Origin of the sequence: Nocardia jejuensis NBRC 103114 (assembly GCF_001613145.1) — a bacterium.
GTDB classification, from domain to species: domain Bacteria; phylum Actinomycetota; class Actinomycetes; order Mycobacteriales; family Mycobacteriaceae; genus Nocardia; species Nocardia jejuensis.
Genome location: NZ_BDBU01000002.1, coordinates 110163 through 338166, shown reverse-complemented (window position 1 = coordinate 338166; position 228004 = coordinate 110163). Strand labels below are relative to the sequence as shown.

Below are 228004 nucleotides of genomic sequence, written 5' to 3'. Positions count from 1 at the left end.
GCCCGTCCCGGTCCCACTGCCACCCGTGAAAGGGACATTCGATGACTTCGCCGTCGACGTGACCGCCGAAACCCAGGTGGGCGCCGAGGTGTTCGCAGTACGCGTCCATGACGCTCAGCGCGCCCGAGCGCGCACGCCAGGCCACCATTTCGGTGCCGAAGTAGGTCATTCGACGCACGTCACCGGCGCTGATCTCATCGGACCAGGCGACCTGGAACCATCCCGTCGGCTTCATCGACAGCGGCGGTTTCGCCATTACCGGTACCTCTCCCCGTTCGAACACAAAAGAAGAACTCACGCCCCGCGTCACGAAGCGATGATCAACTCCGCGGCCTTCTCCCCGATCATGTAGCTCGGCGCGTTGGTATTGCCGCCGGTGATGCTGGGCATGATCGAGGCATCGGCCACCCGCAGCCCCTCGATGCCGCGCACCCGCAGCTCCGGATCGACGACCGCGCGTTCGTCGATCCCCATGCGACAGGTGCCGACCGGGTGATAGACCGAGTGCACCCGCGTGGGCAGCTCACGGCGCAGGGCGGCCTCGTCGCGATACTCGGGTCCGGGGGTGAGCTCCTCGGTGATGTCGGGTGCGATCGAGCGATGAGCCATGATCTCGCGGACGATGCGGATCCCCTCGAGCAGGAATTCGATGTCCGCGGGATCGGTCAGATAACCGGGGTCGATCAGCGGAGAGGCCAGCGGGTCGGCCGATCCGAGCCGGAGTTCGCCCCGGCTGCGCGGATAGATGAGGGTGGGAAAGATGGTCAGCGCCGCTCGCCGGTCCACCGTGTACAGCTTGTCCTGATCCTGATTGGGCGAGGGGTACCCCCACGGCAGGACATGGATCTGCAGATCCGGAACACCCTGCGCGAAGGAGGTTTTCGCGAAGCCGACCAGTTCGAACAGGGTGCGGCCGAACCAGGTGCTCCCGGGCCGCACGAGCTCCCGGGCCAGGGCCGCGCCCATGTGCGAGGGAATCGAGCGATGGTGAGCGCGCGCGGTGACGAAGGTCAGCGGCACGAACAGGTGATCGTGCAGATTCTGCCCGACGGGCAGGTCGGCGTGGACCGGCAGCCCCAGCTCCCGCAGGTGTGCGGCCGGGCCGATACCCGAGAGCATGAGCAACTGGGGTGAGGCGATCACACCGGCACAGACCACGACTTCCTTTGCCGCCCTAAGGATTTGCCGCTGTCCGTGCTCGACGACCTCGACGCCGACGGCCCGCCCCTTCTCGATGATCACCCGAGTGACGTGAGAACCGGTGCGTACGAGCAGGTTCGGGTTGGGCCGGTTGGTGAGGTAGCCGCGTGAGGAGCTGTAGCGCAGCCCGTGGCGCACGCTCTGCTGGAAAACGCCCACTCCCTCCTGTGATTCGCCGTTGTAGTCCGCGTTCTCGGGAACACCCAGCGTGTCGGAGGCCGCGCCCAGCCACTGCTGCGCGATCGGGGTCAGCTCACGCTGGCGGGTCACCTCGATCGGGCCACCGGCGCCGCGCAGTTCGCTCGCCCCGTCCTCCCAGTTCTCGAGTCGCCTGAACGCGGGCAGCACGTCGGCGTAACTCCATCCCGCGCAGCCCTCCTCGGCCCAGGAGTCGTAATTGGCCCGGTTCCCGCGCACGAACAGCATCCCGTTGACGGAGCTGGACCCGCCGAGCACTTTGCCGCGAGTCATGGGGATCGCGCGATTGTCGGCGTGCTGCTGCGGGACCGAGTACTGCTTCCAGGTCAGTCGTTTCTTGAGCTGCGGCACGGTGTGCACCATGGCGATCGATCCCGGTATCGAGACCAGCCGCGTGTTGTCCTTGCGGCCGGCCTCCAGCAGGATCACGCTCGCGCCGTGCTCGGCGAGCCGGCTCGCCACGATGGCGCCGGAACTGCCCGCGCCCACCACCAGGTAGTCGGCCTCGACGGCGTGGTTCGCACGGGTGCAGTGGCGGGTCATGGGTTGTCTGTCTCTCTTGTTCGGCACGAGTCGCGATCGGGATTCACGCCGCGGCGACGGCGTATCGCCGATCGGTCAGCACGCGCAGGTTGCGCAGGAATCGCCGGAAAGCCAGGTTCATCAGCGGCCGCGCAAGCCGGATAGACACGTTCGTGGCCGTGTCACCGCTCATCGCCAGCGTCCAGGTCAGTCGGCATCCACCGGGCGTGGCAACGATCCGATAGTCCTCGGCGAAGGCGGTGATGCCGCTGGTGCCGCTCTCGTTGAAGCGAAAGGCCATGTGCGAGTTCGGCTCCCAGGCCAGGAATTCCTCGTTGCCGACCATCCCGGCGCGCATGCGCACGGTGCGGGTCGTCCCGATGCCGCGCGGCTCGGGGCTGGTCCAGGTCACCTCGGTGATCACCGAGGCCCATCGCGGCCAGGACGCGGCGTCGGCGAGCACCTCGAACACCTGCTCCGGAGTCACGTTCAACTCGACGCTGTTGGCGAAACGATGCGGGGCGGTCTGCACGAATGTGACGTCGACCGGCCGACAGGGGTGAAGCGACATGGATTCCTCCTGAACGCGGACATCTGTCCGGACAGTACTACCGACAATTGCACGGAACAAGGTTCTTCCCACCGCGCCAAGGGGGCCGCCCAGGGTTGTCCCGGACCTGTGATCGTAGTACCGTCCGGACAGATGTCCATCTACAAGCTGGACAGCTATTCGTGGAAGGGTTCCAATGACATTGGTGAAACCGCAGCGGGTATCCGGAGGCGGGGGCGAGCACGGTCATCTCGAGGAGTTCCGCACCGATCCGATCGCGCTCATGCATCGTGTCCGCGCGGAATGCGGCGATGTCGGGGCCTTCGAATTGGCCGGCCGAGACGTGATCCTGCTTTCGGGCGCCGAGGCCAACGAGTTCTTCTTCCGCTCCAGCGACGAGGACCTCGATCAGGCCGCGGCGTACCCGTTCATGAAGCCGATCTTCGGGGACGGCGTGGTCTTCGACGCGAGCCCCGAACGCCGCCGGGAAATGCTGCACAATCAGGCCCTGCGCGCCGAGCACATGCGCGGGCACGCCGAGACCATCGCGCACGAGGTCGATCGGATCCTGTCGCGATGGGACGACGAGGGTGAGATCGATCTGCTCGAATTCTTCGCCGAACTCACCATCTACACCTCCTCGGCCTGCCTCATCGGCGTCAAATTCCGCAACCAGCTCGACGAACGGTTCGCGCGGCTCTATCACGAGCTCGAACGCGGCACCGACGCCTACTGCTACGTCGATCCCTACGCGCCGATCGAGAGTTTCCGCATCCGCGACGAGGCCCGCGCCCAACTGGTCGATCTCGTGCAGGAGATCATGAACGACCGGATCGCGAATCCGCCTCGGGGCAAAGAGGATCGGGACATGCTCGATGTCCTGGTCTCGGTACCCGGGGACGACGGTGCGCCCCGCTTCAGCGCCAGTGAGATCACCGGCATCTTCATCTCGATGATGTTCGCCGGGCACCACACCACCTCCGGCACCTCGGCGTGGACCGTCATCGAATTGCTGCGCCACCCGGATCTGCTGCGCGCGGTCGTCACCGAACTCGACACCCTCTACGCCGACGGATCCACCGTCAGTCACAACGCGCTGCGTCAGATTCCGCAGCTGGAAGCCGCTCTCAAGGAGACGCTGCGGCTGCACCCGCCGCTGATCATCCTCATGCGCATCGCTCAGGGCGATTTCGAGGTGTGCGGACATCAGATCGCGCCGGGAGACATGGTCGCCGCGACCCCCGCCATCTCGAACCGGATCCCGCAGGACTTCCCCGATCCCGACGCCTTCGACCCCAGTCGCTACCTCGATCCGCGGCAGGAGGACCTGGTCAACAAGTGGACCTGGATTCCGTTCGGCGCCGGTCGGCACCGGTGCGTCGGCGCGCCCTTCGCACTGATGCAGCTCAAGGCGATCTTCTCGATTCTGTTGCGAGACTGGGAATTCGAGATGGCGCAGCCCTCGGACAGCTACCGCAACGACCACTCCAAGATGGTCGTGCAGCTCGAACAGCCCTGCCGCGTGCGGTACCGCCGACGCAACCGGTGACCTCGTCCCGTTCCCGGTCCACAACGACGTCGGCCCTCGAGGAGGAAAATATGTCCGCGCCCTCACTACCGACCGGATTCGATTTCACCGATCCGGCGCTGTGGGAGACCCGCAATCCCGTCCAGGAATTCGCGCAGTTGCGCCGCACCGCGCCGGTGTGGTGGAACGCCCAGTCGGACGAGTCGTCCGGCGGTTTTCATGACGGCGGCTACTGGGTTGTCACCAAACACGAAGACATCAAAGAGGTTTCGCGGCGCTCGGACCTGTTCTCCTCGCAGGAGAAGGGATCGATCATCCGGCTTCCCGGACAGGTCACCGTCGAACAGATCGAGGTGACCCGGGCGCTGCTGGTCAATATGGATCCGCCCAAGCACACGAAGATCCGGCGCATCATCTCCAAGGGGTTCAGCCCCCGCGCGGTGGAGGGACTCCGCGCGGCACTGACCGAGCGGGCCGAGCGGATCGTGCGGGCGGCGGTCGCCGAGGGCGGCGGCGATTTCGTGGAGCAGGTGGCCTGTGAACTCCCGCTGCAGGCGATCGCCGAACTCATCGGCGTGCCACAGCAGGACCGGCGCAAGTTGTTCGAGTGGTCGAACCACATGCTCAACTACGACGATCCCGAATACGGCGACACCGCCACCACCGACGCCTCGACGGAGGCCTCGGTCGAGTTGCTCGGCTACGCCTGGAACATGGCCGAGCGCCGGCGCGCGGAGCCCGGCAACGACATCGTCACCCAGTTGGTGAACGCGGACCTCGACGGAGAAGCGCTCGGGTCCGACGAATTCGGGTTCTTCGTGATCCTGCTCGCGGTGGCCGGCAACGAGACCACGCGCAACGCCATCACCCACGGCATGAAGGCGTTCGTCGACAACCCCGAGCAATGGGAACTGTTCAAACAGCAGCGACCGCGCACCGCCGCCGACGAGATCATCCGCTGGGCAACCCCGGTGACCGCCTTCCAGCGCACCGCCACCGCCGACACCGAGCTCGGCGGCCAGCTCATCCGCAAGGGGCAGCGGGTCGGATTGTTCTACAGCTCGGCCAATTTCGACGAGGACGCCTTCGAGAATCCGTTCGTTTTCGACATCACGCGGGACCCCAACCCGCACTTGGCCTTCGGCGGCACCGGCGCGCATTTCTGCGTCGGCGCGAACCTGGCTCGGCTCGAGATCGATCTGATGTTCAACGCCATCGCCGATGCCATGCCCAACCTCACCCAGGTCGCGGAACCCGAGCGCCTGCGCAACGGCTGGATCAACGGCATCAAGCACTGGTCGGTCAGCTATTCCTGATCGCGCCGAGGAGGATTCGATGAAGACCCGACTCAACTGCCCCTGTGGGGAGTACATCCGGGGCGCGGACGAGGACGAACTGGTGCGCGAGACCCGGCGGCACCTCGCGGCACACCACCCCGATCACGACTACACGCGCGAGGAAATCCTGTTCATCGCGTACTGACCTGGCACCTGCGGTCTGCGAGTTCGGCGCCCGGTCGACCTCGCAGACCCGCTGCCGCATCCCACGCGATGGCCCGCGGGCCGCTCGGGATTCGACGCTCGCACGCGTCGTCTCCGGGTACGAGAGTCGCCCCCGCGGCATCGCGCCGGAGCAGAGCAATTCGAGAGAGGCGATCCGCCGCGGACAACAACGGTCCGCGAAGGAGTGCGCCACCGATTGATTCTTGCGCTCGATCAGCAATCGGAACTATATTCCGAACAGTTGTCCAGACACGTTTTCGGGAGTCTTGTGATGAATAGCCTCATCCCCACCGAGGGCACCCCCTTGTTGATCGGTGGCAAGTTGGTGCCCGGGGGCGCAGGGGTTTTCGCGACCGTCAACCCCGCCACCGAGGAAATCCTCGGCCACGCCGCCAATGCCACACCCGAGGACATGGACGCCGCCGTCGCCGCGGCACGGGCCGCCTTCGACGAGAGCGACTGGTCCCGCGATCACGCCTTCCGCGCACGCTGCCTGCGACAGTTGCGCGAGGCGATGCGCGCGCACGTGGAGCAACTGCGCGAGATCACGATCGCGGAGGTGGGCGCACCGGTACTGCTGACCAGCGGCCCCCAGCTGGAAGGGCCGATCAGCGATCTCGAGTTCGCGGCCCAGCTGGCCGAAACCTACAGCTGGGAAACAGATCTCGGCACGGCGGTGCAGATGGGCATCACCAGTCGGCGGGTGGTGCGCCGCGAAGCCGTCGGCGTCGTGGGCGCGATCACCCCGTGGAACTTCCCGCACCAGATCAACCTCGCCAAACTCGGACCGGCACTCGCGGCCGGCAACACCGTTGTACTCAAGCCCGCCCCCGACACCCCGTGGTGCGCGGCGGCACTCGGATCACTGATCCTCGAGCACACCGACATCCCCGCGGGCGTGGTGAACATCGTGACCTCCGACGATCACGGCGTCGGCGCGCGGCTGGTCGAGCACCCGGACGTGGACATGGTCTCCTTCACCGGCTCGACCAGAACGGGCCGTGCGGTGATGACCGGTGCCGCAACCACTCTCAAGCGCACCTTCCTGGAGCTCGGCGGCAAGTCCGCCGCGGTCGTGCTCGACGACGCCGATATCGCCGCCGCCGCCTCGTACACCGCGTTCACCGTCGCGGTGCACGCCGGTCAGGGGTGCGCCCTCACCACCCGGCTGCTGGTGCCGCGGGAAAGCTACGCCGCCGCGGTCGAGGCCGCCGCGAAATCCATGGCCGGACTGCGCGCCGGGGACCCGAACAAACCCGGAACCATCTGCGGCCCACTGATTTCCGCCGCCCAGCGCGAGCGCGTCGAACGCTACCTCGACATCGCCCGCGCCGACGGCGGACGCATCGTCACCGGCGGAACCCGGTCCGAGAAGCACACTCGCGGCTTCTTCGTCGAGCCCACCGTCATCGCCGACCTGTCCAACACCAGCACCGTGGCGCAGGAGGAGATCTTCGGGCCGGTGCTGGTGGTCATCGCACACGACGGCGACGCCGACGCGATCCGCCAGGCCAACGACTCCCCGTACGGCCTGTCCGGCTCGGTGTGGGGCAGCGACCCGGACCGGGTCGATCGCGTCGTGAACGGCATCCGCACCGGCACTCTCAGCGTCAACGGCGGGCTCTGGTACCACGCCGACGCCCCCTTCGGCGGCTACAAGCAGTCCGGTATCGGACGCGAGATGGGCGTGGCCGGATTCGAGGAATACCTCGAAACCAAACTCGTGGCCACCCCCGCCTGACGAACCCCCGCCTGAGGGCCACTGCCTGACGAACCACACACGCACGCACCACGATTCACCCGAACTCGAGGAGTTACCGACAATGGCACGTTTCACCGATCGGACCGCGATCGTCACCGGCGCCGCACAGGGCATCGGCGCCGTCTACGCCAAGGCGCTTGCCGCCGAAGGCGCGAAAGTGGTTGTGGCAGATCTCAATACCGAGCGCGGCGAACAGGTGGCCAAGGAGATCCTCGCCTCCGGCGGCACGGCCGCGTTCCATCGCGTGGACGTCGCGGATCCGGATTCGGCCGCCGAGCTGGCCGAGTTCACCGTCGCGGAGTTCGGCTCGATCAACCACCTGGTCAACAACGCCGCGATCTACGGCGAGATGAAACTCGACCTGCTGCTCACCGTCCCGTGGGATTACTACAAGAAGTTCATGAGCGTCAATCTCGACGGCGCGCTCAATGTGACCCGGGCGGTGTGGCAGCACATGGTCGCCGCCGGCGGCGGCTCCATCGTCAACCAATCCTCCACCGCCGCATGGGTCTACTCCGGTTTCTACGGACTGGCCAAGGTCGGCATCAACGGGCTGACCCAGCAGCTGGCCTACGAACTCGGCGGGTCCAACATCCGCGTCAACGCGATCGCCCCCGGCCCCACCGACACCGAGGCCACCCAGACCGTCACCCCCGGCAGCATCGTCAAGGACATGGTGTCGCGGATCCCGATCAAGCGCATGGGCACCCCCGAGGATCTGGTCGGCGCGTGCCTGTACCTGCTCTCGGACGAGGCGAGCTGGGTGACCGCACAGATCCTCGCGGTCGACGGCGGACAGATCATCCGCTGATGACGACCGACACCGCACCCGGCCGCCTCGGATTCATCGGGCTGGGCAATATGGGCGCGCCGATGGCGCGCCGGCTCCTGGAGTGGCCCGGTGGCCTGACGGTCTGCGATGTGCGGCCCGATGCCGTACTGCCCTTCGTCGAGGCCGGCGCGCGGTCCGCGCCCAGCCCCGCCGACCTGGCGCGACACGCGTCGATCATCTGCGTCACGGTCATCGACGACGCCCAGGTGAACGAGGTCGTCCTCGGACCCGAGGGCATTCTCGCCACCGCCGCACCCGGAACGATCATCGCGGTGCATTCGACCATCAGCGACCGCACGGCCGAGACGCTCGCCGCCCTGTGCGCCGAACACGAAGTCGAATTCCTCGACGCCCCCGTCAGCGGAGGCGCCCCCGGCGCAACGCGCGGAGCACTCGCGGTGATGGTGGGAGGCTCCAACGACGCGCTCGCCCGCATCCGCGAACCGTTCGGCTGCTTCTCCGATCTGATCGTGCACGCCGGTCCGGTCGGCGCCGGAACCCGAATGAAGCTCGCGCGCAACCTGCTTCACTTCATCGCCTTCACCGCCGCCACCGAGGCGCAGCGCCTGGCCGAGGCCGCGGGTCTCGACATCACCGCGCTGGGCAAGGTGGTGCGGCATTCCGATGCGGTGACCGGAGGCCCCGGCGCGATCATGCTGCGCGACACCACCGCTCCGGTGGATCCCGCCGATTTCTGGCACCCGATCCTGACCCACGTTCGACATCTCGGCGAGAAGGATCTCTCGCTCGCCGTGGAATTGGGCAGTCGCCTCGGCACACCGCTGCCCCTGACCGAACTCGCCCTCGGCGAACTCGGCCGCGGGCTCGGCGTCGGCGCTGTGGAACAGCAATCCTCGTGAGCACGGCGCGCACCGCGACGGTCCGGGTATCGGTGCGACGCTAGCGATCGCACCGCGCGATCGAACGATCGGCGATGACACGGGCGTCAGGTGGAACCGCTATCACCCACCGCCCGTGTCACCGAAGCCGTCGCAGGCACATCGCAACCGAATACGACGCAGATACCTTGTCCCACAGGGCAGTTCGTTCGATAAACTAGCAAGACACTGGTCTGTTCACTTTTCTGGAACAATGTCTGGAATGTGGTTCAGGTCATATGGTAGCGTCACCCGCGTGCCGTGAGTCGAAACCTCCACTCCCCGAACGGCCTTCACTGTCTCGACTGCAGTAACCCAAGTCGTTCACGCGAAATCGACGGCTTGGTCGAGCAAAGGATTTCGATGTCCACGAAAGACATGACTCGTCCGTCATCGGAGGATGTGTCCGCCGCGGAGGTATTACGGCGGAACTTCGCCGATACGGTGCTGTCGAGTCTGGCCACGCTGGGCCGCGCGCTGCGCATCGGGGCCGACGCGATCCGCATCGGCACGACGGACCTGATCGGCGTCCGATTTCCGGTGCACGAGACGCTGATTCAGGCGTGGTTCCTGATCCGGGTGACAGCGATCCCGAGCATATTGATGGCCATACCCTTCGGCGTGATCGTCTCCGCGCAGGTCGGCAATATCGTCACCCAGCTGGGAGCGGATTCGATGATCGGCGCCGCCGGCGGACTCGGCGTGATCAAGCAGGGCGCGCCGATGGCCACCGCGATGCTGCTCGGGGGCGCCGGCGCCGCGGCCATCGCCGCCGATCTGGGCGCGCGCACCGTGCGCGAGGAAGTCGACGCCATGCGCGTGATGGGCGTCGACCCGGTACAGCGGCTCATAGTTCCGCGGATCGCCGCCATGATGCTGGTGGCCCCGCTCCTGAACATCCTGATCATCTTCGTGGGCATCGCCTCGGGTTTCGCGGTGGCGGTCACCGCGCTCGACGTCACGCCGGGCAGTTACTGGGAGTCCTTCGGCTCCTTCACCACCCCGATCGACGTGTGGGTCTCTCTCGTCAAGGCCACCATCTTCGGGTTCCTCGTCGTGGTCATCGCCTGCCAGCGTGGACTCGAGGCCGAAGGCGGGCCCCGCGGCGTGGCCGACGGCGTCAATGCCGCCGTCGTCATGTCGGTCGCCACGGTCGTGGTCCTCAACACCGCCATCACCCAGGTGGTCACCATGTTCCTGCCGGTCAGGATGGCGTGATGGCCGCACCGTACAGACCGGCCGGACTGCGCTGGACGCTCCGCATCGGACCTCGGATTCACCCGCTGGGCCCGATCGACTCGATCGGATTCGTGATCGGGTTCTGCTGGCAGGTGATCTCGTCCGTGCCGTACACCCTGGCGCACTACCGCCGCCAGACCATCACCGTCATCACCGATATGACCTGGGGCCGCGGCTCGGTCATCATCGGCGGCGGCGTGGTGCCGCTCATGCTCATGCTCGGCGCGGCCATGGGCGCCTCGATCGGAATCGAAGCCTTCAGCGCACTGAATCTGATGTCCCTGGGACAGCTCAGCGGTCTCATCTCCGCACTCGGCGTCACGCGAGAGCTCGCACCGATCGCGGCGGGTATCGGCTTCGCGGCGCAGGCCGGATGCCGAATGACAGCGGAGATCGGATCCATGCGAATCTCGGAGGAAATCGACGCGCTCGAATCACTCGGCATCCGCTCGGTGCCGTTCGTCGTCACCACCCGGGTGATCGCCGGAATCATCGCGGTGGCACCGGCATTCGTCGTCGCGCTGATACTGAGTTACTTCTCCTGCGAGATGATCGTGACCGTCGTGCACGGCACACCGTCCGGCACATACAGACACTACTTCGAACAATTCATCATGCCGTGGGACATCGTCGCCGCGACGATCAAGGTCGTCATATTCGCCGTCGCCGTCGTGCTGATCCACTGCTATCAGGGATTCTTCGCGACCGGCGGTCCCGAAGGCGTCGGTATCGCGTCGGGACGAGCGATCCGCGCCAGTCTGGTGTCGATCATCGCTCTCGACATGGTCGCCACGATCCTGCTGTGGGGCTTCCAATCCCCTATCGCTTTCACGGGGTGACACATGCCGCCATACACACTCCCCGGTTCCGACGTCGGGCCTCGCAAGGCACGCGTACTCGGCGCCTGCGCGCTCGCGGTGGCGATCGCGGTGACGGTCGCATGGCGACTCGTCCCCGAGTCCGCACCGGCCGACGAGATCGGGGTCGCGCTGATCGTCAAATCCGTCGGCGAGGGCATCGGTCCCGGAACCGAAATCCGGCTCGACGGTGTGAGAGTCGGGACCGTCGACACCATCGACTTCGCCGGTGACGGCCGCCGAAAGATCGACCTGCGTCTGATCGGCTCGCAATTGTTCGGTCTCACCACAGGAATGACGGTGGATTACGTCCCCGGAAACCTGTTCGGAGTCAGCGCACTCGAATTACACGCCGCGAGCACCGGCACACTCCTGAGGAACGGATCGATCGTCGATCTGACCGGACCGGACTCCGGCCGAATTCGCGACGCCACCCTCGCCGCCCTGCTCAATTCCACCGGCGAACTCACCACCGATGTGCTCACCCCCCAATTGGCCCGCCTCCTGCGCACATTCGCACGCGACCTCGACGCGTTCACCCCGCTTCTGCAGGCGATCGGAACCACCGCGCGGTCCTACGCGGAGACCCGGCAACTACCGCCCTCGCTGCTGTTCGAGGAATTCGGATCGGCTCTGGCCGGACTCCCGCCGATGCTGACCGGCGGCCTGACCCTGCTGGACGCCAGCTACAACAACGGCTATCTGCGCGAGGAGGAACACATCGAGAAATTCGCGCAGATGTGGCCGAACATCCAGAACCAACTGCTGCCGGTGGTGACACAGCTGTTCGGAACCGCTCAACCCTATTTCGCCGGACTCCTGCCCATCGCCACGCTCGTCCTGGACCGGATCACCGGATCGGTGAGCGACCCGGCACTGGCCACACGACAACTTCGTGAACTGCTGGACCGGCTCGGCGGCACCTTCCACGACACACCCGACGGGCCGGTGGTCGACGTCCGCATCGACCTCGATCTGGTGCCGGGCGTGACCGGCCCGCTGACCGAGGCCCTCGGGCACGTTCCCGCTCCCGGAGGCGAGCGATGACCACACGCTCACTACTGCTCAGGATCGCGGTGGCCGTCACGGTCATGGTGGTGGTGCTGATCGGAGTCTTCCAGGTGATCGAACGGCCGGTATCGGGTGACACCGACACCTACACCGCGCTGTTCACCGATGCGAACGGCCTGCGCGCCGGCGACGATGTGCGCTTGTACGGGGTTCAGGTCGGCAAGGTCCGCGGCGTCGAACTCGACGGCGCACGGGCGCGGGTCGAATTCACCGTCCTGGCCGACCGTCCACTGTTCACCGACACCAAGGTCGCCGTCCGCTACCGCAATCTGACCGGCTTCCGGTACCTGGAGATTCGGCAGCCCGATCAGCCCGGCCACCGGCGAGAGCCCGGCACCGAATTCACCACCGCACAGACCGTCTCGGCCTTCGACATCACGACCCTGTTCAACGGACTCCAGCCCGTGCTGCGCGAATTGTCACCCGCGGATCTGAACCAATTCACTTCCAGCCTGCTCGCCGTCATCGACGGTGACGGCCACGGCTTGGGGCCCGCCCTGGACTCGATCGAGAAGCTGAGTCACTACGCCTCCGATCGCCAAGCGGTACTGGCCAGGCTGGTCGCCAACCTGTCCCAGATCTCCGACCACATCGGCGGCGACTCCGGCAATGCGATGAAACTGCTCGTGAGCCTTACCGATCTGTTCGTCGTCATCACCGACAAGCTGCCCGGACTCATCGACTTCTCCAACCGGATTCCACCGGTGCTCACGCCGCTGCGCAGCATGCTGACCGTCCTGGGAGTCACCGGTCGGCCGGGCACCGATCTCGATGCCCTTCTCACACAGGCTTTTCCGGATCCATACGACGCCGTCGCGGTGTTCGACCGCGTGCCCAGTCTCCTGCAGGCGATCACCGCCGCCATCCCGCGGACCGGACCGGACGCGCAACCCACCTGCTCACACGGGAACGCCGCAGCGCCGGAACCGCTTCGCGTCCTGATCGCCGGACAAAGGATCGTGCTGTGCAACTCATGAAACGGCGCACCCCGCGCGCGCCGGGCGAGCGTCCACGAGCACGAAACACCGATCTGCTCTGGGGAATCGGCGGGGTGAGCGCGGTGATCGTCCTGATCATCGCCATCGGCGTGGTGTACGTGAGCGGAACGACCCCGGAGAAGACCTACGCCGCGGAGCTGTCGCAAGCCGGAACGATCCGCGAAGGCGACGACATCCGGATCGCCGGAATCCCGATGGGCACGGTCACCTCGCTGACGCTGTTGCGCGACCGGGTGCGCATGGAATTCACGGTGCGGAGCGACGCCTTCCTCGGAGACGACACCGTCCTGGACATTCGCATGCTGACCCTGGTCGGCGGCTACTACGTCGCCGTCGAACCGGCGGGAACCGCGCCGCTGGGATCGCGGGTGATCCCGATGGAGCGAGTCACGCTGCCGTACAACCTCACTCAGGCTTTCCAAGACGCCGCGGATCCTGTCCGGCAGGTCGACGGGGACGTGCTGCGACAGAACATGGCGGCGCTGTCCTCCGCGCTCGGCACGAGCCCCGACTCGGTGCGAGCCGTCGTGCGGGCCGCCTCGGATCTGGTCGGCGTGATGAACCGGCAGAATGCGGAGATATCGCGCACGCTGTCCTTCAGCGACGAATACCTCACCGCGCTGCGAGCGAACTCGACCGTGCTGGCCACCCTGCTGACCACGCTCGGAACCCTGGTCAACCTCATCCAGAACAACAAATGGCAAGTCGCGCAGGCACTCGACGATCTGGCGGTCGTGCTGCAGGACCTGACACCCCTCGGGCGCGCCTGGGACGCGGGACTGAAGGAACGCGCCCGGCCGCTCGCCGATGCCATCCCCGCGCTCGAGCAGCTCGACGCCCGCCTCGGGGAGCTGCTCGACGCGCTGCACGCGATGGGACAGAAGTTGTTGCCGCTCATGCCCGCCGAGGGTGGGATCACCGTCGATCGGTCCAGCACCACGATCGGGCCCTCGGCCATCTGCGTTCCCGTCGCCGGAGGATCCTGCTGATGCTCGCACGCCTCCTCGGATCGCGCGCGCTGATGTCCGCCACGGTGATCCTCACCCTGGTGACAGCCGGCGCGGTCGTCCTGAAGATCAGCGATCCGACCCCCGCGACGCGCGGCTACTGCGCCGAAATGCCCGACGCCATCGGCCTTTTCACCGGCAGCGCGGTCACCGTCATGGGTATCGCGGTCGGCGAGGTGACCGATATCGAGCTCGACGGTGCGGCGGTGCGGGTGCGGTTCACCGTGCGCGCGGATCGCACACTGCCCGAGGACGTCGGCGCCGTCACCGTCAGCGACACCTTGGTCGCGGATCGAAAACTCGCGCTGATCGGGGCCGAGCCCACGGGCCCCGGCTGGAATCCCGGCCGGTGCATCACCCGGACCGTGACCCCCAAGAGCATGTCCGCGACCTTCGACGCCCTCGCACAGGTCGCGGACCAGCTGAACTCCGCCGAGGATCCCGCACAGCGCGATGCGCTGGGGTCCGGCCTCGACGCGCTCGACCGTGCGACCACCGGCACCGGCGGACAGATCAATTCGCTGATCGACCAACTCGCCGACGCGCTCGCGGCGCCCGACGCCGCCATCGGGCACCTCGGGCAGCTCCTGGACGCGGTCGCCGAACTGGCCCATCGAGCCCGCAACGGCTGGGGACAGGTGCGCGAGACCGTGACCGGACTGCCGCAGACGTTCGACGACATCAATGTCATCGCGTTCCCGCCGATCATCGATCTCGTCGACGCGCTGAGCAAGCTGCTGCCCCAGATCAACGACGTGGTGATGATGCTGGGCTCCCCGGCGCTGCGATCGCTGCGATCGGTCCCGAATCTGTCCCGCCTGCTGAGCGCCGGGGTCGGCTCGCTCGCGCAACTGATCGCGATGGTCCCGGCGATCGCGGGCGGATTCGCCACCGCGGCCGATCCGGTGACGGGCGGGACGATCATCGGTTACGCGGCGCCGAAACTCGCACTCGCACAACCGCAAACCCAGCAGATCTGCGCGGGGATCGAGGCGCTCACCGCACAGCGCTGCCCGATATCGGACGACGGCGCGGTCACCGTTCCCACGGTCGCGGCGCTGCTGGCGGCGGTGAGCGCCCGATGAACGGACTCACTCGACGAGCCCGCCGTGCGGGTGCGCGCGCTTGCCTCGTGCTCGCGGTGATGCTGGGCGCCAACGGCTGCGCCTTCCGGCCGTCGGAGATCGTGGTGCCGGGTTCCGGAGTCTCCGGTCCCACCTATCACCTGACGATCGAGTTCGCCGACGTGCTCAACCTCCCGCCCGGCGCCAAGGTCTTCGCGGACGGTGTGCGAGTAGGCCGGCTCACGCACCTGAGCCTGGTGGACCCCGTCTCCCCCACCGCGGCCGAGCCGGCGCGACGCGGGTACGTCGTCGCCGACGTCGTCATCCGCTCGTCGGTGCGACTGCCGGAGGGGACCACCGCGGCGCTCCGGCAGGAAACACCCCTGGGCGATGTGCACATCGCGCTCAGCGTCCCCCCGGACGCGAACGGCGCCCCGCTGGGTCCGGACGCGCGAATCCCGTTGTCCCACACCACACCATCGCTGCCGATCGAGGACATCTTCGCCGGACTGTCCACGTTCATCGGAAGCGGCGCGGTCACCGACATCCAGAGCATCGTCGACAAGATGAACGCGATCCTGCCGAAGGATCCGCGTGACACGGCCCGGATCGCGGCGGCACTGGGCACCGACATCGCCGATCTCGGCGACCACGTGCAGTCCCTGGACCGTCTGCTCGACGGGATCGGGGCGACGGTCGATCAAGGCCTGCAACACAATCAGCCGATGCTCGACGAGCTGCTGACCCCCTACGGCGCCCAGCACACCATCGACACCATCAATGCCGAGATCGGCGTCATCTTCGTCCTCACGGCGCTGGGACCGGTGGCGCCCAGCCTGCAATGGATTGCGCCGCTGCTCAATTCGCTCGACGGCACCGTGCGGGCGGCGGTGCCGATCCTGTTCGGCGCGCATCCGCTCGATCTGGACTCGCCCTCGAATCTGAAGCGGGTCGTGGACCTCATCCGGACCGAGATCATTCCGTTCGTGGATCGAGGCCCGAAGGTGAACGTCGTGGGTATTTCCGCGGGCCCGCGTCCACCGTCGGCCCTGTCCCCGGACGAACAGACCGACCGCATCGTGCAGACGCTGCGCATGATCGGAGTGGTGCGATGAACATCCGTGCGACGGTGTCGCTTTCGGCGATCGCCGCGGTGCTGGTCTTCGGCGTCGCGTACATGACGTTCGGGGTGCTGCACCTCGACCCGAGGCGCACCTTCATCACCGCCGAGATGCACCTGGACAATTCCGGTGGGCTCGGAGCGAACGCACCGGTGCTGCTGGCCGGGGTGAAGATCGGCCACACCGAACTGGTGAGCAAACAGGCCACCGGCGTGCTCGTGCGACTGCGCATCGAGAGCCGCTACCGGGTCCCGCTGTCCAGCGACGTGCGCATCGAACAACTCTCGGCGCTGGGTGAACCGTACGTGCAGTTCTCCCCGGTCGGCGATACCGGGCCGTACCTCGAGAACGGGCAGGTCGTTCCCGCCGCGCGGATCCGGACCCCGATGACCATCACCGAGCTGTCGGGCAAGGTGGTCGATCTGCTCGCCCAGATCAGACCCGAGGTGATCGCAGGCCTGGTGGGCACGTTCGACCAGGCCCTGGCCGACACCGATCCGGCGATCCACACGCTGGCGCGCTCCACATCCCTGCTGGCGGCCACCCTGCTGAGCCGGACCCAGTCGATTCGCCAGCTCTTCAGCGACATGCAGGCACTCGGCGGCGACATCGACTGGATGGGGCCCGCCCTGTCCACCGCCGGGCCGGAGTTCGGCGCGTTCGGCACGACGCTCAACAAGATCGTCGAGTCGGGCTCCGCTCTCGTCGAAAGCCGGCCGGTCGCAGACTATTTCACCGGCGACGGGCTGGTCCCGTTCCTGCGCGAACTGACGAGCTTCATCGAACAGATCGGCCCGACCGCCGCCCAGTGGGCACCCGTGCTGGAACCGGTCGTCAGGGACGCGGTGAACCGAGCACCGACGCTGGAGGTCAGCGCGCTGATCGCCCAGGCGCTGCAGAGCGTGGACGCCGACGGCACCCTGCGCTTCCGCATCGGGGTCAAGTGACCAGAGCGTGTGCGGCGCAACACATCTGCTGAAAGGACCCGACATGTCGACTCCGACCGACACCTCCACCGACGCGGAGACCACCGGCCAGGCCGGGCCGCGCGCGCGAGCGCGCACGGTGTCGATACGACTCTCGACCGTGGCGACCGCCGGGGCGGTGGCGGCGGCGCTCATCCTCGCCGCGGTGTTCGGGAGCCTGTACCGGTCCGCCGAAAGCGAGCTCGCGCAGCGTGATTCCGCGGCCGCCGACGACCGGCACGCGCAGGAGGTCGCCACGAACTACGCGGTGGGCGCCTCCACCATCGACTACAAGGACACCAAAGCCTGGCTCGCCCGGCTACAGGCCGGCACCACCGCCCAATTGGCCGCGAAGTTCGACGCCACGGGTCCGCAACTCGAGCAGATTCTGCTGCCGCTGCAGTGGACGTCCAAGGCGACACCGCTGTCCTCGACGGTCGTCTCCGAATCCGGGGGCATCTACAAGGTCAACACCTACCTCACCGTGACCTCCACCAGCGCCCAGACGACCGAGGGTGCGCAGACCACCGTCACGTACTCGCTGACCCTCGACCGCAACGCGGACTGGAAGATCACCGACGTCGGCGGTCTGCAGAACGCGCTGCCGGCCAAATAGCGTCCACGGCCGGCCGATCGAAATGGCGCGTGGCACGGGAGCTTTCACCGCCCGGCCCAGTCACCGGATCCGATCGGAACATTGTGATGGACCGATGTCCCTGATACTGTCCAGACACATGTCCAGCCTAATGTCTTTCCGAGCGGGTCGTCCGATTCGGAGCCGGAAGGACGCACTACCGAATTCGAGGTGCGCCTGATGCCTTCGGCCGCTCTGGAGCCGTTCACGTTCGACCCGTACGACTACCGATTCCACGACGATCCGTATCCGACCTACGAGCGCCTGCGCACGCGGAGTCCGCTGTACCACAATCCGGAACTGGACTTCTGGGCGCTGTCCCGCCATGCCGACGTCGTGGCCGGCTTTCGCGACAACGTGCGCCTCTCCAGCGCCATGGGCGTCTCCCTGGACCCGGCCGCCTGGGGCCCGCACGCCCACAAGACGATGTCGTTCCTGGCGATGGACGATCCCCGGCACGTGCGGATGCGCCGGCTGGTGTTCAAGGGATTCACCCCGCGCCGAGTCAGCGAGATGGAGAACCGGGTCCTGGAGCTGACCCGCGAACACCTCGAACCGGCGCTCGCGCGCGGATCGTTCGACTGGATCGAGGATTTCGCGGGAAAGCTGCCCATGGACGTGATCTCGGAGTTGATGGGCGTTCCCGCCGCCGACCGCGCGGAGATCCGCCGGCTCGCGGATCTGGTCGTGCACCGTGAAGACGGCGTGCTCGACGTCCCCGCCGCCGCGATCGACGCGTCCCTGCAACTGATCGTCTACTACAGCGAGATGGTCACCCGGCGACGCGCGCAGGGCACCGAGGATCTCACCTCCGCGCTCACCGAGGCCGAGATCGACGGCGACCGCCTGACCGATGAGGAAATCATCGGATTCATGTTCCTGATGGTGGTCGCCGGAAACGAGACCACCACCAAACTCCTCGGCAACGCGCTGTATTGGGCCGCGCGCACCCCCGGTGAGTACGCCAAGGTCGTCGCGGACCCGGACCTGGTGCCGGACTGGGTGGAGGAAACCCTGCGCTACGACACCTCGAGCCAACTCGTCGCGCGCAGCGCCGCCGTCGACATCGAGATGCACGGGCGCACGATTCCCGCGGGGGCGAAAGTGCTGCTGCTCATCGGATCGGCCAATCGAGACTCCGACGCGTTCCCCGACGCGGACGTGTTCCGGATCGACCGCCCGGAGAAGAGCGCGCTCGCCAGTTTCGGCGCGGGAGTGCACTTCTGCCTCGGAGCGCACCTGGCGCGGATGGAGGCCACCATCGCCCTGCGCGAATTCTCTTCGCGCGTCCGCGATTACGCACTCGACGAGTCCGGAATCGTGCGCGTGCATTCCACGAACGTGCGCGGCTTCGCCGCGCTGCCCATCACCACGGAGATCGCCTGATGCCCCGCTTCGCCCCACACCCCGAACGACGCCCGGCCCTGGTGTCCGGAGCCTCCTCCGGCATCGGAGCCGCCACCGCCGAGGCGCTCGCCGAACTCGGCCACCCGGTCGTGCTGGGGGCCCGCCACCTCGAACAGTGCGAAGCACTGGCGGCGAAGATTCGTGACAACGGCGGCGAAGCCCTCGCGCACAGCCTCGACGTCACCGACACCGCCTCGGTCGATCGGTTCGTCTCCGCCGCCGAAGCGGCATTCGGGCCCACCGAGATCCTGATCTCGAGCGCCGGAAGCCTGGTATTCGGACTCGTCCACGAACTGACCCCCGAGCAATTCTCCGAGCAGGTCGAACTGCACCTGGTGGGCCCGCAACGACTCGCGCACCGGGTCCTGCCGGGCATGATCGAGCGCCGGCGCGGTGACTTCGTCTTCGTCAGTTCCGACACCGCCACCGCGCCGCGCCCGCGCTCGGGCGCGTATCCCGCGGCCAAGGCCGGCGTCGAGGCCCTTGCCCGGCAGCTGTGCATGGAACTCGAAGGCACCGGCGTGCGCGCCTCGGTGGTGCGTCCCGGGCCCACCCTGACCGCCATGGGCACCGACACCACCGCCGAGATCATCGGCCCGGTCCTCGAGGACTGGCTGGCCTGGGGATTCGCCCGCCACCCGGAGATGCTGCGCGCGGCGAATCTGGCCTCGGCGATCGTCGCGGTCGTGTCCGCACCCCGTGGCGCACACATCCAGCTCACCGAGGTGCAGCCCGAAGCCCGCGTTCGTTCCACACCCCTCGGGAGCGACCGATGAGAATCGTCGCCGATCTGGATCTGTGCCAGGGCCACGCGGTCTGCGCCGCGGAAGCGCCCGAGGTGTTCACCGTCCCGAACCGGGGCAAAGTCGAGGTTCTCGACACCGAGCCCGCACCCGCGGCCCGCACGGCGGTCACCGACGCCGTGCGCTACTGCCCCACCCAGGCGCTGTCGATCATCGACGGCGACCAGCACCGACCGACAACGCTGTCACGAAAGGACAACCACCATGGCTGATTTCGATCGCGCCGAACTCGACGAGATGGTGCAACGCTGGCTGAAGGCGAACGAGGAGGCCGAGCTCGCCGGAGATTGGCGCCCGCTGGCCGAGTTCTACACCGAGGACGCCACCTACGGCTGGAACTACGGGCCCACACAGGAATTCATGGCGGTCGGGCGCACGGAGATTCGCGATATCGCGCTGGGCGTGGAGATGCAGGGCCTCGAGGGCTGGACCTATCCGTACCAGCACGTCGTGGTCGACGAGCGCAGTGGCGACGTCATCGGACTCTGGAAGCAGATCGCCGACGCCACCCGCGCCGACGGCAGTCACTACAGCCCGCAGGGTATCGGCGGCAGCTGGTTCCGCTACGGCGGCGACTTCCAATGGTCGTGGCAGCGTGACTTTTTCGACTTCGGCAATGTGAGCGCGCTGTTCCTGGAGATGATCACCGACAAGACGCTCTCGGCCGGGATGCTGCGGCGCATCGAGCGCGCGACCTCCGGGGAGAAGCTGCCCGGCTGGTACCCGATCGGCACCGCACCGGTGCCGCTGTGGTGAACCCCGATCCCGAACGGCGCAGCGCCTACGCCGACCTGAGCCGTGCCCAGTTGGCGATCCTGGTCCCGGAACTGCTGTTGAGCGGGCACCTGATCGACCGGTCCGGCATGGCGCACAGCATCGCCGCGTTCGGTCGCGAAGGCATGACCGCGATCGCCATCGAGGAATGGCAGGTGGCCAGCCCCGCCTACACCCGCCGCATGCAGCGCGCCCTGCGGTTCACCGGCGACGGGGTCGAGACGATATTCAAAGGGCTGCAACTCGATATCGGCGCACCACCGCAGTTCATGGACTTCCGGTATCGGATCCACGACCACTTCCACGGTGAGTTCTGGCTCGACCACTGCGGTGCGCTCGCGGATGTCGAGCCGATGGGTGAGTCCTACGTGAAGGCGATGTGCCACGACATCGAGGACCCCACCTTCGACGCCACGGCGCTGGCCACCAACCCCCGCGCCCAGGTGCGACCCATCCACCGGCCACCGCGGGTACCCGCGGATCGCCATCCGGTGTGCGCCTGGACCGTCACGATCGACGACTCGCACATCCCTCCCCCCGTCCCCGCCAATTCCGACCTCATCGCGAATTCCGCGGCGGCACAGGTGGTGCTGGACCCGATCGATCCCGGCGACGACGGCCACGGGGACTACTCCGGCCCATTGCTCAGCGATCTGCGCTTCGGCGACTTCTCCCGTTCCGCGCTCATCCGCATGGCCGATGAGGTGTGCCTGCAACATCATCTGCTGACCCTGGGGTTCCTGATCGCGGTGCGCGCTCGCGCCGAGAACGGCGACGCCGCCGCTATCGGGCGCAAACAGTTCGCGGGCATCGCCGGCCTCACCTCCGAACGGCTCCGCCTCGCCCTGGACCTCGGCGACGACGATGCCGCTCTGGCACAGGTGCTTCGTCTGCATCCCGCGTGGAATCCACTGCGCTACACGGGCATACGGGTGGACGACGACGGTGGCCAGGTGCGACTGCGGATCCCCGCACGCAGCGGCGCGGTGCACGACCGGGCGTGGCCCTCCCTGATCGATGCCACGCACCTGGCCCCGCTCGAGGCCATGGCGCGCGGGGTGAATCCCCGCTTCGCCGCCCACGTCATCGCCGATACCCCCGACGAGCTCGTGGTCGGATTCCGGCAGGCGGACACACCTTTCACCGAATCGGGCGAGGTCGCCATCACCCGGTTCAGCACCGGAGCCGACTTCCGATTCACCGACCGCGGCATCCCGCTGCCGCTGACCGTCCTCTGACAGCGCCCCATCTGACAGCGCCCCCATGAAAGATGAGTTGCCATGGCGTGTAACTTCGCCGACCTGTTCGAGCACGCGGTCGACGCGATGCCCGAACGCACTGCCCTGATCCACCACGACCGCCGCATCACCTATCGAGAACTCGATATTCGGGCCAATCGTCTTGCCCACCATCTGCTCTCGCTCGGTGTGGGCCACGATGTCCACGTCGGTTTCCAGATGCACAACGGCATCGAGACCATGGAGACACTGATCGCCTGTTACAAACTGCGGGCGGTTCCGATCAATATCAACTACCGCTACGGCGCCGGTGAGTTGCGGTACCTGTACGACAACGCGGACCTTCGGGTCCTGCTCTTCCACCGCAGCTACAGCCCCGCGGTCGAGGAGGCGCTGGCGCACTCGCCGCGAGTGCGGCACGCCATCGTCGTCGAGGACGACCTCGGCAGCGATCATCTCGATACCGCTGCGGCACAGTACGAATCGATTCTCGCCGAGTCCACCGAACGCCCGGTGTTCCGGCGCAGCGCCGACGACCTGTTCATGATGTACACCGGCGGCACCACCGGCCTGCCGAAAGGGGTCATGTGGCGGCAGGAGGACATGTGGCGGGTTCTGGGCGGTGGAATCGACTTCTACACAGGCGAACCCGTCGCCGACGAATTCCAGCAGTCCCGGGTCGGCGCCGTGACCGACCCGAGCGCGTGGCTGGTGCTGCCCCCGCTGATTCACGCCGCCGCGATGATGCCGACCTTCACCGCCCTGTGGAGCGGCAACACGATCGTGTACGAATCGCGTTTCGACCCCGATGCCGTCTGGCGCACGGTGCAACGGGAACGACCCGCGGTCATGGTGATCACCGGCGACGCGATGGCGCGCCCCCTGCTGGCCTCCTACGACGCCACCTCCCCCGACGCCACCTCACTGGTGGCCATCGCGTCCGGGGCCGCGATGCTCTCGCAGCCGGTGAAGAATCAACTGCTGGAACGGTTTCCCTCGGCGGTCGTCTCCGATTCGATCGGATCCTCCGAGACCGGCTTCGGCGGTATCGGCTTCGCCACCAAGGACGACGACCCGACGCGGGGTCCGCGCGTGCAGACCGGCAGGGGCGCCACGGTCGTGGACGACGCGGGCCGGGCCGTCGCGCCCGGCCAGGAAGGCTGGCTGGCCAAGACCGGCGCCGTGCCGATGGGCTATTACAAGGACACCGAGAAATCCGCGCGCCTGTTCAAGACGGTCGACGGCGTCCGGATCGTGGTGACCGACGATCGTGCGCGCGTGGAGAGCGACGGATCGATCACCCTCATCGGACGCGGCAACATGGTGATCAATACCGGCGGGGAGAAGGTGTTCGTCGAGGAGGTCGAAAGCGTCCTCAAGGCGCATCCCCGCGTGTTAGACGCGGTGGTGGTCGCCAGACCGCACGAGCGATGGGGGCAGCAGGTCGCGGCCGTCCTGTCGCTGTGTGCGGGAACCGATCCCGATTTCGAGTCGATCACCGCGCATGTGCGCTCACACCTCGCCGGATACAAGGTGCCGCGCACCCTGTGGATCGCGGAGACCGTCTCACGCTCCCCCAGCGGCAAACCCGACTATCGATGGGCCACCGATTACGCGGCGAGCCGCGCACCCGACCACGAGGTCACCACAGCGAACTCTTCGCCCCGCTGAGCAACCCCGCGAGGCCGGGCATAACGCGAGTCCCGCGCGATGCCCGGCCGCGGCACGGCAATTCCACGGCATACGCGCGTCGAATTGTTCTGGACAGCTGTCGGTAGTAGCATTCGGACATATGTCCACACCGGTACCGCACAATCTGGAAGCGACGCGGCGACGCCTGAGCGGCAAGCAGGCCGAAACCGTCGAACGGCTCACCAAAGCCGCCGTCGTGGTCCTGGCGCGGGAAGGCTACGCGGCCACGACAATACGGTTGATCGCCGCACAGGCGGGTGTGGGCACCGCTACCGCCTACACCTACTTCTCCTCCAAGGAGCATTTGATCGCCGAGGTGTACTGGCGGCGGCTGGTCGCGGCGGCGCCGCCACCGCTGCCCGACGCCGATATCGCCACCCGGGCGATCACCGTCCTGCGCCAGGCGGCCACGCTCGTGGCCGACGAACCCGAATTGGCCGCGGCGATGAGTCAGGCGCTGCTCGGCAACGATGCGGACGTCGACCACCTGCGCCTGCGCATCGGCGGCGAGCTGCGCACCCGCCTGCTCGACGCCGTGGGCCAGGAGAACATCGAGAACCTCGAGTACCTGGAACTGCTGTACTACGGCGCGATGCTGCAGGCCGGAATGGGTCACCTGTCCTACGCCGACGTCGTCGATCGAGTGGAACGGTGCGCACACCGCCTGCTCTCGTGAGCGGCGGGGCGCGGCCTCAGATCAACCCGGCGACCAGATCGATCGTGCCGAGGTGGCGGATGGCGTGGCAGCCGCGCCGGATCATGGTCAGCATCATGTCGTCACCGCGATCGGTGGCCGCGGTGAACGCGTAGCCGAACGTGGTGATCAGCGGAATCTGCAGCATCCCGATTCGGTAGTCGGTCCAGCACCTTTCGGCCGAGTACTCGCCGATGCCGTACCCCAGCACGCGCCGCCGATAGGTCTCGACCAGCTGTACCTCCGAGCGCTCGCGCGCGTCGGATTCCATGCTCGTGCCGAGGAAGTAGGCCAGGTCCCGCGCGGGCAACCCCACCGTGAGCGTCTGCCAGTCGACCACGGTGACAACGGCTTTCGCCGGATCGAACAGCAGATTGTCGAGCCGGTAGTCCCCGTGCAGCAGACAGAACCGTTCGTCGTCCAGCCCCAGCCATCCCTCCACCAGGTCCGCCGACGCGGCCAGCACGGCGCGATCGTCCCGATCGATCCGCGTACCCAGCCCCGACAGTGTTCTCTCCCACGCGATCCGGGCGAGCTCACCCATTCCGCGGGCGAAATCGGCGTCGGCCTTGGGCATCGCGATACCGTCGAAACCCACCCACGCGGGATCGCACCATCGGGGCCCGTGCAGACCCGCCAGCGCCTCAACGGCCAACCGCGCCTGCTCCTGACCGCACCCGCGCACCTGGTCGCCCTGCACCGCCGGCGTCAGATCCGACACCACCAGGACGAATTCCGCACCGTCACCGGCGATATCGCAATGAAAGACCTGTGGCACCGGCACGTCGAGGGTGTGCGCGACCCGGGTGTAGAACGCGTGCTCCGCGCGATAGCCGAGCGCGACCCGCTCGCGAACCTCCGCGTGCTGCGAGGGCAGTTTCGCGACGAACGAGGGTGGCAACCGCGTCGGCCCGGCATAGACCGGAGTGACCCGATAGGTCGCGCCGGTCTGCCCGGTACCCACCGGATCGACGCGCACGGACGAAATCCGCTCACCCAGCACCGACCCCAGCCACTCGGCGGTGATCTCGGAAGGTGTCGAGGGCAAGGAATTCGAGCCGGCGCCTTCGCTCGTGCCGACAGCGGATGTGTTCATGATTCTTCCCTGGTTGCTCGGGGTCACGGCGTATCGGATCGGGTCCGGTGGGCGGGTCGCAACAGACGTTCGGCCCGCGCCGCCGCCATTCCGTGGATGAGCCATCGCACGGTCGTGGCGAACACGCGGGGATCGTCCCACTGACCCGGTGCGGCGATGTCGGAGATCGTCATACTGACCGTGACGTGGGCCAGAATGCCGCCGATCTCGATGGCCTGGCTGTGGCTGAAGCCGTCCCGCTCCAGCACCACCAGTAGCCGATGCACGTAATCCACGACCACGGCGCGGTCCGAGATGCTCATGAGGCGGCACAGTTCCGGCTGATCCAGCAGCGCGCCTCGCAGTGCGGCACACCAGGATTGGGCCGCGACCTCCCATGCCGCGTCCGCGTCGAACGCGATCTCGAGGTCGGCGAACGCGCGCGCGACCACCCCGCGCACCAGTTGTTCGGCGGTTCCGACCTGCTGGTACAGCGTGCTGTTCGAACACTTCAGATGTGTTGCCAGATTCCGTATGGTCAGCCCGCCCGCACCCTCCTCGGTGAGGATCCGCAATGCCGCGTCGAAGATCGCGTCGGAACTCAGCAGCGGCTTCGGCACTGGCGGGCACGTCCTTTCGCCGCACGGTCGGCGCGGAGAAACGACGTTACTTTAACGACCGGCTCACTTTCACCGGAATCGCCGGATCAGCTCTCGTCTGCGCGCTCGACCGCGAAAAGTGCGTTACCCGAACAGGTTTCCCGTCGCGAAGCTGTCAGTTCACGAATTCGCACACGATCGAGAAGTAACGCTGTTACTTTGTTGTGCGAGCGCGCCGCCCGCCCGGCGCGCGAGCCGCTCCACACCCCGCATCGGCCGTCTCGCTGCCGAATGTGCCGCGGCGCAGGACATTTCCAGGCAAGGAACACTCATGCAGACCACCTACGACGAACTCGGCTTCTATCTGCTCGCCGGCGCCGGAGGTGAGGGTCCCGCCGCGCTGATCGAGCAGGCCCGGCGCGGCGAGGAACTCGGCCTGGGGACCGCCTTCGTGTCCGAGCGCTGGAACGTGAAGGAGGCTTCCTCGCTCGTGGGCGCGGCCTGCGCGGCGACCACCCGGCTCCAGGTGGCCACCGCGGCGACCAACTGCAACACCCGCCACCCCCTGGTGACCGCCTCGTGGGCGACGACCGTGCACCGGCTTTCGGGTGGGCGATTCACCCTCGGAATCGGTCGCGGCGTGGGGGCGATCCACTCCGCGTTCGGCATTCCCGCGGTCACCACCGCGCATATGGAGGATTGGGCCCGGGTCACCCGGCGACTGTGGCGCGGGGAGACCATCATCGACCACGACGGGCCGATGGGCCGCTACCCGGTGCTGTTCCTGGACGCGGACTTCGACGAGGAGATCCGGCTCGCGCTGGTGGCTTTCGGGCCCAAGACCCTGGCGCTCGGTGGCCGCGCCTTCGACGACGTCATCCTGCACACCTATTTTCCTCCGGAAACGGTGCGGCGCTGCGTGCGCACGGTGAAACAGGCAGCCGAGCGAGCCGGGCGCGATCCCGCGGCGGTTCGGGTGTGGTCGTGCCTCGCCACCGTCGGCGACCATATCCCCGAAGCCGAGCGGCTGCGCAAGACCGTCGGGCGCCTGGCCACCTATCTGCAGGGTTACGGCGATCTGCTGATCCGCACCAACGAGTGGGATCCCGCTGTCCTGCAGCGCTTTCGCGCCGACCCGATCGTACGATCGGTGCCCGGAGCGATCGATGCGAAAGCCGGTGCCGACCAGCTCGAGCACATCGCGACCCTGCTACCGCCGGAGTGGGTGTCGGTCGCCGCGACGGGAACGCCCGCGCACTGTGTCGCGCGGATTCGCGAGGAGTTCACCCACGGCGCGGACCGGGTCATCCTGCACGGGTGCACCCCGGACGAGTTGGCGCCCGTCGTGGCCGAATACGGTGTTCTGTAGTAACGTCCGGACAGCTGTCCGAGTAGGTGGAACGTGACATCGCGATCTGGGAGAAACCATGGCCATCGTCCGAAATGCACAGGAAATCGACGGGCGCCGGCGACTGGCCCTGCACAGTCCCGTGGATCGACGGCCGATCGCCGAATTCGATGTCGACGACCGTGACGATGTGCGCAACGCCGTCACCCGGGCCCGTGCGGCGCAACCGGATTGGGCCGCACGCGATATCGGCGAGCGCGCCGCGATCATCGGCCGGGCGATCGACGTCATCGTCGCGCGCCGCGCGGAAATCACCGACACGATCCGCGAGGAGACCGGCAAACCTCACGCCGAGGCCCTCGGGGTCGAGATCGTGCCCTCCTGCGATTTCCTCAACTACTGGACCAAGCGCGCCCGTCGGGATCTGCGGCCGCATCGACAGCGTTTGCACGGCTACCTACGGCCGATGAAGAAGCTCCACATCCAGTACCAGCCGCTGGGTGTGGTCGCGGTGATCACGCCGTGGAACGCCCCCTTCGTCCTGACCCTCAATCCCGTGGTCCAGGCTCTCCTGGCGGGCAATACCGTCGTGTTCAAACCGTCGGAGGTGACACCGCGATCGGGCGAATGGGTGGCCCGGATCCTGCACGAGGCGGGAGTACCGCGGGACGTCGTGCAGGCGCTGCACGGTGACGGGGAAACCGGTGCCGCACTGGTGGATTCACCCGTCGACAAGGTGTGCTTCACCGGCAGCGTCGGAACCGGACGCAAGATCGCGACCGCCTGCGCCGAGCGTCTGCTGCCGTGCACCCTCGAACTCGGCGGCAAGGACGCGATGATCGTCTGCGCCGACGCCGATCTCGAACGTGCCGCCGCCGGAGCGGTGTACCTGTCGATGTTCAACACCGGCCAGGTGTGCATGAGCGTGGAGCGGATCTACGTGATCGACAGTGTCGCAGACGAATTCATCGCGCTGGTGCAACGCGAGGCCGCCGAGGTCACCTGCGGCGCCGGCGCCACCGATATGGGACCGCTGTTCTGGGATCGCCAGCGCGACATCGTCACCGCCCATGTCGAGGATGCCAGGACCCGGGGTGCGCGGATCCTGGTCGGTGGTTCCGCGGTCGCGGGCGAGGGCTTGTACTTCGAGCCGACCGTGATCGCCGAGGCGAACCACGACATGCTGATCATGACCGACGAGACGTTCGGTCCGGTCGCCGCGATCATGCGCGTCCGCGACGAGGACGAGGCGATTCGACTGGCGAACGACTCCCGGTACGGGCTCAGCGGTTCGGTGTTCACCAGGGATCCCGCCACGGCCCGGCGCATCGCCGCGCGACTGACCACGGGGTCGGTCGTGCACAACGACAGTGCCGTGATCTACGGCGTGCCCGAGGCCCCGTTCGGTGGTCGCAAGGACAGCGGGGTCGGCCACGTCAACGGCGTTCACGCGCTGCGGGGCTTCACCCACGCGCAGCCGGTGTTGATCACCCGCCGCCGCCCGTCCCGCGAAAGCATCTGGTACCCGTACACGGACAAGACGATTCGCGATCTCGACGGCCTGATCCGCTACGGCTTCGGCAACAAACTGCTGCGACGCCTGCTGTCCTGAATCCCCGGCCGGATCACGGCCGCCTCGCCGGGTGTCAGACCGCCGGGCGGGGCCATTCGCGACCCGTGCGACGTTCGATGTCGAGGTTGAACCGCTTGAGATACGCGGCGAAAGCGGTGGCGTCCTCGACGGACCAGTCCTGCACGATCGACTGCAGGCCCGAGACGATGGTCGTGCGTTCGGCGTCGAGTCGGTGCTCGCCGGTGGGTGTGACCCGGAACTTGCGGGCCACACCGCCGTCGGGGTCGGCGATGCGCTCGACCAGACCGGCGCGCATCATCGCGGCGGTCTGGCGGTTGAGGGTGGAGGAGTCCAGTCCCAGCGCTTCGCTGAGCTGCCCGATCGACATCGGACCGGTCATGTGCAGGCGACTCAGCAGAATGTAGGCGCTGCGCTCGAGGTAATCGCCGCCGCGGGGACGCTGCGCGAGACTGTGCCGGCCCAGCAGCATCGTCTCGAACTCGATCGCCTCCACGGGCTCGTCCATGCCAACCATCGGCCCAGCCTAAACGTCCAGCTTCTGCAGGCGGGTGACCGCGTTGTCGGCGATCAGCGCCCTGCGCACCGGAATGGCCAGGGCGATCAGCGCCGCCACCACCGACACACCGCACCCGATCAGGAACACCGTGCGGAAACCCTGTTCGGTCGGCACCGAATGGCCACCGACGGTGACACTCATCTGTGCCAGCACCGCGCCCACGACCGCCGCCGAACTCGATGTGCCGATCGAACGCATCAGGGTGTTGAAACCGTTGGCCGACGCGGTTTCCGACTGCGGCACCGCGCCCATGATCAGCGCGGGCATCGCGCCGTACGCGAACGCGACGCCGGAACTGCAGATGATGGTGACGATCAGCAACCCGGCGAGCGAATGCATCAACCCCACAGCGGCTGCGCCGTAACCAAATCCCATGACTATCGCGCCGACCGCCAGGGTGAACTTCGGGCCGCGCAGCGCCGACAGTTTCGCGCCCACCGGGGAGATCAGCATCATCATGATGCCGCCCGGCGCCATCCACAAACCCATCGCCATCATCGACTGCCCCAGCCCGTAGCCCAGCGCCCGCGGCAGCTGCAGCAATTGCGGAACACTCAGCTGCAGTGCGTACATGCCCACTCCGACCGACACCGACGCGATATTGGTGACCAGTACCTGCGGACGCGCGGTGACCCGCAGATCCACCAGCGGCTCGGCCGAGCGCAGCTCCCACCAGCCCCACACCAGCAGCAGCACCACCGCCGCGGCGAACAGACCCAGGGTGCCGGCACTGCTCCAGCCCCAGCTCGCGCCCTTGGACACCGGCAGCAGCAGCGCCACCAGACCCGCACCGAGCAGCAGTGCGCCGGCGGCGTCGAAGCGCCCGGACGGCCCCTCGGCGATCCCCTCCGGCACCACCAGGACGATCAGCGCCGCAGAGATTCCCACGAGAACCGCTGCGACCCAGAACAACACGCGCCAGTTGCTGTACTCGGTGACCGCGGCCGCGAGCGGCAGTCCCAGCGCACCACCGATTCCGAGCGAGGAGCTGATCAGGGCGATCGAGGAGCCGAGCTTCTCCGGAGGCATCACATCGCGCAGCAGCGCGATCGCCAGTGGGATCGTGCCGACGCCCAGGCCCTGCAGACCGCGGCCGATGATCATCGGAATCAGCGCACTGGACAGCGCACACACAATCGAGCCGACCGCCAGCGGCACCATGGACGCGATCAGCATCCGCTTCTTGCCGAACATATCGCCGAGTCGGCCCGCGACCGGTGTCGCCACCGCGCCGACCAGCAGGGTAACCGTGACCACCCAGGTCGCGTTCGACGCGCTGGTGTGCAGGATCTGCGGGAACTGACCTAGTAGCGGCACCACCAGCGTCTGCATCAACGATGCGACGATGCCGGTGAAGGCCAGCACCGCCAGCGTGGCATTACCACGCGTTTCGGGCTTGTTCACGGTTCTCCTCTACACGGAATGTGCATAATGCATACGATATGCATGATGCATACCGGAGGCGAGTCACGCAACCTGTGTGACCCAGTTCGCCGACCGAGTCCCGCCGAACACCGGCCTCGTGCACGAACGCTCGCCCCGATCAGATGGACATCGCCTCGGGCGGACAATGTCGGCCCCGTGTCTTTCGCGAATTCATCGAAAGCGGTTCCGCGCGCTGAGAATCCGACCCGGTCGCGAACCGAGACCACGCGCCCGGTTCCGGGAATCGACCGACGCTCGACCCGCCGACGAGGCGAATGCTCACGGTCGTAAAGTCGCGAATACTCTTGCGCCACCGACGGTCTCGGCACCGACGGACGGTCCCGGGCGCCGATGCACATCCGGGGTGCGCGCGCCCCGGCGTCTCGTGCTCACTCGACTATCGGTGTGATTTCCGCGCCGGGTACCCGTGCGAGGGGCGGGTAGATCGGGTACGGGTGAATTCCGAACAGGTAGTCGCGGAAGGTCCGCAGATACTCGTTCTGCTGCTGGTCGTCGAGGAACGCGGTCGTGTTCGGGTCGAACCACTCTTTCGGTGCCGGGCGTCGCGCGATCACGTAGTCGAGGGCTTCGCGCACCATGTCCCCGTAGCTCGGCTCCGCGAGGATGGCGGACCGCAATTCTGGTGCGTAGCGCCACATCTGATCGCCCAGATAGGTGTAGGGCATCCGGCCGACCGGCCACAGCAGACTGTCGACATGCGGGATTTCCTCCCACCACTCCGGCAGCGGGTCGGGCCGCACACCGGCCCCCGGCTGTGCGGGTGAATCCGTCAGGCGTCCCGGGCCGGAGGCGGGTGCGGCGGGATTTCGGCCGACGCCGCGCGGACGCCAATTTGGTCCGGTCCAGAGATTGCTGGGCGGATACCACACCCCGCGCCACACCGGGACTCCGAGATGGGAAGGATTCAGCGGGAGTTTCTCCGCGAGCGAGATGTCGACCGTGATGTGACGAATCGGAGGCAGCACCGCCCCCTCCGGGAGCAGATCAGCCACCATCGACAAGCAATCCCGCTCGTCGAATCCGGTCACACCGACGCCCTGACTCCCCGGCCAGAAGGACCGCCCGCTGTCCACATCGAATCGGATCCAGAATCGCCGCACCATACGCACCCCCTCCATGGTCCTACGTCGAGCATGGTCCTACGTCGAGCATGGTCCTACGTCGAGCGCGTGCCCACGATACCGACGCCCGATCGGGTTCCACCACTCGATATTCCGCACGATGATGCGGTCGACCAGGCACTGCCGTCGCCAGCGGTGCGGCTGTTCAGTTGCGGAGTTCTTCGATGAGATCCAGGGCCGGGTAGAGCACGGGGCGCAGTGGACGGAGCCGCGAGAGCGCCACGATGCGTTCCACGAGCGGGGCGGTTCGGCGGATCAGCAGCCGGGTGCGTTCCTGGCCGGGGCTGCGGTCGTGGACCCAGAACAGGACGATGCCCATGTGGGCCAGCCACAGCAGATCGGGCAGCGCGGCCATGAGCCGCTTGTCGCCCTTGACGTCGGCGCCGATGACCAGGTTGCTCATGATGGTGGTGGATGCCTGTCGGGCAGGCCGACTTTCGTCGCTGAACGGGCTGAGCGGGCTGGTGGGTTCCGCGGCGATGGCGAAGAACTTTCCGCCGAACTCGTGGTAGGGCGCGGCCACGTCGACGAAGGCCAGTTCCATCATCTGCCATCGAACAGCCAGGGAATCGCCGCGGGGAGTCTCCTCGACCCGCTCCCGATGCAGGGCCTGGATGTGTTCGTAGAAACCCTGGACCAGGTGTTCCTTGGATGTGAAGTAGTAGTAGGCGTTGCCGACGCTGACACCGGCCTCGCCCGCGATCGCACGCATGGTGGTCTTGGTGAAGCCGTTCTGCTCGAACAGGCGCAGGGCGGCATCGATGATCTGCCGGCGAGTTTCCTCACCGCGCGCGGTCGTGGGCTCGGGGCGGGGCATGTGGCTCAGGCTAGTAGGGCGTCGTCGGCCGAAGCTGGGCGGACAACGGCCTGCTGCTCACGATGCCTGCCGCGCCGTATCTTGTTCAGGGCGATCAGGTTCGCGAAGTGCATACCGCCGAGCACGAGCAGGACCATCCCGAGTTTTCTGGCGAGTTCCTCGATCGCAACGCGCGAATCCTCGACCGGAACGCTGATGCGCAGGGCCAGGGCCACGAATCCCGCGTTCACGAGCCAGAACCCGATGACCAGCAGGTGATTCACGGCTTCGGCGAGGTCGCGGTCCCCGTTCATGACATCGACCAGAAACCCCGCACCGGTGCGGTGCAGGACCCGAGCCACCCAGAACGTGACCGCCAAACTGACGATCGTGTAGGCCGCGTAAGTGATGACGACAAGGTTCATTGTCCCAGCTCCCTGCTTATTTGAACGTGTTCAACTGTGAGGCTAGGCCATTATTTGAACATGTTCAAGTACGACGATCGGCCCCACGCTGATGCGTGAGGCCGATTTCCGATGCGGTCAGGAGTTCTTCAGGATTTCGATCTTCTCGGTCACGGGGTCGTCGGTGGCGCGGTGGACACCGACCGGGTCGGGGACCGGCCGCGAGGGGTTTCGATTCGGATTGCGTTGGGAGCGTGCGGGGTTCGCCGCACCGGTGAAGCCAAGTGCTGCGCCTGCGATGAACGCGAACACACCCAGGACGCCGAGGGCGATCGGGACGGTGCGGCCGAAGACCGAGAGTTTGTCGATGCTCTCCTGCGCGACGGCCATCTGGGAGTCGACGGTCTTGTCGTCGAAGACGATGTGCGACTTCAGCGCGGTGACGTCCGGCTTGTCGCCGTTTCGGGCGTAGTACAGGTGGATCCGCTCGCCGCCTTTGACGACCGTCCCGGTCTCGGGCTCGACCCACACATCGCGGGTGTTGGTGTAGTAGCGGGTCATCGTGACGGGAGCGTCGCCCTCCAGGCCCCATTTGGTGGCGGGCAGGGTCAGCTTGTTCGACGCGGCCTGCACCACGTTCCACATATCGGTGACCGGGATCGACTGCTGGAAGTGGTAGACCCGCATACCTTTGATCGAGGTCTCCTCGATGAAGTCGATGTCGTAGGTCTTTCGCGCGTTCAGGTCGAAGTACGGGTAGGTCTTCTTCTCGGTGCCGATCGGGAATCGGTATTGAAGTCCGACGTGCTGCACCGGATCAGCCACCGACGCACCGTCTTTGGTGGCCGTGACGGCGATCGAACCATTGGGATTCGCGGCGACCGGCTCACCGCTCCTGCGGTCGATGGTGACCCGGTCGATGCTCGCGGTGAGCACACCCGCGGCGGTGTCCCGATCGCCACGACGCAGGGTCTGACCCGCCTGAATGGTCATTTCCGCCGCGCCGGAGGGGTCTTCGACGGTGACGAAGCGCTGCGAGATGATCGGCACATCGGTGTCGATCTTCGCCGCACCGTCCGGGGACGCAAGCGATCTGGAGTCCAGGACCAGACTGTCCTCGCCGGGCTGACTCGTGGCGATGGTGGTGATCTCGAGGTCGAGAGGAGTCTTGGCCAGCCGGTTCAGGGTGTAGGTCGGGATCAGCGCGGCCATGACGATCAGCAGCGCGCCGAGCGCCACCAGGAGGCAGGCGGTGGTCCGCTTGGCCGCGCTCATCGGTGGCCGTACTGGACGTTGCCGAGCATCGAGGAGCCGGGATCGGCGCCCTGCCCGAGGTCGGGGCGTGAATCCTGCTGCGAGGCAACGGTGATGGCGGCAATGGCGGCCACGCCCAGAATTGCGCCGGCCACTCCGCTCGCGATCGCGGGTACTGCGAACTTCATCGGGTTCTCCAGGTTAATCGAAAGCTCAAGCGACGGTGAAGAATCCGAGCGTCGGCAGGAACGAACAGGTGGTGAGGTCGGCGGCGCCGGTCGTAGTGCTCAGCGAGCCGGACAGGACCGCGGCGATCCGGCCCGAGCCGGTGTCCGCGACGGCGCTGAGCGTGACCGGGCCGTCGGGGTTGATCTTCGCCTCATCGGTCAGCGGGGTGCTGCCCGACTTGCGGGTGTCGAGGTTGACCCACTGCACGGTGATCGGCGGGTTCTGCTGCGGCGTAGGCGATTTGGTGCCGAGAGCGGTGAAGACGAATCCGGTCTGACCGGCCTTCGGCCCGGGCGGGGGCAGCGCGGCCGGGCCGGGCACGGCGAGCGCGGCGCCCACCGAATCCGAGGTCGACCCGATGCACCCCTTGCCCAGGGTCGGGTAGAAGAACTGGGAGATGACCGGACCGTCCAGCGGAGGCAGTTCGGGGCCGCCGCCACCGCTGCCGTCGAGGAAGGTGATGACCTTTTCCAGAGTGGCTTTGAGCTGCGCGGGAGGATTCAGTGTCGCCAGCAGGGTACGAGCCTGGGCGAGGATGGCAGCCTGCGGGCTGTCCGCGATCTCGGCGGGCGCGGGCGCCGGTTCCGCGATCGCTGCCGGGGGCGCGGCGAGCGAAGCGCTCGCGGCGATGGTGAGCGCGGCGATGACGAACCGCGATCCTCTGGTGCGAAGCACGTGTTGTTCCCTCATGTGGTACCGATCGGTTTCAGATCCATGAGGTTAAAACATATTGACACACAACACAATCGATTCAGAGAAGTGGTCCGAAACTCGTGCAGTTGCACAACGTGCAGGTCCAGCCGGTGGGCGGCGCGATCGGCGAATCGATCGCGCCCCCGCGGTCGAACAGGTGACCGGCCGCGCCCACGCACTGTCGCCCGCGGGGGCGGTCGCGCACGCCCCGAGAATTCCGCCGAGTCCGGCACGTCGCGGTTACCCGCCGCGCGCGTATCCCGGGTCCGGGATCAGGGACTACCGGACCAGTTGCACCACTGCGGTTCTCATCTCGGTGACGGCGCCGGGTCGATACTGCTGTTGCCGGTCGGCCGGCCCCAGGTCGAGCACAAGCGTCACTTCGCCCTCCGCGTTCGGCGACACGGTCATCGGACTTCCATCGACGGTGACCCGCACCTGATCCGCGCCTCGGAACAACGGTGGCGTCGTGATGCTGGTCGTGCCACTACCGGTGACGCTCAGGCCGGTGTCGCTGACGTCGCGCAGGTCCAGGAACTCCATCGCCCGGTTCGGGTCCGCGCGCACCGACCAGCCCCACACGTCGAAGGACGGCTCGATCGAGCGGAAGTCGAAGGAGCTCGGCGCGGCCGGTGGACTCGCGAAGACCTCCGCCAGATGTCGAATCGCCTGCCGCATCTCATATTCGAAGAGCGCCGCCCCGTGGCACCCCCACGGAAGGTCGGTCCACCCGTGCGGGATGTCCAGGGCCAGCAGCACGGTGTGCATGCTGACGCTGGGCTGGTGCACCAGCGCGCTTTCCACCGGGCAGCCGACGGACTGCTCTCCGGCGGACTCACCGTGCGCGGGGTCGTAGACCCCGTTGCCCGTGAAGACTTGCAGATCGACTGCCCGCAGGTTCTCGGCGAGGTCGGGCGGATTGTGCCCGCGCCATCGAATCTCCTCGGTGGCACGGGGTCCGTAGACCGCGGCGGGCGCGGCGCCCTGTGCGATCGGTGTGTACGACACCGGGTCCCAGGTCTGGGGAGAATTCGTGTCCAGAACACCCGACAGGCTTGCCGCGGCCACGAACCGGTCCGGATGACGGGCGGCGAGCATGAACGTGCCGTACCCGCCCATCGACTCGCCCACGATCGCACGGTGTGCTCGATCGGGAATCGTGCGGAAGTTGGCATCGATCAGCGGGATCAGTTGCCCGATCACGAACGACTCGTATTTCGGTGGGCCGCCGCGGCCCTGGTCGAACCAGTCCGACCAGAACCCGATGTCTCCACGCGGTTCCACGACGATGGACGGATAGGACTCGGTGACGGCCTCGCCGTCGTAGGCGGCGCGCAACGCGGTCTGATCGTGGTTCGCCCCGGCGAGGTAGTAGGTGACCGGCCAGCGCTGCCCGTCATCGGGTCGATATCCCCTCGGCAGCATCACCTCCACCGCGACCGGGGCGGTGAATGCGTTGGTGGACACCGTGATCTGTACGGTGCGCGAAGTCAGCCAGTGTTCCGCGACGATCGTGGCGTCGGGGACCGCCGCGAGATTCGCGGGCGGTTGCGCGGTCGCGGGCAGCCCCGCGCAGGCGAGCAGGATGCCGGCCGCGGCGCTGGCCCATTTCCGGCCGATGAGGGGAGTCATCCGAATTCTCTTTCGATCGAACGTGATTCGACAACCGCGATCGCGCTCAGCGCACGGACTTGATCGGCAGAGCGGCGAGTCCGCCGAGCACGATCGCGACGATGGCGCCGATGAACAGCGCGGTGTAGTTCGGCCCGGAATCTCCGAGCCCGAGCAATGGCGTGGCCAGCACCGGCAGCAGCAGCTGGGGAAGCTGGTAGGACAGGGCGATGACGGCGAGCCCGGCGCCCGCGCCGGTGTCGGCGGAGTCCGGCAGCAATTCGGTCATCATCGCGACATCGACACAGACGAACGCGCCCTGCCCCATCCCGACCAGGGCGATCCCGATGACGAAGACGGTCGGTTCGTGTGCGGACATCGCGACCAGCAAGCCCACCCCGGAGAACAGCGCCGAGGTGTACACGATGGGCTTGCGCCGGCCGGTGCGGTCGGAAATCCAGCTGAACGCGACGCTGGTGAGGACGCTGGCCGCGAACATCGCCCCGATCACAGCGCCCTGGGTGGTGGTCGCCTCGGCCGGGGTCAGCCCGAGGCGATCGGTGAGCAGGTAGAGCAGGTAGGTCGCCACCGACACCAGAGACATGGTGACGAGCAACCGGCACAGCCATGCCCAGGCGAAGTCCCGGTGCCGCACCGGGTTGATCCAGTAGCTGCGCGCCAGGCTCCGCCAGCCCACGGCCACGGGTTCGGTGCGCACGATGTCGCGAAGTACCACCACCACGCCGATATCGGCGAGCAGTCCGAGCACGCCGGGCACGCCGAACCAATAGCGGGGATCGCCCGGCACGGCACCCACCAGCCAACTGCCGAGGGCGGGCGCGAGCGCCGTGCTCATTCCGAACGCGGCGGCGACCCGAGCCCGGACCCGAGCCGGAATCTGTTCGGCCAGTAGCGCATTGAGTGCCATGGTGGTCGCGCCGAAACCGGCCTGCGTCACCGCCCATCCGGCGACGATTACCGGGACGCTCGCGGCGAACGCGAGCACCAGCATGCCGAGCACACCGACCATCGCGCCCCCGAGAATGAACGGCCGCCGGATACCGGCGCGTGCGGTGGACACGTCGCTGATGCGGCCCAGTGGAGCGGACACCAGGATTATCACGATGCCGCCGACCGCGACGATCAGCGACAGCGTCTGGGACTTGCCCGCGGGATCCAGCTCGGACAGCCGCAACGGGATGCTGACGAATCCGGCGGACAACACCGCGAGCGCGGTGCCGAGGTAGGCCAGCACCAGCATCGGCAGGAACAGTGGCGATTGCGCCCGGCCCGGGAAGCGCGCGGAGGTGTCGCGCGGACTGGACACGTGTTCGGTCTCGGACATCGTCGACTTTCGTTCCGGTGTAGATCTTTTCGGCTGCGCGGGCTGCGCGTGGGGCACGACTCCCCCGCGTCGGCGGACCGCCCGATCGTGCTCGGACCAGCGGGTCCGGTGCGCCCGAGCGTCGGACAGTCGGCGTCGGGGTGCGCTGCGGATTTCGGCGCGGGGTATGCGTGACCGGCACGGCCAGTCCCCTTAAGTGAATTGATTGAAGTGCGACCTGCGCCACATTACTCAGACGAACATGTACGTCAAGCCTCTACATATCCACTAAGTGAATCGACATGGTCTTCTGCTAGTCTGATCCGCAGGCGGCGAACCGATGGAAGGCGTGAACCGATGGCGAGTGAGACGAACCTGGTCCGGCCCGGACGGGGGACCCGCCCGGCCAACCGGCGGCAGCTGATCGTGGACGCCGCCACCGAACTGTTCTGCGACCGCGGCTACGGCGAGATCGGCATGGGCGACGTCGCCGAGTCGGTCGGCATGGGCCCTTCGGCGCTCTATCGCCATTTCCGTGGCAAGCAGGAGCTGCTCGCCACGGTCATCGACGCCCAGCTCACCCGTTACGTCGATGTGGCGCAGGCGTACGCGGCCGATCCCGGCCGCGACCTGCCGGGCGAACTCGCCGCGACCGTGCTCGATCGCCGCGGCGTCGGAGTTCTCTGGCGGCGCGAGACCCGCAATCTCACCGAGGCCGACTCGTCTCGGTTCCTCGATACCGGCTGGCACGTCGCGGAACTGACCGCGACGGCCATCCGGGCTCGACGCCCGGAACTCGACGCGGCCGGGGCCGGAGTACTGGCATTCTGCGTGCTCGCGGTCGCCAACAGCGCCTCCCTGCACACCGCGACACTGCCCGAACCAGCCATGTCCACCCTGCTGGCCGAGCTGATCGCCACGGTGATCGCCACGCCCCTGCCAGTCGGCGACGCGGGGTCCCCGCAGGAAGAGCAGGCGGGAATCAGCGTCCATTCCCGACGCGAGGCGATCGTCACCGAATCGGTGAAACTGTTCGCCACCAAGGGATTCGGCGCGGCCAGTATGGAGGACATCGGCTCGGCGGTCGGTATCGCCGGTCAGAGCGTCTACAACCATTTCCCGTCCAAGGCCGACATCCTGGCCGCGGCGATCGGGCGTGGCGCGGAAGGGCTCTGGATCGACCTGCACCGAACGTTCGCCCGCGCCCGCGATCCCCGCGACGGCCTGACCGGACTGCTGGCGGCCTATCGGGAGTTCGTGTTCGACAACCCGCAGCTGATGCAGATCCTCGTCTCCGACATGGCGTATCTCCCCGAGGCGGAGCTGCACCGAGCCCGCACCACCCAGCACGACTACATCGCCGAATGGTGCCGGCTACTGCGGACCCTGCGCCCGGAATTCGACGGCACCACGGCCCGCATTCGCGTGCAGGCGGCCCAGGTGATGCTCAGCGATGTGGCATCGACCCCGCAGCTCCGGCGCCACCCCGGCATCGACGCGATCCTGCACGAGATCGGTGGCCGCCTGCTCACCCTGCCCGACGCCTGAATCCCGCACTCCGACAACGACATATCGATCTCTGGAGACACCATGGCCCGACCGATTCCGCAACCCGCCCGCACGATCATGGCAGTGGCCCGGCTGCTGACCAGGCTGCGACTGATCCCCCTTCCGCAGCAGGTACTGAGCGAGCCCCACTCCGCCCGCTTGGCCAAGACCCATCCGTGGTTCTTCGGTGGCAGAGACGATCTCGGTGTCCGCACCTGGAACGACACCGTCGCCGGACGCGGGGGGCCGATCCCGATCCGGATCTATGCTCGCCCGGACCTTCGGCCCGGCGCCCCGGCGGTCCTGTTCATCCACGGCGGCGGCTTCGTCAACGGCGGACTGGACTTCGCCGACAATATCCAGCGCGGGCTCGCCGCGCGCACCGGCTACCTCGTGGTGGGCATCTCCTACCGCCTTGCTCCCGAATTCCCTTTCCCCGCAGCACTACACGACTGTCAGGACGTCCTGCAGTGGATGGTCGACACCCGACCGCACGGGCTCGATCCGCAGCGGATCGGCGTGGGCGGCGAGAGCGCGGGCGGCAACCTGGCCGCGGCCCTGACGATCGCCAACCGCGACGGCGCACGGCACCCGATACGACACCAGGTCATCATCTATCCGTTCACCGACACCACCTTGACCTCGCCGGACTGGGACGCTTCCACCATGCCCGGCGGAGACCGCGCCGCGGCCGAACGCATGGTTCACGACTACGCGGGCGAGAACAAGGACGAACCGTTGATCAGTGTCCTGCATGCCGACCATGCCGGACTGCCGCCGGCGATGGTCATCTCCTGTGAGCACGACCCGCTGCGCACCGACAGCATCCGCTACGCGGAGGCGCTGCTCGAGGCAGGTGTGCCCACCCGCCACCGCCACTACGACAACATGCCGCACGCCTACCTCGTCATGCCCGGCATCATCGCGGAGGCCGAAACGTCGTTGGACGAGATCGCCCGGGAGATCACCGAGCAGCTGGGACCGGCGATGTCCCTGAACTCCCGCGAGTAGGCGGTACCCGAGCCCACTCCAGCTCGCTTCCGGCTGACCGGAATCCGGGCCGGTTGCCGATATGCTGACGCCATCGACTCAGCGCGGAGCTTCGAGAAGGCCCTGGCCCGGGAGCGGGCAGCGGACACAGGTGCGTGGGCGTCGTTCGCGGGCTGCCTGATCGCGGTGTTCATGCAGATGATCGACGGAACGATCGTGACGACCGCGCTGCCGGCCATCACCTCGGATCTGCGACTCTCGTCGCAGGCGCAACTGCTGGTGGTGTCCGGGTACTCGCTGGCCTTCGCGTGCACCCTGCTGACCGCGGCCAGGATCGGGGAGCTTGCGGGGCGGCGCACGATGTTCCTCGCCTCGGTGGCGGCGTTCACCGCCGCGTCCCTGTGGTGCGGAATGTCCAGCAGTGCAGGCGAACTCGTGGCCGCGCGCGTCGTGCAGGGGGTGGCCGCGGCGGGGATGACCGCACAGACCATCGCCATAGTCGCGGCCGGTTTTCCGCGTGATCGGCATCAGCAGGTGTTCGCCGTCTACGGCGCTGTCGCGGGTTTCGCGGGGATGGTGGGGCCCATTCTGGGCGGGGCGCTGGTCGAGGCCGATCTGTTCGGATCCGGCTGGCACGCGGTGTTCCTGATCAATCTGCCGCTGGGCCTGCTCGCCTTCGTACTGGCGCTGCGGTATCTGCGTCCGGTCCGGCCGCGACAGCGTGAACGACTGGACCCGGCCGGGGTGGCGCTGTCCACGCTGAGCGTGTTCGCACTGCTGTACGCGCTGACCGATATTCAACAGTACGGCTGGCGGATCGCGCCCTGCCTGCTGATCGTCGCGGCGGCCGCGTGCGCGCTGGGGTTCGCGGCGCAGCAGCGCCGGGAGGCGCGGCGCGGGCGCAGCCCGATGGTTCGATTCGATCTGTTCGCCGACCGGCGTTTCGCGATCGGCTCCCTCCTGGTGGCCATGTTCTTCGGCCTGTTCACCGCGTTCGTGTTCGCGATCTCGATCACACTGCAGGATGTGCTGGGGTTCTCGCCGTGGCGCACGGGCCTGTTGATGACGCCGTTCGCGGTCGGGGCGTGCGCGGGGGCGCTGCTGTCACCGATCCTGGTGCGGCGCTGGGGCGTTGCGGCCTTGGCGGTGGCGATCACCGTGTTCGGCGGATGCGTGGCGGCCGGGGCCGTGTACCTCGGCGTGACCGGTGGTGCGGTGTGCGTACCCCTGGTCATCGGCCCGGTGGTGCTGGCCGGCGCGAGTGTCGGAGCGTTCAGCGTTCCGTTGCAGCCGATCATGCTCTCGGGACTGCGGCAGCGGCAGATGGACGCCGCCTCGGGCGTACTGCCGACCATCGAGCAGCTGGGCAACGCGCTGGGGCTGGTTCTGTTGAGCGCGTTGTTCTTCCGCGCGCACACCGTGCCGGGCAGTGTCACCATGTTCGCGGCGATCGCCGTGGTCGCCTTCGGCGCCGGCGCGCTCACTCTCGCACTGCCGTATTCGGCGCAGCGCGCCGGTGCTCCCGATTCGCAGGCCGGTTAGACCCCGAGCGCGGCGGCGAACATCGGCCAGGAATCGTGCACGTCGTCCTGCCAGTACGGCCACGCGTGAGTGCCGGCCCGGAACACGACCTGAGCCGGAATGCCCAGGGCCGCCAGCCGATCGGTCAGTGCCGCGGTGCACCCCCGCACCACCGATTCCATCCCGCCGCCCACCAGCATCCGGTCCGCGAGCCGCCCGGCATCCCCGCCGATCGACGGGTCGGCGAGCGTATCGTGCACCCCCGCACCACCGTCCCCCGCCGAGATGTACATCGCCACCCCGCGCAGACTCTCGGCATTGCGGATCGGATCGTGCGCCGCCCAGGCCGGGCTACCGGCCGGGCCCCACATATTGCCCGCGTTCGCGCCGTACAGCTGCAGCTGCGAGTACACGTACGCGCTCGACACCGGATCGCTCGTGCGCGGACATCCGCTGTAGGACCCGACCGCCTGATACCGGCCCGGGGCCTCGATCGCCAGGTTCAGCGCCGAGGTCGCCGACATCGACGTTCCGGCAACGGCATTGCGGCCGGTCATGCCGAATCGGTCCTGCAACAGCGACGGCAGTTCGTCGATCAGGAAGGTGGACCACCGGTTGCGCCCCAGCGCCGGATCATCGGTGACCCAATCGGTGTAATAGGAGGCGCGCCCGCCGATCGGCTGGATGACATTGACCGGTTTGTCGGCGAAGAACTGTGCCACGTCGGTGCGATTGGTCCAGGGACCGCCGTTCTCACCGCCGTCGACCGCGTTGAGCAGATACAGCGCCGGCGCGGGGCCGCCGGGATGCGACACCCACACCGGTATCGGCCTGTTCATGGCGGCGGAGTAGACGATCACCTCGAATTGCCGGCCACCGAGCGGGCGGACCTCGAGAATCGAGGAGCCGGAATCGGCGACCGCGGGGATCGGCAACAGGACAGCGAAAGCGGCGGCGATGACGACGACCAAACAGCGCAGAGTCCGGTGCATGAAGTCAGTATTGCGCGGCACCGCGGCGATTCCGGGGCTTCACCGCGCGTGTTCGTCGATGGAATGCACCCGCAGCGACGTGATCTCATCGCTGCCGGGACCGGCCACCAGCATCCTCTCGGCGATCGACCGCCGCAGCGCGCGTGGCAGGTCCGGCGCGATATGGGTGAAATACGCGTACAGCCACTCACGTCGAGCGACCAGGAAGGGAAAGTCGGTGCTCATCATGGGTCGCAGCACGAGCATCGGGACCGGGGAGTCCAGCGGATGGAACTCGCGGTTCCACAAGCCCGGTACCGCGCAGCCCGGATAGAACTGCCCGAGCATCGATCCCTCGCTGACCGCCTGGGATTTGCGGTTCCGATGCACCGCGTCGATGAGGTCGTAGCGGGTGAGTTCCGGGAAGATCGTGACGAGCGTGAATCGCTCTGCCCCGGAGGGGTTCTCGCTTCGCAGCGCGCGGTAGATATCGAGGGCGTCGTCGACGATGTGATCCATCCGCGCCGCCGAGAGCTCGTCGCCGCCTGCCGCGGATCCGGCCCACACGAGCTGCCGGGCGGCGCTGTGCCGGATGAACGGACAGACCGGCCCGGGCCGTCCGAGTTCCGGATGGGGACTCGACAGGTGCTCGGTGATCCAGCGCAGCAGTAGACCGGCCTCGGTGGACCGACGCTCCCAGCGCACGGGGTCCTCGTAGACGTTCCACCAGGTCACACCCGACCGTGTCCCGGTCCTCATCGCGGGTCCACCCGATCCAGGTGCGCGCTCAGCAGCGGGCCGACGATCGGCACGACGTCGGCATTGCAGAACTGGGCGTGTGTCGTCGGCACCGGATGCTCCACGAGCGTGCCGGTGACGTACGGGCGCCACATCTGGACGCCGACCGATTCGGTCACCCCTCGAGTGGCGGAGAAGTACAGCAGATCACCGTCGAAAACACCGGGTCGGCAGCCATGGGACAGGCGCACGCCGTCGCGGTAGCCCCGATGCAGTCGCGTCAGCTGCTCCGCGGTCAAACCCGATCCGAAACAGGCTGTGGCGCGGTGTAGTTCGGCGGCAGCCTCGTCGGCGGTGACGTCTTCGAGCAGATCGCCGTCCGCGGGTTCGTCGCCCAGTAGGTGGGTGAGCAGATCACGCATGCGCGGCAGCGGCGGCGGGGGCATCTGTTCCGGGAACACGATGCTGTCGAGCATGGCCAGCGTGCCCACCCCTGCGCCGAGCTCGGTCAGCCGGATCGCGATGGCGTGCGCGATCTGCCCACCCAGCGACCAGCCCAGCAGGTGGTACGGCCCCTCGGGTTGCACGCGCAGAATCTCCCGCACGTACCCGTCGGCGAGATCCTCGATGGACGCTCCGGCGCGCGGTTCACCCGCCAGGGTCAATGCCTGCAGGCCGTACACGGGGCGGTCGGCCAGCTGCTGCGCCAGCGCGGCGTAGCACCAGGCCAGCGGCACGGCCGAGTGCACACAGAACAGCGGCTGCCGAATTCCGTTGCGACGCAGCGGGAGCACCACCCCGAGGGCATCGTCGGCAGCGGTGTCGCGCTGTTCCGAGAGGCGGGCGGCCAGCTCTCGTACGGTCGGGGCGGTGTAGAGCCAGCGCACCGTGACCGGGAGGCCGGTGGCGGCGGCCAGTTCGGCCGAGAGCCCCACGCCCAGCAGGGAATTGCCGCCCACCTCGAAGAAGTCGTCGTCCAGGCCCACGCGCGGCGTCCCGGTGCACCTGGCGAAGTGGTCCGCGACCACCTGCTGCACCGCGGTTTCCGGGGATCGATAGGCGCGGGGCGTGTCCGGAGGCGGCGGCAGCGCGGTCCGATCCACCTTGCCGTGCGCGGTGACCGGGAGCCGGTCCACCTCCACCAGCCGCGCGGGGACGAGCGCGGCGGGCAGCAGGTCGCGCAGACGGCGAATCAGATCGGCATGGTCGAGGCCACTGTCCTGGGCGGCGGTCACATAGGCGATCACTCGCAGTCCCGCGGGTCCCTCGTGCGCGGTGACCACGGCCTGATCGATCTCCGGCTGGGCCCGCACCGCGGCTTCGACCTCCGCGGGCTCGATCCGACGGCCCCGCACGCTGAGCTGACTGTCCGAGCGGCCCAGGAACTCGAAGGTGCCGTCGGGTGCGGTGTGTACGAGATCGCCTGTGCGATAGAGGCGTTCGCCGTACTCGAACGGGTCCGCGACGAACCGCTCGGCCGTCGCGCCCGGCCTGCCGTGATAGCCCCGCGCGACGCCGGGGCCGCCCAGGTACAGCTCACCCTCGCCGCACTGCGGCGCCGGGCGTAGCCGATCGTCGAGAACCCGCGCGCGGACCCCCGGCAACACCGAGCCGATCGTGACCGGAGCGTCCGGCCTCAGCGCTGCGGATTGGGTTGCCATGACGGTGGTTTCGGTGGGGCCGTAACCATTGAACAGGCGCAGAGCCGGACCCCATCGGGCGAGAAGATCCGTCGGACAGGTTTCGCCGCCCACCACCGCGACCCGCAGCCGCGGCACCTGTTCCGGGGTCAGGGTCGCCAGCACAGCGGGAGTGGTCAGGAAGTGAGTGATCATCGACCGGTGCAACAGCTCGGCCAGCGCCGCTCCGGCCACGACCGCGGGTGGTTCGACCACCAGCGTCGCCCCGGCCGCGAACGTCGCCAGCAACTCGAGCAGGTGCGCGTCGAACGAGGGCGCGTGCGCGTGCAGGACGCGCGAATCCCGCCGCACTCCATAGTGTTCGACGATGTGGTCGGTGAGCGGGCCGAGTCCGCGGTGGGTGACGCACACGCCCTTCGGGACGCCGGTGGTGCCCGAGGTGTAGATGAGGTAGGCGGGATGGTCCGGATGCGTCGGCCGAAGCAGCTCGCCGTCCCGAATCGCAGCGCCCGAGCGCGGCGCCGTTCGGTCCAGGGTGCCGTGGTCATCGAGCATCAGCCACCGTGGTTCCGGCGGGAGTGCGTCGCGCACCGCGGCCACGGTTACTCCCAGGCGCGCACCGCAGTCGGCGGCGACGGCCGCGAGGCGGTGGACGGGATCGGTGGGATCGACCGGAACGAATGCCGCGCCGGTCTTCGCCACGGCCCACAGCGCCAGCACCGATTCCGCCGAACGCGGCACCGCCACCAGTACGAATTGCCCTGGGCCCGAACCTGATTCGATCAAAACCCGAGCCCAGCGCGAGGATGTCTCGTCGAGCTCCCGGTAGGTCCAGGCGCGATCACCGTCCTGGATCGCGACACGTTCGCTGATCGCCGTGGACTCGCTGTCCGAGTCGTCGCCGAGCAGCGGGGTACGAAGCAGCGCCGGTAGTAGCCGATCGATCCGCGCGGCCGCCGGGCCGGACAGGAGTCGTGCGGGATCCAGCCCTCGCACGGTCTGGTCGGGATCGGCGAGGAAGCGCTCGAAGTAGTCCAGGAACCGTCGATACAGCGCGTGCAGCGCCTCGGCGGAGTACAGCGCCGAATTGCCCTGCATACCCAGGGTGACGGCGTGCTCGTCCGGCCCCAACTGGTACCCGTTGATCAGCAGATCCTCCACCGGACCCAGCGCCAGCAACTCCACCTGCGCGGTCAACGGGCCCATGCTCAGCGGTTCCACGGTCCCGAGCATGTTCACCACCGGGCCGAAACTCCCTCGTGCGGTGTGGCTTTCGCCCCGGTCACGCTGAATGTCCTCGTAGCGGTATCGCTGATGACGCAGCGCGCCGATGATACGGGCGCGGACCTGTTTCACCACCTCGAGCACGGTGCCGTCCCGCAGATCGCGCAGCCGCAGCGGAACGACATTGGACACCGATCCGGCCGAGCGCCGCAGAGCCGCGGTCGGGCGTGCCGCCACCGGCAGCGACAGCACGATCTCCCGAGCTCCGGTCATCGCGGCGAGACAGCACGCGAATGCCGCGACGGTCAATTCCGGCAGTGTGTAGCCGTCCCGTCGCCGCCATTCCGCCAGGAGTTCGGCGGTGTGCGCCGGAATCGTCGCCGATATCCGGTGCGGCGGGCGAAGCCGGGCGGGCAGCCGCGCGGTCACGCGGACCGGGTCGGGCATACCCGCCACCTGCTCCGACCAGTACGCGCCATCGGATACCGCACGTGCGGTACCGCCGTAGGAGCGCTCCTGCTCGAGCAGTTCCGCGATGGTGAGCGGGCGGGCCGCGACGCCTCCGGGCACACCGACCGAATCGCCGGGTCCGTCCAGATCCATTGCCGCGGTGTACAACTCGACGGTTCTGCGCAGGACCGCGGCGGCTCCGATCCCGTCCAGCACGATGTGATGACTGCGCAGATACAGCAGATGATGCTCGCGGCCGACTCGGAAGACCGTTGCCACGGTCAGCGTGTCGGCGAGCAGATTCAGGGGCGCGCCGTGGTCGCGGTCCATCCGCGCGAGGGCAATGGCGATCGCGTCCGGTTCGGGCAGGTCGGTGAGGTCCTCGAACCCCATCTCCGCGAACGCGTTCGGGTCCAGGTACTGCCGTGGATATCCCTCGGCCATCCGGAAACGCAGCCGCGGCGAGTGCAACTCCCCCGCCGCGCGCACGGTGCATTCGCGCAGCAGGCGCATGCGCAGCGGCCCGCGTAACCGCAGATACAGGGCAACGGTATTGGGAACTTCGGGATACAGCTCCTGCGCGACCCACCAGCGCAACTGCGCCGCGGAGAGCGGGAAATCCGCGTCCGCGACGACACCGGCGGCCGGATCGGGCACGGCGAATCGGAGTATCGCCTCCGCGTCGGCCTGCGCCACCGTGTCTCCTCACGCCCCGAGCACCATCGATCGAACCGTCGCGCCGAAACCTACTGCATGCGCGCCGGTCGACCATCCGCGAACCGCCGACCGACCGTCGAACTCACTCTCACCGGGCGCCATTGCGAGGCCTCCCCGACGGGTATCGCCGACAATTCCCTCGCACGCCGGATATCCCGATTCGGGAATTGACGACCGAAATGCCGTGGCAACGACCGAATAGCGTGGCTTCACGATTTACAGCAAATTTAGAGTTACCGTTTTGGGGTGACCTCGCCGGAACCCACCAATGCCGCCCAAGTCATCAGTGCCGCCATCGAACTGCTCACCATGTGGGTCTCCGAAGGTGACGACGCACGCGACGCGCAAGCGGAGTACATCGGCCGCAGGATCACCGACCTCGACGAGACCGGACGTATTCACCTCATCCGCGGCCAGTTGTATCTCAACGAACTGCTGCTGCTGTCCGTGGCCGAGGCCAATGGCGCCTCGGGCCCCGAGGCATTGCGCGCCAGCGGCGTGCAATGGTTGCGCGAGCTCGCCCTCGAAATCGCCCAGTAGCCCAATAGCCCGAAAAACGGCCCGTCGCCGCCCGGCCCGACTCGGCCGCTGGGCCGACCGGGATTCCCCACCCGGACGACGGTACCGATATCCATACCTGGACATTTCGCTACCGTCCAGCAATTCGCATGGCGCCGTGCCGTCCGACAGGAATCCTGCGCACCCGAATGCCCGCCTCACGATACGGAATTCGATTCCGAACCCTGTGCTCCGCAACCGATCACGACCGGCGACCTCGAGTGGTTTCTCCGGTCCACGCCGCCCCATCTCCGGCACCGCCCCATCTCCGGCACCGCACCGCACGATCCCGGAGTGTGTGCCGCCGGCCGGTTCGGCCGCGCCGCGAGGTGGACCCGATCGAGCTGCGCCGCGCGGTTTGACATGGAGTCCACTCCAACTCGTAGCGTTCTTCTCGGACGCCTCCGGCGGGAAAACCCGGAGACCACACCGGAAGAGAGTGCAGCGATGACGACATCGGCCCCGGCCACCGACCGCTACGAGCTCGGCCTCGAGGTTCTCCGCCAGGTGTCGGGCCCCTCGGGTCCGGCCGTGCTGGCCGGGTTGGACGACATCGCACCGGATCTCGCTCGCATGACGGCGGAGTTCGCGTACGGCGATATCTACGCCCGCCCCGGATTGACTCTCGCGCAGCGCCAGATCGCCACCGTCGCGGCCCTGACCGCACTGGGCAATGCCGCACCACAACTGCGCTTTCACATCGACGCGGCCCTGACCCTCGGGCTCACCCCGGCCGAGATCGTCGAGGTCATCATCCACACCAGTGTCTACGCCGGATTCCCCGCGGCCCTCAACGGCCTCACCGCCGCCCGCGCCGCCTTCGCAGCGCGCCCGGATCTCGACTCCACCCCGGCACCGGGCACCCATCACCCCGAGGAGACCTCCCGGCAACGCTACGAGCGCGGTCTGACTCAGCTGGCCCGCATCGACGGCCGTGCCGGGGACGCCGTGATCCGCTCACTGTCCGATATCGCGCCCGACCTCGGCCGCTACATCGTCGAATTCGCGTTCGCCGACGTCTACTCTCGCGAGGGGCTGAACCTCCGGGACCGCGAACTCGCCACCATCGCCGCGTGCACCGCCCTGGGCACCGCCGGACCTCAGCTGCGGGTCCATCTGCACGGGCTGCTCAACGTCGGCGGCACCCGCACCCAAGCCGTCGAGACGATCATCCAGATGGCCGTGTACGCGGGATTCCCCGCCGCCCTCAACGGAATCGCCGCCGCGCGTGAGGTTTTCACCGAGCGTGACACCACCGGCGTGACCGACCCGGCCTGACCGCGGGCGCGCGAGGTCCGCGCACCACGGCGGCCGCCGCATGGACCGGCACCCGAGCGGGGCAGCAGCGCGCGCACTTCCCTGGGCGACAACGGCGGGCCCGGCAGTGCGCCGAGTCCGCCGCTGTCATCGAGAATTACTGCCGCAGAACCTGTTCGATCCGGCTAGAGCTGCTCCCCCACCGTCACCCGCGCGTGATTGCCGATCCGGTCGGCTTCGGGCGCGCCGTGCTCACCGGTCAGCCACACCAGAATCTGGGTGCCGGGCGAATTGTGCGTCGGGTCCGAGAGTCGCACACTGGCGGTGCGCTTCTCACCGTCGCAGATCGCGTGGACCCACGCGCGATCGGGCTCGGTTCCCCCGTCGTGGATCGTGAACTGCACGGCTTCGGCGCCCGAGGCGTGTTCGCAGCTGTAGGTCGCGTGCACCGACCCGTCCGCGCCCGTGGCGCTGACGTGCTCGAGACTGTGCACCGTGGCTTCGAAGCCCGCGATCGCCAATCCCAGCAGGGTCACCATCACACTGGCCATGCACACCAGCAAACCCCGACCCATCCACCGACTTTCAGGAAACATCTACACCGACCCTTCCTCGTCACGGCCGACTGGCTACCCCAGTCCAGCGAACCGTCCTATTCGACCCCCGAAGCCGCGCAACCGCGTTGCGCCACACCGCGCGGAGATCGAACCGTCGATCCGCACGCTCGGCCGGACCGCGGCGCGGCACTTCGCATTCGTACAAGCGGCAGCGGCATCGAGCTGGCTACCCTGCGAACCATGACCAACAGATCGCCTTCGATACGACCGCAACCGATGATCGCCGTCCGCGATGTGATCGCCTCCAGTGGGTGGTACCAGCGGGTACTCGGCGCGGCCGGCGGACACGGCGGGTCCGAGTACGAGCAGCTCACGGTCGACGGGCAGATGATCATGCAGTTGCACCGGCTCGACTGCGGGCACCATCACGGCACGATCGGCGATCCGAACCAGCCGGTGGGCAACGGCCTCGCGCTGTGGTTCGAAGCCGACGACTTCGACGCTCTGGTGGCACGGATCGGCAGTGCCGCGGTGTCGATCGAGACCGATGTGCACCGCAACCCCAACTCCGGGCACCGCGAGATCTGGCTGCGTGACCCGGATTCCTATCTGGTCGTCATCGCCGAGGCCTGAGAGCGAGACGCCGGCAGCGGCCCCGCGCGCTGTCGTGGCCGCTGCTCGCGATCGTCGAATCGGCCATTGCAGAAGGACTTTGGGCATACTCGATCCCATGACGACATCAGACGAGACCGAACTGCGTGATCTGCTCGACACCGCGCGGATCACCCGGGTGTTCGACAGCTACTTCCGCGCCCTGGACGAGAAGCAGTTCGACCTGTCCCGCTTCGAACGAATCTTCACCTCCGACGCGAAGGTCGTCCGGCCCAACGGCGTCGCCATGACCGGCCCGGAGACCATCGCGCACAGTCACGCCGACAGCTTCACCCGCTTCGAGGGATCTCAGCACCTGCTCACCGGCCACCATGTGGAGATCGACGGCGATACGGCCACCCTTCGAGCCAATATGGTGGCGATCCACCTCTGGAAGGACATGCCGGCCGGTGCGAGCATGCTCGATCGCTCGTTCACCGCGGGCGGTGTCATCACCGCGGAGCTGCTGCGCACCCCCGACGGCTGGCGGATCGCCCAGGTCGCCAACCGAATCCTGTGGCGGACAGGCTATTCCGGGAACATCGCGCAGACTCGCTGATCATCCGGGGAACACCACCTGATTCTCGCGGCGTGTGATCCGTGGCCACCGACCGGATCCACCGCCGTGCTCACAGGGGCGAACCGGGCGATCTTCCGCCGGGTTCAGGTCCTCGACGGAGTCGGACCGGCCGCGTGCGGTGTCGCCGTGACATCCCCGGCGGCGAACAATGTCAGCGTCGACACTCCGAGTTCCCCGCACCGATCTCCCGTCGAGGGTGCCCGACCTCGACTCGAGCAACGACCCGAACCGGCGACGCCGCTCGATCAGACTGTCGGCAACCGCCGTAAGTGCGCACACCGGCGCGATGTTTGCTGAATGTTTGACAGACGATTCGCAGGGTATGCGCGTGTACGCAGCACGCTGAGACCAGATCGTTTCCCACGCGGCACTCCGCCGGGGCAACCCCGATCGGAACGCCGCCGACTCGGAGGACAGATCATGGCGAAAACGTTGGAATCCCTGATCGGCTGCACGGTGCGAGACATCTCCGGAGCCGAGATCGGACAGGTCGAAGGCTTCTATATCGATAACGAGTCCGGCACCGCGACGTGGGCGGCGGTATCGGTCACTATGGCCGGCGACCAGGCGCTGACACCGCTGGCAGGTGCCCAGTACCAGCCCGAGGACAACTCGCTGCGGGTGCGGGTCGACCGCGATCAGGTGCGCGGGGCGCCGTATGTCGAGCACGACGGCAGGCTCGAACCACAGGCCGAACGAGACCTGCTCACCTACTACGACAGCGGTCAGCGACGCGGCAACGCGATGACCGTGGATCCGCGGATCCGGAATGCCGCCGACGAGCCGATGACCTACGGCCGCGCCGGTGCCGAGAGTTTGCTGAACTCCGAGCGTGAGCCGTTCGTCCCGGGAACCGCCCGCACGGAACGGATCGCGAACGAACGCGGCGGTACCGACGAAACATACCGTGGCGCATAGCTTTTCGTACCCAATCAGCTGATCACCAGGAGGAATCATGGAGTGGTTACTCGGTCTTCTCGGAGGTGTCGTCGGCGGCGGAATCGGTGGTGCGAAGAGCCCGTTCGGGCCGCTCGCCCACGGTGTCGCCGGTGCGGTCGGTGGCGGGATCACCGGCGCGATCATCGAATCCGCCACCGGAAGCGGCTTGGATTTCGGCCAGATCCTCGCTCAGGTCGCGGGTGGCGGCGTGGTGGGCGCGCTGTTCTCGGCAGTGCTCGGACTCGTACGGAAACCCAAGGCGGGAGTTCAGTCATGACACAGTGGAAGCGATCCTTCTCCGGCATGGCCGCGGTCGCCGCGTTGATCGTGGCCTCGGGTACCGGCCTGCTGCTCGGCCCGACCGCGACGGCACAGCCACCCGGGGCCGCGGCCGCGATCGACGCGCACTATCAGGACAAGGGCGGCGCGTCCACGCCGCTCGGTGACAAGGTCGGGGCCCTCTACGCGTTCGGACCCGACGGCGCCGCACAGGACTATCAGGGCGGCAAGATCATCTACTCCGCCGACACCGGCGCGAAGGTGATGTACGGCGCGATCCTGGACAAGTACCTGGCACTCGGCGGCCCGAACGCCGGGCTGGGCTACCCGACCAATGACGAGTCGGATGCCGCGGTCGCCGGCACCGCCCGCTTCAGCGAGTTCTCCGCGGCCGATGGGGCCACCATCCAGTGGAGTCCGCAGAACGGGGCGTGGCTGGTGCGCGGTCCGATCCGGACCGCGTGGTCGCACCTGCACGCGACCGACGGAGCGCTGGGCGCGCCGATGAGCGACACGACCCTCGACAACGGTGTGTACAGCCAGACGTTCACCGGCCAGAGCGGGGAACCGGTGCAGATCCAGTGGAGTCAGGCCGGTGGATTCGTCACCACCCCGCCCGATATCGCCGGTCAGCTCAGCGGTCTCGACGTATCCGCGCCCGGCGCTCCCCCCGGTGACTCGATGGCCGCGGGCACGGCCGCCGCGTCGAGTTCGAGTTCCAACACGAAGTGGTGGGCCCTGCCCATCGGGCTCGTGATCGCGGCCGCCGCGGGTGGTCTCGCGGCCCTCGTCACGAAAGGCCGTCGCCATCAGCACAATTCGGCGACCACGACGGGAGCCGTGAACCAACCGGCAGCGCGATCGGGTATGGGCACGGCGCGATCGGGTATGGGCACGGCCGGGCCGATGCACACCGCCGGTGCGCATCTGGCGTCGCTGAGCGAGCGGGCCCGCCCGTTCACGGTCGGCACCACACCCGGGCGACACGCCTAGGCCCCTCACCGATGGCGGAGCGCCCCCGAGCAGCGGGGCGCTCCGCCATCACGGCGCGGTAATGGAGATCACCCGGTTGCTCGTTTCGATCCGCGCCGACGGGGCACTCGACCCACGGATACCGACAACCCGCCATCGCAAGGAGAGCCTCGGATGACGCATGCAGCTACCGCACCGATCGGCCGGACCCAGGACACCGTCCTGGACAGCATCAACTGGCCGGGACTGACGCTACTGCTGTTCGGAGTCCTCACTCTGGCCTGGACATTCACCACCGCGACCGGCCCGTCCCCGATCCGGGCCCTGAGTGGCACCATCGCCGCCTCCGTCGCGGTGATCGCCGGATTCGCCTGGACGGCGGTCGAATACCTGCGCAATCGTCAGCGCGTGACGAACCGATGACTTCGCGCGCTCTCCGTTCCGCTCACGCCTCCCATGCAGGTCAGCACTGATTGCGGGTTTGTGCCAGTCGATTCGATCCCGGTAGCGTTCGGGTCCGGTCGGCGATCCAGGCGATCAGTGCAGCTACACACAGTGAGAGGCGACCGACATGACCGCAGCTTCGAGTCGTCCGGCCGTGTCAGCCGACTCTCCACCCGCCGCCGATCAGGATCTGCGGGCTTTGTTCGGACAGTCCCTGGCGCTCTTCGCCGACTTCGACGGCCCCGAACATGTCCTCCACGAAGCGAACCCGGCCTTCCTCGCCGCGCTCGGGCGCACCGGCGTCGACGTGGGAGCACCGATCGCCGGACTACTCGACGCGTCGATCGGCCGGGAGCTCCTCGGCGCGCTGGACGCGGTGTACCGCACCGGCGAGCCGAGTACCGGCCGCGACATCCGGGTGGTGGTCGGGGCGGCGGAGCAGGCGCGGGACGTCTTCTTCGATTTCGCCTTCGAACCCCGCCGAGACGCCGAGGGCGCCGTGATCGGAACCCGGGTCATCGGTGTGGAGACCACCCAGATCAAACACGCGCAACGGCTCACCGCGGAACAGCGCGCGCTGCTCGAGCAGATCGCCCGCGATGCACCGCTGTCCGAGGTGCTCGACGGAATGGCCCGCAGCATCGAGGTTCTCGCGCCCGATCAGGTCCTGGTATCGGTCCTGCTCGCCGACCCCGACGGCCTGCACCTGCGGCACGGCGCGGCCCCCAGCCTGCCGGAGTTCTACAACCGCGCCATCGACGGGATCGCCACCGGCGAGGCGGTCGGATCCTGCGGCACCGCCGCGCACCGCCGTGTGCCGGTCATCGTCACCGATATCGGAACCGACCCGTTCTGGGACGACTTCCGCGGCTTGGCCGAGGAGGCCGGACTCGCCGCCTGCTGGTCGACACCGATCCTGGGACGCGACGGCAGCCTGCTGGGCACCTTCGCCATGTACCACCGCGTTCCCCGCACACCCCAGGACAGCGACCTCGCTCTGGCGCGACTGTTCGCCGACACCGCGAGCCTGGCCATCGAACGCCACCACATCGAACAGGCCAAGCTCGACGCCGAGGCCCGCGCCGTGGCCGCCCGCGACGAACTGGCGCGCGCGATGCGCGCCGAACAGCGGTTGCGAGCCGAGGCCGAAGAGCGCGCGAGTGCCGCCGCCGAGCTGGCCGCCGCCATGCGCACCGCCGCCGCCACCCACGCCGCCCGCCCGCATCCCGAACACTGCCAACTCGGCGGCGCGGCCGGATGCACCGAGCCCGCGGAGCTGAAAATCGCCGATTCCTGGGGAGATTCGGCCTGGGGTTGCCTCGCACACGTCGAGGAAGCCATGTTCAGCGTCCGGACGGTCTTCATCGCGAGTGAGGAACTCGGCGGCCTCCTGAGCTACGTCAACCGCTAGCCCCGAGTGCAAAACACCCCCGGCCCAACGACATTGGGCCGGGGGCGTTCCGTCGTGCGGGTCAGCGCTCCCACACCCGGCTCTCGACGAACCTCGCCCAGGTGTCGGCAGGAAAACTCAGGATCGGCCCACAGCCGTCATCTTTGGTATCGCGGACCAGGGTCGCGCCCTGTGCGTGGAACACCTCGACACACTGATTGCCTTGGTTCGACCGGCTCGACTTGTACCACTCGCCCATGACCGGCTTCTTCACGCCGCGTACTCCTTCGCGATCTTCATCACCAAGTCTCTGGTGTCCTGTTCCCCCAACGCTACCGCGCGAATGTCCTCGATCGCCCGTTCATATCGATTGACGTCTTCGTCGTGCTCGTGGAAAACCGACCCGATGACACCGTCTGCGTAGACCACGGTCGACAGAGTGAGGCCGCTCGAGCTGTGCCCCCATCACACCAGGCTCTCCTACTCGATTCCGAAGTACGGCTTCACAGAGCAGCGCCTCATATCGGAAGGTGGGATCATCCAGTCGCGCTTGACGTTTGGCCGTCAACTCGATGCGTCGTTCGAGGTCGACCATAGAGTTGCCGAAATCCAGACGAGAGGTCCGCGAACGGAGCGGCAGGCATCGAGGCGAACTCGTCCAGAACTGAACAACCAGTGCGGCAAGCGATACGGGGGCCGTGGGCCTCGAACTCGCCGTCCGCGACCGCATCACCTACACGCGACACCAGAGATGCAGCGTAACAACCATTCAGGGAGGCGGACACAGTGGAAATATTCGGCCCTCGCTTGAAAAGACTCGAAGACTGCCACATACGGGACGACAGCGATATCTCGATGAACGCGGCCGAGGCGCTGGAAGTCATGTTCATCCATCGCGACTGCGACTCCGTCTTCTGCGCGCGAAAGGTGGCAGCGGCTCGCATGATCGGTTTGGACGCCGACAAGTACGCCGAACCGTCCAACGTCCGTGCGCTCCCACCGCGATCGGCCAGGACGTAGCAACCCCGACCGCGAAGACCGATCCCGCACCCACCAAGTAGCGCGGCGCTCATCGAGCCTGCGCATCGGTCGGCTGCATGACCGCCAATCCCTCAAACGGGAATACAGTTCCATTAACGTCAGTTGACTGCTACTGTCTCAAATTAACGGGATCTCAGACCCGTTAAGGACCGCTGGAAGGACAGACCGATGAAGAACACCTGGTGGGTACGCCTGGCTGCCGGAGCCGCTGCCGTCGCCGTCGTCGGCGGAATCGGCGCGGTCGCCACCCACGCGGACCCCGATACGGCCGTCGCCTGGGATGCCGCCTGGTCCGCCGCTCCCCAGTTGCCGAGCATCGGGTTCGAACCGAACTGGGCGCAGGAGGGCTTCGACGATCAGACCGTGCGGCAGGTGGTCCGGGTGACCGACGGCGGTTCGGCCGCCAGGATCACCCTGTCCAACCGCTACGGCCAGGAACCGCTGCGCATCGACCGCGCCACCATCGCCCGCACCGCGCAGGGCGCGACCGTTCAGCCGAATTCCCTGCGGGACTTGACCTTCCACGGCGACAAGACCGTGAACGTCTCGGCCGGCGCGGTATCGACCAGTGACGCCGCCGATCTACCGTTGGCCCCGCTGGATTCGGTGACCGTCACCCTGTACCTCTCGGGCCCGACCGGCCCCGCGACCTTCCATTCCCAGGCCTATTCCAGCACCTACCGGGCCGGTGGCGATCACGTCGCGGATCCGGCGGCCGCCGCCTTCACCGAGGTCACCCACTCCTGGTACTACCTGACCGACGTCCAGGTGAGCGGCGAGCCCGAACGCGCGCACGGCGGCACCGTGGTGAGTTTCGGTGATTCGATCACGGACGGCTTCGGATCGGTCAACGACACCAACACCCGCTATCCGGACCAGCTCGCGCAGCGGCTCGCCGCCGCGGGCACCCCTCGCCCGGTGCTGAACGAAGGAATAGGCGGCAATCTCGTCCTCAACGACTCGTCCTGGTTCGGTGAGAGCGCCGTGAGCCGCTTCGAGCGCGATGTGCTCGCCAAGCCCGGCGTCACCAGCGTGATCGTGCTGGGCGGGCTCAACGACATCGGCTTCTCCGAGATCGATCTGCCCACCTACAAGCCGAATCCGCAGGTCTCGGTGCAGGAATTGATCGACGGACATCGCCTGCTGATCGCCGCCGCGCATCGGGCCGGGGTACGGATCACCGGCGCCACCCTGCTTCCGATGGCGGGTGCCGAGTACTACAACGCCACCTCGGCGGCGAAGATCCGCGAGTTCAACACCTGGATGCGCACCAGCGGGGAATACGACGCGGTAGCCGATTTCAACATCGCGGTCGCGGATCGGTTCGACAGCGAAAAGCTCGATCCCGCTTTCGATTCCGGTGATCACAAGCATCCCAACACCGCCGGTTACCGCGTGATGGCCGAAGCCGTGAACCTTGCAGCTCTGTGATCGGATCCGGCGGACGGCGGCACGGCCGCCACCCTCGTGGATCCGCGCCAAACCATCGGCCGCCACGTATCGAATTCCAGTAATGAGCCGTGATTCCGACACCGCGCCCCCGTGTCATGTCCTGGTACTCCCCGGTGGCAAAGTGGACAGCAGGCAGCGGTCCCGACCCTGGCAGTCGGCCCGGCTGCGGATGATGTTCCTGACCGCGAGCCTGCGCCGGCGCCTCGGTCCCGGCTACCGGGTCGAACAGGTCCGATACCGATATCGGGGCTGGAACAGCCCGGACCTGGACGCGCTGAACGACGCCGACCGAGCGGTTCGCCGCCTCGGCGCCGAATCGCGCACGATCATTCTGGTCGGTCATTCGATGGGCGGGCGGGTGGCGGCGCATCTGGCCGCGGCCCACGACATCGCCGGGATCGTCGCGCTCGCGCCGTGGTGGCCCGCCGAGGACGCGAACCTGATCCCCGCGAGCTGCCGGCTGCGAGTGCTGCACGGAACCGCCGACAGCTGGACGGACCCGGAATCCTCACGACGGCAGACTCTCTCGGCACGCGCTCGCGGGGTGGACGCGGACTGGGCGCCGATGCAGGGCGCGGGACACTTCATGGTGCGCGACGCGTCCGGCTGGCACGCCCGCGCGGCCGAGCTCGTCGCCGACGTCCACGAGCACGTCTGCCGGTCTCGCTCATGAACCCGGGACTGTCCATCGACGGGGAACCCACGCGGTGCGCGCTCCGGGCGGCACGACCGATGCGCGGGGCCCACTCGCGGCGAGGCACGGAGGTTTCGGCATGACCGAGCATCGGCTGATCGAATCCCGGCGCGAGGAACTCGAGTCCCGCGATGCCGACGAGACCGTCGCCTTCATCACCGAGATGTACTCCGACAACGCCCTGAGATTCTGGAAGGCGCCACCGCAGAGCCGGGTTCGCACCAGCGCCACGGTGTGGGGCGAGGTGGTGGCCACCGAGATTCGCAGCACCATCGGGTACAGCTGCCAGATCGCACCTCTGCGGGACCAGGTCTATTTCGAGCGGTCGCTGCGCGGGCGCGCCAGGCTTCGGGGTGGTGGTCACGACCTGCATCAGCACCGCAACGACCTCACGGTGTTTCCGCACGGGGTGCCGATCCGGGCCGACTGCGACAGCCACGATGTGAACCTGCTGCACATTCCGCATCACCTGCTCACCGACCTGGCCGCGCAGTCCGGCATCGAGGCCGCGGATTTCCGATTCACCTCACTGGAGCCGAGAGATCAACGCAGCGAACGCTTCTGGGGCAGACTTTTCGATCTCACGCACCACGAACTCAGCGCTCCCGACTCGCCGGTGCTGACCGAACTGGTGCTGCAGAACCTGACCCGCACCCTCGCCGCCGCCGCCCTCGCGGTCTTTCCCAACACCACCATGGATCTGCATCTGCAATCCGGTCCGGGCACCGTGGGCGCCTCGGGCCTGGAGCGCGCGATCGAGTTCCTGCATGCCAACCCGGCCCAGCCGATCACCGTCGTTCAGCTTGCCGCCCATGCCGATACGAGTGTGCGCGCCCTGCAGAACGCTTTCCGAGCACACCACGCCACCACACCGCTGGAGTACCTGCGCCGCATCCGCCTCGAACGAGCTCGACACGATCTGCTCGCCGCCGAACCCAGCGACGGCCTGACCGTGTCGATCGTGGCCGCCCGCTGGGGGTTCACCAATCCTGGCCGATTCGCCCAGCAGTACAAACAACGATTCGGGCATTCCCCGCGACTGGACCTGCACCACTGAACCGACGCCGCTATGACCGCGGTCCCTCGAGCACGGCTCTCGCCGCCCTAGACTGCTGCCGGTGAGCCGGTGCAACTCGCCGGGGTGAACTTCGGCACGATGAGCAGTGAGGTGGCGCGGTCAAGAACACGAGCACGTCCGTGAACGACGGCAGGACGCTGCGCGCCTGGTGGAACGATCCGGTCGACTACCGCTGGCTGGTTCACACCTTGCGTGCCAGATCAGCGCTGACCCCACTGAAGATTCTGATGGGCATCGCGGGAGCCGCGATCGCGGTGATGGGCGCGGAGATCGCGGGGACTCCGGTCGGGCCGCCGGGCCATCCCGGTATCGCGTCCACGGTCGGGGTGCTGTCGGGATCGCTGTGGGCGGTGCGCTGGTGGCTGTTCCCGTGGCCGAGCCGGGTCGAATCGCTGGTGTTGATCGGTTGCGCGGACGTGCTTTTCACGATCGAGTTTCTGCAGGTCCCGGATCGGCTGTTCGGGGCGATGGGCGCGGTGCTGCTCGTGGTCACCGGCAGTTATCTGAGCTTCTTCCACAGCGCACCGGCATTGATCGTGCATTCGGCATGGTCGCTGCTGTCGGTGGTGGTGTTCTCGGTGCGGATCGCGACCGGTGGCGGCGACGTCCGCTTGGCCGTGGCCGTCGCGCTGTTGCTGCTCGCGTCGGTGGTCAGCGCGCTACCGGCGTTCAAGATCCTGTACTGGTTGCTGCGCGCCGAATCGCTGCTGGACCCGTTGACCGAACTGTTCAACCGTCGCGGCCTCGAGACGCGGCTCCCGCAACTCGTGGACCGCGACTCGGCGATCAGTGTCATGTGTTTCGACCTGGACCGGTTCAAGAACATCAACGACACCTGGGGTCATCGCATCGGCGATCTGGTCCTGGTGCGCACCGCGCGGCGCCTTCGAGAGGCCGCCGGGGACACGGCGGTCGTGGCCCGCACCGGCGGCGAGGAGTTCGTGGTCGCCGTCCCGATCCCGGCGGGGTCCGCGCTCGCGGAGGCCGAACGACTGTGCCGAGTCGTGGCCGAGCCGCCCGAGAGCACCGCCACGGTCACCGCGAGCGTCGGGGTCGCGGTCTTCGACCCGGCGCAGTACCCCCGATGTACCAGGCCGACGCCGGACCGGCTGCTGCAGTGTGCGGACGCCGCGATGTACCGGGCGAAACAATCGGGCGGAAACCTGGTCGTGCTCGACAACCTCACCCCGCCGCGGACTCGCGACGAATAACCGGCGCACGGCTACCGAGGCCGAACGATCCGCACGCCTCCGCGACTCACGAAACAGGAAGTCCCAGAAACACTTGCACCTGATCGGGGCGGGCCAGGGCGGACACTCCGAAATGCTGTACCAGCACCGAGCGCGTGATGCCACCGCATGGATCGCACAAGCGAAGAGTCTGCTTGTCACGCGCGTAGAGCACTCCCCCGTCGTTCCACAGTCGCCGGAATTCGTGATACCGGCTCATTTCCGCGAGAAATTGGCGACCACGGCCGCGATGTGACGGGGTGGCGAGAGTGCCACGCAGGATGCGAACCGCGGTGGCCACTTCCTCGTCCAGGTCCGGGAGCACCGATCGCGCGAGCGGATCGGTCAGCATCCATCGCAGCCAATTGCCGTCGTGACGCAATCCCGGAAACGCGTCCGAGTAGATCTCATTGCAGCCCAGAACATTCCAGTACACGTCCAGATATGCGACGAGGGCATCGGGGTAACCGGCGACGGTCCGGCTCAGATCCGGGGCGATCGCGTCGCGCAATTCGTCCAGGCTCCGAGGCTCGTCGACACAATAGCCCGCCAGCAACAGCAATTCCCGCCGCTGGATCGCGGGGATCGCACGGATTTGATCCAGCACCCGGACCACCGCGGTGAGAACGTCTTTGGTCGGCCGCTCACGAGCGCCCGTCTCGAGATGATGGACATAGCTCGCGCTGATTCCGGCGTTGAACGCCAGGCGCTCGCGGGAAATCCTTCTGTCATCGCGCATTCGGCGCAGGGACTGCCCCAGTGAGAGCGGAACTATTCGCGGATCGGTGATCTCGGGATACACAGTCATCGCTCGGGCCCGCACTTCCCCGGAGCATCGGCAGCACTGAGCCGCAACCGCTCCGCGTTTCCCCGACCGAACAGTTCGTATCTTTCTATCGAATGCACGGGGACATTCCCGGGAAGCGCGGCGGAGCCTTGATCCATTTGTTATTCATTCCGCCGCGCACACCACGACTCACCGCCGGAAGGCCGGGGCGACACACGGCAATCGTCGGTGATCCGCGTGTTGCCGGTGCGGCACAGGTCATCGCGCACGGTGACGGTGTGTCGCATAGCGGGTTTCGGGTCGGCGCACCGCAATCGGCTGCGGGAGCGTCCCTCGGTGGCCGATAGTCGGAGAGCGTGTGTGTTCGATGAGTTGCCTCGAGTCCGAAGATCCTTGTTCCCCGGCAGGAGAAGCGCGATGTCAGCAGCACCCCAGGGCCACGGCCCGCATCCCCGATCCGATACGGCGACAGCGCACGAGGTGAATCCGGGACCGCCGTCCCTGGGCGGCGGGCCGACCGGTCTGGGTACCGCCCTCGCGCGGCGATTCGGCACGACGAGCGGATCGGAGACCGCACAGCCTGACCTCGCCCCGGTCGCGACGCCCGTACACACGGCGACCAGCCATTCCTGCTCCGCCGGCAGCTCGTCGATGCGTTTGGGAGAGAGCGCTTTTCGACTTCCGGCCCGGCGGCTCACGGCCGATCTGGAGCCCTGCCGCCTCGTAGCGTGGGGCGACGGGTCCGCACCGCCGGTCTACCTTCCGCCCGCGCCCAGGAACGATGATCGCCTCGCCGCGGAGGTCGACGATCGACTGGCCGCCTGGGGAAGTTCGCTCGGTTTCACCGACGACGAACTCGGCACGCTGCGCAAAACCGGATACGGCCGTCTGGTGATGCTGACCCACACCGATTGCGAGGACCCGGATCTGCTCCTGGTCGCCGCGCAGATGAACACCGCGTGGTGGATGGCCGATGACTACTTCGCCGATGATTCCGAACTCGGCGCGGACCCGGTGAAACTGCCGCAGCGCCTGACCATGGTCATGGCCGCGATGGATCCGCTGCCGAGCGCGGGCGAGTTCAGCGCGCCGCTGAACGCGCAATTGCGATCGGACAAGGTATTACGGACCTTCACCTCCGCGATCTCGCACCTGCGGGCGCATTCCACGCCCGGCCAGCTGCATCGCGCCTGCTACGCCACGTTCTCGATGTTCGTGTCCTGGACCGCGTACGCCGCGTGGCGGCATTCGGAGATCTCACCGGCCGCCTGGGAGTATCTCGCGGCCCGCCAGCACGACAGTTTCTACACCTCGATGACGCTCATCGACGTGCTGGCCGCGTACGAGGTGCCCGCGAATCTCTACTACGACGATCGCGTGCGGACGGCCGCCTTCCGTGCCGGGACCACCTCGGTCCTGATCAACGATCTGCTGTCGGTGAAAAAGGATGCGGCGGACCCGAATCCGGTGTGCAACATGGTGCTGCAGATCGCGGCGGACCGAGGGTGCTCGGTGGCGCGGGCCACCGAGATCACCGTCGATCTGCACAATCGCATGGTGCGGGACTTCGAGGCCGATCTGGTGGCGTTGCGCGCGGTGCCCTCACCCGAACTGCAAATGTTCCTGCGGGGATTGCGCAGCTGGATCGGCGGCGGGTTCGAATGGCACAACACGAATCCGCGGTATCGATAGGAATGTCGCTCTCGCCGCGGGCGGGCTCACGCTCTCCGTCCGGATGCGTCCGCGGCGAGAAGCAGTACGGCCGAGCGATGTCCGGCGGCGAAGGTCAGGAAGCGGCGGCGTGCGTGTCGTACCGCGATCGATCCAGGGCGACTTCCGCCCACACCGTCTTGCAGCCCGCCCCCGCCGAGACTGCCCATCGCTCCGAAAGGCGTTCGACCAGAATCAGTCCCAATCCCCCGCGCGGCCCGGGCCGACGAGCCCGGGGCAGTTCCGGGCAGCTGTCGGTCACCTCGATCCGGACCACGCCGGACCGTCGCACGAGCCCGATCCGGCAGTGCGCCGGCGCACCGCCGTGGCGCACCGCGTTGCTCATGAGCTCATCGGCGACCTCCACCACGTCGGCCACCGCCACGTCACCGGCTCCGCCGTCCAGTAGCAGTCGGCGCAACCGGGCGCGCACACTGCCGAGCGAGACCAGGCTGAGGTCGGCCTGGAGGCCGGGCGGCTCGTGCTCGCTCCCGGCCGCGCGGACACTGTCGCCGGTGAGGGTGAGGGGCTCGATCGTGGTGTGCATCGGTTTACCTCCGGTCAGCTCGCGATGAAGTGCGTCGACAGACACGAGAAGTGGTGTGCGGCTCTATCTGGAACGTAACTGCAGCGTTCCCGTGACGGTTGCGATCAAACCTGTGCCCTCGAGCACGCAACGCGATATCGCGGATATTTGCCGACATGTTCGGGTAACTGCAGAAGGTGGATATGGCTGAGTGGCGGGGTACGAGGTATCGGCTGTTACGTGGTGTGCGCATTCGAATTCTCGTGTACACCGGGCGCGCGGCCTGGTCGGATGATTTGTGGGATCGAGCCGCGGCCCTGACGTACTACAGCATGCTGTCGCTGTTTCCGGCGCTGCTGATAGCTCTGGTCGCACTCTCCTGGCTCGGGCCCGCGCCCGCCGATTCCCTCACCGGCGCCGTGGGCCGATACGGACCCGGTGACAGCCCCACCGTGCTGTCGGATTCGATCCAGCACCTGCAGGCGATCCATGCCTGGTCGGTACCGGCGGTGGTGCTGGGCGTCGTCTCGGCGGTGTGGACCGTGTCGAGTTATCTCGGCGCCTTCATGCGCGCGACCAACGCGCTGTACGGGGTGTCCGAGAGCCGATCGACGCGCACCACACTGCTCCTGCGATTCGCGCTGACCGGTGCGGTGGTGGCCGGAATCGTCATCGCCGTGGTCGGATTCGCGGTGACCAACGGTGCGGTGGCACGCATCGACGACCTCGCCGGCGCCGGGTCGGCGGCGCGGCACGCGTGGCAGCTGTTCCGGTGGCCACTGCTCACCGTGCTGATGAGCATCGCGTTGGCGATGCTGTACTGGCTCGCCCCCAATGTCCCCGGCCAGAAGTTCCGGCTGGTCACCACGGGCAGCGTGGTGGCGGTCCTGCTGTGGCTGGTCGGTTCGGTGGGATTCTCGGTGTACGTCAGCCACTTCGGATCCTTCAACAAGGTGTACGGATCACTCGCGGCCGCCGTCGTCGTCCTGGTCTGGATGTTTCTGGCCAACTTCGCCATCCTGCTCGGCGCGGTGATCGATGCCCAAGTGGCACGGCAGGATTCACTCGAATGCTTCCGCACCGCCGCCGTACCCCCCGGCGAGAGGACAACTGTCCGCGACGACACGCTCGCCTCGGCCCCGGACCCCATGCCCTGAGCCGAGCCTGATCGCCGACAACCGGTTCGCACCACTCGTCCCCGTGATTCACAGGTCACGACGCTGTCATCGCGTATATCCACGCGGGTGCACGCATCGTGCGCCCGACCCTCACCGGCGTGGAAACGGCACGCTCACCCCGAAGTTTCGAGCTCCCTCGCCGGGGTAATCGCGGTCGACAATGCCCGATGAATCCGGTTCGGAAAGAACGTCGGAAAGGACACAGCATGCCGCGCGAGAACGACGCTCCCGAGAAGGATCCGGGCGAGCCGAAGGGCGGCAGGCCGGGACCAGCCGATCGCCATGGCGAGGGCGGGATGGCGACCCGCGAGGTGGCCGCGGATCTGGGCGCCGAGGAGCACGCCCAGGAACCTGCGGACTAGACGCTCGTGGTCGAAACGCACTCCCTGCGCATGCGACGTGCCCCACTGCTCGCGCGTCAGGGACCTCGGTCTGGGTACTGCCCGGATGAGAGTCGCCGGACTCTACGAGAGGAGGCGCTGATGGCGCATGACAAAGCTGTCCTGGTACGGGCGCTGGCACGGTTCGCCCGACTGCTGCCCACCCCCTACAAGGTGGAGACCGCACTCGATGAACTGGTGACCAGCGCGACCGAGGTTTTCGATCTGGCCGGCGCGGGGGTGTCGCTGTTGGAAGGCGAACGGCTGCGCTTCGTCAGCGCGACATCCGAACCGGTGATCACCCTCGAGCGGGTTCAGGAGCTCGAGCAGCAGGGACCCTGCATGGACGCCAGTACCAGCGGGGAACTGGTGAGCGCGCCCGATCTGAGCACGGATCGACGGTGGCCGCACTATCGCCAGACCGCCGCGCGAGTCGGCATTCAGGCAGTCGCGGGAATCCCCATGTCGCTCAACGGCGACAAGGTCGGGGCGGTCAACCTCTACAGCGCCCTGCCGCGGCCGTGGACGGACGACGATCTCGAAGCCGCGCTGGTACTGGCCGACATGGCGACCGGATACCTCGTCAACGCCAACACCCTGCTGCAACACCAGCAGGTCACCGAGCAATTGAATCGCGCCCTCGAATCGCGCACGATCATCGAGCAGGCCAAGGGCATCATCTCCTCGGTGCGCGAGATCAGTCCCGCAGAGGCCTTCGAGCTGATTCGCAAGTACGCGCGCGCGAACCAGGCTCCGCTGCACGCGGTGGCCCACGCGATAGTCGAAGCCGGACTTCGAATCTGAGGCGCACGCTCGCGCACGGCGCGAATTCCCTCGCCTGACGTGCCGCATTCCTCATCATGCTAGATTGATGCCACTGGACGTGGCCGAGCGCGGCTGTCTCCAGTTCCGCCCTGGACCCCGGTGGAGCCCGATGTTCGGCTCCGTGGAAGGGATATCCAGTGAGGCACGACAAGAGTCCGCATGTTCCCACGGCCGGGAGCCGCTCGGTCGTGCGGGTGTGGCTCTGCGCGGTCCCCGCGTATCCATCCGAGATCGAGAGTTCCCGGCGTCGCGTCCATCGCGAATCGATCTGACGGCCGTGGATACGACCGGTTCCCTGGATCCGCACAGCACCGAGCAACCTCGGTACGAGGAGCACACCGCACCCGTGCCCACCGCACCACGCACCGGCAGCTTCCGATTCTGGTTCGCCACCCAACGCTGGGAATGGTCTCCCGAGGTGTATCAGATGCACGGCTACGTCCCCGGCACGATCGAGCCGACGACGAGTGTCCTGCTCTCGCACAAACATCCGGACGATCGCGAGCACCTCGCCGAAACCATCTCACGCGCAATCGATCTCGGCGAACCGTTCTCGAGCAAGCACCGCTTCATCGACGTGCACGGCATCGAGCACCACGTGATCGTGGTCGCGGATCGGATCTCCGGCGGGGACGGCACCCTCGTCGGCACCGCCGGGTTCTACGTGGAGCTCACCGACACCCTGACCGATGCCGCACTGACGGCCATCGACACTCGGCTCGCGGCGACGATGCAGGCGCGAGCGGCGATCGAACAGGCCAAGGGGATCCTGATGCTGGTCTACCGGATCAGCGCCGATCAGGCGTTCCGCGTGCTGGTGTGGCGTTCGCAGGAGACCAACACCAAACTGCGCACTCTCGCGGAGCAGCTCATCGCCGAACTGCCCGGCACTCCCGACCTCCCCCGGCGGCTGGTCACCGACTTCGATCATCTCGTTCTCACCCTGCACGACCGGATCACTCCGGCCACGTAGGCGTCACCCCGCACGCATCCCCGCGTCCGGCCGACTCGGATGACCGCCGGCCGAACTATTCGTGTTTGCGCACGAATAGCCGCGGAGTCGGTGGGTATGCGCGGCGCATGGAGATTCTGATAATCGTCGCGCTCGCGATTCTGGTCGGCGTGGTCGTGCTGCGACGGCGATCGACGGGCCGTTCGGCCGACACCGACCTGGACACCGGCAACCCACCCTCGAGCAGGAGCGACGACGCCATCTGACAGCGTCTCGCGCGGAGGTGCGAGCCTCCGCGGAGGCATCGGCCGACGGCGGCAGAGGCATCGGCCGGCGGCGGCGATGACGTCGGCCCGAGCTCATGCGGGTTGTGCTGTCATCGGTTCTGCTGGGCGCGCTGACGCTGCTCGTCGAGTTCGGCCGCGGCGCGTTCCTTTTCCGCTTCGGCTTCCTTCTTGGCGGCCTCGCGCTGGGAGTCGGCCTTGTCCTGCTGGGCGCGGCCTTCCTCCTTCAGATTGTCGTGACCGACGACCGTGCCGGCGACCTCCTTGGCCTTACCCTTGACACCTTCGACAGCGCCTTCGAGACCTTCACGGGGGCCGCTCTTGTCGTGCTCGGACATGGAATTCTCCTTTTTTCGGAAAGGTCGGACATCCACGACCTACCCGGGCATTCTCGGCCGAAACATGTTGGACACCTTGCTGTTTCATCATCTCCCGGGCCCCGGCGACGACCGCCCGCCCTGCGCACGACGAAGCAGGCGGTTGCGAAACCGCCTGCGTATCAGAGAATTCGGCGCCGGGCGACGCCGACCGTCAGTTCGCGTCCGCCAGGGCGCGCTCTCTGAGATCGGTGAGGGTCTTGGTGAGGATGCGGGAGACCTGCATCTGGGACACACCGAGCTGTTCGGCGATCTCGTGCTGCGTCATCCCCTCGTAGAAGCGCAGGTGCAGTACCCGCCGCTCACGCTCGGTGAGTTCGTCCAACAGCGGGCCGACGGTGATCGACTCCTCCGAGAGCTGGTAACCCGGATCGACATCACCGAGGGCGGCCGCGGCGGAGGGCGTGTAGTTCTCATCGTTCTCGCGTGCGCTGGTATCGAGGGAGTGGCAGTCGTACGCATTGGCCGCGAGCATCGCCCGGGTCACCTCGAGCAGATCGACCTCGAGCTCGACGGCGATCTCGACGGCCGTGGGCATCCGAGAGTTGCGCTGGCACAGCCGCTCGATCGCCGGACTCAGCGAGGCTTGAATCTCCTTGGTGCGCCGTGGAACTCGCACCGCCCAGGCGTGGTCGCGGAAGTGGCGGCGTACCTCACCCATCATGGTGGGTACCGCGAACCCCAGGAACGGTGTGCCCCGGTGCGGATCGAAGCGATCGACCGCGGCGATCAGGCCCACGCTCGCGACCTGGAAAAGATCGTCGTGATACTGCCCGCGCCCGGAGTAGCGACGGGCGATGTGGTCCGCGAGCGGCAGACACCGGCGCAGGATCTCCGAGCGCAAGCGGGCGTGCTCGGGGGTGCCCACCGACAGGGTCGCGAGTTCGACCAGCGACGGCTCGATGCCGTCGTAGGGATCCGATCCGCGTCGGCGATGGGTATTGGTTCGACTCGCAGTGAGAGTGTTCTGGTCTGTCATGACGAAACCTCCGCCCGCGACAGGGGTTCACCGTGGGTTCTGCTCGAAGGGTTGAACGCACCCAGTCGCCCTGTCGCTACTACAGCCTGTCATTCCGCGAGCCAGCGGTCAGTCCCGCAAACGAACGAAAAGCGCGCGGCAGGCCAGATAACGAATTTCGCGGGTCATTCCGCGAGCGTCAGATGCGGGGATCGCCCGTACACATGCCTGTAGGCGATCGCGAAGCGGCCCGGATGCGCGAACCCCCAGCCGATCGCGACGCTGGTGACCGTCGTACCGTCGCCGATCACGCGTTCGGAGAGTTCACCGTGCGCGGCGCGCATGCGCAGGTCGCGCAGATAGGCCATGGGAGTGGTGTCGAGTTCCCGCCGGAACGCCAGCTGCATGGCCCGCACCGATACGTTGCCCGCGTCGGCCACGTCCGATATGTCGATCGCCTCGCGCAGATTCGCTTCCATGAATTCCACGCCCAACCGGACCGTGACGCTCAGGGGGGAGCTGTCCACCCCGGATTCCGCGCCCTCCCCGGGCAGGACCGCATCGACACAGCTGGCCAGATACTCCGCCGCCGGCTCGGACAGTCCCAGTGCCGAGGTTTTGCCCGCGACACTGCGCTGTTGCGCGATCACCGACAACACGACCGCCACCGCGTCGGGATCGGGAGCCGGTCCGGTGTAGTCCGGCGCGGTCACCGACCGCAGGAAATCCTCGACGGCGCTCAGGTCCCGGCCGTCCAAGTGCGTGTCCGATGCCATAGTCATGCAGCCCGACCCTTCACGAATGATGGAGATCGGTGCCGACCCTGACTTCTGAAGATCAACACAGTGTGTGGATACCCAGCTTAGCCCCTCCGACACCACCCGCACCGAGTACGACCGAACGCACATATCACCCAGCGTTCAGGAGCCGGTCTCACCGATCGCGCACGCCGTGGTCCGATTCGAACAATCTCGATCGGAAGACTGCGATTAGCATCGGGCGGATGTGGCTACCCGCGTCCTGCCGGTCGGGGTTGAGACCACAGCCCCGATCGGCCCGCGCGCTCGCCGGCTCGACGCTTGAATCTGTTGTCTTCCTTACAGTCCGGTCCTGCGGACCGCGCACAGTGGTGAACGCCGTCGCACGCTAGGGTGCTGGCCGAGGCTCTCGCGATCTTGGTTTCAGTGAGCAACCTTCGGACCTCTCCCCCGCGACGGCAGGACGAACCACTGTGATTCCCTCTTCACCCCGCACCGGCTGGACCAGACGCCTGACGGTGCAGGCCTGGTTCCAGCTGGTGCTGGCCGCGATGGTGCTGGTGGTCGTCGTCGGATCCGCGCTGTCCGCGATCGCGACCGCCGCGACCACCCACGTCTCGGATCGGCTCAACAAGCAGATCCAGCCCGCCGTCATCGAGGCGTACCGGCTGCAATCGGCGCTTCTGAACCAGGAAACCGGCGTGCGCGGCTACGCGCTGACGGCAGATCCGCAATTTCTCGAGCCCTTCGATACCGGCATCGCCGCCCAGCAGGTCGCGATCGAACGTCTGCGCACCCTGCTGGACGGCAGAACACAACTGCTCGCCGATCTCGACACGCTCGAGCGAACGGCCGCGACCTGGCGGCACGATTACGCCGAGCCGCGCATCGCGAGCATCACACCGGGCAGCACGGACCGTCCCGGAGGCAACACCACGGCGGCGCGAGGTAAAACGGCCTTCGACGATGTACGAGCCCAATTCGTCACGCAGAACACCGGACTCGCCGCCGCCGCGGACGCGGAGCGCGTGAATCTGACCCATCAGCGCAAGCTGCGCGATGCGACCCTGCTCGGTATGGTCGGCGCGTTTCTGATCGCCGGGCTCGGTCTGACCGTGCTGGTGCGTCGCTTGATCGTGCGTCCCCTCACCGCCCTGGAATCAGCGTCCCGGCGCGTGGCCGACGGAGATTTCGGGCATCACATCATCGTGGGCGGCCCGGCGGATCTGGCGACCGTGGCCGCTGCCGTGGAATCGATGCGGGAAAGGGTTGTCGCCGAACTGGACTCCGCCCGGGTCAAGGAGGGGATTCTCGCCGCACAGGCCACCGAACTCGATTCACAGGCGGCCGAGCTGCGCCGCTCCAACGCCGAACTCGAGCAGTTCGCCTACGTCGCGTCCCACGACCTGCAGGAACCGCTGCGCAAGGTCGCCTCGTTCTGTCAGCTGCTCGAGAAGCGCTACTCCGATCAGCTGGACGACCGCGCGCGTCAATACATCGATTTCGCGGTCGACGGCGCGAAACGGATGCAGGTTCTGATCAACGACCTGCTCACCTTCTCCCGGGTCGGGCGCGTACACGACCACATCGCCGCGATCGACCTGAACGGCGCCCTGAATCGTGCTCTGGCCAACGTGTCCACGGACACCGAGGACGCCGCGCTCACCCTGCACCGGCCGCACGACCTGCCGCGAATCACCGGCGACCCCACCCTGCTGATCATGCTCTGGCAGAACCTGCTGGCGAACGCCGTCAAGTTCCATCGCGCCGGGGTGCCCCCGATCGTGACCATCGAGGTCGAGCCGGAGGCCGAAGACTCGGACGGGTGGCGGTTCTCGTTCTCCGACAACGGAATCGGCATCGCACCGGAGTTCGCGGAGAAGGTGTTCGTCATCTTCCAGCGCTTGCACGGCCGCGACGAATACAGCGGCACCGGAATCGGTTTGGCGCTGTGCAAGAAGATCGTGGAGTTTCACGGCGGTCGCATCTGGATCGATACCGCCTACACCGAGGGCACGCGAATCTGCTTCACGCTCAACGGCGCCGGTGCTCGGGCCGAGCACGAGGAGAGGACGGAGGAACCGGCAAGGGCGTGAGCCGCGGTGCTCGACGGCCGTCGGAAAGCCTGTACCGTCGACAGCGAACCCTCACCGAGGACCGCGTGCGGAAATCTCGTACCGATTCGACAGACAATCGAAGGCGGGTAATCACGATGACCGAGGTCACGGTGCTCATACCGAAACCGGTGGATGAGGTCTTCGCCATCCTCGCCGACGGCTGGTCCTACGGGCACTGGGTGGTGGGATCCACCCATATTCGGCGGGTCGACTCGAACTGGCCGCAGGTCGGGTCGCGGATCCATCACAGCGTGGGAGCCTGGCCGCTGATGGTGCAGGATTCCACGGCGGTGCTCGAGGTGGAATCCCCGCACCTGCTCGAACTGCAGGCCCGATTGTGGTCCTTCGGACAGGCGCGCATCCGAATGGAACTGAGCGCGCGGGATTCCGGCGACACCCTGGTCCGCATGATCGAGACCGTCACCCACGGACCGGCGGCCCTGATGCCCGACAGAGTCCTCGCACTGCTGCTCGGGCCCCGCAACGACGAGTCGCTGGCACGTCTGAAGGACCTGGCCGTCTCCAGGTACAGCGCCGAGGGTTGACCCGCTCACGCGCGTGCCGAGCCCGGCAGGGTCCTCAGGAGCTCGGCCGACGGGTTCCTCAGGAGCCCGGATAGCCCTGACCGCTCAGCAACCGGGCCAGATGCGCGGCGTTGCGCGCGAGCATCGCGGTGGTGGATGCCACCGCGTCCGGAACACCGTCGAGGTCGTGGTAGTCGGTGCCGCCCATGGCGTGATCGTTCCAGTACGTGCAGCCCTGGGCGGGAATGGTGAAGCCGATGTCGTTGAGCGCCTGGAACAAATCGGCCACGATCTTGTGTGCGCCGTCCTCGTTGCCCACGACCGCGACCGCGCCGACCTTGCCGAAGGTAGCGGGTCGGCCGGCGTCGTCGGTGTCGGACAGTTCGGCGTCCAGGCGTTCGAGTACCCGCTGCGCCACCGAGGACATGTGCCCGAGCCAGGTCGGGGTCGAGACGAGCAGGATGTCCGCCGCCAGGATTCGTTCGCGGATACCCGGCCACTCGTCCCCGCCGCCCTCGTCGCCGCTCACCCCGGGGTGCACATCGAAGTCCACGACCCGGACCACATCGCTTGTCACGTCGTGCTCGGCCAGTTGATCGAGAACCTGACGGGCGATCAATTCACTGCTGGACTCCCCCGGCGACTTGGTCAACGTGCACACCAGAGCGAGGGCGGTCAGTGTCGCCATAGCGATCCACCTTTCTGTGCGAGACGGCTCAACTCGGGAAGGACCCCGCGGCGCCCCACTCCCGTCCCCACGTACCCCCATCGATTCGAGCGCAATCCCCGCTGTGACGAACCCCCGAGGCCACGTCGCGAGTGGTGTGCCCCACCGCGAGCCGGATCGGCCCGAGGCTCCGCGCACACCCGGCATCGCTGAACCACACCGCGATACCGGGACAGGGATTCGCATTCGAGCGGCACGCCCCGTGTACGGCGTTGGGATGCACCGGTTTCCATGCGCGGACCCGGGGTACGTCCAGGACGGCGGAGGTGGCAGGCATGATCAGGCGCAGAATCAGCGGGCCGACGGACTTGAGCCCGCGGGCCTGGCTGGGCGCGGGACGCAGAGTGCTGTCGGCGATCTGGGAGAACAGGGTCACCGATTGGGCCGCGGCGCTGACCTATTACAGCGTGCAGTCCCTGCTTCCCGGGCTGCTACTGCTGGCCGCGGTGCTCGGCCTGCTCGGCCCGGGGGCCACCGAGTCGCTGATAGCCACCATCCGGGAGGTCGGGCCGAGCGAGGGAACCGGCGCGCTGATCGACACGATCGATCAATTGCGCTCCGCCCGAACATATTCCGGTCCGCTCGCCATCCTCGGCCTGGTGACGGCGGTCTGGACCTCCTCGAACTACATCGGCGCGTTCATTCGAGCCGCCAATACCCTCTACGAGGTCGAAGAGGGACGCGCGGCGTGGAAAACCGTGCCGCTGCGGCTCGGCCTGACCCTCGCGCTCGTGACGGCGGTGGCGGTGTGCGCGCTGGGAATCCTGATCACCGGTAACCTCGCCCACGAGGTGGGCCGATGGCTGGGCGCCGGGGACGGCGCGGTCCGTGTCTGGGGCATCGCCAAATGGCCCGTACTGATGGCGCTGGTCAGCCTGGCCTGCGCGCTGCTGTATTGGGCCGCGCCGAATGTGCGGCACCCCGGGTTTCGCTGGCTGACACCGGGCAGTGGCATGGCCGTGGCGATCTGGGCGGCCGCGTCGGGCGGATTCACCGTGTACCTCAGGTATTTCGGTTCCTACAACAAGGTGTACGGATCCCTCGGCGCCGCGGCGGTATTTCTGCTGTGGATCTGGTTGAGCAATCTCGCGGTCCTGTTCGGCGCCGCCTTCGACGCCGAACTGGCGCGAGCGCGATCGGTCGCGCAGGGCCGAGCGGCCGACGACCGACCGATCCTGCCGCCGCGCGACGAACCGGACGACGACCCGAGGCCACGCGACCGGAGCCCGAAAAGCCTCTGACGGAGCGTGACTCACGCCGCGGCGGACTATTGCTCGGTGGGGCGCCGACGCTTGCGGTGGCTCGTATCGCAGAGCGGGTAGATCGAGGAACGGCGGCACAGGCACAGGGCAACCACGCAACGATCGCTGCGAATCGTGCGGCCGTCCGCGGTCACCAGTTCCACCGGGCCCTCGACCAGAGCGGGTCCTTCGGCGGTATACGTGATCGTGCGCCGGTTACCGTCGGGATCGGTCTGCACGGATGACCACCAACTCCTCATAGCTCTGACCGGCCTCGATCAGTCCACGATCGAGCAGCCAGGCGGACCGGCCGGACATCACCGGGCCGAACGGAATCGTCGCCCGCGATACGACCGACGCCTTCAGACCCGCTCCACGCAGGCCCGAGAGTGTTGCCTCGACACCGCACAATGCCGAATGGACCATCAGCAATATGCCTGTCTCCGAAAGGATTTCAGGCGTGAGGGCACAGAGTGCGTCGATCGCCGAGCGACCGTCGATGCCCGCGTCCCAGCTGCGCGCGGTGCCGCGTGGCGGCCCGTCGTCGCGGCAGGGCACATACGGCGGGTTGGAGATCACCACATCGAAAGTCCTGTCGCGCAGCGCCGTTCGGAAATCACCGCGCACGAACTCGATGTCCAGCCCGCGAAGTCGGCTGTTGAGCCGGGCCGAGGCCACCGCGGTGCGGGAGATGTCCACGGCTGTCACCGATGCGCCATGGTTGCGGGCGGCCTCGATCGCGAGCGCACCGGTCCCGGTGCACACGTCCAGTACACGGCTGCGCGGAGCTATGCCCGCTCCGGACATGGCCTCGGCCAGCAACCGGGTATCTGCCTGGGGTCGATATACACCGGGCGTACGAATCAGCATCACCGGGGCCGGGTAGCCGCAAAATCGCGGTTCATTCGCGAATCGGTCATCGAAGTCTCCGATTTCTCGCCCGCCGATTCCGGATCGAGTAGCGACGTGCGGTTCTCCTGCCAGCAATTCAGCACATGATCGGAGAATTTCTCTTCCAGCAGATCGGTCGCTCGAATTCCGAACACGACCGAGCCACTCAGTTCCGGCTCGTCGGCCAGCAGGCCCGCGATGACGCCGCGCCGCATGAGTTGTTCGTGTACCGCGTCGGCCTCGACGTGCTCGCGATAGAACGTGAGACATGCCGGGTCGGCGTCGAGCCGTTCCAGAGCCTGCACCATTTTCCGCGAGGCCGGCGAGGAGGTGATCTCCACGGACGCGAAATGCCCGACGCCCGCCCCTCGCAGGCTGCGGTGCAGCCCGAACAGCGACATCATGTTCACCAGTGCGAGCATCGGGGCGGGCACCACGTCCAGATAGGACAGATACGAGGAATCCAGGCCCGCTCCGTCGAGCAGATCCGCGTAGAGCCGCTGATGCACGCGCTCCGCGTGACCGCCGCCGAACTCGTCGAACTCCACGGCCACCAGCGCGGCCTTGGCGGCACCGCGCAATCGCGGGATCAGCCAGGCGTACGGGTCGGCCTCCTGGTGATGCAGAATCGAACGGTGCACGAAGTATTCGCGCATGTGCCAGGGCATTCCGTGATCGCGCAGGAACGCGCCCATCCCGGCGTCGTCGTCGTCGGGAACCAGCAGGAGCCGATCCAGTTCGGCCTCCACGTCCCGGCCCTGCGTCGTATCGGCCCGCAGCGCCGCGAGAAATCGGTGTTCCAGCCGTGCCCGCGCGCCCAGCAGTCCCGGATCCCATTCCCAGTCCTCGTCGACATCGGCGAAGCCCCGGTAGTGCAGCCCGTAGCAGGTGTGCAGCGCCAATTGCAGGTCGCGGCCGTATGGATCGGCCGACGCGGCGAGAGTCGGAACCGCGGATCCGGCGGGATTCGCGAGCGCGTCGATCACTCCCGCCGATAATTCGCCGCAGGGTTGCGGAAGCATTGTTCTGTCAGCAGTTGCGATTGTCACAGGAAACTCCTCCGGCCGTGAGCAGCGTGCTTCGCCCGCTTACCCGATCGCATCGTCTTGAACCGGTGGCGACGAGCCGCCACCCATATCGCGATACGAAAACCGCCGGTCAGCGGACGGTAGCCAATGGTGTGCCGCGAGGCGGTGCGCCAGGTGCGGGACCCCTCCGGGCCGGCACGGTCGCCGAGCGACACGGAAACGGAAGAAACGCACGTCACACCAGAATTTCGTGAGTCCGCCGACTGGACGACATACTCGAAAGATGAGCACGAACGTTCCACCCGCGAGCCCGTCCGCCGGCGTGCCCGCGCAGAACACGAACACGAACCCGATCGGCAGCTTCCGGTTCTGGTTCGCCGATGAACGGTGGGAGTGGTCCGAACAGGTCGCCCGCTTGCACGGATACGACGCCGCGATGGCTCCGACGACCGAAACCGTTCTCTCGCACAATCATCCGGACGATCGTGAGTCCGTCGCGGCGATCCTGTCCGCGTCGGTGGGCAGTGGGGACCCCTTCTGCAGCCGCCACCGCATCATCGATGCCGCCGGAGTCGAGCGACAGGTCCTGGTCGTCGGTGATCTGCTGCGCGATGACAGCGACGCCGCGATCGGCACCTCCGGCTACTTCATCGACCTCACCGAGATCCTGGAGCAGACCCGGGTCGACGCCCTGGACGAGGCGTTCGCCGAGGCGATCGAGGATCGGGCCGCGATCGAGCAGGCCAAGGGCGTTCTGATGTTCGTCTACGGCCTGTCCCCCGATCAGGCCTTCGGAGTCCTGCGCTGGCGCTCCCAGGACACCAATACCAAACTGCGCGTCCTGGCCACCAAGTTCGCCGCCGCCGTCACCGCCTTCGGCGGCGCCCCGGTCAAACTACGCGCCGAGTTCGACCACCTCCTGCTGACCGCTCACGAGCTGCCGGATCCCTGAGTTCCGGGAGTCAATCGGCGACGGCGGCAAACTTTCGGGGCAGGAACAGCGCGGCCACGAAGCCCACCACGCCCGCGCACGCCAGCACGATCGACGCCAGAGCGTACGAGCGTGCGGGTGCGGTGGTGAGTCCGGCGACGAGGATCGTGCCCGCGAGCGCCGCGCCCAGCGACGAGCCGAGATTCGACACGCTGCGCGACAGACCGGAGATCTCCCCCTGCGACGACTCGGGGAAACACGATTGCACGACGTTCACCGAGGGCGTGAGCATGATGCCCAGGCCCAGTCCGATCAGCAGGAGCCCGGGGGCGAAGGCCCAGACGTTCGAGCTCGCGCTCACCATCCCCAGCAGGACCGCGAGTCCGGCGCAGGACGCGAGGAAACCGGCCAGGATCAGGGTGCGCTGCGGGCGTCGTTCGGCGAGCCGCTGGGCCGCGAAGGACGCCACCAGCACACCCGCGGTTTCCGCGGTGAAGATGACGCCGGTCCCGATCGCGCCGTAACCGCGTTCCACCTGCAGGTACGCCGCCACCACGAAGGAGACGCCGGTCAAGAGCAGCCACTGCGTGTTCTGGGTGATCAGACCGAGATTCGAGGTGCGATTGCGAAAGACCTGGATCGACACCAGCGGTTCGGCGCCGGACCGCTCCCGCGCCCGGACCCACGCGAAGAACCACACCAGCATCAGCGCGCCGGTCGCGCTCGAGCCGGCCGTGACCCAGATGTTCTTGTCGGCGGCCAGAATTCCGGCCACGAGGAACGTCAGACCGGTCGCGGACAGGACGGCGCCGACGGTATCGAAGGCTCGCGCCGGATCCGGTGGCACCGGATCGGTGATGCCCCGTGCCAGCCAGAGGATCACCACGATGATCAGCGCCTGGAACACGAACGCGGCACGCCAGCTGACCGCCGAGGTGATCAGACCACCGATCAGCGGTCCGGCCGCGGCGCCGGTGCCGCCCATCGCGCTGATCACCCCGAAAGCCTTGGCCCGCGAGGTGAATTCGGTGAACAGCAGCGTCGTGAGAATGTAGACCGGCGGAATGAGCAGGGCCGTCCCCACTCCCTCCAGGATCGAATTGCCGAGTACGAGTACGCCGAGGTTCGGCGCCAAGGCGCTCACCATCGCGCCGAACCCGTAGATCCGCAGGCCGAGGACGAAACAGCGCCTGCGGCCGAACTTGTCGGTGAGCTTCCCGCCCGGGATCATGAGCGCGGCCATCACCAGCAGGAAGATCGTGATGGCGAGTTGTACGCCGTGCACGCTGGTGTGCAGATCGGCGCTGATGTCGTTGATCATCACGTTCATGTTCGAACCCGCGAAGCTGCACAGGAATTGCGCCAGCGCGAGCGCGATCAGAACTCGGCGGGAAGTGAACGAACGGCGTTCTTCGTCTCCGGGGCCGGCCATGGTTTTCCTCACGTCGACTGGTTACGCTCGAGCGAATATCCCTGTCGTGGAAACTCTTCCACGCGGTCCCGGATCGATTCGGGCGGAAACCGGCGCCGCACAGCCGAAGTCACCGATTTCATTTACTCCGGAAATCCGGCGGAGGTGGTGGACGGCGAGATCCCGAGCAGGATTCTGACGTGGTCGGCGTGGACCACCGAGCCGACCTGGAACACCTGCACCGGGATCGTGCGGACATCTCCGGTGTCTAGGTCGCGCAGGTATAGATCGGGGCGGTCCCGACCGTACGCGACGATGCCCTCGTCCCAGTAGCGGCAGAACTGTTCGTATTGGCCGAGTTCGGCGAGAAATGCCACCGCGGATTCCGGATCCCCGGTGCCGGCGATCAGTCCGCGCAGCCACTGCACCATGAGCCGAACCTCCTGCTCCCATTCCAGGACCACCTGCCGGGCCACGGGATTGCCCAGCAGCCAATGCAGCACATTGCCGTCCGGGGTCAGACCGGGGAATGCGTGCGCAAAGGAGCGGTTCCACGCGAGCAGATTCCATCGGCTATCCAGATATGCCGCGAGATGAGGATCGTAGCGATCGAGCGTCTCCCGCATATCGGCGGTGATCTCCCCGCGCAGCCGCTCCAGAGTGGGCTCTTCGCCGATCCCCCAGCCCGCCAGATCACGCAGGTGCCGATGTTCCGCGGCGGTAATCGGGCCGACCCGGTCCAGATATCTGATCAACGCGTGCACCACCTCTCGGGTGGGGCGTTCACGGTGACCGTGTTCGAGATGGGCGATGTAGCTGGCGCTCACACCGGCGTTGAACGCCAGCCTTTCCCGCGAGATACGCCGGGCGTCCCGGAGTCGGCGCAACAGTTGGCCCAAGGTCGGCAGCTGTAGCGGGCTCGGCCTGTGGATGCATTCCGCGCTCGGCGTCATGGCACTCCTCCCAATCGGTTAACTCGCATAGATATAAATCACCGGAAACGCGTTGTCCAATGCAACATTTCGATACTTCAGTTCCTGGAGTCGTTGCCGCAGTATGCATCTCGAGTGATTCGATAGTTCCCCGACCTGTTCCGTTCGGCGCGAACGGATTCCCGCGAACACGTACCGGGCCTGCCCCGCACGTGGCCGATGTGATATTCGACTCACCACGAGATCTGTTCGCGCGGTAGGTAAATCAATACACGCTCGGTGAAATGTTCAATTTTCAGCTATACGTGGGCAATGGCGGTCGTGCCGTCCGAAATGGAGTCGCGCCGCGTCGTCAGTGGCGTGGGCGGCTCGTCGAGAACACCGAGCCGTGCGTGCGATCGAGCGCGGGATCCTGGGTGAGGATCGCGGTCTCGAGTTCCTGAAGCCTCGGACCGGGATCGACCCCGAGTTCGCGCAGCAGCACCGCGCGTGTGTTCCGCAGCGTCGCAAGCGCTTCGGCCTGCTGGCCGAGCCGATACTGAGCGATGGCCAGCAGCTGGCAGGTCTCCTCTCGATCCGGGTATTCCGCCGCCGCGCGGCGCAGGTCGATCACGACTTCGGCGGGACGGTCCAGCTCCAGCGCCGCGCGCGCTCGCAATTCGATGGCGCGCAGTCGCAGATCGGTGAGTCGCGCGATCTCGGCACTCACCCACCGCGCGTCGTCGAACGATTCGTAGGCCGAACCGCGCCAGCTCGCCAGCGCGGCATCCATCATCCGGAGACGGGTATCGGGATCGGGCGCGTTGCGATGATCCCGGGCCGCCACCTCGAATTCGCGCAGCAGCTCCTCGAAGCGCCAGGCATCCACCTCCTCGGTCTTCAGGCGCAGCGCATAGCCGCTGGATTCGGAGACCAGCACCGTGGCGGGTGCGCGGCGTGGGCGATCCGGTTCCAGCACGTGGCGCAGATTGTGGACCTGGACCTGCAGGATCGAGCCGGCCGAGCGCGGCGGTGCGCCCTGCCAGATGTCCTCGATCAGCCGCCCCGCGGAGACCGCCTGCCCGCGAGCCAATACCAGCCGCCCCAGCAGTGCCCGCTGGACCCGGCCGCCGATGGTGGTGGCCGATCCGTCGAGAATTACCTGTAGCGGTCCCAGTACCAGAATTCGCCGTTCCCTCATCATCACTCCGGCCACGTCGACTCAGCGGTGACCACACCGGCCACGACTGACGCTGAATGTTAGCCATTGTCAACGCTATTCGGTGAACGATGAGAAGCGTGTGTCGTGGCGCGAGCCCGGACACCCTCGCGGCATATGAGTCACATCACAGTCCGCGCGAACTCGGGCCCGGGTACGGGAGCCGATATTCGCACCACCGCGAAGTGCACAGTAAGTCGCGAGGAAGAAGGATCACCGAAGCTGCAGAGGACACCTGCTCGAAGGCGACGTCGAATGCACCGCGGTGGACTCTCCACGACAGGAGACGACTCGAATTGCTTGCCGATAGCCCCTCACGTCCGGTCACCGAAGTCCCGCCAGGTCGCCACCGCCCATATCACCACCACATCGAGCGCGATGATGAGAATGGACCACCACGGATAATGCGGCAGCCACAGGAAATTCGCGATGATCGAGAAGGCGGCGACGCACATGGCGGCCAATCGGCCCCACAGCGTTCCGAAAAGCAGCCCTATTCCGCAGAGCGCGAGCATCACCCCCAGCACGATGTGGATCCAGCCCCAGCCGGTGGTGTCGTACCGGTAGAGATATTCGGGCCCGGCGATGTAGAGGCTGTCTCGCGCCACGGCGGAGATGCCCGCCAGCAGCGACAGCGCCCCGGAGGTCACCAGCAGAATCGCGGCGGCGATGGAGGTGCCCGCCGCGATGCCTTGTCGCACCGGATGTTCGGTCATGGTCTACCCCTTGTCTCGTCGATGTCGAACCTGACCTCGACTGTGCGCCCGATACCGCGCCCGAGCCTCACCCGTCACGGGTGAGGGGCCTGCGCGCGGACCGAGAACTTCTCCCGGAAGGCAATGGACGTGACGAGCACCGACTCGCGAGAGGAACGACGCGACGTCCCGACCCGCACGGGTCCGCAGGACGGCGCCGCGGACGCGGCCTATCTCGAACACCCCGCGCTGATCCGCAGGCTCGACTCCCTGCCCGGCGGGCAGACGCTGCTGATATGCGCGCCCGCCGGCACCGGCAAGACCGCGCTGGCCGCGCATCTGCTGCGGCAGCGGGAAACTCGGTCCAGGTGGCTCACCGTGACCGGGCAACTCGATCGCCCCGAGGCGCTCGCGCGAGCACTGGCCGGGTGCACCGACGCGATGTCCGCAGGGCCCATCGCCCTCTCGACGACATCGAAACCGTTTGCCGCACCGCCCGCTTCGCACACCGCGATGACCCTGTTGATCGACGACGCACACCTGATCACGAATCCGGACGCGCTCGCGATTCTCGAGGAGGTGATCCGCCGCCTGCCCCCGCGCGTGAGGCTGATTCTCTGCGCTCGATTCGATCCGCCGCTGCGATGGCGCGCCCTGGAACTCGACGGACGGGTCGAGCGGGTGGGATCCCGCGATCTGGCACTCACCGAAGCCCAGACCCGGGAATTGTGCGAGTCGCGGGCCGCCGCGCCCACCGAGGACGAACTGGCCCGAATCGTGCGCACGACCGAGGGCTGGGCGGCACCGGTGCGGATCATGGCGGACGCCCTGGCCGCATCCCTCGGCGAGCGGGACGTCGCGATGGACGACTCGGCCCAACCCGCCACGGCGATAACGGAATTCCTCGACGACGAGCTTCTCGGACCGCTCCCCGCGCATCTGCGCGAGTTCCTCCTGCACACCAGCGTGCCGGAGAGCTTCACCGTCGAACTGGCCGAGCGATTGTCCGGAACATCGGCGCACCGGCTCCTGCGCGAGCTCGAACAGCTCGATTTCCCCCTCACCAGGCAGCGCCGCGACGACCAGGTCTGGGTGCGCTACCACCCGCTGGTTCGAGCCCATCTGTTCGACGAAATACGCTGCACGAGTGTCGAACTGACGCGCGATCTGCATCGCCGCACCGTGGATTGGTACGACCGGACCGACGCCTCGCTCTCGGCGCTGCCGCATCTGATCGATGCCGATGACGAGCGGCGACTGGTGCACTTCCTCTCGCGTCGCGGACTGCCGCTGGCGCTCGACGGTGCGGCGCAGCATCTGTTCGAGTTGCTCGACCGCGCGCACCCGTGCGTGGCCGGTGATCGGTTCGTGTGGGTGCTGCGCGCGGTGAACGCGCTCGCCCGAGAGGATGCCGACAGCGCGGTCGCGTTCCTCGATATCGCCGGATCACCCAGTCGGGCAGCGGATTCCATCGTTCCGCAGGTGTGGAGTACGGCATTGCGACGAGCCGCCCGAATCGACGCGGCGACCCGGATCCGGACGCCGGGCCTGCCGGATCTCTCACCGATGACGCCGGTCGGACACCCCGATATCGATTGCTATCTGCTGCTGCAGCAGGGCACCGCGACCGCGCTGCGCGGGAGTCTCGGCACGGCCGAGACGCACCTGCATCAGGCCCTGGCGCTGGCGGTGAGTGCCGACCACGCGCGCCCGGCGCTGGCAGCGGTCACCCGTCTCGCCGTCATCGCCGGATTCGACGGCACCGTGACGATCATGCGCGACCGGGCGCGCAAGGCGCTGGCGCTGGCGGCGGAGCGCGACCTGAGCGGCGGCGCCGATGCCGTGCACGCCACCGCGCTGGCGGCTTTCGGCGCGTACCTGCAGGGTGAGTCCAGCGCCGATCTCGACGTCGCCGCACTGTCGTCCACCCGCGAGGATCACGACGGATCGATCCGCCCGGTGGCGGGCGAGTCCGCCGCCGCCATCGGACAGCTGCTGATCTTCCACGACGCCGATGATCGCTACGCGGCGGCGGATGCGTTGCGGCGCACCATGATCACGATGCTCGATCACGACGACCTGCTGCCGGTGCGGCCGTCGGCGCTGCTCTCGCACGTGCTGTGGGCGCTGCTGCACGTGCGCGAGCCGCGCACGGCCCGGCTGCTCGTCGAGCAGGCCCGCACCGGGATGGGACGCACCCCGGAGGTGCTGCTGGCGCGAGCGGCCTGGACGCTGATCGCGGAGCCGACGAAGGCGCGCGATCCGATCGACGAATTGCGCTCCCGCGAAAGCGAATTGACGCTGTGCGATCGAGTGACAGCGGCCCTGCTGTCTTGCCGGCTGCACACCGTGCGGGGCCAGACGTTCTCGATCCAGGACGATCTGGAACACGCCCTCACCCTCGCCGCCACCGAGGGCCTGGTCCGCCCGTTCCTGGACGTGCCCGGCACGGTGTCCCTGCTGGACGAGCGAGCCGGCAGTCTCGGTCATCTGGACCGCTTCGTCGAACGGATTCGCGGCCACCCGCGGGCACATCGCGCGGACGCGCGAACCCTGCTGACAGGGGCGGAAATGACCGTCCTGAAGTACCTGCCCTCGGGGCGAACCGCCCAGCAGGTCGCCGAAGATCTGGGGATCTCGATCAACACCGTCAAGACCCACCTGCGCTCGATCTACGCCAAGCTGGGCGCGAATTCGCGCATGGCGGCGCTGGATCGGGCACGGCGGGACGGGCTGCTGTGAGCACGTCGATCAGTATGTGCGGGGAGCCGGGGCGATCGACCGGTCGGCGGGGCTAATGGACCTTGCGGAACCGGGCGTCGAGAAAGGCGAAGACCGCGAACGCGGCCAGGCCGACCGCGACGGCGAGCAGCAGGACGGTGCCGTACGGCTGCGTCGCCAGCGTCCTGAGCGCCACGTCCAGCCCGGTCGCCTTGTGCGGCTGGCTCTGCACGGCGGCCACCATGACGAGCACCCCGGCACCGGCATACACACAGCCGAGCGTCGCGTAACCGATCTGCCCGAGCCGGATCACCGCCCGTTCCGTCGATCGGCTCACCGAGCGGAAGTCCTGCTCCTCCCGGAACCGCCGCGCCCAACCGTGGTGGGCGAGAAACAGTCCCGCGATCACGATGGCGAACCCGATCACGATCACCACCGGCTTGCCCCACTCCTTGCCGAGCAGGCCGCCGATGAGTCCGAGTTGCGCCTGATCGGTCGAGGAGGCCGGTGCCCCCTTCGCGAGCTTGGCCGCGCTGTAGGCGAGGTAACCGAACAGGACCGCCTCGCCGAAGTTCATCACGCGCAGCAGTTTCTCCTTGCGGCTCCGCCGTGCGCCGGCGAAGGTCTCCACCAACTGCCACAGCACGGCGAACCCGAGCCCGACGGCGATGAGCCAGAGCACGAACTTTCCGCCCGCGTTCTCCGCGAGGTTCTGCAGCGCGCCGGTCTTGTCCGCTTTCCCGACCCCGTCGCCGTCCAGGTCGCCGAGTGCGACCTGAACACAAACCCAGGCCACGAGGAGGTGGACCACGCCGTATGCCACCAGCCCCACCCGTGCCGCCAACTGGAACGGTGCGCTGCCGGCCACCTCGTGATGGACCTGATTCGAGTTCCGCATAACCACACTCAAGGAAAGCCGCAACCGCGGGCCGACGTCGGACGATTCGGGCATTGCCCGAACCACCCGATCCAAACCTCCCGCGGGTGTCGAAGTGCCACTCGCCGACCCGGTTTCGTACCGCGAGGCCGGCGGTGGCCATGCGCGTCGCCATCGTCACGTGGTGGGGGTGATGGCATTCAGTGCGGCGGCCATCCCGCTCAGCGCCTCCGCTTCGCCACCTCCCCCACCCGCTCCTGAGCGCGGCCTCAGTAGAGGCTGTCGTCCGCCTTTCGACAGTTAGCCGCGTTGCGCAGGCGTCGAACACGCACGGGCAGTTGACCTTCCGCGTGCCCGACCCCGGCCGCGCCTGTCAGCGTGATCGGTGCCTCAGGTGCCGAGTGAAGAACCGGTCCGCATCCTCACCCGCGTAGTGCGGCACGCCGGTGTGCCCACCCATGTTGGCGTGCAACGTCTTCTCCGCGGAGCCGAAGGCATCGAACAGGTCCAGGGCCATCTGCCGGTCGTTTCCCTCGTCGTCCCACTGCAGCAGAACATGCAGCGGAATGGTGACCCGGCGGGCCTCCTCGAAGATCACGCGGGGTACATAACTCCCGGCGAAAAGCACGGCGGCCTCGATGCGCGGCTCGACCACCGCCAGCCGGGTGCCGATCGAGATCACCCCGCCCGAATACCCGACCGGACCGTCGATTTCGGGCAGGGCCAGGACGGCGTCGAGGGTGGCCCGCCATTCCGCCACCGCCGGATCGAGCAGCGGGAGGATGAGCCGATCGATGATGTCGTCGGTGACCGGCTCACCGGCCGCCAGTGCCCGCCGCAGGTCGGCGACGGCCTGATCGACCACGACATTGCGGGGTCGGTCACCGCCGCCGGGCAGCTCGATGGTGACCGCGGAACAGCCCCCTGCCACGGCCTGCCTGGCCCTGGCCAGCAGTCGCGGGTATGCCTTGCGCAGCCCGATCGGCGGCGGGCCGAGCAGGATCAGCGGAGTCGGGGTGGGGGCGGATGCGGGCGTCCACAGGAAGCCGGGAATCTCGCCGAGAATGAATTCGCGTTCGAGAACATCGTCATCGAAGCGCTGTTCGGAAGTGAAGTGCATGGTCGTGCCTTTCGGGAGTGCTCTGCGACGGCGCTCCCGGACGACCCTTACCGCCCGACCGTGACCCCGGAGGGGAGCACCCATGTCGATACTGCGTTCACGGATACCACCTCCTCGTTCTCCAGCACGGTCCCCGAAAGGTAGCAGCGGCCGACACACTTCGCCAACAGATTTTGCCGTGGCTCGGTGGTTCAGCGCACGCGTCAGTCGTCCGCGGCAACGACGAGCGTCATGACGCGGCTGAGTCGGTCGACCGGTCCAGCCCGGGCATCCGGCGTGAACGCGTTGGCGGTGATGGAGACTCCCCGAGCGAGCACTGCGACCGCGCGCCGCAGTGCTCGCTCATCGTCTACAGGGTCTAGCGCCGAAAGAGATTGTCAGTAGGAGGCATTCGCTCCGTGCTCGGCCTGGGCGCGCGTAAAGCCGTCGTACACCAGCTGATCGATCAATCCGGACCGGGAGAACGAGGTGTACTCGAGGTACTGCTTGGCGCACTTTGCCGCCTGCTCGTTCCAGTCCACGTTCAGGCTGTCCACCGCGAACTTGGCGTCTGCGGTGGAGAACTCTTCGTACTCGAGCTGGTGAATCAGACCGCTGCGGGAGAAGGCCGTGTAGGCGAGGTACTGCTGGGCAGAGCGGATGGCGTTGCGCTGGCTGGAGGTGATGTCCCGCTTGGCCGGGGAGAATTCGACCACGAGTGTCGACACGGGCGCTGCGATCTCCGGCTGAGCGATGTCGGCCGCTGCCGTGGCGCCGTTCCATGCGGGTGCCGCCAGGGCGAGAGCCAGTACCGGGGCACTGACCAGCCACCCCAATTTCTTCGGCTTCCTCGGCGCGTCCGTGGCCGACGGATAGCCGGGCTGTGGGGTGGGGAAAGGCTCGACGCGGCTGGGTGTGTTCACGGGTGTCCATTCGTCAGGTGATGGGTGGAGCATCGTGCAGTCGTGCCATCTGCTGACGTCGGAGCGGTGTTAGCCGGTTCGGTGCGGTGCGCGCCGGTTAGGCACGGGATGTCGGTGGGATGGCCGTTCATGTCCCTGGGCATCACGGGTCCCCGTCGGCGCGGACTCGGCGCAACACGTCGCCCGACCGACCGGGTGGCTGCGTATGTGCTCAGAACCGAACGGCCGGTTGCCCTTTCGCCGTGCGGCGCTCCCCGAATCGCGCAGCGCGCGATGCGTCATGACAGTGCGTTGGCTCGATTGCCGTACAGGTGCAACAGGACTGCCGTGAACGCGGCGGCAAGTGCGACGCACGCCGCGCCGAGGCTGGTGTCGAGGCGTCCGGCCAACGCCGGCCTGTACTCGGACAGGTACAGCTTGGTCCCCACCCGCTGAGCGAACAAACTGGCGATTACCGCACCCACGATCGTGCCGCCGGGCGCGAACCGGTATGGCAGCAACCCGAAAATGCCAGTGATGAGCAGCAGCGGGCTGATCACGAGCAGGAACGGCCAGTAGACCTCGAAGTTGGCCTCGACGCGGCCACCCGCTTCGAGCTCGAACCGTGGATCTACTCCCGATTCCGAGAACAGTCCGCGCCCGATCGCCATCCACGCCACTGCCAGCGCGACGACGGCGACGACTTGCATTATGTACGCGAGACGGTTCAACCGATTCCGCGATGTTTCACCAGCGAACACGCGGTCACTGTATCGACCGGTTGTGTCCGATTCGGTCACCGAGTGTGGAGAAATCGTGTGGGTCCGGTGCTCAGGTGACAGCCTTGCCCAGCCAATGGCGGGCGTGGGGCTCGAGCGGCTTGCCGATGATCGTGGAGACCGGGTCGAGGTGTGGTTGCTCTATCCGTATCCCCACCGCACGCGGCTCCGGATTGCCTGCGACTGCGAGGATTCGGGGGATCAGTTCGTCAGGGATCTCCCATATCCGACGGTCGACGGTCTCGCCATTGATCGTTCCATCCGCGGTGTAGGTACTGGTCATATCCCAGACGAATGGGGCGTCGGTGGGTTGAATCGACGGGTCGCACAGACGGCATCCCGCCTCACCCTGAAAGACCATGTGCCGGAAGCACATTTCGACGAGATACGGTTTCGGCACAACGGTCCAGTCACCCATGGGAGAGTCGATCGTCGGACTGGCGCGAAACGTGGTGAGCATCCGCATGAAAGCGCCGAGATTGTAGTCAGCCGACGGGGTGTAATGCAGTTTCTCCCAACCGGTCCGGTGGATCGCGCGGTCGAGCAAGACGACGAAGAAGTCTTGCTCGGCTTGGTGGTCCCGTGTCCACGGAAGTTCGGCCAGGTCGAACCCGCCCATTCCAATGGCATATCGCACCAGGTCGCAGAAATGCAGCACCAGGTTCTGCTGCCATACCGTCCGGGCCACCGAAGAACCCGCCAGTGCCAGAACATCGCAGAACACATCGGTGCTGCCATTGTTCATATAAACGTCCAGACCGATCGCGTCCGCGCTGAAATGGTTACCCACGGCCGCCAACCCTAGTGGCGCTGAGATGCCCGGTAACAAGACCCGTTGTCCGTGACGATCCGTTCGATTCGGTCGATGCCGTGGGCGGCGAACAACGCTCGCGCTCGGAATACGACACTGATGCCGACGAAAACCCACCACAGCATCGGCGAAATCGGTTGACCCACTTGCTTGCACACTGGCGCGGAGATCCCCATCTCGACGGCGACGTGAGCCATCGGGCGGCCCTGGCACCGCTGGACCAATCGTCGCCGACCTTCCACCGACAACGGAGCGTCAGCGTGCATTGGCGCGCACCTGCTCGATCGGGCTCATGACGCGCCGACGCCGACCCAGCACCACGACACCCACCGCCGCGGTGGTGAAGGCGGCGCTGCACCACAACGCCGTAGTCGGGTGATCGGTGCGGTCGATCAGCGTACCGGCGGTGACAGGGCCGAGAACGGCACCGATGTTCAAGGCGGTGGTCGCCAACGCGCCGGCGATCCGCGGAGCAACCGGTGTGGTGGTCTGCACGATCGACGCGATCAGCGTCGAACCCACACCGAACGCGACCGCACCCGCCACCACCGACATGACCAACACCCCGATCAACGCCTGCGCGGTCACCGCGGCCAGCAGCCAGACCCCGACGAGTAAAACCGTTCCGGCGACGATGATCCGCCGCTGATGACGGTCGCTGTAACGACCGGTGACCATCACTCCGAGAAACGACCCGACACCGAACAAGGCCAGCACCACCGGAACCCACCGATCACCACCAGCGATGCCGGTCGTGATGGCACCGAGATAGGTGAAACCGGCGAAAGTCGCCGCGTTGACCAGGATCCCGGCCACGACGGCGATCAGAACCGACCGCCGCCGCAGCACCAGCCATTCGCGCCGCATCGGCCGTGCCTGCCCGTCCGACGTATCGCCCTCGCGCACTTCACCATTGAGAATAATCCACACCGGCACCAGCGCTGCCGCGCTGATGACAGCAACGGCCCAGAACGCCGAACGCCACCCCCATACCTGCCCCAGCAAGGTGCCCGCGGGAACACCGGCGATGCAGGCCACCGTCACACCGGACACCACCACCGAGGTCGCGCGGCCGAGCGCCGCCGGGCCCACCAACCTCGGCAACGCGGCCAGCACGATCGCCAAGAACCCGGCATTGGCGACCGCCGCGACGACGCGAGTCACCAACAGCACCGCAAACCCGGTCGCCGCGGCACCGACGACATGCGCGAGGCAGAACAGCGCCAAAAACGCTGTGACCGAATACCTGACGGGTAACCGGCCCGCGACCATCGCCATCACCGGCGCCCCCAACACCATGCCAGCCGCGAACAGCGAGGTCAGCAAACCAGCGACACCGAGCGACACCCCGACATCTGCCGCGATCTGCTCCAGTAGTCCCGACACCATGAACTCAGACGTGCCCTGCGCGAAAACCGCAACAGCCAGCACAAAAACCACAATGGGCATAAGAGAGAGCTCCCCGGATACAGGGCGCCGCAGTCATATCCACGGCACCCGAGATGGGCTGCAGAATCGGGCGAACCGTCCACCCGGCAGCAAGAAACGACATCATCCGGCGCTGCGAGATACCCACACCCCACCAGTCGCTCAGCGACCGGTGGGAACCACGCTCACAACGCCGCCCAGCCCACAGGCCGAGCGGCTACCGTCTGGACGCCTCCGGAGAACTCACCCCGACACCCTAACAACCCACCCACCTCACACCGAAGCGACGACTGCAACGTCATGACCCGCAACACTTGGACGAGTCGGCGAGCATGTAGGCTCGCTGAGCTCATCGTGGATTGTGCGCGCTCGGCGACTGCCTCTCCGCCGGAACGTAAGCGACAGGGAACCATTGATGCTCGAGTACCCGTCTTTCGTTCCACCACCTGGCCGGACGGCCGTCCATGGTCCGTTCGGGGTTGTCGTGAATCGAGCAGCCGAGGGTTGTTCGGAGGAGATACCGCTGTCGAGTCTGCCGTTCGATTTCGAATGGGACGAGCCGATTCGGAATACGCTGCTGGACGACGATGACGACCGCGATGTGGGGTTGGCCGAGCGGCTCGGAATGCTGCGGGATGAGGCAATTTTCGGCATCGCGGTAGCCGCGGCACAGTGGGTGGTGGCACGCGTGGATGGCGTGGCGCCGGCGGCGGATGTGCGGGACGCCAGGCAGCGCATCGACGCCGTGTGGGCATTGTGCGCGGACTTGCACTACGCACGCCTCACCGATCCGCCGGAGTTCGGCGGGCAGGCGCCGCCGAAGGCGGAGGAGCCGCTGTGGGTCTGCCGGACTTTGCTCTTCTGGATTTACGGTGCGGCCGTCCTCGGCGAGGATTTACAGGGCGAATGCATGTCGCTGATGCTGCTGGCCCGCCAGGTGATGGGGTCGCACACGGGGTTCTCGACCTGGCTGAGCCAGGCGATCGAAAAGGCCGAGGCCCACTATGCCCTCGCGGACGACGACCCGGATGACGAAGACTCTCAGCTGATTTGGAAGCCCGTGCCGCCGGAAAGCTTCTGGCCGGATTTCACCTGGACGACGCAGGACGCGGCGCAGGAGCTCGTGGATACCTTCTTGGCCGGACTCGACCCGGCGACCAATCCGTATCTGCGCGACGCGCAGGATATGCGCACACACGGGTTCGAGGGTAAGCCCTATGGTCGCTGAAGGTTCCACCCTCGAATACGAACCTGCGGCCGACGGCGCCAGCCGAGATGGAAGCCCCTTCCAGCCTCGAATGTCGTTCGGGGGCACTCGATTCCGAAGGCCTGCTCGCCGCGCGCAAGGATGTTCGGCAGTGGCGGCAAGTCCGGTGATCTGCCGCACCCCGCGGCCATCGGTTCGGTCAGGGGCGGTACCGATAGTCGCCGTCGGGCACACGTAGCCACATGTCCGGCGGTCCGGCGAAGGCGCGCGCGTCGCGCGGGTGCAACCCGGCCCACGCGCAGCAGTAGGCGAGAACGTCGTTCTGATACAGATACGCGGTGAGGATGTCCTCGGCGGAATCATCATCGGACGGGTCGAGGGCGGGACTGATATCCGAGCCGGTGAGCACGCCGTCGAGACTGGTGCTGCCCTGGCAGCCGCCCTTCGGATTGAAGTACATCCCAAAGCATTTCGTGCCGGGTGACAGACGGGTGGAGATGCCGGGCATCGAGGCGATGTAGGACCAAGGCTGGACGATCGCGCAGCCGCCGGGCACGTCGGTCGCCCACATCGTCAGCTCGGTGTCAGCGGACGGCGGCCAGCCCGCCATGTCGTCCGGAGTCACCGAATCCGCCGGGACGACCTCGGCGTCCAGTCGGCGGACAGCCTCGGCCGCATCGATGCCCGCGACACAGACCAGGCTGACCCCCTCGACCCATGGTTTGCCCAGTGCCGTGGTCAGCCGGCGACTTTCCTCGACTACGGCTTGTTCGGAGCCCGACAACTCGCCGGTGACCAGCGGATGCTGCCCAGCCAGACTCAGCCTTGCCGGGGACCAGCCCGCCATCATCGGCCGCTCCGGATCAGCGCCCGCGGCCAGCAATGCGCGTGCGTTGTCGGGACGGTTGGCAAACACCGCACGCCACAACGCGGTACGGCCCCACTCCATCGCGTCGACGTCGCGCACCCGCGACGCCACCTCCGCCACCACCTCAGCGGACCCGTGCGTGGCGGCCATGTCCAACGGTCTCTGCCGGCCACGCGGTAGAACCTCGGGGTCGGCACCCGCGTCCAGGCGTGCGCGTATCTGCCCCGGATCGGTCCATGCCGCCCAGCCGACACCAGCCCAGCCACCCTGCTCACCATTCATGACAACAGTGTGCATTCTCGAACACGCGTTCGACAAATGTCGTGCCGGTCACAGCCGTACCGAACCCTCCGAGATCCGCACTTTGCCTCCGGGACGATCGCATGCATGGGAACCATCCCACGTTCGCCGGATCACATCGGGCACTCGGTCTCGATATCAGCTTCTCCGGTTCGGTCGGCCGCAGCCTCCCCGGCCGAACAGCCCTGTAAGCGCCAAAGGTGTTCGGCCACACCGTGCGCAGAACCCGGAGCCGGCCCATCCGCGCCGTTCACCGAGGTCCTCAATCGTCCGACCGGATGAACCAGCTCGACGGATCAGTCCAAGTCGATGCGAACGGTCAGCAGATCGGTTCCGACCGCTCGTACCACCGCGCTGTTGGCCCACGGCAGCTCGCGCAGTCGAGCACGTGCGTCGTCGCCGGGCACCAGGTGCGCGGTGCCGGAGTGCCACCGGCCGCGAATGCGCAGCCGGACACGGTTGTCCGCCTTGATGTTTCGGATGTACTGGGATTTCTCGCCGAACTCGGATACGAGCCAGAAGGAGTTGCCGCTCCGGCGTCCGCCGATCGGCGTGATCCGCGGCTGACCGCTCGTACGCCCTGTCGTCTCGAGCAAGGTCTGCACCGGCAGCCGTCCCAGGATCGGGTTACCGATGTAGCGTTGTCCTGTCGTTACCACTCGATGTTGCAGGTCTCGCAGTTTGGTCACGATCTCAATTTACAGAGGCGTCAGTTCGGTTGTCGGCCAACGGCGCATCGCCCGGTACGCAACGGGGAAACCTACCGATCGATGCCGGCCGACACAATGGGCAACGAGCTGCTACGCGCTCCTAGTCAGGTGACCGCGGGCTCGAGGCGCTGGAGCAGATGGTGGTCGACACCCAGAGCACGGCTTCGACGTTGCCACAGGCGCCTCCAGCCGCAGATGCGAAAGTCCTGGTGCGGGTGACTTATTCGATGCTCGGGGCTGTGCACACTCATGCCGCAAGAACGAACAAGTTCTGTCGACGTGCGTGCAAATACTCTTTGCAAAGAGGTTTGTTATGCACTACGGTTTTGACATGGCAGGTCAGACTCCCCCTCGGACGATCACCGACGTCGCGGTACTGCGTCTGCTTGCGCATCCTCTGCGCCGCCGGATCGAGCAACAGTTGCGCACCGGACCCGTGAACGCGACCTCGCTGGCCCAGGTCTTGGGCGAGAGCACCGGGCTCACCAGCTACCACCTGCGACAGTTGGCCAAGTACGGCCTCATCGAAGAGATTCCAGAAATGGCCAACGGCAAGGAACGATGGTGGCGTGCCGTCCCCGGCGACCTCCGCTACCCGACCTATACCGAGCAATCCGACGAAATGCGTGCGGCTACAGCGGAAATTGCCCGACACAACCTCGCCGAGCTGATCGAACTGTACGAGAGTTTCGAACAGGGGGCCGCAGACATCGGCCCGTGGGCCGACGCATTCCTGTTCTCCCGCGCCACGATTCGCGTCGATCTGTCACTACTGCGGGAGTTCTTCGAGGAGTACATCCAGCTTGTCCAGCGTTACGGCGCGACCGACGAAGACGCCGGCGACGACCGAAAAGCCGTGTTGCTCCGCATGTTCAGTTTCCCTGAAATCTGACTTCCGCCCCGAAGGAACGACCCGTGTACTACGCCCGATCACGATCCAGCCGCCGGTTCGCCGCCGCAGGTCTGCTCATCCTGCTCATGCTGACTCTGTCGATCCTGCCGAGCTCTCGTGCCGATGCCGCAACACCTTTCGACTGCACCGGATTCACCTGCGCCGATGTAACCTTCACCGGCGGTGGCGGGCTTACCCTGCGCGGCACCGTGATCGGCCCGATCGGTCCGTCCTCCCAGACGCCTGGCATCGTCCTGGTCGGCGGCTCGGGCCCGGGACCTCGCACGGAGTACCAGTACGAGGCCCGTGCCTTCGCCGCCGCGGGAATCACCACGCTCGTCTATGACAAGGCACGATCGGCTACTCCTTCAGCCATCGCGACTTCTCGCTACTCGCCGACGACGCTCTGAGTGCGGCCGAAACCCTGCGCCGCACACCTGGAATACGCACGGATCAGGTCGGGCTGTGGGGATTCAGCGAGGGCGGATGGGTGGCACCGTTGGCGGCGTCCCGCTCCGACAGTATCGAGTTCCTGGTCACGCTCGGTGCGTCCGGCGTCAGTCCACTGCGTTCGCAAACATGGAGCCTCGCAACGACATTGCGCCACCGGGGAGTGACCGGATCACCCGTCGACGTCATTGCCGGTCCCGCGGCCCGCCTGCTCGGTGAGACCGGCGCGTTTCCCGAGGCCGACTTCGATCCGTTGCCCGCGCTACGCACCTTGCATATCCCCGTCCTAGCCCTATGGGGACAGTACGACGTGCAGGTACCACCTGCCGAGAGCGCCACGATACTGACCGAGGAGCTCCGGGCCTCGCCTTCGGTCACCATCGGCATTCTCCCCGGCGCCGCGCACAATGGCCGCTCGACCGATGATGGATTCGACCGGCTTGGAACCACACCGGGGCCGGGCGCACCGCGGGGAGCCTTCACGCCCGGCTATTTCGACGCGATCACCAGTTGGGTACACAAGATAGCGACCGGCACGCTACCGACCTCATCCGTGGATGCTCTACCGCGGCAGACGGTGAACAGTGTCGATCTCAGCCACAGTTTATGGACGTCGGCGCGGATACAACTGATCGCCACAGCCGCTCTGATCCTCGCCTTCGCCGCCGGTCTACTGAAGTCGTTCACCGATCCCAGCACCCGTCCCACCAGGACTACCCGCCGTTTCGCGCGCCTGCTGGCCTGCAGCGGTTTGCTGTCGATATTCGGGACGGTCCTGTATGTGGTGTCGATACTCGCCTTTGACGCGCGAACCGCCGGCCCGATCGTCGCATCCCGCCCACTGGCGTGGCTGATTCTGCAGATATCGGCTCTGCTCACCGTCGCGCTACTGGCCGGCACCGCGACCACCGCTGTCCGAGCCCGCTCCCACCTGGCCGTCCGAAATCGGATCACGGTGGGCGGCGTGCTACTCGCCGGATGCCTCTGGCTCGCATGGGCAACCACGTGGGGTGTGTTCTCCGCCTAGACGCCGCGCCCGCACCCCAGCCGTAAATGTGTGAGACCCGAAGAACATCCGCTCGCGGCAGGAGCGCTCAATGTGCGACGCCGAGTGCGCGGTCCAGCACCAGTGCGGCGTCGATGAGCGAGAAGTGGGTGAATGCCTGGGGGAAATTGCCCAGCTGCCGGCCGGTCACGTCGATCTCCTCCGCGTAGAGGCCTACGTGGTTGGCGTAGGTGAGCATCTTCTCGAACGCGAGCCGCGCTCGTTCGATCTGACCGGCCCTGGTCAGCGCGTTGACGTGGTTGAACGTGCACAGGGAGAAGGTTCCCTCGGATCCGGCCAGTCCGTCCGGCGAGGCGAGCGGGTCGTAGCGGTAGACCAGGGAGTCGGTGACGAGTTCGCGATCGATGGCCTCGAGCGTGGCGAGCCATTGCGGGTCACGGGGAGCCACGAATCCGAGCTGGGCCATGCGCAACAGTGACGAGTCGAGCACGTCGGTGTCGTAGTGCTGGGTGAACGCGCGGCGGTCCGGATGCCAGCCCCGCTCCCATATCTGGGCGTGGATCAGGTCGCGCTGGCGGCGCCAGTCCTGCACCGGGCCCGGCAGCCCGCGCTCGGTGGCGAGGCGCACCGCGCGGTCGAACGCGACCCAGCTCATCAGCCTGCCGTAGGTGAAATCGGCGCGCCCGCACCGGGTTTCCCAGATACCCTCCTCCGGGGTGTCCCAGTTCTCACTGAGCCAGCCGAGCAGTTCCACCAGCGCCTGCCAGCCCTGGTGCGCGATTCGCAGACCCGCGCGGTCGGCCTGGTACACGCTGTCGAGAAGTTCGCCGTAGATATCGAGCTGTAGTTGTCCGGAGGCGTCGTTGCCGATCCGGATCGGTAGCGAGTTTCGGTATCCGGCAAGGGTGTGCAGCTCCTGCTCGGCGAGATCTTCGCTGCCGTCGACCCGGTACATGATCTTCAGCGAGGTACCGCTGCTTCGATATCGCTCACGCAGCCAGCCCGCGAAATCCGCTGCCTCCTCGGTGAATCCGAGCGCGAGCAACGAATTCACCGAGAACGACGCGTCTCTGATCCAGGTGTACCGGTAGTCCCAATTGCGTTCTCCGCCCAGCTGTTCGGGCAGACCGGCGGTCGGCGCGGCGACGATGCCGCCGGTGGGCGCGTAGGTCATCAGTTTGAGTGTGATCGCCGAGCGGTGCACCATTTCTCGCCATCGCCCGGTGTAGGTGCTCCGGGCGAGCCATCGGTGCCAGAAGCTCACGGTATCCCGGAACAGGATCTCGACCTCGGCGGGCGAGATCGTTCTGGGCGGGCTCAGCGCGTCGGATTCGAGCACCAGGCCGCGGGTCTGCCCGGCGTGCAGGGTGAGTTCGCCGTGCAGGTTCCCGCCCGCGACCACCTCGAACCGGGCTAGCCGGGGCTCGTCGGGTTCACGGACCGCGTGCACGGTGAGCACGGTGTGCCCGTCGTCGAAGACCGCACCGTCGGCAAGGACCCGGGTGGCATGCCGCGAGCGCCCGTAGTCGAAGCGCGGACCGATATCGACCTCGAAGGTGATCCGGCCGCGCACACAGCGCAGCATGCGCACCAGCCGATGAGTGGTGGTGGCCGTCTTCTCGGTGACCGGCGGCATGAAATCGACGATCTCGCCGGTCCCCTCCTCGGTCATGAAGCGGGTGATCAGAATGGCGGTGTCGGGGAAATACATCTGGGTGCTGCGATAGGCCGCGCCCGTCGGGCGCGCACGGCAGTGGCCGCCCTTCGCCGGATCCAGCAGCGCCGCGAACACGCTCGGGGAATCGAAGCGCGGCAGACACATCCAATCGATCGTGCCGTCGGTGGCGACCAGTGCGGCGGTCTGCAGATCACCGATGAGGCCGTGATCGGCGATGGTGGGGTACTGCGTCATCGGCTGCTCCTCTCGGTAGGCCGTCCACCGTATGACCGGGCCGACGCCCGTGCCCTCACCCGAAAGGTGTGAGGCGGGCCCGCGAGCGCGTGCGCACACTCGGATCTACCGAATCCCCGACGATCGGAGATCACGAGATGTCTCTGGTGACCAAGACACCGACCGCGCAAACCGCCGAGCACAATATGGCCGCGTTCGAGCAATTGCCGTTCGAGGATCGACGCGACTACGCGGACGTGCGACGCGGGTGGATCGCGCCGCTGCCACCCGGCTCGATCAGCGATGCCAGCGGTGCGGCGGTGTGGGACCTGCGGCGGTTCCTGTTCCCGCAATCGTGGCCCAGCGCACCGGCTTCGGTCCATCCGAGCCTGTGGCGGCAGGGGCAGCTGATGGGAGTGGCCGGCCTGTTCGAGGTGGTGCCCGGCATCTATCAGGTCCGCAACCACGATCTGGCCAACGTCACGTTCGTGGAGACCGCCGATTCGGTGGTGGTGATCGACACCGGCAGCAATGCCGACTGCGCCGCCGCGGCGCTGCGGCTCTATCACGAGCATCGGCCGCTGAAAAGGATTGCGGCGGTAATCTATACGGGCACGCACACCTGCCATCACGGTGGTGTACTCGGCTTGATCTCACCGCGGGACGTCGCCCGCGATCGGGTCTCGATCATCGCTCCGGGGCAGGGTTTCCAGGAGGCCGTACTCGGTACCGATATCGCCGTCAGCACGGTGGCGAGCAGGCGGGAGGGGTACTTCCGCGGGGCCGCGCTGCCGGTGAACGAACGCGGTTTCGTATCCGGCGGGATCACCACCGCGCCGTTCGCCGGGCCGTGGGGCTATCTCGCGCCCACCGATCTGATCCGCACGACCGGCGAACAGCGGGTGATCGGTGGGGTGCGGTTCGAGTTCATGCCGGTCCCGGGCACGGAATCGAGTCGGGCACTGCATGTCTGGATTCCCGAGTACGAGACGCTGTGCTGCGCCGAGAACGCCAATCACAGCCTGTGCGATATTCGCCAGCACGGACCGCAGCCCTGCGATATCGGACTGCTGGTGCACCGGCTGGACGAGACGCTGGCCCGATACGGCCGCACGGCCGAGGTGCATTTCGGCACTCACACCTGGCCGGTGTGGGGTAATCGCCAGATCCGCGAGTTCCTCGCCTCGCAGCGGGACGCCTACAAGTACATCCGCGACGAGACACTGCGCCTGGCCAATCACGGGCTGCCGCCCGCCGAGATCGCCGCGCGCATCCGATTCCCCGACAGTCTGGCTCGATCCTGGTGGAACCGCGGCTATCACGGGGCCCTGGCCCACGATGCCCGCGCGGTGTACGCGCACGAACTCGGCTGGTACGACGGCAATCCCGCCAGCCTGGCACAGCATCCGGCCACGACGACCGCGCCCCGCTATGTGCACGCCATGGGCGGCGGGACGGCGGTGCTGCGGCTCGCGCAGAGCGCATTCGACAGCGGTGACTATCGCTGGGCGGTCGAGCTACTCGCGCATCTACTGAGCGATCAGCCGGCCCACGTCGCCGCCCGCAGGCTGCAGGCCGACGCCTACGAGCAGCTGGGATACCAATCCGAGGAGCCCCAGCGCCGCAATGCCTTCCTCACCGCCACCCAGGAACTCCGCTCGGGGGTCATCGCTCCGGCGTCCGAGCAGGTTCCGCTCGAATCCATGCTGGAGCTGCCGCTGCGAATGTTGTTCGACCACACGGCGATCCGGCTGAACGGACCCCGTGCCGCACTGGCGTCCGCGCGGTTCGACCTCCGGATCACGGATCGGCCCGGGCCTCACGGTCTCGAGGTCAGCAATGGCGTGCTGTACTACCGCACGAGCGTCTCGGTCGAGCCCGACGCTGTCATCACTCTCGCGCACCACACCCTGGTGACTCTCCTGGCTCATCCGGAGCTGCTCGAATCACTGTGTGGCTCCGGCGCATTGCACGTCGAGGGGGACGTGCTCGCGTGGCGCGAATTTCTCCGGAACCTCGACCACTTCGACCCCGGGTTCGCAGTGGTCACCCCGCGCGCCGACGGGAGCGCGTAGTCCCGGAGGATTCCATGCGACCACTGTCTCGGCTTCGCGGCCGTGCACGTCATCGGCGACAGGGCCGACGATGTGGATGTGCGGCTGAACTTCACCCTCACCGATACCGGTGAGCAATGGACGCTCTGAATCCGCAACGGGGCGCTCAACGCCCACGCCCCCGACGTCCACGCCACCCTCACCGGCCCCAAGTAGCGGCATCGGGCGCGGTCAGCGGTCGTATCCCAGTGCCGCAGTGCGGACTTGGGTGACGTACGCGTCGGAATGGTTGTACGCGAGGATGGCTCGGCGCCAGCCCGAGGAGGTGGCCAGGTCGCCGCCGGAGGCGCACAGGTAGCGGGCCGCGGCCAAGGCGGCGTCGTCGATGTTGTCCGGGTTTCCGGAGCGCGTGGCGGCGAGGGGTGTCGCGGATTCCAGCGCGGGGGCCAGGGATTCGTAGTCGGCGTCGGCGTGCGCGCCCCAGCGTTTCCAGGTGTCGGGGATGAATTGGAAGGGGCCCATGGCCCGGGCGTGGACGCTTCGGCCGGTGCGGGCGGTGGCGACCGCGTCGATGATCACGGCGTTGCCGCCGGTGCCGTCGAGCGCCACGCCTCGGATGGGCGGTGTCACGGTTCCGTCGGCGGCGATGAGGGCACCGCCGAAGCGGGCGTGATCGCTTTCCACACGGGCGATTCCCGCCACTGTGGTCCAGCCCAGGTGGCATCGCGGCTGGGCCTTGGACATGACCACGGTCGCGTAGCCGTAGGCGATGAGGGCGCGCGCCGGGATCTGGTGTGCGCGGGCGCGTGGGGCCGCCCAGTCCCGGAGTTGATCGAGTCTGTTCGCGACGGAGTCCAGTCGAATGGACGGGATCGGGTCGCCGGAACCGGGAGCAGCCGAGTCCGCGGTGTGCTGTGCGGTCGACGTCACCGAGGAGATGACGGCCGTGGCCGCGAGCAGAGCCACAGCCCAGCCGCCTCGCCCGCTTCCTTCGTGCGCACCGGGAGTACGCGTTCCGCTCGTGCGCGATTCGGCGGTGACTGTGCGCGAGGCTCCACCACGCACCGCGTGTCGCCTCGTTTCGCTATCCACAAGGTCGCTTCGGTGCGAGGGGGGACGCCGGTTCGGCCTCGGCGGGGGTGGTGGGGTGCGGTGGCGCGGTCGTGGGCGGGACGGTCGGTGGCTTCGTCGCGGAGGGAGGCCTCGTCGTGGCCGGGATCGCGGTGGTGTCGCATCGGGTCGTCGTGACGGGGGCGGTTGTCGCACGGGTCGTGGTGACCGGGCGAGTCGTGGTCGGCGGCCGGGTGGTGGTCGGCGGCCGGGTCGTGGTCGGCGGCCGGGTCGTGGTCGGCGGCCGGGTCGTGGTCGGCGGGCGAAATGTAGTGACCGGACGCGTCGTGGTGGCGGGGCGCGTCGTGGTGGCTGGAGGGGTTGTGGTGCCCCGCACGGATGTTGACGGCGAGTTCGATGCCACCACGGTGGTGGGCGCGAGAACTGTCGGTGAGTCGGGTGGGGTGAGGATGATGCTGACGGGACCGGTGGTGATCACCGAGTTCCGGGTCGGTGGCACTCCGGGCGGCTGGTTCTGTCCCGGTGTCATCGGCCCCGGACCGGGTTGCACCGATAGGCTCGCGCTGGCGTAGACCGAGAAGCTCGCGCCGATGCTCGGTTGGCCCGCGTTCGGAAACGACGGGGCGGTCGTGAGGTCGATCGCGGTGGTATCGGTCACCGTCGGATCGGTCGTGCTCGGGTCGGACGCTGCCGGGTCGGTCGTGAGGTCGATCCCCGGCTGATCGGCCGTATCCGGGACCGCCGAGGGATCATCGATCACCGTGGCACTGTCGACCAGTGCGGGATCGGTCGATCCGGGGTCGCCGGGGACGGGTACATCGCCGGGAATGCCGGCGAGATCGCCCTCGGATACCGGATCCGGTTGCGCGGTCGGGTTTTCCGAGCCCTCGGTGTCCGAGACCTGCGAGAAGGAGGCCACCGTGTCCCCCACTCGATCGTCGCCCTGGGACTCCACCGCGACGCACACCCCGATCACCAAGGCCAGCAGCGCGGCGATCGCGGCGATCTGTGGTCTGCGCCTGCGGAAGTCCTCACCGGTCAGGTAGGCGGCCACGGCGCTCGGGAAATGTTCGAATCTGGTCCGCTCGCCGGAATCCTCTCCCTCACAATCGGACTCGTGTGCGAGTCGGTTCACTGTGCCCGGAAGCTTCTCGGTCACTTCGGGATCCGCCGGAGTGGCATCGTCTGGAGGGGGCATCAGGTGCTGCTTTCTGCGGTCGGATCCGGTGCGGGCAACGGCCCCGAGGTTCGCGCGAATTCGTTCGTGCGCGTATCCGCGCGACTTCCGTGCGAACGCCGGGGCCGTCTCGAATCAGGACAGGTTCTTCAGGAACGACACGGCGTTCGCACTGCCCGCGACCACCACATCGGTCTTTCCGTCCCGATCGAAATCGAGCAGCACCGGAGTCTGAGGCAGCGTCGTGACCTCGAAGTCGCCGCTCTTGGCAATGGTTCCGTCACCATTTCCGGCGAATATCACCATTCGCGAATTGACGACCGCAGACATGGCGGCATCGAGTTTTCCGTCGCGATCGAAGTCCGCCACCGCGATGCTCGTGGGCCCCAGGCCCGAGAACACTATGCGATTGGTCTTCTTGAATCCGCCCTGCCCGTTCGAGATCAGCACCGTCGTACTGAAGGAGAACGAATCGGCGGTCACCACATCGTCGATGCCGTCACCGTCGAAATCTCCCGCACGCACGTCCTCGGTGATGAGACCACTGGTGCTGGAACCCTTCCTGGTGAAACCGCCGTCGCCGTTTCCTAGGAACACCTCCACCTGCTGGAGCACATCGTTGTTCACCGCGATATCGAGCTTGTTGTCCGCGTTGAACTTTCCGGTCGTGAACGCCGCCGGAGTACCCGCGATGAGCGCCGCGCCGCCCTGCTTGAAAGTGCCGTCACCATTGCCCAGCCAGGTCTGCACACCGACCGGGACCAGGCTCAACAGATCCGCTTTACCGTCCCCGTCGGCATCGGCCACGATGATCTCCTGCTGCGCCCCCTCCACGGTCGTGTACTTCTTGCCGAGCTTGAACGTGCCGTCCCCGTTGTTCAGGAACACCGCGATCGACAGCCAACTCTGCGCGACGACATCGGTTTTGCCGTCACCGTTGAGGTCGCCCGCGCCGATCGCGCCGTAGCCGATTCCGGCCGAGCCGACCCTGGTGCCTTTGTTGAACGTCCCATTCCCCTTGCCGGTCATGAGAATCGGACCGTCACCCTGGAAATCGGCGGACACCACGTCCGCAATTCCATCCCCGTTGAAATCACCACCCACCACGCCGATGGCGGACGGACCGGGGCCCCACGAGGGAAAGGATCCACCCGAGGGAGAATCGACCTTGGCTGCGAAATTGATGGCGGTGGCCGCCTCCGCCGCACTCGGCAAGACGAGGACCACCGCGACGACGGCGGCGGCGGCGGAAAGAGCGAAACGGGTACCGAAAACGCGACTATGCATGGGCGTTCCTGAATCTGGATGACAAACCACCATGTAGTGGTGACAAAAAACTGTATGGCACCTGGCGGCGGACGGTATTCAGCTTCAGCGCATTTCGGCGTATTGGCGTATCCGACGGGGCTCCCTGGTGCACAGTGCTCAGAGTTGAAAGGCACTGATTGTGGAACGTCACGACAGGGATCGACGATCCTTCGTGAATCCTCCCGACTCCGCCGGGACCTCAGGAATGGCGATAGCTGCGCGCGACCAACGCCGAACGCAGATACCACATTCCGGCCGGTTGCACCGGGTCGAGGCCGGTCAGCTGACAGATGCGTTTGAGCCGATAGTCCACCGTATTGGTGTGCACGCGCAGCCCTCGCGCGGTGCGCTGACGATTGAGGTTGTAGCGGATGTGCGACTCCAGCGTCGAGAGCAGTTCGGGGTGCTCGTCCAGCGGATCCAACAGCGAGCCGAGGAATTCGCGCCCTGGTCCGGGCCTGGTGAGCTGGAATTCGAGCGCGAGATCGGCGAACCGATACAACCCGTGCGCACACTCGAGCCGGCCCACCATGTCCAGGAGTTCATGGGCCTGCTCCGCGGCGGCGGGCACACCCGTCGAGGTCGCGACCACGGCCGTCACGGTGAGGGGAACCGCGGTGGCACAGGAGAGTTGAGCGACGAGCCGGGCGAGGTCCCCGCTCGCGGAGGCGGTGCTCGGAATCAGGACGGTGCCGCCGTCCACGCTCAGCAGCGACAGCGCGGTATCCCCGCAGCGAAGCGCGAGTTCGGCCTGTAGGCGGCGCAGTCGGCGGCGAGCGGCCACCGGGGCTGCGACCGCCGGTTCGGCTCCCTCGCTCGTCGACGGAATCGACACGGCGAGAACGACATACCTCTCGGCGATCTCGATTCCGCACCCGCGCGCCAAACTCGAGGTGGGCTGCCCACCCAGCAGCGCCGAGGTGAGCGTGTGCACCGCGGTGTGATGTTCCCGCACCACACCGCGCAGTTCGCGCACGTAGGCCAGCGAGACGGTGCTGGTCATGCGGTCGAGCATGGTGAACACGACTTTTGCCGCACCGAGGAGATCGGCGCATTCCTCGGCGGTGAGGGCGAACTCCGACCCGTCGGCCGAGCGCCGGTGATGCCCGGAAGCGGAGTCGATCAGCAGATCGAATCCGAGCCGGAAGCCCTCGTGCATGGCGCGATGGACGGTGTCGATCGGCACCCCCGCGCGCGCCCATTGCGCCGAAGCCTGTTGCAGCCACGTGATTTTCGCGGGCGCGTCTTCTCCGTCGAGCATGCGGACGGCGATTTCCAGGCAGGTGCGGGTGATGGTCGTGACATCGTCGTACTCGACATCGCCGGGCAGGGCGCCGCAGGGCGCGACGGTGTCCACGAAGTGCCCGACCATCCGCCGGGACAGTTCATGAATATCGCGGAACGGCAGCGACATCGGCTTGCCGGAGAGGGTGCGAGCGGACCTGGCGTCCTTGCCGACGGCCATAGCCTCCTCCTTCTTGCTGAAAGCACAGCACTTTCGGAGGAACCAAGGTAGCCAGCACCCGTCACGCGCAGAACGGTTTCCGGAGCTTCTGTACAAACAGGACAACCCTTGCCGCGCGACCTGTGCCTGCCGACAACACACCGGACTCTGCACCCGGTACGGATCGCCATCACCGTTGGACGAACCCTCCCCCGGCACCGGTGGCGCGGTCACGACCTTCTCAGCGCGGTCACAGGATCGGATCGGTACCGTTCCGGCCGAATTCGTGCCGAACGGATTCCGGCCGACGTGCTCCCCCGGGGCGGTTCGTCGTGACGAACGCGAGAGGGAGCACTGTGGCAATCACCTATCTGGAATCCGTCGTCGTGGGCGCGCTACAGGGGGTGAGTGAACTGTTCCCGGTGTCGAGCCTCGGTCACAGCATCCTGCTGCCCGCCTGGATCGGCGGGCAGTGGGCCACGGATCTGGATATGTCCGCACCGAATTCGCCGTATCTGGCGCTGCTGGTGGCAATGCACGTGGCCACCGCCATCGCCCTGGTGGTCTACTTCCGGCACGACTGGGTGCGGGTGCTGTCGGGCCTGTGGGATGTCGCGCGCACCCGAGGTGTTCGCACCCCGGACGCGCGCCTGGGCGTACTGCTCGTCGTGGCCACCATCCCGGTCGGGCTCGCCGGGCTGCTGCTGGAGAAGGCGGTTCGCAACTATCTGGGGACCCCGCTGCCGACCTCGATCTTCCTGGCAGTCAACGGATTCGTGCTGGCGGGGGCCGAGCTGATGCGACATCGCCGCGCCGGCGCCGAACCGCTGTTCGCCCCGGCCGGACACCGCGTGGACCCGTCCGCACAGGACACCGTCGTCCTACCGGTGGCCGATCCCGATGCGCGCCTCGCGCGCCTGAGCATCAAGGACGCGACACTCATCGGATCGGCCCAGATCGCGGCGCTGTTTCCGGGAATCAGCCGCTCCGGCAGCACGATCGTCGCCGGACTGGCCAAGGGCCTCGGGCACGAGGATTCGGCGCGCTTCGCCTTCTTGCTCGCCACACCGGTGATCCTCGCCGCCGGCGTCCTGAAGACCCCCGAGCTCTTCACTCCGGAAAACCACGACGTCCTGGGCCCCGCGGTAGCGGGATCGATCGTCGCGGGAGTGCTCGCCTACCTCTCGATCAGGTTTCTGGTGCGGTACTTCGAGACCAGAACCCTGACACCGTTCGCGATCTACTCTCTGATCGCGGGAATCGGGAGTGCGCTGTATTTCGGCTTGCACGGCTGAGAATTCGGATCAGCGGTCGGCGAGAATCGCGGCGGCCGCGGCCAGGCCCTCCTCGGTGCCGACGACCACCACGACGTCACCGGCGATCAGGATGAAGTCCGGCCCCGGCGAGGGAATGGCCTGTCCGGCCCGCATGATCGCGACGATGGAAGCCTTCGTGCGCGTGCGCATCCGGGTGTCCCCCAGTTGCCGGCCGTCGTAGGCGGTGCCGTCGCGAATCAGGAGCTGGCCGGTGGTCACCCCGCCGAGGTCGCGGTGTTCCTCGCGCAGCTGCCCGACCAGCTGCGGAGCGCCCAGCAGATTCGCCAGCGCGGCCGCTTCGGCCTCGGTCAGCGGGATCTGCTCGGCCGCATCGGGATTGCCGACCCGGCTCACGATCAGATCGATGGTGCCGTCGCGGTGATCGATCACCCCGATCCGGCGGCGGACCCGCCGCAACGGGAATTCCTTACGCACGCCGATACCGGGCAGCGATGTCACCTCAACGTTCACCTCTGATCGGTAGCCATCTCGGACCCCCGCCAAACCGGTCCCGCACACTGCCGCGAACATGTGATCGATCCGGGGCGTTCCGGCGATTCACCACCGTTCGATCGCGAACCGGGATTCGATCGGGTCGCTGTCGGGACTCGCCTCGGAGCGTGTTCCCCGAAACTACGGAGCGGACCAGTAGTCTCCAACCCGACTGTCAGGAAGGTGGTCGGTCGCTTTGGTGACGAACTCGGCTGTGCTGATCGGTGTCGTGGCGGTGTCCGCCGGGGTCCTGTTCGCGGGCGCGCGAGCCGTGCGGGTCGCGCCCGAGGCCACCGATCGCATGCCGTACCTGTCCGGGGCCGCCGCGGTCGAACACGCCGTATCCCGATTCCACGTGCGCTGGTACACGATCACGATGATCTTCCTCGCCTTCGATATGGAGATGGCGTTCATGTACCCGTGGTCGGTGGTGGTGAGCGAGATCGGAACCTCCGCGGTGGTGGAGATGTTCGGCTTCCTGGCGGTGCTCATGATCGGAGTCCTGTACGCCTGGCGTGAAGGAGCCCTGCGATGGACCTGAGCGGGTGGCTACGCCGCCGGGCCGCGATCGTTCCCCTGGTGGCCGTCGCCCCCGGTGGAACCGCGGTCCGGCTCGCCGTCGAGAACACCCTGCGGATCAACGGGTGGCGCCGGGCCGAAAGCCCCGCCGCCGCAAACCTTCTGATAGTCGCCGGCGTCGCGGACCCGGACTTCGACGCGGCCGTCACCCGAATCCACGAGTCCATGCCGCTCCCCCGCCTGCGCATCGACATCACCGATCCGGACCGCGCCGCCACCGACCTCGCCGCAGCGGCCGCCGACCTCGCATCACCGCGCGCACTCGTGCACACCGTGCAATCCGGGATCGCTCCACGAGATCACCACCACGGCGGCGGCGGCGAAACCGCCTCCCACCACGACCTTTCGATGCATATCCCGTCGACCGGGCATGGGGCACACAGCGGGCCGGGTGGGCCCGACGAACACAGCGAGCACGGCGAGCACAGCGAGCACAGCGGGCACAGCGGGCACAGCGGGCACAGCGGGCACAGCGAGAACAGCGAGAACAGCGAGCAAGGCGGGCACGATGGGCACAGCGGGCAAGGTGAGCACGGTGCGCACAGTGAGCACAGCGGGCACGGCGAGCACGATGGGCACAGCGGGCACGGTGCGCACAGTGAGCACAGCGGGCACGGGATGGGGATGGAGTTGCCGGGTGGGCTGGTGATGGCGGATCGGGAGGGTGATCGGGACGGGTTGCGGTTGGACGTGTTGACGGTGCCGTTGGGTCCGGTGCTGGGCGACTGGCCGGCCGGGCTGGTGGTGCGGGCACGGTTGCAGGGAGATGTGGTGTCCGGGGTCGCGGTGTCGGTGCAGACTCCGGTGCGGGACGGTGCGGCGTTCTGGGTGCGGCCGTGGGTGGCCGAGCCACCGGTGACGGGGCAATTGCGGTGGTGGCGTGCGGCGTACGGCCTCGACGTCGCGGCGACTCTGCTCGCGGTGGCGGGGTGGGAGGACGCCGCGTCGGAGGGTCGCCGGTTCCGGGACGAATTGTTGATCTCGCTGCGGGAACGCGAATCGGCGCACGGCGGGCACGAGTCGCTGGACCGCAATCTGGTGGTGGTCGACGATCGGCTCGCTCGGTGGGCTCGCACACTCGGCCGGTCTCGCACGCTGCGATGGTCGTTGCGTGGTGTGGGCCGGGTCGAGAACGGCCCCGGGACACCGGCGGGAATGGCGGGCGACACCCACGATCGACTGCTCGTCTGGCTCGCGATCGCCGCCGGACACGACCGCGCCTGCGACCGCATCCCGACCGCGGTATCCGGCGACTCGTCTTCTGCCGCACCGGGATTCGTCGATGCCGAGCGGGCCCGCAATCGGTGGATCCTGCGCACGCTCCCGCACCTGCTGATCGGCGCGGAACTCGCCGAAGCGCGACTGATCGTGGCCGGGCTCGGACTCGACGTCGACCTGCTGACCTCCGATACCGTGGGCGCGGAGGCCGCGCATGGTTGAACTCGCGCCGTGGTGGTTCGCGGCCGCATTGCCCGTGCTGGTGCTGGCCGGGGTGTGGGCGGTGGAGACCGCCGATGCGCTGGCCCGCGCCCGCGCCTCGGGAGCGTCGGCGCCGCGGGCCCTGCTCGCACCACTGCGATCGGCCGCTCTGCTGCTGGTGCAGCAGCGGCGGCGTGTCGTCGGCGCGGACGTATTGCTCGGTCGCGCAGCGGGATTCGTGCTGCTGGTCGCCGCGATCGGTGCGGCCGCCCTGGTTCCGCTCGGTCACCACGTGGTTCTGGATTCGCCGGTGAGCCTGGCCTGGTTCAACACCCTCGAGATCGGCTCCTGGGCGGCGGTCTGGCTGGCCGGATGGGGCGCGAATTCGGCGTTCTCGCTCGTGGGCGGCTACCGCTTCCTGGCGCAGGGGCTGGCGTACGAGCTCCCGCACATGTTCGCACTGGTCTGCGCGGCGGTCGCGGCCGGATCACTGCGCCTGACCGATATCGTTGCCGCGCAGCAGGATCAGTGGTTCGTGGTGACCATGCCCGTGGCTTTCCTGATCTATCTGATGTCGGTGCCCGCCATGTCGTTCAGCCCTCCGTTCGCGAGCGCCCTGGGCGGCGATATCGCCGGCGGCGCACTGGCGGAGACCTCGGGCCCGGATCGTCTGCTCGTACTCTTCGCCCGCCGTGCGCTTTTCGTCGCCGCCGCGGCGATGGCGGTGCCGCTGTTCCTGGGCGGCGGTGCGGGACCGTGGCTCGCGGGCTGGCTGTGGTCGCTGCTCAAGACGGTGGCCGTGCTCGCGGTCCTGGTGTGGGCCGGTCGGCGGTGTCCGTCGATCCGCATGTCGCGCTACATGGAGGTCGGATGGATCGTACTGCTGCCACTGATTCTGCTTCAGGCACTTGTCGTTTCGGTACTGGCGCGGTGAGGCAGGAGGACCGGCCATGTGGTCCCAGGTGATCTTCTGGGTGTGCGCCGTGGGCGCGGTCGCCTCCGGAATCGCGGTCTTCCGGGTCGATTCGATGGCCCGCGCGACCTTCGCGCTGCTGCTCTCGTTCATTTTCGTCGCGGGCACGGTCCTGCTGGTGGACCTGACCTACCTGGGTGTGCTGATCATCCTGATGATGATCATGGAGATGCTCGTCATGGTGGTCTTCATGATCATGTACATGATGAACCCGGCCGGATTGATGCCGATGTCCATGGTGCACAACCGCACCGGCGCGCTGGCCATCTCCGCGACCGTGTTCGTGGCGCTGACGAGTCTGGCGCTGCTGGTGGACTGGCCCGAGCGCACCGAGCCCTATCCGGCGGACGCCACCAGGTCGCTCGGTGAGGCCGTCATGGGCTCCAAGATGCTGGTGATGATCATCGTCGGGCTGGTGCTGTTCACGACCATCGTCGCCACGGTCGTGCTGGCCACCCATCGCGGCCGCTACGACCGGTACGGCGACGGGCTCGATCGGCGGGTGCCCCGGGATCCGGTGGACGGAGGCGTGGGCCGATGACACTGCCCGAATTCCTGATCCTGGCAGCCGCGCTGTTCAGCGTCGGATTGTTCGGCGTGCTGTCCCAGCAGTCCATCGTGATGATCATGATGGGCCTGGAATTGATGATCAACGCGGTCATCGTGGCCGCCGCCGCGTTCTGGTACTTCTGCCGCCCGTCCGCCGACGCCCAGGTACTGGTGCTGGTCGCCGTGACCGCCATGGCGGTGGAGATGGCCGCCGGATTCGCGGTGACCACGGCCATCTTCCGGGCGCGCGATGTCGACCTGGTCGACTCCGCCGCGGATCTGAAGGGCTGAGCCGATGCTGTGGATGCTGATCGCGGTCCCGGCGCTGAGCGGCGCGGCGCTGCTGCTGTGCGGCCGCCGCGCGGATCGAGCCGCACCGGCGGCGGCCGTGACGGTGGCGATCGCGACGGTGGTCGCGGCGGTCACCGGTGCCGTTCAACGCCCACGGGTTTCGGCCCCGTTCCTGGCCGGAGCCCCGGTACGGCTCGGGGTGGACGGGCTCTCGGCGGTCCTGATAGTCACCGTCGCGGCGGTGCTGATCTGCGTAATACTCTTCGCGACAGGCGATCTGAAGCCGGAGGAACCCCGCGCTCGATTCCACGGCCTGATGCTGATCTTCGCGGCGGCCATGCTCGTGACCGTAACCGCGCAGAACCTGCTCACGCTCCTGCTCGGCTGGGAGGTGATGGGCGCGATCTCCTACGCGCTCATCGGATTTCACTGGCGCGACGAGCACAAGGCCGCCTCGGGCCTGGTCGCGTTCGTGACCACGCGCGCCGGTGACCTCGGCCTGTATCTGGCCGCGGGCGCGATGATCGCGGGCGGGTCCCTCGCGCTGGATCTCGACGCCATGCCCACCCTGTCCGGGGGCCGGCGCGATCTCGCCGCCGCGGGCATCATCCTGGCGGCGCTGGGCAAGTCGGCGCAGCTGCCGTTCAGCTTCTGGCTCTCGCGCGCCATGGCGGGGCCGAGTCCGGTGTCCGCACTGCTGCATTCGGCGACCATGGTCGCGGCCGGGGCCTATCTGCTGCTGCGATCGGAGCCGCTGCTGGCGGCCACCGGCTGGGCCGGTCCGGTGACCGCGTGGGCCGGTGCGCTCACGGCCGTGGCACTGGGCGCGGTCGCGGTGTGTCAGCGCGATCTCAAGCAGCTGCTCGCCGCGTCCACCTGCGCCCAGGTGGGTCTCATGGTGCTGGCCGCGGGCGCGGGCGCGATGATCGCGCGCGAGCGGGGCGGGATGTCGGGCGACGGAGGTGCGATCGCGGCGGGCAGCGGGTATCTGGTGGCGCACGCGGCCGTCAAGAGCCTGTTGTTCCTGGCCGCGGGCGCCTGGCTGACCGCGCTGGGCACCAAGCGTTTCGAGGGACTTCGCGGAGCGGCTCGGACGTATCCCCTGGTGGGCGTGACGTTCACGGTCGGCGCGCTGGGGTTGGCCGGTGTGCCGCCGTTCGCGCTGTGGCCGGTCAAGGACTCGGTGCTCGCGGTGGCGCGAGAGTCGTCCACGCCGCTGTACGTGCTGGGATTCGCGGCCGCCATCCTGAGCGCCGTGTACGCCGGTCGGGCGCTCACCCTCGTCTGGATGCCCTCGCCGAGCGAGAAGTACTGGGACACAGAACAACTCGGTACCCGGCGGGTACGTCCGGCCGCAGCGCTGCCCTTGGCCGTATCGGCGCTCGCGGTGGTGGCGGGTGGTATCGCGGTGCTGCCCCGGGTGCGAGACCGGTTCGCCGACACGGTGGAGGCCGGACCGGCAGCGGCGATCACCTGGTTCGAGCCGGCACTGTCCGGCGTGGTCGCGGTGGTGACGGTGGCGATCGTCGCCGCACTGATCCGCGAGCGCGGCGATCTGCCCGCCCCCGCCCCGCCGGCGAATTGGCTGGGCCTCGAGGCGGCCGCGCGCACGCTCGTGGTCGCTCCGGCGCTGACCGTCGCGACCCTGCTGGCCGCCTTCGACGATCGCGTCCTGTCCCGCGGCGCGATCGGTGCGGGACGCGCGACCATCGCCGTGGCGCGTGTCGCCGACCGTAGGGTCGACGGCGCGATCGAGGCCACGGTGGCCGGTGTCGCGACCGCCTCGCGCGGCCTGGGCCGCTGGGCGCGCCGCCCGGAAACCGGCCAGGTGCACCAGTACTACGCCCAGGCCGTGGTGGCCCTCATGGTGCTGGCTGCCGTCCTGATGGCGCTGCGGTGATACCGACCCCACGAGAGACGAGGTGAACGTGCTCAGCGTTCTGGTGTTCCTGCCGCTGGCAGCGGGTGCGGCGCTGCTGGCCCTGCCCCAGCTCGGGGACGGCGTGATCCGGTGGGCGTGGGTCGCGATCGGCGCCGTGGAAGTGGCGCTCACCGTGGCACTCTGGATCGGATTCACCCGGAACCCGCCGGCCGCGGGCGAATTCGCGTACGAGGCGCACCACGCCTGGATTCCGAGCCTGCGCTCGGGCTACCACATCGGCGTCGACGGCCTCAGCCTGCCGTTGCTCGCGCTCACCACCGTTCTGTTCCTGGCCTGCTCGATCTACGCACTGCGCCGGCAGGATCGGGTGCGCTGGTTCGCGGCGCTGTTCCTGTTCCTGGAATCGGTGAGCCTGGGCGTGTTCGTCGCCCTGGACCTGGTGCTGTTCTTCGTCTTCTTCGATCTGACGATCGTCGCGATGTACTTCGTCATCAACGGATGGGGTCACGCGCGAGCCCGCCAGGCGGCGCTGCAGTTCTTCCTCTACACGTTCATCGGTTCGCTGGCCCTGCTGCTGGGTTTCATCGTGCTCTACCTCGCGGCGGACCCGCACACCTTCGACATCGTCGAACTGACGGCGGCGAATCCGCTGGCGGGCAATGCGGCTCGCGGCACGATCGCGGTGGTCGCGATAGTGGTGGGGCTGGCGATCAAGACGCCGACCTTCCCGTTCCACACCTGGTTGCCGCCCGCGCACACCGAGGCCCCGGCCGCCGGATCGGCCATCCTCGCGGGCGTGCTGCTCAAACTCGGCACCTACGGTTTCCTGCGCATCGCCATGCCGCTGCTTCCCGAGGCCTGGCGGCGGTACGCGCTGGTTCTGGTGATCCTCGGCGTGATCAGCGTGCTGTACGGGGCGCTGGTGGCGCTGGCACAGACCGACCTCAAACGCATGATCGCCTACACCTCGGTCAATCACATGGGCTACATCGTGCTGGCGGTCGGCGCGGCGGGCCTGCTCGCGGACAACTCCGAACACGCCCGCACCCTGGCGATCACCGGTGCGGTCACCCAGATGGTCAGCCACGGGCTCATCACCGGTGCGCTGTTCCTGCTCACCGGAGTCCTCTACGAACGCCGCCGCACCTACGATCTCGACGCCTTCGGCGGACTCGCCGGGCAGGCGCCGGTTTTCGCGGCCACCACCGCGGCCGCGTTCTTCGCCTCGCTCGGACTCCCCGGCTTCTCCGGCTTCATCGCCGAATTCCAGATCTTCGTCGGATCCTTCGCTCCCGCACCGATATTCACGGCGCTGGCCCTGCCCGGCATTCTGCTGACCGCGGCTCTGCTGCTGCGCGCCTACCAGCGCCTGTTCCTCGGCACCGCGCGCACCGAAACCGGTTTCGCCGATCTGACCGCGCCCGAGGCGATGTCGATCATTCCGCTGATGGTGCTGTCGGTGGCGATCGGCATCCTCCCGAGGTTCCTGCTCGATGTGATCGAACCCGCCGCCCGTGCGCTCGCCGACCTGGTGGTGCGCTGATATGGGCGGTACGGGACCGATGTCCGAGGAGATGATGGTCCGGGATCTGCTCGCCCTGCTTCCCGAAGCGGCGCTGGCAACCTCGGCCGTCCTGGGCCTGTTGCTGGGTTCGTTCCTGCCCCGTACCCGGCAGTGGCCGGTACGCCTGCTGGCGGCGGCGGGCGCGGTCACCGCTCTCGTGCTGACCGTGCGAGTCTGGAACGAGGAGGCGCGCACTCTCTTCGACGGCAGCTACGGCATCGACGTCGGCACCAATGCGATCCGGGTGATCGTGGCGGTCTCACTACTGCTGCTGCTCACGCTGTCCCTGCCCGTAACACGGTCGGCCGCACGAGAATCCGAGTTCGTCGTTCTGATGACCCTGGCGGGCGTCGGCGCCGTGCTGCTCGCCGGGGCGAACGATCTGCTGATCCTCATCTGCGCGTACCTGCTGGCGAGCATTCCGCTCTACGCCCTCACAGCCTTCGGCAAGGATTCGCCGGGAACCGAAGCGGCACTGAAGTTCTACCTGTTCGGCGCGCTGTTCGGCACCACCATGCTGTTCGGCGCGACCCTCGTGTTCGGTGCGGGCGGCGCGACCGACTACCCGGCGCTGACCGAATCCGCCTCGGCCGCACCGCGGGTGGCGCTCGCCCTCGGCGCGGTGGCGGTGCTGGGCGGGCTGCTGTTCAAGGCCGGTGCGCTGCCCGCGCACTTCTGGGTTCCCGACGTCGCCCAGGGCACCCGCCCAGAGATCGCCGCCTTCGTGACCACGATTCCGAAACTCGGTGCGGTGGTGGCGATCTACCGCCTGTGCGCGACGGTCCTGGACGCCGGTGACCTCGACTGGCGCATCCTCGTCGCCGTCATCGCCGCGGCCACCATGACCCTCGGCAATTTCGGGGCCTTCTTCCAGAGCGATGTCCGACGTCTGCTCGGCTACTCCACCATCGGCCAGGTCGGCTTCCTGCTGGTCGGCGTCGCCGCCGCCGGCGCCTCGGACATGGCCCTGAGCAGCGTGCTGTTCTACCTCGCGGCCTACGCCCTCACCAACCTCGGGGCCTTCGCCGTCGTCTGCGCGCTGCCGCGCCGCCGCGCGATCGCCGACTACACCGGTCTGCTGCATGCCCGCCCCGGAGTGCTTGTGGCACTGGTGATCTGCCTGCTCGGGCTGGTCGGCACCCCGCCCACCGCCGTCTTCGTCGGCAAGCTGACCGTGCTGACCGCCGCGTTCGACGCCGGTCTCGGCTGGCTGGTGATCCTCGCGATCCTCAACTCGGTCGCGAGCCTGTTCTACTACCTGCGCTGGATCGTCCCGGCACTGCGCGGGGAGCCTGCCGCAGCGGCCGACGACCCGTCACCGGCGGCCCCGCGCATCGTCGCCTACGTCACCGCCGCCGGTTCTCTCGTCCTGGGCGTGCTTGCCGGACCGATCCTGAACGCTTTGGAGACAACGCAACTCGCGCGCTGAAACCGCGACTCCACCCGATTCTCGAGGCTGCGACATTTCCGAGCCACACTCCCGCGCATGGTGCTCAGCCACGACGGATGCCGGGCGCAGTCGATGCGTCCTGCGGCCCGAGACTGTCGCTCAGGACGTCAGCGACTCCAGGATCGCCTCCGGGTAATCGACGAAGGCGAGGTGGCCGACGCCGGGGAGAATGTGCACCCGGCCGTGCGGGAGGCCCGCCGCCAGCCGGCGCGCCTCGCACGCGGGAACGTTGGTGTCGGCGGTGCCGTGCCAGATCTGTACCGGCACTGCCACATCCGCGAGGGCGAAGCCCCAGGGTTGAGTGAAGACGAGTCGCATATCGGTCGCGAATCCGTCGCTGCCCCGGGCGAACGCCTCCCGGATATTGGCGGTCAGCTTCGCCGAGAGTTCCTCATCGCGCGCCACCCGCTCCCGATCCGGCTCGCACATCTGACCGACCAGCGCGTCGATACCCTGTTGCGACGCAATCAGTTTCGTCAATCGAGCGGCCATCAGGGGCACCAGGATCGGCAGGCGGCGCAGCACCACCAGGGCACGGCGTTTCTTGCGGCCCGCGGGGTCGAGCTCGCGCAGGGCCTCGTCCATCGGCGCGGGTGAGCTGACCACGGCCGCGGCCGTCACCCGGCCGGGCAGGGTCGCCGCGCACGCCAGCGCGTACGGGCCGCCGCCGGACACGCCGAGCACCGCGAATTCCTCCAACTCGAGCGCATCGGCGACGGCGGCCACGATCGGACCCCATCCGCGGACCCGGCCCTGAGAGGACAGAGCCCGCATACCGATTCCGGGCCGGTCGATCGCGATGATCCGCACTCCGGTCTCGCGCGCGGCGTCGTCGAACGCCTCGGCTTCCCGCCACGCGCCGGGACTGCCGTGGCAGTAGATCACCGGTCGGCCCGCGGGCGTCCCGTATTCGGCGACCCGCACCGTGCATCCTGGCAAATCGATCGATCGAGCTTCGGTCGATGTCATGCCAGCAGGGTAGGGCCGGGCGGCTTCCGCCGTGGCAACCTGTGGCCGCACGTCGCGAATCCGCCTGAGATGTCTGATTTCTGGGGATGGCTGATTTCTGGGCGAAGGCTCGCCGAATGCCGAAACTGTCGGTCAGACGCCCAGCGCGGCGGCGAACACCGGCCAGGAATCGTGCAGATCGTCCTGCCAGTACGGCCACGCATGTGTGCCGTCGCGATAGACGGTGGTGGCCGCGATGCCGAGCGCGGCCAGCCGGTCGGTGAGCGATCGGGTGCAGTCGTTCACCACCGACTCCATCGCGCCGCCGACCGCCATGCGATCGGTCAACCGGGCGAGGTCCCCTCCGATCGAGGGATCGGTGAGGGCTTCGTGCACTCCGGGCCGGCCGTTGCCCGCCGAAATGTACAGCGCCACACCGCGCAGACGTTCGGCGTTCACCACCGGATCGTTGGCCACCCACGCCGGATCAGCGGGGCCCCACATATTGTCGGGGTTCGCGCCGAACAGCCGCGGCTGCGAACGCACCACCGCGCGCGCGAGTGCGTCATCGGTGCGCGGGCAGCCGCTGAACGAGCCCGCCGCGCGGTATCGCCCCGGCGAATTGATCGCCAGTGCCAGCGCCGATGTCGCCGACATCGAGGTTCCCGCAATCGCATTCGCTCCGTTGAACCCGAATCGATCGCTCAGCGCGGCGGGCAGTTCCTCGGTCAGGAAGGTCGACCATTTGTTGCGGCCGAGCACCGGATCGTCGGCCGCCCAATCCGCGTAGAGCGAGGCGCGGCCACCGATCGGCTGGATCACGTTCACCGGTTTGTCGGCGAAGAATCGCGCCGCGTCGGTGCGCTGGGTCCACGCGCCTCCGGCCTCGCCGCCGTCGATCGCATTGAGCAGATACAGCGCCGGGGCCGAGCCGCCCGGACTCGACACCCACACCGGGACAGTCCGATTCATCGCCGGTGAATACACGCTCACTTCGAACTGGCGGCCACCGAGCGCACGCACATCCACGATCCCCGGTCCCGGATCCGCGGTCGAAACGCCGGGCACGAGCGCGATCGCCGCCCCGAGCGCAGCCGCCATACCCAGCCGAATCCGCCGCGCGCGACCTGTACGCGCGGCACCTCGACGAACGCGAACCCCTCGCTGACCCATCACGCAGATTGCCCCTTCTCGACTCAGGATTGCTGCCATCGGCAATAACTGGAAACATGCTGAATCCTTCCGACCAGCTGGACCCAGCGACTGATTCACACCGTCGAGTGACGATCACCGCGCGAATTCGGCATGGAATCACGCCTTTTCGACCGGAGAACATCCACACAATTGAGCTTCGCAGCGAAGGTAGCTAAAGGTTGGCTATAAACTATGACTTACATCACATGGGGATATGGGGCGACCTGCGCCCTCGGTGAGAGCGATCGATGCCATCCACTCGGCGGCATCGGCGTGGCTCGCCCGTTATGGGGCACTCGATGTGATCGGATGTCGCGCGACCGGTTCATTCGCTGTCACCCGTGGGGAGCTTTGACCATGCACATCGCTGATGTTGTCGCCGAGCGTGCCAGAGAGACGCAGGCGGTACTGGCGAACCTGAACAGTTACTACGAAGCGCTCGCCGACCTCGATGCCGAGGAAATGCCGGATCCGAGCCTGCGCTATCAGTGCTGGCGATTCCTGCGCATTTCCGATCAGCTGGCCGACGCCCGCGAACGACGAATGCTCGAAGCGGAAATCGATCCGGTGGAACCGGTGATGGAGTTGGTGCGGGAACTGTTGGCCACGCACGGCGCGAGCGTCGACGCATTGGGCATCGGCGCCGCTCTGGAGGGCAACGGCTGGGAGCCGCCCGCCGGGGTGGCCGATCGACTCGAATTGATCGAGGCCGCGTGCACCCGGCTGGCGGAACAGCCGAACAGCGCCGTGACGCGGAATCCGCACGGCGAGTACGAATTCAGCAGCGAGGGCACCCCCGCGCCACAGCGGCCTCGCTCGCGGAAACTTCCCATCCCCGTATAGGGATCACGACCAAGGCGGCCCCCACCCTCGTATGCCCGGGTGGGGGCCGATCTGGTTGACAGGCGTGAAAGGGGCTGCGGCTCAGCGCTTCAGGGCTCGCATCGGGCGACGCCGCGAACGGATGCGGTGGATCGCGGTCTTCCACACCAGACGCGTCATCGCCGCGGATTCCTTGCCGATCAGATACGGCTCGTTCACCACCAGGTCCGCGCCCTCGCGCGCCACGATGGCCGCGGCCTTGCGCTTGACAGCGGCATCGGCCTTGTCCACGCTTCCGGAGTCGTACGGCGGCTGCGGGTCGTATTCGATGATCAGCTGTGCGGCTCTGGCGGTCTCGTCACCGCTGATCTGACCGACCAGCCACAGCGCGACGTCGATCCCCGCCGACACCCCGGCGCCGGTGACGATCTTGCCGCTCTGCACGATCCGCTCGTCACCGACCGGGGTGACGCCCAGGCCCTCCAGCAGCGGCAGACCCGACCAGTGACTGGTCGCCCGCTGCCCCTCGAGCAGCCCGGCACTGGCCAGGATTATCGACCCCGTGCACACCGACACCGTCCACTGACTGGTGAGGTGAACCTTCCGAAGCCAGTCGAGCAGTTCGGTATTCGCCGCCGTCGCCGCGGTGGCCGGACCCGATCCGCCGATGAGCACGATATCGGGCGCGGGGGTCTCCGCGAAGGAATGCGTGGCGGCGAGGGCGAGCACGCCGCTGTCGGCGATGATCGGCCCGGGCTCGGCCCAGACGAATCGGATCTCGGCTCCCGGAATGAATCGCAGGACCTCGTAGGGACCGATGATGTCCAGCACCGTCAATCCCGGATATACGACGATGGCTATCTGCATGCGCTGCTTCCTTGCTGCTGGTGCGGAGTCACGACGCGCGGCGGCGAATCATGACGAACTGCTGGTGAAGTGGTCGCGGTAGCGCTGCGGCGTGGTGCCGAGCGCACGGGTGAACGCCCGGTGCAGGGTTTCGGGATTGCCGAATCCGACCCGGGAGGCGATGGCGGCGACGGTGAGTTCGGTGGTGCACAGCAGCCGTTTGGCCGACTCGACCCGCAGCTGCGCGACGAACACCGCCGGGGTCGTTCCGGTCTGCTGCCGGAACTGGCGGGCGAAGGTGCGGGGCGTCATGCCCGCCCGGCGCGCGAGCGCGTCGACGGTGACGTCCTGCGCGAGATTGTCGGGCAACCAGCGCTGCAGTTCGGCCAGCACGGGCACCCGCGCCGGTTGCGCCCGCAGTTGCGCGCTGAACTGCGCCTGACCGCCGGGGCGGCGCACGAAGACCACCAGAGCGGTGGCCACCATGTGCGCGACGGCGCGGTCGTGATCGGCCTCGACCAGCGCCAGCGCCAGATCGATGCCCGCGGTGACGCCCGCGCTCGTCCAGCGATCCCGATCGCGCACGAAGATCCGATCGGGTTCCACCTCGACCCGCGGATACCCCTTGCGCAGGTAGTCACTGCTGATCCAGTGCGTGGTGGCACGGTAGCCGTCGAGCAGTCCGGCCGCGGCCAGCACCAGCGCGCCGGTGCACACCGCGGTGGTGCGGCGGGCACGCTGCGAGGCAGTGCGCAGATCCGCCAGATGAGCCGGATCGCGGGCCACCGTCAGGGTCTCGAGCCCGCCCACCACCAGGACCGTATCGATGTCCTCGCGCGCCGCGGCCTGCGCGAACGACAGATCCGCGCCGATCGTGATCCCGCTGTCCGAACGCACCGGCCGGCCGTCGGGTGAGGCCACCACGATCCGGTAGCCGGGGCCAGCGCTGACCCGCGAGGCGGTGGCGAGCACGTCGGCCGGGCCCGCGACGTCGAGCATCGCGCATCCGTCGAACACCCAGATCGCGACCTCACGCGCATCCGCACCGGTGACATCATGCGCGTCCGCGCCCGAAGGGGTTCGCACCGAGGTCATGGTTCGATCGTCGAAGATCCGGGCGCTGGCAGCAAGCACATGTTTATGACGATTTCTGCCACTCGGTACGCGCACGCCCCTCACCAAGGTGGCGATCTCCGCCACCTTGGGCGGCCACCCCCACCACTCGGGCACCTGCTGTCCGGCGCGCCCGTGCCGGAGAGTGGAACCCAGTCCCCCACGAACCGGAGCACCCGATGTCGATCGCCACCACCACCGCCCACCCGGCGCGGCGCCGTGCCGCGGTCCGCACCCGAGACGGCGTGGCGCTGACGGTCCTGGAGTACGGCCCGCACACCGCCGACCTGACAGTCGTTCTGCTCCACGGACATTGCGGCCGCAGCGGGTCCTGGACGCAGGTGCGCGACGACCTGCGCCGCCGGTACCCCTCCGCCCGCGTCGTCTGCTACGACCATCGCGGCCACGGCAATTCCGCCACGGCCTCGCGCCGCACCTACACCCTCGAACAGCTCGGCCACGACCTGCGCGACGTCCTGGACGCGGTAGCGCCCAGCGGCCCGGTCGTGCTGGTCGGTCATTCGATGGGCGGCATGACCGTGCTGACCTACCTCAGCCAGAACCCGCACGAGATCGGCGCCCGCATCACCGGTGTCGGCCTCATCGCGACCGCGGCGGGGAATCTGTCGGACGCCGGATTCGGCCGGCTCCTGCGCAACCCCGCCGTCTCGGTGTTCCAGGCCGCCGTCCGCTACGCCCCCACGCTGATGCAGTACGCGAAAGAGCTGGCGCGCAAGGTCTTCGCCCCGATCGTCCGCACCGCCGCCTCCGGCGCGCGCACCTACGACCCCCGCCTGCTGACCCTCGCCAACGCGATGCACAACCAGACCCCGATCGTCCCGATGGCCGCCTTCCTGACCGCCTTCGCCACCTACGACCGCACCGACACCCTCGCCCTGCTGTCCGCCATACCCACTCTGATCCTGTGCGGCACAGCCGATCTCATGACCCCGCCGTCACACTCCCTGGCCATGGCCACCGCCGTGGACTACTCCGACCTCGTGCTGGTCGACGGCGCGGGTCACTCGGTGATCATGGAACACCCCCGCCGGGTGACCGACGCCCTCACCCGTCTCATGACCCGGGCCACCCAGGCCGGTCATCGGGCCGTGGCCGCCTGACCCGCGAACCCGACGGTACGACGAGCACTGTCGCGGCCCGGGCGGGAGCACTCGGGGAGGCGCTGGTCGCTGTTCGAGGGGAACCGAGCATCGCGCGGGCAGAGGACGCACTCGCCGGGGCACCAGCGTGTCCCCGACCGATTCTCCGGGCCGGTCGGTGGCCGAAGCGGATCCGGGTGCAACTCGGCCCCGGGCGCTGTGCCCGGGGCCGAGCCGATCTATGCCGACGGATCCCGCGGTTCGGTGCGGATCATGGCTTTGGTGCGCATGAGGTGTTCGGCCAGGTAGCCGTCGTGCGGGATGCCGGGGCGCAGCCAGGTGGTGGGGTTGTCACCGAGGTAGAGATTGGTGATGGTGGGCTCGTCCAGCAGCGCGTCGATCAGCGCGGGCCGGGTGGTCAGCGCGGTGAGGACGAGGGAGTCGCGCAGCGGCGCGACGCCGTCGTCGCGATGCCAGGGGCCCACCCACACGCACGGGAACGGGAGTTCCACGTTGAGCTGCGGGGCCTTGCTCGAGTCGACCAGATGCACGGCCGGTCGCAGAACGGCTCCCCCGGAGGGCAATTCGTCGATGATGGTGTCGCCGCCCAGGACGGGCACCGCATCGGCAGCGACGGTGTGCAGATAGTCGTCGAGCGCCCGGGCGGTGTCGAGAGGTTGGACCGACAGGATGGCGTCGGGGTGCGCGGGGTCGAGAGTCGGTATGGCGCGCAGCTTCTCGGCGACGGCACGCGCCACGGGTTCGGGATCGCCCTCGACCAGAATGGCGGTGGCACAGGTGCAGGCGGTGCCGCCGAGGTGGCTCACCGATCCCGCCAGCATGTCCACGTGGTCACGCCAATCGACATCGGCGGTGACGAGGATCTTGGAGCGCCCCGGCCCCTGGGTCAGCACGCGGTGATCCGCGCCGTACTTGTCCACGACATCCTGGCCGCCGTACACGATCGCGTAGTCGGACTCGGCGACGATGACATCCGCGGCCGCGTAGTCCGTGGGAAGCAGAGTCACTGTGGCCGAACCGAATCCGGCCTCACGCAACGCGCTGACCAACCGGTGGGCGGTGAACGGTTCACGGGTCGAGGGGCGCACCGCGACCTTGTAGCCCAGGGCGAGCGCTTCGGGCCAGAGTCCGTGCACGGCAGGGGTGTTGCCGGCCGCGTGCACCGCGAACAGATCCCCCTTGCGCGTCCAGACGGCCGATCCCGCCTCGGTGCGCGGATCCTGCCAGCTGCTCACCGCGCCGTGCGGCATGGCCAGTTCCATTGTCGATCGCATCGAGGCCAGCACATCGGCGACCCAGTCGATGGACTGGCGCACCACGCCGATCGGCACTCCCGAGGCCATCGAGACCAGCACGGCGTACTCATCGGGATCGAGTCCGCCGATCCGCCCGCGGGTGAACAGCTCGGCGGCCTTGTCCAGGGCGGCCAGCCGGGCGGGCAGCGCCGGCACCTCGCCCGCGCGCATGGCCCTCAGCGTCCGGCGCACGTACAGTGCCGGAACCTGACTGATCTCGCCGATCACGGTGCCGGACAAGGACATCAGCGTTTTGCGCTCCCGGGAGCGGTACTCCCCCGCCGGACCCAGGGCATCGATCCGAACGGTCATCAGTACACCCCTTCGATCACGGCGTTGTCGTCGAACACGGTGACCGGCCCGACGTCGGACACGGCGCAGCCCAGCGCCCCAGGGAGCGGTTCGACCTTGGTGGCCAGGTCCCGTTCGAGGTTGTTGGGCAGCAGGGCGTACTTGGTGAGGTGGTTCATCACGACCTGCCCGCGCTCGCCGTACCGCACATCGGCCCCGGTGGCCGGGTCCACGACCCGGAAGGCGATGTAGGGGCTGGGCGCATCGAACACGGCCGGTCCGTCGGGCGGATCGACGGGCCGCTCCCGGGACATCCCGAGGATGGTGGTGCTCCCGTACAGGCCCACGAGAGCGATATCGGGGAAGATCTCCTGCTGGAAGATGTCCCGGGTGTCGGCGTCCATGTGCGCGCCGCTCCAGCAGATGAAGCGGATCTTCTCGCGTACCAATTTCACGAGCTCGTCACGGCGAGAGAGTCTTTCGAGCAGCGGCGGCGTGGTGATCAGGATGCCGACCGACTGCGTGGCCAGGATGTCGGCCGCCTGGTCGATCAGATGCTCGGCATAGCGGTCCGCCTCGGCGGTCTGCCCGCGCGCGATCGATCGCTTGATCCAGCGCGGATCCAGATCGACGGTGAACTTCACGCCCCGATGCCGTCGTGCGCGCCGAGTCGCGAACTCCCCGAACATGTGTGGCCCACTCGGAGCGATCGCCAGCACGTTCATCGGTCCCAGGTCCGCGTAGCGGAACTCGTCCCAGCCGAGCGCGAATTCCATCCAGCGTTCGAACATCACGAACCGCTTGGGAGTTCCCGTGGTTCCGCCGCTTTCGAAGATCCCGGCGATCTCGCGATCCGCGCCCTCGAGTCCGCGCGGAATCAGATCCTCGATCGCCAGATCACGGAACTCGTTGACGACGTTGGGAAACCGAGCCAGATCCGCGAAGGTGCGCACCTGCGTCAGCGGATCGAAGTCCAGGGTCCGAGCCCGGCGAAGCCAGTACGGGCTCCCCGTCTCCGCGGTGAAATGCCACTGCATCAACGCCTGGACGTATTCGTCCGGATCGACTGTGGCGGTGGAGACTTCGAGGATGGCAGAACACATGAGCACTCCCGCTGCGTGTATCGAACGCCACCAGCTTCGAGCACGTAGCCGCGCGCGAGCCCACCCGCGCGCGACGCCGATCAACCGATAGAAGCCACGCGATCCGCCGGGCGCGAGGGGTTGCCACACCCACGGTGGACGGCAAATATTCGGAGAACCGGCACGATATGGCAGCATATTCGCGTGACCTTGCCATTGATCACGATCTGCCTCGCCGTCGTCTGCTGGTCGCTTCTGGCAGCCAAATTCGAGCAATGGCGGGTGTCCGCGCCGATCCTCATGGTCGTCGCGGGCGTGGTGACCGGATTCACCGTGCGCGGCACTCTCTCCGAGGCCCTCAACACCGATGTCGCGCTCGCGATCGCCGAACTCATCCTGGCGATCCTGTTGTTCGTCGACGCCACCGAGGTCAAGGGCGGGCTGTTCGGCCGAGCCCCGCGCATCGCGAGCCGACTGCTGCTGCTCGCGATGCCGCTGAGCCTGGCCGCGGCGATCCTGGTGGGCTCGTGGCTGCTGCCCGGTCTGTCCTGGGCGGTGCTGCTGGTGGTCGCCTGCGTCGTGGTGCCGATCGATTTCGCGCCCGCGTCCTGGATCGTCCGCGATCGCAAGATCCCCCAGCGGGTGCGCGACGCACTCAATGTGGAGGGTGGCTACAACGACGGCATCATCTCACCGATCTTCATCTTCGGACTGGTGCTGGCCGGGGATCTGAGCCACGAGAAGACCCCGCTCGATGCCCTCGGCACCGCCGGGCCGTCGGCACTGAAGGCACTGCTGGTCGGCATCGGCATCGGCGCGGTGCTGGCGTGGGCGACCAACCGGTGCGAACGTCGCGGTCTGATGAGCGAGCAGTCCATGCGGATCGCGCTCACCGCCGTCCCCGTCCTGACCTATGCCGCCGCCACCGGGATCGGCGGCAACGGCTTCGTGGCCGCGTTCATCGCCGGAATCACCTACAGCTACCTGCGCCGGTCGCCCACCTTCGCCCTGCAGGTCGAACTCATCGACGACATCAGTTTCGTGCTCGGCATCGTGATGTGGTTCGTGTTCGGCATGGTGTCGGTACTGGTGGTGTTCACCCAGTTCGGCTGGGAGATGGCACTTTTCGCACTCGCCACCCTCACCGTGATCCGGGTGCTGCCGGTCGTGGTGTCGCTGACGGGGTCCGACGTACCTCGGCCGCAGCGATGGCTGGTGGGCTGGCTGGGTCCGCGCGGCACCACGTCCATCGTGTTCGGGCTGCTCGCCTTCAACCGGCTCGGCACCGACGACGCCGAGGCGGCGCTGACCGCGATGTTCTACGTCGTGATGGGCAGCCTGATCGTGCACAGCGTCGTGGTCCCGCTGAGCACGCCGATTCTGAAGCGACGGAACTGACGCGGCGGGATCGGCGGGCCACACGCGGCAACCTCGGCATAACACGCGAAATCCGGGGCGGGGGAACGAATTCCCCCGCCCCGGATTCATCGACTTCCCGAATCCCGTTATACGAGAACAGAATCAGAAGTAGTGACTACGACCACCGATCGGCCGTCCCACCTGTCCGAGAACCGCCAGGATCGCACCCACGACGAGCAGGATGACACCGAGGGTGGTGAGGATGGAAATACCGAGCAGGAATCCGGCGACAAGCAGGATAAGACCCAGGACGATCATGGTCGTTCCTTTGTTAGAGCGGAAGTGACTCTCCCGCTGTTCCCGGGAACTCGAGGTTCAAACAGCTTCTCCTCGAATAGATGAGACCGGACTCGGATCGGTTATCTCGCCGACCCCCGGGGTAGGCAATCGAATGAAAGGTACGTAAGGAACGGAACAGCATCGATTGGTGGTGAACGATGACGAAATTCCGACAGTCCGGCGGATCGGCCGACGGCCGGGTGACAGCACACAGGTCAGCGACGTTGCACGACCGGTCGGCACAAGTGTGGGGTGGCGACGTCATGGAAAGGGAGAGGATCACCCGCTCCGGGGAGAGCGGAGTGCGGGTACCGGCCGACCCCGGTCAACTGCAGATGCTGCGGGCGCTCGCCGAGAGCATCATGATGTCCGCCGGTTTCACCGGCGACGTGGTGACCGATGTGCGGATCGCGCTCGACGAGGTGGCCACGACCTTGACCATGTCCGCGGCGCCGGGAACGACGCTCGAGTGCGAGTTCCACTATGACGCCGAGCAGATCGTCGTGCAGATCACCGGGGTGACCGAGACGCGAAACGCGATGGAGGATCACGCCTTCGGCCGGCATCTGCTGGCCGCGATCACCGATTCCACACAGATGAGCACGGATCCGTTCGACGATTCGCGCGGCGGATACCCGGCCACGGTGCGGTTCAGCCGCCGGCGACTGGGCTAACGGCCCGCGTTCCACGCCATCAGCGCGTACTGGGTCGTGCTGTCCGATGTGACGTAGGTCCGGACCAATTCGGCGAGCTGGTGAACCATCAGCAGGCCCCGGCCGCCGGGCCGGGTGCGCGACGCGGGGCGACGACCGGCCAGCGGATCGGTCCAGCGCCCGTGATCGCGGACCTCGCACACCAGATATGCCCCGGCGTCCCACAGTCGCACCCGGCACGGTCCCGCGCCGTGCACGAGACCGTTCGTCACGAGTTCGGTGACGATCAATTCCAGATCGCCCAGTCGGGCGGGCTGCAACCCCAGCCGCTCCCCGTGTGCGGCGGACCATTGACGGATCGGGATCAATTCGGCCGGCGCGGTCACGACGGACTCGATCGCGAGTGCGGGCTCGGGCAGGGGCGTGTTGTAGCGGGCGATCACCGCGCCCGGGTCGTAGCGGTCGCTCGGGCCGCGGCGCGGGCCGTCCCACACGACCGGGTGGGTCCGGTGGGCGTCGGCGATCATGTGCTGTCCGAGCCCGGACACGTCGTAGGGGCACACGATCGTGACGTCGCGACCGTCGAACGCCGCATTGATCAGCGCCTCGTGCTGGACACAGGCGGGATATTCGAGCTCGTTGCGACCGGCCCAGATCGGCTCGCCGACGATGCGCACGGCGGAATCCGGATGGGCATCCGCGAAACGGCGCAGCACCGCGGGAATGATGCGCCCGGGGTTGCGCCCCGCGTGCTCCATGTCGATCAGCACCGCACGATCGGCGGAGGAGCCGAGCGCGGACCGGATCACGCGTAGCCGGGACTCGGGCGCGGCCATGGCCACCGGCTCACCGGTCGCCAGCCCGTCCTCGAGGAACGGCACCAGCGCGTCCAGATATTCGCTCTCGTCCCGGTAGAGCAGGGCCGGGTGCGCGAAGTGTCCCGTCGACCCCGCAACGGCGACGGTCATCGGAATTCCTCCACGCTCGGTCCATCGTTGTTCTACCTGCTCAGCCCCGGATCCTCGCCCACGGCTGCCGCGACGCTGTCGAAGACGGCCAGCACCTCGTCCATGCCGGTCACCTCGATCGGTCGGCGCGCCTGCCTCGACAATACGAGACGAAGGCCGCCGGGCACAGCCCGAGATACCGCCAGCAACACGCTGAGCCCCGCCGAACCCAGGAACCCGACCCCGGACAGATCCAGCACCAGCAACTTCGGGGCGGTCCGCAGCGCCTCGTCCACCGCCTCGCGCAATCGGGGCGCGGAAACCACGTCCACCTCGCCGGACACGGCGAGAACCGGCACGGTACCGACCGTGTCCGCTCTGACCTCGAGTTCGCGCGCGGTACCGTCTGCGGTCATCGGGCACCCGCCCGACCGTACCGGCAGCCGAGATCCGCGCCCGTTCCGCTCGACCGGCGCGCACACGCTCCGCAAAGGTGGCAGTGGGACTTCATCAGCATGCCGTCAAACCTATCGGAAAAATGTGTGCCTCAACGGATTACGCACTCTCCCGACCACGACATGGGGGACTCGGTTCGACAGGAATGCACTATCAGGGTTCCATACCTGAATACTGGTGCACGCGGTGCCGCACACGCACCGGATCGACGGCGGCGTCGCAGACCGAAAGGAGACCAGGCTAGATGCTTTCCGGGCACGATGGGTCGGTGACGATCCGCGCGATGGGCGCGGATCCGCGAGACGCGGCGGGCGGTCCCAGCGTTCGCGCGGTGGAGCTCGAACAGCCGACGGTGCTGCTGGTCGAGGACGACGAGGGCGACGCGGTCCTGGTCGAGGAACTCGTCGCCGACGGTGCGCCCGGGGTGCGGATGACCTGGGTCCGGACGATCGCCCAGGCCTGCGAGAGCCTGGCCGAGTCCGTACCGGACTGTGTGCTGCTGGATCTGAACCTGCCCGACGCGCACGGGCTCGAGGCCCTGGACGGCATGCGCGAATACACCGATCGGGTCGCGGTCGTCGTGCTGACCGGCCTGGATCAGGAGCGGACCGGCCTGGCCGCGGTCGCGGCCGGAGCGCAGGACTACCTCGTCAAGGGCCGGGTCGAACCCGAATTGTTCGGTCGCGCACTGCGTTACGCGATTCAGCGTAAGCAAGCCGAACGCGCCGCCGCGGCCCTGCGCGTGAGTCAGATGCACGCGCAGGAGAACGCCCGGCTCGAACGCGGCCTGCTGCCGACGCCGCTGCTGCGCGGCGCGCGCGTGGTCGACATCGTCTCGCGCTATCGCCCCGGCCGGGCTCAAGCCCTGCTCGGCGGTGATTTCTACGATGTGGTGCAGCAGGCCGACGGCACCGTGCACGTGATCATCGGCGACGTCTCGGGCCACGGCCCGGACGAGGCCGCGACCGGGGTGGCACTGCGACTGGCCTGGCGCACGCTGGTGCTGAGCGAGATCACCGGGACCCGACAACTACGACTGCTCGAAGAGGTCCTGATCGCCGAGCGCACCGGACAGCGCACCTTCGCCACCGTGACCAGCCTGGTGCTGAGCCCGGACCGGCGTTCGGTGCGGGTGATCAGGGCCGGGCATCCGGGCATGCTGATGCGCTCGGCCACCGGCGTGGACTGGGTCGAGGTGCCGGGCGGACCCGCCCTCGGATTCGTTCCGGGCCGCGCCACCTGGCCCGAGCACGACGTGCCCATGCCCGAGGGCACCGGCCTGATGCTGTTCACCGACGGCCTGTTCGAGGGCCACACCGGGCCCGGCGTCGAGCGCCTGGGCGAGGAGGGCCTGCTGGAACTGGCCCGCCGAGCCACCGCCACCGACCCGGACGCGTTCGTGGACGAACTGATCGAATCCGCCGAGGCGATGGCCGCCGAGCGCGGCGGCCTCGCCGACGACATCGCCGTGCTGCATCTGCAATGGACTCCCCCACTTCCCCAGGACGATCGATGACGCCCGACACCCCCGCGCAGAGCTTCGCGGGCCGCTTCTCCGTGCAATCCTGGTTCCAGATCGTGCTGGGCGTGATGGCGATGATGGTGATCATCGGCGCCTTCGTCGGGGCCGATGTCATCGGCAGGACCACCACGGTCAACGACCGGCTGCTCGATCAGCTGCAACCGGCGATCTCGGAGTCGTACCGGCTGCAGAGCGCACTGATCAACCAGGAGACCGGCATTCGCGGCTACGCCATCGCGGCCGATCGCCAGTTCCTGACCCCGTACGCCGAAGGACAGCAGGACGAGGCCCGATCCGCGGAACGGCTGCGCGAGCTGCTCTCGGACCGCCCGCAACTGCTCGACGATCTGGACGACGTGGAACGCGCGGCCGCCCAGTGGCGCACCGGATTCGCCGAACCGCTGATCGGCACGATCACCCCCGGCGCACCGCGCCCGATCGACGATGCCACCGCCGCCCTGGGCAAGACCCGATTCGACACGGTGCGAGCGCGTTTCACCGAGCAGAACACCGGCCTGATCTCCACGCTCGAGCACGAACGCGCGGACCTGGACCGGATGCGCCTGATTCGAAATATCGCGCTCATCACCGCCGTCGTCGCGGTTCTGCTGGCCGCGATCGCCCTGACCCTGCTGGTCAGGCGGCTCGTGGCACGCCCGCTGCGCGAACTGGAGACGGCGTCGCTGCGGGTCGCGGACGGGGATTTCGGCCATCCCATCAGCCCGCGCGGTCCCGCCGATCTGGCGGCCGTGGCCGAGGCCACCGAACGCATGCGCAGGCAGATCGTGGCCGAGCTGGACTCCTCGCGGGTCAAGGAGCAGCAGCTGGCCCGGCAGACCGCGGATCTGGACGCCCAGACCATCGAATTGCGCCGATCCAATGCCGAATTGGAGCAGTTCGCCTATGTGGCCTCGCACGATCTGCAGGAGCCGCTGCGAAAAGTCGCCTCGTTCTGTCAGCTGCTCGAGAAGCGCTACGGCGATCAACTCGACGACCGCGCCACGCAGTACATCGGCTACGCGGTCGACGGTGCCAAGCGCATGCAGGTGCTGATCAACGATCTGCTCACCTTCTCGCGGGTGGGCCGGGTGAACGACTCCATCACCCCGACCGGCCTGGGCGACGCCCTGGACAAGGCGATGGACAATATCGCCGCGGCCGCCGAGGAATCCGGGCTGCAGATCGTGCGACCGGATCCGCTGCCCGAGGTGATCGGCGATCCGACCCTGCTGGCCATGCTGTGGCAGAACCTGCTGGGCAACGCCGTCAAGTTCCATAGGCCCGACCTCGCGCCGGTGGTGGTCATCACCTGTGAGCGGGCCGACGGCGACCTGCCGGGGTGGCAGATCTCGGTGTCCGACAACGGGATCGGCATCGCGCCGGAATTCTCGGAGAAGGTGTTCGTCATCTTCCAGCGCCTGCACGGGCGCGAGGAATACTCGGGAACCGGGATCGGCCTGGCACTCTGTAAGAAGATCGTGGAGTACCACGGTGGCAAGATCTGGATAGACCCCGAGTACCACGACGGCACTCGGATCAGCTTCACCCTCTTCGACGCAGCGGCCCGGCCGCTCGAACTGCCCGACAAGGAGCTCACCGCGTGACCTACCCCATCGACATCCTGCTCGTGGAAGACGATCCCGGCGACGAACTGATGACTCGTGAGGCGTTCGAGGACAACAAGATCGGCAACACGCTGCACGTGGTTCGCGATGGGCAAGAGGCGCTGGACTTCCTGTACCAGGTCGACGAGTTCCGCGACGCGCCGCGCCCCGATCTCATCCTGCTGGACCTGAACCTGCCCAAGTACGACGGCCGCCAGGTGCTCGAGCGGATCAAGTCCGATCCGAACCTCTCGCCCATCCCGGTCGTGGTACTCACCACCTCCGCGGCCGAGGAGGACATCGTGCGCAGCTACCGGCTGCATGCGAACGCCTACGTCACCAAGCCCGTCGATCTGGACCAGTTCATCGCCGCGATCAAGCAGATCGACGACTTCTTCGTCCAGGTGGTACGGCTGCCGCGCCTGTCCTGACCAGCTCGGATCAGGCGGCGCTCAGCGCGGCGTCCACACTCTCGAAGATGGCGAGAACCTGATCCAGCCCGGTCACCTCGATCGGCCGGAAGGCCTGACGGGACAACACCACTCGCAACCCTCCCGGCGCGGCCTCGGAGGCCGTCAGCAGGACGCTCAGGCCCGCCGAGCCCAGGAATCCGACCTCGGTCAGGTCCATCACCAGCCGGGTCGGCGCGCCGAGCAGCGCGCCGTCCACGGCATCACGCAGTCTGGGGGCCGACACCATGTCGATCTCGCCCGCGACCGTCAGCACCGCCGCGCCTCCGACCGAATCCAGCCGCAGGTTCAAGTCCGCCGCATGACCATCCGCGATCATCGGGCGCTCACACTGGGAATCATTACCGCACTTTCCTCCGACACGTTTTCAGAGCGCTCCGACATTCGCCGAGCGTGCTCTGTCAGGATCAACGTACCGCACCGGCCCACCACGGCTCGGCCGATGCGAGCTCAGCTGCCGTCGACGTGACTGCGCACTCGCCGGAAACTGACCAGAACCGGGTATCCGCCCAGCGCCGAGTCGAACGGCGCGGTGGACGCCTCCAGGAAATCGGCCAGCGTCAAGGCCAACTGCCAGCCGAAATCGTTTCCGCGGAAGGCATCCTCGGTGCGCGACACCGAGCGCACCGTCACCGTCATCGCCTCGTCGTCGTAGCGGAAATCGCAATCGATCACCGCGTCCGGCGCGACCGCCAGCATCAACGCGGTGGCCACCTCGTCGAGCACCACCCGGATGTCGGTGACCGCGTCGAGCGTGAAATCCGCGATGAGCGCGACCGTCTCGGCGAGCGAGCGCAACATGAGCAGCTGATCGAGCTCGGCGGGCACGCGAATGCCCACCGCCACACCCGGTTCCGTGTCTCTTCGGGCGGAGGATGATCCATCGTCCGCCTTCTCGACCGGTTCCCGGCCCTCCCCGCCCGCCATCACCTGGACCATTCTGTCACCGTTGATTCCCTCGCCAATGCATCCGACATCGTTCACCACCCTCGCACAGCCCTGCCTGCGGGCAGGTACCACCAGGTTCGGATCACACGGATTCGGCCCACGAGAACCGACCATTCACGCCGCGGGAACGGCAGCCGGCTCCGCGAGCGCCTGCCGGCGCAGGTCCGCCAGCGTGCGTGAGAGCAACCGCGATACCTGCATCTGAGAGACTCCGATGCAGGCGGCGATCTCCGCCTGCGTCTTGCCGTCGAAATAGCGCATGATCAGCACCTGCCGCTCACGCTCGGGCAGCGCGTCGATCAGCGGCCGCACGGACATCGCGTCCTCGAGCAGTTCGTAGCAGACCTCTTCACGCCCCAGCGTGTTCGCCAGCAGCACCGATTCGGACTCCCCGTCACTGGGCAGCACCGCGTCGATCGACTGGGTCTGGTACGCGTTGCTGGCGATCAGCGCCTGGGTGACCTCCTCGACCTCCACCTCGAGCTCGGCGGCGATCTCCCGCGCGGTGGGCATGCGGCCCAGGGTGTGGCTCAGTCGTTCGGTCGCCGGGCCGATGCGCAGCCGGGTTTCCTTGGTTCGCCGCGGCACCCGCACCGACCAGGCGGAATCGCGGAAGTAGCGGCGCACCTCGCCCATGATCGTGGGCACCGCGAAGCCGAGGAACGTGCTGCCCCGGCTGACGTCGAACCGATCGACCGCCAATACCAGTCCGACCCGGGCGATCTGCTCGAGATCCTCGGCCGACTCCCCGCGTCCGGCGAACTTGCGGGCGATGTTCGACGCCAGCGGCATGCAGCGGCGGATCACGTCCTCGCGCAGGACGATTCGTTGCGGGTCATCTGCCTCCAGAGCGGCCAGCTGCTCGAACCACGGTTCGATGTTCTCGTAGCTGTCGCGTGCTCCTCGGGTGTTCTGCGCATCGGTGCCGGTACCGGACTCTGGTGTCATGGGGAGTTCCTCTTTCCACTGAAGTCGATATCGAACCTGTACCCAGGATCGAGATCTCGAAACAGTAACGCCCGAAAAATCTCATTTCTCACCGATCACGACGGCTCGGCCTGCCACAATGCGGCGAGCGGGGCGCCGGACCGGAATCCGCGCCGGACCCCGAGGTCTCCTCCAGATAGATCCGCATTCCCTCCGCGATCTTGCCCGCCGCGTTCTCCAGCTGATCGGGCGTCAGAGACTTCCCCCACGCCGCGGCATCGAGCAGGTGCCGGCGCACCTGATCGAGGTTCATACGTGCCCATTCGAGGCGAGACAGTTCCGGCATGGGACGGGAGATTACCTCGAGTCGAACAAACTTTCGATAATAGACGGAGGGTCCGACAGATTGTGCGGACGCGGATTCGCCTCACCGCGACGGCCGGGTACCGCGGGTCTCCTCGATCGGTCCCGCGACCAGATTCCGCGGGGTGGCCGCGGTGAAACCGCCGGGTCCGAGCGCCGATCCTGTCCCGGAGTCGATCCGGACCGGTTCGCGGACGACCCCTTGCTCGTCACCAGCGCTCTTCGCCAGCTTTCTCGACACCCGGGTCGGGCCCGCCCTCCGCATCGTCGCGGCGACACTCCCGGCCGATCGTCCGGCGCCCGGCAGCCGGACCGCACGCCCGGTCCGCGCAGTTGGCGTCGCACCCCGGGGAGCGGGAATGCTGGCGGGGTGGACGAGATCTTCCGGAAGGCCGGTACGCGGGGCTGGGTGCACGCGCGATGTCTGGACTGCGACGCGGAGTTCGGCTCGGGGGCCGATGAACCGGTGGTGTTGTCCTCGGTGGTGAAGGTGCCGCTGGTGCTGGAGTTCGCGCGTCAGGTGGCGGCGGGGCAGCTCGATCCGACGGATCGGGTGCGGGCCACGGCGGCGGATCGGCTCGGCGGGGTGGCCACGGCCGGCTGTGCGGACGATGTGGAGTTCAGCCTGCGGGACGCGGCGTTGCTGGCACTGACGGTGAGCGACAATACCGCCGCGGACCTGCTGTTCGATCGCGTCGGAGTCGACAATGTGCGCTCGCTGGTGCGCGAACTCGGGCTCACGCACACCCGGATCGCCGGTTCACAGCGCGACATCCTGGAGTCCATGGCCGATGACATCGGGGCCCGCGACGCCCTGGACTTCGTGCAGCGCTTCCCCGCCCTGAGTCCGGCCGAGGTGCTCGCCACCCGGGCCCTGGATCCGCTGCGCACCACCGCGAGCACACCGCGCGATATGACCCTGCTGCTGAGCCTGATCGGCCGCGATCGCGCCGCCCCGGAGCAGGCGTGCCGCTGGGTGCGCGATCTCATGCGCGAGCAGTTCAGCGGGCATCGGCTGCCCTCGGGATTCGCGGCGGACGTGCGGACCTGGTCCAAGACCGGAACCCTGCCGGGCGTCCGCAACGAGATCGGCGTGGTCGAGTATCCGGACGGAAGTCGTTACGCCATAGCGGTTTTCACCGCCTGCGACAATCTCGCGCAGCGACAGCCGGAGGTGGATCACGTGATCGGCGTGGTCGCCCGGCAGTCCGTCGAGCGCATCGTTCACGGTTTGCCGTACACCACGTTCCAGGGTCGCTGCGGCATGTCCTGAACCGGCGCCGAGCGCGAGGACCCGTCGCCCTGGATGACGTTCACGATCAATTCGGCGAGATCGCGCACCAGCGGATGCGGTGCCGCGGCGGGCCAGGCTAGCCCGAACCGCCAGCTCAGCTCGCCCTGCGGCAGCGGCCGCCAGACCACGCGCGGTTCCTTCTGTGCCACCATCCCCTGATCGAAGGCGACCCCGCGCCCGGACAGCACCATCCCCAGCACGAACTCGGGATTGCGGGCGTGATGGACCGACGTGGGCCGGAATCCGTGCTCCCAGCAGGTCCGCAGGGTGGCGTCGTAGAGTCCGGGCGCACCGGCGCGCGGAAAGATCACCAGACCGTGCCCGGCCAGATCGGCCAGCGTCAGCGAGGCGCGCGCGGCCAGCGGCGAATCGCGCGGCAGCATGACGCCCAGCGGAGTGTCCACCGCGGGACCGGCTTCGAGGCCGACCACATCGACCGGATGCTGCAGCAGTCCGGCGTCGAGTTGCCGGTCCGCCAGCAGCCGCACCTGCTCGGCGGTGGTGAGCTCCTGCAGATCCACCCGCACCTCCCGGCTCTCGAACGCGGTGAGGATCGCGGCGAGCACCCGCCCGGCCAGCTCCGGCGGCACCCCGACCCGCAGCGCGTCGATCTCGCCCCGATGTGCCTTGCCGACAAGGGAAGTCGTGCGATCCCAGCGCGCGAGCAGATCGCGCGATTCCGCCAGCAGAATCTGCCCCGCCTCGGTGAGCTCGACGCGCCGACTGTCGCGATCCAGCAGGCGAGCGCCCAGCTCGGCTTCGAGTTTGCGGATCCGCTGACTCAGCGCCGGTTGCGCGATCCGCAGCCGCTCGGCCGCGCGGCCGAAGTGCAATTCTTCGGCGACGGCGATGAAGTAGCGCAGCTGACGCAGGGGATCCACCCCGGCGACGATATCGGTTTCCGCTATCACTGATCATCTGACCAGGTCCGGGCCGGTACGAGGAGGTCGCGGGAATGACGGAGGTGGTGTGCGAGTTCCAGTTCACGAGGCCCGACGGTGACGAGACGACTCCACCGGCGGTCGCCCAACCACTCGCACCGCGTCCCGACAGACGAAAGGCAGCCCGCATGCCCCCGGCTCTCTCCATCCTCGATCTCGCGTCGATCGCTCCCGGCCAGACCGCGCGCGACAGTTTCGCCAACAGCGTCGAGATCGCCCGGGCCGCGGAACGCAGCGGTTATCGCCGCGTCTGGTACGCCGAGCACCACAACATGGCCTCCATCGCGTCCAGCGCCACCAGCGTGCTGATCGGCCATATCGCCGAGCACACCGAGACCATCCGGCTCGGCGCGGGCGGCATCATGCTGCCCAACCATTCGCCGCTGGTGATCGCCGAGCAGTTCGGCACGCTCGAGACCCTGTTCCCCGGCCGCATCGATCTGGGCCTGGGCCGTGCGCCCGGCAGCGATCAGAAGACCATGCGCGCGATGCGCCGCTCCCCCGAGTCCTCCGATACCTTCCCCCAGGACGTGCTGGAGTTGCAGGGCTACCTGTCGGGGAACTCCCGGATTCCGGGCGTGCAGGCGGTGCCGCGCGCGGAAGGCGTTGTGCCGCTGTACATTCTGGGCTCGTCACTGTTCGGCGCTCAGCTCGCCGCCCAGCTCGGTCTGCCCTATGCCTTCGCCTCGCACTTCGCGCCCGATGCCCTGCACCAGGCGATCAGGGTGTACCGCGATACGTTCCGGCCGTCCGAACAGCTGGCCGAACCGTATGTGATGGCCGCCGCGAACGTGTTCGCCGCCGACACCCACGACGCGGCCCGGGAGCAGAAGACGATCGCCTACCGGGCCCGCACCCGCGCGTTCATCAAGCGGGGCGCGGCGGACGTCGACTACACCGACGACGAGATCGACGCCTTCCTGGCCTCCCCGAACGGCGCCCAGCTCGCCTCGATGACCCGGTACACCGCGGTCGGCACCCCCGAGGAAGTACACGCCTACCTCGCCGACTTCGCCGAGTCCATCCACGCCGACGAACTGATCCTGGCCCATCACGCCCACCGGATCGAGGACCGCGTCCGCTCGGTCGAACTCACCGGCACGGCGGTCGCGGCCGCCGCCTGATCTCGGGCGGTTCGGCACTGCCTGATCTCGGGCGGTTCTGCCACCGCCGTTCTCACCCCGGCTGATCGGGCTCGGCGGGTTCGATCCGGGGGTCGGCGAAAACACCGACCCCCGGCCCGTCCTCCACGGCCAGGCGGGCCGCGGCGGCCTCGCTCACGCGCAGCGCGTACAGCCCCTGCGCCGGATCGAGTTGGACCAGACCGTATTCGGCGTCGACATCGCCCAGGACCAGGCCGAGGCGGCGCAGTGCGGCGGTCAGGGTCGCGCCGTCGGGAAGCCGAATGGTGAGCAGCGGCATGGCCGTAACGCTACGCCCGACCGGCGGTGCGCTGCAGCTCCTCGAGAATCGCGCCGGTGTCCACCACGCCGTATCCGTAGTCGTTGTCGAATCCGGGACTCCCGCCGTCGGTCGCGGTGCGCTGCAACAGCGCCCGCAGCTGAGCCGGTGGCAGCGCGGTCGCCGACCACTCGGTCCGGATCGCGGCGACCACTCCGGCCGCCACCGGGCACGCCGCGGACGTCCCGGTATCGGGTTCGCTCGCGCCGAAGGCCGTGGACCCGAGAAAGTGTGTGTACGAGCAGATATCGGGTTTACGCGCACTGAGCCGGCCCGGCCCCTGCGAGCTGTACCCGACCCGCACGCCGCCGCTGTCGACGCCGGCGACGGACAGCACGCCGGGATGGGAGTTGGCCCCGCCGATCGGCTGCGCCTGGTACTCGCAGCGCCCGTCCGGGCAGTCGCGCCCGCAGTTCCCGGCGGCGAACACGATATCCGCGCCCGCGGCCTCCAGCGATCCGACGATGATGTTGAACGGATGCGACGGATTGTCCGAGTAGTTCCCGGGATTCCCCACCGGGAAGTCCCATTTCGGCGAGAACGATCCCCAGCTGTTGCTGATCACCAGCGCCCGCGAGGCCGCGGGCTGATCGTTCAGCACGGTCCGCAGATACGCGAAGGCCGCGACCGCGTCCGACAGCAGCCCGTCCATCACCGTGCTGCCGTGCCGGGTGCTCTGCAACACCGGAACATCCAGCAGTGCCGCCTTCGGTGCGGCGATCAGCGCGTCGAACGCGCACATCGACCCGTGCGCGACGGGGAACTCCCCCGCGGTCCCGGTGACCCCGGCGGGATTCCAGCTGCGCGCCGCGTCGATGGTGACGGGCGTCCCGCGCACCTTCCCGACCAGCGCCGCATTGATGCCGGTGTCCAGAATGGCGAGCGCGACGGCCGAGCCGTCCAGCCCCGCCGCGGCGAGTTCGCCCACGCGCAAACGGGATTCGATATCGTGCCAGGTGCCGACCGCCGGATCGCCGCCGCAGGTCAGGCAGGTTTCGATGACCGGATCCGCGAACACCGCGGTGACCGTGCCGGATCGGTTCAGCCGCGCGACGCCCGCGGTGACCTCCTCGTCGGCGATCTCACCGCGCACCAGCACCGTGGCGTCCCGCGCCGCCATCGAATACTCCGGTCGCGCGGTGCCGGACACGCCCGGCACCACCACGGGCGCGTACGAATCGTCCAGGGCGAATCCGCCCGGCGCGTCGATGATATCGGAGGATCGAACCGTGACTCCGGGATCTGCTACTGCCGCAACCAGTTCGGCAGTGGGTCGAAGCTGAATCAGTAGGCGCATGCTCGCCATACTGCCGTGTGCGGGTCCGTTCGCGCGCGGCAATCCGGGTGAGCGGCGACGATCACACCAGCGGAGTCGCGACGATCAAATCGACGGAGTCGCGACGATCACCCCGACGGGTCGCGACGCTCCGATCGACCGCGTTCCGAATCGTGTCGCGGAGCCAGCACTGCGCCGGGTCGGCGTCGAGGCGCGCATGCCAGAGCAGTCGAATCTCGATCTGCGGCAACGTGGCCGGAATCGGGAACCAGTGCAGGCCCAGCGGCCCGGCGTACTGTTCGGCCAGCCGCTGCGGGACCAGTCCCACGTATCCGCTCGAGGAGACCAGCAGGGCGGCCACCGCGAAAGTCTGGACCACGGCGGCGATATGACGTTGCAGTCCCTGTGCGTCCAGCACCTCGTCGAACGGTCCGCGTGCGCGGCCCCGGCGCGAGGCCGACACGTGCGGATGCTCGCAGAGCTGCGCCAGGGTCGGGCGGGGATGCCGGGCCAGCGAACTGGCCGTGCTGACGATGCCGACCATCCGCTCGGGATACAGCACCCCCGCCCGCAGATCCGCGGCCGCGACGTCACCGACCCCGATGTCCAGATCGACCGACCCGTCGCGCAGCGCCTCGGCACTCTCGTTGCCCTCGGTGACGAATCGCAGGATCACACCGGGTGCGACCGCGGCCGTGGCGGCGACCGCCGCCGGTACCAGGGTGGCGGCGACGCCGTCGTTGATGCGAATGGTGAAGGTGCGCTTGAGATCCGCGAGGGTGATCTCCCGATCGGCGCTGATCAGCGCCGACGCCTCGTCCAGCAGCGAGCGCACCCGGGGCGCGGTGCGCAGCGCGAACGGGGTCGGAGCCATCCCCCGCCCGGCCCGCACCAGGATCGGATCGTTCATCGCGCGCCGCAGTCGCGCCAGCGCTCGGCTGGTGGCCGGGATGGACAGGTGCAGGCGTTCGGAGGCGGCCGTGACGCTGGAATCCTGCAGCAGCGCGTCGAACACGCGCAGCAGGTTCAGGTCGAGTTGCTCGGACATAGTTGCATCCTATGCAATGACTCATTGCAAATGTTGCGTCGCGCGCATGCTCACACTTTTCCTACCGTCATGACCATGCAATTCGATGTCATGAACCGTGAACGCACCCCAACCGAGGCCGACCGTCCGGTCTCGCAGCGCGGCCTGCTCGCGACGATGTGCGCCTGCGTGGTGCTCGTCGTGGGGATGGTCGCCGCGATCAATCTCGCCGTCCCGATCCTCGCCTCGAGCGCCCTGCATCCGTCCGCGTCGACGCTGGTCTGGATCGTGGACACCTATGTCATCGTGTTCGCCTGCCTGGTGATCCCGGGCGGGGCCGCGGGTGATCGCTTCGGCCGCAAGGGCGTTCTACTCACCGGCCTGGCGCTTTTCGCGCTCGGCGCGCTGCTCTCGGCACTGGCGCCGAACGTGGCGCTGCTGCTCGCGGGCCGCGCGATCACCGGGGTGGGCGCGGCGGCCGTCCTGCCCAATACGCTCGCGGTGCTGCTGCACGCCGTGCCGGTCGAGCGACGAGGCGCGACCATCGCGACCTGGGCCTCGATGACCGGAATCGGCGGCGTGGCAGGCAATGTCGGTGGCGGTGCGGTGCTGTCCGGCGGCTCGTGGCGGTGGCTTTTCGCCGCCGCCGTCCCGATCGCGGTGCTGCTGGCCGCACTGGTGGGCCGGATCGCGCCGATCTCACCGCGCCACGACCGGCGCATCGATCCCCTCGGCGCGCTCCTGCTGGTGGGCGCCTCGGTCGCCCTGCTGGTCGGTATCGTGCAGGGTCCCGAGGCCGGATGGGACAGCGCGCTGGTGATCTCCGGATTCGGCTGCGCCGCCGTGCTTTTCGCGGCGTGGACGTTCGTGGAACTGAAAGTCGAACACCCGCTGCTGGATCCGCGCCTGTTCCGGCTGCCGGGCCTGCGCAGCGCGTGCCTCGGCATGACCGCCGTCTTCTTCGGCATGTTCGCGCTGTTCTATGTGAACGCGTCGTTCCTGCAGTACGGCAAGGGATTCGGCGTTCTGCGCACCGGGCTCGGCATCATTCCGCTGACCGTCCCGATCATCCTGCTCGCCCGCCACGTCGGGCGAGTGGCCCGGCGCATCGGCATGGACCTCACCCTCGCGCTCGCCTTCGGCTTCGTCGGCGGCGGCCTGATCGGGCTCTCCACCAGTGATGCGGCAACCCCGTATCTCGCCTACGCGGCCTGGCTGCTGGTCACCGGAGTCGGTGTGGCGCTGGCACTTCCGACGCTGTCCGGAGCCATCTCCGGATCACTCCCGGCGAATCAGGCCGGTGTGGGTGCGGGCCTGCAGGCCACGACTCGCGAATTCGGCAGCGCGCTCGGGGTGGCGGTCATCGGCACGATCCTCACCGCGCGGTTCGTGGACGCCCTGCCCGCCGATATCCGCGCCGAGCACGATCCGCACACCGTGGCACAGGCTCTCGCGACCGCACCCGCACGCACCCACGAGGTCATCGACGCGTTCGTCTCGGCCACCGAGGCGGGCCTGCGATCCGTCGGCGTGACGGTGCTGGTGCTGGGCGCGCTGGTCATCGCGCAATCGCTGCTCTCCCGACGTGCTCGCGCGCGCCGGCCCGGATCGTGACGACTCGGCGGTTCCCGGGCCGGTAGGAGCGCACCGCACCGCTGTGGAGCCGCACGGCCCCACGGCGGACCCGCCGATTCGGGCCGTGCGCCCGGCCCGATCTACGAAGTGGCACAGTAGGTCTCGAATGTGGCATTTGTGGTCGGTCAACCGGAAATATCCCGAAATGCCTGGTCGATTCGGCGGAGTACCGGCGGTATGCGGCTACGGTGTTGAGGTATGACGATCAGGGAAATCGCTGTCACGGTGGACGAGGACACGTGGGTCCCGCTCCGCGTCGCCGCCGACTGCGCCGGAATGAGCGTGCAGGACTACGTCAGCTGGGCGGTCCGCGTACTCGCGATACAGTCGCAGCCCGGCGGCGGAACCCGGCGCGGCGGCCCCATCCGGCCGCGAGTCGCACGCCGTCGCGGTAAAGCCGCCGACGACGCCGAATCCGCCGCCTGGACCGAGACCTTCGCCGAACGCCTCTCGCACCGAGCCGAACAGTTCCGCGCCGCCGACTGACGGGTGAACAGCGCTCGGACAGTCGATGAAAGCTCGGGTGTTCTTGCGCGGCAGGGCCTCCGACCTGGGCCGATATCTCCCGATGATGGCAGCATCAGTCGCGGAACTCGAACAGGCTCGAATGTGAACGAGGCAGCAGCATGACCGATTCGCGCACCCGCGAGAAGAGTCCTCGATCCCGGGAGCAGCGGCGACCGGTCCGGAACGCCGACACATGGTTGGTCGTGGCGGCCTTCGCGTTCGGAATGTTCCAGTTGCTCGCGCTGCCGATCCTGGTGCACACGCACAGCCGGGCGTGGGGATGGACGCTGGTGCCGCTGGCACTGCTGACCACCCCGTTCTGGTCACTCATCCATGAGGCCATCCACGGCTCGCTGCTGACCGACCGCGAACTCAACGACCGCTGCGGCCGTGCCCTCGCGGTGCTGTACGGCGCACCGTTCACCATGCTCAAAGCCGGTCACCTGCTGCATCATCGGTACAGCCGAACCCGCGAGCGCACCGAGATCTACGATCCGGCCACCTCGACCTGGATGCGGACCGCGCCGGGCTACTACCTGCGCCTGCTCGGCGGGCTCTACCTGCTCGAGGTCGCCGCGGTGCTGCTGGCGCTGCTGCCGGCCGCGGCCCTGCGCCGGGCGGGACGACGGCTCGACACACCGGAATCGGTTGCCGGACCGCTCTTCGACCGGCTCGCGGACCCTCGCTCGCTGGGGCGGTTCCGCACCGACGCGGCCGCCATCGTCGCCCTGTATGCCGCCGCGTTCCTCGCCTACGGCCACCACGCCTGGATGCTCGCCGCCGCGATAGGCGCACGCGCCCTGATCATTTCGATCTCCGACAACGCCTACCACTACGGCACCGAACTCGACGCGCCGCTCGACGCGATGAACCTGCGCCTGCCCCGCCCGCTCGAGCGCTTCGCCCTCAACTTCACCCTGCACGGCGTGCACCACCGGCACCCCGGCCTGCGCTGGTACGAACTTCGCGAGAAATTCCTCGCCGAGGGCGGCGCCTACTCCCTGAACTGGACGACCGCCGCCGTCCGCCAGCTCCGCGGCCCGATCGAACTGCCCTGATCGCACCAAACTCGGTGCGATACGGCCACCGCGGGCGGAACCCGAACTCGGACAGCAGGATCCACAGCGCCCGCGGTCACGAGCGAGGATCGCGCCCCCATTCGCTGTGAGCTGCACATCAATTCGGGGGCGATGATCTCGTTTCGAACGCTGTAGCGAAGGCGGGCAACGCATTCTCCGCCGTCGGAGCCTTCCCGCCGGCGTGCCCGCAGATCGATCTTCCCACCCGTTCCATCGCCGCGGCGTTTCCCGCGACGACCAGCCCCGCGATCGATCCCAGCGCCGCCATCGCGGTTCCGCACGCCCTGGCGACACCGCACGCCGATTCCCCGCCGCGCGGTGAAATCCCGCCGACGCCGCGAATCACGGGCAATACCTTCACAGTTCGATTCGTGGAACTCGGCGATGTTTGGACCGTCTGAGTCGGGTAGTACCTCCGTCGATGCAGGAATTGCATCCAACCGATGTCAACATCGAAGGACCAGATCCACATGACCACACGCGAAACAACCACTTTGCTGGCACAGCTGCGGGCCGTGCGTGAGCTGACCGACACCGAGATCCAGATCGCCGAGACCCGGCGTGCGCAGGCACGCACCGAGGCTGTGGAGCGGGAACTTGCCGAGAATGCCGACAACGCCCGCGCCCGAGCGGCAGCGATCGAGTCCGCACTGCGCGAACTCGGCGGAGTCCCGCATCTGATCGGACCTTTCATCGGACGCGCCGCCGGCGTGGTCAAGGCGATGGGCGAGCAGGCCCAGCCGTTCGACGAGGCGCTGCTCGGCGATCTCGCCCTCGAACATCAGCTGCTCGAGCGCGCCCGCTATATCAAGGCCCTGGCCACCGCCGCGCACGAACCGCAGATCGTGGCGCTGGCCGATCGCCTGATCACCGCGCATTCCTCGACCGTGGACTGGCTCGGCACCGTGCTGAGCGAGGACGCCCTCGGCGGACCGGCCGCGTTGCGCCGCACCCCGTTGCAGGCGGCCACCGGAACGATCGTCAAACTGGCCGTCATCCCGGTCACCTGGTCCGCGCGCGGTCTGGACCGTGCGCTGGACACCTTCCGCTCCGCCCCGCCCGCGCTCAGTGAACTGCTCGCGCGCGGCGTGCACGTCGGCGATGTCGCGGTGAAGACCCTCACCGCCTCCCGCGACGCCGCACTCGAGACCGCCGAGCAGGTCACCCGCCGCGAGGGCGAGCACAGTGCCGCGAACACGCTGCACTCGCTCCGCACCGCCACCGGAATCCTGGAGGCGCGCGAACTGCCCATCGAGGACTACGACGAACGGAATGTCTCCCAAGCCATTTCGGCGATCAAGACCCTCACCGAACCGAGCGACATCCGCGCGATAGTCGCCTACGAGGAGACCAACAAGAACCGCGCCGGCGTCGTCTCGGCCGCCCAGGCACGCCTCTCGGCCATCGCCCAGGACGTCACGGGCCGCAACTGACGTAGGCCCGGTCCTTCGGCGCAGCAAAAGCACTGGCGCCGAGGGTTTTCGGAGTTCGCCCCCGCACCGTCGGTGCGGGGGCGAACTCTGCCGAGGGACACCGTCGACCCGCCGGATCCATGACCGATGCTGCCCGGAGATCGGACACGGACGAGCGATCCAGGTGCGGCACGGCCACGTCGTCGAGCATCGCGACATGCCTTCCACGCTCGATCTTCGAAGTCCACCCGACGACTGGTGAACCTCGGCGCCGACGCAGATCCCGGAGCGTCGCCGATCCGACCCGACCGTGAGCATCCAGACTGTAGTGCGGTGTCCCTCGTCGGCAGGAGCAGATTCGTTGAGGACCGGAAATCGCCGTGCGGTCGTGCTCGGTGCGGCGGCATGGGTGTCGCTGGTGCAGTACTTCGTCATGCTGGTCGTCTCGCAGAACCGGTGGAGCACGCCGTACAGCTGGTCGCGCAATGCGATCAGCGATCTGGGTGCGGCAACCTGTCGCAGGTCCGAGCACCTCGAGACCTGGGTGTGCTCGCCCTGGCACGTCGCGACCAACGTGTCGTGGGCCCTCGCCGGCGTATGCATGTGCGCGGGAGCGATAGCGGTGACGCCGACCCTGCCCTCCACCCGTGGCGCGCGGATCGGATCGGGTCTGGTGGTCGCGGCGGGCATCGGGCTGGTCCTGGTCGCGATCAACCCCGAGGACACCTCCGCGACCCTGCACGTCCTGGGCGCCTCGATCGCCATCCTCGGCCTGGAAATCGCCACCGTGGTGCTCGGCGCGACGCTGCTGAAAGCCCGGCGGTGGGGACCGCTCGGCCCCCTCGGCATCGCTGTCGGCGCGGGCGCGATGATCGGTCTCGTGCTCATGCTGGCGGAGGTCGGCGGCCCGGCGCGGTTCGGGCTCTGGGAGCGGATCGCGGCGTTTCCCGGCCTGATCTTCCTGATCGTCCTGGGCGTGCGCATCCTCATCGACGTGTCCGCCCGGCCGCGCGGCGAGCACGAGTCGTCGACGGGAGAATGAGGCGGTGACCACCGACAGCGACCGTCCCGCCCCGCCGCCCGTCAGCGCGTCGATCATCGTGCTGACGCTGGCCCATCGCGTCGAAGCGGAACTCGGCGCGGCACTGTCGTCGCTGAATCTCACCGTCGCCCGGCTCGCGCTGCTCGGTCATATCGCCAGCGTGCCGGGAGCATCGTTCAGCGATCTGGCCCGGATGGGCGCGATCAGCGTGCAGAGCGTGCACACGGCGGTGAAGTCCATGGCGGCCGACGGCCTGGTGCGGGATCGGACCGCGCGCGCCGGCTCGGCCTCGACCATCGAACTCACCGCGGCGGGCACGCGGCTGCTGCACTCCGCGCAGCAGGTGGTCGCCGACGTGGACCAGCGACTCTTCGGCGCCGATGCCGACCCGTTCCAGCGCCAGGTCGGCGCTGCCGTACTCGATGCGTTCGCGGCCCGAAACGCTTCCTGATCCCCGGTTTTCGTCCCGGCGGTGACCATCCCCACAACCTTCAGCCAGACTGAAGCTCGAGCGCTAAGCTTCAGCCACACTGAAGGTTGGAAGGATGTCGATGCAGAACGCACTGCTCTCGATACACGTGCTGGCCGGGATCATCTTCGTGGGCGGATCAGCCGTCGCCGCGAGCCTGTTCCCGCGCTACGCGCCGGTCGTGGTCGCCGAGGGAACACCCGCTCCGGAGCGGAACATCGCCGTGGCGAAGGCCTTTCATCGCATCACCGGCAGTTATGCGGTCCTGGCGCTGATCGTGCCCGTGATCGGCATTCTGCTCGCGAGCATGCAGGGCCGAATGGGCGAAATCTGGATCACCCTCGCCATGGCGCTCACCTTCAGCGCGGGAATCCTGTTGGCCGCCTTCATTCATCCGATCCAGCGCCAGGCCCTCGATCAGCCGGACGAGGGGCCGCGACTACGCCAGTTGTCGATGCTGACCGGGATCTACAACCTGCTGTGGGCGGTCGTCGTGGTGCTGATGATCGTGCGCCCCGGCGCGCACTGAACACCCGCCCTCAGCGGTCAATCCTCACCCGCCTCGGTGAGCCGCGACATCAGGATGTCGTCCAGCAGCGCGCCGAAAGCCCTGGGCGACTCCAGATTCGCTCCGTCGGCGAGCACCCCGGCCCCGGCGCTGAGGTCACACGAGACGCATCCGTAGAGCCCGGCGTAGGTGGAGGCCACCGCCAGCAACCGCGTGGAATCGGGATCCTGGTCCCATCCCGGAATGCCGTCGGGATGTCGGGCCAGCTCCGCGAGCGTGCGCATGCTGCGCGGCCTGCGGGGACCGAAGGACAATCGGTCCGGCGCGGTGAACCCGGCGTGCACCTGGGACAGAAACGTCCGCATCGGTCGCGGAACACACGTCCAGTGCTCGGGCTCCCCCGCTCCGAAACTCGCCGGATCCCAGCCGATCCAGCAGATCACCCGACGGCCGGGCTCGTGATGTTCGAGTGCGTAGACCATGGCCAATTCACCGTGCAGCCGAACGACCCGCGCGTCGGCGAGCTCGGTCCGCAGCATCCGCGCGAAGTTCGGGATCAGGTCCAGGAAGTCCGGATTCCACAGCCGTAGCGCGGCCGCCGCTCGTTCCCGCGCCTCCGGCAACATGAGCACATCGCCCCATCGTGGCGGCAGCTCCGGCGTGTCCGCCCCCAACGCGAACACGACGGAGCCGAGCGATCGCTCACGCCCCAGAATCGACTCGATTTCGCCCCGATCCACGGCCATGGTGTCGGATCAGCCCTCCTGTTCGTGTCGCATCGTTCATCGGATTTCTCGCACCCCCTCCCGGTTCCGATGAGAGCGTCTGCGACAGATGTGGCGCCCGGACATCTCACTGTCGAACACGTGGCGTGATGCCCGGGCACTCCCCTCCGACGCCCGGGCACCGAACCCCGCTCCGAGTGACTCGGACGCACTCCAAAAGGTAGTGAGCGGCCTCGGGCCACCGCGAGCCCAACGCCGGGAATCTCATCGAAACAGCAGTTCGGAGGCCCTTTCCAAGTTTTCCGGACCGGAGGTTTCGGTACCGCCCGTCCGGACCGGAAAGGGCCACACCCTAGTCTTGGCAGATCGAATGACCGAGGGGTGAAGTGAGTTCCACAGCGGGTGAGACACGCGGATCGACAGCGCCGCGAGTGGTGTTCACGGAACGATTCGGACAGCTGTACGCCGCCGCGGGCAATCCGAAACTGACCCGGCTGGCCGAGAACGCTCGCACCCGATTCCCGGCCGGCACCCGACCGCAGGGCGCGTCGATGCAGCGGATCAGCGACTGGCGCGCGGGACGCAATGTCCCCGCCAAATGGGAGTCGTTCCATCCGGTGCTGCTGACCCTGATCGAGGCCGCCCGCACCGCCGCCGAACCCTGTCCGCCCGAACTCCTGGACGTGCGGCAGTGGAAGCGACTGTGGACCTCGTGCACGACCGACCGGCCCACACTCGCAGTCTCGGTGGGCTGTCCGTACCCGGGCTTGACCCGATACGGCCGGGCGGATGCGGAACTGTTCTCCGGCCGCGACACCGCGACCGCCGAACTACGCGAACTCGTCCACACGACAACCGGAATCATCGCCCTGGTCGGCGCGTCCGGCGCGGGTAAGTCGTCGCTGTTGCACGCCGGACTGATTCCCGGCCTCCTCGCCGACGCGTGGGAGGTGCAGGTGCTCACGCCCGCCCGCACCTCGGAGCAGACGCTGCGGGATCTGCACTGGGACGGCGAGCGGCGGCTGCTCGTGATCGACCAGTTCGAGGAACTCTTCACCGCCCACACCGACGAGCACGACCGCAACAGCTATGTGGCCGCGCTGCACGCGCTCACCGCCGCCGAGCAGGCGGTCACCCTCGTGCTCGCGATCCGTGCCGATTTCTACGCCCGCTGCATGGACCATCCCGTTCTGCTCGCCGCGCTGCGCGATCGCTCCTATCTGCTGGGCGCGATGACCCGCGAGGAACTGGGCCGGGCGGTCGCCCGTCCCGCCGAGATCTCCGGGCTGAGTCTCGAGCCCGGGCTGCGGGAACTGGTCATCAGCGAACTGTGCGATATGGACCACGGCTCCGAACACCAGGGCTACGACCCCGGACTGCTGCCGCTGCTGTCGCATGTCATGGCCGCGACCTGGGAGCGTCGCGAGGGCCGCCGGCTCACCGTCGCCGGATACCGCCAGGCCGGGGGCATTTCCGGTTCGGTCGCCGCCACCGCCGAGCACGCGTGGACGGCGCTGAGCATCCCGCAGCAGGCCGCGGCCCATCGGATTCTCTCGGCGCTGGTCAATGTCGGGCGCGACAGCAAGGACACGCGCCGCATCGTCCGGCTCACCGACCTGCCGGACAGCGACGACGGTGCCGGCGGCGCCGCGCTCGAGGTGCTCGCACGCAGTCGGCTCGTCACCCTCGACACCGAATCGGCGTACCTGACCCACGAGATCGTGCTGGACGCGTGGCCGCGCCTGCGCGCCTGGATCGACGAGGACCGCATCGGCTACGTCGAACGCCAGCGCCTGGACCTGGACGCCGCGGAGTGGGCGGCGTCCGAGCGTGATCCGTCCCGCCTGTATCCCGCGCCCCGGCTCGCCATCGCCCGTGAGCACGCCGAACGCGGACCGGTCAGCGCCACGGCCGGTGAATTCCTCACCGCCGCAACCCAGGCCCGCACCCGAGACCTGCGCCGCACCCGATCGCTGCGGGCCGCCGCCGCGGCCGCCGTGGTCATCCTGCTGGCCGTGTCCTCGATCGCGTACTTCCAGAACAGGCTGGCCCAGCAGCGCGAGACCGACAAACTGATCGCCGAACTCCTCACCGACGCAGACGGTCTCGGGGACACCAACCCCTCGCTCGCGGCGCAGCTGGTGCTGATCGCGGACAAAATGCGCCCGGCCGACCCCGCGATCCAGGCCCGGGTGCTGCGCACCCAGACCCTGCCGCTGGCCACGCCCCTTCGCGGACACGAGGATTCGATCACCGATGTCGCGGTCGATCCGCGCGGCACGCTGATCGCCTCGGCCGGCGCGGACCGCACCGTGCGACTGTGGTCGATGACCGGCGAGCCGCGCGCGGTGGCGACGCTGGCGCAGCAGGACGCGCCGGTGACCTCGGTCGCGTTCTCGCCGAGCGGTGAGATCCTGGCCGTGGGAACGCTTTCCGGGTCGGTCCGGCTGTGGAGCATGGCCCGGCCGGAGCGGCCCGAGCCACTCGGGTCCGCGTTCGTCAGCGGATCCGGTGGGGTGCGGCTGGCGTTCAGCCCCGATCGGCGCACGCTCGCGGCGGCCAGCGCGGACCACACGGTCACGCTCTGGAACGTCGCGACCCCGGCGGCCCCGAACCGCGGGCCGCTGCTTCGCACCGATGCCCCCGTGCGCTCACTGGCGTTCTCCCCCACCGGAAATCGCCTGATCACCGCGAGCAACACCGCGTCGGAACCGACTCACTACCGCTCGGCCCCCGAGCCGCCGGTCACCTCGCAGGTGCTGGTGTGGTCGCTCGATTCGACCGCGGCGCCGATGAACATCCCGGTCGAGGACACCACCCATCGGGTCGACGCGGTGGCCTTCAGCCCCGACGGAACCACGGTCGCTCTCGGACACGGTGGCGCGACCGTGGACATCGGCTCCTTCGCCGAGGCCGGTGTGCGGCTGTGGTCGATCGCCGACGCCACGCCCCGCCCGTTGGGCCCGACCGTGCCGCTGTCGATCCGATCGGGTATCTGGGCGTTGGCATTCAGTCCCGACTCGCACACCCTCGCGATCGCGGACGACGAGGGCGCGCTGCTGTGGAACGTGAGCGATCCGGCGCGGCCGGTTCCGTACGGATCGGCCCTGCGCAGCGGTGCGACCGCCTGCCCCGACCCCACCGGGGCGTGCCGGACCGGATCGCAGTCGCTGGCCTTCGCGCCGGACGGACGGCATCTGGTCACCGGCGACGCCACCGGCATCGTCCAGCTATGGTCGCCCGCACCGGGTTTCGTCAACGGCCTCACCTCGGATCTGGTTCCCGCGAGCCTGGACGAGAGCGGGCAGCGCATGGTCACCGGCTGGGACGACGGCGAACTGCGCCTGTGGGACCTGTCGAACCCGACCGAACCCCGCCGTCTCGGCGCGATGGTGGGCGGCGCGGGCGATATCAGCGCGGACGGCCGGAGGATGATCGCGATGCCGCGCGGCACCCATCCGCCGGTGCACCTGATCGATATCTCCGACCCCGATCATTTCCGGGTGCTGCACGAATTCCCCGACGCCATCGCCGCCGGTTTCATGGACGGCGATCGCATGGCCACTCTCTCGGGCCCCTACGACGACACCACCTGGCAGATGGAAAAGGTGCGGTACTGGGATATCTCCGATCCCGAACATCCCCGCCTGCTGGGCACTCCGCTGGCCGACCGGCCGTTCACCGACGGCGCTCTGGCCGCCCTGACGAACAACGACGGCAGCCTGATCTTCGCGCTGGGCCGCGACCGGCTCCCGTCCGGCGGCACCCAGAATGTCGCCGCCCTGTGGCAGGTCACCGACCCGTCCGGGGCTCGGGAGGTCCGCCGCATTCCCAGCCCGCCCGCCGCGCCCATCTACTCGATCACGATCGGTCGCGACAACCGCACGCTGGTCACGATGACCCGAAAAGCCATCCAGCTCTGGGACATCAGTGATCACGACCGGCTCACCGAGCTCTCGGCCATCGCTCCCCCGGACGGCATGCTCACCACCACGGTCGACATCACCCCGGACGGCCGCCGCATGGTGATCGGCGGCAACGACGGGAGCATCCGGCTCTACGACGTCGAGAATCGTTCCGCGCCCAAACCTCTCGGGCCCTCGCTGGTGAGTCCGAAGGCCATCACCGGTGATGCGTACGCCACGCTGGTGCCCTCGCGCGGGCTGGTTCTGGGCGTCGGGTTGCGCAGCCAGCTGGTGGTGCTGGATCTGGACCCCGCCGAGGCGGTCGAGCGGGTGTGCCGAGTGACCCGGGACGTTCTCACCCCCGAGGTCTGGCACGCGCACCTGCCCGATCGGGCCTACGACCCCCCGTGCTGAGCGCGGCTCAGATCATGCAGAACATGCGCCCGACCGCGGTACCGAATCGCTCTGTCGCCCAGGTGCGTTCGATCAGGTGGTATTCGTTGGAGGCGAGCACGATCTGCCTGTCCCCCGATTCGGACGTCACGACCAGGCTGTAATAGCCCGGTACCGCGCCGGTTCTCAACCATGCGGGTCCGCACTCGCTGTCCCAGCGATAGGCCGCGAGCGCGAACGTGCTGTCGACGCCGTCGTCCTTGAATGTCGTACGCAACTGGGCCAATTGCGCGGGAGCGAGCAACCGTCCGTCCTGCTGGGCGCGCGCGAACTCCGCCACGTCGTCGAGGGTGGACACCATCGCACCGGCCCAGGAGTACATCGTCGGATTCGACACCGATACATCCCGGGCCAGGAAATACCCGTGCAGCCACTCACGGCCGATCTCCGGCCCTTGCGGAAACCCGGTGTGCCGCAACCCCAGCGGCTCCACGATCCGCCGCCGCACCTCCGACTCCACGCTCTGCCCCGTCACAGCCTCGATCACCATTCCCGCCAGCACGAAATTGGTGTTGGAGTAGTGCAGCTCCGCCCCCGGCGCGGCATAAGGCGGTGTGGCGGTGGCGATATCGACCAGCTCGCGCGGTTTCCACACCCGATAGGGATCCATATCCGCCGCGTTCATCGCCGAGAACCCCAGATCGCGCAGATAATCCCGCACTCCCGAACTGTCCTCCAGCACCTGCCGCAGCGAAATCCGCTCCCCCGCATACCCGTTCCTCTCGAGCACCCCCGGCAACCACCGCTGCACCGAATCCTCGAGCGACACCCGCCCCTCCCCCACCAATTGCAGCAACACCGTCACCACGAACATCTTCGTGATACTCCCGATCCGAAACCGGGCCCCCGTATCCACACCCCCACCCCCGATTTCCCCGACCCCCACCCCGACCCGCCGAACCTCATCCCCCTTCCGCACCAACCCGATCGCCCCCGGATACCCCACCACCCCGACCCCCTCCTGCAACACCCCCCGCAGCACCTCGGCCGCCACGTCCACCGACTCCGCCCGAGCCGGACTCCCCGTCCCCACCACCACACCCGCAGCCACCACAATCCCCACCCAAGCCCGTTTCACCCGCCGATGATCTCACTGCGCCGCACGACGCTCCCGTCCGGGGACACCAATCACCACCAGCACCGATGAGTACGCCCGCCCCCAATTCGCTGTCCCGCACGCGCGAGCGGGTGTACCGTGCTCGGCGTGCAGCACGTTCAGGTCACCACGACGCCGGATCCCATCCCGGCGCGCTGAACTCTGTTCTGATTCGAGCCCCGGGCGGATGCCCGGGGCTTTCTCGTGTGGTCATCCGCCCTTCTCACGCAGGAGGTCCACCACATGTACGACCATCGAAAGCTCGGCCGTGAACTCGGCCTGTTCGATACCGATCCGCTCATCGGGGCCGGGTTGCCGTACTGGCTGCCCGATGGCGCGATCGTGCGGCACAGCCTCGAGGAGTACATCCGTGCCGTCGAGCGTCGCGCGGGCTACCGGCACGTGTATTCACCGGCGCTGGGCAAGCGCGAACTGTACGAAATATCCGGCCACTGGGCACATTACGACGAGGACATGTATCCGCCGATGAATATCGGCGGCGAACAGGTGGTGCTGCGGCCGAGCCTGTGCCCGCATCACGCCCTCATGTACCGCGCCCGCTCGCACAGCTACCGGGAGTTGCCGCTGCGCATGGCGGAACTCGGCGCGATGTACCGCTCGGAACTCTCGGGCGTGCTGGGCGGGCTGACCAGGGTTCGATGCATTCACCTCAATGACGCGCACATCTTCTGCACCGTCGACCAGATCGCCGGTGAGGCCGCGTCCGCGCTCGCGCTCATCGCCTCGGCGTACCGGGCCATGGGGATCACCGGGGCGCGTTATCGGCTGTCGTTGCCGGGCCCGGGCGGGAAATATGTTGCCGCACCGCAGATGTGGAGCGATGCGAGCAGGATACTGCGGGAGGTGCTCGACTCGTCCGGCCTCGCCTACGACACCGTCGAGGGTGAGGCCGCCTTCTACGGACCCAAGATCGACGTCCAGATCAGCGATCACGCCGGGCGCGAATCGACCCTGTCCACCGTGCAGGTCGACTTCCATCAGCCCGAGCAGTTCGATCTGCGCTACATCGGCGCCGACGGCGCGAGACATCGCCCGGTCATGGTGCACCGCAGCATAATCGGCAGTGTCGAGCGCGCGGTCGCCCATCTCCTCGAGCAGCACGGCGGGGCGTTTCCCGCGTGGATGTCGCCGCTTCAGGTGGTGATCCTGCCGATCTCCGACTCCGAGGCGCCCGCCGCACACCGCCTTCGCGAACAGTGCCTCGACGCGGGATTGCGAGCCGAGGTAGCGGAGGTCCAGGCAGGCAGTCTCGGAGCGCGTATTCGCGAAAACCGCTTAGTGCCCTACCAGTTCGTTCTCGGCAAGGCGGAAGTAGCCGCCGAGCAGGTCGCCGTGCGGCTGCGAGATGGCCGACGCCTGCCGAATCAGGCGAGCGAGGAGGTGCTCGCGCACGTTCGACGGCTGATCGAGGCCAACGACACTCGACTGTGGGCGGATTGACCGACCAGGACCCGCGAGCAGGTCGCACACTCCAGCCCGGCGCGGATTGCGTTCAACGCAAGTTTGATGTGCAAAACATGCACTGGACATCAAGTCAGCTCGCGCCGGAGACTGGAGACACGACGAGCCGACCTGCCGACCACGGCGGGCCGCAACCCCAGGAGTGAGCAACCATGGCCAGAACCGTGCGACCGACCGACTACGGAACACCCGATGTCCTGGAGGTCGCGGACACGCCCGTCCCGACTCCGTCCGCCGACGGCGTCGTGGTGAAAGTCCGTGCGGCAGGAGTCAATCCGATCGACTGGAAGCTCTACAGCGGACAGTTCCATGCCGTGGCCGACAAGCACAAGAACGCCACCGGACTCGCCGAGTCGCTCCCGAAGCTCGGCCTCGAGTGCGCCGGAGTAGTCACGGCGGTCGGTGCGGACGTCACCGGTATCGAGGTCGGCGCAGAAGTGATCGTCTACCCGGTCGCCGGCGCCTACGCCGACTACGTCACCGCCCCCGCCACATCCCTGATTCCCAAACCGGCCGATCTGGACTGGCCCGAGGCCGGGTCGTTGATGCTCGCGGGCCTCACCGCGGCGCACACCCTGCACGCCGCGGGCGTCGGCCGCGGCGACACGGTGCTCGTCCACGGCGCCGCGGGTGGAGTCGGATTGCTGGTCACACAACTGGCCGCCGCGTCGGGCGCGAGGGTGATCGGCACCGCCGCCGAACGCAATCACGACCTGCTCCGCGAATTCGGCGCGACCCCCGTGCGCTACGGCGACGGATTGCTCGAACGCGTGCGCACCGCCGCACCCGACGGCATCACCGCCGCGATCGACTGCGTCGGCACCGACGAGGCCCTCGACACCTCCCTCGCGCTGGTCCCCGACCCCCAGCGCATCGCCTCGATCGCGGGCACGCCCCGCCGGGCCGCCGCGGGCATCAAGGTTCTCGGCAACGGCCCCGGCCAGGACGCCGGAGCCGAATTCCGCGATTCCGTCCGTGCCGACCTCGCCGCCCGCGCCGGCAAAGGCGAACTCCGCGTCCTGATCGACACCACCTATCCCCTCACCGAAGCCGCAGCGGCCCATCGAGCGGGAATCGCCGGTCACGCCCCCGGCAAACTGGTCCTGCTGCCCTGACCGTTCGGACGCAGTCCCGGTCGATGCCGATCCATCCAGGGGTCGTCTTCATCCGGGACTACCGAATGCCCGCCGCTCACCCACCGGCGGGAAAGACGTGGCGCCGATGTGCCGATGTGGCCATGATGGCGAGGTGAGTTCGTATCGCCTGGCCGAGCCGCCCCTGTTCACCCGCCTGCGTCACGCGTCCCGCGTGCTGATCGCCGGAGCGGGAGGCGGATTCGACGTATACGGTGGCGTGCCCCTCGCCGTGGCCCTCGAAGGGCTCGGCAAGAAGGTGCACCTGGCGAACCTGTCGTTCAGCGATCTGCGCCGCACTCCGATCGACGACTGGCTGGCTCCGGGAGTCGCCGCGATCGGTCCCGAGACCGTCGGCAACGACGACTATTTCCCCGAACGCACGCTGGCCCGCTGGCTCGCATCCACCGATCGCGAACCGACCGTGTACGCATTCCCCAAATCCGGTGTGCGGCCGCTGCGTTCGGCCTACCGCGCACTGGTCGACCACCTGAACGTGGACGCTCTCGTGCTCATCGACGGCGGCACGGACATCCTCCTGCGCGGTGACGAAGCCGGCCTGGGCACCCCGCAGGAGGACATGACCAGCCTCGCGGCCGTAGCCGGACTCGACGACCTCGACCGCCTGGTCGTCTCGGTCGGTTTCGGCATCGACGCCTATCACGGCGTCTGCCACGCCCACGTACTCGAGAACCTCGCCGCCCTGCAACGCCGAAACGCCTACCTCGGAGCGCTTTCCATCCCACCCGGCAGCCCCGAATCCGACGCCTACATCGCCGCCGTCGCCCACTCCCTCGCCGAAACCCCGCTGCGCCCCAGCATCGTCCACTCCCAGATCGCCTCCGCCCTGCGCGGAGAATTCGGCGACGTCCACACCACCGACCGCACCGACGGCACCCAACTCTTCGTAAACCCGCTCATGGCAATCTATCTCGCCGTCGACCTCCCCACCCTGGCGAGCACCGTCGAATACCTCCCGCTCCTCGAGGTAACCGACCACGCCTACCAGGTAGCCCAGCTAATCGAAGCCCACCTCACCTCCCGCCCCCACCCCCGCCCCTCCAGCCCGATTCCCCACTGACCCGAAAGCCCGGCTCTTCTATCGCGGCTGCCTCTCGAGACTCGAAACGGTGCCAGCTCCGGACGGGCGATGTCCGCCCCGAAGTGTCAGCGAAAGGGTCGTGACGACTACGCCGAGATAGATCAGCGGCGGCACTCCGCACGCGATGACCCGAGCCCAGGTCGGCATGTGCTCGACCGCGGCTGTCATCGCGGGGATGTATCCCGGCTCGGAGGTCAGACCGAGGTCGGTGATCTCGGCGAAGATCCACGATATGCACCACATTGATGCTGCCGCGAAGACCGCCGAGGTCAGCAGGATCCAGGCGCCGCGGTGTTCGCGAGCTTGAATCGTCTTGTGCAGCAGAATGATCAGCAGCGGCGCGATCCAGACCCAGTGGTGACTCCATGCGAGTGGCGGAACCGCGCAGCCGAGCAGACCTACGATGACGATGCCGAGCAGGCTCTGTCCGGCCCGATGCGCCGTGGTCGCTGCGGCGTACCCGAGCACCGCCGCGACCGCGACCAGCAGCAGCCACACCGCGACCGGAGGTTCGGAGGGTGACCACAGGTTTGCCAGAACCCCGTTGATCGATTGGTCGAGTGGATGCGTCACCGGCCCGATCCGATCGACATCGTGCACCGCGTCGAACCAGTAGTCGCGCGAGTCGGCCGGAATGATCAGCCATCCCGCAGCGACGGTCAGCACAGCGGTGACCGTCGCGGAGACGGCCGCGCGCCACTGGCGGGTGAGAACGAGGTACGGCACGAACACCACGGCGGTGAGCTTCACACCGGCCGCGAGCCCGATCGTCCACCCGCGAAACCGCGCCGTCGGCGGGCGCGTGAGATCCCAGACGATCACCGCCATGAGAATCAGATTGATCTGATCCTGCCAGAGCGTCCCCCGCACCGATTCCAGATCCAGTGCGACCAGAGCCAGACCGCCACAGGCGACCGCGAGGTCGAGTCCGCCGCGATAACCCAATGCACGACAGCTTCGCCAGAGGGTTGCCCACAAGGCAACGCCGGACACCACGAATACCGCCACCTTCGCCGCGGTGAGCGGTATCACCGCCAGCGGGACGAAGAACAGCGCGGCAAACGGCGGATAGGTGAACCAGCCGCCCGGCGGAATGGGCTCGCTGTAGAGCGTCGCATCGTGCAGAACCTGCAGTGCGCCACCACGATAGATCTCCAGATCCCCCTGATTCACCAGCAGCCCGAACTGCGGTGCGGCGCGCAGGGGAATCAGCCACACCTGGACGATCAGTGCGATCACACCCGCCACCACGGCGACACCGGCCCATCCTGCCGATACATCTCGATCACGTTCCCGCATATATACCCCCGTACTCACGCAATTCGATAGATTCGCTAACTACGATCACCGTAACCCTTGGTACACAACAGGTTCGGAAACTCGGCCGACTCCGACATTGCCGCACAACTCACTCGGCGCCGACGACCAGCCCCCTCCGAATCCGGTTTCACGGCCCTGGCGGTATCGAGGCGAGGCCCGCACCGATTCCCCCGCACGCCCGGAGATTCAGGCCCGGACCGGTGTGGCGCAGCCGCGAACGCCTCGTCCCGGCTGCGAGACTGAACCCCCGCACCGGCACGGCACATCGGACGCGTGTCCGTCAACTCGATTCGACGCTGAAGGGTCAGGACCTGTGAGTACTGTTCGCTCGATCCGGGAGCTCATCGAGGTCGAGGATCCGGCGTGGCCCTCGTTGTGCGAGAGGTTCGCCGCGGCGGTTGTCCCGGTGGAGGTGCTGCCGGTCGACATGGAGCGGGCGTGCGAGGTGCTGTATCGACTTCAGGTGACCGCGTATTCGACGCTCGGAGCCTTGGCACTACCTACCGGCGGGCTGGTCGTCGATCATGGTTGGCTGCGCATCCTCGGCGGCGGGCACGGCGAGCTGCCGGATCTGGCGGCCGCCAACGAGATCGGCAAGCCGGGTGGCGCGGACACCGGAAAAGGCTCTCTGACAGTCGCTTTCGACGCACTGGGTGGTCAGTTCGCCGTCAACGGAGGCGGCCTGCCCGGCAAGGTCGGCGAGATCTGCTTCCTGGGCGCGGACACCCTGCGCTGGGAACCGATCGGCGCCGGGCATTCCGCATTCATCGCCTGGGCCGTCGGAGGCGGCGCGGGCGACTTCTACGCCGGGCTCCGGTGGTCGGGCTGGGCCGAGGAAGTCGAGGAGCTGTCCCCCGGTGAGGGGCTCTCGATCTACCCGCCGCTGTGGAGCGCGGAGGGACGGGCCGATATCGCCGGGACCAGCCGACGCCGCTGTCCCCTCACCGAATTGATCAGCCTGCACCTCGATATGGTCGATCGGATGAAAATCTGACCAGTCCCCGGCGCCGAAAACGCTAGGACCCCACTCGCGAGCCGAGGAAGCTCAGCAGGATCTGGACATCGTCGCCATAGTCGATGTGGGCGTTGGAGGCGTAGAAGTTGGCCATGTCGACCCCCTGCCGGCCCAGTTGCACCAGATCCTGGATGGAGTCGGGGTTGCTGATGCTCATCAGGGTGCGGGCTGCGGCGCGCAGGTCCCCGCGCACGGCGGTCGCGAAGGGGCCGATGACCGACCCGGCCAGCTCGAGGGTGGCGGGAGTCAGCGAGGCCACCTGGGTGGCGGCGGTGAGAGCATCGTCGCGGGCAAGGGATTCGACTGCGCCCCACAGGGTTTCCTGCATCTGCCCCACGGTGGCGGCAATCCGCACGATGTCGATCTGAGTCAGGGCGTCGGCGATGATGCTGGCGGCGGCGGTCCAGCCCGAGGGGTCCACGGCGGCCGCGGCGCGAATTACCGACGCGACCAGCGGCAGATCCACTCCTTCCGCGGCGTGGACGATCGGAGCCAGCGCGACGTTCAGCTTGCCGGCGATCTCGTGCGCGCCCGCGATGTCACCGGCCGCGATCAGATCCGGGAGTTCGGTGAGCCCATCGAGAATGGTGGGCAGGTTGGCGGCGGTGGCCGTCCAGCCCGCACCGACCGTGACCGCTTGCGCGAGTAGCGTACTGGGCTCGGTGGTGGCCGGGATGAGGTCCGCGATCGGCGAGGGGTCACCGCTGATCACCCGGCCCAGCGCCGACAGGAACGGGGATGCGGCGGCGTTGAGCGAGCAGTACAGATCGCCGTCGGCGCACAGGGTGCGCACGCGATCGGTCAGTGCGCCGAAATCCTGCCCCCTGGTTCCGGCGATCCCGTGTCCGGGCTGCGGATTACCCAGGGAGAGTGTGGTATTCGGGTCACGATGCGGATCGGCGAGCAACCCGACGCCGACCACCCGATCGGCGCTGATCGGACCGTTGCCGTTGCCGATCTCGGTGGCCAGATCACCGATGCCGTCCGCCCCCTGGCTGTAGCCCGCGAGCACGACCCGGGTGGAGCCGCACAGGCCGCGGACCATCTGACGCAACCTGGACTCGAGCGTACTCAGCGATTGTGCGTAGCTGAGCCCCTGATCGAAAGCGCTTGCGGCATAAGGGGTGTAGAGCACCGTGATGTCACGGCCGAATTGACGCTGCAGACCGTCGCCCACCGGCCTGAGCATCCCGACCGGCACTCGCGGATCCGCGCCGAGGTTCGTCTCCCAGGTGCCCGGCGCGAGAATCGCGGTGTACGGACTGCAGGGCTGAACACCGGATGCGTCCGCGTGCGCGACGCCGACCGCGGCGGTTCCGACCGTGACGGCCGCGGCGACCAACGCCGCCACGCCGGATGACGCGAGCCTGCTCATTGTCCAAATCCTCTGTTGCCGATAGGGTTTCACGACGATCAGCGAGCCATTCGATCGCGCCGAGTCGTCAGGGCTAATTCTCGCCACTCGCCCCCGTTTCCGCAGGGTTTTCAGACACATAATCATTTCAGATTCCGGGCGGCACTCTCACGGGCCCGAGTCCCGCTCAGTGGACGGTCGCGCATGACCGATCCGGCCGGAATCAGGACAGGCCTTCCCTTGACAGGACTCCCCGCGTCCCGCCTAATGATCAGCTACACATCGAAACACCGTTTCGCACAAAGAAACATCGGCGCGGGTAATCCGGGACACCGGTACCGCGCGCCGGATACACGAGCCACCCCTGTGAGGTACTCCCCCATGTCGCTACGCCGCGCGTTCGCCCTGGTCGCACTGTCGGCCACCCTCTTCGGAATCCATCCCGCCGCGCACGCCGGCGCGCCCGAACCGACCCAGTTCGGTGATCTGTGCATGCGCACCCAGATGCTCACCGCGAGCATCGACGAGGCATCCTTCCGCCGCGCCGGCGGAAACATCGACAATGTCGACTACACCGATCCCGCCGCATTCGCCGCGTCCAAGCCTCAGGTCAAACCTCTCACCACCACCCGTTTCGACACCGACGAGGACGGCGTCGCGAAACAGGTGCGCTGCAAGGGAAAGTCGGCCGACGCCGTGACCGCCGCCTACGGCCCGTACGTCGCCGGCGGCGAGGGTGACTGCGCGAGCGCGAACCGCCGCACGGTGTGGGAGGCCTCGATCATGCTCTCCGCGACCGAACGCATGGCGCAGGTCCGTCAGCTCGACGACATCGTGATCGACCCCGACACGCAGGCGCGCAGCGGCCCCGAGTGGCTCGCCGACTTCCCTACCGCGACAAAGGATTCCGACGGCCGCGTTCATCTGCCGTCCAAGTCGCTGCTCGTCCCGCTGAGCGCGCCGAACATTCCCGAGGCGTTCAAGGGGCAGCACTACTGCACGCTCGCCGCGCACGCCTACGTGAAGCGGCTGCTGCTCGGCCAGGCACTGCCCTGATCGCACCCGTGTACTCGTGCCGTCACGTCCGCTCGGTGGTGGCGTGACGGTCCCGGCGCTCGAACACCACGATCGTCACCATCAGCACCGCCTCACCGACATTGCCCAGCGCAGGCACGGACACCGCCGCCGCCGAGGTCACGATCATCGCGATGACCCCGGCGGTGAGCCACGGGCCGCTCCCGCGCCGCCACAGCACGATCGCTGTCACCAGCAGCACGACCACCACGAGCAACGTGGCGAACGGCGGACCCGACACCGTTTCCGGCACATACCGCAGAGTGTCGGCGAACCGGCGCGGCTCCAGGACCAGTCCGGAGAGCTCGGCTACCCCCCACAGCATCGACCCCACGAACAGCACCCACCCCCACCACGGAATCGAGCGCCTGTTCGCGAGCAGCGGCGCCGCCCAGAGCACCAGCAGCGGGGTGAGCACGGCATGGCCGACGAACCGGCCGATACTGAGCCCGTGCAACAGCGGCCCCGTGCCGAGCATCGCGCCGAGACCGAAAACCGCTGCGTCGTAAGCAAGTCCGACACCGACCACCCGCAGCAACCAGATATTCCACCCGGCCGCGATACGCGGATGCAACAGCACCACACAACCGAGCTGAACGACACTCAGCAGCAACAGAACCGCGGACACCATGGAATCTCCCGAGAAACCGACGACCCGTACCGTTCCGGCGCAGGTGTTGCGCAGCACAGTAACCCGGACTCCGCCAGGATTCGACCGAGGTCATCGCGCATGAAATCACTCCGCCGCGGCGACCGGCGCGCTCGCCGAATACCTCACGCTGTCGCCTCGGACAGTCGGTCGCGAGATCGGCACACCGGCATCGCCCGCGCTCGCTCGTCGGGCCGGTGCGCGAACCGGACCACGACCAGCCGGTAACCTCCCAGGCATGAGTGCAGGCCTGTTCGGACTTCTCGACGATGTCGCGGCTCTGGCCCGACTCGCGGCGGCGTCCCTCGACGACATCGGCGCCGCGACGGGCAAGGCGACCGCCAAAGCCGCCGGCGTGGTGATCGACGACACCGCCGTCACACCGCAGTACGTGCAGGGCATCACCGCCGACCGCGAGATTCCGATGATCAAGCGGATCGCCGTCGGGTCGTTGCGCAACAAGTTGCTGTTCATCCTCCCGGCCGCACTGATTCTGAGTCAGTTCGCACCCTGGGCACTGACCCCGATCCTGATGATCGGCGCCACCTATCTGTGTTTCGAAGGCGCGGAAAAGGTCCTGGCCCGATTCCTGCATCACGAGAGCCACGGATCCGAGTCCGGCGCGCCCGCCGACGAGAAGTCGATGACCGCGAGCGCCATTCGCACCGATTTCATCCTCTCGGCCGAAATCATGGTGATCGCCCTCAACGAGGTGGCGAGCCAGTCGTTCGTCCCGCGGCTGATCATTCTCATCATCGTCGCCCTGGTCATCACCGCCGCCGTGTACGGCGTCGTCGGCGTCATCGTGAAGATGGACGACGCGGGTCTCGCTCTGGCCCAACGCTCTTCGCAGTTCGCACAGCGCATCGGCCGCGGACTGGTCGCGGGCATGCCCAAGCTCCTGTCGGTGCTGTCCACCGTCGGCACCGTCGCCATGCTCTGGGTCGGCGGCCACATCCTGCTCACCGGCACCGACACTCTCGGCTGGCACACCCCCTACGGATGGGTGCACCACGCCGAGGAATCCATCCGCGACGCCGTGCAGGGCGTCGGCGGCCTGTTGGCCTGGCTCGCCAACACCACCGTGTCCGCGATCATCGGATTCGTCGTCGGCACCGTCGTGGTCCTGATCGTGCAGGCCCTGCCCTTCGGCAAGAAGCACTGACCCGCAAGCCCATCGCATGCGGGAATTGCCGCGCACGGCAACGATATTCGACCCACCGCACAGACGAAGAAAGAGCCCTCCCGAAGGAGGGCTCTTCTTTGTGTCGAGAGGGGGACTTGAACCCCCACGTCCCTAAGGACACTAGCACCTCAAGCTAGCGCGTCTGCCATTCCGCCACCCCGACCGGTGTGCTCAGCAAGGTTATCGGATGTCGTCGCCTGGACCAAATCGGCTCTCGAGGTGCGGTTATTCACCACGGGGAGCCGATTCAGGCAACTACCGACGGTCGCCGCCGGGCCGAATTCCGACCCGGCAGGCCACCCCCGAAAATCAGGCTGTCAGAGCCTCGAGCAGTGCGGCACGCTGCCGCGAACCCAGGCCGCCGATACGGCGGTCGGCGGGGATCTCCGCCTCATCCATCAGCTTCGCCGCCTTCACGGGGCCGATGCCCGGCAGCGCCTTGATCACGGCCGCAACCTTCGTCTTCTTGACAAGGTCTTCCTTGTCCGCGCGCTTCAGCACTTCGGCCAGGCTGACCGAACCCTTCTTGACCTGCGCGATCAGCTCAGAGCGCGCCTTACGAACCGCGGCGGCCTTGGCCAGCGCCTCGGAGCGTTGTTCGGGGGTCATTGTGGGCAGAGCCATATGTCCTTACCTTTCACTCGTTCGCTGGTACGTCGGCGTCGATTACACATGACACCAGGCCGCGCGTTGGTACGACACACCGCGTGGACCGGGTCGACACGTCGATTGACCGGCGAATCAGCTCTCCGGACGCAGGTCATCTGACCAGGAGTTTGCCGAAAAATACACCTGCCCAATCCCCTGTTGGACGGCTGTCGAAGGCACTACGGTGAGCCCGAACATCACTCGCGCACCGGTGGAGGGCTGGGCACATGCAGGGGACGTATCAGTACGCTGAGCGGGCAATCTCCGATCTACCCCTGGCGGACCGATACGACAGCCGCGACCCCGTGACCTGGAACGGGGCGAAGGTCTATCCGATGCACTCGCAGGTCGTCGGAACCTCCCCCACGACCGTGTCGCTCGCCCTGCGCTCCTGCGCACCACGAATCGGCGTGCGAAGTCTCGGAATCGGGTTGTCCGTCGACGGCGGGCACGTTCTGCTCGCGGGCCGGCAGTTGCGCGGAGTCGACGTGTGGAGTGACGCGATGTCCGACGGCATCGATCTGCAGGTGTGCCCGACCAATGCCGACGCGGCCATCGCCCTCACTCCCGTCTGGGTGGACGAGACCGGCCGCACCGTCTCGTGGTCCGGCAATTACGGCATGCTCATCACCCGCGAACAGGGGCACCATGTGCTGCACTGCAGCACCGGTGTCGGCCCGCCGGACTTCAGCGAACTCGTGGTCGAGGTGGCCACCGCCGCAACACCTCGCCGGCCCGAACCGCCCGCCGAATCCGCCCGATACCGCGAGGCCCTGTACGAGCTCGGAGTGGCCATGCACGGACGCGGCGAGGAGGAGCAGGCGTGCCAATTGTGGTCGCAGGCAGCCACTTCCGGCCATCTCGGTGCGGCCTACGACCTGGGCGTCGTCCGTTTCCGTCAGCGCGATCTCGCCGAAGCGGAGTACTGGTGGCGCACCGCCGCCGAGGCCGGAGACACCCGGGCCATGTCCGGTCTGGCGACGGTGCTGGAGCGTCTCGGCAGATCCACCGAGGCCAGAATTTGGCGGGCGGCGCTCGCGGAGACCTGAGCCCGCTCCGCCTAGGCGGGCGCGGGCGCCCCGCTCCGGTACCGGCGCAGATACTCCCCGGTCAGCGACTCGGGATGCTCGAGCAACTCGGCGGGCGTCCCCGTGCAGGTGATCTCGCCACCGTTCTTGCCGCCGTCCGGACCCAGATCGATCACCCAATCCGCGTGCGCCACCACGTCGAGATTGTGTTCGATGACGATGACCGTATTGCCCCGTTCCACCAGTCCATCCATGAGACCGAGCAGCGTATCGACGTCCGACATGTGCAGACCGGTGGTCGGTTCGTCCAGCACGTACACGGTCCCGGTGTTCTGCAGCTGCGTCGCGAGTTTGATGCGCTGACGTTCACCGCCGGACAGCGTGCTCATGGCCTGACCGAGGCTCAGGTAATTCAGGCCCACTTCATTCATGGTGTGCAACTTGGCATTCAGCGCCTTCTCGGTGAAGAAGCCGACCGCGTCCTCCGCCGACAGTTCCAGCACGTCCGCAATCGACTTGCCGCGCAGGGTGAGTGCGAGCACGTCCTCGGAAAACCGCCGCCCGTCACAGGATTCGCAGTGCGTAGTGACCGGATCCATGTACGCGACCTCGGTGATGATCACACCGCGCCCACCGCACTCCTTGCACGCGCCGTCGGAATTGAAGCTGAACAAACCCGCGGCCTGACCGGTCGCCTTGGCGAACAGCTTCCGGATGGGATCCATCAGCCCCAGATAGGTGGCGGGCGTGGACCGCGAAGACGCCGCGATCGCGGACTGATCCACGAACACCGACTCCGGATACCGGCGCATGAACTCGTCCCGGATCAGTGAACTCTTCCCCGACCCCGCGACGCCGGTGATGGCGGTGAGAACGCCGGTCGGGATCGTGGCGGTCACGTTCTTCAGGTTGTGCGCGGTGGCGCCGACGACCGTCAACTCCCCCGTCGGCCTCCGGAAGTTCTCCTTCACGGCGAAGGTGCGCCGCAGCCCCCGTCCGGTGAGGGTGTCCGCGGCGCGCAGTTCCTCGAAGGTGCCTTCGAATACGATCTCACCGCCGTGCACGCCCGCGCGCGGTCCGACATCCACGATGTGATCGGCGATCTGGATGACATCCGGATCGTGTTCGACGACAAGCACGGTATTGCCCTTGTCCCGCAACGCCTCCAGCATCCGGTTCAGCCGGCCGACATCGCGCGGGTGCAGCCCCACGCTGGGCTCGTCGAAGATGTAGGTCATCCCGACCAGCGTGCTGCCCAGATGTTTGATCATCTTCAGGCGCTGCCCCTCACCGCCCGAGAGTGTCGAGGTCGGCCGATCCAGGCTCAGGTACCCGAGCCCGATGTCCGCGACCCGCCCGAGCGCCACCCGTGTGGCCTCGATCAGCCCGTAGGCGGCCGGATCGGTGACCGTGCCGAGCACCTCGAGCAGATCGGTGATCTGCAGAGCCGTCCACTCGGCGATGGTGCGCCCGTCGATCTCGGTGGCGAGCGCCTTCGAGTTCAGCCGCGCACCATGACACCCGGGGCAGACGCCATCGGTGAGGAACTTGGAGATCTGTTCGCGCGTCTTCTCCGAGAGCCCGGAGGTATCGCGCTTGACCCGTGACCGCGTGAACTTGTCGGCCAATCCCTCGTAATCGGCCTTCCAGGTGCCCTTGTTGAAAGTCAGGTCCACTTTGCCGCCGCTGCCGTGCAGCAGGTCGTGCCTTTCCGCATCGGTGTAGTCGGCGAGCTTCTTGTCCAGGTCGAATCGCCCCGAGTTGCCGTACAACTGCCAGTCGCCGCTGCCGACGCCGTACCCGGGCAACAGGATTGCGCCCTCGTTGAGCGACTTCGTCCGGTCCACAAGCTTTTCGGGGTCGGCGGTGACCACCATGCCGAGCCCGTCGCAGTCGGGGCACATGCCCTGCGGGGTGTTGAAAGAGTAGTCGTGGACCAGCCCGGTCGAGGGTGATCCGAAGCGCGCGAAAAGGGCTCGGATGAGCGCGTAGATGTCGGTCATGGTGCCGACCGTCGAGCGCGGTCCCCCGCCGACGGCCTTCTGATCGATGATCACCGGCGCGGTCAGGTTCTCGATGGCCTCGGCGTGCGGGCGTTCGTAGCGAGGCAGGAAGTTCAGGACGAAGGCCGGAAATGTCGCGTACAGCTGCCGCTGCGATTCGATGGCGATGGTGTCGAACACGATGGAGGACTTGCCGGAGCCGGATACCCCGGTGAAAACGGTGATCTTGTTCTTGGGAATGTCGAGGGAGACGTTGCGCAGATTGTGCTCGCGGGCGCCGAGTACCCGGATCGCGTCGGCGGAGGCAAAGGACATGCGCCCACGATGCCATCCCACACCCCCGAAATGCGCGTACGTTTGTGATGCGAATCACAGTGAAAACGTGGGATTTCAGGGTGTGACCCCGATGGCCGAACAGGGCCGCCGATCTACAGTGACGGGCGTTCACCGAGCAGAAAACGAGGACCACACCCATGAAGACCATGCGTTTGACGGCAGGCATGGCCGCGGCCGTGTTCGCCGTGACCCTGCTGTCCGGCTGCACCGAGGTCGCCAAGGCCCTCAACAAGGGTGGCGACACCAAGTGCAGCGAGTACCTCACGCAGAACGCCGACGATCAGCGCATGACCATCACCAAGTTCATCCAGCAGCAGTCCGGCAATGACGCCACCCCGCCGGGCACGCAGGTGGATCTGAGCATGGCGGCCGTACAGGGGCTGTGCCAGGTGCAGGCCAATGGCGACACCCCGATCAAGAACGCGGATATCGCGGGCATCTTCCTCAAGAAGTAGCGACCGCCGCCTCGAGAAGTAGCGACCGCCGCCGATTCCGGCCGACACTCGAGGTTGCTTGGAGTGCACTCCAGGTGACTACCGTCGTGGGATGAGCAAAACATGGTTCATCACCGGCGTCTCACGAGGATTCGGCCGAGAATGGGCGCTCGCCGCGCTCGAGCGGGGCGACAGCGTCGCGGGCACCGCGCGCGACCTGAGCACCGTGGACGACCTCGTCACCAAATACCCCGACACCTTCGTGCCCATCCAGCTGGACGTGACCGACCGCGCACAGGACTTCGCCGCCGTCGAGCAGGCGGCCGAGCGGTTCGGACGGCTCGATGTCGTGGTCAACAATGCCGGCTACGGACAGTTCGGCATGGCCGAGGAACTGAGCGAGGAAGAACTCCGGAATCAGTTCGAGACCAACGTCTTCGGCGCGATGTGGGTCACCCAGGCCGCGCTCCCGATCCTGCGCGAGCAGGGCAGCGGGCACATCATCCAGGTCTCCAGCATCGGCGGCATCTCCGCGTTCATGAATCTGAGCGCGTACCACGCCTCGAAGTGGGCGCTCGAGGGTTTCTCGCAGGCACTCGCCGCCGAGGTCTCGTCGTTCGGCATCCACGTGACCCTCATCGAGCCGGGCGGTTTCGGCACCGACTGGTCCGGCCCGTCGGCCAAGCACGCCACCCCGAATCCGGCGTACCAGCCGCTGCGGGACGCGCGGGCCGCGCAGCGTTCGGCGATGCCCTCCGGTGATCCGACCGCGACCGGCACCGCGATCCTGGCCGTGGTCGATGCGGACGAGCCGCCGCTGCGCATGTTCCTCGGCGAGATTCCACTGGCCATCGCGACCAAGGATTACGAATCGCGCCTGGAACTGTGGCGCAAATGGCAGCCGGTCGCCGCTGCCGCACAAGGCAAGTGAGGGCTCGGGCCCTCTAGGATCGCGGAACGCGCGCCCGCCCCGGGGCGCGCGTTCGGCATTTCCCGGCGCGGTGGACACCATGTCCCGGGCAACGGGCTATGGAACCTCGATCATCGATTCGATCCCGTCGAGCAGGCGGTTCAGCCCGAAATCGAACTCGCCGTGCGGGTCTCCCGGGGCCTGGTGCAGTTCCCCGGCGGCCGAACCCACCCGACTCGAGATCGGGAACTGTTCGGCGGGCATGACCTGCTGCAGTAGTGGTCCGTGCACCTCCCACCATTGCGCGTCGGTCATCTCGTGGGCGCTGCGCGCGGCCGCGACCGCCATACGCGCGTTCCCCGTCGCGAATTCGGACAGGACCGCGATCACGCGATCCATATCGATATCCGAGAGCCCGATGCCGTCGATGGCCGCGAGTTGCCGCTCGTATCGGCGCTGCCGCCCCGGCCCGAGCACGTGCCGCCACGGGGGCACCTCCAGAAGCCATGGATGCCTGAGGATTTCGGTTCGCACCTGACCCGCGATGGCCGACATCCGTTCGCGCACCGGCAGTTCCGGCGAAATGGGCGCGTCCTCGGCGGCGACCGCATCGACCATCAACACGATGAGCGCCTCTTTGCTCGGCACATAGGTGTACAGGCTCATCGGCCGCAGCCCGAGTTCGGCCGCGACCGTCCTGATCGACACCTTCTCGTACCCGTCCCGATCCGCGACCGCGACGCCGGTGCGCACGACGGTATCGACGCTGACCGTCTGCTTCGGCCCACGCACACCCGGCCGAGCGGGCAGTACCTCGCGCCACAGCAGGCTCATCAACCGTCGCGCCTGCTCAGCAGCGGTTTCCTCGGCCACGGGCACTCCCTCCGGAATTTCAGTACAATGTACGGCGTTACATTACTCCGTACGCCATACGCCGATCTAAGGGGATGCCCTGCCCGCCGCACGCACCACCCTCCCGCACGGCCGACAGGCCGTCCAACTGACCTATCTTCCCGACCGGCACATGTTCGCAGCCTGGACGTGGACGGGCAGCGCTCCGGGCACCGCGCCCGATCTGGGCGACCGAGAGACTCTCGCACTGGCCGTTCCGACCAGCGACGGGGTGTGCGTCCTCGATGTGGATTGTGCTGTGCTGGAACCCGAACGGCTCGGCGGACTCGACGAGACGGACCTCGGCGCATCGGCACTCGCCTGGCGCGCGATCGTGGCACACGGGTCCGGATCGATACCCGTGGCCGGGCACGCGGTTCCCAATGCCACCGGCACCGCGGTCGTATCGGCCGATCGCGCCATGCACGCGTTCACCGACAGCACGGGCGTGGCGACCGAGTTGCGCACCACGCTGAAAGCCGAACTGCGCCCGTATCAGGCACGCGGGATCGGCTGGCTGCGCGAGACCGTCGCGACGCACGGCGGCGCGGTGCTGGCCGACGAGATGGGCCTGGGCAAGACCGTGCAGGCGATCGGTTTCCTGCTCGGCCGTGCCGACCAGGGCCCACAGCTGGTGGTGTGCCCCACCTCGCTGGTGCGCAACTGGGCGCACGAGATCGAGCGCTTCGCCCCCGGCCTGCGTCCGATCACCTGGCGCGGCGGCGCGTTCGCCGACCCGCTCGACGCGGGCGCGATCGTGATCACCGGTTATCCCACCCTGCGCGGGCACGGCGCGCTCCTCACCGAGCAGCACTGGGCCACGGTCGTTTTCGACGAGGCGCAGGTTCTGAAGAATCCGCGCACCCAGGTCGCCAAGGCCGCGCGCACCATCTCGGCCGATGCTCGCGTCGCCCTGACCGGCACGCCGGTGGAGAACCATCTCGACGAGCTGTGGGCCCTGCTGCACCTGACCGTGCCCACCGCCTTCACCCACAAGGCCCAGTTCCGCCGCCGCTTCGTTCGACCGATCCACGAGGGTTCCGCCGACGCAGTCCTGCGCCTGCGTGACGCGCTTGAGCCGATCCTGCTGGGCCGCAAGAAGTCCCAGGTCGCGGCCGCGCTACCGGCCAAGATCCACACCGACCTGGTGTGCGACCTCACCAGCGAGCAGGAACGCCTCTACGACGAGTTGCTCACCACAGCCGAAGCCGACGGTTTCGGCACCGGCGCACAACGCCACACCCGGGTGCTCGCGGCGCTCACCGCGCTCAAGCAGGTGTGCAACCATCCGGGACTGATCAACGGCGATCTCGGCGAATTGATCGGTCGCTCCGGCAAATTCGACGTCTGCGCCGATATCCTGGCCAACAATCTCGAAGCGGGCGACCCTACGCTGATCTTCACCCAATATCGCAAGACCGGCGAACTGCTGGTGCGGCACTGCGCCCAGGAGTTCGGCATCGAGGCCCCGTTCTTCCACGGCGGCCTGACCCAGGCCGAGCGCGGCGATATCGTCACCCGCTTCCAATCCCCGGACGGCCCACCGATTCTGGTGCTGAGTCTGCGCGCGGCCGGGACGGGTCTCACGCTCACTCGCGCGGCCGATGTCATCCACTACGACCGCTGGTGGAACCCCGCCGTCGAGGCCCAGGCCTCGGATCGGGTGCATCGCATCGGGCAGACCCGCACGGTCACCGTGACCACGCTGACCTCCGGCACCACGGTGGAGGAGCACATCGCCGGTATGCACGACCGCAAGTCGGCGCTCGCCGACCTGAGCGACACGTCCGGCATCGCCACGCTGGCCCGTCTCGACGACGACCGCCTGATGGAGATCCTGCGCCGGAAGCGAGGCAACTGACATGGCGGACAACGAATTCGGCTATACCCGATGGGGCATGGACTGGGTCCGGCTGGCCGAACCGCTGCGGGTCACCAAGCCCGAGCCGCTGCTCCCTCGGGCTCGTAGCGTCGCGCGCAGCACCGCGATTCGCACCGAGGTCGAGGGTTCCACGGTGCGAGCCCACATCCATCGCGGATCCCAGGCCTCGGTCACCTATTTCGAGATCGCGCCGCTCTCGCGCACCACCATCTCCGCCATCGCGGCGTTGATCCCGGCCACGAGCGTCCAACTCTCCGACGAGGATCACGCCACCCTGATCGCGGCCGGCATCACCCTCGCACCGACGCTCGCCGCGATCGACTGCTCCTGCCCGGCGCGCAACGAGCGATGCCTGCACATGCTGGCGACCTGTTACGACCTCGCGCGGCGAGTCGACGAAAACCCACGGCTGGCACTGGATCTGCAGGGTTATCGCAGCCCCACCGCCCCCGAGGACTCCCCCGCCGGAGTCCCGCCCGCACGCTGGACTCCGCTCGACACTCTGGACCCCGCAACCTACTTCGAGCCGCTGGTCTGACCCCGATTTCCGTTTCCGGTGACGTCTCCGCTAATCTTTGTGAAGCAACACGGAAACACCCGGTCGGGGTGGCGGAATGGCAGACGCGCTAGCTTGAGGTGCTAGTGTCCTTAGGGACGTGGGGGTTCAAGTCCCCCTCTCGACACAGAGCACAAGTATCTATAACCGGCGGTTACAGATACCAAGAGTTACAGATAAATCCCTTCGGGTTCTCCCGGAGGGATTCTTCGTTTTCAGGGCACGGCGTGACGGTCGATCAATGCCACGACCTGCTCATACCCCACGGCTGGGCCGACCGGGCCGCTTTCGCGCACCGCGAGCGCCGCGGTGACGGCGGTCTCGAGCGCCGCGCGATACAGCAGCGATCCGGTGCTGACGCGCTTGACACCGAGCCGCGCCAGCTCGTTCACCGGACGCTGGGCCAGCACATTGAGCGGCAGGGTCGTCCCCTCGATCACGGCGGTGATGTCCTCGTCGGTGACGAGCCCGGGAACGAACAGGCCGTCGGCTCCCGCATCGGTGTAGCGCACGGCTCGCTCGAGGGTGCCGTCTCGGTCGATCCCGAGCCAGTGGGTGTCGATGCGCGCGTTGACGAACAGTCCCGGCGCACCGTCCTTGAAGCCGCGCACCACCCGGGCATGGGCTTCGGCATCACCCGCCGCGTCCTCGACATTCACTCCCGCGACGCCGATCTCCCACAGCCTGGCCGCCAGCTCGCGTGGATCGACCCCGAAACCGGATTCGACATCCACGGTGATCGGCACCGGCAGGCGCACGAGAGTGCGCGCGAGAGAAAGGGTTTCATCCAGCGTCGCACCGGCGGCGTCCGGAACCCCGTGTGTGGCAGCGACACCGAGACTGGTGGTGCCGATCGCGGGGAACCCCGCCTCGACGAGTGCTGCGGCCGAGGCGAAGTCCCAGGCGTTGGGCAGCACCAGTGGCCGATCGCCGTGGTGCAGTCGATAAAACGGGCTCGCCGCCAGCGCCGACGCGTGCGCCCGGCCCGGACACGCGTGCCTGCCCTCGCCGAACGGACGGCCGGTCAGGTCGACCTCCACCACCGCACCGTCGGCGCCGATCCGCCGGGTCAGCGGTACGGGCGGAGTGCGCCCCTCGATCAGGAAGGCGGTCGCATCGCACGCCTGCACCAGCAGGCCGATCCGGGCGGCAGTCAGCTCGTCCTGCACTCCGCCGCAGGCCGCGACGAGCCGCGCGATCGCCGCGTCCGCCTCCGGGGTCACCGCCAGATGTGGCTGGTAGCAGGCGGCGACCGCCTGGACATCCGCGACCGATACTCCGAGTCCCATCGCCCGGGCCAGCACTGCCACGTGGTGCTCACCCTCGTGCCGCAGCAGGCTCGCGACATCGATGCCCGCCAGCTCTCGTTCCACCAGGGCCCTCCTGCGCGTGTGCGCCGCGCCCTCGCTGAAGCGAACGACGTTGGCGCGCAGCCACGCCACGCCGTGATCGCTCTCGGGCACCGACGGCACCGGAAGATTCATCATGCGATCAGCCTATGGCCGGAACACTTCGGTCCGGCCCGAACCATGGTCGCTACCGACCGGGTTCAGAGAGTGCCCTCACGTGCGGCCCGCCACAGATCGACCGCCCCGTCGTCGTCGAGCAGTGCGTCGATCTCGGCGAGTTCCTCGCCGGCGAACTCGAGATCGTCCAGGGTGGCGACATTCTGTTCGAGCTGCCCGGTCGAGGACGCACCGATCACCAGCGAGGTCACCCGCGGATCGCGCAGTGCCCAGGCCAGCGCCAGTTGCGCCAGACTCTGCCCACGCCGCTCGGCGACCGCGTTCAGCTTGCGCAGTCGATCGATCATCTCGTCGGTCAGCAGTTCGTTCTGGAACGACGAGTCGCGCGCGGCACGCGAACCCTCCGGCACGCCCCCGAGGTATTTCCCGGTCAGCAACCCCTGCGCGAGCGCGGTGAACCCGATGACCCCGAATCCCTCGCTCTCGGCGGTGTCGAGCAGTCCCTCGGTCTCGATCCAGCGATTGAGCATCGAGTACGACGGCTGGTGAATCAGCAGCGGCGTGCCCAGCTCGCGCAGCAGCGCGGCCATCGTCGCCGAGTTCTCCGCCGTGTACGAGGAGATGCCGACATACAGCGCTTTGCCTTGTCGCACAGCGGTATCCAGCGCCGTGGCGGTCTCTTCCAGCGGAGTGCTCGGATCGAATCGATGCGAGTAGAAGATGTCGACGTAGTCCAGCCCGAGCCGGTTCAGCGATTGGTCGAGCGAGGCGAGCACGTACTTGCGGGATCCGCCGCCCTGCCCGTACGGCCCAGGCCACATATCCCACCCGGCCTTGCTCGAGATGATCAATTCGTCGCGATACGCCGCCAGATCTTCCCGGAACAACCGTCCTGCGTTGATCTCGGCGGCACCGTACGGCGGCTCGTAGTTATTGGCCAGATCGAAGTGTGTGATTCCGAGATCGAATGCGCGCAGAGCGATCTCGCGCTGCACCTGGAACGGCCGATCATCGCCGAAGTTGTGCCAGAAGCCGAGCGAGAGCACCGGAAGATCGAGACCGGATCGACCACACCGGCGATACTGCATGCTGCCGTCATAGCGGGTGGGTTCGGGAACATACGCCATCGAGACCTCCTCCATAGACTCCGTCCAGCCTAGAACCCACCGCCCGGACGCACGCATACGGCCCCTGAACAGGCATTATCATCGCCGAGCCGGTTCTGTCGGCCCCGATCTCAGCCATCCCGGCGCGGGAGCGCACGCACCCACAGTCGGCTGCTGCCGCCGTCATCGGTCGCCATCAGCACGCCGGAGGGCAGCAGGCCAACCTGCGCTCGCCCGGCTCGGACGGGTAGCGAAATCTCTTGCCGGCCATCGCACTCCGCGTTCAGCGAATCGAGATGCACCACCCCGTTCAGACGCACCACCACCAGCGCTCGGCCCTCGCGCAGGAGTACCTGCGAGAGGTCCACCTGCGCCGCTCCGGGGCCGTCGACCGCGGCGCCCGAGCTGGGCCAGCACCGCAGACGCGGTGTGGGGCCGGTGGTCTGACCGAGGACGACGCACCCGTGAGCATCACAACCGACGCGCGAGGCGAGGGCGTTCGCACCGGGCAATTCGATCCGCTGCCAGGTGACCCCGTCTCGCGAAATCCATTGCAGCGCCCGTGTGGCGCCGCCGCGCAGGGTCTGGCCCACCATCACGAACCCGCGCGGCCCGACGGTCACCTCGGCGACGCCGGTCAGCTCGCCGGGTGCCGAGCTCAGCGCCGGATCGTCGGAATGCCGCGTCCATCGTGCGCCGTCGCCCGAGGTCCACACCGCCGCCCCGTAGCGTCCACCCGGGCCGTCCCACCCGCCGGCCAGCAGGTCGATTCCGCCCAGCGCCGCCGCGCCGGTCACCGCGATCGCGTGCGGCCCCCCGAACATCTCGACCACCTGGGGGTACTCCTCCAACCCGGTGGCGTCTCCGCTCCACACCGTCATGCGCGGATTGCTGTGTGCCCCACCGAAAGCCTGACCGAGTACCACCAGCCGGTCGCCGACCCCGACCGAGATCAACTCCGCCCCGAACGCGTACCCGCTGTGCGGCCGTACGGGCACTGCCCGCCAACGAATCCCGTCGTCGGTCTCCCACGCGGCCGGTTCCCGGTCCGTCCCCCGCGGCACCGACCCCAGCGCCAGCACACCTGCCCCGAACGGCACGATCCGCAGCACCCGCGCACCCGGTGCGGGCGCGGGCACTTCTCGCCACGGCGAATCCGGCACGGCCCCAACGTATCCGGCGAGCAGAGCGAGGGCCGCCACCACGATGAGGGCCCGCTTCATTCATTCACTGTGCCAGAACGGCGTTCCGGACGCCGGGCTGTTCCGCACCGCGGCGCCGCTTCCCGCCGCAACCGCGCGTGTCGGCGCACCGGACCCGCCCCGGCGACGCGCCTACCTCTTGCGGAGTCCGGTGAACGCGACGCCCAACCCCACCAGCACGACCAGCGGCCCGATGATGGCCCAGATCGAGTGTCCGTTCATACCGCCGCTCTGACCGAGCAGATCGAGGCCCTGGAGGGTCCAGATGCCGCCCATCAGGACGAGCAGTATTCCGACGATCGACCACACCCAGCGCATAGCCGCTCCTCGGATCACTTGCCGCAGCCTGGACCCCTCCATGGTGCCACGCGAACCGGGTCAGAACGCGATGAAGAGAATCTCGTCGCGGGAATAGTCGTGCCCGGGGTGGTTCTCGGCCAGGTGGGCCTGGGTCTTGGTGACGAGATCGTCTTCGTCGGTGCCGACGATCGATTCGCCGCACGGGCAGTTCAGGTTTCGCTTCATCAGGGTTCCTTTCTTCTCGATCACCAAGCCTAGGCCGTATGGCGCGGCCCGGCCGGGACAACCCCTTTCGGCATATGGTTTCCAGCATGACGAGCAACCCGTTCTTCGAGCGCAGCACGCTGCCCTTCCAGTTGCCTCCGTTCGCGCGGATCCGCGCGGAGCACTATCTGCCCGCGTTCGAGCGCGGGATGGCGGAGCAGTTGGCGGAGATCGCCGCGATCACGGCGCTCGACGGCGAGCCGACGTTCGACGATACGGTCGTGGCCCTGGAGCGTTCGGGCACGCTGCTGACCCGGGTCGCGAACGTGTTCTTCAATATCTCCGGGTCCGATTCGACTCCCGGCACGGACGCGATCGACACCGAGATCTCGCCGCGGCTGGCCGCGCATCGTGATGCCATCCACCTCGATCCCGCGCTGTTCGCTCGAATCGAGTCGCTGTACGCCCGGCGCGCGGAACTCGGCCTCGAACCCGAGGAATCACGTCTGCTCGAGCAGTACCGCACCAGGTTCGTGCGGTCCGGCGCGCGGCTGGACACCGCCGGCCAGCAGCGTCTGCGCGAACTCAACGCCGAGCTGGCGACCGCGGCCACCGCGTTCGGCCAGAACATCCTGGCCGCGACCAACGCCGCCGCGGTGATCGTGGACGGCCGGGACGAACTGGCCGGGCTCACCCCGGCGGCGGTCACGGTCGCCGGTGAGAACGCCCGCTCGCTGGGCCATGAGGGTTCCTGGGCGCTGAGCCTGCAGAACGTGTCCAATCAGCCGGTCCTCGCGGAGCTGGATTCGCGCGAGGTGCGCCGGCGCGTGATGACGGCGTCGCTGGGCCGCGGCTTCGGCGCGGACGGGAGCAACAGCCGTCTCGCGGTCCGGATCGCCGCGCTGCGGGCCGAACGCGCCGCGCTGCTCGGCTACCGCGATCACGCGGCGTACGCGGTCGAGGATCAGACCGCCAAGACCACCGACGCGGTCGAGGAGATGCTCGCGCGCCTGGTCGCGCCCGCCGTGGCCAATGCCGAACAGGAGGCGGCCGAACTGGCCGCCGCCATGCGGGCGGGCACGGGCGAGCAGGATCTCGAACTGCGCTCCTGGGACTGGCAGTTCTGGTCGGAAAAGGTTCGTATCGACCAGTTCTCGGTGGACGCCGAGGCCCTGCGCCCCTACCTCGAGCTCGAGCGTGTGCTGCGCGACGGGGTCTTCTTCGCCGCGGAGAAGGTGTACGGCATCACCCTGCGCGAACGCGACGACCTGGTCGGCTATCACCCGGAGGTGCGCGTCTTCGAGGTCTTCGACGGGGACGGGGACCCGCTGGGGCTGTTCCTCGGCGACTTCTTCGCCCGCCCCTCCAAGCGCGGTGGTGCGTGGATGAACGAATTGGTCAGCCAGTCGGCGCTTTTCGGCACGCGCGCGGTCGTGGTCAACAATCTCAATATCGCGAAGCCCCCCGCGGGTGAGCCCGCCCTGCTCACCTGGGACAACGTCCGGACCCTGTTCCACGAGTTCGGACACGCGCTGCACGGCCTGTTCTCCGATGTGCGGTTCCCGTTCTTCTCCGGCACCGAGGTTCCCCGCGATTTCGTGGAGTTCCCCTCTCAGGTCAACGAGATGTGGATGGCCCGGCCGGAGGTGCTGGCCAATTACGCCAGGCATGTGGAGACCGGTGAGCCGATGCCCGCCGCGCTGCTCGATCGGCTGGCGGCGGCCGAACGCTTCGGCAACGGCTTCCGCACCGTGGAGTATCTCGGTGCGGCACTGCTGGATTGGGCCTGGCACCGCATTTCCGCCACGCAGACGCCGGATGCGGACGATGCCGAAGCGTTCGAGGCCGAGGCGCTGAGCAAGGCCGGTCTGGCGTTGGACACCATCCCGCCGCGCTACCGGACCGCCTACTTCGCGCACATCTTCTCCGGCGGTTACGCGGCCGGCTACTACTCCTACATCTGGAGCGAGGTGCTGGACGCGGACACGGTCACCTGGTTCGAGGACGGCGCCGCCACGATCCGCGAGAAGGGTGACGCGTTCCGGCGCGAATTGCTCTCTCGCGGTGGGTCGGTCGACCCGCTGACCGCCTTCGAGTCGTTCCGCGGCCGCGCACCGCACATCGAGCCGCTGCTGCTGCGCCGGGGGCTGCTCACCTGATCGGCGAACCGCTGTTCGCGAGCCGTCACCTCACCGAGCGCGGCCGCCTCCGCCCGAGGGCTGTGCCCCGGCAGAGTCGGCCGCGCCGACCGAGCGGTTCAGCCGACGGATGCGGCTCCGGCCTGTGGGAGCTGCGGCAGCGCCGCGGAGTACAACCACGAATCCCACAGCGGCCGTAGCGAAGACGCGCTGTGGTGGCCGGCCAGATCCGTGAACTCCTGTGTGCTGACCGAAGAGTGCCGGTACCGGGCCGTCCATTCGCGCAGCAGAGTGAAGAACGCCGCGTCACCCAGGCGCAGCCGCAGCGAATGCAGGGTGAGCGCGCCGCGCTTGTAGACGCGATCGTCGAACATGAGCTGCGGGCCCGGGTCGCCGATGATCAGATCCTGGCGGTTGCGCGAGAGGTTGTGCCACGCGGCCCGCGCGAGCTGATCGGCGCTCGGGCCGCCGCCCGCCTCGGACCAGATCCACTCCGCGTAACAGGCGAAGCCCTCGTGCAGCCAGATATCGCGCCACCGGCTCACGGTCAGGCTGTTGCCGAACCACTGGTGCGCGAGCTCGTGCGCCACCAGGCGTTCCGCGCCGCGATTGCCGTCGCAGTGGTTCGCGCCGAACACCGAGATGCCCTGCGCCTCGATCGGGATCTCGAGTTCGTCGTCGGTGACCACGACGGTGTAACTCTCGAACGGGTAGGGGCCGAAGCGTTTACGGAACTCGGCCATCATCTCCGGCTGCCGAGCGAAGTCGTGGTCGAACCGGGCGCGCAGGCGGACCGGAATGACCGCGTGCATCGGCACCGCGGACTGGACCGACCCGACCCGGTACTTCTGATACTGGCCGATCTGGATGGTCGCCAGATAGCTGGCCATCGGTTCGGGCTGCTCGTACACCCAGGTGGTCTGGCTGGCCTTGGTCTGCTTGCGGGTCAGGGTGCCGTTGGCGACGGCGTAGTAGGGCGAGTCGGTGGTGATCGAAATCCGGTAGCTCGCTTTGGAACTGGGATGGTCGTCGCACGGGAACCAGGAGGCCGCGCCATTGGGCTGACTGGCCACCAGCGCACCGTCGGTGAGCTCCTCCCAGCCGACCTCACCCCAGGGCCCACGCACCGGACGCGGCGTACCGCTGTACTGAACGACGATGGCGAGCGCCCCGCCGGCCGGAATCTTCTGCGCCGGTGTGATATTCAGCTTGCCCTGCTGATGCTGATACTTCGCGACCCGGGCGCCGTTGACGAAAACCTTCGACACACTGAGCGATTGGGACAGGTCCAATGCGAATCGCGGTCGCACCTCGGTGCTCACCGCGGTGATCTCGGCACGCCCGGCGAGCCGATTGGCCGCCACCTTGTACACCAGTTCGAGTTCGTAGCGCGAGACCCGATAGCCGCGATTGCCGTTCTGCGGCAGGTAGTCGTCGATCGGATCCTCGTAGAATTTGCCCGGCATCAGCTGCCCACCTCCGACTCCGGCCATGGCGCGATGGGGTTGCCCCACCAGCGCGTCGAACGCGGCACCGTATCGCCGCGCATCACGAGTGACGCGGGGCCGACGGTGGCCCCCGCGCCGATGGTGGACGCCGGCAACGCGACGCAGTGCGGCCCGAGGGTCGCGCCCGCCTCCAGCGTCACGGTGTCCATGGCCATGATCCGATCATGGAACAGGTGTGTCTGCACGACACAGCCGCGTTCGACGGTCGCACCGTCACCGAGGGTCACGAGGTCGGCCTCCGGCAGCCAATACGACTCACACCACACTCCCGTTCCGATCGTCGCGCCGAGGGCGCGCAGCCAAACGTTCATGACCGCGGTACCCGTTGCGGCGCGCGCGAACCAGGGCGCGGCAACCGTTTCCACGAAGGCGTCCGAGACCTCGTTGCGCCAGACGAACGAGCTCCACAGCGGGTGTTCGACCTTCCCGATCCGCCCGACCATCAGCCATTTCGCCGCCACCGCGATCGCACCGGCGATGCCGCCCGCGATCATCAGCACCACGCCGCAGACCAGCGCGGCGAACCAGTAGCCCGCCGATTCGGCCAGCCAGGCCAGGGTGAACAGCACGCCGATGCCGATGCCGAAGGTGATCATCACCGGGATCAGGCGGCAGGTCTCGACGATGGCGCGAAACACCTTGAGTTTGAGCGGCGGATCGAAGGTGCGCGCGCCGTCGGAGTCACCGGCCTTGCGGCGCAATCGCACCGGCGGGCTGCCCAGCCACGACGATCCGGCCTTGGACTTCTCCGGTGCGGCCGAGAGCACCGCGACGAGACCGTTCTTGGGCACTCGCCGCCCCGGCGCGGTCATGCCGGAGTTGCCGAGGAACGCCCGCTTGCCGACCTTGGCGTCACCGACGCGCAACCAGCCGCCGCCCAGTTCGTAGCTGGCGATCATGGTGTCGTCGGCCAGGAACGCGCCGTTGGACACGGTGGTGAACTTCGGGATCAGCAGCACGGTCGAGGCTTCCACGCCCTTGCCGATGTTCGCGCCGAGCAGGCGCAGCCACACCGGGGTGAGCAGGCTGGCGTACAGCGGGAACAGGAACGTGCGCGCGGAGTCCATCAGCCGCTCGGTGGTCCACACCTGCCAGCCGACCCGGCTGCGCACCGGGAAATAGCCCTCGACCAGGCCGATGCTCAGTAGCCGCACCAGCACCAGGGTCACGATCGCGAACACCGCGAGGCTCAGCAGGGTGGCGATCGGGAGGATCGCGAGGGCGTGCCCGAGCGCGAGCGGCAGGGTCTCGTCGTGGCGCACCCGCCACGCGAGGAGTCCGCCACCGGCCGCGAGGGCGAGAATCGGTATCGCGGCCAGCATCATCGAGGTCACGCCGAACACTCCGACCCAGTGCACGGCGCGCGGCGGAGTCTGTGCGGGCCACGGGTATTCGGCCTTGCCGACCTTGACCGCGGGCGAACCCGCCCACTCCTGGCCCGCTTTCACCTTGCCGCCCACCGCGGATCCCGGTGCGACGACCGCGTTCTTGCCGATCACGGTGCCCGGCAACAGGATCGAGCGGGCGCCGATCACCGCGCCGGGCCCGATCCGGATGGCGCCGATGTGCACGAGGTCGCCGTCGATCCAGTGACCCGACAGATCCACCTCGGGTTCGATGCTGCAGCCGTCGCCGAGTTCGAGCATCCCGGTCACCGGCGGCAGGGTGTGCAGGTCGACGCCCTTGCCGATCCGGGCGCCGAGGGCACGCGCGAAGGGCACCATCCACGGTGCGCCGGACAGGTTTTCCGCTCCGCTGGCCTCCGAGAGCCGGATGGCCGCCCACAGTCGCAGGTGCACCGACCCGCCGCGCGGATAGGTGCCGGGTTCGACTCCGCGCAGCAGCAGGCGTGCCCCGGCCACGCAGATCGTCATGCGGCCGGGCGGCGAGATGAACACGACGAACCCCGCCAGCGCCCACCACCAGGACAGGTGCGGCATCCACGGGATCGCCCCGGACCAGGCCGCGATATTGGTGACGATGCCCAGCCAGGTGAGCCATTGCAGACCGGTGAGCGTGGTCAGCGGCACGGTGGCCGCGATCTGCGCCCATTGCGCCAGGCGCGGAGTCGGCGTGACGATGCGGGTTTCGGCGGCCGCGACGGGCGCCGACGCGTCCAGGAAGTCGGCGAGGCCGCCCAGGCGCGGATGGTCGTAGAGGTCCGCGACGGTCACCTGCGAGAAGCGTTCGCGCAGGGCGGTCACCAGTTGCGCGGCGGTGAGCGAGCCGCCGCCGACGTCGAAGAAGTCGGCGTTCGCGTCGGTGACCTCCGCGCCGAGAATGGAGTTCCAGAGTCCGGCGACCCAGCCGGCGGTGCCGTCCAGGTCGGATCCGCCGTCGTTGTCCCCGCCCGGTAGCGGCCAGGGTAGGGCGTCACGGTCGACCTTGCCGGAGGTGCGCGTGGGTAGCTCGTCCAGCAGCGCGAGCCTGGGCACCAGCGCGGCCGGAAGTTGTTCCGCCAGCAGGGTTCGCGCCTTGTGCAGGTCGAATTCGGGGTCGGCGCTGGCGAGGTAGCCGATCAGGATCCGGTTGCCCGCCTTGGTGGTTCGCACCGCCGCGGCCGCGCCGCTCACGCCGGGCAGGTTCTGCAGTGCGGAGTCGAGTTCGCCGAGCTCGATGCGCCGGCCGCCGATCTTCACCTGATCGTCGGCGCGGCCCAGGAAGATCAGGCCCTCTCGCTCGTTGCGCACCAGATCACCGCTGCGGTAGGCGCGCAGCCAGCCCAGAGAGGGCATGGGCGCGTACTTTTCGGCGTCCTTGGCCGGATCGAGGTAGCGGGCCAGGCCGACGCCGCCGATCACGAGCTCGCCGGTGTCGCCCTCCCCCACCGGATTCGAGTCCTTGTCCACGACCGCGAGATCCCAGCCGTCCAGCGGCAGTCCGATGCGGACCGGGCCGTTACCGGTCAACTGCGCGGCGCACGCCACGACGGTCGCCTCGGTCGGACCGTAGGTGTTCCAGAGCTCACGTTCACCGGTTCCGGCGAGGCGCTCAGCGAGTTCGGGCGGCACCGCTTCGCCGCCGAAGATCAACAGCCGCACGGCTTCCAAGGCTTCGGCGGGCCACATCGCGGCCAGGGTCGGCACCGTGGAGACGATGCTGATCTTGCGCCGGATCAGCCAGGGACCCAGGTCCATGCCGCTGCGCACCAGGGCGCGCGGCGCGGGGACCAGGCACGCGCCGTGCCGCCAGGCCAGCCACATCTCTTCGCACGAGGCGTCGAACGCGACGGACAGGCCCGCGAGCACCCGGTCACCGGGTCCGATCGGGTTGTCCTGCAAGAAGAGCCGGGCTTCGGCGTCCACGAACGCGGCGGCGTTGAGGTGTGTGACCGCGACGCCCTTGGGTGTGCCGGTGGATCCGGAGGTGAAGATGATCCACGCGTCGTCCTCGATGGTCGGGGTCGCCGTCGCACCCGAAGGTTCGCCCGCCCATTCGGTTTTCGCGACACCGGCGCCGGTGACGATCGCGCCGACCCGGGCCTCGCCGAACACCAGCTGCGCGCGATCGTCCGGATCGTCCGCGTCCACCGGCACGTACGCGGCCCCGGCGTAGAGGATCGCCAGAATCGTCACGTACAGCTCGCGCGTACCCGACGGGATGCGCACGCCGACGCGGTCGCCCGCGCGAATCCCCGATTCCCGCAACCGCTCTACGGTCTCGAAGATCTCGGTGAGCAGTTCGCCGTAGTTCAGGATGACGGTGCCGTCGTCGATAGCGGGCGCATCCGGATACAGGGACGCCGTCGCCGACAGAATGTCCACGAGCGTCCGCGGTGGTGCGGCCTCAGCCGAACGCAGTAACGGCGTGAGCGCCGGAACCTCCGACTGCACTACCACTCCAGACCACCTCTCGGCTCAGTTTCCCCGGTCGTTCGATGTCCGTTGTCTCACGCCAGGGTTACCGATGCGCAAACGCGGTGCTTACCGTGAGTGTCACCTTCCGCTGGTCCGTGCCACCCGAACCCGTCCTCATACGCTGTCCCTATTGTCCCAGTACCAGGGACGGAAGCGCGCCTCAGGGTGCGGCGTTTCACCGCGAGCACCGCGGGAGCATCACCCGGATCGCCTCGTGGAGAGTGTTGCGAGAGTCACTCTCGGACCCGGCCGATGCCGCGGGACGCCGACGTGCCCATGTTCTCTGCCGCTGGTAAACTCTGCGGAACACGTCGTGATTCCGCCGATGTGGAGAACCAAAAATACCTGTAACCGTCGGTTACATATAAATCTCCGGATCGACCAAGACCGGGGATTTCGTTATTTCCGGCTCCACAGCGGGTAGTTCGGAGTTGGATCCATCCGGATCCGAGACGGGGATACGGATGCGGCGCATTCGTTCGAACCCACATCGGAGTCGCTGCGCCCAACTCGAGCGCAGGCGACGTTGGTTCCGTTCGACCCCGTCGAACGACCAGTTCAGGAGCGAAACATGGGCACGAGTGGACTCACCGGCGAGATCGAGCATCCGTTCACGATCGACCCCAGCTCGGAGAAGGTGACCGCGATTCCGGGCGGAGCGCCCGTGCGAGCGGGTGTGCGCGTGACACCCCTCGCAGACGCCGGGACCGGTCGGGTCCGCGTCGTCGTGGGAGTCGGTCCCGACTCGGGTCTGACCTTCAGCCGCAACGAGCTGACGGACAACGCCGGGGCCAGTTACCCGGCGGGCGCCGACTCACGCAGCGATACCTTGTCTTTCGATGCCGTCACCGTCGACTCCGCGGCGAGTCAGGAACTGTACATCGAACTACGGGCCGAGGAGAACGCGTCGCCGGAGCCCTCGGAGGTCACGTTCGCCGTCGGTGCGGCCTCTTGCTCCGTGCCGGTCAGGATCGCGACGGACGACCCTGAATAGTCAAGGCGCACAGCGCGACACGGGCGCACCGGCCAGTGGCCCCGAACGAGCGCCGCGTGGACACGGCACTCACTCTCCGGTGGCGGCTCGGCTCTCGATCGCCCGGCGAGCCGCCGTCCACGCCGATTCGAATTCCGCGGCCGTCAGCTCCTCGGGAACACCGTCCTCCACGTCCCAATCACGAGCGTTGCCCTCCGAGAGCACCCCGTACTTGCGTTCGTACACCTGCACTCCCACGAATCCCCCACTGTCCCGAGCGCTCGTCACCTCCGCAAGCGAAGCCGCCGTGACGGGTTGACCGTCCGCACCACGAAGATCAACTTGCCGATTCGGCCAGCCGTCGTCATCGAGCTCGACGAGCAGCCACATGTCCTCGTCCGCGTCGTAGTCGCGAATCCACCTCATCCGCACAGTATCTCGGTTATCGATCACAGCCGAGACAACGTCGCGCCCTGTTACCGGCGTGGATGACAGGAGGCCGGGCGCACCGGCCTCCTGTCATCGAATTGTCTTGGCCGGGCCGCGATTCGGCCGGTCAGTTCGCTACGTCGGCGAAGGCGCCGGGCACGTACGCACCGCCCAGCTGGCGCGCGATCACGCCGAGCCGGTTGGCCGCGTTGATCTGGGCGATCAAGGCTACGAGGGCGGCGATTTGTTCGTCGTCGTAGTGCGTGCGCACCTCGGCCCAGGTGTCATCGGAGACGCCGCGGTGAGCGTCGGCGATACGGGTGCCCTCCTCGCCGAGCGCCAGGGCCGCCCGCTCGGGCTCGGTGAACACCGTGGCCTCGCGCCAGGTGGCGACCAGGTTGATGCGCACCGCGGGCTCTCCGGCGTGCGCGAGGTCCTTGCTGTGCGCGTCGGTGCAGTAGGCGCAGCCGTTGATCTGGCTGACGCGCAGCATCACCAGATCCTGGGTGGCCTTCGGCAGCGTCGACTGCATGATCGCCAGGCTGGCGTTACCGAAGCGCTTGGCGAACTTGGCTCCGGTGGTGGTGTCGACCAGGTTGAAACGGGGTTCCATCGCACTGTCCTTACTCGTGGCTCGAGGTGCTGCTGTACTGACGACCATGGGATGCCGGCGCCCCGGTTCTTGTGACAGCACCGACTGCGTGACGTGGATCACCGAGCGAAGTTGTCACAGGACCGTGCGGGCGAGCGTCTCGTGCACGACAGAGTCGAGCGTGAACAGACAGGAGCCGCCCATGCGCGAGCACATGGAGACCGCGACCGAGGCATTCCTCTCCCACCGCAACCTGCTCTTCACCATCGCCTACGAGATGCTCGGGTCGGCCGTCGACTCGGAGGACGTCCTGCAGGAGACCTGGCTGAAATGGGTGAACGTCGAACTCGACGAGATCCAGAATCACCGCGCCTACCTGGTCCGGATCACCACTCGCCAGGCACTGGGCCGCTTGCGCACACTGGGCCGCCGCAGGGAGAGCTACGTCGGGTCCTGGTTGCCCGAGCCACTGCTGACCGCACCCGATGTGGCCGAGGACATCGAGTTGGCGGACAGCGTCTCGATGGCGATGCTGTTGGTGCTGGAAACCCTCGCGCCGATCGAGCGGGCGGTGTTCGTGCTGCGCGAGGTATTCGACCTGGGGTACGACGAGATCGCACATGCCGTCGACAAGAGCCCGGCCGCGGTCCGTCAGATCGGCCATCGGGCCCGGACGCATGTCGCGGCACGGCGCCCACGCGGTGTGGTTTCCCGGTCCGAGTCCAAGGTCGCGTTCGACGCGTTCCAGCGGGCGACCGAGACCGGTGAGCTACAGAGCCTGCTCGATCTGCTCGCACCGGACGTCGTACTACTCGGCGATGGCGGCGGAGTCGTACCAGCCGTGCTCGAGCCGATCGTGGGCGCGGTGAAGGTAGCCGAGTTCCTCTCGGTCGGCCTGACCGGTCTGGCGGCAACGATGTCGATGCAGCAGGCACAGGTCAATGGCCGTCCCGCGCTGATCTTCCGGCTCGATGGGGAGGTCGACACCGTCGTCGCGATGAGGATCGACGATGGTCTGATCACCGGTCTCTACATCGTGCGCAATCCCGAGAAACTGTCGAATGTCGGACGGGTGACGACCGTAAGCCGTTGATCGCCATCGACATTCGATTCCACGGCCGAGTTCTGTTGCGTCACAGTTGGATCGGTTCGAAGTCGGCGGCGGTGCGGGCCAGGGCGCGGATCGCGGCATTGTCGGCGGTGGAGCGCCACGTCAGCGCCCAGTTCATGTCCGGGGCGTCGGGCATGGGCAGGAACACGATCCCGGGTGGGTTGTTGTAGCGCGCGGCGATCTCGCCCAGCGGTTGGACACACTGCCCGGAGGCGACCAGGGACAGGATCTCGTGGAAGGTCCGTGCGATCGGCCCGCGAGGTATGCGGCGGCCCAATGGTGTGCGCACGGGAACCATGGACGCTGCCCAGTACTCGGGAGCGTCGGGCCCGAAGTCGACGACCATATTGTCCGCGAGGTCCTCCAGGGATGCGGTGCCCCGCTCGACCAGCGGGTGACCCGCGGCCACCGCCAGCACACGGCCGCCGGTGAGCACGGTGGGACCGACGGTGAGGTCGGGCTCGAGCACGGGCAGCCACAGGACGTTCACATCGTGTTCTCCGCTGCGGAGAGCGGAGAACGGCTCGGTGCCGTTGATCTCGCCGAACACGACATCGCTCCCCGGATAGCGACCGCGGAACGCGTCGATCAAGGGGCGCAGTTCGTATCCGGCGTGCCCGAACACACCGACCTTGAGTGTCCGGCCGGCGCCGATCCCGGCGGCTTCGGCGCGGGCGAGCGCCGCTTGAAGTAGATCGTGAACCTGCTGCAGATCTTCTCGCAGGCGACGACCGACCGGTGTCAGAGTCACACGCCGACTGGTGCGCTCGAACAGCGCCGCGCCGATCCGGCGTTCTTGTGTGCGGATGGCTTGGCTGACGCGGGCCTGGGACACGTGCAGGCGTTCGGCGGTTCGACCGAAGTGCAATTCCTCGGCGAGTGCCAGGAAGATCTCGATATCGCGCAGCTCCACGCATAACTCCAGTGTTATCGATCAGTGCACGAAGCTTACGTTGTTCAACTTCGGCACTGCCTCGATGCTGGGTTTGCCACCGCGGCACACGCCCCGGCGGACAGACCGCGAAAAGAGAACCTGTGAACATCAGCATTTGGATCGCGACCGGACTGTTGGCGTTCGTCGCACTGGCCGGCGGACTCAGCAAAACCTTCATTCCGAAGCAGAAACTGGCCGCACAGCACGGCGGCGAATGGACCCGCGACGCCGGCCCCGGCTTCGTCAAGACTCTCGGAATCCTCGAGCTGCTCGCCGCGGCGGGCCTGATTCTGCCCGCCGTCCTCGATATCGCACCGGTCATGGTCGCGGTGACCGCGATCTGCTGGATCGTGCTCATGATCGGCGCGATGATCACCCACGGCCGCCTCGGGCAATACGCCTTGGTAGCGGTCAACGCCGTCTACCTCGCCCTGGCCGTGTACGTCGCGGTCGGCCGCATCGCCATCGAACCATTCACCAACTGAGCCACCGTCCGCACCTGCCGCGCGCCATCGCATCAGTCACGCGCGTGGCCTGGTAGCCCTGATCGTGGGCGGCCCCGGGCGGACGACTCGACGCCGACGCCGGTGGTGAGCCTCAGGTCAGCGAGGCGACTTCCCATGCCGCGTCGATCATCCGGAAGATCTCGTCCACCGCCGCCTGCGGATCGACCGCCTCGCACGCGAGCGAGAAGGCGCCGATCACGAACCGAGCGATCGCACGGCAGGCCGTGTCGGTGCTCGACCGGCCGAGATCCGCGGCGATCACCGCCCCCAGCGATTCCGCGTGGCGCAATCGCATCGACTCTTCGTACTCGCGCAGGGCGGGTGTCCGGTCGATCAGATCCCGGATCGGTGCGGCGCCCCCGGCGGTGCAGTGCCGGACCATGGCGTGAATCTCGTTCCGTAACGCGGGAATCAGCGGCTCGTCCGCCGTCCGGTCGGTGACGGCCAGCCGGAGACGCTGCTCGAAGTCCTCGTCCTGCTCGAAGACCAGGGCCTCCTTCGAGGCGAAGTGCGAGAAGACCGTGGTGACGGCCACGTCGGCCTCGGTCGCCACGTCACGTATGCCCACCGCCTCGTATCCGCGTTCCAGAAACATCGCCAGCGCGGTGTCGGCGATCTTCTGGCGGGTCGCGGCTTTCTTGCGCTCACGACGTCCGGTCGGCACGGTCATCCCCCGATGCTATCGGTTCCATGAACCAACCGGTTGCGAAGTCCTAACGGTTGCACTCGCGACTGTAGCGCCGCCCGGACAAAACAACAACCGTTGCGAAATGCTAACGGGTAGTCTTATTGTGAGGGCATGAGAGCAATGCGTTTCGCCGAGTACGGCGGCCCGGAAGTCCTGCAACCGACACAGGTGCCCGAACCTCACCCCGGCCCCGGTCAGATCCGCATCGCCGTGCGGGCCGTGGGAGTGAATCCCCACGATTGGCGACTGCGGGAGGGCCAGTTCCGGCGTATCCGCCCGATCGAATTCCCTTCCGGCGTCGGACAGGACGCGTCGGGCGTCGTGGACGAAGTCGGGGACGGCGTCACCGGGATCGAGGTCGGCGAACCGGTGTTCGGCCGGGGTGCGAACACGTACGCCGAGTACGCCGTCCTGTCCTCCTGGGCACCCAAACCCGACGAATCGAGCTTCGCCGAAGCGGCCGGATACCCGTCCGTGGTCGAGACCGCGATCCGGGTCATTCGCCTGGTCGGCGTTCAACCCGGACAGACGCTGCTGGTCAGCGGTGCGGCCGGCGGAGTCGGGTCGGCGGTGTTGCAGATCGCCCGCGAGCGGGGAATCGCGGTGATCGGCACGGCCGGTGCCGCGAACCAGGACTACGTGCGAAGCCTCGGCGCTGTTGCCACCACCTACGACCCGGGCTGGGTGGAACGAGTGCGCCGCCTCGGGCGCATCGACGCCGCGCTCGACCTCAGCGGTGCGGGCGTGCTGCGCGGCCTCCTCGACCTGACCGGGGACCCGGACAAGGTGGTCACCATCGCCGACCTCGAGGCATCCATGCTCGGCATCCGATTCGCCGGTGTCGGCGGCGATATGACCGAAGCACTCACCGCCGCAGTCGATCTCATCGCGCGCGGGAAGCTCCACATCCCTGTCGACAGGTCATATCCGCTCGACGAGGCCGCGACGGCGCACGCCGACAGCCAGGCCGGGCACACCCGCGGGCGGCGCGTCCTGCTCGTCTGAGAACCCGGTTCGTCGAGCCACCCGAAACGCCGCGGCGAACAGAACAGCGCCGTCATGATGGTTCGGGTTCGCCTGCCCCGGTCGCCAGCGGGAAGAGCCGGTGAATCGTGAGCGCTGCCGCCAGGAGTCTGGAGTTGGCCGGATCGGTCGGGTCGACACCGGTGAGTTCGCAGACGCGCCGGAGGCGATAGGTGAAGGTGTTGGGGTGCACCTGCAGTTCGGCGGCGGCGGACTTGCGATCGGAACCGTGGCGCAGGTGGGCCTCGAGCGCTTCGAGCAGGTGCGGTTTGGGTAGCAGCGGGCTTATCCGGTCGGCGAGATTGTCCCGTGCGGGCCCGGGCCGGGTCAGTTGAAATTCGAGCACCAGATCATCGAGTCGGTAATAGCCGCTCGGTCGGCCGAGAAGCCTTGCCAGGGCGGCCAATTCGGTGGCCTCTTCGGACGCGGCGGGCAAACCGGCTCGAAGCACGGCACGGCCTTGGCCGACATAGGCTTTGGTGCCGAATTGTTCGGCGAGCTCCGCGGCCAATGTTCGGTAGCGAGCGAGGTCGGGGTCCGCGGAATCCGTGCTCGGGATCAATACGATGCCGGTGAAGCCGTCGAAGGTGGCGAGGGTGGTGGAATCGGTGAGCCGATCCAGCATTCGGTGCAGAACCCTGATGCGCCGATGCGCCAGAAGTGACGCCGCGGAGGTCGCTTCCGGGGAGATGTGGATGGCCAACGGGGTGTAGCGATCTGCCAGCGAAGTATCGGCGCGCGCGGCCAATTCGTTGGCGGCCAGCCCGCGCAGCAGGGCCGAGCACAGTTCGCGGCGGGCCTCGCGGGCGGCGTTGTGGACCGAATGCTGGACCTCGGTGTAGGTCTCCACGACGACGATATTGGTGTGCATCAGAAAGTCCATCAGTCGCGAGATGACGAAGTCACGCTCCGCCGCCTCGGTCGGCTCGGCAAGTGAGAGTACTTCGGCCAGAACATATTTGGCGGACTGATGCATCGCCGCGAGCAGCGTGGGCAGGGGAAACCGGTCTTCGGCGTGCCGTTCGGCCACCGGCACGACGAATTCGGCGACTTCCGCTCTGGTGTATTCGCGACCCTCACCGACGGCGTGCAGAACCGCGTGACCGCAGGCGTGGATCGTCGGCAGCACTTCGGCGGCGAAGTGTTCCGGTGGCAGGTCCGCGTCCGATGCGGTGCGCCCGAGTCCCGCGTCGAACATTCGCTGGGCGATCTGCGGCCACCGGGTACGCATCCGGGCCACCAGGGACGGGGAGCTCGAGAGGGCGGGAGCGGGGGCAGCGCACATCGCCTCATTGTCACCCACGACGAGATAGGTGGTCGAGGTTCGGTGATCGCGGCGTTGAAGTTAGCGCCTGCGCCAAGTTTTCGACGAATTCTTGTATGCCTGGATGCAGTGACGGCGTCCGCGGCCGGACTTAGATTGAAACGCGCTCCGTGGATGGCGTGGATCACACCAACGAGTCGCTGTGACGACGGTCATCGTCTGGATACGCCGTCCAGCCAGGAGCGCGTGAGATCTGGATGGGAAGTGGACCAAGAATGTTTGCAATGAAGCACCGTGCCCGCAGTGCGGCGTTCGGCACGGCTCTGGTCGCGGCGATGGTCATGACCGCGGGTACCGGAACGGCGGCAGCCGATCCCGCGAGCACCGACGTGACCGGCCAGGCGCTGGCCGCGGCCATCAACTCCGGCCTGCGTCCCGCCGCGGACGGGCGCACGCCGCAGGCGATCGTCGACAGCGGAAGCGGGTCCGATTGGCGCAAGAGCACGGCCAGCGACGCGGTCGGTGAAGGTCCGGAAGTGTCGGCGTACCTGGCCGCGTTCGCCTACGGCCTCACCCATCCCGACGCCGCGCCTCCCGGGTCGAACCGGTGGGACTGCAAGCCGAGTGCCGAACACCCGCGCCCGGTCGTCTTGTTGCACGGCAGTTGGCTCAACGCCTACGACACTTTCGCTTTCCTCTCCCCGCAGCTCGCCCGCGCCGGAATGTGCGTGTTCGCACTGAATTTCGGTCGTTCCGGACTGCTCGAGGGCGGCGGGGTCGGGGCGATCATGCCCGGCCGGTACGGGGTCGGGCGTATCGAGGACTCCTCTGGTCAACTCGCGGCTTTCGTCGATCGGGTGCGCGCGGCGACGGGCGCCGAACAGGTGGACATCATCGGTCACTCCCAGGGCGGCACTCTCGCCAATCATTATCTGAAGTTCGAAGGCGGACAGGGCAAGGTGCGGGAACTGATCACCTACGGCGCAACCCATCACGGCACCTCGCTGATGGGCATCGCGACGCTGGGGCGCATGATCAACAACTTGGGCATCGACATTCTCGGGTTCTACGACCCGATCGTCGGCGCGGCCAATATCGAGCAGGCTGTCGGATCGCCGTTCTACACCACCTTGAACGCGGGCGGCGACACCGTTCCGGGTGTCGACTACACCGTGGTGGGATCGCGGCACGACGAGGTGATGAACCCCTACGAAATGACCTTCTTGCACGCCGGCCCCGGCGCCACCGTCGAGAACATCACGCTGCAGGACGGATGCGACCAAGACCTGTCGGACCATCTGACCCTCATGTACTCACCTCGTGCGGCGTCCATCGCCTTGCACGCACTGGACCCGGCCGCACATCCGAACCTGACCTGCACCTTCAACCCGTGGATGATCGGCGGCGGTGGCGGTCTCTGACACGGCCGGCTCGTCGGCCGATGTCGTGGATGACAGGACCGTGGATGAAAGGACAGAGCGTCATGACCGCTGATCCCGCGGTTCCCGCCGGATGGATGCGCGCCACGGCAATACCCCGCACGCCACGAGATCCCCGGGCTGTTGCGCGCATCGTCGAGTATCTGCTCGACACCAGCGCCGGAAGGCACACGATCGGGGTGCCGACACTGCGAGCGGAGATCACTGACGCTGTGCAGATCTGCCTCGCGCTGCTCGGTCACGAATCCGGTGGTGAGCGAATCGATCTCACCGGCCTCCGCGATGCGGCCGCGCAGTGGGTGGGCCGTGGCGTGCCGCTCGAACTCGTGCAGAAATTCGTGCACAGGGGGTTCCGCTTCTACCTCGAGATGGTCCAGCCCCTGCAAGTGGTCACCCAGCCGCGTCACTACTCCGCCGATGCGCATCGACTGCTCGAAACCGTGCACGTGGTCACGTCATCGGTGGCGGCGGCTTACGACCAGTACTCTGTGCGGCCGGTCGACCCGGGACACAGTGCGGCGAACGCTCTGGCCGCCGCGCTGCTGGCCGGACGGCGATTCTCGACCGTCCCGCACGCCGAGGACGTACCGATCGACGACCGCTACACCGTCTTGGCCGTGGCGATTTCTTCTCATCCCGAGGAACGGCCTCGCACGCCGGAGGGCCGGGCCGCGGCCCGGCGAAAAGTGCAGCGCGTGCTGGCAAGCCTCGAAAACCATTGCGGGCAGGCGGTACCCGAATTGCTCAACCCGGGCGGCGGCACCATCCTCGTACCGCTCTCGGCCGTGCCCGACGACGGCCTGGACCGGCTTCTGACCGAGATCACCACCGCCGCACGCGTACCCATCACCGCCGCTGCGGTGACCGCCGACACCGCGGAGATTCCCGTTGCCGCCGATCAAGCCCACGAACTACTCGACATCCTCGCGCGATTGCACAGCAGGCCGGGGGTGTACCGATTCGACGATCTCGCGCTCGAATATCAACTCACCAGGCCGGGGCGCGGGAGGGAATCCCTTGCCGCACAACTGGATCCGCTCGACGAGTATCCGGACCTGCTCGATACGTTACGCGAGTACGTCCGGAACGACCTCAGCCGCGCGCGCACCTCGAAACTCATGCACATCCACCCCAACACCCTCGATAACCGACTCCGGCGAATTCTCGCGCTCACCGGTCTCGACACGGTCCCGCAGGCCAACTTCTGGCGCGTGCGTGCGGCATTGGTCGCCCGCACGTACGCATCCGGCTAGTCACGAGCGCCGGATCCTGCTCGAATCCAGAGCGACGCGACACCGGTCGCTCTCCCAGCCTCAGCCACCCGTCGACCCCGTGACCTGCGGCTCGCGCTGAAAGTTGGTATCGGTAGGCGGCATTCGCGCCATCTACTTACCCCATGACATTTTCACAGCCTCCCGCACACCAGCCACAGTCCACCGGCTTGGACAAGAAGACCAGCGCGATCGCGTCCTACGCGCTGGGATGGCTCACCGGAATCATCTTCCTCTTCGTGGGGAAGAACGACCCCGATGTGAAATTCCATGCCTCGCAATCGATCGTCTTCTTCGGGGCGGTCTCGGTGGTCAATGTCGTTCTGAGCATCCTCGGTTCGCTCCTGGGAGCCCTGGGGATCATCATCAGCCTCGCCGGGCTCGCACTCGCGATCTTCGCGGTCGTCGTCTGGATCATGGCCATGGTCCAGGCGAACAACACCCGTGGCGTCCGCGCGGAGCTACCCATCGTCGGAAAGTTCGTGGCCCCGTATGCCGATCGGCTGGCCGACTCGGTCGCGTAGCGCGACAGCCGAAGTCACCCGAACGCCAACGGCCCGAGCCCAGCTCGGGCCGTTGGCGTTCGCGCCGGACGGGACGCGCTACGTCGACCGGACGTAGTCGAAGTTTCGGCTGTCCTGGTCCAGGGAGGTGAAGCTGGTCACCTGGGGGCTGGTGTTCTCGCAGAGGAAGACCGTGCTCTTGATCATGCCGGTGGCGTTCGCGGGGCGCGTGTCGCCGGGCGCGTGGTCGGTCATGCGCAGGGCGGCGCTGAATCCCCCCGAGGGCATCACCGCGAAGATTCCACTCCCGTTTCCATAGCTGACGCTGCGGAATGTCACTCCACCGGCGTCGTCGAATCGAATGACGTTCGCCGGATCTTCCCGGGCGGTGAATTCACCGAGAAAGTCGCCGAAATTCGTGCCGCAGCCGCCTTCGCCCATACTCGACGGCGCGGCGGCGATCATCCCGGCCCCGGACGCGATTATCAGTGCGGCCACCGCGGCGATTCTCGTACCCGGTCCAGCGGACATCGGTCTCCCTCTCGGTCGGGGTCGAGCAGCCCACTGAACAGCACCGACGGGATTCACCCGCCTCGACACGCCGAGTCGTGACCAAATTGTACGTTCTGTCGCGAATTGCGCGTGTCTACCTGAAAACGATTCATTTCGAGCACGTCATCCGTTGTGTCACAATGCGATTCGCCGCAGCGGAGTAGGCCGAACAGGCCGTGACATTCTGTTCACCTTCGAGATACGACGAATTGTGTTGAGCTGGTTGTAGCGTCCTGGGTCATGACGCATACGAAGCTCATCGGCCGGGTAGTCGCTGCGTTAGCTTGTGCAGCCTTGATCACATTGAATCCATCAGCAGCGTGGGGTTCCGGCGACCTCGCCGTACCCAACGCACCTGCCCCGGGAGCCGTGCCCAAGGGCCCGAACTCCGCCGGCGTCCCCGTCGTTCCGGAAAGGATCGTGCCCGCTCCCCCGCCTGTCGGCGCGGGACCACTCTGCCCCACGCTCTGAACTCCGCAGATCGACTCCACCGATCCGATGCCGGAAGGTTCTCACCGAACCTTCCGGCATCTGTGGTTTCAGCCCGGCCCCGTGCCGTCCGCTGGTCCGACCACCTCACCACCGAACCGGGAGAGTGGTCACACCACCGGTGAAGACGTTCTCCTGCTTGGCAACCGCGTCCGGGTCGACCTCGAGCGTCAGGCTCGGGAAGCGGGCCGCCAGTTGACCGATGGCGGCCTGCATCTCCATCCGAGCCAGCGGGGCTCCGGGGCAGTAGCGGGTGCCGTATCCGAAGGTGACGTGGGAACCCTCCTGGCGGGCGAGGTCGACTCGGTCGGGGTCGGTGAACACAGTGGGGTCGTGGTTGGCGGAGTTCAGGCCGAGCAGCACCATCTCCCCTGCCGCGACGTGGATTCCGGAAATCTCCAGATCCGTTCGCGCGTAGCGGGGCACGCTGGTCGCCTCGCACGCGCGCAGGAGTTCATCGACCGCGTTCGGGACCAGGTCGGGGTTCCGGTGCAGGCTCTGCCACAGACCCGGTCGCTCGAGCAGCATCAGCACGCCGACCCCGATCTGCACGACGGAGGTCTCGTGCCCGGCGAACAGCAGCGCCATGCCGTACATCGCGATGTCGTCGTCGCTCAGGTCGGGCACCTCGCACAGCCGCGACATCACATCCTCGCCCGGCGTGCGCCGTTTGAGTCGGGTCAGCGACGTGCAGTACTCGTACAGCGCCGCCGCACCCTGTAGCGCCTTGTCACGATCGTGGATGTCGCCCGACGCCTCAGTCCACGCGCGGAATCGATCTCGATCCTCGTACGGCACGCCGAGCAGCTCGCAGATCACCAGCAGCGGCAGCGGCAGGGCCAGGGCGGTGTGCAGGTCCGCCGAATTCCCTCGCGCGAGCATGGCATCGATCAGCTCCGAGGTCATCGCTTCCACGCGCGGCTGGAACTCGCGCATCCGCTTGATCGAGAAGTGCGGCGCCAGTACGGTTTTCATGCGCTTCTGATCGGCGAGCTCGGTCTCGAACTCACCCATGGGGCCACCGAAGAACACCGCCGCGCCCACTCGCGCCGCGGTATCCGGAGTGGGATGCGAGCGTCCGAGGCGGACATCGTTGAACAGGTCGCGCACCAGATGGTATCCGGTCGCGAGCCAGGCGGGATCACCGGTCGGTGTCCGCACCCGGCTCATCCCGTACGGGTGCGAGCCCGTGAGCGGGCACACGGCCAGGATCGGGGCGTCCGCGCTGGATTCGGTGGCCGGTTCCGGGGTCATGGCGATTCGCCTTTCGTTGTCAGGGATTTCGATTCCGAGCGCACCTTGCCCAACGCCTCGAGCAGGTCCTCCACCTCGGCACGCTCGCCGAGCAGGACGCTGTGGTGCACCAGCAGGGTGTGCTCGCGGTAGTGGTCCGCGCCGGGGAATTCACGACGGGCCGTCGCGGCGGCCTCGTCCCAGAAGTGCGCGAACCGGGGTTTGGTCCGCGGGCGCAGCAGTGCGCTGCGGTGCAGCGAGGGCCGGGGCGGGTACACCCTGGTGCCCAGCTCGGCCGTCACCGCGGCGGCGACCTGCTCGATGTCGGCGGACCCGAAAGTATCTGGCGCGAAACGAATCCCGTACTCGTATATCGCGCGCCGATCCACCGGTCCGGGAACCGGGATCGAGCCCAGACCGGGTATCGCGTGCAGTCCCGCCTCCAGTTCCTCGGCGCGCTGCTCGCGCCGCAGATGCTGATCGTCCAACCGGGACAACTGGTCGAGCAGCACCGCGGCGGTCAGCTCGGACATGCAGTAGTTGCCGCCCATCACCTCACCGAGTTCCACCAGCTCGTATTCCCCCGGCTGCGGCGCGTGCTCGGTGTAGCCGCGAGAGTCCGCACGCAACATGAGCATTCGCCGGTACAGGTCCTCGTCGTCGGTGACGGCCGCACCGCCCTCACCACCGGCGAGGGTCTTGGCGGCGCCGAGGCTGAATACCCCGATATCGCCGAAGGTTCCGACCGCGCGCCCCGCCCAGCGGGTGCCGTGGGCCTGCGAGCAGTCCTCGATCAGGGCGAGGCCGGCGATGCCGGTCACGGCGAGGATCGAGTCGAGTTGCACTGCGGTGCAGGCGAGATGGACCGCGATCACGGCCGTCGTCCGCGGGGTGATCGCCTCGCGCACGTGATCCGCCGTGACACAGCCGGTCTCGGGATCGACATCGACCAGCACCGGGATCGCCCCGACCCTCAGCACCGCGGTCGCGGGCGCGACCCAGGTCATGGCGGGCACGACGACCTCGTCGCCGGGCCCGATGCCGAGCGCCTCCAGCGCGATCACCAGCGCCCCGGATCCATGATCGACGCTCACGCCGTAGGCCGCCCCGTTGTACCGGGCGAAGGCCTCACCGAACACTCGCTCCCGCGACTTGCCTCCGCGTGGGCTGTACCAGCTCACCGACCAGCGTTGCGAGCGCAGTGCGGCGAGCAGTTCGTGCTCGGTGCGCTCGTCGTACCGAGGCCACCGAGGCCAGGGCACGCCGCTGCGAACCGGTGTGCCACCGTGAATCGCCAACATGTCGGACCTCCTACACCCGCACCGCGGCCGCGGTGGTCCGGGCCATCGCGTCCAGCGCCCGGCGGATCTCCGCGAGCGCGACATGCGTCAGTGGCAGCTCCCCGGTTCGTTCGGGCCGCCCGAGCCCGCGCAACAACACCATCGGCACCGCGTCCGCACGCGCGTCGAGGTATCCCTTCTTGTTGTCGTCCTTCACCACCGCCAGCACCTCCTCGACACCGACCGAACCCGGCAGACGCGGTTCCACACCGAGTCCGGTGACGATCTCATGGTGAATCCGGACCTCGTCATCGGAGAGCCATTCGCGTGCCCGGGAGATGTGCGCGGCCACCAGCATCCCCAGAGCTATCGCCTCGCCGTGCGCGACGCCCGCCGCTCCGCGCGCCCGATGATCGGAGATCTCGATGGCGTGTCCGACGGTGTGGCCGTACTCCAGCACCAATCCGGCGCGACGCTCGAAGGTGTCGTCCCGCGTCACCGCGGTCTTCGCTTCGATACTCGCGTCGAGCAACCAGGTCAGCGCCCGAGGCGTCGCGAGTTCGCCGGAGTCGATGATCGCACGCAGCTGATCGAGCGCCTCCGGGCGAATCGCCAGGCAGTTCTTCGCCATTTCGCACAGTCCCGAACGAAGTTCCCGCTCCGGCAGACTCGCGAACAACCGCACATCGGCATAGACCGCCGTCGGCGCGTAGTAGGTGCCCAGATGGTTCTTGCCGACCGGACTGTTGATGGCCTGCTTGAGCGAGAGGACCGAGTCCATGGCGGCAATGGTCGAGGTGGGGACGTGAACCAGCCGCACGCCCCGGAACAGCAGGTTCGCCATCAGTCCCGCGAGGTTCCCGGGCACACCGCCACCGAAGGACACCACCACCGAACGCCGGGTGACCCCCGCGCGCAAGGCCGTCTCGACATGGCTCGACAGGCACGCGAGGGTTTTCATCGATTCGCCCGGCCGGTGACTCAGGATGATCGAGGGAATTCCGCGCGCGAGCCGCTCCAGTAGTGGGCGATACAGCGCGAGGACGTGATCGTCGGTGACGAACACGAGGGTGTCGCACTCCATTCTTGCTATGGCGTCGCCGATCTCGTCGATGCAATCCTCACCGAAGAAGTACGGAAAAGACTGCTCGCCGAGACGAATTGCGCGCGACCGCAAAGTGATGGCCATCGGGTTGCTGCTCCTGATTCTGTGCCGTGTCGCTCCGAGAAGCGCCGAACGGCTCCAGCGCCGAACCGTCTTGCAAATATCGAATGGCAATCCTCGCTTGGCAACCGCTGAGATACCCCAGTCAGGAATCGCGGGCGGGCTCGGTACCACTGGCCGGGCGCACCGGTGCGCGAACTACCACCGCGAGTGGTGGCGAGGCAAGAAGTGATCTTGTACAACGGGACGCGCAGGCCTGTAGTCTGCGAAAACAGCTCGGCGGTACGGCATTACAGCAGGACGGAGACACCGTTGTCCCACAGCGAAATCGGAATGCTTCCGGTGGAATCTCCCAGGGTGGAATCACTGCGCGTGGAATCACCGCGCGTGGAATCACTGCGCGCGCCGTCACTGGCCGAATTCGTGCGCACCCGCCGCACTCGTTCGACCGGTCGGCGGCCGGGTGGTCTGACCCGCAAACAACTCGCCGAGGCCACGCACGCCAGCCTCGGCTATATCGCCAAGATCGAACAGGGCGACGCGCTCAATCCCGGGTCCGCCATCCTCGATTCCCTGGCCACCGTCCTGGGGCTGGACGCCGCCGAACGCATCCACCTGTATCACCTGGCGCGCCAGCGCCCCGCGCCGCGGACTCCGCGACCGCTGCGCCGCGAGGATCCGGCCGCCGCCACGGTGCGGACCATGCTGGAGGCGCTCATGCCGAATCTGGCGGCCGCGCTCGATGACGGCTGGCGCGTGGTCGATTGCAACAGCGCCTTCGATCGCGCGTTTCCGGGCCTGTACGAGAGCGGGCACGTCCTGCAGTGGCTGTTCACCGATCCGCGCGCCCGGATGGTCGTCGAGGAGTGGGAGTGGGAGGCGCGCCTGATGGCCGGGCGCTTCCGCGCCTACGCGGCCCGCGCGCAGGACCGCGACGATATCGAGCGGGTGCTGCGAGTCCTGGGTGAGCACGCGGACTTTCGCCGATTGTGGGAGGACACGCACGTGCACATCGGTCGGCCGGACTCCACCTTCCGACTGCGAAATCCCGAGACCGCCACCATCTTCGAGGTGACCGTGCAGCGGTATCGCAGCACCGCGCCCGAGGCATCGCATCAACTGTTCATCGGGCTGCTCGGTCGCGGTGCCGCGACCTGATCCGCCCGGACGGGCGCGTCAGTCGGGCAGGTCGGTGAGGTACCCGCGCAGCAGGGCGTTGAACTCGTCGGCGTGGGTGAGGTTCGGGGCCATGGCCGCGCCGGCGATGGTGTGCACGACGGTCGGGGTGGCGAACCCGCCCGCGATTTCGAGTGCGTCCTCCTCGCTCGCGGTCTGATCACCCAGACCGCGCAACACCAGTGCCGGAGCGATGATGTCGCCCAGCAGCGGCAGCACCGAATCCCGATTCATCAGGCATTCGCCCGACAGCTGGATTCGGCGGCGGTCACCGGCCAGCCATTTGGCGCGCCAGGGCAATTGGTCCGACATGGTGCCACCGATCATCAACGCCGAGACCATCTTGATGGTCGGCGTGGGCCACTCGGTACCGATCCAGGCTTCGAACACCTCCCGATAGCCGGCGCGGCGCTGGGCGGTCATGGCGGTGGCCGTGGAGCCGCAGACGATCAGCCCGCGCACCCGCGGGCGGGCCAGCAGCGCCATCCGGACCGCGGTGAACGCACCGTGTCCGACACCGCCCACCACCACCCGATCGAGGTCGAGGTGATCGGCCACGGCCCAGGCGTCCCGGGCCAGATCCCAGTAACTGAAAGGCGTTCCGTCGTCCTCGGATTCGCCGTGACCCCGCGCGTCGATGGCGATCACCCGGTGGTCCCGGGACAGCTCCGCCTTCTGCGGCTCGAACATCTCGTTGTCCATGAAAATGCTGTGGCCCAGCACGATCGCCGGTCCGGATCCCCCCGAATCGGTGTAGTGAATCTTCGCTCCCCCACGAGCAATAAACGGCATCCCCGGACTGTACGGCAACAATTCGATGGCGAACGTTGCACCGAAGTGTGAAAAATACTGCACACCAATACAATCCGGGGCATACCATTTGTCCGGTATTCACGCGTAGCTCAGCCGGCCGACCGGGGGCTCCGGAAGGTCAGCGCGACCACGAACGTCAGGGCCGCGATACCCGCAGCGGCGGCGAACGCGGTGGTCATACCACTGACCAGCGCATGCTGCGCCGATCCACCCGCACCGCGCGAGACGCTGCCGAAGATCGTCACCAGGATCGCCAGGCCCAGCGAGGCCCCGGTCTGCTGCAGCGTCTGCAGCGCACCGCCCGCCGCACCCGCCTCGTGTGGGTCCACATTCGACATGATGATCACGTTCAGCGGCGAGACCGACAACCCCATCCCGAGCCCGATAAGCGACATCGCGATGAACAGCACCGGGAAGTACCCGGTGTCGGCCGAGAGCTGCGTCAGCACCAGCAGCCCCGCGACCAGCAGTGCCGCACCGGTCATGACCAGCGGCTTCGGACCGAAACGGGGCAGCAGCCGCGGAATCGTGCGGATCATGGCGAACATCAGCACGGCCGTCGGCAGGAACGCGAAACCGGTTGCCAGCGCGCTCAATTCGAGGATGTCCTGCAGGAACTGAGTCAGGAAGAAGAACATCGACATGCCCGCCATCGGGGCCAGGAACATATTGGCGTAGGCGGCGGCGCGATTGCGATCGGCGAACAGCCGCAGCGGCAACAACGGTTGTGCCGCACGCGATTCGATGACCAGGAAGGCCACGATCAGGATCACGCCGACCGCCAGCGAGATATCGGTGGCGGAGTCACCCCAGCCGTGCGAGGCCGCGCTGATGAAGCCGTACACCAGGGCCGCGACACCACCGGTGGCGGTCAGCGCGCCCGGCAGATCCAGGCGGGCCGGTTGACGCTCGGCGTCGGGCAGGTAGCGCAGCGCGAAGGCGACCACGGCCAGGCCGAACGGCACGTTGATGAACAGCACCGATCGCCAGCTCAACCATTCGGTGAGCAGACCGCCGAGGATCAGGCCGACCGCGAACCCGGCGCTGGACATACCGGAGAAGAGCGCCAGCACTCGAATTCGAGCCTTGGGCTCACGGAACGTGGTGGTCAGCAGCGCGAGCGTGCTGGGTCCGGCCATCGCCGCGCCGACACCCTGCAGCACCCGGGCGATGAGCAGCCAGGTGGCCGAGGGCGCCAGACCGCCGGCGAAGGAGGCGAGCGTGAACAGGGTCGCCCCGGCGATGAACAGGTTGCGGCGGCCGAACAGATCGCCCGCGCGACCGCCGAGCAGCAGCAGTCCGCCGAAGGCCAGGGTGTAGGCGTTCATCACCCAGGACAGGGTGGTCGCGGTGAAGTGCAGATCGGCCTGGATGGGCGGTAGCGCCACATTCATCACCGTGATGTCCAGGACCATCATCAATTGGCAGGTCAGCAGGGTGGCCAGCACGATGCCCGATCGAAGTGGGCGAGCGACTGGGGGTACGGACACAGCGGTATCCGCGGAGTAGGTCGTGCTCAAGGAGGGCTCCATCGAATGGGAATTAAACGGAGGCAGCCTCCGTTTCCGATAGAGCTATCATATGGAGGGCCCCTCCACTTCCGCAAGTCTATCCGGAGGGTCCATCCGTTTTCTACTGGAGGGCACGTGGAAGCAGCATCGCCGGCGAAGCCGATGCGCGCCGATGCGCGGCGCAACTACGACCGCATCATGCTCGCGGCGCAGGAGGCGTTCGCCGAACAGGGACCCGACGCACCGCTCGAGGAGATCGCGCGCCGCGCGGGTGTCGGAATCGGCACGCTCTACCGGCATTTCGCGAACCGGGACGTGCTGATCGAAGCCGTCTACCGCTCCAATATCGAACAGCTCAGCGCACGCGCACACGAACTGCTCGACACCGAGTCGCCCACACGGGCTTTGGAACTGTGGCTGCGCGCCCAGGTGGACTGGGTGATGGCCAACCGCAGTCTGGCCACCACCCTCAAGGCGGGCATGGACCACAACACCCCGACCTTCATGCTCTGCCGGACCGCCATCATCGGCGCGGCCACGGCCGTGCTGGAGGCCGCGCAATCCGAAGGCACGATCCGCGCCGATATCGAACCACGGGACCTGCTGCGATTCGGGCACGGCATCGGCGTCGCGTGCGAGACCACACCCGAATCGGCCGACCGTCTCCTCGCGGTGACCCTCGACGGCCTGCGGACCGCGCCGCCGAGTCACTGAACCGGCGACGGACTCGCGTTCGCGCCGCGCACCGCGGGCGAGCCCGGTGTTCGGCGAACCGTTGCGGGAGAGCCTGCCTCAGCGACCCGCCGGAATGGTCGCCCCGGTGAGTTCCACCGAGCGCACCCGGTCGGCGATCTCGGTGGCATGGTGAACCGTGACGAGTTCGTCGGCGGCGATCGAGTCGGCGAAATCGTCGAGGTAGGCGGCGACTTCCACGTCCGTGCCCACGGCGGTGCACGACATCATGCCCGCGATCTGCGCACCGCCCGGTGAGGCCAGGAACGCGTCGATCTCGCTGTCGGGCAGCGCGTCGTCCTGCGGCCCGCGCCGGATCAACATTCTGGTCTGGGCACGGTAGGCGACCACCTTCTGCGCCTGCGCCTGCTCGCGGGTCCGGGCCGCGAAGACGTTCACACTCGCCAGCACGTACGGCTCGGACAGCTGCTCGGACGGCTGAAAGCGGTCTCGATAGACCGCGACGGCCTCGTGCACCAGATCGGGGGCGAAATGCGCGGCGAAGGCATACGGCAGGCCGAGGTGCGCGGCCAGCTGCGCCCCGAACAACGAGGTGCCCAGGATGTAGAGCGGCACAACGCCTTCCGCCAGCGGTATCGATTGCACACCGGGCACCCGGGAGCGACCGGTGAGGTAGCCCTGCACCTCCAGCACATCCTGCGGGAACGAGTCCACCGCCGAGACGTTGCGCCGAAGTGCCTGCACCGCCTTGGAATTCGCGCCCGTCGCCCGCCCCAGCCCGAGGTCGATCCGACCGGGGAACAGCGTCTCGAGCGTGCCGAACTGCTCCGCGATCACCAGGGGCGCGTGATGCGGCAGCATGATGCCGCCCGCGCCGACCCGGATGGTCTGCGTACGGGCCGCGATATGACCGATGAGCACGCTGGTGGCGCTCGAGGCGATGGTCCCGATGTTGTGATGCTCGGCGTACCAGATGCGCTGATATCCAGCGCGTTCGGCCGCCTGCGCGAGCGCCACACTGTTGCCGAAACTCTCGCGCGCGGTGCGGCCGCGCGCGATCGGGGCCAGGTCGAGAATGGACAGGGCGAACCGGCGGGCAGTCACGATCATCGATCGTAGGGCTGCTCGCCGGCGCCGACACCCCTTCGAATCGGCGTGAATTTGATTCCGGCAGTATCCCTTTCAGATACCGCGAGTGATGCTCGGGCGTCCCGGGCTCAGCGGTCGCGATGCGCGACGAGCTGGGCCAGGGCGGTCAGATCGGCGGACGCGATGTCCGGAGGCAGCGCGTCGAGTGCCGATTGCAGTGCGGTGGCGGCGCGTTGGGCGGTGTGGTCGCGACCGCCGGCCTCCTCGACCAGGTTCGCCGCCCGGGCCGCGCGGGCGGCGGTGATGGGCTGGCGCGCCTGATAGATGCGCGCGAGCTCCCGGCCCGCGGCGGTGTCCGAGGACAGGGCGCACACCACCGGATAGGACTGCTTGCGGTGGATCAGGTCGCTGTGGGCGGGCTTGCCGGTGACCTCCGGATCGCCCCAGATGTCCATCGCGTCGTCGACCAGCTGGAAGACCAGTCCGATCTCGCAGCCGAAGGTGTGCATGGCCGACACCGTGCGGTGGTCGGCCCCGGCGCACAGTGCGCCGAGAGCACACGCACAGCCCAGCAGCGCACCGGTCTTACCGGCGGCCATGGACAGGTACTCCTGGGCGCTCACACTCTCCCGGGTCTCGAACGCGCAGTCCTGGTACTGACCTCGACACAGGGTGACCGTGGCGCGAGCGAGCCGAATGACCGCCTCGGCGGTCACCGGCTCGGGTACACCGTCCGAGAGCACGCCCAGGGCCAGCGCCTGCAGCGCGTCTCCCAGCAGCGTCGCATTGGTCTCGCCCCAGACCCGCCAGACGGTCGGACGACCGTGCCGGAACGGATCGGTGTCCATGACGTCGTCGTGCACCAGCGAGAAGTTGTGCAGCAGTTCCACCGCCGCGGCCGCGTGCACCGCCTCCTGTGCCGGCCCGCCGCACGCGGTGGCGGCGGCGAAGGTCAGAGCCGGGCGCAGCGCTTTGCCCTGTGCCCCGGCGAATTCCACGCCGTCCGCGTCACACCAGCCGAAGTGGTAGCCCGCCATCCGGTCCATCGGATCGGCCAGTGAGGCGATCGCCGCGCGCAGCACGGGTTCGATGGCCCCTCTCGCCTCGGACAGCTGTCTTCGGGCCCGCCGCTCGATCAGAACGTCGAGAGTTCGCGGTGTGGATTCCGCTGCCCGAGGGCAGGTTTCGGTATGCCCGACCATTTTGGTCGCCGCGATTCTGGAGAGCCCCCATCGACGTCCACCGTCGAGGAGGTGTCCCACTGTCGTTCTGTTCGGTTTCGACGGTCGCATGATCGGCCCCGCTCACTCGGACAAAGCTTCCCCGACTGCCCGTCCGTGGCAGGGCAGCCATGCACGGAGAAGCCGATGGACCCACTCGGCCCGAAACCTCCCGGCCACGTGGGTATTTCATTCGGCAACTGCCGATAGGATCGCCGCTCAGGTGAGCGGCGAGCCGTGCTCGAGCGCCTCCTGAGGTGCGCTGGTGTATCGGGCGGCTTGATAGTGGTAGTCGAAGTTGGCCCGCACGTAGATCGTGTAATTGTGTGCGGTGGCCAGCGTGTCGGCGCGATCCTCGCCGTCCAGGCCCGCGTCGTCGAGCTCGATGGCGAGCCGCTTGCGGGCATCGGTCATCCGATCCACGCACTCGGTGAGCATGCCGTTGACCAGTTCCAGGGACTGAGTACGGGTGTGGCCGTAGTGGTATTCGGCCAGCAGCACCGAGTTGTACAGATAGCCCGATGCTTCGTCCGAGGCGACCGAGAGCACATCGTTGAACAGGCCCATATGCTCGACCGCGGCTTCACGCAGACTCTTCATGGCGGGCAGATGGCGCGCGCCGGGCGACAGATCCACGCCCTCGGCGATTTCGCTGATGTCCAGGAACACGAACAGCGCCACACCATCTCGCCGATGCGCGCGATAGGTCTCGAGATCGGGCAGGTTGCCCGAGAGGCGGCCCACGCTCTCGGCGTAGTAGGTCCAGAGCCAGCTGCGCATCTCGTCGCGCACGCTCTCTCGCCAGTCGGTGGATCGCCCGTGCGACAGGCGTTTCCAGAGATCGGCGAGCGCCACGGCCAGCACACCCTGTGGCTCGCTACCGTCCAGCACCGCGATCAGCGCCCGCACGGCATCCAAACACCGTTGCGGGTCGGGGATCTCGATGTCGAATTGGTCGTCGACCACGAAGGCCCAGGCGCAGTACTGACTCAGCAGCGTCAACGACTCGACGTCCGCGCGGGGGCACCACAGCGCGTACATCCGCGTCGGTCGGGTGCGCTCCATTCGCCGACGCGTCAATTCGGTAGGTATGAGCCCGTATTGCACGAGCCACGCCCACATCCCGGCTTCGGCCTCGACCTCCGCGGGGTTGGCCCCCGCGGGATCGAACGGCATGAAGAATTCGTAAGCTTCCATCGAAACTACCTATCCTGCAGCCATTTTACCCACGCCATCTTAACCAACAAGACAATTCGGGCAGACACGCCGACCCGTTCTCCGGGAAATCGCTGACATCACCGCAAAACTGGCGCCGAACGACGCACGGAGCCGACGAATCTACCCCCGGCCGCGCCGGTGCTGGCCAGAGCCACGACAGCCACCGCGGCCGACGCGCGCAGCACACGACCGCCCGGTAGCGGATCGCTGGCAGCAACCACACCGGCCAGTATCGAACCTGTCAGCACGCCCAGCACACCACAGCGTCCCGGACCACCCAGTCTATTCCCCGATTCCGTTGGGCCGCATGATCAATCCGACGCCCTCGGCCAGAGCCGCCTCCGTGGGGGCGCTGTCGGGATCGATGAGATATTGGGCCGCGACGCCGATGAGCAGCGCTTGATACATCGCCCCGAGACTCCGCGCGGCATCGGGATCCACATCGTCCACCCCCTCGAAGAGCCGGGCCAGACCCGAACGCGCTTCCAGCACAACGGTTGCCAACTGTTCGCGGGTTTCGGGGTGGGACAGGGCATCGAACGTGGCGGCCCACACCCCGCGATGGGTGGCGATCGAGTCGCGAACCACTTCCCATCGGTTCGCGAAGCGCCGCAGCGGGTCCGATTCGGAGTCGCCCGAATTCTCCAGCGCGCGAGCGAGATCGACTCCCCATTCCCGGGTCGCCTCGGACAACGCGGCGGTGAGCAGCGCCTCCTTCGAGCCGAAGTGATAGCCGATCGCCGCCATGCTCACCCCGGAGGCGGTGGCGATATCGCGCACGGTGGTGCGGGCATACCCCTTCTCGAACAGGCATCGGCGGGCGCCGGCCAGTAGATCCTCGCGATTTCCCATGCCCGACACTGTAGCGCATTTGCCTCAGACATTTGTCTTGCACAAATGCCCAAACGATGGTTACCGTGGCGGACATGCGAGAGATGACCAATCACAACGTCCTGATCTCCGGCGCGAGCATCGCCGGGCCCGCGCTCGCCTTCTGGCTCGAGCGCTACGGCTTCACGCCGACGATCGTCGAGAAGGCCCCGGCCCTGCGGCAGGGCGGGCAGGCCATCGACGTGCTGGGCACCGCGACGGAGATCGTGCGGCGCATGGGGCTGCTCGAGCGGGTCCAGGCGGCGAGCACCGGCAAGCGCGGCACCTCGTACGTGGACGTGCACGGCACGGTGCGCGCCAGTATCAGCAGTGAGGTGTTCAACGGGGTGGGAGCCAACGGCGACACCGAGATTCAGCGCGGCGACCTGGCGCAGGTGCTGTACGACGCCACCAGCGACAAGGTCGACTATCTCTTCGGAGATTCCATCACGGCGATGGTCCAGGACCAGGACGGCGTCCACGTCACCTTCGAGCACTCCCCCGCGCGCACCTTCGATCTGGTGATCGGCGCGGACGGCGTCCACTCTCACACCCGCAGGCTCGCCTTCGGTCCGGAATCGGACTTCCTGCGGCACATGGGCTACTACATCGCGATCTACACCACGCCCAACCTGCTGAATCTGGATCACTGGGAGTACGACTACAACACCCCCGGCACCATCGCCGGCAGCTACAGCGCCCGCCACAACACCCAGGCCAAGGCGATTTTCGCGTGGGCCTCGGATCCGATCGACCACGACTACCGCGACGGCGCGGCGCAGCGCCGCATCCTGTGCGACACCTTCGCCGGACAGGGCTGGGAGGTGCCGCGACTCTTGGCGGAACTGCCTGCGGCACAGGACTTCTACTTCGATGCGATGGCCCAGATCCGCATGCGGTCCTGGTCGACGGGCCGTGTCGCGCTCGTCGGGGACGCCGGGTACTGCGCCTCCCCGCTCTCCGGACAGGGCGCGAACCTGTCACTGGTCGGCGCGTACGTGCTGGCCGGACAGCTGGCGACCGCCGCGGGCGAGCACACCGCGGCGTTCGCCGGATACGAGCGGGAGATGCGGCCCATGGTCGATGCCTGTCAGAAGTTCGCCGAGGGCGTGGGCGGCTGGTACGCGCCGAACAGCCGCACGATGATCCGCGTGCGGGACCTGAACGTGCGGCTGCTGCCGTACCTGCCGTGGCGTGGGCTCATCGGCGGCGCTCCGCAGAAGGTCGCCCGCACCATCGAGGCCGCGGCATACGTCTAGTCCGACCAGGACGAGCTGGGCAGCGTTCCGACGAGTTCCATTGCCGCTGTCTATAACTCGGGAAACAGCAAGATCATCGGGCGGGTCGTCGTACGCTCGGGCACCGAACTGAAACACGTATCAGCATTATCGGAGGCCCTCCATGCTGTCCCTGCAGGAAATCTCGGATCGACTCGAAATTCAGGATCTGCTGGTGCGCTATTCGCACGCGGTGGACACCCACCAGTGGGAACTGCTGGACGAGCTGTTCACCGCCGACGCCCGGATCGATTACACGGCCATGGGCGGACCGGCCGGAGATCTGGAGTCCACCAAGAAGTTCCTGGCCTCGGTGATGCCGAATTTCCCGGCCTTTCAGCACCTGGTGAGCAATTCCTCGATCGAGATCGACGGTGACCGGGCCTCGGCCCGCACCATGTGCCACAACCCGATGCTCCTGGCCGGGGACGACGGGCACCAGCGGCTCATGCTCTGCGGCCTCTGGTACCTCGACAGCTTCGTGCGCGTCGACGACCGCTGGCGCATCCGCCAGCGGGTCGAGGAGAAGAGCTATATGTTCTTGGCGACCGACGCCGTGCCGACCAACTGATCGAACAGGTCGCGGTAACCGCGCAGCGCCTGGCGCAGGGCCTCGGTGTCCACGTCCTGCCCCTGTGACCAACCACTTTCGAGCTGCTGACGACGCTGAGCGCAACTGTCGGTCAGCTGACGGATCGCATCGTCGACCAGAGTGTCGGCCCGCGAGACCGCGTCCTTCGGGTCGTCCACGAACTGGGTCTGCACCTCGCGCCACTCCTCGCGCAAACGGCGCTGATCGGCCTCGGCGAGCAGTCGGCTACCGTCATCGCCCGCAGCGGGAACGGAGCCGGTACCCGGGCTGGGCGCGGAGTCGACGCCCGACAACGAGTCGTACCGTGTGCTCTGGGGCGAGTCATAGCCCGGAGCCGAGTTCGAATCGTTCGAGAACTCGGTGGAGCTTTCGCCGTCGAGGCGTTCGGTGTCGAGGCGTTCGGTGCCGGTGTGCCCGACCCCACCCGCCTCGATGTCATCGCGTGCGGACTCACCGTGCGTGAGCCGCTCGGGGTCGGACTGCTCGGAATTCAGCCGCGCGCTGTCGAGCCCCTCGGGATCACGACGATCCGGATCCAGAGCCGAATCCGCTTCCGGATCCTCCGCCCAGGTCCGGTCGGCGTCCGCGCGGTCGAACTGCGAGGTCTCCGGATGCGTGCCCGGGGCGCGCACTCCCCTCGAGTTCTCCTCGTCCGTGCCGATGATCGCGTCGTCGGTGCCGATATTCTTGGCGCTGGTGTCGTGTGTACTCATGTGTTCACCTCTGAATTGTCGAGCGAATTACTTGTTGTGCGTGGCGGGCTTACTTGTTGTGCGTGGCGGGCTCGGTGCGGTTGCGCCCCGGCTCGATGTAGTCCGCGGGGATGTTCTCGGTACGACCCGCTGTCCCATCGGTACGGTCGTGTGCCGCGGCCTCGGGTCGAATATCGAGGTCCGACACCTGCGAGCGATCCGATACCGGTGACTGAACCCGCTCGGGAGCGGTCTCCGCGCGGTCGGGCGTGGGAGTGCGATCGGGACTCGACTGCTCGGAATGACCGTTACCCAGCACATCCAGGACCAGCTCGCGGTAGTTCACCAGCGCCGTCCGCATGTCCTCGGTCGAGACCTCGCCCCGGCCCGCCCGCTGCGCGGTGCCGTGCGCGGCGCGGAAGCGGTCCAGCGGACCCGCGTGCTCCACGGACAGATCCGCGACCTGCTGGTCGAAACTCTCTGTGGGGTAACCACGTTCACGCATCACCTGGGTGAGCAGCTGATCCGCGGCGTTCAACGCTCCCGCCGGATCGTCGATGAACTGCTCCTGCACATGCGACCACTGCATCTCGTAGCGGCGCTTGTCCTCGGCGGGCAGCTCACGCAGGGGCAGCTCCTCATGGCGGCGCTTGCGCTCGGCCAGCTCGCGCTCGGCCTCGCGACGGCTGTCCGACTCCTGTACGGCCCGGTCGTATTCGGTTCCGAACGTGTCGCGCAGCTTCCGGCTGCGCATCTGCGGCAGCATCACGAACGCGATCACCGCCGCCGCCACGATCACCACCAGTACGACGATTATCGCTGTCATTGCACCCGACATCTGAAACCTCCTGGTCGAGTTCGGTCCACTTGGTGACGTAATGCCTCATCGCGCCGCCGTCAAACACGAAGCACAGCCGAGTTGATCGAGATCGGCTCGGTACCAGCCTGTTCGACCGTCCACATCGACATACGGCGCTGTGCCGCAGCGAGATCAGCGGCGGGATGCGCGGACGGCGGGCAGCGCGGCAGCGAACACTGCGAAGCCAATCGCACGGGAATTACGCGATCGGTGCGCCGAATGACGTCCGTGCGGCGGGAGGCCGCGCCATCATGGGATATCGCAAGTCCGGTGGTAGTGCGAGGAGTTTGCGCGATGACACAGGTGCCCGCCATATCGGCCCAGCGTGCGGAGCTCGAGAAGCAGTGGGCGCGTTGGGCGGCCGGGATGGGACGTGTGACGGCGCGGGCGGCCGGGACCGGCCGCGAGGACACGGTGCTGCGGGCGGAGGTGATCGAATCGTGGGAACGCTCACTGCGCACGGTCGATCCCCTGCGCGCCGTCGCTCCCTCGATGGATCGCGACGAATTCGGTTCGCGCTGGGCCGATTCGCCGTTGCGCGCACCGGTGACGCGGATGGCGGGCGAGCTGCGCGCCATCACCGAGGACGCCGGGATGATCGCGATCGTCACCGACGAGGCGGGCACGGTGCTGTTCAGCTGTGGCGACCGAGCGCTGCGCCGCCGGGCCGAGGGGGTCAACCTCGCACCGGGCGGCTGCTGGGACGAGCCCTACATGGGCACCAGCGGAGTCGCGTTGTCGCTCAACAGCGGTCGCCCCAGCACGGTGTGGGCGGCGGAACACCTGGTCGAAGCCCTGCACGGCTGGGTGTGCTACTGCGCCCCGATTCGCGCGGCCGACGGACGCCGGCTCGGACTGCTGGATCTCTCGACCTATTGGGACCGTTCACATCCGATGATCCTGACGACCGTGCGTGCCCTGGTCACCGCCATCGAGTCCCGGCTGGACCTGGAGCCGTCCCGGGCGCCCGGCGGCCCGCGCCTGGAATGCCTGGGCGTCCCACGCCTGTACAAGCAGGGCGCACCGGTTCCGATGCGCCCGCGCCAGCTGGAGATCCTGACACTGTTGACGCTCGAGCCCGACGGTTTCACCCCGGAACGCCTGCACGAGGCCGTCTACGGTGACCGCTCGATGTCCGCGAGCACCCTCAAGGCCGATGTCTCTCGGCTGCGGCGCGCCACCGACGGGCGAATCGCGGACCGCCGCTACCTGCTCACCGAACCCATCGCGTGCGATGCCGTCGAGCTGTTGGCCGCTCTCGAATCCGGGGATCTGACCACCGCGGTGCGGCTGTATCGCGGTCCGCTGCTACCCGATTCGGAGATTCCCGGGATCGTGCAGTGGCGCGAGCACCTGGACGTGTGCCTGCGCACCGCGGTGCTGGCCGACCACAATCCGGAGCACGCGCTGCGCCTGGGACAGCGCTGCCCGGACGATATCGCGGTGCACGAGCACGCGGCGCGACTGCTGCCCCGAGGCGACAGCCGACGCGCCCTGGCCACCGCCCGATTGCATTCCGCCTTGCGCGCGTGAATGATTCGGCGACGCCGCGCACGCCAACCTCTCGACAACCATCGCGGTTCATAGTGGCCCCCTGTCCTGGAAGATCCGAGATCGGGAGCCGCACCATGATCGATGCCGAGCCGGGCACGGGCGGCCGCGCACGCACCCGCGACCACCGCAACGCGCACGTCCGCGGACCGGTTCGGGCCGCTGAATCGCGGGGTGCCGGTCCGGTGACGAATCGTGCCAATATTCGCCACGCTGACCGTAACCGGGCGCCGGGCGCCGAACTCCGTAAGGTGAGAGACAGACCCGAATTCGCCTGACCCCCAACGTGGTTCAGCGGATTCGAGCAACCTTCGAGGAGTGAGATGAGGCCAGGAGTTATTTCGCGTGTCGGCATCACCGACCGGGCGACGACGACCTTGCAGGCGCTGATCGCCCAGCACGGACCGGTGCTGTTCCATCAGTCCGGCGACTGCTGCGACGGCAGCTCGCCGCGGTGCTACCCGCTGGGCGAGTTCCAGGTGGGCGCGGCCGACGTGCTGCTCGGGCGGGTCTTCCCGGACACCTCGTTCTGGCTCGCCGCCGACCGGTTCGAGCACTGGCGCAACACCCACCTCACCGTCGACGTGACACCGGGTCGCGGTAACGGCTTCTCCCTCGAAGCACCCGAGGGAGTCAGGTTCATCATCAGGTCGCGGTTGTTCACGGACGCCGAGACGGCGGCGCTGGAAGCGGCTCCGGCGCCCTCACGAGGCTCCGATCTGACCGGATGATGGGTGGGGCGGCCGGCCCCGAGTGGCCGGTCGCCCCACCGCCCCCGCGCCGGGTCGCCTACTTGCGGCCGGTGCCGAGATATGCCGTGGTGGTGAGCGGCCGATTCGGTTCGTAGCGTGCGGCCAGATACTCGATCATGGTGTGCTCCTGCGCTTTCCAGGTCTCCTCGTCGAAACGCGAGCGCGCCAACTGCAGTGGCGCACTACCGCGAGTGAGCCTGTCCCACAGCTGTTCGGCGCTGTCGTAGGCGAACGACTCGGTGTGCGCCCGCACGCTCACCTCGGTGAAACCCGCCGCGCGCAGCTCGGCCTCGAACACCTCGGGGTTCTCCAGGTTCTCCGGATTCGGCTGGGGCGCGGGGTAACCCGGGATGCCCGCCTGGAACGCGCCGGACAGCAGGGTCATCAGCGAGGAGTCCGCGAGCGGGGCCCAGCTCGAGACGACGGCGATCGCGCCGGGACGCAGGACCCGGTGCAGTTCGGCGAATCCGCGGGCCCGATCGGGGAAGAACATCAGACCGAAGAGGGAGAACCCGGCGTCGAAACTGTCCTCGGCGTACGGCAGGGCCTGACCGTCACCGACCCGGGCATCGATGGCGTCGAGTCCGGCCGCCTCGGCGTGCCGCACCAGTCGCTCGATCATCAGCGGGGAGAAGTCCAGGGCACTGACCCGTGCGACCCGCGCGGCCGCGGGAATCGCGAGGGTGCCGGGTCCGGCCGCCACATCGACCACGTGTGCCCCGGGCGACAGCTCGGCGAGCGCGAGGGCATGGGCCGAGAACGGCCGCATGACCTCGGTGGCCGCGTCGTCGTACCGCTCGGCGACCTCGTCCCACGGTCCGGAGGAGGCGAGTGGACTCTGCGACATGTGAACATCCTTTCGACCGTCCCCAGCCTAGTGAGCCCGGGACGGTCGCACGAATGACGGTGCCGGACAGGGGAACACCTCGGCGCGGCACCGAATGCCGCGCCGATCGGTTCAGCGTCCGGGCAGGAACCGGATGCCGCGAGCCAGGGTCATGAGCAGCGGCTGCCACTTGTCCTGGGGCAGGAATCCGGGGGCGTCCAGGTTCAGGAAGCGGGTCACCACCACCGTCTGCCGTTCGGTGAACTTCAGCAGGCCGTCGGGACCGTGCCGCCGGCCCACACCGGAGATACCCATGCCGCCCATCGGCGCGCCGGTGGTGCCCCAGGCCGGGGCATACCCCTCGTCGATATTGACCGTGCCCGCGTGCAGGCGTTCGGCGATGCGTTCACCCTCGGCCTTGCTACCCGCCCAGACGCTCGCGTTCAGGCCGTACTCGGTGTCGTTGGCGCGGGTGACGGCCTCGTCCACCGAATCGACGGGGTAGATCGAGACCAGCGGGCCGAAGGTTTCACCGCGTCCGCACTCCATCGCGTCGGTGACATCGCTCAACACGGTCGGCTCGAAGAACAGCGGCCCGAGATCCGGGCGCGCGTTGCCGCCGACGAGGATCTTCGCGCCCTTGGACACCGCATCCGCGACGTGCTTGGTGACGGTCTCGAGCTGCGCCTCGGAGATCAGGCTGCCGATGTCCTGCGAGAAGTCGTAGGACGCACCGAGTTTCGCGGCCTGCACGGCGGCGACGAACTTCTGGGTGAACTCCTGCGCCACCGAGCGCTCGACGTACATGCGCTCGATCGAGATACACAGCTGACCGGCGTTGGAGAAGCAGGCGCGCACGGCGGCCTTGGCGGCCTTGTCGAGGTTCGCGCCGCTGGTCACGATCATCGGGTTCTTGCCGCCCAGTTCGGCCGAGAAGCCGATCAGACGACTGCCGCACTGCTGGGCCAGGGTGCGGCCGGTCGCGGAGGATCCGGTGAACATCAGGTAGTCGCACGAATCGGTGATCGCGGTGCCCACGACGGTGCCGGGACCGGTCACGACCGCGAACAGATCGCGCGGCAGTCCGGCCCGGGCGAAGAGTTCGGCGTTGGCGAGGGAGGAATACGGCGTCTGACTGTCCGGCTTGACCACGACCGCGTTACCGGCCAGCAGCGCCGGGATCGAATCGCCGACCGAGAGCAGCATGGGGTAGTTCCACGGCGCGATGACTCCGACCACGCCCTTGGGCACCGCCCGCACGGCCGCGCGGTTCAGCAGCGGGAACGCGCCCTCGACGCTGTGCGAGGCCAGCAGTTTCGGCGCGACGCGCGCGAAGTAGCGGGCCGCGAACATCAGGCCCATGATCTCTTCCTGGGCCGCCCACCGGGCCTTGCCGGTCTCGGCCTGCACCACGTCCATGAGGTAGTCGCGATTCTCGACCACCAGCGCCCGGTAGCGCTCGAGTACCTCGGCACGCTCCTTGGGGGTGCGCGCGGCCCATTCGGCCTGCGCCACACGTGCTCTGGCGACCGCCGTCTCGACATCCGCGGCCGTGCCCACCGGCACCGCCCCCAGGGTCCTCCCGGTGAACACCTCGGTGATCGCTCGGTTCTCGCGGTCCTGAGTGGAATCCACCGCCGCGAACGTCTTCAGACGTTCGAAGACCGCAGCTGCCGGCACCGGCATCGTCGCCTCCTGCTTTACAAGTTACTTCCGGGTACACACAATCTACCCCGACGCCCCTCCCCCGGCCGACGACTCCCGAATCCGGGCCGGTCGCACCGGCTTTCCGACCGAAAATATCGGTCACCGCACCGCGCCGGAAAAATCCCAATCGTCTGACCTCGAAAAATAGCGTGTAACTATCGTCGCGGCAGTAGCGAACTATCCCCCAGCAGTTGGTCGTGATCCGGCTTCCCCGGCCGAGAGCAACAAATGAGGGCGGCCGGGGTCGGTTCTCCACGATCACTCCACTGCGCCCGGTAACTGCCTACCGGGTCGGGACAGCGCGAAATCCCGCACGCACCTGAGGGGTTGCGTGCGGGATGCGCCCGAAGCTGTTGCGCGGGTTACTCGTTCACCAGCGCCGGGATCGTCAGCACCGCCGCCGACACCGGCACGTCGGCCGGAGTCGAGGCGATCACGAAATCGATGCCGTCGTTCGAGGGAATGTGCGGACCGCCCGAGACCGGTTCTTCGTCACTGTGCTCGAAGAGTCCGGTGCCGACGAGCTTTCCGTTCGCGTCGTAGAACGCCGCACGCACCTCGAGGGCCAGGACGTCGCTCACATCGGTGGTGATCGCCAGCCGACCGTGCACCGACGCACCGTCGAGCCGAACACCGGTCACCTGCACCCGATCCGAGAACGGACCCGGGGTCAGGCGCACCTCGCCGGGAGCCGCGGAGATCGACGCGGGGGCCGCCTGCACGGTCGCCGGGGCGGCCGGGGCCGCCGCCGGACCCGGGGTGGCCGGGTTCGAGGCCTGCGAGCATCCCGCGCCGAGCGCGGCCACCGCCAGCAGTCCCGCGATCAGACCGGCCTGCGCGATCGAACCACAGATCCGCGCAACACCTTTCATCCTCACGGCAGCAGAGCCTTGTGCATCTTGGTGTACAGCGAGGTGTTGTCCTGGCTGGCCGCGAACACGTTCGCGCCCGGGCCGTAGGCGTAGATCATCACGTCCGCGCCGGTGTGGTTGCCCGAGAGGTAGGTCAGCCACAGGCTGGCCTCCGGCGAGCCGTCCTTCACCGCGGCCGCGTCGTCCGGGGTGCGGAAGGTGGCCGGGGCGAAGTTACGCGGATCGGCCTGACCGGAACCGTTGATCGGACCGGCCGAACGCACCGGATCCTTCACGTTGTCCTTGCCGTCGCGCGAGGGGAGCGAGTTGTTGGCGGTATTGCCCGCGTCGACATTGGTCGGCGGCGCAACGGCTTCCGCGTTCGTGAAGGTGTTCTTCTCGATGATGTTGAAGCCGGCGCATTCGTGGTCGGCGGTCACGATCACCATCGTGTGCCCGTCCTTCTTGGCGAAGGCCATGGCCGCACCGACCGCGTCGTCGAACGCCTTCATCTCCTCGAGAGTCTGGGCCGCGTCGTTGGCGTGCGAGCGCTTGTCGATCTGCGCACCCTCGATCTGCAGCAGGAAGCCCTTGCTGTCCTTGCGGTTCGAGAGCAGATCGATCGCCTTGTTCGCCATATCGGCCAGCGTCGGCTCCTGCTTCTGCGGCGCGGAGTCCGGCAGCGCGTTGCGCGCCGCGGTGACGGTCAGGTTGCCGCGGTTGAACAGGCCGATCACCTTGTCGGACCGCACCGACTTCAGATCGGCGGCGGTGGCGACCTTCTGACTGTCGGCAGTCTGAGCCTTGAGCGCGGGATCGCCCATGCTGCCGAGCACCTGATAACCCTTGTCCAACATGGCCTTCTGATCGTCCGGCTCGAAGCGGGCCAGGCCGCCGCCGAAGATCACGTCCGCGGTGCCGTTGCGCGCGATCTGCTCGGCGATCGGGGTCACCAGCGTCTTGTCCGACGGGGACGCCTCGTAGCTACCGTCGGACTTCTTGGGCAGGCAGGTGGATTCGGTGAACGTCGGCCCCTGGCAGCCGCGCAGCAGCGCGTGGCTGACCATGCCGGCCGGGGTGGCATCGGTGATCTCCGCCGTCGAGACGTTGCCGGTGGCGAAACCGGCGGTCTTGGCCTGCTCCATGAGCGTCGGGACCGACTTGCCGTAGGCGTCGACGCCGATGGCGGCGTTGTAGGTCTTCACGCCCGAAGACCACGCGGTAGCCGCGGAGGCCGAGTCGGTGACCAGCGCGGGCTTGGCGCTGTTGGGCTCGACCGCATAGGTGGACACGGCGCCGACATACGGCAGCTGCTCCATGTTGAGCTGACCGGCGGCACCGACGAAACGCTCGCGAGCAGCGGTGATGTGGGTACGTCCCATACCGTCGCCGAGCAGGTAGATGACGTTGCGCACTTCGTTGTCGGCCTTGTCGTCCGACCCGCATCCCGCGACCATGGTGGCGCCGACGAACGCGGCGGTGATGGCCGCCGCCGCGCCGACCCAGGCGCGTTTCCTGTGCTGCACTTGATCTCCTCCAACTTTCGCGGCACGGGACCCCGTGCGCGTCCCGCGGTTCCCGGGGCGGGGCGAACGTAACCCTGGACAGTTGCCCGAAAACGACGTCCAGCTGTCGAATCGATGAACGTCTACGGCGGGACCGCCCGATCGAGGATCGCGACAAACCACCCGCGCACCGGCAAAGCGGTCTCACCCGCCGGAACACACGGCTATCCTCTGGTCACCACAATGTAATTCGCATCACAGACGGTGACCGGGGGTTGAGCGGACCGTGGGTGGAAGACGTTCTCGGGCAACACATTCGAGGGTTCCTCCGACAGCGCTCCTCGAAATCCCCATTACCGAACGACCGGTCGTTTCGTCAAATCCCGTCCTGCTCACAAGGACTCGTACTCACGCGCGCGACGCGCGATGGCTATGTTCTGGCAATGCTCAGACCGCGACCCGGTGTCCGTACCCGGGTCGCGATATCGGGCGGCACGGCCGGGCACGGGCACCCCGGACACCGGCGATCGCGGCATCGGAGTCATCGACGCGGAGCCGACTCGGATCGGCACCCGGCCGGCGATGGCTCACACCCACGCAGCACCTCGCACTCACGCAATACCTATCGCACGCACTACCTATCGACAGGAAGACAGCGGTGAGCAATTCCCCTACCGGTGACCTGGACTGGCTGCTCGACGATCTCGTCGACAAACTCGCCGGTGTCCGGCACGCGGTCGTCCACTCCACCGACGGTCTGCTGCTGGGACGTTCCACCGGCATGACCCGCGAGGACGCCGAGCATTTCGGCGCGATGTCCTCCACCCTGTACGGCCTCTCACGCAGTGCCGGACACCGATTCGACGGCGGCGGCGTCCGCCAGGCCGTCGTCGAACTGGACCGCGCCGTCCTGTTCGTCACGGCCGCGGGCAGCAATGCCTGCCTCGCGTTGCAGACCGGGGCCAACGCCAATCTCGGCATGGTCGCCTACGAGATGAACCTGACGGTGCAGCGCGTCGGCTCGTTCCTGTCCACGGCCGCGCGCCGTAATTTCGGCTAGCCGCCGAGTGTTCGGGAGCACCGCGGCCTCGACACCGGGACAGCCGCTCGCCCACTCGGTGAAAATACTGGTGGCAGGCGGATTCGGCGTCGGCAAGACCACCATGGTCGGCGCCATCAGCGAGATCGCGCCGCTGCGCACCGAGGAGATCATCACCGAACGCTCTGCGGGCGTCGACGATCTGACCGGCGTGGAGCGCAAGAGCACCACCACGGTGGCCTTGGATTTCGGCCGCATCACCATCGATTCCGGACTGGTGCTGTATCTGTTCGGCACGCCCGGTCAGGACCGGTTCTGGTTCCTGTGGGACGAACTCGCGCGCGGCGCGCTGGGGGCGGTGGTCCTGGCCGACACCCGCAGACTCGACACCTCGTTCGCCGCCATCGATTTCTTCGAGAAGCGCGGGATCGGATTCACCGTCGGGGTCAATCGTTTCCACGACGCACCCGAGTATTCGACCCAGGAGGTGCGCGAGGCACTGGACCTGGACGAACGCGTTCCGATTCTGATGTGCGACGCGCGGGATCGCGAATCGTGCAGGGGCGTGCTGCTCACGCTTGCCGAATATCTCATCACTCGCGCCCTCGGATAGAAGCATCCATACCGGAGCACGCATAACAAGGCGTGTCAATCATGTTCCCGTTCAACGGGACCCGCGCGAAGCTTGTGAGATACGTCCCTATACGTTGTGCGGATGTTCAGAGCGAGGCTCGGTGTCCGAACCCGTGTTCTCGCCATCGCACTGGTCCCGAGCTTGGCGCTGCTCGTTATCGGTGTGGGTGGCGCGGGATACCTGGTCGTTCAGGGCAGACACGCACGAGATTGGGCCGCCACACTCACCGACGCCACACCGCTGACCAAGGAACTGGTGGGCGCGGTCCAGCAGGAGCGACAGCTCACCCTGTCCCAGCTGTCCGGCGGCGAACCCAACCCGAAAGCCCTGGCGCAGGCCAGATTGCGGCTCGATGCCGCACTGCGCGGGATGAACACCACCACCGCCTCGATGGAGGATCTCGGCCCGCAGGAGGTCACCGGCGACGTCGGCGGCTTCATCACCCTGACCCGCACGCTCGCCGCGGTGCGCACGCAGGTCGACGGTGGCGCGCTGCCGATGTCGGACGCCTACAACTTCTACGGTCACCTGCTCGATCTCATCTCGGTCGGCACCCGCGCGGTGATGATCACCGCCCCGAACGCCGAGGTCGCGGTCGAGACCGCCGAGACGCTGCAGATCGTGTCCGCGTCCGAGATGCTCTCCCGCAGTGCGTCACTGGCCGAGGTGATCATCAACAACGGCACCCTGACCCCCGAGCTCGCGGTCGAATACTCGCGTCTGGTCGGCAGCTACCGGCTCAGTATCGAGGGACTCGCGGCCGAGCCCGGTGACAGCCAGGCCTCCGCCGCCAAAGCCGTCACCAGCGATCCGGCCTGGCAGAAGCTCGTCATCATGGAGAACTCGCTGCTGGCGCACGCGCTGGAACCGATCACCTCCCTGCCGGTGAAGTCCGGCAGCACACCACAACTCGCGCCGCTGACCTTCACCGCCCAGGAGTGGCAGGATTCGGTCAACGTCGTCAACAAGGCGCTGCTCGAGTACTGGGACAACCAGAGCAAGTACGCCCAGGGCAAGGCCATCGACGCCGCGGACGACAGCGCCCGCAACTCCGCCATCGCCGGTGCCGCCATGCTCGCGGTCTCGGTCGGCGCGTTCCTGGTGGCCCTGGTGCTGGCCAACCGAATCATCCGCCGCCTCAAGCGGCTTCGCGACCAGACCCTGGTGCTGGCCGACGAGCGACTGCCCGAATTGATGACCAGACTGCGCGACGGGCAGCAGGTCGACCCCACCGCGGAGACCTCGGTCCTGGACTTCGGCACCGACGAGATCGGCCAGGTGGCCAAGGCGTTCAGCCATGCCCACGAGGCCGCCGTGGCCGCCGCCGTCACCGAGGCCCGCACCCGGGAGGGCGTCAAGGCGGTCTTCCTCAATATCGCGCACCGCAGCCAGGTCGTGGTGCACCGTCAGCTCGAGGTGCTGGACGAGGCCGAATCCAAGCAGGAGGATCCGGCCCTGCTGGAGATCTTCTTCCGCCTGGACCACCTCGCCACCCGCGAACGCCGCAATGCCGAGAACCTGATCATTCTGGCCGGCGGACAGCCGGGCCGGCAGTGGCGCAATCCGGTGAACCTGGTGGAGGTCGTGCGCTCGGGTGTCGGTGAGGCACTGGACTACACGCGCGTCAAGATCGCCCGCCTGCCCGAGGTCGCCGTCGCCGGCACCGCGGTCGCGGACCTCGTGCACCTGCTCGCCGAACTGGTCGACAACGCCGCCCACTTCTCCCCGCCGCAGTCGCAGGTCGAGGTGCGCGGCAACGTGGTGGGCAAGGGCGTCGCCATCGAGATCGTCGATCAGGGTATGGGCATCCCCGAGGCCGAAATGGCCCGGATGAACGACATGCTGCGCAATCCCCCGGATTTCGGCGTCAACACGCTCTCCACCGATTCGCGCCTCGGCATGTTCGTTGTCGCGCAGCTGGCGGTCCGCAACGGAATCCAGGTGCGGCTCACCGAATCCGACTACGGCGGCGTGCGCGCCATCGTGCTGGTGCCCTCGAACCTCACCGTCGCCGCCGGCCGCACCGGCGAGATCCCGGCCGTACCTCGGCAATTGGAACCGGTCGGGGCCGCGCCGATGCCGCTCCCGGCGGCCCCGGCGCCCGCGCAGCTGCCCCCGGCCCCCGCCTCTCGCCAGTCCGAGCGGCAGATGTCGTTCGAGCAGCCGGTCGCGTTCGAGCCGATCACCGAACCCGGCACCCCGCGCCCCCGGCTGCAGCCGGAACCGCCCGCCTCGCAGCACACTTCGTCGCAACGGCCCACCTCACAGCCTTTCTCGCCACCGAATTCGGCGGAAGATCAGGAAAACGGTTTCCGCCCTCGCGATTTCGGCCGTACCCAGTACACTGGCTCCGACGCCCGGCCCTCGCTACCGCGTAGGCGCCGGCAGGCAAGTCTCGCACCGGAATTGGCACAGGAGAATGCGGCTGCTACCACCGAGTCGGACTCTGGAACCTCCCGCACGGCCGAGCAGGCCCGAGACCTCTTCTCCGCCATCGAAAACGGAACCAGGCAGGGCCGCCGGGCCGATCCCGGCGCGTCCAAGCCTGGGTCCACCTCTTTTTCGGATCGACAGGAAGGCGACGGTGACCAACTCCAACGCTGGTGATCTCAACTGGCTACTCGATGATCTCGTCGATCGCCTCGCAGGTGTCCGTCACGCGGTGGTGCACTCCACCGACGGATTGCTGCTGGGCCGCTCCTCAGCCATGAGCCGCGAGGACGCCGAGCACTTCGGCGCCATGTCCTCCACGCTCTACGGCCTCGCGCGCAGCGCAGGCAATCGATTCGACGGCGGCGGCGTACGGCAGGCGGTCATCGAACTCGAACGCGCCGTGCTGTTCGTGACCGCGGCGGGCAGCCACGCCTGCCTGGCGCTACAGGCCAACGAACAGGCGAATCTCGGCATGGTCGCCTACGAGATGAACCTGACCGTGCAACGCGTCGGCACCTACCTGTCCACCACCCCGCGCCATCATCTGGCCGGACAGGTCAACCCCCGACTGTCATGATGGCGCGGCCGGGGGAACATTGGTTCGACGAAGCAGCTGGTCCACTGGTACGCCCTTACGCCAGGACCGGTGGTCGAACCATGGGCGCGGGGCACGATCTGGACATGCTCACGGTGGTGCTGGTGCCCAATGCCGCGCCGCCGCTGCGTCGTGTCGAGCCGGAGTACGCGGAAATCGTGCGGTTGTGCCGACTCCCGCTGGCCGTGGCCGAGGTGTCGGCCGCGCTGCGGCTGCCGTTGGCGGTAACCAAAATCCTTGTCGGAGATCTGATCTCCGACGGAATCCTGAACTTCCGGGGGCCGGCCAATTCCGAGGCCGTGCCCGATGACCTCAACATATTGCGAGCAGTCCTCGATGGCATTCGAAAAATTTGATTCGTCCACCCCCATGGCCGCCTCGGTGAAGATCCTCATCGCGGGCGGTTTCGGGGTGGGCAAAACCACGATGGTGGGGGCGCTCAGCGAGATCACCCCGCTGCGCACCGAAGAACTCATCACCGAATTGTCCGCGGGCGTGGACGATCTCAGTGGTGTGGAGGGCAAGACCACCACCACGGTGGCCCTGGACTTCGGGCGCATCACCATCGACCAGAACCTGGTGCTCTACCTGTTCGGCACGCCCGGACAGGACCGATTCTGGTTCCTGTGGGACGAACTCGCGCGCGGCGCGCTCGGCGCGGTGGTGCTCGCCGACACCCGCCGGCTCGAGGGATCCTTCGCCGCGATCGATTTCTTCGAGAAGCGCGGAGTCGCGTTCACGGTGGCGGTCAACTGCTTCGAGGGCGCGCCGCTGTACACGCCGATCGAGGTGCGCGACGCGCTGGATCTCGACGAGCACATCCCGGTGCTGCTGTGCGACGCCCGCGATCGATCCTCCGCCAAGAACGTGCTCATGACGCTGGTGGAATATCTGATCAACCGGGCCTCGTCCCGCGTGGGCAGCTGACTGCCCGACCCCCGACAGCCTTCGAGCCCGCACCGGATTCCGGTGCGGGCTCGAAGGTTTCAGCTCCCGCTGCTGGGCCGGCGGATCAGTCCGATTCGTCGTCGAGGACGATATCCGCGAAATCGGCGACGTACCGATGCGGCGGCCGCGAGTCGTTGGGCTCCCCCGGACGCGTCACCCCCACCACCGACCATCCGGCCGCGACGGCCGCGTCCAATTCGTCCGGGTGATCGGACAGGAACAGAATGCTCTCGGCCGGAACGCCGATCGTGCTCGCGATCTTCTCGTACGAGGCCGCCTCCCGCTTGGGCCCCGCGGTCGACAGATCGAAATGACCGGTGATGAGCGGCGACAGATCACCGCCGCGGGCGAACGCGAACCAATCCTTCTGATTGCGTACCGAACCCGAGGAGTAGATGTACAGCTCGAGTCCGGCATTGCGCCAGCCCCGCAGCACCGGCGGCACATCCGCGAAGAACTCGCCGAACAGTGCGCCGTTGCGGAAGCCCTCCGCGCAGATGATGCCCTGCGCGGCCTTGAGCGGCTCGGACTTCACGTCGGTGTTCAACCACTCGATGAGAATCGCCGCCACCGTCGCCGCATCGGCATCGGGCTGCCCGGCCTGCTCGCGGGTGGCCTCGATGATGGAATCCGCCGCGTCGCCCTGATTCTCGGCCAGCCAGTCCGGCAGCCGGTCCCGGGTGTATCCGTACAGTTCTTCCCGCACCGAACTGGTCGGGCTCGTGGTGCCCTCGATGTCGAGAACGACGGCTTTGATCATGCGGCGAGCAATTCGTCCAGGGTCGGGAAACCGGCGGAGATCTTGTCACCGGTGAAGTCACCGATCCAGCCGTCCTGCTCCTCGAAGAACCGCACCGCGACGAACTCGGGCTGCGTGCCCATGTCGAACCAGTGCAGCGTGCCGGCCGGGACCGACACCAGATCGCCCGCGGTGCAGACGGTCGCGAGCACCTCGTCACCCAGATGCAGATAGAAGCAGCCCTGACCGGCGGCGAAGAAACGGACCTCGTCCTCGGCGTGCCGGTGCTCGTCCAGGAACTTGGTGCGCGCCGCGACGGCCTTGGCGGGCCACTCCGGATCCGACTCGTCCGGATGGATGCGGGCCACGTCGATGAACTTGAAGCGGCCGTCGGTATCGAGCGCGGCGATGCGGTCGGCGTACTCCGCCAGCAGATCCTCGGCGGAGGTCGCGCCGCTCAGCTCGGCCGGCAGCGGCCAGCGCTCGAACATGATGCCGCGCTTGCCGAGTTCGGCGGCGATGACCGCGTCGTCGGTGGTGCGAAGGGTGACATCACCGGAGTGCTTGTCGGACATGATCTGTAGCAGAGTCATCGTTCGGTCCCTCCTCGGAACGCTGCGTTCGTTTCATCCATGGTCGCGCACCGGGACCTCCCGATGGCCGGTCAATGTCGTCAGTTCACACATGGCCTCGAGGCATTCCGCGCGATCGCGCGCCTGCGCCAGACTCGCACCCCACGTGGTGATCCCGTGCCCCGCGATGAACAGCACCGGCGGCGCGTCGGGATGCTCGATCAGATATTTCTCGATGTCCACACCGATTCGCGGGACCTCGGCGTGGTTCGCGAACACCGGAATGTCGATGGCGTCCGGGCGTCGTCCGCCCAGGCCCTTGATCAGCTCGTAGCCCGAGAACCGCACCCGCGTGTCGCCCGCGCCGATCGAGAGGGCGGTCGCGTGCGGCGGATGCACGTGCACGACGGCCACCGCATCACGCGCGCGGTAGATCGCGGTGTGAATCGTGGTCTCGGCGGACGGCTTTCGCCCCTCGGCGCTCAGCGGCGCGGAATCGGCGACCGCGACGGTCACCGTATCGGTGGCGGCGAGTTCGCCCTTGGACAGGCCACTCGCGGTGATCACCGCCGCATCCCCCGCGCGCACGGAGATATTGCCCGCGGTCCCGGGCATCCAGCCGTTGGCGTACAACCCGCGCGCGATACCCGCGATCTCCTGCCCGGCCCGCACCACGACGGTGGCGGGCGGGACGATCGACACCGCCGCGACAGCCGTCGGATCCCCGAACCGTGCACTCGCTGCACTGTCGCCGAGCGTGCCGGAATTGCCGACACCGCCGAACTCCCCCGAGCCCGTGGAGGTTCGGGCGAGGGCGGGATCCTCCAGCACGCCGAATTCGGTGACCACGGCCGTCACCAGTTCGGCCGGAGTCACATCGAATGCCGGGTTGAAGGTCGCGGTGCCCTCGGGAGCCGTTGTCACGCCGCCGAATCCGGTGACCTCAGCGGAGGCGCGCTGTTCCACCACGATGTCCGCACCGCGCGCGGTGGAGATGTCCCGCGTGGATTCGGGGGCGACCACGATGAACGGAATCCCGTGGTGCCGCGCGGCGATCGCGAGCATGTAGGTGCCGATCTTGTTCGCGACGGCGCCGTCCGCGGTGATCCGGTCCGCGCCGACGATGACCGCGTCCACCTCTTCGGTGGCCATGGCCCATGCGGCGGCGGAATCGATGGTGAGCCGATGCGGGATCCCGGCCTCGGCCATTTCCCACGCGGTCAGGCGCGCGCCCTGCAGCAGCGGGCGGGTCTCGTCCACGATCACCTCGGCGACCGCGCCGCGCTGGTGCAGCACGCGCAACGCGCCGATCGCGGTGCCCCACGCGGTGGTCGCGAGGCGTCCAGTATTGCAGTGGGTGAGCACCCGCAGCGGGCGATCCCCGCACAGGCGCTGCAGCAGATCCGCGGCGGCGGTGGCCGCGGCCAGGTTCACACGCCCGTCCTCCGCCAGCAGTTCCAGCGCCTCGTCGAGCACCGCCTGCACGCCCAGCGGCAACTTGGCCAGCGCGCGCCGCACACCCCAGGCCAGGTTCACCGCGGTCGGGCGGGCGTCGGCGATGCGCCGGGCCTCCCGCTCGATCGTCGCGGTGTCGACCACGCCGTCCGCGGAGTGCGCGAGCGCGGCGATCACCACACCGAACGCGCCCGACACACCGATCGCCGGAGCGCCGCGAATCGCGAGCGTCGTGATCGCATCGATGAGCTCGTCGACCGTCGTGATCCGCAGCTCCCGCAGCTCGTGCGGCAGGGCACGCTGATCGATGGTGACCAGGGCACCGTCGATCCACGCGATCGAACTCTCATCCATCTAGCTGTGTCCTCTTTACCGGGAAGTGGGGCTCGCACCCGCCGGACACGGGCACAAGCCAACCGTATCGAACTCGGATCGCCGCGTGACCGGCAGGTTTCGGATCAGCGCAATCCGAATTCGCACACGCCCGGAGCGGCGGAAGTGGGCAGGGTGGGCATACTCCTCTATCCTTCCGGTATGGCGAGAGAGCGTCGCACCCGAAAGATCACCGTGACGATGCCGGAAGAGATAGCCGCCACGCTCGACGACTGGCGCAGCAGCGGCCGCATCGAATCGATCTCGGCGTTCGTCGCCGAATCCGTCAAGGCCAGGGTCGACCGCGCCGAATCGCTGTCGCGCATCGAGCAGATCTTCGGCGGCAGGCCGCCGCTGGACCTCATCAATCGCGCCCGGGCCGTGCAGGGTCTGCCCCCGTTATCGGAGGAGGATGCCACCGGCGATCACGCCGGCGCGGCATGAGCTCCCCGGGCACGACGCTGGGCGGCGTCGTCTTCGACACGGCCGCACTCACGGCCTGGGCCCATCGCGTCGCCTACGTCCAGTCGGTGGTGTGGGCGACCGCCGACGCGGGCCACACCATCATCATTCCGGCCACGGCCCTCGCGGCCGCCCGCGCGTTGATTCCGCCGGGCCGCCACGACATTCTCTCGGTGCTGCTGGATCTGCCCAATACGGTGATTCAGCCGCTGGATCGTCCGGCGAGCGATCAACTCGGTGCGGCGCTGTGCGATCGCCCCGACGCCGACGCCCTCATTCCCGCGGGACACGCGACCATGGAGGCGGTGAGCCGGGACTGGCCCTGCCTCACCGATCGTCCCGACACACTCAAGAAACTCGATCCGCGCGTACAGACCGACACCCTGCCCTGAGCCGAAGTATTCCTCAGGCGCGCCCCAGCGCCACCGTGACATTGTGGCCGCCGAAGCCGAACGAGTTGCTCAGCGCGTAATCGATGCGCTGATGCCGCGGTTTCTCGGCCACGACGTCCAGCGCGGTGCCGATATCCGGATTCTCGAAATTCAATGTGGGCGGGACGATCTGCTCCGCCAAGGTGCGCAGGGTGAGAATGGCCTCCAGCGCGCCGACCGCGCCGATGGAATGCCCCAGCGCCGACTTCGGTGCGTAGACAGAGGCATTCGGGCTCACCGCCATGATGGCGTTCGCCTCGGAGGCGTCACCCACGGGCGTTCCGGTGGCGTGCGCGTTCACATGGGCGATG

At 67.7% G+C, this 228004-nt stretch carries 223 protein-coding genes, 2 tRNA genes and 2 pseudogenes (2 of these 227 only partly in view); 120 read left to right on the top strand and 107 right to left on the bottom strand.

What is annotated here, in order from left to right:
• The 3 genes in view from NJ1_RS02030 to NJ1_RS02020 are tightly spaced (at most 50 nt apart) and all read right to left on the bottom strand, a layout consistent with a single transcriptional unit that may run on beyond the window.
• On the bottom strand, positions 1-256 hold the 5' end (the start) of the coding sequence (locus NJ1_RS02030) for an aromatic ring-hydroxylating dioxygenase subunit alpha (protein ID WP_067686498.1). The gene continues 785 nt to the left of window position 1, outside the view; only the first 256 of its 1041 coding nucleotides appear in the window; it begins with the start codon at positions 254-256; its stop codon lies off the left edge, out of view.
• Between the two features lie 50 nt (positions 257-306).
• Positions 307-1941 carry a GMC family oxidoreductase gene (locus NJ1_RS02025; RefSeq protein ID WP_067686495.1) on the bottom strand — a complete coding sequence of 545 codons (1635 nt, stop codon included), beginning with the start codon at positions 1939-1941 and terminating at the stop codon, positions 307-309.
• Positions 1942-1984: 43 nt separating this feature from the next.
• Entirely contained in the window at positions 1985-2491 is a 507-nt protein-coding gene (locus tag NJ1_RS02020) for an SRPBCC family protein (protein ID WP_067686492.1), read from the bottom strand.
• 175 nt (positions 2492-2666) lie between these two features.
• On the opposite strand from NJ1_RS02020, the gene cyp51 reads away from it, so the two are divergent.
• From cyp51 to NJ1_RS01910, 22 genes are all read left to right on the top strand, one after another.
• The gene (gene cyp51, locus NJ1_RS02015; RefSeq protein ID WP_067686489.1) at positions 2667-4019 is read left to right on the top strand and encodes a lanosterol 14-alpha demethylase; all 1353 of its coding nucleotides are present in this window, start codon (positions 2667-2669) and stop codon (positions 4017-4019) included.
• Between the two features lie 50 nt (positions 4020-4069).
• A complete protein-coding gene (locus NJ1_RS02010) occupies positions 4070-5314 on the top strand; it encodes a cytochrome P450 (RefSeq protein ID WP_067686486.1) in 1245 nt (414 codons plus the stop codon).
• 19 nt (positions 5315-5333) lie between these two features.
• Positions 5334-5480 (top strand): DUF1059 domain-containing protein, encoded by a 147-nt coding sequence (locus tag NJ1_RS02005; RefSeq protein WP_067686483.1) that lies wholly within the window; start codon positions 5334-5336, stop codon positions 5478-5480.
• Between the two features lie 291 nt (positions 5481-5771).
• On the top strand, positions 5772-7241 hold the full coding sequence (locus tag NJ1_RS02000; protein WP_067686471.1) for an aldehyde dehydrogenase: 1470 nt from the start codon (positions 5772-5774) through the stop codon (positions 7239-7241).
• Between the two features lie 82 nt (positions 7242-7323).
• Positions 7324-8073 (top strand): SDR family oxidoreductase, encoded by a 750-nt coding sequence (locus tag NJ1_RS01995; RefSeq protein ID WP_067686465.1) that lies wholly within the window; start codon positions 7324-7326, stop codon positions 8071-8073.
• Positions 8073-8954 (top strand): NAD(P)-dependent oxidoreductase, encoded by an 882-nt coding sequence (locus NJ1_RS01990; protein WP_067686462.1) that lies wholly within the window; start codon positions 8073-8075, stop codon positions 8952-8954. The genes NJ1_RS01995 and NJ1_RS01990 overlap by 1 nt, the downstream gene beginning before the upstream one ends.
• Positions 8955-9335: 381 nt before the next feature.
• Positions 9336-10190, top strand: a complete 855-nt coding sequence (locus NJ1_RS01985) for an ABC transporter permease (protein ID WP_067686459.1) — start codon at positions 9336-9338, stop codon at positions 10188-10190.
• Positions 10187-11050, top strand: a complete 864-nt coding sequence (locus tag NJ1_RS01980) for an ABC transporter permease (protein WP_084477641.1) — start codon at positions 10187-10189, stop codon at positions 11048-11050. Before NJ1_RS01985 ends, NJ1_RS01980 begins: the two co-directional genes overlap by 4 nt.
• 3 nt (positions 11051-11053) lie before the next feature.
• Positions 11054-12115: an MlaD family protein gene (locus NJ1_RS01975; protein ID WP_067686448.1), complete on the top strand. Its 1062-nt coding sequence runs from the start codon at positions 11054-11056 to the stop codon at positions 12113-12115.
• Positions 12112-13116, top strand: a complete 1005-nt coding sequence (locus NJ1_RS01970) for an MlaD family protein (RefSeq protein ID WP_067686445.1) — start codon at positions 12112-12114, stop codon at positions 13114-13116. The genes NJ1_RS01975 and NJ1_RS01970 overlap by 4 nt, the downstream gene beginning before the upstream one ends.
• Entirely contained in the window at positions 13113-14126 is a 1014-nt protein-coding gene (locus NJ1_RS01965; RefSeq protein WP_067686443.1) for an MlaD family protein, read from the top strand. Before NJ1_RS01970 ends, NJ1_RS01965 begins: the two co-directional genes overlap by 4 nt.
• On the top strand, positions 14126-15229 hold the full coding sequence (locus NJ1_RS01960; RefSeq protein ID WP_067686440.1) for an MlaD family protein: 1104 nt from the start codon (positions 14126-14128) through the stop codon (positions 15227-15229). Before NJ1_RS01965 ends, NJ1_RS01960 begins: the two co-directional genes overlap by 1 nt.
• Positions 15226-16323, top strand: coding sequence for an MlaD family protein (locus tag NJ1_RS01955; protein WP_245717172.1), 1098 nt, complete (start codon positions 15226-15228; stop codon positions 16321-16323). Before NJ1_RS01960 ends, NJ1_RS01955 begins: the two co-directional genes overlap by 4 nt.
• On the top strand, positions 16320-17276 hold the full coding sequence (locus tag NJ1_RS01950; protein WP_067686437.1) for an MlaD family protein: 957 nt from the start codon (positions 16320-16322) through the stop codon (positions 17274-17276). The genes NJ1_RS01955 and NJ1_RS01950 overlap by 4 nt, the downstream gene beginning before the upstream one ends.
• Positions 17277-17319: 43 nt before the next feature.
• A complete protein-coding gene (locus NJ1_RS01945) occupies positions 17320-17910 on the top strand; it encodes a hypothetical protein (protein WP_067686900.1) in 591 nt (196 codons plus the stop codon).
• Between the two features lie 198 nt (positions 17911-18108).
• Positions 18109-19314, top strand: coding sequence for a cytochrome P450 (locus NJ1_RS01940; protein WP_067686898.1), 1206 nt, complete (start codon positions 18109-18111; stop codon positions 19312-19314).
• Positions 19314-20111, top strand: a complete 798-nt coding sequence (locus NJ1_RS01935) for an SDR family oxidoreductase (RefSeq protein WP_067686432.1) — start codon at positions 19314-19316, stop codon at positions 20109-20111. The genes NJ1_RS01940 and NJ1_RS01935 overlap by 1 nt, the downstream gene beginning before the upstream one ends.
• On the top strand, positions 20108-20350 hold the full coding sequence (locus NJ1_RS01930; RefSeq protein WP_067686424.1) for a ferredoxin: 243 nt from the start codon (positions 20108-20110) through the stop codon (positions 20348-20350). The genes NJ1_RS01935 and NJ1_RS01930 overlap by 4 nt, the downstream gene beginning before the upstream one ends.
• A complete protein-coding gene (locus NJ1_RS01925; protein WP_067686422.1) occupies positions 20343-20894 on the top strand; it encodes a Cif family virulence factor in 552 nt (183 codons plus the stop codon). The genes NJ1_RS01930 and NJ1_RS01925 overlap by 8 nt, the downstream gene beginning before the upstream one ends.
• On the top strand, positions 20888-22150 hold the full coding sequence (locus tag NJ1_RS01920; protein WP_067686420.1) for a hypothetical protein: 1263 nt from the start codon (positions 20888-20890) through the stop codon (positions 22148-22150). The genes NJ1_RS01925 and NJ1_RS01920 overlap by 7 nt, the downstream gene beginning before the upstream one ends.
• A 42-nt stretch (positions 22151-22192) precedes the next feature.
• Positions 22193-23821, top strand: a complete 1629-nt coding sequence (locus NJ1_RS01915) for an acyl-CoA synthetase (RefSeq protein WP_067686417.1) — start codon at positions 22193-22195, stop codon at positions 23819-23821.
• A gap of 121 nt (positions 23822-23942) precedes the next feature.
• On the top strand, positions 23943-24518 hold the full coding sequence (locus tag NJ1_RS01910; protein ID WP_067686414.1) for a TetR/AcrR family transcriptional regulator: 576 nt from the start codon (positions 23943-23945) through the stop codon (positions 24516-24518).
• Between the two features lie 16 nt (positions 24519-24534).
• Here NJ1_RS01910 and NJ1_RS01905 read toward each other — a convergent pair whose 3' ends face one another.
• On the bottom strand, positions 24535-25632 hold the full coding sequence (locus tag NJ1_RS01905) for a phosphotransferase family protein (RefSeq protein ID WP_067686412.1): 1098 nt from the start codon (positions 25630-25632) through the stop codon (positions 24535-24537).
• A gap of 23 nt (positions 25633-25655) precedes the next feature.
• Positions 25656-26231 carry a TetR/AcrR family transcriptional regulator gene (locus tag NJ1_RS01900; RefSeq protein WP_067686409.1) on the bottom strand — a complete coding sequence of 192 codons (576 nt, stop codon included), beginning with the start codon at positions 26229-26231 and terminating at the stop codon, positions 25656-25658.
• Positions 26232-26541: 310 nt separating this feature from the next.
• Between NJ1_RS01900 and NJ1_RS01895 the strand changes: the two genes are divergently transcribed.
• Positions 26542-27579, top strand: coding sequence for a TIGR03857 family LLM class F420-dependent oxidoreductase (locus NJ1_RS01895; protein ID WP_067686407.1), 1038 nt, complete (start codon positions 26542-26544; stop codon positions 27577-27579).
• A 58-nt stretch (positions 27580-27637) separates the two neighbouring features.
• Entirely contained in the window at positions 27638-29170 is a 1533-nt protein-coding gene (locus tag NJ1_RS01890) for an aldehyde dehydrogenase family protein (RefSeq protein WP_067686405.1), read from the top strand.
• Between the two features lie 34 nt (positions 29171-29204).
• Here NJ1_RS01890 and NJ1_RS01885 read toward each other — a convergent pair whose 3' ends face one another.
• The 10 genes from NJ1_RS01885 to NJ1_RS01845 form a co-directional block, all read right to left on the bottom strand.
• Entirely contained in the window at positions 29205-29666 is a 462-nt protein-coding gene (locus NJ1_RS01885) for a MarR family winged helix-turn-helix transcriptional regulator (protein WP_339380937.1), read from the bottom strand.
• 9 nt (positions 29667-29675) lie between these two features.
• Complete coding sequence (locus NJ1_RS01880; RefSeq protein ID WP_067686400.1) at positions 29676-31112, bottom strand: MFS transporter; 1437 nt, start codon at positions 31110-31112, stop codon at positions 29676-29678.
• 410 nt (positions 31113-31522) lie between these two features.
• Positions 31523-32263, bottom strand: coding sequence for a hypothetical protein (locus NJ1_RS01875; RefSeq protein WP_157573689.1), 741 nt, complete (start codon positions 32261-32263; stop codon positions 31523-31525).
• Between the two features lie 157 nt (positions 32264-32420).
• Positions 32421-33092 carry a TetR/AcrR family transcriptional regulator gene (locus tag NJ1_RS01870; RefSeq protein ID WP_067686396.1) on the bottom strand — a complete coding sequence of 224 codons (672 nt, stop codon included), beginning with the start codon at positions 33090-33092 and terminating at the stop codon, positions 32421-32423.
• A gap of 5 nt (positions 33093-33097) precedes the next feature.
• Positions 33098-33496 carry a hypothetical protein gene (locus NJ1_RS01865; protein ID WP_067686394.1) on the bottom strand — a complete coding sequence of 133 codons (399 nt, stop codon included), beginning with the start codon at positions 33494-33496 and terminating at the stop codon, positions 33098-33100.
• 117 nt (positions 33497-33613) lie between these two features.
• A complete protein-coding gene (gene pgfA / locus NJ1_RS01860; RefSeq protein ID WP_067686391.1) occupies positions 33614-34750 on the bottom strand; it encodes a cell envelope lipid trafficking protein PgfA in 1137 nt (378 codons plus the stop codon).
• Complete coding sequence (locus NJ1_RS37745; protein ID WP_084477640.1) at positions 34747-34917, bottom strand: DUF2613 domain-containing protein; 171 nt, start codon at positions 34915-34917, stop codon at positions 34747-34749. The genes pgfA and NJ1_RS37745 overlap by 4 nt, the downstream gene beginning before the upstream one ends.
• A gap of 25 nt (positions 34918-34942) precedes the next feature.
• Positions 34943-35632: an Rv1157c family protein gene (locus NJ1_RS01855; protein ID WP_422615727.1), complete on the bottom strand. Its 690-nt coding sequence runs from the start codon at positions 35630-35632 to the stop codon at positions 34943-34945.
• A gap of 297 nt (positions 35633-35929) precedes the next feature.
• Entirely contained in the window at positions 35930-37282 is a 1353-nt protein-coding gene (locus NJ1_RS01850; protein WP_067686387.1) for an alpha/beta hydrolase, read from the bottom strand.
• 46 nt (positions 37283-37328) lie between these two features.
• Complete coding sequence (locus NJ1_RS01845; protein ID WP_067686384.1) at positions 37329-38606, bottom strand: MFS transporter; 1278 nt, start codon at positions 38604-38606, stop codon at positions 37329-37331.
• Positions 38607-38942: 336 nt separating this feature from the next.
• Between NJ1_RS01845 and NJ1_RS01840 the strand changes: the two genes are divergently transcribed.
• The 3 genes from NJ1_RS01840 (at position 38943) to NJ1_RS01830 (ending at position 42665) form a co-directional block, all read left to right on the top strand.
• Positions 38943-40133, top strand: a complete 1191-nt coding sequence (locus tag NJ1_RS01840) for a TetR/AcrR family transcriptional regulator (protein WP_067686380.1) — start codon at positions 38943-38945, stop codon at positions 40131-40133.
• A 42-nt stretch (positions 40134-40175) separates the two neighbouring features.
• A complete protein-coding gene (locus NJ1_RS01835) occupies positions 40176-41144 on the top strand; it encodes an alpha/beta hydrolase (RefSeq protein WP_067686374.1) in 969 nt (322 codons plus the stop codon).
• 177 nt (positions 41145-41321) lie between these two features.
• Complete coding sequence (locus NJ1_RS01830; RefSeq protein ID WP_245717171.1) at positions 41322-42665, top strand: MFS transporter; 1344 nt, start codon at positions 41322-41324, stop codon at positions 42663-42665.
• Here NJ1_RS01830 and NJ1_RS01825 read toward each other — a convergent pair.
• The 3 genes from NJ1_RS01825 to NJ1_RS01815 are packed head-to-tail and all read right to left on the bottom strand — an operon-like array spanning position 42662 to position 48363.
• A complete protein-coding gene (locus tag NJ1_RS01825; protein ID WP_067686895.1) occupies positions 42662-43636 on the bottom strand; it encodes an alpha/beta hydrolase in 975 nt (324 codons plus the stop codon). The two genes, NJ1_RS01830 and NJ1_RS01825, sit on opposite strands and share 4 nt — an antisense overlap.
• 39 nt (positions 43637-43675) lie before the next feature.
• Positions 43676-44374: a DUF6875 domain-containing protein gene (locus tag NJ1_RS01820; protein ID WP_067686368.1), complete on the bottom strand. Its 699-nt coding sequence runs from the start codon at positions 44372-44374 to the stop codon at positions 43676-43678.
• Positions 44371-48363, bottom strand: coding sequence for a non-ribosomal peptide synthetase (locus NJ1_RS01815; protein ID WP_245717170.1), 3993 nt, complete (start codon positions 48361-48363; stop codon positions 44371-44373). The genes NJ1_RS01820 and NJ1_RS01815 overlap by 4 nt, the downstream gene beginning before the upstream one ends.
• Positions 48364-48630: 267 nt before the next feature.
• Between NJ1_RS01815 and NJ1_RS01810 the strand changes: the two genes are divergently transcribed.
• Together NJ1_RS01810 and NJ1_RS01805 are read left to right on the top strand one after the other, a co-directional pair.
• Positions 48631-48924 carry a hypothetical protein gene (locus NJ1_RS01810; RefSeq protein ID WP_067686365.1) on the top strand — a complete coding sequence of 98 codons (294 nt, stop codon included), beginning with the start codon at positions 48631-48633 and terminating at the stop codon, positions 48922-48924.
• 465 nt (positions 48925-49389) lie between these two features.
• On the top strand, positions 49390-50220 hold the full coding sequence (locus NJ1_RS01805; protein WP_067686358.1) for a carboxymuconolactone decarboxylase family protein: 831 nt from the start codon (positions 49390-49392) through the stop codon (positions 50218-50220).
• Positions 50221-50384: 164 nt separating this feature from the next.
• Here NJ1_RS01805 and NJ1_RS01800 read toward each other — a convergent pair whose 3' ends face one another.
• Positions 50385-50774 carry a hypothetical protein gene (locus NJ1_RS01800; protein WP_067686355.1) on the bottom strand — a complete coding sequence of 130 codons (390 nt, stop codon included), beginning with the start codon at positions 50772-50774 and terminating at the stop codon, positions 50385-50387.
• A gap of 222 nt (positions 50775-50996) precedes the next feature.
• Here NJ1_RS01800 and NJ1_RS01795 point away from each other — a divergent pair, with 222 nt between their 5' ends.
• From NJ1_RS01795 to NJ1_RS01765, 7 genes are all read left to right on the top strand, one after another.
• Positions 50997-51389: a VOC family protein gene (locus tag NJ1_RS01795; RefSeq protein ID WP_067686354.1), complete on the top strand. Its 393-nt coding sequence runs from the start codon at positions 50997-50999 to the stop codon at positions 51387-51389.
• A gap of 97 nt (positions 51390-51486) precedes the next feature.
• Positions 51487-51966 carry a nuclear transport factor 2 family protein gene (locus NJ1_RS01790; RefSeq protein WP_067686353.1) on the top strand — a complete coding sequence of 160 codons (480 nt, stop codon included), beginning with the start codon at positions 51487-51489 and terminating at the stop codon, positions 51964-51966.
• Between the two features lie 441 nt (positions 51967-52407).
• Positions 52408-52905 (top strand): PRC-barrel domain-containing protein, encoded by a 498-nt coding sequence (locus NJ1_RS01785; protein ID WP_067686349.1) that lies wholly within the window; start codon positions 52408-52410, stop codon positions 52903-52905.
• A 37-nt stretch (positions 52906-52942) separates the two neighbouring features.
• On the top strand, positions 52943-53203 hold the full coding sequence (locus NJ1_RS01780; RefSeq protein WP_067686347.1) for a hypothetical protein: 261 nt from the start codon (positions 52943-52945) through the stop codon (positions 53201-53203).
• Positions 53200-54198, top strand: coding sequence for an LGFP repeat-containing protein (locus tag NJ1_RS01775; RefSeq protein ID WP_067686345.1), 999 nt, complete (start codon positions 53200-53202; stop codon positions 54196-54198). Before NJ1_RS01780 ends, NJ1_RS01775 begins: the two co-directional genes overlap by 4 nt.
• A 153-nt stretch (positions 54199-54351) precedes the next feature.
• Positions 54352-54600, top strand: coding sequence for a hypothetical protein (locus NJ1_RS01770; protein ID WP_067686342.1), 249 nt, complete (start codon positions 54352-54354; stop codon positions 54598-54600).
• Positions 54601-54748: 148 nt separating this feature from the next.
• Positions 54749-56032, top strand: coding sequence for a GAF domain-containing protein (locus tag NJ1_RS01765; RefSeq protein ID WP_067686339.1), 1284 nt, complete (start codon positions 54749-54751; stop codon positions 56030-56032).
• A gap of 61 nt (positions 56033-56093) precedes the next feature.
• Here the strand turns inward: NJ1_RS01765 and NJ1_RS01760 are convergent, their stop codons facing one another.
• Genes NJ1_RS01760 through NJ1_RS40930 form a run of 3 tightly spaced genes read right to left on the bottom strand, consistent with a single transcriptional unit; the run spans position 56094 to position 56606 of the window.
• Complete coding sequence (locus NJ1_RS01760; RefSeq protein WP_067686337.1) at positions 56094-56285, bottom strand: DUF397 domain-containing protein; 192 nt, start codon at positions 56283-56285, stop codon at positions 56094-56096.
• Positions 56282-56440 carry a Scr1 family TA system antitoxin-like transcriptional regulator gene (locus NJ1_RS40800; protein WP_157573688.1) on the bottom strand — a complete coding sequence of 53 codons (159 nt, stop codon included), beginning with the start codon at positions 56438-56440 and terminating at the stop codon, positions 56282-56284. Before NJ1_RS40800 ends, NJ1_RS01760 begins: the two co-directional genes overlap by 4 nt.
• Positions 56373-56606: a Scr1 family TA system antitoxin-like transcriptional regulator gene (locus NJ1_RS40930; RefSeq protein ID WP_369690850.1), complete on the bottom strand. Its 234-nt coding sequence runs from the start codon at positions 56604-56606 to the stop codon at positions 56373-56375. The genes NJ1_RS40800 and NJ1_RS40930 overlap by 68 nt, the downstream gene beginning before the upstream one ends.
• A gap of 260 nt (positions 56607-56866) precedes the next feature.
• On the opposite strand from NJ1_RS40930, the gene NJ1_RS38670 reads away from it, so the two are divergent.
• The 5 genes from NJ1_RS38670 to NJ1_RS01740 all read left to right on the top strand — a co-directional run bounded on the left by NJ1_RS38670 (position 56867) and on the right by NJ1_RS01740 (position 61487).
• Positions 56867-57031 carry a hypothetical protein gene (locus NJ1_RS38670; RefSeq protein ID WP_157573687.1) on the top strand — a complete coding sequence of 55 codons (165 nt, stop codon included), beginning with the start codon at positions 56867-56869 and terminating at the stop codon, positions 57029-57031.
• Positions 57032-57220: 189 nt separating this feature from the next.
• Positions 57221-58483, top strand: coding sequence for an SGNH/GDSL hydrolase family protein (locus NJ1_RS01755; RefSeq protein WP_084477636.1), 1263 nt, complete (start codon positions 57221-57223; stop codon positions 58481-58483).
• Positions 58484-58565: 82 nt separating this feature from the next.
• The gene (locus tag NJ1_RS01750; protein ID WP_067686334.1) at positions 58566-59177 is read left to right on the top strand and encodes a dienelactone hydrolase family protein; all 612 of its coding nucleotides are present in this window, start codon (positions 58566-58568) and stop codon (positions 59175-59177) included.
• Positions 59178-59277: 100 nt separating this feature from the next.
• Entirely contained in the window at positions 59278-60255 is a 978-nt protein-coding gene (locus NJ1_RS01745; RefSeq protein WP_157573686.1) for an AraC family transcriptional regulator, read from the top strand.
• Positions 60256-60395: 140 nt separating this feature from the next.
• Positions 60396-61487, top strand: coding sequence for a GGDEF domain-containing protein (locus NJ1_RS01740; protein WP_067686328.1), 1092 nt, complete (start codon positions 60396-60398; stop codon positions 61485-61487).
• A 46-nt stretch (positions 61488-61533) separates the two neighbouring features.
• Here NJ1_RS01740 and NJ1_RS01735 read toward each other — a convergent pair whose 3' ends face one another.
• On the bottom strand, positions 61534-62313 hold the full coding sequence (locus NJ1_RS01735) for a helix-turn-helix domain-containing protein (RefSeq protein ID WP_067686325.1): 780 nt from the start codon (positions 62311-62313) through the stop codon (positions 61534-61536).
• 396 nt (positions 62314-62709) lie between these two features.
• Between NJ1_RS01735 and NJ1_RS01730 the strand changes: the two genes are divergently transcribed.
• Positions 62710-63984, top strand: coding sequence for a family 2 encapsulin nanocompartment cargo protein terpene cyclase (locus NJ1_RS01730; protein WP_218025102.1), 1275 nt, complete (start codon positions 62710-62712; stop codon positions 63982-63984).
• Between the two features lie 94 nt (positions 63985-64078).
• Here the strand turns inward: NJ1_RS01730 and NJ1_RS01725 are convergent, their stop codons facing one another.
• On the bottom strand, positions 64079-64549 hold the full coding sequence (locus NJ1_RS01725) for an ATP-binding protein (protein WP_084477635.1): 471 nt from the start codon (positions 64547-64549) through the stop codon (positions 64079-64081).
• A 182-nt stretch (positions 64550-64731) separates the two neighbouring features.
• On the opposite strand from NJ1_RS01725, the gene NJ1_RS01720 reads away from it, so the two are divergent.
• The 5 genes from NJ1_RS01720 to NJ1_RS38665 all read left to right on the top strand — a co-directional run bounded on the left by NJ1_RS01720 (position 64732) and on the right by NJ1_RS38665 (position 68129).
• Positions 64732-65685, top strand: coding sequence for a YihY/virulence factor BrkB family protein (locus NJ1_RS01720; protein WP_084477634.1), 954 nt, complete (start codon positions 64732-64734; stop codon positions 65683-65685).
• A gap of 227 nt (positions 65686-65912) precedes the next feature.
• Positions 65913-66068: a hypothetical protein gene (locus tag NJ1_RS39630; protein WP_169813073.1), complete on the top strand. Its 156-nt coding sequence runs from the start codon at positions 65913-65915 to the stop codon at positions 66066-66068.
• A 120-nt stretch (positions 66069-66188) separates the two neighbouring features.
• A complete protein-coding gene (locus tag NJ1_RS01715) occupies positions 66189-66890 on the top strand; it encodes an ANTAR domain-containing protein (protein WP_067686319.1) in 702 nt (233 codons plus the stop codon).
• Between the two features lie 298 nt (positions 66891-67188).
• Positions 67189-67884, top strand: a complete 696-nt coding sequence (locus tag NJ1_RS01710; RefSeq protein ID WP_067686316.1) for a PAS and ANTAR domain-containing protein — start codon at positions 67189-67191, stop codon at positions 67882-67884.
• A gap of 107 nt (positions 67885-67991) precedes the next feature.
• The gene (locus tag NJ1_RS38665) at positions 67992-68129 is read left to right on the top strand and encodes a hypothetical protein (protein ID WP_157573685.1); all 138 of its coding nucleotides are present in this window, start codon (positions 67992-67994) and stop codon (positions 68127-68129) included.
• 110 nt (positions 68130-68239) lie between these two features.
• On the opposite strand, the gene mbp1 is transcribed toward NJ1_RS38665, so the two are convergent.
• From mbp1 to NJ1_RS01695, 3 genes are all read right to left on the bottom strand, one after another.
• Positions 68240-68485 carry a microaggregate-binding protein 1 gene (gene mbp1, locus NJ1_RS01705; RefSeq protein WP_067686311.1) on the bottom strand — a complete coding sequence of 82 codons (246 nt, stop codon included), beginning with the start codon at positions 68483-68485 and terminating at the stop codon, positions 68240-68242.
• 193 nt (positions 68486-68678) lie between these two features.
• Positions 68679-69503: a SigB/SigF/SigG family RNA polymerase sigma factor gene (locus NJ1_RS01700; RefSeq protein WP_067686308.1), complete on the bottom strand. Its 825-nt coding sequence runs from the start codon at positions 69501-69503 to the stop codon at positions 68679-68681.
• A 164-nt stretch (positions 69504-69667) separates the two neighbouring features.
• Positions 69668-70264 (bottom strand): helix-turn-helix transcriptional regulator, encoded by a 597-nt coding sequence (locus NJ1_RS01695; RefSeq protein WP_169813072.1) that lies wholly within the window; start codon positions 70262-70264, stop codon positions 69668-69670.
• Between the two features lie 449 nt (positions 70265-70713).
• Here NJ1_RS01695 and NJ1_RS01690 point away from each other — a divergent pair, with 449 nt between their 5' ends.
• Both NJ1_RS01690 and NJ1_RS01685 read left to right on the top strand, forming a co-directional pair.
• Positions 70714-72336: a sensor histidine kinase gene (locus NJ1_RS01690; RefSeq protein WP_339380936.1), complete on the top strand. Its 1623-nt coding sequence runs from the start codon at positions 70714-70716 to the stop codon at positions 72334-72336.
• Between the two features lie 116 nt (positions 72337-72452).
• Entirely contained in the window at positions 72453-72902 is a 450-nt protein-coding gene (locus NJ1_RS01685) for an SRPBCC family protein (protein ID WP_067686302.1), read from the top strand.
• Positions 72903-72960: 58 nt separating this feature from the next.
• Here NJ1_RS01685 and NJ1_RS01680 read toward each other — a convergent pair whose 3' ends face one another.
• Positions 72961-73569 carry a flavodoxin family protein gene (locus NJ1_RS01680; RefSeq protein ID WP_067686299.1) on the bottom strand — a complete coding sequence of 203 codons (609 nt, stop codon included), beginning with the start codon at positions 73567-73569 and terminating at the stop codon, positions 72961-72963.
• Positions 73570-73883: 314 nt separating this feature from the next.
• Between NJ1_RS01680 and NJ1_RS01675 the strand changes: the two genes are divergently transcribed.
• A complete protein-coding gene (locus tag NJ1_RS01675; protein ID WP_067686296.1) occupies positions 73884-74849 on the top strand; it encodes a YihY/virulence factor BrkB family protein in 966 nt (321 codons plus the stop codon).
• A 26-nt stretch (positions 74850-74875) separates the two neighbouring features.
• Here NJ1_RS01675 and NJ1_RS01670 read toward each other — a convergent pair whose 3' ends face one another.
• From NJ1_RS01670 to NJ1_RS01660, 3 genes are read right to left on the bottom strand one after another with little or no spacing between them, the layout of a single operon-like run.
• On the bottom strand, positions 74876-75109 hold the full coding sequence (locus NJ1_RS01670) for a CDGSH iron-sulfur domain-containing protein (protein WP_067686293.1): 234 nt from the start codon (positions 75107-75109) through the stop codon (positions 74876-74878).
• The gene (locus NJ1_RS01665; protein WP_067686877.1) at positions 75066-75719 is read right to left on the bottom strand and encodes a HemK2/MTQ2 family protein methyltransferase; all 654 of its coding nucleotides are present in this window, start codon (positions 75717-75719) and stop codon (positions 75066-75068) included. The genes NJ1_RS01670 and NJ1_RS01665 overlap by 44 nt, the downstream gene beginning before the upstream one ends.
• Positions 75719-76762 carry an iron-containing redox enzyme family protein gene (locus NJ1_RS01660; protein WP_067686290.1) on the bottom strand — a complete coding sequence of 348 codons (1044 nt, stop codon included), beginning with the start codon at positions 76760-76762 and terminating at the stop codon, positions 75719-75721. The genes NJ1_RS01665 and NJ1_RS01660 overlap by 1 nt, the downstream gene beginning before the upstream one ends.
• Positions 76763-77051: 289 nt before the next feature.
• Here NJ1_RS01660 and NJ1_RS01655 point away from each other — a divergent pair, with 289 nt between their 5' ends.
• Positions 77052-77720, top strand: a complete 669-nt coding sequence (locus NJ1_RS01655) for a PAS and ANTAR domain-containing protein (RefSeq protein WP_084477631.1) — start codon at positions 77052-77054, stop codon at positions 77718-77720.
• Positions 77721-77730: 10 nt separating this feature from the next.
• On the opposite strand, the gene NJ1_RS01650 is transcribed toward NJ1_RS01655, so the two are convergent.
• From NJ1_RS01650 to NJ1_RS01635, 4 genes are all read right to left on the bottom strand, one after another.
• Positions 77731-79131 (bottom strand): MFS transporter, encoded by a 1401-nt coding sequence (locus NJ1_RS01650; RefSeq protein ID WP_067686288.1) that lies wholly within the window; start codon positions 79129-79131, stop codon positions 77731-77733.
• A gap of 122 nt (positions 79132-79253) precedes the next feature.
• Complete coding sequence (locus NJ1_RS01645; protein WP_084477630.1) at positions 79254-80063, bottom strand: helix-turn-helix domain-containing protein; 810 nt, start codon at positions 80061-80063, stop codon at positions 79254-79256.
• A 331-nt stretch (positions 80064-80394) separates the two neighbouring features.
• Positions 80395-81222: an AfsR/SARP family transcriptional regulator gene (locus tag NJ1_RS01640; RefSeq protein ID WP_169813071.1), complete on the bottom strand. Its 828-nt coding sequence runs from the start codon at positions 81220-81222 to the stop codon at positions 80395-80397.
• A gap of 332 nt (positions 81223-81554) precedes the next feature.
• The gene (locus NJ1_RS01635) at positions 81555-81956 is read right to left on the bottom strand and encodes a DUF7144 family membrane protein (RefSeq protein ID WP_067686282.1); all 402 of its coding nucleotides are present in this window, start codon (positions 81954-81956) and stop codon (positions 81555-81557) included.
• Positions 81957-82085: 129 nt separating this feature from the next.
• Here NJ1_RS01635 and NJ1_RS01630 point away from each other — a divergent pair, with 129 nt between their 5' ends.
• Positions 82086-84677 (top strand): helix-turn-helix transcriptional regulator, encoded by a 2592-nt coding sequence (locus NJ1_RS01630; RefSeq protein WP_157573684.1) that lies wholly within the window; start codon positions 82086-82088, stop codon positions 84675-84677.
• Between the two features lie 52 nt (positions 84678-84729).
• Here the strand turns inward: NJ1_RS01630 and NJ1_RS01625 are convergent, their stop codons facing one another.
• The 7 genes and pseudogenes from NJ1_RS01625 to NJ1_RS01595 form a co-directional block, all read right to left on the bottom strand.
• The gene (locus NJ1_RS01625) at positions 84730-85554 is read right to left on the bottom strand and encodes a DUF1206 domain-containing protein (RefSeq protein WP_067686868.1); all 825 of its coding nucleotides are present in this window, start codon (positions 85552-85554) and stop codon (positions 84730-84732) included.
• Positions 85555-85906: 352 nt separating this feature from the next.
• The gene (locus tag NJ1_RS01620) at positions 85907-86653 is read right to left on the bottom strand and encodes a dienelactone hydrolase family protein (RefSeq protein WP_067686276.1); all 747 of its coding nucleotides are present in this window, start codon (positions 86651-86653) and stop codon (positions 85907-85909) included.
• Positions 86654-87030: 377 nt separating this feature from the next.
• Positions 87031-87555 (bottom strand): Ltp family lipoprotein, encoded by a 525-nt coding sequence (locus NJ1_RS01615; RefSeq protein WP_245717169.1) that lies wholly within the window; start codon positions 87553-87555, stop codon positions 87031-87033.
• Between the two features lie 278 nt (positions 87556-87833).
• Positions 87834-88244: a hypothetical protein gene (locus NJ1_RS01610; RefSeq protein ID WP_067686268.1), complete on the bottom strand. Its 411-nt coding sequence runs from the start codon at positions 88242-88244 to the stop codon at positions 87834-87836.
• 121 nt (positions 88245-88365) lie between these two features.
• On the bottom strand, positions 88366-89103 hold the full coding sequence (locus tag NJ1_RS01605) for a hypothetical protein (RefSeq protein ID WP_157573683.1): 738 nt from the start codon (positions 89101-89103) through the stop codon (positions 88366-88368).
• Between the two features lie 145 nt (positions 89104-89248).
• Positions 89249-89390 (bottom strand): annotated as a pseudogene (locus NJ1_RS38655) (helix-turn-helix domain-containing protein); the annotation flags it as partial.
• A complete protein-coding gene (locus NJ1_RS01595) occupies positions 89380-90573 on the bottom strand; it encodes a Cmx/CmrA family chloramphenicol efflux MFS transporter (RefSeq protein ID WP_067686260.1) in 1194 nt (397 codons plus the stop codon). The gene NJ1_RS01595 and the pseudogene NJ1_RS38655, both read right to left, overlap by 11 nt.
• A gap of 394 nt (positions 90574-90967) precedes the next feature.
• Between NJ1_RS01595 and NJ1_RS01590 the strand changes: the two genes are divergently transcribed.
• Positions 90968-91780 carry a hypothetical protein gene (locus NJ1_RS01590; RefSeq protein ID WP_169813070.1) on the top strand — a complete coding sequence of 271 codons (813 nt, stop codon included), beginning with the start codon at positions 90968-90970 and terminating at the stop codon, positions 91778-91780.
• A 178-nt stretch (positions 91781-91958) separates the two neighbouring features.
• Here the strand turns inward: NJ1_RS01590 and NJ1_RS01585 are convergent, their stop codons facing one another.
• Together NJ1_RS01585 and NJ1_RS01580 are read right to left on the bottom strand one after the other, a co-directional pair.
• Positions 91959-92909 (bottom strand): ankyrin repeat domain-containing protein, encoded by a 951-nt coding sequence (locus tag NJ1_RS01585; protein ID WP_067686254.1) that lies wholly within the window; start codon positions 92907-92909, stop codon positions 91959-91961.
• Positions 92910-93223: 314 nt separating this feature from the next.
• Entirely contained in the window at positions 93224-93598 is a 375-nt protein-coding gene (locus NJ1_RS01580) for a nitroreductase/quinone reductase family protein (protein ID WP_422615729.1), read from the bottom strand.
• 370 nt (positions 93599-93968) lie between these two features.
• On the opposite strand from NJ1_RS01580, the gene NJ1_RS01575 reads away from it, so the two are divergent.
• From NJ1_RS01575 to NJ1_RS37735, 3 genes are all read left to right on the top strand, one after another.
• Positions 93969-94529, top strand: a complete 561-nt coding sequence (locus NJ1_RS01575) for an ArsR/SmtB family transcription factor (RefSeq protein ID WP_067686865.1) — start codon at positions 93969-93971, stop codon at positions 94527-94529.
• A gap of 23 nt (positions 94530-94552) precedes the next feature.
• A complete protein-coding gene (locus NJ1_RS37740; RefSeq protein ID WP_084477627.1) occupies positions 94553-94939 on the top strand; it encodes a hypothetical protein in 387 nt (128 codons plus the stop codon).
• A gap of 293 nt (positions 94940-95232) precedes the next feature.
• Positions 95233-96006 carry a hypothetical protein gene (locus tag NJ1_RS37735; RefSeq protein WP_245717168.1) on the top strand — a complete coding sequence of 258 codons (774 nt, stop codon included), beginning with the start codon at positions 95233-95235 and terminating at the stop codon, positions 96004-96006.
• A 67-nt stretch (positions 96007-96073) separates the two neighbouring features.
• On the opposite strand, the gene NJ1_RS01565 is transcribed toward NJ1_RS37735, so the two are convergent.
• A complete protein-coding gene (locus tag NJ1_RS01565; RefSeq protein ID WP_067686248.1) occupies positions 96074-97897 on the bottom strand; it encodes a glycoside hydrolase family 15 protein in 1824 nt (607 codons plus the stop codon).
• A gap of 146 nt (positions 97898-98043) precedes the next feature.
• On the opposite strand from NJ1_RS01565, the gene NJ1_RS01560 reads away from it, so the two are divergent.
• The gene (locus NJ1_RS01560; RefSeq protein WP_169813069.1) at positions 98044-99951 is read left to right on the top strand and encodes an alkyl/aryl-sulfatase; all 1908 of its coding nucleotides are present in this window, start codon (positions 98044-98046) and stop codon (positions 99949-99951) included.
• A 9-nt stretch (positions 99952-99960) separates the two neighbouring features.
• The gene (locus NJ1_RS40925) at positions 99961-100080 is read left to right on the top strand and encodes an alkyl sulfatase C-terminal domain-containing protein (protein WP_369690852.1); all 120 of its coding nucleotides are present in this window, start codon (positions 99961-99963) and stop codon (positions 100078-100080) included.
• An 81-nt stretch (positions 100081-100161) separates the two neighbouring features.
• Here the strand turns inward: NJ1_RS40925 and NJ1_RS01555 are convergent, their stop codons facing one another.
• Positions 100162-100896, bottom strand: coding sequence for a lytic transglycosylase domain-containing protein (locus NJ1_RS01555; protein ID WP_067686242.1), 735 nt, complete (start codon positions 100894-100896; stop codon positions 100162-100164).
• A gap of 242 nt (positions 100897-101138) precedes the next feature.
• Here NJ1_RS01555 and NJ1_RS38650 point away from each other — a divergent pair, with 242 nt between their 5' ends.
• Complete coding sequence (locus tag NJ1_RS38650; RefSeq protein ID WP_157573681.1) at positions 101139-101573, top strand: hypothetical protein; 435 nt, start codon at positions 101139-101141, stop codon at positions 101571-101573.
• A gap of 348 nt (positions 101574-101921) precedes the next feature.
• A complete protein-coding gene (locus tag NJ1_RS40795; protein ID WP_281202080.1) occupies positions 101922-102047 on the top strand; it encodes a hypothetical protein in 126 nt (41 codons plus the stop codon).
• Positions 102048-102313: 266 nt separating this feature from the next.
• Here NJ1_RS40795 and NJ1_RS01545 read toward each other — a convergent pair whose 3' ends face one another.
• A complete protein-coding gene (locus tag NJ1_RS01545; protein ID WP_067686236.1) occupies positions 102314-103465 on the bottom strand; it encodes an FG-GAP repeat domain-containing protein in 1152 nt (383 codons plus the stop codon).
• A gap of 220 nt (positions 103466-103685) precedes the next feature.
• Positions 103686-104951, bottom strand: a complete 1266-nt coding sequence (locus NJ1_RS01540) for a PucR family transcriptional regulator (RefSeq protein ID WP_067686233.1) — start codon at positions 104949-104951, stop codon at positions 103686-103688.
• Between the two features lie 335 nt (positions 104952-105286).
• Here NJ1_RS01540 and NJ1_RS01535 point away from each other — a divergent pair, with 335 nt between their 5' ends.
• A complete protein-coding gene (locus NJ1_RS01535) occupies positions 105287-106225 on the top strand; it encodes an undecaprenyl-diphosphate phosphatase (protein WP_084477624.1) in 939 nt (312 codons plus the stop codon).
• Positions 106226-106234: 9 nt separating this feature from the next.
• Here NJ1_RS01535 and NJ1_RS01530 read toward each other — a convergent pair whose 3' ends face one another.
• Complete coding sequence (locus tag NJ1_RS01530; RefSeq protein ID WP_169813068.1) at positions 106235-106717, bottom strand: cation:proton antiporter regulatory subunit; 483 nt, start codon at positions 106715-106717, stop codon at positions 106235-106237.
• A 220-nt stretch (positions 106718-106937) separates the two neighbouring features.
• Between NJ1_RS01530 and NJ1_RS01525 the strand changes: the two genes are divergently transcribed.
• From NJ1_RS01525 to NJ1_RS01490, 8 genes are read left to right on the top strand one after another with little or no spacing between them, the layout of a single operon-like run.
• Positions 106938-107279, top strand: coding sequence for an NADH-quinone oxidoreductase subunit A (locus NJ1_RS01525; RefSeq protein WP_422615726.1), 342 nt, complete (start codon positions 106938-106940; stop codon positions 107277-107279).
• Entirely contained in the window at positions 107270-108757 is a 1488-nt protein-coding gene (locus tag NJ1_RS01520) for a hypothetical protein (protein WP_067686224.1), read from the top strand. Before NJ1_RS01525 ends, NJ1_RS01520 begins: the two co-directional genes overlap by 10 nt.
• Positions 108750-109670, top strand: a complete 921-nt coding sequence (locus tag NJ1_RS01515; protein ID WP_067686221.1) for a complex I subunit 1 family protein — start codon at positions 108750-108752, stop codon at positions 109668-109670. The genes NJ1_RS01520 and NJ1_RS01515 overlap by 8 nt, the downstream gene beginning before the upstream one ends.
• 16 nt (positions 109671-109686) lie before the next feature.
• Positions 109687-110250, top strand: a complete 564-nt coding sequence (locus tag NJ1_RS01510) for an NADH-quinone oxidoreductase subunit J (protein WP_067686218.1) — start codon at positions 109687-109689, stop codon at positions 110248-110250.
• A complete protein-coding gene (gene nuoK / locus NJ1_RS01505) occupies positions 110247-110549 on the top strand; it encodes an NADH-quinone oxidoreductase subunit NuoK (protein WP_067686216.1) in 303 nt (100 codons plus the stop codon). Before NJ1_RS01510 ends, nuoK begins: the two co-directional genes overlap by 4 nt.
• A gap of 4 nt (positions 110550-110553) precedes the next feature.
• Positions 110554-112449, top strand: a complete 1896-nt coding sequence (locus NJ1_RS01500; RefSeq protein ID WP_067686214.1) for an NADH-quinone oxidoreductase subunit 5 family protein — start codon at positions 110554-110556, stop codon at positions 112447-112449.
• Between the two features lie 28 nt (positions 112450-112477).
• Positions 112478-113974 carry a complex I subunit 4 family protein gene (locus NJ1_RS01495; RefSeq protein WP_067686859.1) on the top strand — a complete coding sequence of 499 codons (1497 nt, stop codon included), beginning with the start codon at positions 112478-112480 and terminating at the stop codon, positions 113972-113974.
• A gap of 1 nt (position 113975) precedes the next feature.
• Positions 113976-115424, top strand: a complete 1449-nt coding sequence (locus NJ1_RS01490) for an NADH-quinone oxidoreductase subunit N (protein WP_218025101.1) — start codon at positions 113976-113978, stop codon at positions 115422-115424.
• Positions 115425-115544: 120 nt separating this feature from the next.
• Here NJ1_RS01490 and NJ1_RS01485 read toward each other — a convergent pair whose 3' ends face one another.
• Together NJ1_RS01485 and NJ1_RS01480 are read right to left on the bottom strand one after the other, a co-directional pair.
• Positions 115545-116414 (bottom strand): alpha/beta fold hydrolase, encoded by an 870-nt coding sequence (locus NJ1_RS01485; RefSeq protein ID WP_084477623.1) that lies wholly within the window; start codon positions 116412-116414, stop codon positions 115545-115547.
• 132 nt (positions 116415-116546) lie between these two features.
• A complete protein-coding gene (locus NJ1_RS01480) occupies positions 116547-117494 on the bottom strand; it encodes an alpha/beta hydrolase (RefSeq protein WP_174557036.1) in 948 nt (315 codons plus the stop codon).
• A gap of 450 nt (positions 117495-117944) precedes the next feature.
• Between NJ1_RS01480 and NJ1_RS01475 the strand changes: the two genes are divergently transcribed.
• On the top strand, positions 117945-118430 hold the full coding sequence (locus tag NJ1_RS01475; protein ID WP_067686204.1) for a hypothetical protein: 486 nt from the start codon (positions 117945-117947) through the stop codon (positions 118428-118430).
• 81 nt (positions 118431-118511) lie between these two features.
• Here the strand turns inward: NJ1_RS01475 and NJ1_RS01470 are convergent, their stop codons facing one another.
• Complete coding sequence (locus NJ1_RS01470; protein WP_067686202.1) at positions 118512-119276, bottom strand: DJ-1/PfpI family protein; 765 nt, start codon at positions 119274-119276, stop codon at positions 118512-118514.
• A gap of 48 nt (positions 119277-119324) precedes the next feature.
• Positions 119325-120350: a GlxA family transcriptional regulator gene (locus NJ1_RS01465; RefSeq protein WP_067686199.1), complete on the bottom strand. Its 1026-nt coding sequence runs from the start codon at positions 120348-120350 to the stop codon at positions 119325-119327.
• A 197-nt stretch (positions 120351-120547) separates the two neighbouring features.
• On the opposite strand from NJ1_RS01465, the gene NJ1_RS01460 reads away from it, so the two are divergent.
• A complete protein-coding gene (locus NJ1_RS01460) occupies positions 120548-121489 on the top strand; it encodes an alpha/beta fold hydrolase (protein ID WP_067686196.1) in 942 nt (313 codons plus the stop codon).
• A gap of 218 nt (positions 121490-121707) precedes the next feature.
• On the opposite strand, the gene NJ1_RS01455 is transcribed toward NJ1_RS01460, so the two are convergent.
• Positions 121708-123096: an aldehyde dehydrogenase family protein gene (locus tag NJ1_RS01455; protein WP_067686193.1), complete on the bottom strand. Its 1389-nt coding sequence runs from the start codon at positions 123094-123096 to the stop codon at positions 121708-121710.
• Positions 123096-124178, bottom strand: a complete 1083-nt coding sequence (locus NJ1_RS01450; protein WP_067686190.1) for an acyl-CoA synthetase family protein — start codon at positions 124176-124178, stop codon at positions 123096-123098. The genes NJ1_RS01455 and NJ1_RS01450 overlap by 1 nt, the downstream gene beginning before the upstream one ends.
• 183 nt (positions 124179-124361) lie before the next feature.
• Between NJ1_RS01450 and NJ1_RS01445 the strand changes: the two genes are divergently transcribed.
• Positions 124362-125555 (top strand): cation:proton antiporter, encoded by a 1194-nt coding sequence (locus tag NJ1_RS01445; RefSeq protein WP_067686187.1) that lies wholly within the window; start codon positions 124362-124364, stop codon positions 125553-125555.
• A 123-nt stretch (positions 125556-125678) separates the two neighbouring features.
• Here NJ1_RS01445 and NJ1_RS39625 read toward each other — a convergent pair whose 3' ends face one another.
• Positions 125679-125834 (bottom strand): DUF6131 family protein, encoded by a 156-nt coding sequence (locus NJ1_RS39625; RefSeq protein WP_169813067.1) that lies wholly within the window; start codon positions 125832-125834, stop codon positions 125679-125681.
• 284 nt (positions 125835-126118) lie between these two features.
• On the opposite strand from NJ1_RS39625, the gene NJ1_RS01440 reads away from it, so the two are divergent.
• Positions 126119-126529 (top strand): ATP-binding protein, encoded by a 411-nt coding sequence (locus NJ1_RS01440; RefSeq protein WP_067686853.1) that lies wholly within the window; start codon positions 126119-126121, stop codon positions 126527-126529.
• Here NJ1_RS01440 and NJ1_RS01435 read toward each other — a convergent pair.
• Complete coding sequence (locus NJ1_RS01435) at positions 126526-127476, bottom strand: anti-sigma factor RsbA family regulatory protein (protein ID WP_067686184.1); 951 nt, start codon at positions 127474-127476, stop codon at positions 126526-126528. The genes NJ1_RS01440 and NJ1_RS01435 overlap by 4 nt on opposite strands.
• A gap of 32 nt (positions 127477-127508) precedes the next feature.
• Positions 127509-127871 carry an STAS domain-containing protein gene (locus NJ1_RS01430; RefSeq protein ID WP_067686181.1) on the bottom strand — a complete coding sequence of 121 codons (363 nt, stop codon included), beginning with the start codon at positions 127869-127871 and terminating at the stop codon, positions 127509-127511.
• A 323-nt stretch (positions 127872-128194) separates the two neighbouring features.
• On the opposite strand from NJ1_RS01430, the gene NJ1_RS01425 reads away from it, so the two are divergent.
• The 3 genes from NJ1_RS01425 to NJ1_RS01415 are packed head-to-tail and all read left to right on the top strand — an operon-like array spanning position 128195 to position 131468.
• The gene (locus NJ1_RS01425) at positions 128195-129427 is read left to right on the top strand and encodes a PP2C family protein-serine/threonine phosphatase (RefSeq protein WP_067686850.1); all 1233 of its coding nucleotides are present in this window, start codon (positions 128195-128197) and stop codon (positions 129425-129427) included.
• Positions 129424-131037: a sensor histidine kinase gene (locus NJ1_RS01420; RefSeq protein WP_067686178.1), complete on the top strand. Its 1614-nt coding sequence runs from the start codon at positions 129424-129426 to the stop codon at positions 131035-131037. The genes NJ1_RS01425 and NJ1_RS01420 overlap by 4 nt, the downstream gene beginning before the upstream one ends.
• The gene (locus tag NJ1_RS01415; protein WP_067686175.1) at positions 131034-131468 is read left to right on the top strand and encodes a response regulator; all 435 of its coding nucleotides are present in this window, start codon (positions 131034-131036) and stop codon (positions 131466-131468) included. The genes NJ1_RS01420 and NJ1_RS01415 overlap by 4 nt, the downstream gene beginning before the upstream one ends.
• A 10-nt stretch (positions 131469-131478) precedes the next feature.
• Here NJ1_RS01415 and NJ1_RS01410 read toward each other — a convergent pair whose 3' ends face one another.
• The 4 genes from NJ1_RS01410 to NJ1_RS40100 form a co-directional block, all read right to left on the bottom strand.
• Entirely contained in the window at positions 131479-131826 is a 348-nt protein-coding gene (locus tag NJ1_RS01410) for an STAS domain-containing protein (RefSeq protein WP_067686172.1), read from the bottom strand.
• Positions 131827-131957: 131 nt separating this feature from the next.
• Complete coding sequence (locus tag NJ1_RS01405) at positions 131958-132446, bottom strand: anti-sigma factor (RefSeq protein WP_245717167.1); 489 nt, start codon at positions 132444-132446, stop codon at positions 131958-131960.
• A 123-nt stretch (positions 132447-132569) separates the two neighbouring features.
• Positions 132570-133403, bottom strand: a complete 834-nt coding sequence (locus NJ1_RS01400; protein WP_067686169.1) for a SigB/SigF/SigG family RNA polymerase sigma factor — start codon at positions 133401-133403, stop codon at positions 132570-132572.
• Positions 133404-133491: 88 nt separating this feature from the next.
• Entirely contained in the window at positions 133492-133728 is a 237-nt protein-coding gene (locus NJ1_RS40100) for a DUF6374 family protein (RefSeq protein ID WP_067686166.1), read from the bottom strand.
• A gap of 387 nt (positions 133729-134115) precedes the next feature.
• Between NJ1_RS40100 and NJ1_RS40095 the strand changes: the two genes are divergently transcribed.
• Positions 134116-135018, top strand: a complete 903-nt coding sequence (locus NJ1_RS40095; RefSeq protein ID WP_067686163.1) for a serine hydrolase — start codon at positions 134116-134118, stop codon at positions 135016-135018.
• Here NJ1_RS40095 and NJ1_RS01385 read toward each other — a convergent pair.
• Positions 134970-135920, bottom strand: a complete 951-nt coding sequence (locus NJ1_RS01385) for a LysR family transcriptional regulator (RefSeq protein WP_067686839.1) — start codon at positions 135918-135920, stop codon at positions 134970-134972. The genes NJ1_RS40095 and NJ1_RS01385 overlap by 49 nt on opposite strands.
• Positions 135921-136108: 188 nt before the next feature.
• On the opposite strand from NJ1_RS01385, the gene NJ1_RS01380 reads away from it, so the two are divergent.
• Entirely contained in the window at positions 136109-137104 is a 996-nt protein-coding gene (locus tag NJ1_RS01380) for an LLM class flavin-dependent oxidoreductase (RefSeq protein ID WP_067686160.1), read from the top strand.
• Positions 137105-137156: 52 nt separating this feature from the next.
• On the opposite strand, the gene NJ1_RS01375 is transcribed toward NJ1_RS01380, so the two are convergent.
• The 3 genes from NJ1_RS01375 to NJ1_RS01365 all read right to left on the bottom strand — a co-directional run bounded on the left by NJ1_RS01375 (position 137157) and on the right by NJ1_RS01365 (position 139765).
• Positions 137157-137402, bottom strand: coding sequence for a hypothetical protein (locus NJ1_RS01375; protein ID WP_067686157.1), 246 nt, complete (start codon positions 137400-137402; stop codon positions 137157-137159).
• Positions 137403-137412: 10 nt separating this feature from the next.
• On the bottom strand, positions 137413-138738 hold the full coding sequence (locus NJ1_RS01370; RefSeq protein ID WP_067686835.1) for a S8 family serine peptidase: 1326 nt from the start codon (positions 138736-138738) through the stop codon (positions 137413-137415).
• Between the two features lie 61 nt (positions 138739-138799).
• On the bottom strand, positions 138800-139765 hold the full coding sequence (locus tag NJ1_RS01365; protein WP_084477619.1) for a LysR family transcriptional regulator: 966 nt from the start codon (positions 139763-139765) through the stop codon (positions 138800-138802).
• Between the two features lie 69 nt (positions 139766-139834).
• Between NJ1_RS01365 and NJ1_RS01360 the strand changes: the two genes are divergently transcribed.
• From NJ1_RS01360 to NJ1_RS01325, 7 genes are all read left to right on the top strand, one after another.
• Positions 139835-141358, top strand: a complete 1524-nt coding sequence (locus NJ1_RS01360; RefSeq protein ID WP_067686155.1) for an MFS transporter — start codon at positions 139835-139837, stop codon at positions 141356-141358.
• Positions 141359-141577: 219 nt separating this feature from the next.
• Positions 141578-141865 (top strand): hypothetical protein, encoded by a 288-nt coding sequence (locus NJ1_RS01355; RefSeq protein ID WP_067686152.1) that lies wholly within the window; start codon positions 141578-141580, stop codon positions 141863-141865.
• A 140-nt stretch (positions 141866-142005) separates the two neighbouring features.
• The gene (locus NJ1_RS01350) at positions 142006-142944 is read left to right on the top strand and encodes a fatty acid desaturase (protein WP_067686149.1); all 939 of its coding nucleotides are present in this window, start codon (positions 142006-142008) and stop codon (positions 142942-142944) included.
• 491 nt (positions 142945-143435) lie between these two features.
• Positions 143436-144398: a hypothetical protein gene (locus tag NJ1_RS01340; protein ID WP_067686144.1), complete on the top strand. Its 963-nt coding sequence runs from the start codon at positions 143436-143438 to the stop codon at positions 144396-144398.
• A 340-nt stretch (positions 144399-144738) separates the two neighbouring features.
• On the top strand, positions 144739-145419 hold the full coding sequence (locus NJ1_RS01335) for a DUF998 domain-containing protein (RefSeq protein ID WP_157573680.1): 681 nt from the start codon (positions 144739-144741) through the stop codon (positions 145417-145419).
• A 4-nt stretch (positions 145420-145423) separates the two neighbouring features.
• Positions 145424-145870 (top strand): MarR family winged helix-turn-helix transcriptional regulator, encoded by a 447-nt coding sequence (locus NJ1_RS01330; RefSeq protein WP_067686137.1) that lies wholly within the window; start codon positions 145424-145426, stop codon positions 145868-145870.
• Between the two features lie 94 nt (positions 145871-145964).
• The gene (locus NJ1_RS01325; RefSeq protein ID WP_339380935.1) at positions 145965-146417 is read left to right on the top strand and encodes a hypothetical protein; all 453 of its coding nucleotides are present in this window, start codon (positions 145965-145967) and stop codon (positions 146415-146417) included.
• Positions 146418-146434: 17 nt separating this feature from the next.
• Here the strand turns inward: NJ1_RS01325 and NJ1_RS01320 are convergent, their stop codons facing one another.
• On the bottom strand, positions 146435-147142 hold the full coding sequence (locus tag NJ1_RS01320; protein WP_067686135.1) for a hypothetical protein: 708 nt from the start codon (positions 147140-147142) through the stop codon (positions 146435-146437).
• A 410-nt stretch (positions 147143-147552) separates the two neighbouring features.
• On the opposite strand from NJ1_RS01320, the gene NJ1_RS01315 reads away from it, so the two are divergent.
• Positions 147553-151440 carry a WD40 repeat domain-containing protein gene (locus tag NJ1_RS01315; protein ID WP_067686132.1) on the top strand — a complete coding sequence of 1296 codons (3888 nt, stop codon included), beginning with the start codon at positions 147553-147555 and terminating at the stop codon, positions 151438-151440.
• 7 nt (positions 151441-151447) lie between these two features.
• Here the strand turns inward: NJ1_RS01315 and NJ1_RS01310 are convergent, their stop codons facing one another.
• On the bottom strand, positions 151448-152425 hold the full coding sequence (locus NJ1_RS01310) for a serine hydrolase domain-containing protein (RefSeq protein WP_339380941.1): 978 nt from the start codon (positions 152423-152425) through the stop codon (positions 151448-151450).
• A 354-nt stretch (positions 152426-152779) separates the two neighbouring features.
• Between NJ1_RS01310 and thrS the strand changes: the two genes are divergently transcribed.
• The 3 genes from thrS to NJ1_RS01295 all read left to right on the top strand — a co-directional run bounded on the left by thrS (position 152780) and on the right by NJ1_RS01295 (position 156271).
• Positions 152780-154036 carry a threonine--tRNA ligase gene (thrS, locus tag NJ1_RS01305; RefSeq protein ID WP_339380934.1) on the top strand — a complete coding sequence of 419 codons (1257 nt, stop codon included), beginning with the start codon at positions 152780-152782 and terminating at the stop codon, positions 154034-154036.
• A gap of 173 nt (positions 154037-154209) precedes the next feature.
• On the top strand, positions 154210-155172 hold the full coding sequence (locus tag NJ1_RS01300) for an NADP-dependent oxidoreductase (protein WP_067686127.1): 963 nt from the start codon (positions 154210-154212) through the stop codon (positions 155170-155172).
• Positions 155173-155305: 133 nt separating this feature from the next.
• Complete coding sequence (locus NJ1_RS01295; protein WP_218025100.1) at positions 155306-156271, top strand: DUF1152 domain-containing protein; 966 nt, start codon at positions 155306-155308, stop codon at positions 156269-156271.
• An 18-nt stretch (positions 156272-156289) separates the two neighbouring features.
• Here the strand turns inward: NJ1_RS01295 and NJ1_RS01290 are convergent, their stop codons facing one another.
• Positions 156290-157531 carry a glycosyltransferase 87 family protein gene (locus NJ1_RS01290; protein WP_169813065.1) on the bottom strand — a complete coding sequence of 414 codons (1242 nt, stop codon included), beginning with the start codon at positions 157529-157531 and terminating at the stop codon, positions 156290-156292.
• A gap of 394 nt (positions 157532-157925) precedes the next feature.
• On the opposite strand from NJ1_RS01290, the gene NJ1_RS01285 reads away from it, so the two are divergent.
• The gene (locus tag NJ1_RS01285; RefSeq protein ID WP_067686123.1) at positions 157926-158606 is read left to right on the top strand and encodes a DUF2625 family protein; all 681 of its coding nucleotides are present in this window, start codon (positions 157926-157928) and stop codon (positions 158604-158606) included.
• A 22-nt stretch (positions 158607-158628) separates the two neighbouring features.
• On the opposite strand, the gene NJ1_RS01280 is transcribed toward NJ1_RS01285, so the two are convergent.
• Positions 158629-160002, bottom strand: coding sequence for a cutinase family protein (locus NJ1_RS01280; RefSeq protein ID WP_067686121.1), 1374 nt, complete (start codon positions 160000-160002; stop codon positions 158629-158631).
• Positions 160003-160362: 360 nt separating this feature from the next.
• On the opposite strand from NJ1_RS01280, the gene NJ1_RS01275 reads away from it, so the two are divergent.
• On the top strand, positions 160363-161037 hold the full coding sequence (locus NJ1_RS01275; protein WP_067686119.1) for a hypothetical protein: 675 nt from the start codon (positions 160363-160365) through the stop codon (positions 161035-161037).
• A 22-nt stretch (positions 161038-161059) separates the two neighbouring features.
• Here NJ1_RS01275 and NJ1_RS01270 read toward each other — a convergent pair whose 3' ends face one another.
• A complete protein-coding gene (locus NJ1_RS01270; RefSeq protein ID WP_157573679.1) occupies positions 161060-161686 on the bottom strand; it encodes a hypothetical protein in 627 nt (208 codons plus the stop codon).
• Positions 161687-161942: 256 nt separating this feature from the next.
• On the opposite strand from NJ1_RS01270, the gene NJ1_RS01265 reads away from it, so the two are divergent.
• Positions 161943-162869 carry a DUF808 domain-containing protein gene (locus tag NJ1_RS01265; protein ID WP_067686114.1) on the top strand — a complete coding sequence of 309 codons (927 nt, stop codon included), beginning with the start codon at positions 161943-161945 and terminating at the stop codon, positions 162867-162869.
• A 101-nt stretch (positions 162870-162970) separates the two neighbouring features.
• Here the strand turns inward: NJ1_RS01265 and NJ1_RS01260 are convergent.
• Together NJ1_RS01260 and mihF are read right to left on the bottom strand one after the other, a co-directional pair.
• Positions 162971-163053, bottom strand: a tRNA-Leu gene (locus tag NJ1_RS01260).
• A gap of 146 nt (positions 163054-163199) precedes the next feature.
• Positions 163200-163514, bottom strand: coding sequence for an integration host factor, actinobacterial type (gene mihF / locus NJ1_RS01255; RefSeq protein ID WP_067686112.1), 315 nt, complete (start codon positions 163512-163514; stop codon positions 163200-163202).
• A 251-nt stretch (positions 163515-163765) separates the two neighbouring features.
• On the opposite strand from mihF, the gene NJ1_RS01250 reads away from it, so the two are divergent.
• Complete coding sequence (locus tag NJ1_RS01250; RefSeq protein ID WP_067686110.1) at positions 163766-164587, top strand: tetratricopeptide repeat protein; 822 nt, start codon at positions 163766-163768, stop codon at positions 164585-164587.
• Between the two features lie 11 nt (positions 164588-164598).
• Here the strand turns inward: NJ1_RS01250 and NJ1_RS01245 are convergent, their stop codons facing one another.
• Positions 164599-166884 (bottom strand): ATP-binding cassette domain-containing protein, encoded by a 2286-nt coding sequence (locus tag NJ1_RS01245; RefSeq protein ID WP_067686109.1) that lies wholly within the window; start codon positions 166882-166884, stop codon positions 164599-164601.
• Positions 166885-167042: 158 nt separating this feature from the next.
• Here NJ1_RS01245 and NJ1_RS01240 point away from each other — a divergent pair, with 158 nt between their 5' ends.
• Both NJ1_RS01240 and NJ1_RS01235 read left to right on the top strand, forming a co-directional pair.
• Complete coding sequence (locus NJ1_RS01240; RefSeq protein ID WP_067686108.1) at positions 167043-167360, top strand: hypothetical protein; 318 nt, start codon at positions 167043-167045, stop codon at positions 167358-167360.
• A 91-nt stretch (positions 167361-167451) separates the two neighbouring features.
• On the top strand, positions 167452-168270 hold the full coding sequence (locus tag NJ1_RS01235; protein WP_067686106.1) for an SDR family oxidoreductase: 819 nt from the start codon (positions 167452-167454) through the stop codon (positions 168268-168270).
• Between the two features lie 96 nt (positions 168271-168366).
• Here NJ1_RS01235 and NJ1_RS01230 read toward each other — a convergent pair whose 3' ends face one another.
• Entirely contained in the window at positions 168367-169083 is a 717-nt protein-coding gene (locus NJ1_RS01230; protein WP_067686824.1) for a TetR/AcrR family transcriptional regulator C-terminal domain-containing protein, read from the bottom strand.
• 190 nt (positions 169084-169273) lie between these two features.
• Here NJ1_RS01230 and NJ1_RS01225 point away from each other — a divergent pair, with 190 nt between their 5' ends.
• The 3 genes from NJ1_RS01225 (at position 169274) to NJ1_RS01215 (ending at position 171705) form a co-directional block, all read left to right on the top strand.
• Entirely contained in the window at positions 169274-171001 is a 1728-nt protein-coding gene (locus NJ1_RS01225; RefSeq protein WP_067686104.1) for a DEAD/DEAH box helicase, read from the top strand.
• Position 171002: 1 nt separating this feature from the next.
• Entirely contained in the window at positions 171003-171560 is a 558-nt protein-coding gene (locus tag NJ1_RS01220; protein WP_067686103.1) for an SWIM zinc finger family protein, read from the top strand.
• 62 nt (positions 171561-171622) lie between these two features.
• Positions 171623-171705: transfer RNA gene (locus NJ1_RS01215), tRNA-Leu, on the top strand.
• Between the two features lie 88 nt (positions 171706-171793).
• On the opposite strand, the gene NJ1_RS01210 is transcribed toward NJ1_RS01215, so the two are convergent.
• The 5 genes from NJ1_RS01210 to NJ1_RS01190 form a co-directional block, all read right to left on the bottom strand.
• Positions 171794-173065, bottom strand: a complete 1272-nt coding sequence (locus NJ1_RS01210) for an isocitrate lyase/PEP mutase family protein (protein ID WP_067686102.1) — start codon at positions 173063-173065, stop codon at positions 171794-171796.
• Positions 173066-173127: 62 nt separating this feature from the next.
• On the bottom strand, positions 173128-174171 hold the full coding sequence (mgrA, locus tag NJ1_RS01205; RefSeq protein WP_067686822.1) for an L-glyceraldehyde 3-phosphate reductase: 1044 nt from the start codon (positions 174169-174171) through the stop codon (positions 173128-173130).
• Between the two features lie 110 nt (positions 174172-174281).
• The gene (locus NJ1_RS01200; protein ID WP_067686101.1) at positions 174282-175373 is read right to left on the bottom strand and encodes a hypothetical protein; all 1092 of its coding nucleotides are present in this window, start codon (positions 175371-175373) and stop codon (positions 174282-174284) included.
• A 111-nt stretch (positions 175374-175484) separates the two neighbouring features.
• Complete coding sequence (locus tag NJ1_RS01195) at positions 175485-175670, bottom strand: hypothetical protein (RefSeq protein WP_067686099.1); 186 nt, start codon at positions 175668-175670, stop codon at positions 175485-175487.
• Between the two features lie 60 nt (positions 175671-175730).
• On the bottom strand, positions 175731-175877 hold the full coding sequence (locus tag NJ1_RS01190; protein ID WP_067686097.1) for a DUF1059 domain-containing protein: 147 nt from the start codon (positions 175875-175877) through the stop codon (positions 175731-175733).
• A gap of 86 nt (positions 175878-175963) precedes the next feature.
• On the opposite strand from NJ1_RS01190, the gene NJ1_RS01185 reads away from it, so the two are divergent.
• Positions 175964-178015 (top strand): M3 family metallopeptidase, encoded by a 2052-nt coding sequence (locus NJ1_RS01185; RefSeq protein WP_067686095.1) that lies wholly within the window; start codon positions 175964-175966, stop codon positions 178013-178015.
• Between the two features lie 98 nt (positions 178016-178113).
• Here the strand turns inward: NJ1_RS01185 and NJ1_RS01180 are convergent, their stop codons facing one another.
• Together NJ1_RS01180 and NJ1_RS01175 are read right to left on the bottom strand one after the other, a co-directional pair.
• A complete protein-coding gene (locus tag NJ1_RS01180) occupies positions 178114-179460 on the bottom strand; it encodes a M1 family metallopeptidase (protein ID WP_084477665.1) in 1347 nt (448 codons plus the stop codon).
• Positions 179460-183341, bottom strand: coding sequence for a Pls/PosA family non-ribosomal peptide synthetase (locus NJ1_RS01175; protein ID WP_084477616.1), 3882 nt, complete (start codon positions 183339-183341; stop codon positions 179460-179462). The genes NJ1_RS01180 and NJ1_RS01175 overlap by 1 nt, the downstream gene beginning before the upstream one ends.
• A gap of 589 nt (positions 183342-183930) precedes the next feature.
• On the opposite strand from NJ1_RS01175, the gene NJ1_RS01170 reads away from it, so the two are divergent.
• Positions 183931-184353 (top strand): hypothetical protein, encoded by a 423-nt coding sequence (locus NJ1_RS01170; protein WP_067686091.1) that lies wholly within the window; start codon positions 183931-183933, stop codon positions 184351-184353.
• A 69-nt stretch (positions 184354-184422) separates the two neighbouring features.
• Here the strand turns inward: NJ1_RS01170 and NJ1_RS01165 are convergent, their stop codons facing one another.
• Positions 184423-184758: a hypothetical protein gene (locus NJ1_RS01165; protein ID WP_067686089.1), complete on the bottom strand. Its 336-nt coding sequence runs from the start codon at positions 184756-184758 to the stop codon at positions 184423-184425.
• Positions 184759-184888: 130 nt separating this feature from the next.
• On the bottom strand, positions 184889-185374 hold the full coding sequence (locus NJ1_RS01160) for a carboxymuconolactone decarboxylase family protein (protein WP_067686087.1): 486 nt from the start codon (positions 185372-185374) through the stop codon (positions 184889-184891).
• Positions 185375-185555: 181 nt separating this feature from the next.
• Between NJ1_RS01160 and NJ1_RS01155 the strand changes: the two genes are divergently transcribed.
• Positions 185556-186446, top strand: coding sequence for an RNA polymerase sigma-70 factor (locus tag NJ1_RS01155; RefSeq protein WP_067686085.1), 891 nt, complete (start codon positions 185556-185558; stop codon positions 186444-186446).
• Between the two features lie 40 nt (positions 186447-186486).
• Here NJ1_RS01155 and NJ1_RS01150 read toward each other — a convergent pair whose 3' ends face one another.
• Positions 186487-187377: a LysR family transcriptional regulator gene (locus NJ1_RS01150; RefSeq protein ID WP_067686083.1), complete on the bottom strand. Its 891-nt coding sequence runs from the start codon at positions 187375-187377 to the stop codon at positions 186487-186489.
• A gap of 122 nt (positions 187378-187499) precedes the next feature.
• Between NJ1_RS01150 and NJ1_RS01145 the strand changes: the two genes are divergently transcribed.
• Positions 187500-187883 (top strand): DoxX family protein, encoded by a 384-nt coding sequence (locus NJ1_RS01145; protein ID WP_067686081.1) that lies wholly within the window; start codon positions 187500-187502, stop codon positions 187881-187883.
• A 112-nt stretch (positions 187884-187995) separates the two neighbouring features.
• Here the strand turns inward: NJ1_RS01145 and NJ1_RS01140 are convergent, their stop codons facing one another.
• Positions 187996-188574: a TetR/AcrR family transcriptional regulator gene (locus tag NJ1_RS01140; protein ID WP_067686079.1), complete on the bottom strand. Its 579-nt coding sequence runs from the start codon at positions 188572-188574 to the stop codon at positions 187996-187998.
• Positions 188575-188703: 129 nt separating this feature from the next.
• On the opposite strand from NJ1_RS01140, the gene NJ1_RS01135 reads away from it, so the two are divergent.
• Positions 188704-189597 carry an NADP-dependent oxidoreductase gene (locus NJ1_RS01135; protein ID WP_084477615.1) on the top strand — a complete coding sequence of 298 codons (894 nt, stop codon included), beginning with the start codon at positions 188704-188706 and terminating at the stop codon, positions 189595-189597.
• A gap of 52 nt (positions 189598-189649) precedes the next feature.
• Here the strand turns inward: NJ1_RS01135 and NJ1_RS01130 are convergent, their stop codons facing one another.
• Complete coding sequence (locus NJ1_RS01130) at positions 189650-190900, bottom strand: PucR family transcriptional regulator (RefSeq protein ID WP_067686816.1); 1251 nt, start codon at positions 190898-190900, stop codon at positions 189650-189652.
• 263 nt (positions 190901-191163) lie between these two features.
• On the opposite strand from NJ1_RS01130, the gene NJ1_RS01125 reads away from it, so the two are divergent.
• From NJ1_RS01125 to NJ1_RS01115, 3 genes are all read left to right on the top strand, one after another.
• On the top strand, positions 191164-192300 hold the full coding sequence (locus NJ1_RS01125; RefSeq protein WP_067686075.1) for an esterase/lipase family protein: 1137 nt from the start codon (positions 191164-191166) through the stop codon (positions 192298-192300).
• A 62-nt stretch (positions 192301-192362) separates the two neighbouring features.
• Positions 192363-193571, top strand: coding sequence for a PucR family transcriptional regulator (locus NJ1_RS01120; protein ID WP_067686811.1), 1209 nt, complete (start codon positions 192363-192365; stop codon positions 193569-193571).
• A gap of 143 nt (positions 193572-193714) precedes the next feature.
• Positions 193715-194113 carry a DUF4870 domain-containing protein gene (locus NJ1_RS01115; protein WP_067686074.1) on the top strand — a complete coding sequence of 133 codons (399 nt, stop codon included), beginning with the start codon at positions 193715-193717 and terminating at the stop codon, positions 194111-194113.
• A gap of 78 nt (positions 194114-194191) precedes the next feature.
• Here the strand turns inward: NJ1_RS01115 and NJ1_RS01110 are convergent, their stop codons facing one another.
• From NJ1_RS01110 to NJ1_RS01095, 4 genes are all read right to left on the bottom strand, one after another.
• Positions 194192-194590 carry a hypothetical protein gene (locus NJ1_RS01110; protein ID WP_067686072.1) on the bottom strand — a complete coding sequence of 133 codons (399 nt, stop codon included), beginning with the start codon at positions 194588-194590 and terminating at the stop codon, positions 194192-194194.
• 630 nt (positions 194591-195220) lie between these two features.
• Entirely contained in the window at positions 195221-196387 is a 1167-nt protein-coding gene (locus NJ1_RS01105) for a cytochrome P450 (protein ID WP_245717166.1), read from the bottom strand.
• Positions 196384-197667, bottom strand: a complete 1284-nt coding sequence (locus tag NJ1_RS01100) for a DegT/DnrJ/EryC1/StrS aminotransferase family protein (RefSeq protein WP_067686070.1) — start codon at positions 197665-197667, stop codon at positions 196384-196386. Before NJ1_RS01100 ends, NJ1_RS01105 begins: the two co-directional genes overlap by 4 nt.
• A 10-nt stretch (positions 197668-197677) precedes the next feature.
• Entirely contained in the window at positions 197678-198835 is a 1158-nt protein-coding gene (locus NJ1_RS01095; RefSeq protein WP_067686068.1) for a 2-deoxy-scyllo-inosose synthase, read from the bottom strand.
• Positions 198836-199168: 333 nt separating this feature from the next.
• Between NJ1_RS01095 and NJ1_RS01090 the strand changes: the two genes are divergently transcribed.
• Positions 199169-199969 carry a helix-turn-helix domain-containing protein gene (locus NJ1_RS01090; protein ID WP_067686066.1) on the top strand — a complete coding sequence of 267 codons (801 nt, stop codon included), beginning with the start codon at positions 199169-199171 and terminating at the stop codon, positions 199967-199969.
• An 18-nt stretch (positions 199970-199987) separates the two neighbouring features.
• On the opposite strand, the gene NJ1_RS01085 is transcribed toward NJ1_RS01090, so the two are convergent.
• Together NJ1_RS01085 and NJ1_RS01080 are read right to left on the bottom strand one after the other, a co-directional pair.
• A complete protein-coding gene (locus tag NJ1_RS01085) occupies positions 199988-200779 on the bottom strand; it encodes an alpha/beta fold hydrolase (protein WP_067686064.1) in 792 nt (263 codons plus the stop codon).
• 110 nt (positions 200780-200889) lie between these two features.
• A complete protein-coding gene (locus NJ1_RS01080; protein WP_245717165.1) occupies positions 200890-202320 on the bottom strand; it encodes an MFS transporter in 1431 nt (476 codons plus the stop codon).
• A gap of 126 nt (positions 202321-202446) precedes the next feature.
• Here NJ1_RS01080 and NJ1_RS01075 point away from each other — a divergent pair, with 126 nt between their 5' ends.
• A complete protein-coding gene (locus NJ1_RS01075; protein WP_084477611.1) occupies positions 202447-203025 on the top strand; it encodes a TetR/AcrR family transcriptional regulator in 579 nt (192 codons plus the stop codon).
• A 78-nt stretch (positions 203026-203103) separates the two neighbouring features.
• Here the strand turns inward: NJ1_RS01075 and NJ1_RS01070 are convergent, their stop codons facing one another.
• The 4 genes from NJ1_RS01070 to NJ1_RS01055 form a co-directional block, all read right to left on the bottom strand.
• A complete protein-coding gene (locus NJ1_RS01070; protein WP_245717164.1) occupies positions 203104-204108 on the bottom strand; it encodes an LLM class flavin-dependent oxidoreductase in 1005 nt (334 codons plus the stop codon).
• 113 nt (positions 204109-204221) lie between these two features.
• Positions 204222-205295 carry a polyprenyl synthetase family protein gene (locus tag NJ1_RS01065; protein WP_084477610.1) on the bottom strand — a complete coding sequence of 358 codons (1074 nt, stop codon included), beginning with the start codon at positions 205293-205295 and terminating at the stop codon, positions 204222-204224.
• 237 nt (positions 205296-205532) lie between these two features.
• Entirely contained in the window at positions 205533-206510 is a 978-nt protein-coding gene (locus NJ1_RS01060) for a terpene synthase family protein (protein ID WP_157573677.1), read from the bottom strand.
• 303 nt (positions 206511-206813) lie between these two features.
• A complete protein-coding gene (locus tag NJ1_RS01055) occupies positions 206814-207383 on the bottom strand; it encodes a TetR/AcrR family transcriptional regulator (RefSeq protein WP_067686053.1) in 570 nt (189 codons plus the stop codon).
• A 74-nt stretch (positions 207384-207457) separates the two neighbouring features.
• Between NJ1_RS01055 and NJ1_RS01050 the strand changes: the two genes are divergently transcribed.
• Together NJ1_RS01050 and NJ1_RS01045 are read left to right on the top strand one after the other, a co-directional pair.
• On the top strand, positions 207458-208660 hold the full coding sequence (locus NJ1_RS01050) for an FAD-dependent monooxygenase (protein WP_245717163.1): 1203 nt from the start codon (positions 207458-207460) through the stop codon (positions 208658-208660).
• 142 nt (positions 208661-208802) lie between these two features.
• Positions 208803-209249: a nuclear transport factor 2 family protein gene (locus NJ1_RS01045; protein WP_067686049.1), complete on the top strand. Its 447-nt coding sequence runs from the start codon at positions 208803-208805 to the stop codon at positions 209247-209249.
• Here the strand turns inward: NJ1_RS01045 and NJ1_RS01040 are convergent.
• A complete protein-coding gene (locus NJ1_RS01040; RefSeq protein ID WP_067686047.1) occupies positions 209210-209983 on the bottom strand; it encodes a hypothetical protein in 774 nt (257 codons plus the stop codon). The genes NJ1_RS01045 and NJ1_RS01040 overlap by 40 nt on opposite strands.
• A gap of 49 nt (positions 209984-210032) precedes the next feature.
• Positions 210033-210788, bottom strand: a complete 756-nt coding sequence (locus tag NJ1_RS39955) for a hypothetical protein (RefSeq protein ID WP_067686045.1) — start codon at positions 210786-210788, stop codon at positions 210033-210035.
• A 327-nt stretch (positions 210789-211115) separates the two neighbouring features.
• Between NJ1_RS39955 and NJ1_RS01030 the strand changes: the two genes are divergently transcribed.
• Both NJ1_RS01030 and NJ1_RS01020 read left to right on the top strand, forming a co-directional pair.
• Positions 211116-212354 (top strand): sigma-54-dependent transcriptional regulator family protein, encoded by a 1239-nt coding sequence (locus tag NJ1_RS01030; protein WP_067686043.1) that lies wholly within the window; start codon positions 211116-211118, stop codon positions 212352-212354.
• A gap of 341 nt (positions 212355-212695) precedes the next feature.
• Positions 212696-213103 carry a DUF779 domain-containing protein gene (locus NJ1_RS01020; RefSeq protein ID WP_067686039.1) on the top strand — a complete coding sequence of 136 codons (408 nt, stop codon included), beginning with the start codon at positions 212696-212698 and terminating at the stop codon, positions 213101-213103.
• 58 nt (positions 213104-213161) lie between these two features.
• Here the strand turns inward: NJ1_RS01020 and NJ1_RS01015 are convergent, their stop codons facing one another.
• From NJ1_RS01015 to NJ1_RS01000, 4 genes and pseudogenes are all read right to left on the bottom strand, one after another.
• Positions 213162-213971: a class I SAM-dependent methyltransferase gene (locus NJ1_RS01015; protein WP_067686037.1), complete on the bottom strand. Its 810-nt coding sequence runs from the start codon at positions 213969-213971 to the stop codon at positions 213162-213164.
• A gap of 111 nt (positions 213972-214082) precedes the next feature.
• Positions 214083-215639: pseudogene (locus tag NJ1_RS01010) on the bottom strand (succinic semialdehyde dehydrogenase); the annotation flags it as partial.
• A 380-nt stretch (positions 215640-216019) separates the two neighbouring features.
• Positions 216020-216535: a hypothetical protein gene (locus tag NJ1_RS01005; protein ID WP_157573675.1), complete on the bottom strand. Its 516-nt coding sequence runs from the start codon at positions 216533-216535 to the stop codon at positions 216020-216022.
• Positions 216532-218034 carry an alkaline phosphatase gene (locus tag NJ1_RS01000; protein WP_067686031.1) on the bottom strand — a complete coding sequence of 501 codons (1503 nt, stop codon included), beginning with the start codon at positions 218032-218034 and terminating at the stop codon, positions 216532-216534. The genes NJ1_RS01005 and NJ1_RS01000 overlap by 4 nt, the downstream gene beginning before the upstream one ends.
• A 637-nt stretch (positions 218035-218671) precedes the next feature.
• Here NJ1_RS01000 and NJ1_RS00995 point away from each other — a divergent pair.
• From NJ1_RS00995 to NJ1_RS00970, 6 genes are all read left to right on the top strand, one after another.
• Entirely contained in the window at positions 218672-219073 is a 402-nt protein-coding gene (locus NJ1_RS00995; RefSeq protein ID WP_067686029.1) for a roadblock/LC7 domain-containing protein, read from the top strand.
• Positions 219074-219080: 7 nt separating this feature from the next.
• Positions 219081-219665, top strand: coding sequence for a GTP-binding protein (locus NJ1_RS00990; RefSeq protein WP_439957647.1), 585 nt, complete (start codon positions 219081-219083; stop codon positions 219663-219665).
• 102 nt (positions 219666-219767) lie between these two features.
• Positions 219768-222293: a sensor histidine kinase gene (locus NJ1_RS00985; protein ID WP_067686027.1), complete on the top strand. Its 2526-nt coding sequence runs from the start codon at positions 219768-219770 to the stop codon at positions 222291-222293.
• Complete coding sequence (locus NJ1_RS00980) at positions 222271-222696, top strand: roadblock/LC7 domain-containing protein (protein WP_067686025.1); 426 nt, start codon at positions 222271-222273, stop codon at positions 222694-222696. Before NJ1_RS00985 ends, NJ1_RS00980 begins: the two co-directional genes overlap by 23 nt.
• The gene (locus NJ1_RS00975; RefSeq protein ID WP_067686023.1) at positions 222696-223070 is read left to right on the top strand and encodes a DUF742 domain-containing protein; all 375 of its coding nucleotides are present in this window, start codon (positions 222696-222698) and stop codon (positions 223068-223070) included. The genes NJ1_RS00980 and NJ1_RS00975 overlap by 1 nt, the downstream gene beginning before the upstream one ends.
• A complete protein-coding gene (locus tag NJ1_RS00970; protein ID WP_067686021.1) occupies positions 223051-223641 on the top strand; it encodes a GTP-binding protein in 591 nt (196 codons plus the stop codon). Before NJ1_RS00975 ends, NJ1_RS00970 begins: the two co-directional genes overlap by 20 nt.
• Before the next feature lie 85 nt (positions 223642-223726).
• Here NJ1_RS00970 and mtnC read toward each other — a convergent pair whose 3' ends face one another.
• The 3 genes from mtnC to NJ1_RS00955 are packed head-to-tail and all read right to left on the bottom strand — an operon-like array spanning position 223727 to position 226782.
• Positions 223727-224422 (bottom strand): acireductone synthase, encoded by a 696-nt coding sequence (gene mtnC / locus NJ1_RS00965; protein WP_067686019.1) that lies wholly within the window; start codon positions 224420-224422, stop codon positions 223727-223729.
• Positions 224419-224994, bottom strand: coding sequence for a 1,2-dihydroxy-3-keto-5-methylthiopentene dioxygenase (locus NJ1_RS00960; RefSeq protein WP_067686017.1), 576 nt, complete (start codon positions 224992-224994; stop codon positions 224419-224421). Before NJ1_RS00960 ends, mtnC begins: the two co-directional genes overlap by 4 nt.
• 33 nt (positions 224995-225027) lie before the next feature.
• Positions 225028-226782 carry a bifunctional S-methyl-5-thioribose-1-phosphate isomerase/methylthioribulose 1-phosphate dehydratase gene (locus NJ1_RS00955; protein ID WP_067686015.1) on the bottom strand — a complete coding sequence of 585 codons (1755 nt, stop codon included), beginning with the start codon at positions 226780-226782 and terminating at the stop codon, positions 225028-225030.
• Positions 226783-226962: 180 nt separating this feature from the next.
• Here NJ1_RS00955 and NJ1_RS00950 point away from each other — a divergent pair, with 180 nt between their 5' ends.
• Both NJ1_RS00950 and NJ1_RS00945 read left to right on the top strand, forming a co-directional pair.
• Positions 226963-227244: a hypothetical protein gene (locus NJ1_RS00950; RefSeq protein WP_067686013.1), complete on the top strand. Its 282-nt coding sequence runs from the start codon at positions 226963-226965 to the stop codon at positions 227242-227244.
• Positions 227241-227654, top strand: a complete 414-nt coding sequence (locus tag NJ1_RS00945; RefSeq protein WP_067686011.1) for a hypothetical protein — start codon at positions 227241-227243, stop codon at positions 227652-227654. The genes NJ1_RS00950 and NJ1_RS00945 overlap by 4 nt, the downstream gene beginning before the upstream one ends.
• A 13-nt stretch (positions 227655-227667) precedes the next feature.
• On the opposite strand, the gene NJ1_RS00940 is transcribed toward NJ1_RS00945, so the two are convergent.
• A protein-coding gene (locus NJ1_RS00940; RefSeq protein ID WP_067686009.1) for a KasA/KasB family beta-ketoacyl-ACP synthase crosses the window boundary here: on the bottom strand, positions 227668-228004 show its 3' end. It continues 908 nt past the right edge of the window; 337 of the gene's 1245 nt are visible here — the last part of the coding sequence; the start codon falls outside the window, past its right edge; it ends in the stop codon at positions 227668-227670.

Coding starts and splice junctions, on each gene's coding strand:
- NJ1_RS01030 (WP_067686043.1), top strand. CDS start 211,116: ATGACACAGGTGCCCGCCATATCGGCCCAGCGTGCGGAGCTCGAGAAG.
- NJ1_RS01380 (WP_067686160.1), top strand. CDS start 136,109: ATGCCCCCGGCTCTCTCCATCCTCGATCTCGCGTCGATCGCTCCCGGC.
- NJ1_RS01410 (WP_067686172.1), bottom strand. CDS start 131,826: ATGATCGCGGATGGTCATGCGGCGGACTTGAACCTGCGGCTGGATTCG.
- NJ1_RS01105 (WP_245717166.1), bottom strand. CDS start 196,387: ATGACCCCGGAACCGGCCACCGAATCCAGCGCGGACGCCCCGATCCTG.
- NJ1_RS01730 (WP_218025102.1), top strand. CDS start 62,710: ATGTCAGCAGCACCCCAGGGCCACGGCCCGCATCCCCGATCCGATACG.
- NJ1_RS01100 (WP_067686070.1), bottom strand. CDS start 197,667: ATGTTGGCGATTCACGGTGGCACACCGGTTCGCAGCGGCGTGCCCTGG.
- NJ1_RS01360 (WP_067686155.1), top strand. CDS start 139,835: ATGACCATGCAATTCGATGTCATGAACCGTGAACGCACCCCAACCGAG.
- NJ1_RS01750 (WP_067686334.1), top strand. CDS start 58,566: ATGAGCCGTGATTCCGACACCGCGCCCCCGTGTCATGTCCTGGTACTC.
- NJ1_RS02025 (WP_067686495.1), bottom strand. CDS start 1,941: ATGACCCGCCACTGCACCCGTGCGAACCACGCCGTCGAGGCCGACTAC.
- NJ1_RS01960 (WP_067686440.1), top strand. CDS start 14,126: ATGCTCGCACGCCTCCTCGGATCGCGCGCGCTGATGTCCGCCACGGTG.
- NJ1_RS40930 (WP_369690850.1), bottom strand. CDS start 56,606: ATGGTCGACCTCGAACGACGCATCGAGTTGACGGCCAAACGTCAAGCG.
- NJ1_RS01905 (WP_067686412.1), bottom strand. CDS start 25,632: ATGAACACATCCGCTGTCGGCACGAGCGAAGGCGCCGGCTCGAATTCC.
- NJ1_RS01220 (WP_067686103.1), top strand. CDS start 171,003: ATGGCGGACAACGAATTCGGCTATACCCGATGGGGCATGGACTGGGTC.
- NJ1_RS01275 (WP_067686119.1), top strand. CDS start 160,363: ATGTCGCTACGCCGCGCGTTCGCCCTGGTCGCACTGTCGGCCACCCTC.
- nuoK (WP_067686216.1), top strand. CDS start 110,247: ATGACACTGCCCGAATTCCTGATCCTGGCAGCCGCGCTGTTCAGCGTC.
- NJ1_RS01625 (WP_067686868.1), bottom strand. CDS start 85,554: ATGCGGAACTCGAATCAGGTCCATCACGAGGTGGCCGGCAGCGCACCG.
- NJ1_RS01440 (WP_067686853.1), top strand. CDS start 126,119: ATGGAAAGGGAGAGGATCACCCGCTCCGGGGAGAGCGGAGTGCGGGTA.
- cyp51 (WP_067686489.1), top strand. CDS start 2,667: ATGACATTGGTGAAACCGCAGCGGGTATCCGGAGGCGGGGGCGAGCAC.
- NJ1_RS01965 (WP_067686443.1), top strand. CDS start 13,113: ATGAAACGGCGCACCCCGCGCGCGCCGGGCGAGCGTCCACGAGCACGA.
- NJ1_RS01195 (WP_067686099.1), bottom strand. CDS start 175,670: ATGCGCTGGGTGTGGTCGATCGTCGGAATACTGCTCGTCCTGATGGGC.
- NJ1_RS01355 (WP_067686152.1), top strand. CDS start 141,578: ATGACGATCAGGGAAATCGCTGTCACGGTGGACGAGGACACGTGGGTC.
- NJ1_RS01635 (WP_067686282.1), bottom strand. CDS start 81,956: ATGACCGAACATCCGGTGCGACAAGGCATCGCGGCGGGCACCTCCATC.
- NJ1_RS01680 (WP_067686299.1), bottom strand. CDS start 73,569: ATGGCGACACTGACCGCCCTCGCTCTGGTGTGCACGTTGACCAAGTCG.
- NJ1_RS01670 (WP_067686293.1), bottom strand. CDS start 75,109: ATGAGGAGTTGGTGGTCATCCGTGCAGACCGATCCCGACGGTAACCGG.
- NJ1_RS01020 (WP_067686039.1), top strand. CDS start 212,696: ATGAGGCCAGGAGTTATTTCGCGTGTCGGCATCACCGACCGGGCGACG.
- NJ1_RS01655 (WP_084477631.1), top strand. CDS start 77,052: ATGAGCACGAACGTTCCACCCGCGAGCCCGTCCGCCGGCGTGCCCGCG.
- NJ1_RS38665 (WP_157573685.1), top strand. CDS start 67,992: ATGGAGATTCTGATAATCGTCGCGCTCGCGATTCTGGTCGGCGTGGTC.
- NJ1_RS01665 (WP_067686877.1), bottom strand. CDS start 75,719: ATGCTGATTCGTACGCCCGGTGTATATCGACCCCAGGCAGATACCCGG.
- NJ1_RS01135 (WP_084477615.1), top strand. CDS start 188,704: ATGAGAGCAATGCGTTTCGCCGAGTACGGCGGCCCGGAAGTCCTGCAA.
- NJ1_RS01190 (WP_067686097.1), bottom strand. CDS start 175,877: ATGAAGCGAAACCTGAACTGCCCGTGCGGCGAATCGATCGTCGGCACC.
- NJ1_RS01515 (WP_067686221.1), top strand. CDS start 108,750: ATGGTTGAACTCGCGCCGTGGTGGTTCGCGGCCGCATTGCCCGTGCTG.
- NJ1_RS01045 (WP_067686049.1), top strand. CDS start 208,803: ATGCTGTCCCTGCAGGAAATCTCGGATCGACTCGAAATTCAGGATCTG.
- NJ1_RS00985 (WP_067686027.1), top strand. CDS start 219,768: ATGTTCAGAGCGAGGCTCGGTGTCCGAACCCGTGTTCTCGCCATCGCA.
- NJ1_RS01800 (WP_067686355.1), bottom strand. CDS start 50,774: ATGGGTCGGGGTTTGCTGGTGTGCATGGCCAGTGTGATGGTGACCCTG.
- NJ1_RS01755 (WP_084477636.1), top strand. CDS start 57,221: ATGAAGAACACCTGGTGGGTACGCCTGGCTGCCGGAGCCGCTGCCGTC.
- NJ1_RS39955 (WP_067686045.1), bottom strand. CDS start 210,788: ATGACAGCGATAATCGTCGTACTGGTGGTGATCGTGGCGGCGGCGGTG.
- NJ1_RS01645 (WP_084477630.1), bottom strand. CDS start 80,063: ATGACGCCGAGCGCGGAATGCATCCACAGGCCGAGCCCGCTACAGCTG.
- NJ1_RS01430 (WP_067686181.1), bottom strand. CDS start 127,871: ATGACCGCAGACGGTACCGCGCGCGAACTCGAGGTCAGAGCGGACACG.
- NJ1_RS01510 (WP_067686218.1), top strand. CDS start 109,687: ATGTGGTCCCAGGTGATCTTCTGGGTGTGCGCCGTGGGCGCGGTCGCC.
- NJ1_RS01650 (WP_067686288.1), bottom strand. CDS start 79,131: ATGGCCGGCCCCGGAGACGAAGAACGCCGTTCGTTCACTTCCCGCCGA.
- NJ1_RS01725 (WP_084477635.1), bottom strand. CDS start 64,549: ATGCACACCACGATCGAGCCCCTCACCCTCACCGGCGACAGTGTCCGC.
- NJ1_RS01120 (WP_067686811.1), top strand. CDS start 192,363: ATGACCGCTGATCCCGCGGTTCCCGCCGGATGGATGCGCGCCACGGCA.
- NJ1_RS01230 (WP_067686824.1), bottom strand. CDS start 169,083: ATGAGCCTGCTGTGGCGCGAGGTACTGCCCGCTCGGCCGGGTGTGCGT.
- NJ1_RS01435 (WP_067686184.1), bottom strand. CDS start 127,476: ATGACCGTCGCCGTTGCGGGGTCGACGGGACACTTCGCGCACCCGGCC.
- NJ1_RS01620 (WP_067686276.1), bottom strand. CDS start 86,653: ATGCACTTCACTTCCGAACAGCGCTTCGATGACGATGTTCTCGAACGC.
- NJ1_RS01850 (WP_067686387.1), bottom strand. CDS start 37,282: ATGACTCCCCTCATCGGCCGGAAATGGGCCAGCGCCGCGGCCGGCATC.
- NJ1_RS01160 (WP_067686087.1), bottom strand. CDS start 185,374: ATGGAACCCCGTTTCAACCTGGTCGACACCACCACCGGAGCCAAGTTC.
- NJ1_RS01500 (WP_067686214.1), top strand. CDS start 110,554: ATGCTGTGGATGCTGATCGCGGTCCCGGCGCTGAGCGGCGCGGCGCTG.
- NJ1_RS01895 (WP_067686407.1), top strand. CDS start 26,542: ATGCAGACCACCTACGACGAACTCGGCTTCTATCTGCTCGCCGGCGCC.
- NJ1_RS01955 (WP_245717172.1), top strand. CDS start 15,226: ATGAACGGACTCACTCGACGAGCCCGCCGTGCGGGTGCGCGCGCTTGC.
- NJ1_RS01125 (WP_067686075.1), top strand. CDS start 191,164: ATGAAGCACCGTGCCCGCAGTGCGGCGTTCGGCACGGCTCTGGTCGCG.
- NJ1_RS01520 (WP_067686224.1), top strand. CDS start 107,270: ATGGACCTGAGCGGGTGGCTACGCCGCCGGGCCGCGATCGTTCCCCTG.
- NJ1_RS01910 (WP_067686414.1), top strand. CDS start 23,943: ATGTCCACACCGGTACCGCACAATCTGGAAGCGACGCGGCGACGCCTG.
- NJ1_RS01805 (WP_067686358.1), top strand. CDS start 49,390: ATGACGACATCGGCCCCGGCCACCGACCGCTACGAGCTCGGCCTCGAG.
- NJ1_RS01265 (WP_067686114.1), top strand. CDS start 161,943: ATGAGTGCAGGCCTGTTCGGACTTCTCGACGATGTCGCGGCTCTGGCC.
- NJ1_RS01130 (WP_067686816.1), bottom strand. CDS start 190,900: ATGTGCGCTGCCCCCGCTCCCGCCCTCTCGAGCTCCCCGTCCCTGGTG.
- NJ1_RS00955 (WP_067686015.1), bottom strand. CDS start 226,782: ATGGATGAGAGTTCGATCGCGTGGATCGACGGTGCCCTGGTCACCATC.
- NJ1_RS01180 (WP_084477665.1), bottom strand. CDS start 179,460: ATGCCGGGCAAATTCTACGAGGATCCGATCGACGACTACCTGCCGCAG.
- NJ1_RS01185 (WP_067686095.1), top strand. CDS start 175,964: ATGACGAGCAACCCGTTCTTCGAGCGCAGCACGCTGCCCTTCCAGTTG.
- NJ1_RS01320 (WP_067686135.1), bottom strand. CDS start 147,142: ATGGCCGTGGATCGGGGCGAAATCGAGTCGATTCTGGGGCGTGAGCGA.
- NJ1_RS01450 (WP_067686190.1), bottom strand. CDS start 124,178: ATGTGTTCTGCCATCCTCGAAGTCTCCACCGCCACAGTCGATCCGGAC.
- NJ1_RS01085 (WP_067686064.1), bottom strand. CDS start 200,779: ATGCCGTTTATTGCTCGTGGGGGAGCGAAGATTCACTACACCGATTCG.
- NJ1_RS01790 (WP_067686353.1), top strand. CDS start 51,487: ATGACGACATCAGACGAGACCGAACTGCGTGATCTGCTCGACACCGCG.
- NJ1_RS01775 (WP_067686345.1), top strand. CDS start 53,200: ATGACACAGTGGAAGCGATCCTTCTCCGGCATGGCCGCGGTCGCCGCG.
- NJ1_RS01840 (WP_067686380.1), top strand. CDS start 38,943: ATGGCGAGTGAGACGAACCTGGTCCGGCCCGGACGGGGGACCCGCCCG.
- NJ1_RS01925 (WP_067686422.1), top strand. CDS start 20,343: ATGGCTGATTTCGATCGCGCCGAACTCGACGAGATGGTGCAACGCTGG.
- NJ1_RS01720 (WP_084477634.1), top strand. CDS start 64,732: ATGGCTGAGTGGCGGGGTACGAGGTATCGGCTGTTACGTGGTGTGCGC.
- NJ1_RS01845 (WP_067686384.1), bottom strand. CDS start 38,606: ATGTCCGAGACCGAACACGTGTCCAGTCCGCGCGACACCTCCGCGCGC.
- NJ1_RS01375 (WP_067686157.1), bottom strand. CDS start 137,402: ATGCCGCTGCTCACCATTCGGCTTCCCGACGGCGCGACCCTGACCGCC.
- NJ1_RS01115 (WP_067686074.1), top strand. CDS start 193,715: ATGACATTTTCACAGCCTCCCGCACACCAGCCACAGTCCACCGGCTTG.
- NJ1_RS02020 (WP_067686492.1), bottom strand. CDS start 2,491: ATGTCGCTTCACCCCTGTCGGCCGGTCGACGTCACATTCGTGCAGACC.
- NJ1_RS01140 (WP_067686079.1), bottom strand. CDS start 188,574: ATGACCGTGCCGACCGGACGTCGTGAGCGCAAGAAAGCCGCGACCCGC.
- NJ1_RS01240 (WP_067686108.1), top strand. CDS start 167,043: ATGAAGACCATGCGTTTGACGGCAGGCATGGCCGCGGCCGTGTTCGCC.
- NJ1_RS02010 (WP_067686486.1), top strand. CDS start 4,070: ATGTCCGCGCCCTCACTACCGACCGGATTCGATTTCACCGATCCGGCG.
- NJ1_RS01420 (WP_067686178.1), top strand. CDS start 129,424: ATGACGCCCGACACCCCCGCGCAGAGCTTCGCGGGCCGCTTCTCCGTG.
- NJ1_RS01585 (WP_067686254.1), bottom strand. CDS start 92,909: ATGAATGGTGAGCAGGGTGGCTGGGCTGGTGTCGGCTGGGCGGCATGG.
- NJ1_RS01170 (WP_067686091.1), top strand. CDS start 183,931: ATGGGCACGAGTGGACTCACCGGCGAGATCGAGCATCCGTTCACGATC.
- NJ1_RS01930 (WP_067686424.1), top strand. CDS start 20,108: ATGAGAATCGTCGCCGATCTGGATCTGTGCCAGGGCCACGCGGTCTGC.
- NJ1_RS01350 (WP_067686149.1), top strand. CDS start 142,006: ATGACCGATTCGCGCACCCGCGAGAAGAGTCCTCGATCCCGGGAGCAG.
- pgfA (WP_067686391.1), bottom strand. CDS start 34,750: ATGAGCGCGGCCAAGCGGACCACCGCCTGCCTCCTGGTGGCGCTCGGC.
- NJ1_RS01735 (WP_067686325.1), bottom strand. CDS start 62,313: ATGACTGTGTATCCCGAGATCACCGATCCGCGAATAGTTCCGCTCTCA.
- NJ1_RS01235 (WP_067686106.1), top strand. CDS start 167,452: ATGAGCAAAACATGGTTCATCACCGGCGTCTCACGAGGATTCGGCCGA.
- NJ1_RS01485 (WP_084477623.1), bottom strand. CDS start 116,414: ATGACATCGACCGAAGCTCGATCGATCGATTTGCCAGGATGCACGGTG.
- NJ1_RS01660 (WP_067686290.1), bottom strand. CDS start 76,762: ATGCTTCCGCAACCCTGCGGCGAATTATCGGCGGGAGTGATCGACGCG.
- NJ1_RS01995 (WP_067686465.1), top strand. CDS start 7,324: ATGGCACGTTTCACCGATCGGACCGCGATCGTCACCGGCGCCGCACAG.
- NJ1_RS01610 (WP_067686268.1), bottom strand. CDS start 88,244: ATGCAAGTCGTCGCCGTCGTCGCGCTGGCAGTGGCGTGGATGGCGATC.
- NJ1_RS01950 (WP_067686437.1), top strand. CDS start 16,320: ATGAACATCCGTGCGACGGTGTCGCTTTCGGCGATCGCCGCGGTGCTG.
- NJ1_RS01300 (WP_067686127.1), top strand. CDS start 154,210: ATGGCCAGAACCGTGCGACCGACCGACTACGGAACACCCGATGTCCTG.
- NJ1_RS00960 (WP_067686017.1), bottom strand. CDS start 224,994: ATGACTCTGCTACAGATCATGTCCGACAAGCACTCCGGTGATGTCACC.
- NJ1_RS01065 (WP_084477610.1), bottom strand. CDS start 205,295: ATGGTCGGGCATACCGAAACCTGCCCTCGGGCAGCGGAATCCACACCG.
- mgrA (WP_067686822.1), bottom strand. CDS start 174,171: ATGGCGTATGTTCCCGAACCCACCCGCTATGACGGCAGCATGCAGTAT.
- NJ1_RS01890 (WP_067686405.1), top strand. CDS start 27,638: ATGGCCATCGTCCGAAATGCACAGGAAATCGACGGGCGCCGGCGACTG.
- NJ1_RS39625 (WP_169813067.1), bottom strand. CDS start 125,834: ATGATCGTCCTGGGTCTTATCCTGCTTGTCGCCGGATTCCTGCTCGGT.
- NJ1_RS01200 (WP_067686101.1), bottom strand. CDS start 175,373: ATGAAGCGGGCCCTCATCGTGGTGGCGGCCCTCGCTCTGCTCGCCGGA.
- NJ1_RS01820 (WP_067686368.1), bottom strand. CDS start 44,374: ATGAGGACCGGGACACGGTCGGGTGTGACCTGGTGGAACGTCTACGAG.
- NJ1_RS01370 (WP_067686835.1), bottom strand. CDS start 138,738: ATGCGCCTACTGATTCAGCTTCGACCCACTGCCGAACTGGTTGCGGCA.
- NJ1_RS01325 (WP_339380935.1), top strand. CDS start 145,965: ATGTCGATGCAGAACGCACTGCTCTCGATACACGTGCTGGCCGGGATC.
- NJ1_RS01365 (WP_084477619.1), bottom strand. CDS start 139,765: ATGTCCGAGCAACTCGACCTGAACCTGCTGCGCGTGTTCGACGCGCTG.
- NJ1_RS01940 (WP_067686898.1), top strand. CDS start 18,109: ATGCCTTCGGCCGCTCTGGAGCCGTTCACGTTCGACCCGTACGACTAC.
- NJ1_RS01970 (WP_067686445.1), top strand. CDS start 12,112: ATGACCACACGCTCACTACTGCTCAGGATCGCGGTGGCCGTCACGGTC.
- NJ1_RS01985 (WP_067686459.1), top strand. CDS start 9,336: ATGTCCACGAAAGACATGACTCGTCCGTCATCGGAGGATGTGTCCGCC.
- NJ1_RS01280 (WP_067686121.1), bottom strand. CDS start 160,002: ATGAGCAGGCTCGCGTCATCCGGCGTGGCGGCGTTGGTCGCCGCGGCC.
- NJ1_RS01245 (WP_067686109.1), bottom strand. CDS start 166,884: ATGTCCTTTGCCTCCGCCGACGCGATCCGGGTACTCGGCGCCCGCGAG.
- NJ1_RS01270 (WP_157573679.1), bottom strand. CDS start 161,686: ATGGTGTCCGCGGTTCTGTTGCTGCTGAGTGTCGTTCAGCTCGGTTGT.
- NJ1_RS01210 (WP_067686102.1), bottom strand. CDS start 173,065: ATGATGAATCTTCCGGTGCCGTCGGTGCCCGAGAGCGATCACGGCGTG.
- NJ1_RS01475 (WP_067686204.1), top strand. CDS start 117,945: ATGCACATCGCTGATGTTGTCGCCGAGCGTGCCAGAGAGACGCAGGCG.
- NJ1_RS01700 (WP_067686308.1), bottom strand. CDS start 69,503: ATGACAGACCAGAACACTCTCACTGCGAGTCGAACCAATACCCATCGC.
- NJ1_RS02000 (WP_067686471.1), top strand. CDS start 5,772: ATGAATAGCCTCATCCCCACCGAGGGCACCCCCTTGTTGATCGGTGGC.
- NJ1_RS01095 (WP_067686068.1), bottom strand. CDS start 198,835: ATGGCCATCACTTTGCGGTCGCGCGCAATTCGTCTCGGCGAGCAGTCT.
- NJ1_RS39630 (WP_169813073.1), top strand. CDS start 65,913: ATGCCGCGCGAGAACGACGCTCCCGAGAAGGATCCGGGCGAGCCGAAG.
- NJ1_RS01935 (WP_067686432.1), top strand. CDS start 19,314: ATGCCCCGCTTCGCCCCACACCCCGAACGACGCCCGGCCCTGGTGTCC.
- NJ1_RS02005 (WP_067686483.1), top strand. CDS start 5,334: ATGAAGACCCGACTCAACTGCCCCTGTGGGGAGTACATCCGGGGCGCG.
- mihF (WP_067686112.1), bottom strand. CDS start 163,514: ATGGCTCTGCCCACAATGACCCCCGAACAACGCTCCGAGGCGCTGGCC.
- NJ1_RS00945 (WP_067686011.1), top strand. CDS start 227,241: ATGAGCTCCCCGGGCACGACGCTGGGCGGCGTCGTCTTCGACACGGCC.
- NJ1_RS00950 (WP_067686013.1), top strand. CDS start 226,963: ATGGCGAGAGAGCGTCGCACCCGAAAGATCACCGTGACGATGCCGGAA.
- NJ1_RS01885 (WP_339380937.1), bottom strand. CDS start 29,666: ATGGTTGGCATGGACGAGCCCGTGGAGGCGATCGAGTTCGAGACGATG.
- NJ1_RS01865 (WP_067686394.1), bottom strand. CDS start 33,496: ATGAACCTTGTCGTCATCACTTACGCGGCCTACACGATCGTCAGTTTG.
- mbp1 (WP_067686311.1), bottom strand. CDS start 68,485: ATGTCCGAGCACGACAAGAGCGGCCCCCGTGAAGGTCTCGAAGGCGCT.
- NJ1_RS01225 (WP_067686104.1), top strand. CDS start 169,274: ATGTTCGCAGCCTGGACGTGGACGGGCAGCGCTCCGGGCACCGCGCCC.
- NJ1_RS01765 (WP_067686339.1), top strand. CDS start 54,749: ATGACCGCAGCTTCGAGTCGTCCGGCCGTGTCAGCCGACTCTCCACCC.
- NJ1_RS01915 (WP_067686417.1), top strand. CDS start 22,193: ATGGCGTGTAACTTCGCCGACCTGTTCGAGCACGCGGTCGACGCGATG.
- NJ1_RS01480 (WP_174557036.1), bottom strand. CDS start 117,494: ATGGCGGCTGCGCTCGGGGCGGCGATCGCGCTCGTGCCCGGCGTTTCG.
- NJ1_RS01040 (WP_067686047.1), bottom strand. CDS start 209,983: ATGAGTACACACGACACCAGCGCCAAGAATATCGGCACCGACGACGCG.
- NJ1_RS01015 (WP_067686037.1), bottom strand. CDS start 213,971: ATGTCGCAGAGTCCACTCGCCTCCTCCGGACCGTGGGACGAGGTCGCC.
- NJ1_RS01540 (WP_067686233.1), bottom strand. CDS start 104,951: ATGGCCGTCGGCAAGGACGCCAGGTCCGCTCGCACCCTCTCCGGCAAG.
- NJ1_RS40100 (WP_067686166.1), bottom strand. CDS start 133,728: ATGCCGGAACTGTCTCGCCTCGAATGGGCACGTATGAACCTCGATCAG.
- NJ1_RS01545 (WP_067686236.1), bottom strand. CDS start 103,465: ATGCATAGTCGCGTTTTCGGTACCCGTTTCGCTCTTTCCGCCGCCGCC.
- NJ1_RS01770 (WP_067686342.1), top strand. CDS start 54,352: ATGACGCATGCAGCTACCGCACCGATCGGCCGGACCCAGGACACCGTC.
- NJ1_RS01685 (WP_067686302.1), top strand. CDS start 72,453: ATGACCGAGGTCACGGTGCTCATACCGAAACCGGTGGATGAGGTCTTC.
- NJ1_RS01250 (WP_067686110.1), top strand. CDS start 163,766: ATGCAGGGGACGTATCAGTACGCTGAGCGGGCAATCTCCGATCTACCC.
- NJ1_RS01825 (WP_067686895.1), bottom strand. CDS start 43,636: ATGCACCGGACTCTGCGCTGTTTGGTCGTCGTCATCGCCGCCGCTTTC.
- NJ1_RS01400 (WP_067686169.1), bottom strand. CDS start 133,403: ATGACACCAGAGTCCGGTACCGGCACCGATGCGCAGAACACCCGAGGA.
- NJ1_RS01575 (WP_067686865.1), top strand. CDS start 93,969: ATGGCAGGTCAGACTCCCCCTCGGACGATCACCGACGTCGCGGTACTG.
- NJ1_RS01945 (WP_067686900.1), top strand. CDS start 17,320: ATGTCGACTCCGACCGACACCTCCACCGACGCGGAGACCACCGGCCAG.
- NJ1_RS01340 (WP_067686144.1), top strand. CDS start 143,436: ATGACCACACGCGAAACAACCACTTTGCTGGCACAGCTGCGGGCCGTG.
- NJ1_RS01795 (WP_067686354.1), top strand. CDS start 50,997: ATGACCAACAGATCGCCTTCGATACGACCGCAACCGATGATCGCCGTC.
- NJ1_RS00975 (WP_067686023.1), top strand. CDS start 222,696: ATGGCGCGGCCGGGGGAACATTGGTTCGACGAAGCAGCTGGTCCACTG.
- NJ1_RS01990 (WP_067686462.1), top strand. CDS start 8,073: ATGACGACCGACACCGCACCCGGCCGCCTCGGATTCATCGGGCTGGGC.
- NJ1_RS01490 (WP_218025101.1), top strand. CDS start 113,976: ATGGGCGGTACGGGACCGATGTCCGAGGAGATGATGGTCCGGGATCTG.
- NJ1_RS01595 (WP_067686260.1), bottom strand. CDS start 90,573: ATGCCCATTGTGGTTTTTGTGCTGGCTGTTGCGGTTTTCGCGCAGGGC.
- NJ1_RS01405 (WP_245717167.1), bottom strand. CDS start 132,446: ATGGTCCAGGTGATGGCGGGCGGGGAGGGCCGGGAACCGGTCGAGAAG.
- NJ1_RS01155 (WP_067686085.1), top strand. CDS start 185,556: ATGCGCGAGCACATGGAGACCGCGACCGAGGCATTCCTCTCCCACCGC.
- NJ1_RS01460 (WP_067686196.1), top strand. CDS start 120,548: ATGTCGATCGCCACCACCACCGCCCACCCGGCGCGGCGCCGTGCCGCG.
- NJ1_RS01455 (WP_067686193.1), bottom strand. CDS start 123,096: ATGACCGTTCGGATCGATGCCCTGGGTCCGGCGGGGGAGTACCGCTCC.
- NJ1_RS01050 (WP_245717163.1), top strand. CDS start 207,458: ATGCGAGAGATGACCAATCACAACGTCCTGATCTCCGGCGCGAGCATC.
- NJ1_RS01565 (WP_067686248.1), bottom strand. CDS start 97,897: ATGACGCAGTACCCCACCATCGCCGATCACGGCCTCATCGGTGATCTG.
- NJ1_RS01695 (WP_169813072.1), bottom strand. CDS start 70,264: ATGACTATGGCATCGGACACGCACTTGGACGGCCGGGACCTGAGCGCC.
- NJ1_RS01835 (WP_067686374.1), top strand. CDS start 40,176: ATGGCCCGACCGATTCCGCAACCCGCCCGCACGATCATGGCAGTGGCC.
- NJ1_RS01055 (WP_067686053.1), bottom strand. CDS start 207,383: ATGGGAAATCGCGAGGATCTACTGGCCGGCGCCCGCCGATGCCTGTTC.
- NJ1_RS01590 (WP_169813070.1), top strand. CDS start 90,968: ATGCTCGAGTACCCGTCTTTCGTTCCACCACCTGGCCGGACGGCCGTC.
- NJ1_RS01780 (WP_067686347.1), top strand. CDS start 52,943: ATGGAGTGGTTACTCGGTCTTCTCGGAGGTGTCGTCGGCGGCGGAATC.
- NJ1_RS37745 (WP_084477640.1), bottom strand. CDS start 34,917: ATGAAGTTCGCAGTACCCGCGATCGCGAGCGGAGTGGCCGGCGCAATT.
- NJ1_RS01830 (WP_245717171.1), top strand. CDS start 41,322: ATGATCGACGGAACGATCGTGACGACCGCGCTGCCGGCCATCACCTCG.
- NJ1_RS38670 (WP_157573687.1), top strand. CDS start 56,867: ATGAACGCGGCCGAGGCGCTGGAAGTCATGTTCATCCATCGCGACTGC.
- NJ1_RS01165 (WP_067686089.1), bottom strand. CDS start 184,758: ATGAGGTGGATTCGCGACTACGACGCGGACGAGGACATGTGGCTGCTC.
- NJ1_RS01060 (WP_157573677.1), bottom strand. CDS start 206,510: ATGGAAGCTTACGAATTCTTCATGCCGTTCGATCCCGCGGGGGCCAAC.
- NJ1_RS01715 (WP_067686319.1), top strand. CDS start 66,189: ATGGCGCATGACAAAGCTGTCCTGGTACGGGCGCTGGCACGGTTCGCC.
- NJ1_RS01465 (WP_067686199.1), bottom strand. CDS start 120,350: ATGACCTCGGTGCGAACCCCTTCGGGCGCGGACGCGCATGATGTCACC.
- mtnC (WP_067686019.1), bottom strand. CDS start 224,422: ATGATCAAAGCCGTCGTTCTCGACATCGAGGGCACCACGAGCCCGACC.
- NJ1_RS01425 (WP_067686850.1), top strand. CDS start 128,195: ATGGGCGCGGATCCGCGAGACGCGGCGGGCGGTCCCAGCGTTCGCGCG.
- NJ1_RS01675 (WP_067686296.1), top strand. CDS start 73,884: ATGATCAGGCGCAGAATCAGCGGGCCGACGGACTTGAGCCCGCGGGCC.
- NJ1_RS00970 (WP_067686021.1), top strand. CDS start 223,051: ATGGCATTCGAAAAATTTGATTCGTCCACCCCCATGGCCGCCTCGGTG.
- NJ1_RS01640 (WP_169813071.1), bottom strand. CDS start 81,222: ATGAGGGAACGGCGAATTCTGGTACTGGGACCGCTACAGGTAATTCTC.
- NJ1_RS01785 (WP_067686349.1), top strand. CDS start 52,408: ATGGCGAAAACGTTGGAATCCCTGATCGGCTGCACGGTGCGAGACATC.
- NJ1_RS01470 (WP_067686202.1), bottom strand. CDS start 119,276: ATGCAGATAGCCATCGTCGTATATCCGGGATTGACGGTGCTGGACATC.
- NJ1_RS01870 (WP_067686396.1), bottom strand. CDS start 33,092: ATGCCCCGCCCCGAGCCCACGACCGCGCGCGGTGAGGAAACTCGCCGG.
- NJ1_RS01975 (WP_067686448.1), top strand. CDS start 11,054: ATGCCGCCATACACACTCCCCGGTTCCGACGTCGGGCCTCGCAAGGCA.
- NJ1_RS01745 (WP_157573686.1), top strand. CDS start 59,278: ATGACCGAGCATCGGCTGATCGAATCCCGGCGCGAGGAACTCGAGTCC.